149 protein-coding genes and 1 tRNA gene (2 of these 150 cut by a window edge) are annotated in these 230686 nt (G+C 51.3%); 51 read left to right on the forward strand and 99 right to left on the reverse strand.

The window, feature by feature from the left end; genetic code table 11:
• On the reverse strand, positions 1 to 4 hold the 5' portion of the coding sequence (locus AC6I7T_RS10895) for an HD domain-containing protein (RefSeq protein ID WP_497793419.1). Its footprint begins 638 nt before the window's first position; the window shows 4 of its 642 coding nt (coding positions 1-4); its start codon is at positions 2 to 4; its stop codon lies off the left edge, out of view.
• A gap of 117 nt (positions 5 to 121) precedes the next feature.
• On the opposite strand from AC6I7T_RS10895, the gene AC6I7T_RS10900 reads away from it, so the two are divergent.
• Together AC6I7T_RS10900 and AC6I7T_RS10905 are read left to right on the forward strand one after the other, a co-directional pair.
• Positions 122 to 1060, forward strand: coding sequence for a GlxA family transcriptional regulator (locus AC6I7T_RS10900; protein WP_497793420.1), 939 nt, complete (start codon positions 122 to 124; stop codon positions 1058 to 1060).
• 171 nt (positions 1061 to 1231) lie between these two features.
• A complete protein-coding gene (locus AC6I7T_RS10905; RefSeq protein WP_497793421.1) occupies positions 1232 to 2029 on the forward strand; it encodes a nuclear transport factor 2 family protein in 798 nt (265 codons plus the stop codon).
• A gap of 134 nt (positions 2030 to 2163) precedes the next feature.
• On the opposite strand, the gene AC6I7T_RS10910 is transcribed toward AC6I7T_RS10905, so the two are convergent.
• Together AC6I7T_RS10910 and AC6I7T_RS10915 are read right to left on the reverse strand one after the other, a co-directional pair.
• The gene (locus AC6I7T_RS10910) at positions 2164 to 2616 is read right to left on the reverse strand and encodes a recombinase family protein (RefSeq protein WP_497793423.1); all 453 of its coding nucleotides are present in this window, start codon (positions 2614 to 2616) and stop codon (positions 2164 to 2166) included.
• A 199-nt stretch (positions 2617 to 2815) separates the two neighbouring features.
• Complete coding sequence (locus AC6I7T_RS10915; protein WP_497793424.1) at positions 2816 to 3022, reverse strand: hypothetical protein; 207 nt, start codon at positions 3020 to 3022, stop codon at positions 2816 to 2818.
• A 324-nt stretch (positions 3023 to 3346) separates the two neighbouring features.
• Here AC6I7T_RS10915 and AC6I7T_RS10920 point away from each other — a divergent pair, with 324 nt between their 5' ends.
• Positions 3347 to 5509 (forward strand): IPT/TIG domain-containing protein, encoded by a 2163-nt coding sequence (locus AC6I7T_RS10920; protein ID WP_497793425.1) that lies wholly within the window; start codon positions 3347 to 3349, stop codon positions 5507 to 5509.
• Between the two features lie 109 nt (positions 5510 to 5618).
• Here AC6I7T_RS10920 and AC6I7T_RS10925 read toward each other — a convergent pair whose 3' ends face one another.
• The gene (locus tag AC6I7T_RS10925) at positions 5619 to 6755 is read right to left on the reverse strand and encodes a hypothetical protein (RefSeq protein WP_497793426.1); all 1137 of its coding nucleotides are present in this window, start codon (positions 6753 to 6755) and stop codon (positions 5619 to 5621) included.
• Positions 6756 to 6774: 19 nt separating this feature from the next.
• Here AC6I7T_RS10925 and AC6I7T_RS10930 point away from each other — a divergent pair, with 19 nt between their 5' ends.
• From AC6I7T_RS10930 to AC6I7T_RS10940, 3 genes are read left to right on the forward strand one after another with little or no spacing between them, the layout of a single operon-like run.
• Positions 6775 to 7518 (forward strand): prolipoprotein diacylglyceryl transferase, encoded by a 744-nt coding sequence (locus tag AC6I7T_RS10930; protein ID WP_497793427.1) that lies wholly within the window; start codon positions 6775 to 6777, stop codon positions 7516 to 7518.
• On the forward strand, positions 7511 to 7780 hold the full coding sequence (locus tag AC6I7T_RS10935; protein WP_497793428.1) for a hypothetical protein: 270 nt from the start codon (positions 7511 to 7513) through the stop codon (positions 7778 to 7780). Before AC6I7T_RS10930 ends, AC6I7T_RS10935 begins: the two co-directional genes overlap by 8 nt.
• 10 nt (positions 7781 to 7790) lie before the next feature.
• Complete coding sequence (locus AC6I7T_RS10940) at positions 7791 to 9278, forward strand: radical SAM protein (RefSeq protein WP_497793429.1); 1488 nt, start codon at positions 7791 to 7793, stop codon at positions 9276 to 9278.
• 47 nt (positions 9279 to 9325) lie between these two features.
• Here AC6I7T_RS10940 and AC6I7T_RS10945 read toward each other — a convergent pair whose 3' ends face one another.
• The gene (locus AC6I7T_RS10945) at positions 9326 to 9832 is read right to left on the reverse strand and encodes a DinB family protein (protein WP_497793430.1); all 507 of its coding nucleotides are present in this window, start codon (positions 9830 to 9832) and stop codon (positions 9326 to 9328) included.
• Positions 9833 to 9903: 71 nt separating this feature from the next.
• Here AC6I7T_RS10945 and AC6I7T_RS10950 point away from each other — a divergent pair, with 71 nt between their 5' ends.
• Positions 9904 to 10563: a leucine-rich repeat domain-containing protein gene (locus tag AC6I7T_RS10950; protein WP_497793431.1), complete on the forward strand. Its 660-nt coding sequence runs from the start codon at positions 9904 to 9906 to the stop codon at positions 10561 to 10563.
• 128 nt (positions 10564 to 10691) lie between these two features.
• Here the strand turns inward: AC6I7T_RS10950 and AC6I7T_RS10955 are convergent, their stop codons facing one another.
• From AC6I7T_RS10955 to hfq, 14 genes are all read right to left on the reverse strand, one after another.
• Positions 10692 to 11189 carry a deoxycytidylate deaminase gene (locus tag AC6I7T_RS10955; protein ID WP_497793432.1) on the reverse strand — a complete coding sequence of 166 codons (498 nt, stop codon included), beginning with the start codon at positions 11187 to 11189 and terminating at the stop codon, positions 10692 to 10694.
• Between the two features lie 271 nt (positions 11190 to 11460).
• Positions 11461 to 12384 (reverse strand): chitobiase/beta-hexosaminidase C-terminal domain-containing protein, encoded by a 924-nt coding sequence (locus AC6I7T_RS10960; protein WP_497793433.1) that lies wholly within the window; start codon positions 12382 to 12384, stop codon positions 11461 to 11463.
• Positions 12385 to 12703: 319 nt separating this feature from the next.
• Entirely contained in the window at positions 12704 to 12913 is a 210-nt protein-coding gene (locus AC6I7T_RS10965) for a hypothetical protein (protein ID WP_497793434.1), read from the reverse strand.
• A 910-nt stretch (positions 12914 to 13823) separates the two neighbouring features.
• Positions 13824 to 14273 carry an IS200/IS605 family transposase gene (gene tnpA, locus AC6I7T_RS10970; RefSeq protein WP_497793435.1) on the reverse strand — a complete coding sequence of 150 codons (450 nt, stop codon included), beginning with the start codon at positions 14271 to 14273 and terminating at the stop codon, positions 13824 to 13826.
• A 339-nt stretch (positions 14274 to 14612) separates the two neighbouring features.
• A complete protein-coding gene (gene tnpA / locus AC6I7T_RS10975) occupies positions 14613 to 15062 on the reverse strand; it encodes an IS200/IS605 family transposase (protein ID WP_497793436.1) in 450 nt (149 codons plus the stop codon).
• Positions 15063 to 15853: 791 nt separating this feature from the next.
• On the reverse strand, positions 15854 to 16270 hold the full coding sequence (atpC, locus tag AC6I7T_RS10980) for an ATP synthase F1 subunit epsilon (protein ID WP_497793437.1): 417 nt from the start codon (positions 16268 to 16270) through the stop codon (positions 15854 to 15856).
• A gap of 11 nt (positions 16271 to 16281) precedes the next feature.
• A complete protein-coding gene (gene atpD, locus AC6I7T_RS10985) occupies positions 16282 to 17724 on the reverse strand; it encodes a F0F1 ATP synthase subunit beta (protein WP_497793438.1) in 1443 nt (480 codons plus the stop codon).
• A gap of 12 nt (positions 17725 to 17736) precedes the next feature.
• Positions 17737 to 18822: a F0F1 ATP synthase subunit gamma gene (locus tag AC6I7T_RS10990; protein WP_497793439.1), complete on the reverse strand. Its 1086-nt coding sequence runs from the start codon at positions 18820 to 18822 to the stop codon at positions 17737 to 17739.
• Between the two features lie 13 nt (positions 18823 to 18835).
• Positions 18836 to 20380: a F0F1 ATP synthase subunit alpha gene (gene atpA / locus AC6I7T_RS10995; protein WP_497793440.1), complete on the reverse strand. Its 1545-nt coding sequence runs from the start codon at positions 20378 to 20380 to the stop codon at positions 18836 to 18838.
• 56 nt (positions 20381 to 20436) lie between these two features.
• Positions 20437 to 20976, reverse strand: coding sequence for an ATP synthase F1 subunit delta (gene atpH / locus AC6I7T_RS11000; RefSeq protein ID WP_497793441.1), 540 nt, complete (start codon positions 20974 to 20976; stop codon positions 20437 to 20439).
• Complete coding sequence (locus AC6I7T_RS11005) at positions 20976 to 21722, reverse strand: F0F1 ATP synthase subunit B (protein ID WP_497793442.1); 747 nt, start codon at positions 21720 to 21722, stop codon at positions 20976 to 20978. The genes atpH and AC6I7T_RS11005 overlap by 1 nt, the downstream gene beginning before the upstream one ends.
• Positions 21719 to 22186 carry a F0F1 ATP synthase subunit B gene (locus AC6I7T_RS11010; protein WP_497793443.1) on the reverse strand — a complete coding sequence of 156 codons (468 nt, stop codon included), beginning with the start codon at positions 22184 to 22186 and terminating at the stop codon, positions 21719 to 21721. Before AC6I7T_RS11010 ends, AC6I7T_RS11005 begins: the two co-directional genes overlap by 4 nt.
• A 466-nt stretch (positions 22187 to 22652) precedes the next feature.
• The gene (gene hflX, locus AC6I7T_RS11015; RefSeq protein ID WP_497793444.1) at positions 22653 to 23987 is read right to left on the reverse strand and encodes a GTPase HflX; all 1335 of its coding nucleotides are present in this window, start codon (positions 23985 to 23987) and stop codon (positions 22653 to 22655) included.
• Positions 23988 to 24063: 76 nt separating this feature from the next.
• The gene (gene hfq / locus AC6I7T_RS11020) at positions 24064 to 24381 is read right to left on the reverse strand and encodes an RNA chaperone Hfq (protein ID WP_497793445.1); all 318 of its coding nucleotides are present in this window, start codon (positions 24379 to 24381) and stop codon (positions 24064 to 24066) included.
• 297 nt (positions 24382 to 24678) lie between these two features.
• Between hfq and AC6I7T_RS11025 the strand changes: the two genes are divergently transcribed.
• A complete protein-coding gene (locus AC6I7T_RS11025) occupies positions 24679 to 25875 on the forward strand; it encodes a DegT/DnrJ/EryC1/StrS family aminotransferase (protein WP_497793446.1) in 1197 nt (398 codons plus the stop codon).
• Between the two features lie 162 nt (positions 25876 to 26037).
• Here the strand turns inward: AC6I7T_RS11025 and AC6I7T_RS11030 are convergent, their stop codons facing one another.
• Both AC6I7T_RS11030 and AC6I7T_RS11035 read right to left on the reverse strand, forming a co-directional pair.
• Positions 26038 to 27252 (reverse strand): SH3 domain-containing protein, encoded by a 1215-nt coding sequence (locus AC6I7T_RS11030; RefSeq protein WP_497793447.1) that lies wholly within the window; start codon positions 27250 to 27252, stop codon positions 26038 to 26040.
• A gap of 425 nt (positions 27253 to 27677) precedes the next feature.
• A complete protein-coding gene (locus AC6I7T_RS11035) occupies positions 27678 to 29024 on the reverse strand; it encodes an O-antigen ligase family protein (protein WP_497793448.1) in 1347 nt (448 codons plus the stop codon).
• 336 nt (positions 29025 to 29360) lie between these two features.
• Between AC6I7T_RS11035 and AC6I7T_RS11040 the strand changes: the two genes are divergently transcribed.
• Positions 29361 to 30479: an endo-1,4-beta-xylanase gene (locus AC6I7T_RS11040; RefSeq protein ID WP_497793450.1), complete on the forward strand. Its 1119-nt coding sequence runs from the start codon at positions 29361 to 29363 to the stop codon at positions 30477 to 30479.
• 113 nt (positions 30480 to 30592) lie between these two features.
• Here the strand turns inward: AC6I7T_RS11040 and AC6I7T_RS11045 are convergent, their stop codons facing one another.
• Genes AC6I7T_RS11045 through AC6I7T_RS11060 form a run of 4 tightly spaced genes read right to left on the reverse strand, consistent with a single transcriptional unit; the run spans position 30593 to position 32672 of the window.
• On the reverse strand, positions 30593 to 31270 hold the full coding sequence (locus tag AC6I7T_RS11045; protein ID WP_497793451.1) for a DUF3106 domain-containing protein: 678 nt from the start codon (positions 31268 to 31270) through the stop codon (positions 30593 to 30595).
• A 55-nt stretch (positions 31271 to 31325) separates the two neighbouring features.
• Positions 31326 to 31805: an anti-sigma factor family protein gene (locus AC6I7T_RS11050; protein ID WP_497793452.1), complete on the reverse strand. Its 480-nt coding sequence runs from the start codon at positions 31803 to 31805 to the stop codon at positions 31326 to 31328.
• A 40-nt stretch (positions 31806 to 31845) separates the two neighbouring features.
• On the reverse strand, positions 31846 to 32253 hold the full coding sequence (locus AC6I7T_RS11055) for an RNA polymerase sigma factor (RefSeq protein WP_497793453.1): 408 nt from the start codon (positions 32251 to 32253) through the stop codon (positions 31846 to 31848).
• Complete coding sequence (locus AC6I7T_RS11060; protein ID WP_497794661.1) at positions 32172 to 32672, reverse strand: RNA polymerase sigma factor; 501 nt, start codon at positions 32670 to 32672, stop codon at positions 32172 to 32174. Before AC6I7T_RS11060 ends, AC6I7T_RS11055 begins: the two co-directional genes overlap by 82 nt.
• A 134-nt stretch (positions 32673 to 32806) precedes the next feature.
• Between AC6I7T_RS11060 and AC6I7T_RS11065 the strand changes: the two genes are divergently transcribed.
• Positions 32807 to 32881, forward strand: a tRNA-Val gene (locus AC6I7T_RS11065).
• A 60-nt stretch (positions 32882 to 32941) separates the two neighbouring features.
• Here the strand turns inward: AC6I7T_RS11065 and AC6I7T_RS11070 are convergent.
• The 5 genes from AC6I7T_RS11070 to pdxR form a co-directional block, all read right to left on the reverse strand.
• A complete protein-coding gene (locus AC6I7T_RS11070; protein WP_497793454.1) occupies positions 32942 to 33358 on the reverse strand; it encodes a hypothetical protein in 417 nt (138 codons plus the stop codon).
• Positions 33359 to 33386: 28 nt separating this feature from the next.
• A complete protein-coding gene (locus AC6I7T_RS11075; RefSeq protein WP_497793455.1) occupies positions 33387 to 33578 on the reverse strand; it encodes a site-specific integrase in 192 nt (63 codons plus the stop codon).
• 49 nt (positions 33579 to 33627) lie between these two features.
• On the reverse strand, positions 33628 to 34482 hold the full coding sequence (locus AC6I7T_RS11080; RefSeq protein WP_497793456.1) for an SDR family oxidoreductase: 855 nt from the start codon (positions 34480 to 34482) through the stop codon (positions 33628 to 33630).
• 42 nt (positions 34483 to 34524) lie between these two features.
• Entirely contained in the window at positions 34525 to 34908 is a 384-nt protein-coding gene (locus tag AC6I7T_RS11085; RefSeq protein ID WP_497793457.1) for a cupin domain-containing protein, read from the reverse strand.
• Positions 34909 to 35080: 172 nt separating this feature from the next.
• Complete coding sequence (gene pdxR / locus AC6I7T_RS11090; RefSeq protein ID WP_497793458.1) at positions 35081 to 36565, reverse strand: MocR-like pyridoxine biosynthesis transcription factor PdxR; 1485 nt, start codon at positions 36563 to 36565, stop codon at positions 35081 to 35083.
• A 98-nt stretch (positions 36566 to 36663) separates the two neighbouring features.
• Between pdxR and AC6I7T_RS11095 the strand changes: the two genes are divergently transcribed.
• From AC6I7T_RS11095 to AC6I7T_RS11110, 4 genes are all read left to right on the forward strand, one after another.
• The gene (locus tag AC6I7T_RS11095; protein WP_497793459.1) at positions 36664 to 37134 is read left to right on the forward strand and encodes a carboxymuconolactone decarboxylase family protein; all 471 of its coding nucleotides are present in this window, start codon (positions 36664 to 36666) and stop codon (positions 37132 to 37134) included.
• A 52-nt stretch (positions 37135 to 37186) separates the two neighbouring features.
• The gene (locus tag AC6I7T_RS11100) at positions 37187 to 37594 is read left to right on the forward strand and encodes a cupin domain-containing protein (RefSeq protein ID WP_497793460.1); all 408 of its coding nucleotides are present in this window, start codon (positions 37187 to 37189) and stop codon (positions 37592 to 37594) included.
• Positions 37595 to 37636: 42 nt separating this feature from the next.
• Positions 37637 to 38572 carry an NAD-dependent epimerase/dehydratase family protein gene (locus AC6I7T_RS11105; protein ID WP_497793461.1) on the forward strand — a complete coding sequence of 312 codons (936 nt, stop codon included), beginning with the start codon at positions 37637 to 37639 and terminating at the stop codon, positions 38570 to 38572.
• A 216-nt stretch (positions 38573 to 38788) separates the two neighbouring features.
• Positions 38789 to 39247, forward strand: coding sequence for a DoxX protein (locus tag AC6I7T_RS11110; RefSeq protein WP_497793462.1), 459 nt, complete (start codon positions 38789 to 38791; stop codon positions 39245 to 39247).
• Between the two features lie 196 nt (positions 39248 to 39443).
• On the opposite strand, the gene AC6I7T_RS11115 is transcribed toward AC6I7T_RS11110, so the two are convergent.
• From AC6I7T_RS11115 to AC6I7T_RS11145, 7 genes are all read right to left on the reverse strand, one after another.
• Positions 39444 to 40373 (reverse strand): AraC family transcriptional regulator, encoded by a 930-nt coding sequence (locus tag AC6I7T_RS11115; RefSeq protein WP_497793463.1) that lies wholly within the window; start codon positions 40371 to 40373, stop codon positions 39444 to 39446.
• A gap of 131 nt (positions 40374 to 40504) precedes the next feature.
• On the reverse strand, positions 40505 to 41185 hold the full coding sequence (locus AC6I7T_RS11120) for a glycoside hydrolase family 32 protein (RefSeq protein ID WP_497793464.1): 681 nt from the start codon (positions 41183 to 41185) through the stop codon (positions 40505 to 40507).
• 490 nt (positions 41186 to 41675) lie between these two features.
• The gene (locus AC6I7T_RS11125; RefSeq protein WP_497793465.1) at positions 41676 to 42791 is read right to left on the reverse strand and encodes a glycoside hydrolase family 172 protein; all 1116 of its coding nucleotides are present in this window, start codon (positions 42789 to 42791) and stop codon (positions 41676 to 41678) included.
• 79 nt (positions 42792 to 42870) lie between these two features.
• Positions 42871 to 44490 (reverse strand): glycoside hydrolase family 32 protein, encoded by a 1620-nt coding sequence (locus tag AC6I7T_RS11130; protein ID WP_497793466.1) that lies wholly within the window; start codon positions 44488 to 44490, stop codon positions 42871 to 42873.
• A gap of 60 nt (positions 44491 to 44550) precedes the next feature.
• Positions 44551 to 45900, reverse strand: coding sequence for a sugar porter family MFS transporter (locus AC6I7T_RS11135; protein WP_497793467.1), 1350 nt, complete (start codon positions 45898 to 45900; stop codon positions 44551 to 44553).
• Between the two features lie 345 nt (positions 45901 to 46245).
• The gene (locus tag AC6I7T_RS11140; protein WP_497793468.1) at positions 46246 to 49779 is read right to left on the reverse strand and encodes an outer membrane beta-barrel protein; all 3534 of its coding nucleotides are present in this window, start codon (positions 49777 to 49779) and stop codon (positions 46246 to 46248) included.
• A gap of 102 nt (positions 49780 to 49881) precedes the next feature.
• Positions 49882 to 50997, reverse strand: coding sequence for a GntR family transcriptional regulator (locus AC6I7T_RS11145; RefSeq protein ID WP_497793469.1), 1116 nt, complete (start codon positions 50995 to 50997; stop codon positions 49882 to 49884).
• A gap of 143 nt (positions 50998 to 51140) precedes the next feature.
• Between AC6I7T_RS11145 and AC6I7T_RS11150 the strand changes: the two genes are divergently transcribed.
• Both AC6I7T_RS11150 and AC6I7T_RS11155 read left to right on the forward strand, forming a co-directional pair.
• Positions 51141 to 52058 carry a PfkB family carbohydrate kinase gene (locus AC6I7T_RS11150; protein ID WP_497793470.1) on the forward strand — a complete coding sequence of 306 codons (918 nt, stop codon included), beginning with the start codon at positions 51141 to 51143 and terminating at the stop codon, positions 52056 to 52058.
• A 27-nt stretch (positions 52059 to 52085) separates the two neighbouring features.
• Entirely contained in the window at positions 52086 to 53603 is a 1518-nt protein-coding gene (locus tag AC6I7T_RS11155) for a glycoside hydrolase family 32 protein (RefSeq protein ID WP_497793471.1), read from the forward strand.
• A gap of 480 nt (positions 53604 to 54083) precedes the next feature.
• On the opposite strand, the gene AC6I7T_RS11160 is transcribed toward AC6I7T_RS11155, so the two are convergent.
• The 5 genes from AC6I7T_RS11160 to AC6I7T_RS11180 all read right to left on the reverse strand — a co-directional run bounded on the left by AC6I7T_RS11160 (position 54084) and on the right by AC6I7T_RS11180 (position 63944).
• Entirely contained in the window at positions 54084 to 56501 is a 2418-nt protein-coding gene (locus tag AC6I7T_RS11160; protein ID WP_497793472.1) for an ABC transporter permease, read from the reverse strand.
• A gap of 422 nt (positions 56502 to 56923) precedes the next feature.
• The gene (locus tag AC6I7T_RS11165) at positions 56924 to 59659 is read right to left on the reverse strand and encodes a serine/threonine protein kinase (RefSeq protein ID WP_497793473.1); all 2736 of its coding nucleotides are present in this window, start codon (positions 59657 to 59659) and stop codon (positions 56924 to 56926) included.
• 6 nt (positions 59660 to 59665) lie between these two features.
• Positions 59666 to 60223 (reverse strand): ECF-type sigma factor, encoded by a 558-nt coding sequence (locus AC6I7T_RS11170; RefSeq protein WP_497794594.1) that lies wholly within the window; start codon positions 60221 to 60223, stop codon positions 59666 to 59668.
• 409 nt (positions 60224 to 60632) lie between these two features.
• Positions 60633 to 62618, reverse strand: a complete 1986-nt coding sequence (locus AC6I7T_RS11175; RefSeq protein ID WP_497793474.1) for a hypothetical protein — start codon at positions 62616 to 62618, stop codon at positions 60633 to 60635.
• 417 nt (positions 62619 to 63035) lie between these two features.
• A complete protein-coding gene (locus tag AC6I7T_RS11180) occupies positions 63036 to 63944 on the reverse strand; it encodes a retropepsin-like aspartic protease (RefSeq protein WP_497793475.1) in 909 nt (302 codons plus the stop codon).
• Between the two features lie 213 nt (positions 63945 to 64157).
• Between AC6I7T_RS11180 and AC6I7T_RS11185 the strand changes: the two genes are divergently transcribed.
• Positions 64158 to 66251 (forward strand): winged helix-turn-helix domain-containing protein, encoded by a 2094-nt coding sequence (locus AC6I7T_RS11185; RefSeq protein WP_497793476.1) that lies wholly within the window; start codon positions 64158 to 64160, stop codon positions 66249 to 66251.
• A 4-nt stretch (positions 66252 to 66255) separates the two neighbouring features.
• On the opposite strand, the gene AC6I7T_RS11190 is transcribed toward AC6I7T_RS11185, so the two are convergent.
• Both AC6I7T_RS11190 and AC6I7T_RS11195 read right to left on the reverse strand, forming a co-directional pair.
• Positions 66256 to 67248, reverse strand: coding sequence for a zinc-dependent alcohol dehydrogenase family protein (locus AC6I7T_RS11190; protein ID WP_497793477.1), 993 nt, complete (start codon positions 67246 to 67248; stop codon positions 66256 to 66258).
• A 15-nt stretch (positions 67249 to 67263) separates the two neighbouring features.
• Positions 67264 to 69090, reverse strand: a complete 1827-nt coding sequence (locus AC6I7T_RS11195) for a glycoside hydrolase family 9 protein (RefSeq protein ID WP_497793478.1) — start codon at positions 69088 to 69090, stop codon at positions 67264 to 67266.
• Between the two features lie 185 nt (positions 69091 to 69275).
• Between AC6I7T_RS11195 and AC6I7T_RS11200 the strand changes: the two genes are divergently transcribed.
• Both AC6I7T_RS11200 and AC6I7T_RS11205 read left to right on the forward strand, forming a co-directional pair.
• The gene (locus AC6I7T_RS11200; protein WP_497793479.1) at positions 69276 to 70493 is read left to right on the forward strand and encodes a glycoside hydrolase family 18 protein; all 1218 of its coding nucleotides are present in this window, start codon (positions 69276 to 69278) and stop codon (positions 70491 to 70493) included.
• Entirely contained in the window at positions 70490 to 71725 is a 1236-nt protein-coding gene (locus tag AC6I7T_RS11205) for a DUF5009 domain-containing protein (RefSeq protein WP_497793480.1), read from the forward strand. The genes AC6I7T_RS11200 and AC6I7T_RS11205 overlap by 4 nt, the downstream gene beginning before the upstream one ends.
• Positions 71726 to 71781: 56 nt before the next feature.
• On the opposite strand, the gene AC6I7T_RS11210 is transcribed toward AC6I7T_RS11205, so the two are convergent.
• Both AC6I7T_RS11210 and AC6I7T_RS11215 read right to left on the reverse strand, forming a co-directional pair.
• The gene (locus AC6I7T_RS11210) at positions 71782 to 72543 is read right to left on the reverse strand and encodes a ThuA domain-containing protein (protein ID WP_497793481.1); all 762 of its coding nucleotides are present in this window, start codon (positions 72541 to 72543) and stop codon (positions 71782 to 71784) included.
• A complete protein-coding gene (locus tag AC6I7T_RS11215; RefSeq protein ID WP_497793482.1) occupies positions 72540 to 73247 on the reverse strand; it encodes a ThuA domain-containing protein in 708 nt (235 codons plus the stop codon). The genes AC6I7T_RS11210 and AC6I7T_RS11215 overlap by 4 nt, the downstream gene beginning before the upstream one ends.
• Before the next feature lie 141 nt (positions 73248 to 73388).
• Between AC6I7T_RS11215 and AC6I7T_RS11220 the strand changes: the two genes are divergently transcribed.
• Complete coding sequence (locus AC6I7T_RS11220; RefSeq protein ID WP_497793483.1) at positions 73389 to 74516, forward strand: YncE family protein; 1128 nt, start codon at positions 73389 to 73391, stop codon at positions 74514 to 74516.
• A gap of 240 nt (positions 74517 to 74756) precedes the next feature.
• Positions 74757 to 78200: a TonB-dependent receptor gene (locus AC6I7T_RS11225; RefSeq protein WP_497793484.1), complete on the forward strand. Its 3444-nt coding sequence runs from the start codon at positions 74757 to 74759 to the stop codon at positions 78198 to 78200.
• An 84-nt stretch (positions 78201 to 78284) separates the two neighbouring features.
• Here the strand turns inward: AC6I7T_RS11225 and AC6I7T_RS11230 are convergent, their stop codons facing one another.
• Complete coding sequence (locus AC6I7T_RS11230) at positions 78285 to 79673, reverse strand: hypothetical protein (protein WP_497793485.1); 1389 nt, start codon at positions 79671 to 79673, stop codon at positions 78285 to 78287.
• A gap of 181 nt (positions 79674 to 79854) precedes the next feature.
• Here AC6I7T_RS11230 and AC6I7T_RS11235 point away from each other — a divergent pair, with 181 nt between their 5' ends.
• From AC6I7T_RS11235 to lacZ, 4 genes are all read left to right on the forward strand, one after another.
• Entirely contained in the window at positions 79855 to 82074 is a 2220-nt protein-coding gene (locus tag AC6I7T_RS11235) for a GH92 family glycosyl hydrolase (RefSeq protein ID WP_497793486.1), read from the forward strand.
• Between the two features lie 233 nt (positions 82075 to 82307).
• Positions 82308 to 85868, forward strand: coding sequence for an outer membrane beta-barrel protein (locus tag AC6I7T_RS11240; protein ID WP_497793487.1), 3561 nt, complete (start codon positions 82308 to 82310; stop codon positions 85866 to 85868).
• 246 nt (positions 85869 to 86114) lie between these two features.
• Positions 86115 to 87818, forward strand: coding sequence for a glycoside hydrolase family 28 protein (locus AC6I7T_RS11245; protein ID WP_497793488.1), 1704 nt, complete (start codon positions 86115 to 86117; stop codon positions 87816 to 87818).
• Between the two features lie 439 nt (positions 87819 to 88257).
• Entirely contained in the window at positions 88258 to 91437 is a 3180-nt protein-coding gene (gene lacZ / locus AC6I7T_RS11250) for a beta-galactosidase, LacZ type (protein WP_497793489.1), read from the forward strand.
• 83 nt (positions 91438 to 91520) lie between these two features.
• Here the strand turns inward: lacZ and AC6I7T_RS11255 are convergent, their stop codons facing one another.
• Both AC6I7T_RS11255 and AC6I7T_RS11260 read right to left on the reverse strand, forming a co-directional pair.
• The gene (locus tag AC6I7T_RS11255) at positions 91521 to 92258 is read right to left on the reverse strand and encodes a DUF6875 domain-containing protein (RefSeq protein WP_497793490.1); all 738 of its coding nucleotides are present in this window, start codon (positions 92256 to 92258) and stop codon (positions 91521 to 91523) included.
• Between the two features lie 50 nt (positions 92259 to 92308).
• Positions 92309 to 94912 carry a non-ribosomal peptide synthetase gene (locus AC6I7T_RS11260; RefSeq protein ID WP_497793491.1) on the reverse strand — a complete coding sequence of 868 codons (2604 nt, stop codon included), beginning with the start codon at positions 94910 to 94912 and terminating at the stop codon, positions 92309 to 92311.
• A gap of 924 nt (positions 94913 to 95836) precedes the next feature.
• On the opposite strand from AC6I7T_RS11260, the gene cysK reads away from it, so the two are divergent.
• The gene (cysK, locus tag AC6I7T_RS11265; protein ID WP_497793492.1) at positions 95837 to 96838 is read left to right on the forward strand and encodes a cysteine synthase A; all 1002 of its coding nucleotides are present in this window, start codon (positions 95837 to 95839) and stop codon (positions 96836 to 96838) included.
• Positions 96839 to 97239: 401 nt separating this feature from the next.
• Positions 97240 to 98292, forward strand: coding sequence for a LacI family DNA-binding transcriptional regulator (locus AC6I7T_RS11270; protein ID WP_497793493.1), 1053 nt, complete (start codon positions 97240 to 97242; stop codon positions 98290 to 98292).
• A gap of 132 nt (positions 98293 to 98424) precedes the next feature.
• On the opposite strand, the gene AC6I7T_RS11275 is transcribed toward AC6I7T_RS11270, so the two are convergent.
• The 3 genes from AC6I7T_RS11275 to AC6I7T_RS11285 form a co-directional block, all read right to left on the reverse strand.
• Entirely contained in the window at positions 98425 to 99660 is a 1236-nt protein-coding gene (locus tag AC6I7T_RS11275; RefSeq protein WP_497793494.1) for a glycoside hydrolase family 5 protein, read from the reverse strand.
• The gene (bglX, locus tag AC6I7T_RS11280) at positions 99647 to 101956 is read right to left on the reverse strand and encodes a beta-glucosidase BglX (RefSeq protein WP_497793495.1); all 2310 of its coding nucleotides are present in this window, start codon (positions 101954 to 101956) and stop codon (positions 99647 to 99649) included. The genes AC6I7T_RS11275 and bglX overlap by 14 nt, the downstream gene beginning before the upstream one ends.
• A 212-nt stretch (positions 101957 to 102168) precedes the next feature.
• The gene (locus tag AC6I7T_RS11285; protein WP_497793496.1) at positions 102169 to 103242 is read right to left on the reverse strand and encodes an alginate lyase family protein; all 1074 of its coding nucleotides are present in this window, start codon (positions 103240 to 103242) and stop codon (positions 102169 to 102171) included.
• A gap of 733 nt (positions 103243 to 103975) precedes the next feature.
• On the opposite strand from AC6I7T_RS11285, the gene AC6I7T_RS11290 reads away from it, so the two are divergent.
• The gene (locus AC6I7T_RS11290; RefSeq protein WP_497793498.1) at positions 103976 to 104653 is read left to right on the forward strand and encodes a hypothetical protein; all 678 of its coding nucleotides are present in this window, start codon (positions 103976 to 103978) and stop codon (positions 104651 to 104653) included.
• Positions 104654 to 104742: 89 nt separating this feature from the next.
• Here AC6I7T_RS11290 and AC6I7T_RS11295 read toward each other — a convergent pair whose 3' ends face one another.
• Positions 104743 to 105879 carry a Gfo/Idh/MocA family protein gene (locus AC6I7T_RS11295; RefSeq protein ID WP_497793499.1) on the reverse strand — a complete coding sequence of 379 codons (1137 nt, stop codon included), beginning with the start codon at positions 105877 to 105879 and terminating at the stop codon, positions 104743 to 104745.
• 286 nt (positions 105880 to 106165) lie between these two features.
• On the opposite strand from AC6I7T_RS11295, the gene AC6I7T_RS11300 reads away from it, so the two are divergent.
• The 4 genes from AC6I7T_RS11300 to AC6I7T_RS11315 all read left to right on the forward strand — a co-directional run bounded on the left by AC6I7T_RS11300 (position 106166) and on the right by AC6I7T_RS11315 (position 111798).
• Positions 106166 to 108085, forward strand: coding sequence for a CocE/NonD family hydrolase (locus tag AC6I7T_RS11300; RefSeq protein ID WP_497793500.1), 1920 nt, complete (start codon positions 106166 to 106168; stop codon positions 108083 to 108085).
• Between the two features lie 220 nt (positions 108086 to 108305).
• A complete protein-coding gene (locus AC6I7T_RS11305) occupies positions 108306 to 109064 on the forward strand; it encodes a Mut7-C RNAse domain-containing protein (protein WP_497793501.1) in 759 nt (252 codons plus the stop codon).
• A gap of 294 nt (positions 109065 to 109358) precedes the next feature.
• On the forward strand, positions 109359 to 109697 hold the full coding sequence (locus AC6I7T_RS11310; protein ID WP_497793503.1) for a hypothetical protein: 339 nt from the start codon (positions 109359 to 109361) through the stop codon (positions 109695 to 109697).
• Between the two features lie 325 nt (positions 109698 to 110022).
• Positions 110023 to 111798: a cation:proton antiporter domain-containing protein gene (locus AC6I7T_RS11315; protein WP_497793504.1), complete on the forward strand. Its 1776-nt coding sequence runs from the start codon at positions 110023 to 110025 to the stop codon at positions 111796 to 111798.
• Positions 111799 to 111858: 60 nt separating this feature from the next.
• Here the strand turns inward: AC6I7T_RS11315 and AC6I7T_RS11320 are convergent, their stop codons facing one another.
• The 5 genes from AC6I7T_RS11320 to AC6I7T_RS11340 all read right to left on the reverse strand — a co-directional run bounded on the left by AC6I7T_RS11320 (position 111859) and on the right by AC6I7T_RS11340 (position 123467).
• Positions 111859 to 113667, reverse strand: coding sequence for a CRTAC1 family protein (locus AC6I7T_RS11320; protein WP_497794595.1), 1809 nt, complete (start codon positions 113665 to 113667; stop codon positions 111859 to 111861).
• Between the two features lie 118 nt (positions 113668 to 113785).
• On the reverse strand, positions 113786 to 114901 hold the full coding sequence (locus AC6I7T_RS11325; protein WP_497793505.1) for a hypothetical protein: 1116 nt from the start codon (positions 114899 to 114901) through the stop codon (positions 113786 to 113788).
• A 94-nt stretch (positions 114902 to 114995) separates the two neighbouring features.
• Positions 114996 to 116207 (reverse strand): tetratricopeptide repeat protein, encoded by a 1212-nt coding sequence (locus tag AC6I7T_RS11330; protein WP_497793506.1) that lies wholly within the window; start codon positions 116205 to 116207, stop codon positions 114996 to 114998.
• Positions 116208 to 116283: 76 nt separating this feature from the next.
• Complete coding sequence (locus AC6I7T_RS11335) at positions 116284 to 119769, reverse strand: carboxypeptidase-like regulatory domain-containing protein (protein ID WP_497793507.1); 3486 nt, start codon at positions 119767 to 119769, stop codon at positions 116284 to 116286.
• Positions 119770 to 120965: 1196 nt separating this feature from the next.
• On the reverse strand, positions 120966 to 123467 hold the full coding sequence (locus tag AC6I7T_RS11340) for a PAS domain S-box protein (RefSeq protein ID WP_497793508.1): 2502 nt from the start codon (positions 123465 to 123467) through the stop codon (positions 120966 to 120968).
• Between the two features lie 632 nt (positions 123468 to 124099).
• Here AC6I7T_RS11340 and AC6I7T_RS11345 point away from each other — a divergent pair.
• Positions 124100 to 125491: a DUF4434 domain-containing protein gene (locus tag AC6I7T_RS11345; protein WP_497793509.1), complete on the forward strand. Its 1392-nt coding sequence runs from the start codon at positions 124100 to 124102 to the stop codon at positions 125489 to 125491.
• 167 nt (positions 125492 to 125658) lie between these two features.
• Here the strand turns inward: AC6I7T_RS11345 and AC6I7T_RS11350 are convergent, their stop codons facing one another.
• The 3 genes from AC6I7T_RS11350 to AC6I7T_RS11360 are packed head-to-tail and all read right to left on the reverse strand — an operon-like array spanning position 125659 to position 132807.
• Positions 125659 to 127314 (reverse strand): tetratricopeptide repeat protein, encoded by a 1656-nt coding sequence (locus AC6I7T_RS11350; RefSeq protein WP_497793510.1) that lies wholly within the window; start codon positions 127312 to 127314, stop codon positions 125659 to 125661.
• Entirely contained in the window at positions 127311 to 131084 is a 3774-nt protein-coding gene (locus AC6I7T_RS11355; protein ID WP_497793511.1) for an FG-GAP-like repeat-containing protein, read from the reverse strand. The genes AC6I7T_RS11350 and AC6I7T_RS11355 overlap by 4 nt, the downstream gene beginning before the upstream one ends.
• 31 nt (positions 131085 to 131115) lie before the next feature.
• Complete coding sequence (locus AC6I7T_RS11360) at positions 131116 to 132807, reverse strand: CRTAC1 family protein (protein ID WP_497793512.1); 1692 nt, start codon at positions 132805 to 132807, stop codon at positions 131116 to 131118.
• A 1093-nt stretch (positions 132808 to 133900) separates the two neighbouring features.
• On the opposite strand from AC6I7T_RS11360, the gene AC6I7T_RS11365 reads away from it, so the two are divergent.
• Positions 133901 to 137233: an outer membrane beta-barrel protein gene (locus AC6I7T_RS11365; RefSeq protein WP_497793513.1), complete on the forward strand. Its 3333-nt coding sequence runs from the start codon at positions 133901 to 133903 to the stop codon at positions 137231 to 137233.
• Between the two features lie 71 nt (positions 137234 to 137304).
• Here the strand turns inward: AC6I7T_RS11365 and AC6I7T_RS11370 are convergent, their stop codons facing one another.
• Positions 137305 to 138912: a tetratricopeptide repeat protein gene (locus tag AC6I7T_RS11370; RefSeq protein WP_497793514.1), complete on the reverse strand. Its 1608-nt coding sequence runs from the start codon at positions 138910 to 138912 to the stop codon at positions 137305 to 137307.
• A gap of 344 nt (positions 138913 to 139256) precedes the next feature.
• Here AC6I7T_RS11370 and AC6I7T_RS11375 point away from each other — a divergent pair, with 344 nt between their 5' ends.
• Both AC6I7T_RS11375 and AC6I7T_RS11380 read left to right on the forward strand, forming a co-directional pair.
• A complete protein-coding gene (locus AC6I7T_RS11375) occupies positions 139257 to 139634 on the forward strand; it encodes a CidA/LrgA family protein (RefSeq protein ID WP_497793515.1) in 378 nt (125 codons plus the stop codon).
• Between the two features lie 3 nt (positions 139635 to 139637).
• Positions 139638 to 140366, forward strand: coding sequence for an LrgB family protein (locus AC6I7T_RS11380; RefSeq protein WP_497793516.1), 729 nt, complete (start codon positions 139638 to 139640; stop codon positions 140364 to 140366).
• Between the two features lie 297 nt (positions 140367 to 140663).
• Here the strand turns inward: AC6I7T_RS11380 and AC6I7T_RS11385 are convergent, their stop codons facing one another.
• The 3 genes from AC6I7T_RS11385 to aceA all read right to left on the reverse strand — a co-directional run bounded on the left by AC6I7T_RS11385 (position 140664) and on the right by aceA (position 145307).
• Positions 140664 to 141644, reverse strand: coding sequence for an IS5 family transposase (locus tag AC6I7T_RS11385; protein WP_497793517.1), 981 nt, complete (start codon positions 141642 to 141644; stop codon positions 140664 to 140666).
• A gap of 510 nt (positions 141645 to 142154) precedes the next feature.
• Positions 142155 to 143738 (reverse strand): malate synthase A, encoded by a 1584-nt coding sequence (gene aceB, locus AC6I7T_RS11390; protein ID WP_497793518.1) that lies wholly within the window; start codon positions 143736 to 143738, stop codon positions 142155 to 142157.
• A gap of 246 nt (positions 143739 to 143984) precedes the next feature.
• Positions 143985 to 145307, reverse strand: a complete 1323-nt coding sequence (gene aceA / locus AC6I7T_RS11395; RefSeq protein WP_497793519.1) for an isocitrate lyase — start codon at positions 145305 to 145307, stop codon at positions 143985 to 143987.
• A gap of 281 nt (positions 145308 to 145588) precedes the next feature.
• On the opposite strand from aceA, the gene AC6I7T_RS11400 reads away from it, so the two are divergent.
• Positions 145589 to 147220, forward strand: coding sequence for a tetratricopeptide repeat protein (locus AC6I7T_RS11400; RefSeq protein ID WP_497793520.1), 1632 nt, complete (start codon positions 145589 to 145591; stop codon positions 147218 to 147220).
• 17 nt (positions 147221 to 147237) lie between these two features.
• On the opposite strand, the gene AC6I7T_RS11405 is transcribed toward AC6I7T_RS11400, so the two are convergent.
• The 3 genes from AC6I7T_RS11405 to AC6I7T_RS11415 form a co-directional block, all read right to left on the reverse strand.
• A complete protein-coding gene (locus AC6I7T_RS11405) occupies positions 147238 to 150996 on the reverse strand; it encodes a glycoside hydrolase family 3 N-terminal domain-containing protein (RefSeq protein ID WP_497793521.1) in 3759 nt (1252 codons plus the stop codon).
• A gap of 100 nt (positions 150997 to 151096) precedes the next feature.
• Positions 151097 to 154180, reverse strand: a complete 3084-nt coding sequence (locus AC6I7T_RS11410; RefSeq protein WP_497793522.1) for a hypothetical protein — start codon at positions 154178 to 154180, stop codon at positions 151097 to 151099.
• 247 nt (positions 154181 to 154427) lie between these two features.
• Positions 154428 to 157952, reverse strand: a complete 3525-nt coding sequence (locus AC6I7T_RS11415; RefSeq protein ID WP_497793523.1) for an outer membrane beta-barrel protein — start codon at positions 157950 to 157952, stop codon at positions 154428 to 154430.
• Positions 157953 to 158446: 494 nt separating this feature from the next.
• Here AC6I7T_RS11415 and AC6I7T_RS11420 point away from each other — a divergent pair, with 494 nt between their 5' ends.
• Positions 158447 to 159817, forward strand: coding sequence for a hypothetical protein (locus AC6I7T_RS11420; RefSeq protein WP_497793524.1), 1371 nt, complete (start codon positions 158447 to 158449; stop codon positions 159815 to 159817).
• 44 nt (positions 159818 to 159861) lie between these two features.
• On the opposite strand, the gene AC6I7T_RS11425 is transcribed toward AC6I7T_RS11420, so the two are convergent.
• The 19 genes from AC6I7T_RS11425 to AC6I7T_RS11515 form a co-directional block, all read right to left on the reverse strand.
• The gene (locus AC6I7T_RS11425; RefSeq protein WP_497793525.1) at positions 159862 to 160722 is read right to left on the reverse strand and encodes a universal stress protein; all 861 of its coding nucleotides are present in this window, start codon (positions 160720 to 160722) and stop codon (positions 159862 to 159864) included.
• 54 nt (positions 160723 to 160776) lie between these two features.
• Positions 160777 to 161697 carry a LysR substrate-binding domain-containing protein gene (locus AC6I7T_RS11430; protein ID WP_497793526.1) on the reverse strand — a complete coding sequence of 307 codons (921 nt, stop codon included), beginning with the start codon at positions 161695 to 161697 and terminating at the stop codon, positions 160777 to 160779.
• Positions 161694 to 163148, reverse strand: a complete 1455-nt coding sequence (locus AC6I7T_RS11435) for a TolC family protein (RefSeq protein ID WP_497793527.1) — start codon at positions 163146 to 163148, stop codon at positions 161694 to 161696. Before AC6I7T_RS11435 ends, AC6I7T_RS11430 begins: the two co-directional genes overlap by 4 nt.
• A complete protein-coding gene (locus AC6I7T_RS11440; protein WP_497793528.1) occupies positions 163145 to 166345 on the reverse strand; it encodes an efflux RND transporter permease subunit in 3201 nt (1066 codons plus the stop codon). The genes AC6I7T_RS11435 and AC6I7T_RS11440 overlap by 4 nt, the downstream gene beginning before the upstream one ends.
• On the reverse strand, positions 166345 to 167592 hold the full coding sequence (locus tag AC6I7T_RS11445; protein ID WP_497793529.1) for an efflux RND transporter periplasmic adaptor subunit: 1248 nt from the start codon (positions 167590 to 167592) through the stop codon (positions 166345 to 166347). Before AC6I7T_RS11445 ends, AC6I7T_RS11440 begins: the two co-directional genes overlap by 1 nt.
• Before the next feature lie 127 nt (positions 167593 to 167719).
• Positions 167720 to 168130 carry a hypothetical protein gene (locus AC6I7T_RS11450; protein WP_497793530.1) on the reverse strand — a complete coding sequence of 137 codons (411 nt, stop codon included), beginning with the start codon at positions 168128 to 168130 and terminating at the stop codon, positions 167720 to 167722.
• Positions 168131 to 168417: 287 nt separating this feature from the next.
• Positions 168418 to 169230: an XdhC family protein gene (locus AC6I7T_RS11455; RefSeq protein WP_497793531.1), complete on the reverse strand. Its 813-nt coding sequence runs from the start codon at positions 169228 to 169230 to the stop codon at positions 168418 to 168420.
• Between the two features lie 52 nt (positions 169231 to 169282).
• Positions 169283 to 170425 (reverse strand): cysteine desulfurase family protein, encoded by a 1143-nt coding sequence (locus AC6I7T_RS11460; RefSeq protein WP_497793532.1) that lies wholly within the window; start codon positions 170423 to 170425, stop codon positions 169283 to 169285.
• 1 nt (position 170426) lies between these two features.
• Positions 170427 to 171101, reverse strand: coding sequence for a histidine phosphatase family protein (locus AC6I7T_RS11465; RefSeq protein ID WP_497793533.1), 675 nt, complete (start codon positions 171099 to 171101; stop codon positions 170427 to 170429).
• Positions 171098 to 172441, reverse strand: coding sequence for a DVU_1553 family AMP-dependent CoA ligase (locus AC6I7T_RS11470; RefSeq protein WP_497793534.1), 1344 nt, complete (start codon positions 172439 to 172441; stop codon positions 171098 to 171100). The genes AC6I7T_RS11465 and AC6I7T_RS11470 overlap by 4 nt, the downstream gene beginning before the upstream one ends.
• Positions 172438 to 173895: a radical SAM (seleno)protein TrsS gene (gene trsS, locus AC6I7T_RS11475; RefSeq protein WP_497793535.1), complete on the reverse strand. Its 1458-nt coding sequence runs from the start codon at positions 173893 to 173895 to the stop codon at positions 172438 to 172440. The genes AC6I7T_RS11470 and trsS overlap by 4 nt, the downstream gene beginning before the upstream one ends.
• 2 nt (positions 173896 to 173897) lie before the next feature.
• Entirely contained in the window at positions 173898 to 175109 is a 1212-nt protein-coding gene (locus AC6I7T_RS11480) for a DVU_1551 family NTP transferase (protein WP_497793536.1), read from the reverse strand.
• Positions 175078 to 175527, reverse strand: coding sequence for a DVU_1555 family C-GCAxxG-C-C protein (locus tag AC6I7T_RS11485; protein ID WP_497793537.1), 450 nt, complete (start codon positions 175525 to 175527; stop codon positions 175078 to 175080). Before AC6I7T_RS11485 ends, AC6I7T_RS11480 begins: the two co-directional genes overlap by 32 nt.
• Positions 175520 to 176257: a DVU_1556 family methyltransferase gene (trsM, locus tag AC6I7T_RS11490; RefSeq protein ID WP_497793539.1), complete on the reverse strand. Its 738-nt coding sequence runs from the start codon at positions 176255 to 176257 to the stop codon at positions 175520 to 175522. The genes AC6I7T_RS11485 and trsM overlap by 8 nt, the downstream gene beginning before the upstream one ends.
• Positions 176254 to 176442, reverse strand: coding sequence for a DVU_1557 family redox protein (locus AC6I7T_RS11495; protein WP_497793540.1), 189 nt, complete (start codon positions 176440 to 176442; stop codon positions 176254 to 176256). The genes trsM and AC6I7T_RS11495 overlap by 4 nt, the downstream gene beginning before the upstream one ends.
• Before the next feature lie 5 nt (positions 176443 to 176447).
• Positions 176448 to 178739 (reverse strand): pyridine nucleotide-disulfide oxidoreductase/dicluster-binding protein, encoded by a 2292-nt coding sequence (locus AC6I7T_RS11500; RefSeq protein ID WP_497793541.1) that lies wholly within the window; start codon positions 178737 to 178739, stop codon positions 176448 to 176450.
• Between the two features lie 107 nt (positions 178740 to 178846).
• Complete coding sequence (locus AC6I7T_RS11505) at positions 178847 to 181591, reverse strand: molybdopterin-dependent aldehyde oxidoreductase (RefSeq protein ID WP_497793542.1); 2745 nt, start codon at positions 181589 to 181591, stop codon at positions 178847 to 178849.
• A 202-nt stretch (positions 181592 to 181793) separates the two neighbouring features.
• On the reverse strand, positions 181794 to 182693 hold the full coding sequence (locus AC6I7T_RS11510) for a DUF3034 family protein (protein ID WP_497793543.1): 900 nt from the start codon (positions 182691 to 182693) through the stop codon (positions 181794 to 181796).
• A gap of 542 nt (positions 182694 to 183235) precedes the next feature.
• Positions 183236 to 185248, reverse strand: a complete 2013-nt coding sequence (locus AC6I7T_RS11515) for a sigma-54-dependent Fis family transcriptional regulator (RefSeq protein ID WP_497793544.1) — start codon at positions 185246 to 185248, stop codon at positions 183236 to 183238.
• Between the two features lie 223 nt (positions 185249 to 185471).
• Here AC6I7T_RS11515 and AC6I7T_RS11520 point away from each other — a divergent pair, with 223 nt between their 5' ends.
• Genes AC6I7T_RS11520 through AC6I7T_RS11550 form a run of 7 tightly spaced genes read left to right on the forward strand, consistent with a single transcriptional unit; the run spans position 185472 to position 192069 of the window.
• Positions 185472 to 188480 (forward strand): proton-conducting transporter transmembrane domain-containing protein, encoded by a 3009-nt coding sequence (locus tag AC6I7T_RS11520; RefSeq protein ID WP_497793545.1) that lies wholly within the window; start codon positions 185472 to 185474, stop codon positions 188478 to 188480.
• Positions 188477 to 188950, forward strand: a complete 474-nt coding sequence (locus tag AC6I7T_RS11525) for an NADH-quinone oxidoreductase subunit B family protein (RefSeq protein WP_497793546.1) — start codon at positions 188477 to 188479, stop codon at positions 188948 to 188950. Before AC6I7T_RS11520 ends, AC6I7T_RS11525 begins: the two co-directional genes overlap by 4 nt.
• Positions 188947 to 189861 (forward strand): NADH-quinone oxidoreductase subunit H, encoded by a 915-nt coding sequence (locus AC6I7T_RS11530; RefSeq protein WP_497793547.1) that lies wholly within the window; start codon positions 188947 to 188949, stop codon positions 189859 to 189861. Before AC6I7T_RS11525 ends, AC6I7T_RS11530 begins: the two co-directional genes overlap by 4 nt.
• A complete protein-coding gene (locus AC6I7T_RS11535; protein ID WP_497793548.1) occupies positions 189858 to 190265 on the forward strand; it encodes a 4Fe-4S binding protein in 408 nt (135 codons plus the stop codon). The genes AC6I7T_RS11530 and AC6I7T_RS11535 overlap by 4 nt, the downstream gene beginning before the upstream one ends.
• On the forward strand, positions 190262 to 190669 hold the full coding sequence (locus AC6I7T_RS11540; RefSeq protein WP_497793549.1) for an NADH-quinone oxidoreductase subunit C: 408 nt from the start codon (positions 190262 to 190264) through the stop codon (positions 190667 to 190669). Before AC6I7T_RS11535 ends, AC6I7T_RS11540 begins: the two co-directional genes overlap by 4 nt.
• Positions 190666 to 191748, forward strand: a complete 1083-nt coding sequence (locus tag AC6I7T_RS11545; protein WP_497793550.1) for a hydrogenase large subunit — start codon at positions 190666 to 190668, stop codon at positions 191746 to 191748. Before AC6I7T_RS11540 ends, AC6I7T_RS11545 begins: the two co-directional genes overlap by 4 nt.
• Before the next feature lie 60 nt (positions 191749 to 191808).
• Positions 191809 to 192069 (forward strand): 4Fe-4S dicluster domain-containing protein, encoded by a 261-nt coding sequence (locus AC6I7T_RS11550; RefSeq protein WP_497793551.1) that lies wholly within the window; start codon positions 191809 to 191811, stop codon positions 192067 to 192069.
• A gap of 385 nt (positions 192070 to 192454) precedes the next feature.
• Here AC6I7T_RS11550 and moaA read toward each other — a convergent pair whose 3' ends face one another.
• Complete coding sequence (moaA, locus tag AC6I7T_RS11555) at positions 192455 to 193405, reverse strand: GTP 3',8-cyclase MoaA (RefSeq protein WP_497793552.1); 951 nt, start codon at positions 193403 to 193405, stop codon at positions 192455 to 192457.
• 413 nt (positions 193406 to 193818) lie between these two features.
• On the opposite strand from moaA, the gene AC6I7T_RS11560 reads away from it, so the two are divergent.
• Positions 193819 to 194244, forward strand: coding sequence for a TOBE domain-containing protein (locus AC6I7T_RS11560; protein ID WP_497793553.1), 426 nt, complete (start codon positions 193819 to 193821; stop codon positions 194242 to 194244).
• 223 nt (positions 194245 to 194467) lie between these two features.
• Here the strand turns inward: AC6I7T_RS11560 and AC6I7T_RS11565 are convergent, their stop codons facing one another.
• Both AC6I7T_RS11565 and AC6I7T_RS11570 read right to left on the reverse strand, forming a co-directional pair.
• Positions 194468 to 196969: an Ig domain-containing protein gene (locus AC6I7T_RS11565; protein WP_497793554.1), complete on the reverse strand. Its 2502-nt coding sequence runs from the start codon at positions 196967 to 196969 to the stop codon at positions 194468 to 194470.
• A gap of 672 nt (positions 196970 to 197641) precedes the next feature.
• Positions 197642 to 198118, reverse strand: coding sequence for a hypothetical protein (locus AC6I7T_RS11570; RefSeq protein WP_497793555.1), 477 nt, complete (start codon positions 198116 to 198118; stop codon positions 197642 to 197644).
• An 873-nt stretch (positions 198119 to 198991) separates the two neighbouring features.
• On the opposite strand from AC6I7T_RS11570, the gene xylE reads away from it, so the two are divergent.
• From xylE to AC6I7T_RS11590, 4 genes are all read left to right on the forward strand, one after another.
• Positions 198992 to 200452, forward strand: a complete 1461-nt coding sequence (gene xylE, locus AC6I7T_RS11575; RefSeq protein ID WP_497793557.1) for a D-xylose transporter XylE — start codon at positions 198992 to 198994, stop codon at positions 200450 to 200452.
• Positions 200453 to 200721: 269 nt separating this feature from the next.
• Positions 200722 to 201744, forward strand: coding sequence for a PH domain-containing protein (locus AC6I7T_RS11580; protein ID WP_497793558.1), 1023 nt, complete (start codon positions 200722 to 200724; stop codon positions 201742 to 201744).
• 577 nt (positions 201745 to 202321) lie between these two features.
• Entirely contained in the window at positions 202322 to 205732 is a 3411-nt protein-coding gene (locus AC6I7T_RS11585; RefSeq protein ID WP_497793559.1) for a PAS domain-containing hybrid sensor histidine kinase/response regulator, read from the forward strand.
• Positions 205707 to 206102 carry a response regulator gene (locus AC6I7T_RS11590; RefSeq protein WP_497793560.1) on the forward strand — a complete coding sequence of 132 codons (396 nt, stop codon included), beginning with the start codon at positions 205707 to 205709 and terminating at the stop codon, positions 206100 to 206102. The genes AC6I7T_RS11585 and AC6I7T_RS11590 overlap by 26 nt, the downstream gene beginning before the upstream one ends.
• Positions 206103 to 206340: 238 nt before the next feature.
• On the opposite strand, the gene AC6I7T_RS11595 is transcribed toward AC6I7T_RS11590, so the two are convergent.
• The 9 genes from AC6I7T_RS11595 to AC6I7T_RS11635 all read right to left on the reverse strand — a co-directional run bounded on the left by AC6I7T_RS11595 (position 206341) and on the right by AC6I7T_RS11635 (position 227789).
• The gene (locus AC6I7T_RS11595) at positions 206341 to 207498 is read right to left on the reverse strand and encodes an NHL repeat-containing protein (protein ID WP_497793562.1); all 1158 of its coding nucleotides are present in this window, start codon (positions 207496 to 207498) and stop codon (positions 206341 to 206343) included.
• Between the two features lie 1163 nt (positions 207499 to 208661).
• Positions 208662 to 211391 (reverse strand): ADOP family duplicated permease, encoded by a 2730-nt coding sequence (locus tag AC6I7T_RS11600; RefSeq protein WP_497793563.1) that lies wholly within the window; start codon positions 211389 to 211391, stop codon positions 208662 to 208664.
• A gap of 1251 nt (positions 211392 to 212642) precedes the next feature.
• A complete protein-coding gene (tnpA, locus tag AC6I7T_RS11605; protein ID WP_497793564.1) occupies positions 212643 to 213086 on the reverse strand; it encodes an IS200/IS605 family transposase in 444 nt (147 codons plus the stop codon).
• Positions 213087 to 213794: 708 nt separating this feature from the next.
• The gene (locus AC6I7T_RS11610; protein WP_497793565.1) at positions 213795 to 214478 is read right to left on the reverse strand and encodes a class I SAM-dependent methyltransferase; all 684 of its coding nucleotides are present in this window, start codon (positions 214476 to 214478) and stop codon (positions 213795 to 213797) included.
• Between the two features lie 369 nt (positions 214479 to 214847).
• Positions 214848 to 218120: an alpha-mannosidase gene (locus AC6I7T_RS11615; protein ID WP_497793566.1), complete on the reverse strand. Its 3273-nt coding sequence runs from the start codon at positions 218118 to 218120 to the stop codon at positions 214848 to 214850.
• A gap of 499 nt (positions 218121 to 218619) precedes the next feature.
• On the reverse strand, positions 218620 to 218973 hold the full coding sequence (locus tag AC6I7T_RS11620) for a carboxypeptidase-like regulatory domain-containing protein (RefSeq protein WP_497793567.1): 354 nt from the start codon (positions 218971 to 218973) through the stop codon (positions 218620 to 218622).
• Positions 218974 to 219629: 656 nt separating this feature from the next.
• Positions 219630 to 223262 carry a carboxypeptidase-like regulatory domain-containing protein gene (locus AC6I7T_RS11625; RefSeq protein WP_497793569.1) on the reverse strand — a complete coding sequence of 1211 codons (3633 nt, stop codon included), beginning with the start codon at positions 223260 to 223262 and terminating at the stop codon, positions 219630 to 219632.
• A gap of 590 nt (positions 223263 to 223852) precedes the next feature.
• Complete coding sequence (locus tag AC6I7T_RS11630) at positions 223853 to 225232, reverse strand: hypothetical protein (protein WP_497793570.1); 1380 nt, start codon at positions 225230 to 225232, stop codon at positions 223853 to 223855.
• A 322-nt stretch (positions 225233 to 225554) separates the two neighbouring features.
• Positions 225555 to 227789, reverse strand: coding sequence for a hypothetical protein (locus tag AC6I7T_RS11635; RefSeq protein WP_497793572.1), 2235 nt, complete (start codon positions 227787 to 227789; stop codon positions 225555 to 225557).
• A gap of 505 nt (positions 227790 to 228294) precedes the next feature.
• Between AC6I7T_RS11635 and AC6I7T_RS11640 the strand changes: the two genes are divergently transcribed.
• Positions 228295 to 230686, forward strand: partial view of a carboxypeptidase-like regulatory domain-containing protein gene (locus AC6I7T_RS11640; protein WP_497793573.1) — the 5' portion only. The gene runs 1043 nt beyond the window's last position; the window shows 2392 of its 3435 coding nt (coding positions 1-2392); the start codon lies at positions 228295 to 228297; its stop codon lies off the right edge, out of view.

The raw sequence follows: 230686 nt of genomic DNA on the forward strand, positions 1-230686 counted from the left end.
TCATTGTTTCCCTCCATATCGAGCTGACAAGAGAGAGGCTAGTAGCTCCGTCGAAAGGCAGCAACGACATAGATCCGACAATTTAGGACTTTTCCTCTACCTGTTTCCGTAAGATTTCTTTATGCGCCGTATCGTCCTTACCGGACCACCACCTGTTCAGATCCTGGATATCGCCGGCCCACTCGAAGCTTTTGCAAGTATCTCCGATTACGACATCGTGCTATGCACTCCGGATAAAGACCCCATGCTGCAGACCCATAGAGGATTCCCAATCGGAGGAGCAATCCCATTGGCTGATGTCAGAGGTCCTGTCGATACTCTTCTGATTGCCGGCGGACCGGGTGCCGAAAGCGGAAGCTATGATCCAGTGCTCCTCGACTGGATCAGGCAAACGGCAAAGCAATCGAGACGAATTGCGTCTATATGCACGGGAGCATTTGTTCTTGCCGCAGCGGGCATACTGGATGGGAAGCAGGTCGTAACGCACTGGTCCTTTTGCGACAGGCTCGCCCGGGAATTTCCCTCCGTTACCGTCAGACCAGACCCTATCTTCCTGAAAGATAGCAATGTTTACACGTCTGCGGGGATAACTGCAGGAATTGACTTATCTCTGGCCCTCATCGAAGAGGATCATGGACACGATGCCGCACTTACAGTAGCACGGCAGTTAGTTATGTTTCTCGTACGGCCCGGCGGGCAGGCTCAATACAGCCACATGCTCTCCCGACAGGCACGCACTTCGCAGCCTTTGCGCGAGTTACAAGTCTGGATCATGGAGAATCTCAGAGAAAATTTAACCGTCGAAAAGCTCGCGCAGCAAATCGGATTAAGCCCACGCCACTTTACACGAATCTGCTTGCGCGAGACAGGAATAAACCCTGGACAGCTGGTCGATAGAATGCGAGTGGAAGGAGCACAGCAGATGATTGATAGCTCCACTCTCGGATTAAAAGAGATAGCTGACGCCTGTGGCTTCCGGGATGTTGATTCGATGAGAAGAGTCTTTCTCCGGATCCTTGGCGTCAGTGCCGGCGATTACATGCGTCGTTTCAAGCGCTAAAACAATTTAGGCATTAATACACGCACAAGGAAAGTACCTTAAACACCAACCCTGCCTACATACAAAAACAAGATAGAAAGAAAGCAATAAGTCGCCAAACAATGGTAATGTAGAAATCTCCATCCCCCTTGGAGCATTACGACCATACCATCGATGCCGGAGGACAACTTAATGGCGGCATTGCCCCGATATCGACTGCCATTGGTGGCATGTTTACTGCTGAGTCTTGCGCAACTATTGCTCGCGCAAACTTCTACCGAACGCTCCAAGCCTCAGGACAGCGAACGGCAGATCAAAGCCGTGCTCAAGAAAGCACGGGAATCTTATCATATGCACGATTTTGCAACTTATGCGCAACTTCTTGCAGATTCCTTTACGGCTATACACGTAGATGGGACAGTAACGCCCCGCTCCAGATGGCTAGAGGTGTTAAAGAGCAATCTCACAAGCCCGCAAGGCATACAAGAAACAATTACCCCGCCCGCCGAAAATGAGATCGATATTCATCTTTACAATGGAAACACTTCTGCACTTGCCTTCTATCCCTTTCAAGAACACGACAACTATTACGGCAAGAAGATAGATGTGTCCTTTTCCAGGCAAGCTACTCTCATCAAACAGAACGGAGAATGGAAGATAGCTTCCTTTGTAACAGTGCCTTCCGGATCGCAGGCTGGAGCTCCAATAGTTGCTCATGCCGTTACAGAATATCCTGGCAGGTATCAGCTCGGCCCCAATCTTCAGCTTAAGCTCAAACCTGAAAATGGAATTCTCCTGATACAAGTAAGTAACGATCCCAAATGGTATTCGATGGTCGAGTTGGAAGAAGATATCTACTCAGCAAGAAATCTTGAGACTCCTGGTTATCTCGTGTTTCTGCGAGATCATACAGGGAAGGTCAATCGCGTTGGCTTTCACTTTGAAGGGAAATACGTGATATATCCGAAGTCACAAAGTGCGGGTCCGTAGAAAAAGATCGAGTACCTCTAAAGCAATGCTCTAATAGAAGGCCTTTGTTTCGTCAGAGTGGAGGTCCCAGCAAGAGCATTCTCTTGCTGGGATACAATACTTTACCCTACATGCTGTGCTGCAAGAATCATCTTTCATTGGGCGCGAGCAATCTTGCGGCGGCGCTGTTCCCATTCGGTACTGGTAAAGATTCTAGGACCGACCTCAATCAGGCGTGGAAGCATATTAAAGACAGAGGCCATGCTCCAAAGAGCACCTTGCCGGGTGCGATGACCATGCGCATTCAAATCTGCCGCCACGCGGGAAAGCGGCAGATCCTCGACCATTAGATTCATCATGTCCATCAGAATCTGGTTTTCGACAGGATCAACCTCCAGACTGTGGCAGTCCTGCGCGATACGCAAACCGTAGGGGATCTCTTCAGGCGGGCGCACTCCACTATCCAAAGAGGTGTCGATGGTTTCCGATGCCACCTCACGCTGCCATTCCAACGCCACCAGTTTCCACCCTGCCTGAAGCTGTTCGGCAAGATGATTCAGATCCAGATTGCCATTAACAACCTCTGTAAACTTCTCCACCTTGTGCATGGAACCCTCCTAGATGACCATGTATAGAGAGCATGTCTGAGGCCAATCTGCCATTAGCCGAACTCAGAGATTCTGCTGAAGTTGCCCGTCACAGAGCTGCCATCTGATTGCCCAAATCCGGAATGGCTGTTCGTTGATGAACATCCCTTCTACGCTATCGCCAGCACCAGCAGCGCCTGATACCTATCCTTCCTGATTACTATTCGCTCATCCAAATAGTAACTAATTTGTCATCAAAACTGGCACAAGGTGAAAGCGAAACGGTCTGCACATCGCAAATTTCCTTTCTACTGCAAGAGAAGAAGTGCTGAATTGCAACTACCTCCAGCATCGGCAAGCCTAATCCCTCCAAGCTGCAATGCCCATTTGCGGCAATTCCACCTCGAGTTGATTTACGTAAAGTCATGGTAACTTCCCTGTAAATTCACTTGTCGCCTCCAACTCCGGAACGAAGAATCCCTCCTACCCATAGCACGAGGAGGCACTGTGGGTCAGTAGACCGGGATCTTCACTCCACTGCTTGAATCCGGAGTGAAAGCTACCCGGCTAAGTTTGGTAAGTAATCCTTTGCCCAGATAGCTGCGATAGGAATTGGTTAGCCACTCCTACGAACACACCCTAGAAGCAGTTCATTTGTGCACGGCGGAATTGTGCCGCACGAGCCGATCCGTCGGTTCCTAGAGTCGCTTTGCGCCTATGTAAGCCAAGGCACTAACCATTGGAGTACCTGATGACACTACACGGATCTGATTTGTGTAAGATCTTTAACCGGAAAGTAGCGATAACTGTTTTTGTCATATTATTCACGCTTAGCTTTCCAGCAATCGCAGCGGCTGTATCTATTCAGATCAGCTCTCCAACCACCACCGTAACTATCGGAAATTCCGTTCAATTCACTGCCACTATCACAGGCACAACAACAGGGACGGTTCTGTGGAGCGTCTCTCCTGCATCTGGATCCGGCACCATCTCCAGCACGGGTTTATACACTGCACCTGCTGCAGTACCGGCGTCGCCTGGAGTTCAGATCATAGCGACGCTCTCAACTGACAGCACAGTGCAAGCTTCAAAGACAATCCAGATCGTAGGGCTCCCCACAATTACCTCTACATTACCTTCCACGCTGCCCACGGGGCAGAATAATCCGATCATCATACGCGGTACTAACTTCGTTCGTGATACGACGATTTACATGAATGGCAGCGCACAAACTACGCAGTATGTTTCGTCGACCACGCTCATCGTTGTCATGAGTGCAGAGCCAGGCATCGGTTCCACTGTCACTTTGGTTGCCCAGAACCCTGCTTCCGGAGGAGCAAGCACAGCATTCTCGTATCCACTCGGAGTACCAACCAGCACGTTTGCTATCGTCACGCCAATCCCCTTCCGTCGTATTCCCTCTGACTTTGTGGGCTTCTCACATGAATGGGGAGATGCACAAGGAATCATGGGCTGGGATGCACAGGGCACGAACTATATCTATCGTCAGCTCCTGAGTAATCTGTTGGACACACCCAACTCTCCTTTCCTTATTCGCGTTGGAGGTGGTTCGACCGATAGCAATACAAAGCCGCTTTCCATACAAGCTTTTAATGAACTTAATGCCGCTCTGCCCGGCGTGAAATTCACTACCGGAGTTATGCTCGGCAGTTCGCTAACCTCGACGCCAACCATAGCCGAACAGCAAGCCTTGAGTTATGTAACCACCATGACTCCCGGCATCCTCGACGCCATTGAGATCGGAAACGAGAGCGATACTTATCAATACCAATCCTCACGCTCCTATACCTTCGACGTCTTCAATGGTAAGTATTCGCAGTGGAGCGCAGGCATTCTGCAAACCATTGCCCCATCGACAATTCAATTCACAGGACCGTCTTGGTCTCTCATGCGCACCCTGTTGAACAACAACTACTGGAGCGGATTCAAACCGGAGCCTCCGGGTTATATACAGATCTTTCTTGCGACACAAAGCGGGAACACGAAGACCCTCACGCATCACTTCTATTCCGGGTTGCAAGGAGGCTTACCTCCGACATTTCTCATCGGAAGCTCAGCGCTGCAATATCTGAATCCAGGTAATCCCATTCCCTTCTGGGTGCCAAGCGTTTTCGGCTGGGAATCAGGTCTCGCCCACCAGAATCAAAAAACCTTCCGTGTGAATGAAATGAACACTGTCTCGAATGGAGGGCAACCAGGAACCAGCGACTCGTTTGCCGCAGCACTCTGGTCTGTCGACACAATGTTCGAGTTCGCTGCTGCCGGAGTGGATGGAGTTAACTACCACGGTGCAAATGGTGGCGAACGTGTTGTCGATCCCACGAAGACCTGCGTTGTCCAGGGAGTCACATACCAAGCGCCCTGCACTCCGAGGCCAATTTATGCGCCATTTACCTTCCATCTGGCTCGTACCGGGCCCAACGGGAACTATCAATACGGCCTCAATAGCGTCAATCCGCTGTATTACGGCCTGTACTTCTTCCATCTGGCAGTACCCAATGGCTCCCAGATGCTACCTGTCGTAACGCAGACTCCCGCATACGTCAAAGTATGGGCAACGGTAGATCCGCAACTGACAGTTCGCATTACGATCGTGAATAAAGACACGACATTTTCCGGAAACGTTCCCATTGCCCTGCCAGGTTTTGGAGACGCGGAGGTATTGCAGATGTCTGACGCGAACGGCTACTCCGGAACGATCTACTACGCCAGCAACACCACCGTCGTTGGCACAACCGGCATCACCGTTGGAGGACAAACTTTCGACGGAAGCACCGATGGAACGATCCAGGGCACGCGAACAACTACTTCCATCGCTCCTTCACGGGGAATTTATACCGTACCGGTACAACCTGGGACCGCGGTTCTCCTGACACTCAGACCTCAGCATTGAGAATTCTGATTGCAAGGAGGAGTAATCCAAATTCCGATTGTAAGTAGAGTTGAAGATCATTACGGAAGAGAATGCTCCCAAGCCTCAAAACAGTGAGACTTGGGAGCATTCATTCAGAGGACTCATGCGAGCTGAGAGGAAAGGCCTGATCGACCGACTCGTCAGATGCAAATATCGCAGCAAATTCGTAATCCCTCAAACCCCGCAAGACAGTAGCACGCAACAGCTCTTCGGCACTCAGATAGCGCTTCAGAACGTCGTCTTCCGTCGTTAACTCAGGCGGCTGCTGAAGATCTTCTTTTCCCTCCCGGCGAGAGGCCCAGGGATCGCGCCCATGCGCCATGTCAGAACGGTGGTCCCAAACGGCGGAGGCATCCTGGGTTGTAAAATGAACGCCCACCATCTCGGCTAGCTGCTTCGTGCGTGTCTTAAACTGATTTCCCGCGCTACGATCCCGAAGCCGCAATCCGGAGGCATGCGTAATACGTGTATGCAACATTGCTTCAAGCCCTGAAGCAACCAGAAAGGCTCTGACCTCAAGGAAATACTGGTAAGCAGCATGCTGAACATTGGCGTTCGCACGAACCACTCTGGGCGGAAGATTGTCGATGTTCGAGTGAGCAAGCAATCTCCATACCTGATCGCATTCGGATTTGGCGAGCCAATTCCGTTGTTGCGGAACAATGAATGCCTGCTCGGTAATTCCACGGCATGGCCCAGGAGTAGCCTCAATAAAGGCTCCCGAAGGGTCGAAGGTAAATCGCACAGTGTAGCCAAAGCCAATGGAAGTCGGATGCACCAGCTGCGAGAAGGTCACAAAACGGGTGATATCGCCGGTCACATCCCAAACCGAGGGCTGTCCCGGAGTCCATGGCCCGGCAAACAACGCAATCGTATAGAGCTGTCCGTACCGGCGAAAGACTTCCTGATAAGGGACGCCGGGAGACTCGCAGGCACGATACACAATGTCCCGAAACTCGTCGGGAAGCCGGCAGATCCACATACGATCGGTCAGCTGAAATGGTTCTACACATTGGACGGCAGTCTCATCTGCAGCCTCCACCGCCCGCGCCGAATGCATCAGCACATGGACGTGACTATTCTCTCCTGGTGCGGAAAATCGTCGCACCTGTTCAATGAAAAACTTGGAGTCTCCAAATAAATGAGCCATTTTCTTTAAGAACTGCACATAGAGAATAGCTCGTATCTCCCCTTCAGGCGAAACCTCCGCTTCAAAATCCGCCATTGCACGGTACACTTGGCCAATGCTGCACCTTACGCCGCATCCGGAGTTGCATCCGATCTTCGAAGCATTGGGATATACGCTCGGATTTGCCGCTTATAAGTATGCACGCAAAACCGCGGGAGACATCCTGCCCGAACAGCAACGCTGGAGCGTTGTTGCAGCCGCTGCTCTTGGAGCCTTGCTGGGCAGCCGGATGTTGGGCCTGCTGGAGCAATCTCCGCGGATGCACCTCAAGCTTTCACAGCTGTTCTTGCCCGGAGGAGGAAAGACTATCGTGGGAGGACTGCTCGGCGGCTGGGCTGCAGTCGAACTCATTAAGAAGATCGAGGGAATCCGGACACGAACGGGCGATCTCTTCAGCCTGCCCCTCTGTCTGGGCCTTGGCATCGGACGGATCGGCTGCCTGATTGCTGGTCTTGCCGACGACACCTACGGCAAACCAACCGCCCTTCCCTGGGCCATTGACTTTGGAGACGGTATCGCTCGACACCCGGCACAGCTCTATGAGATCCTCTTTCTCGCCTGGTTGGCCCTACTGCTGCACTGGCTGGGCAAACGCCCACATACAAACGGTTTTCTCTTTCGCGTTTTCATGTTTGGATATCTGTCGTGGCGGTTGCTGATCGACTTCCTGAAACCACAACCCCTGGTCGGTGGAATGAATTTCATTCAATGGGCCTGCGTCGCAGGTTTATCTGTCATCGTGATCTCCGCTCTGACCAAAAGGTCGGAAGCATCCGGAAAGGAGTTGGAGCGTGCCTAGTCCCTGGCGAGATAGCACTAAATGGAAGCGATGTGTAACTATTTCCGCACTGGTCATGGCTTGTTCTCTCGGACTCTGCGGAATCAACTTCGTTGTCATGACCTCAGCCGGTCGAATGTCGAATGGCGGTCCCGGAGGGATATTGGTCATAACAGCCTTCATCGAATTAGGCGGGATCATCCTTAGCGGCATAAGCCTTCTGATCGCGCTAATCGGATTAATGATTGTCTCGCTGTTACGAAAGCCCGAAGAAAACTTATAGGCAGACACCAATGAGCACTCCGACACGGCCATACCTCTTCTACGACATTGCTGTTTCTCTGTGCAGCACCTGCTTTCGCCGGATCGACGCCAAGATCGTCTTCGAAGATAACTGTGTCTACATGCTTAAACGCTGCCCCCAGCACGGTTTTCAACGTGTGTTGATAGCAGACGAGGTGGACTACTATCGCCGTTGCCGGGAAGTCTTCATCAAGCCTCCCGAAATGCCGCGACACTGGAATACATCCATAAAGTACGGTTGCCCCTACGACTGCGGCCTCTGTCCCGACCACGAGCAGCACTCCTGCCTGTCTCTGCTGGAAATCACGGATGCCTGCAATCTGAATTGCCCAATCTGCTATGCCGGCAGTGGAACACATCGCACTACCCATCGGCCACTGGAACAAGTGGAACGCATGCTCGATATGATTGTGCGCAATGAAATGCAGCCGGATATCGTTCAGATTTCAGGCGGGGAACCGACCATTCACCCGCAGTTCTTTGCAATCCTCGATGCCGCAAGGCAACGCCCGATTCGTCACCTGATGGTCAATACCAACGGAATCCGCATCGCTACCGATGAAAGCTTTGCTCGCCAGTTGGCCTCATACATGCCGCGCTTCGAGCTTTATCTTCAATTTGATTCCCTCCGACAAGATCCGCTGATGCAGCTTCGCGGAGCCGATCTGCGCAACATTCGCCAGCGGGCACTCGACAGGCTAAACGAACTTGGCATCTCGACAACGCTAGTCGTAACAGTAGAACGAGGGGTCAATGACGAAGAACTGGGAGCCATCGTTGACTTTGCTCTGCAGCAACCCTGTGTTCGCGGAGTCACCTTCCAGCCGGTGCAGCAGGCAGGACGTCTCGGCGGTTATAGCGCCGCACAACATCGGCTGACATTAACCGAGGTTCGCCGTCGCATCCTCGAGCAGACAACGGTCTTCAGGCCTGAGGACATCATCCCAGTGCCTTGCCATCCCGATTCGCTGGCGATGGGATATGCACTCAAGTTAGCTGGAACCATTACACCGCTAACCAGCATGATTCCGCCCGAAGTGCTGATCAATGGAGCCGGTAACACTATCGTCTATGAGCAGGACCAGGGTGTACGCAGTCATCTGGAACAGAATCCTCAATTACTGACCAAAGCAGCAGCTGCAACATTAAAAGACGGCATCTTCAGACTCTTCTCTACCAACCACTCGCCACAGTCTCAGGCCAGTACTCTGCGCGATCTTCTTTGCTGCCTGCCGCAGGTACTAACAACCAAGGACCTGAGCTATCAGAATCTCTTCCGTATCCTGATTGTGCAGTTTATTGATGCCGATAGTTTCGACCTGCGTTCAATCCGGAAAACTTGCGTCCATATCGCTCATCCCGATGCCGAAAGGTTGATCCCCTTCGATACCTTCAACCTGTTTTATCGGGACGATTTGGAACAGACTCGCCTTGCAGCATTGCGGCAAGGCGTGCCCGTCGCAGAAGTCCTGCCCTGATACTTCACGCTGTTTGATTAAGCACTCACGGCAATCCGCATCCCTGCTCAGACCGTTGGCCAGCTGGGAGCAGGGCGATCTTTTGCCCAGAGGATGTAATCGAGGGTAGGCGGCGCGGCCCCATTCTCACGAAGCTGCGTCAGGCATTGTCCCCGATGATTCTGACTATGGAAGACTACCTGCATAAGTCCGTCGGACACAGGAAATTCTGTTTGCAGGAAGGCGAGCTCAAAACGACGCTCCAGATCTGTTGCCGTAAGTGCATTCACAAAGCCGAGTTCTTCTTCATGAGTAGATTTATAACGATCAACAAGTGCCGCAAAGGAGGCAGGAGGTTGAGATTCAGCTGCCAGATCTATTTCATAACCTTTGAATCGCGATAAGAAAAAGCGCTGAACAAAGAGGATGTGGTGCAAGGTTTTAAACATCCACTGATCTTCAATCGAAGCTGGATGAGAGTGAACTGCGGAGAGCAGTGCAGCATCAGCCCAGGCTTGATAGCTAAACAAAGATACAAAGGAGTCCTTCATGCCAGAAATATTAACACCGGGCATAAGTGACTGTTCTCCCTTCATCCTGGTTTGTTTCCCAGTTTGCTTCCAAAATCCTTTATGATCCCTATATCATGCAAGACCCTTCGCGCATCCTCAATCTCTGGAAGAAACAGCTGGGGCAAGTTCCCGAAGCTGTTTGGAAGCAGACGCAACTTGAAGTCCTAATTCTGGCAGACAATGGACTCACGGAGCTCTCTCCCGAAATCGGAGCGCTCAAGCAGGTGCGGACACTCGACATCGGACATAATCTCCTGACTTCCATTCCGGAAACCATCGGAGGGATGGAGGGACTTACCGACTTCCTTTATCTTCACGACAATCGGCTGACCTCCCTGCCCTCCTCAATAGCGAAGCTGCAACAACTCCGGTATCTAAACATCAGCGAAAATAGGCTCCCCACCCTTGCCGATTCAGTTTGCGAAATGGAGCGTCTCATTGAGCTTCGAGCAACGGACAATGAATTCTCTGAGCTACCGGAGTCAATTGGAAAACTTACATACTTGCGGGAATTACATCTTAGGAATAACCGCCTAACCACACTGCCTGAAACTATCGGCAACTTAAAAGAATTGCGCCAACTCGATCTGCGAGGAAACCCGGTCACCCATTTGCCGACATGTCTGGCGGATCTTCCCAAACTGGAGAAGCTCGATCTTCGCTGGGTTAATACACTCCAAGCTCCAGACCTGTTCGCTAGACTCGAAGCACAGGGATGCGTCGTCTACAGATAACAGATGGCACGAGCTGATATTCGTGCAACTTTCATTAAGCAGCACAGATATCAGCTCATTGTCTTCAATCATGATGTAAAGATCAATCGTATGGGAGATCAACATCCACCCGGAATCAACGATTCCGCTCAGACGTCCTCAGGTATTTCCAAACGGCGGATGCCCCCTGGGAAACGGCTCTGTAACCGCTCGTACTCGGCCTGATGGCGGGCATCGGGATGCGCCCATTCCTTGAGATAGTACACAGCCTCGACTTTGGCTTGAAGCATCTCTTTTGTGCAACTGAAGCAAGGCCTGACGGTCGTATAGACCGTACTTCCCTGTACCGCTATACCGAAGCGTGCCGCAGCAAGGAGAGCATTTTGCTCGGCGTGTACACAGATGCAGAGATCGTAACCAGCTCCGGGCTCAAACTCCTTCCCCCGATTCGCGCAGCGCGAACAACCACCATCGAGGCAATTGGGCATATTTTCCGGAGTTCCGTTGTAACCGGTCGAAACGATATGTCTGTCCTTGACGATTATGGCCCCTACCAGCTTTCCAGTACAGTTCGCACGCTTACTCACGGCAATCGCTATGCCCATAAAGTATTCATTCAGATCCGGCCGTACTTTTATCTCGTCCATTCGTGGCACCTCTATCGCTTACCCACAGACCTCCCGCCAAACGGCTGCACAACGCCCGAAGCCGGTAAAGGCTTTCTGACAGCCAGGAGTGTAAGGTATCTGCGAAGTATACTGCTGAAATCCATATACGCCAACAGCAGACTACCTCTCATGTCTTTTCAGATTATTGATGAATTGACCAGAGAGTGGATGGAGGAGCATGCCCAGGGCTTTTCCAGCTTCGCCTTGGGCCATTCTCACACTCTCTCAGGAAGGGTTCTCTATTCCAACACTACTGCGCAAGAACAGTGTCTTTTGCCACCTGCACCATAAGGGGTGTTCCTTTTTCTATCGATGCTTCCTCGCCGCGGAGAAAGAAAGCTGACATACCGACGCCAGGGATGAGACCTATCGATCGGGCCTTCTTCATCTTGTTCAGGCCCTCCTTGGTCCGCTCGCCTGACAACTCCACCGTCTTTCCATTCAAGTTTATCGACTGCACCATAAAGGTCAGATCGCCAGGCTGGCCAGCCATCCCGGAATGATCAACCTGTATCACTTTGCCTGTAACGGGAGATCCCTTGGGCGCCAGCACTTGATCACCAGCCTTTATGTCCGCGGCAAGTTCCAGAGAGACAGCATCTCCTACCTCAGCGGTCTTTGAGCTTACAGGCGAAGTAACTATCAGAGGTATCTCCAGCCCTTTGGGTAATACCAGATTCGGCACTCCGGATTCACTTATAGGTGCAACGGAAACAGACGAACTCTTCGCCTCCTGCGATGCTGGCAAGGTGTACACTTCCGTCCCCACAATACTACGAATGCAGTGCGGAGCCACAGCAATTGCCTGGAGTGTTGTCGTCGAAGAGATCGTGATCGGACCGGTATAGCGTATAGAAGTTGCTGTCGGGGTCCAACCATCAGTGGTGTAATAAATCACCGCACCACGTGTTTTGCTCTTGAGACGCACCGCAACTGGAGACTGATAAGTACCGCCCTTCACAGAAAAGACAGGAGCAGCAGCAAACGGATAACCCGCAGCTACACTGTCAACCCGTTGCGCAGCATCGCCAGCCTGCTGGCTAGCTTGTATCGCATCACGGTTGGCTTGCTCTGTTGCCTGTATACCGGCCATCGTAGCCGCATCCTGAGCAAAAGCGAAGATAGATCCCAAGGTAAGAAATGCGAGCGAAGAGAGCACAGAAAAGCGCATCATACACCTCCTGTACAGCAGACCAGAGCTGTGAACTCTGAAGGACACACCAAATCCAACCACATTTTAGACTGGAATACGGCAGAGGGGAACCTAAACTTCTTGGGGCCTGTCCGTACTATATGCATTAGTCCTTTGTCTTGAAGCATATAGGAGCAATGGCTGTAAACTCCGGCAGCTTTACTTTCCGATGTTAAGAAAGACAACAAACCGTCAAGGGTAAATGAAGCTGATGTTACCAATAAGTCTGAGGCTGCTCTGGAGCAAATCAGTGGAGGGCGGGGACGCCCTCCACGACAGCCGGCGAGGACGCCAGCGGTACTCAAAGCTGCATATGACCGAGGCAAAGGACACGGCTTGGATAGAAATCCGGGCGGTAGGTGCGGAGATGAACCGCCGCTTCGTACAAATTCTCCGCTGCCACGCGGACGGGGCGTTGTTTGCCCTTCTTCGTCACGACTGCTTTCTGTCCAGCTTCATCTGTTGTCTCGACCCGTTTATAGACTCTTCCCCGAAATTCATAGATCCTCACCAAACCTCCCCTTGCAGACACCGATTCATACGCTTCCAGAATCTCCACGTGTTTTCCCTCGCTTGCTGGTATGACTGGACCACCCATCTGCACACAAAGCCGTCAGACAAAGCTCCGCCCTCTCCGTCTTTGGGTTAGAAAGACAGCCCAGTCCGATTACGGACACACGAATCCCCTTAGCGCGGAATTCGCAAGAAATCAGGCGAATTTATAGCTTTTTAGGATGGGAAACGGCCTCTGGATCGCTCCTGAGGAGTGCTCTCTACAGGTTGTAAGAAGGTTTTAGCAGGACGCCCGGCTTGTGGCCAGCGATGAGAGTATTTAAAGTGAGAAGTAACCATTAGTGAGCCCCTCCGTAGGGCTTATTATTGGCCAGGGTCGCGTACGGTGCTCGTAACACCTGCGCGTCCCGTTCCATTCATGTTTCACATTCGTACAGCAACCGGATTCCGTTCCTAATCCCAGAATCCGGCTATGCGAATGGGGATATCATAACACTCTGACTTCGCCAGCAATCAAATTTCTCAATACAAATAACAGGCCTTTAGAGCCTTCTCTAACATTAAAGCCATTTCGACTTATTGATAGATGATTATTCGTAAACTACCAGGTATAGACCCAGTGCAATTCGTTTCTCAGGAAACAATCACACTCACTAACTGAAGCTTAACAAGAGAGACCTCCACCGGGAACAGGGCTTTTTTCGTACTTCTACCGAACAGATTGGTGACAGATTAATCCGAGAACATCGGTAACACCTTCAACTCGGCACGGACCAGCTAATTCCACGGTAGGTAACAAGCGCACTGCTTCCCGTAGGGAAGCACCTAAAGTAGCCCAGGGTGGAGCATCGCGGAACCCTGGGTACACGTCACCCAAACGCCTTCCGCCCTGTAGGGGCGGTACGAATCTACCCCCATATGTAGCGGGGATCGTATTCGATGTGATGCTTCTTCAAAAACGCCAGAAACTCTGACTGGAAATCTCGTTTCTTGTGATGCTCTCCCTGCTTAGAGATATATGCACAGGTGCTATCTATCTGGGTAACACCAATCGAGAACGCTCCGTAGCCCTCTTGCCATGCGAACTTCGCCAATCCACAGCTCTCATGTATCCACCTCGACGAGCCGCTCTTGATTTCTCGCATCGCATTGGAAATTGATATCGACGCCGGCAACGAAAGCAACAGATGAACATGGTCCTCCGTTCCACCAACAGCAAGAGCCTTCATTTCGTGCTCTCGCGCGATTCCTCCCATATAGGCCCACAGATCGAATTGGAGTTCCGCAGTGATAACTTTGTAGCGCTCTTTAGTCGAGAAAACACAATGAACGAGGGACGAACAGTACGTGTGAGCCATACTGAACGATAATCCATTTCCTGCCGTTTCGTACCGCCCCGCCGGGGCGGCACATATCTTTGGGATGTTAACCCGGGGTTCCGCTTCGCTTCACCCCGGGCTATTTTCGTTCGCTCCCTCCGGGAGGATGCGGCGAATATGTACCGGGCAGATTGGTAACAGATCAGTCCGGTTAGTTCGGTAACACCTTAAGCTAGGCACGAACCGGCTGATTCCACGGCAGGTAACAAGCGCATTGCTTCCCGTAGGGAAGCACCTAAAGTAGCCCAGGGTGGAGCATCGCGGAACCCTGGGTACACGTCACCAAAACACCTTCCGCCCTGTAAGGGCGGTACGAATCTATCCCCATATGTAGCGGGGATCGTATTCAATGCGGTGTTTCTTCAAAAACGCCAGAAACTCTGATTGGAAATCTCGCTTCTTGTGATGCTCTCCCTGCTTAGAGATATATGCACAGGTGCTATCTATCTGGGTAACACCAATCGAGAACGCTCCATAGCCCTCTTGCCATGCGAACTTCGTCAATCCACAGCTCTCATGTATCCACCTCGATGAGCCGCTTTTGATTTCTCGCATTGCATTGGAAATTGATATCGACTCTGGCAACGAAAGCAACAGATGAACATGGTCCTCTGTTCCACCGACAGCAAGAGCCTTCATTTCGTGCTCTCGCGCGATTCCTCCCATATAGGCCCACAGATCAGATTGGAGTTCCGCAGTGATAACTTTGCAGCGCTCTTTAGTCGAGAAAACACAATGAACGAGGGACGAATAGTATGTGTGAGCCATACTGAACGATAAGCCATTTCCTGCCGTTTCGTACCGCCCCGCCGGGGCGGCACATATCTTGGGGATGTTAACCCGGGGTTCCGCTTCGCTTCACCCCGCGCTATTTTCGTTCCCTCCCTACCGGGAGGGGTGTGGCGGGTATGTACCGGGCAGATTGGTAACAAATCAGTCCGGTTAGTTCGGGAACATCGGTAACATCTTCAGCTAGGCACGGACCGGCTAATTCCACGGCAGGTAACAAGCGCACTGCTTCCCGTAGGGAAGCACCTAAAGTAGCCCAGGGTGGAGCATCGCGGAACCCTGGGTTATACGCCACCCATACACCTTCCGCCCTGTAAGGGCGGGACGAGCCTTATTTCCGAAGATAGACCGGACTAAAAGTTGAGGTTCTTCACCAAAGCTGGAAATTCGAATGTTGCGCAACTCTGCACTTTATTGCACGATGCATGCACACTCAATCTCCACCTCAATTTTGACCGGGGGAAACACATCGCGATGTTTTCCCTGGATAACTTCAGTCAGCTTTCCGTCTGCGGACATTGGAATGCTGTGTTAGGTTGAATATTCGCCGGCGCATAGGGCTCCTATGCGAGGCCTGCATGCAAGCCTCGGTTGGCTCAGACATCGCTCGGTTACCGAAGGGAAGGGTTTCCCCACCTGCCCCTTTCGACCCACCACGGGATGGAAGTCTGGGCGGGGCACCCCTCAAGGCCTTCGAGGCGATCTTTGCGACTGCAAAACGAAAGCCCCTGCCGAAGCAGGGGCTTTCGTTTATGACTTTGATTAAGCTTTTATTCTTTACCGGCGCTGGCCAGTTTCGACTCGGCCTCAGACATGACGCGTTGAGCCTCTTCGTACTTGTAGGCGTCTTCTCCGGCATTTGCCCAGAGTTGTTCACCCTTCTCCAGCTGCTTCTGTGCACGGGGCACATCGATCTCTTCCGGCTTCAGTGCGCTCTGCGCCAGGATGGTAACGCGGTCGCCCAGGACCTCGACGAAGCCCCAGTTGACGTTGTAGCGTTCCGCTCCTTCGCCGCTGTGCAGAGTCACATCGCCCGCGCCGAGTTCTGCAATCAGCGGAGCGTGACCGTAGAGCACTTCCAGGTACCCCGATTTCGAAGGCAATTCGACGGCGTCGACGGCCTTTTCCGTCAGGATACGGTCCGGCGTTACGAGCCGGACCTTCAATTGATTGGTAGCTTCTGCCATCGCTGCGCCCCTTAGGCTGACGCCTTCATCTTCTCAGCGGTTTCGAGAACCTCTTCGATGGTGCCCTTCATGTAGAAGGCCTGCTCAGGAACATCGTCGTGCTTACCTTCGATGACTTCCTTGAAGCTGCGCACCGTGTCTTCGATCTTGCAGTAACGACCCTGCATACCGGTGAACTGCTCGGCAACGTGGAAGGGCTGCGACAGGAACTTCTGGACCTTACGAGCACGGGATACGGTGAGCTTGTCCTCTTCCGACAACTCGTCGATACCGAGAATCGCAATGATGTCCTGCAGATCCTTGTAGCGCTGCAGAATACGCTTCACACCCTGGGCCACGTCGTAGTGCTCCTGGCCAACGATGCGCGGTGTCAAAATGCGCGAGGTGGAGGCCAGTGGGTCAACGGCCGGATAGATACCAAGTTCCGACAGGGGACGCGAAAGCACGGTGGTTGCGTCGAGGTGAGCAAAAGTCGTCGCCGGAGCCGGGTCAGTCAAGTCGTCGGCGGGCACGTAGACGGCCTGCACCGAGGTGACGGATCCCTTCTTGGTCGACGTAATGCGCTCCTGCAATTCACCCATTTCCGTTGCCAGGTTCGGCTGATATCCCACGGCCGAAGGCATACGGCCAAGCAGCGTGGATACTTCCGATCCTGCCTGGGTAAAGCGGAAGATGTTGTCGACGAACAACAGCGTGTCGGCGCCTTCTTCATCGCGGAAGTGCTCTGCGACGGTCAGACCGGTCAGAGCAACGCGAAGACGGGCTCCTGGCGGCTCGGTCATCTGTCCATAAATAAGTGCGGCTTTGGACTTGGAGAGCTCCTTCAGATTAATAACGCCCGACTCTTGCATTTCCAGCCAGAGGTCGTTCCCTTCACGGGTACGCTCACCAACGCCGGCGAATACTGAGAAACCGCCGTGCTTGGTAGCGACGTTGTTGATGAGCTCCATGATGACGACGGTCTTGCCGACACCGGCACCGCCGAAGAGGCCGATCTTACCGCCCTTCAAGAAGGGCTGGATCAGGTCGACGACCTTGACGCCGGTTTCGAACATCTCTTCGCGAGTGGACTGCTCGTCGAAGGCTGGAGCAGCGCGGTGAATCGGCTTGCGCTCCTTCACTTCCACAGGGCCGAGCTTGTCGACCGGCTCACCGATCACGTTCATCACGCGACCGAGGGTCCCACGACCCACGGGAACGGAGATCGGGCCGCCGAGGTCGATGGCCTTCATGCCACGAACCATACCGTCCGTCGCTTCCATAGCTACGCAGCGGACACGGCCTTCTCCGAGGTGCTGTTCCACCTCAAGAATGACGTTGATGGGTGTCGGAACATTGAAGCCTTCACTGGTAACGCGCAGCGCCTGATAGATGGGCGGCATTGTCGCTTCTTCAAATTGCACGTCAACAGCAGGTCCCGATACCTGAATGACTTTTCCGATATTCTCTGGCATAAATGGTTCTCTCTACAGTGCGGCAGCGCCGCTGACGATCTCGATAATTTCCTTGGTAATGGCCGCCTGACGTACGCGGTTCATAGTGAGCGTGAGCGAATCGATCAAGTCGGAAGCGTTATTGGTCGCCGAATCCATGGCCGTCATACGGGCGGCATGTTCGGCGGCTACCGATTCCAACATGGCGTGATAAAGCTGGGAGCCGATATACACGGGCAACAAACCGGCAAAGAGTTCCGACGGCGGCTGCTCGTAGATGTAATCCACTTCAGCCGTTCCGAAGTTCTTTGCTTCTTCGTCTGCCTCCCGGGTATCTGCCTCCGAGAGCGAAACACCGGAGGATAGAGCTGCCTCAGCGGCTCGCTCCTTCTCTTCCTGTGTCAGCTCATGGGCGGCTGCAATCTCCCGTCGCCCGATTTCGATAATCGGCAACAGACGCTCAACAACGACGCGCTGCTGAATCACCGACTTGAATTCGTTAAAGACAACGTAGCAGGCATCGATCTCCTCATGAACGTAGCGGGAGACAATCTCGCGGGCTAGTTCGCTGACCTTCTCGAAGGAGAGAGTCTGGAGCATCCCAGGATAGTCACCTGTAACTTCCACGGGAGCGGTGCGCTCACGCTGCGGACGGCTGGCTTCTTCTCCCTCGTGCCCCTCTTCCGTCTTCACCTCAGAGAGTGAGGCTGCGGGAAAGCGGCGACGAAGAAGATCGCGACTCTTACGTCCGACTGCTTCGATGTCGATGTTCTGGTCCTTCCGCTCCTCAATGAAGTTGAAGGCCGCCTTAATAATGTTTGAGTTGAACGCGCCGGCAAAACCTTTATCGCCAGACACAACCACCAGCAGCACGTTCTTTTCCGGCCGGGTAACCAGCAAAGGATGGCGAACGTTTCCAGTGATCGGGTCGTAGATCTCGGTACGGCGCTTCAACGACTCCAGAACACTGGAGATCATCTTGGCATAGGGGCGCGCCGACATGGCGCGCTCCTGTGCACGGCGAAGCTTGGCCGCCGAGACCATCTTCATGGCCTTGGTGATCTGGCGCGTGTTCCTTACACTGCGGATGCGCCGGCGTAGATCGAGGACGTTTGCCATGGTCTTCCTTCGTCTATGCCTTCACCGCGGTCTTGGCGTCAGCGTGTGCCGCCAGAAAGTTCTGTTTGTATTCCTTCAGAGCTGCGTGGAGGCGATTACGGAGATCGTCATCCAACGCCTTCTTGCTGGTGAGATCAGCAGTAAGAGACGTCTGCGTGGAATCCATGTACTTGTACATGCCCAATTCGAAAGCATGGACCTGGTTGAGCTTCAGATCGTCCAGATACCCCTGCGTACCGGCAAAGAGGATATACACCTGCTGTTGCCAGGTCAGCGGCTGATACTGCAGCTGCTTCAACAACTCGGTGAGGCGCTGGCCGCGATTCAACTGCTGCTGCGTAACCTTATCGAGATCGGAACCGAACTGCGCGAAGGCAGCCAATTCACGATACTGGGCCAAGTCCAGCTTCAGGGTAGAACCAACCTGCTTCGTTGCCTTGATGGCAGCCGAGAATCCTACACGGGAGACCGAGAGACCTACGTTTACAGCCGGACGAACACCGGAGTTGAAGAGGTCGGTCTCCAGGAAGATCTGGCCGTCGGTAATCGAAATCACGTTGGTCGGAATGTATGCCGAAAGATCACCGGCCTGGGTCTCGATAATCGGCAGAGCCGTCAACGATCCGCCACCCTTCTCGGCGCTCATCTTGGAGGAGCGCTCCAGCAAGCGGGAGTGGAGATAGAAGACGTCGCCAGGATAAGCTTCGCGGCCCGGTGGACGGCGGAGCAGCAACGAAATTTCGCGGTATGCCGTGGCGTGCTTGGAAAGATCGTCGTAGATCACCAAAGCGTGGCGACCTGTGTCGCGGAAGTGCTCGGCAATAGCCGTTGCCGCGTAAGGAGCCAGGTAAAGCATCGGGGCCGGCTCGGATGCCGAAGCGACAACGATGATGGTGTGCCCCATGGCTCCATGCTCGGTCAAAGTCTGGACAACCTGAGCGATAGACGAACGCTTCTGACCGATCGCGCAGTAAACGCAGATCAGATCGTTCTTTGCGTTGTTGATGATGGTATCGAGAGCCACAGCCGTTTTACCGGTCTGGCGGTCGCCAATGATCAACTCACGCTGTCCGCGGCCGATCGGGATCATGGAGTCGATAGCCTTAAGACCGGTGGCCATCGGCTCACGAACCGGCTGACGGTCGATGATGCCGGGAGCAATGCGCTCGACGGGCAAGGTCTTGTCAGTATTCAAAGGACCCTTGTCGTCAATCGGCTGTCCGAGGGCGTTGACTACGCGGCCGATCAGGCTGTCGCCCACCGGAACGCTGAGAATTTTCCCGGTACGCTTTACCTCATCGCCTTCGCGAATCTCGGTGTAGTCGCCCAAGAGAACGGCGCCAACCTGATCCTCTTCAAGACTCATGGCCAATCCGGCAATGCCGTGAGGGAACTCCAAGAGTTCTCCGGCCATGACCTTATCCAAGCCGTGCAGGCGGGCAATACCGTCACCAAGCGAGGTCACAGTGCCGACTTCATCGACACGCATCTTGGAGTCGTAGTTTGCAATCTGCTCCCTCAGGAGCTGTGTAATTTCATCTGCCTTGATCTGAGCCATGCTTCCCTATCCAAACGGAACTTAATCTACTGCACTGGCGGAAATGACCGACGGCCTTAGCCAGCGATCAGAGCCTCTTTCAATTTGTCGAGCCGACCCCGGACAGAGCCGTCGTAAACGGTGCTGCCAAGGCGGACAATCGCTCCACCCAGTATGGAGTTGTCTTGCGAAAAGCTTGCGTGAATGCGGGTACCTGTCAGCTTGGCAATCTGAGCTTCCAGCTCCCCACGTTCCTTATCGTCCAAAGGCCGCGCGGTGGTCACCTCGACCTCGGAGATTCCGAGGCGGGTGTTGATCTCCTTGCGGTATTCCTCAAGAACTTCATCGAGAGAGGAGATGCGATCGTGATTGATCAGCACGGCGATAAAATTCCGCACCTGCTGCGCAAGCCCCATCTTCTGATTCATTTTGTCCAGCACGGCAACCTTACGGTCGGCAGCGATGGCGGGATTCTCAAAAACCTCCCGCAACTCATTGCTGTCATGCCAGGTCACAGAGAAATCATTCAACTGCTGGTCTACAGCCGGAATGTCCAAATGAGCGGAAATCACGACATCTGCCAAAGCACGTGCGTAACGGGATGCAAAAACCGACATTAGTTGCGCCCATCCTTTCCAAGCTCATGAGCAAAATCACCAACCAGACGGCGATCCATCTCCGGAGTCAACGACAGGCGACCAATAGCACGTTCGACGGCCAACTCCGCAGCAACCTGCTTCAGCTCACGACGGGCAGCCAGAGAAGCCGATTCGATCTCCTGGCTGGCAGCCTCTACGATGCGCTTGTGCTCTTCCTCAATTGAGGCCTTAATGCGAACTTCGTCGGAGGCGCTATCTTTCTCAACCTGCTGACGAATGGCATCGATTTCCTGATCGAGTTTGGAGAGCCGCTCTTCCACGGCACCGAGACGCTTGCTGGCATCTTCAGTAGCAGTGCGTGCATCCTGCAACTGCTTCTGAATGGCTTGACGACGCTGCCGGAAGGTGCGGGGCAGAATCCTGCAAAGCGGAATCAGGATAGCCAGAGCGACGATGGAAAAATTGACGTACTCGAAGACGTGCGCGGCAGTCTCTACATCGACATGCAGCATACGGGCAATTGCCTGTACAGCCGCAGCGTGACGAAAGACGTCGGGGTTATCGTCGTTGTCTTTTTCCTTTGCTTCCGCGCCCTCAGTTTTCTTTGCTTCAACCGAGGTCTCTCCCTGCTTTTCATTCGCAGTAGCGGAAGTCTGTGCCGGTGTTGTAGCAGCTTCCTGAGCGTTCGTTCTCGGTGCAAAAGGAACCAGAAGAACCGCTGCAAAAGCAATTAATGCAAACCAAACAGCAATACGGCGTTTCAACGAGGATTCTCCGCGATAGCCATTCCTTTAGGCAGAATGGCCTTCAAGATCTGATCAGCAAGTTGATCGGCAGAAGTTTCGATTGTCCGGCGGGCCTCGGTGGCTTCCGCGTCGACAGCGGCCCGCGCCTGACGGACCTGCTCCTGCGCCTGCTGACGGAATTTTTCGAGCGCAAGATCCTTTTCGGCATTCCACTTCTGAAGCCGTTGCTCTCTCGCCTTGAAGATCTCGGCGCGAGCGGCCCGAAGCTTTGCCTCGTACTCCTGAGCCTTGGCATCGGCGGCTGCAATTGCAGCATGTGCACGCTCTACTGCTCCTTGCGTGCGGGAACGCCTTTCTTCCAAAGTCTTCAGCAGTGGACCATGAACCAGAAAACGATAGCTAATGACCAGAAATAAAAAGAGAAAAACGGTCGGCACAGAGCCGAGGAATAGGGTGCCGAGTTGTTGCAGTATTTCGTCCATGCAAGTACCGGGAGTTGCGAGTAGTAACGCAATTAAGCTGACGGAACACTAAGGATTAACAGAGGGGGAAACCATTGTCAACGCGGGGTCCCTCTGAGTGGAATACTCCTGTGATGGCTAACACAACACTACTAAAATTTGTGATTGATTTCCGCACAGCGGGCGTAAAATTTTCTTATTACCTCGGCCCGGTTCAGGGTCCAACGGGTCCCGGATTTGAGACGTAGCTCCGCTCTCATCCCCGGGACCTGTTTGCGTTTCAGCTAAGAAACGAGCGGCTGATAAAGCGGTCAGCTAAATTTCGGGCAGCGAAGCTTCGCCTCCAAGCAAAACCCTTGTCATAAATTTCGGGAGGGTGACGCGATCTTGACTCGGCTCTGCCCTTGTTCCAGGTTATTTGAGGCTTTGAAAATTCGTTGAAAACTTAAGTACTGCGACGCGCTACTTCAGCCGAGTAATTATGTCCCTACTTTTCCACACTGTATTCGCGGTAGCGGCCTAGAAGTGATGCTGGGAGCGTGAGTTCCAGACGAACCCGGTCCTCCTCAAATGTGCGCCGATGGATTACAGAACCGGCCTCCAGTGAAGCCAGAATGCCTCCCTCGCTTTGCGGAATGACCAGGATAGCGTCTACCACCGGATCGACCACCAAAGCCTTGTCCATGGCAACCAGAAGCTCTTCCAGACCGATTCCCTCGCGGGCAGAGATCGCAACCGCATCTCCTTGCAGAAGATTTTCACGAGCCTCTGCGCTGAGCAGATCGATCTTGTTCAGAACCTGGATAGTTGGCTTGCCTAATGCTTCCAGCTCATCGAGCACTTTCTCGACCTGTCCCTTCTGCTCTTCGGCCAGAGGGCTGGAGGCGTCGCGAACGTGCAAGAGAAGCTCTGCCTTCTCCACCTCTTCCAAAGTCGCCCGGAAACTGGTCACGAGTGTGTGGGGCAGATTGCGAATGAATCCTACGGTATCCGACAGCAGAACCTTGCGGCGCGACGGCAGTTGCAGTGCCCGCAACTTCGGATCGAGAGTGGCAAACATTCTGGACGATTCCAGCACTCCCGCATCGGTCAGGCGATTGAAGAGAGTGCTCTTTCCGGCGTTGGTATAGCCGACCAGTGCCACTGTAGGGACGGGTACGGATTCCCGGCGTTGCCGCTGCTGGCGGCGAGCCCGGCGAACCGCTTCCAAATCACGGCGTAGCTGTACGATTCTGCGCTGAATTTTGCGGCGATCGGTTTCGAGCTGCGTTTCACCAGGACCACGAGTGCCGATGCCGCCGCCCAGCTGGGACATGGCCGAGCCTCGGCCTGTCAGACGGGGAAGCATGTATTCCAGCTGCGCCAGCTCGACTTGCAGCTGACCCTCCCGGGTCCGGGCGTGGCGGGCAAAGATGTCCAAAATGAGTTGAGTACGATCAATCACCCGGCAGGGGAAAGAGCGCTCCAGGTTGCGAAGCTGGGTTGGGGAAAGATCGTTGTCGAAGAGAACAACCGTGGCAGACAGAGAAGTGGCCAGAGCAGAGATTTCCTCCACCTTGCCGCTGCCGATCAGAGTTGCGGGATCGGCCTTTGCACGCCGCTGGACGACAATATCGGCTATCTCAGCCCCGGCGCTGAGCACCAGTTCTTTGAACTCCTGCAGATTGCCTTCTTCGTCGAAATCCGCGGAGGAATCCTGGACAGGGGGAGCCGTAAAGGTTGGGTTTTCCTCTGTTTCAGAGACAAGAGGGGTTATCGAGTCCCGCGCTTGTGCTGCTGCGCGCAGAACAGGACGCTTACGCCCTGCGAGCTCTACACTCACTAACAGGGCGTATTCTTGCTGGTTTCCCGTCTTATTCAGCCTTAAATCCCCGCTGCCTTGAGGCAGGTAATCCTCTTCAGCCTTGCGCCTCCGGAGGGGCCGCAGCCGCTGCGCCCACTGCACCACCAGGATGAGCAGCGGTATGCGTCGTCGCCGTAGGAGGACGATGCTCAGTATGTAGCACCGATCGATTACTGACAACGGTAGAGATGGCGTGCTTAAAGATCAATTGCTCCTGGCTGTTGTTCTCCAGCAGCACCGAGTACTTATCAAATGAACGAATTTTACCCGTGAGCTTCACGCCGCTAACGAGATAAATCGTGATGGGGGTTTTGTCTTTACGGACCGTGTTCAGAAAGGTGTCCTGAATATTCTGTGCCGGCTTGCTATCCATGAGCCGATCTCCTATTCTCTGCTTCCTTGAAATAAGTGCAAAAGCTAATTGACAACCGAAAACACATGCCTACGGCCGGACCTCCGCCGAGACACATTAATATGTTCTCCAACCATATAGGCGGCAAGTATAACTTTTCAACATAACTTGAGGTGTTTTTTTCCAGTTACTTCCCAGCTGACGCAACTTGGCAGACGTCCTGGACTCTTAAAACTCCTCCCCACGCTTAGATGCTGATTTCCACAACGTGGGATTCCACCTTAAAAATAGCATTCTTGAGCTGTTACCATTCTCGATGTGGAAATTCTGAAGGCTGACTCCGCCGGGAAAGCAGCCCAGCCGCTGCATCCGGTTCCTATGCTCGACTTTTCCCGCCAGTATGCCGTAATTGGCCCCGAAGTACTGGAGGCCGTTCGGGCCGTCTTTGAAACCCAACATTTCATCCTTGGTGAGCCGGTTACCGAGTTCGAGAAGGCTGCTGCGTCCTTTTTGCACGTTAGCGGCGCCGTCGGCTGCTCTTCTGGTACTGACGCGCTTTGGCTGGCCCTGGCTGCAACAAAAATTGGCGAGGGCGATGCTGTTATCACAACTCCTTTTAGCTTCTTTGCCACGGTTAGCTCGATTATCCGGGTAGGAGCAAGGCCGATTCTGGCCGATATTGACCCGGTTACCTTCAATCTGTCCGCTTCAGCGGCGGCAAGTCTCCTTTCCGGAGGCACACATTCCCGCATTCGGGCGGTTTTGCCCGTCCATCTCTATGGACAATGCGCGGATTGGGACCAGATGGAGGAGCTCAAGAGCCGCTTCGGAGTTCTACTGATCGAGGATGCGGCCCAGGCCTGGGGCTCCAAATGGAAGGATCGCGCTGCCGGTGCTCTAGGCGATGCTGCGACCTTCAGTTTTTACCCCACTAAAAATCTGAGCGCCAGCGGCGATGCGGGAATGGTAACAACAAACGATCCGAATATCGCCGAGCGGCTTCGTATGCTCCGTGGACACGGAATGCGGAAACGCTACTATCACGACGAAATCGGGTGGAATTGCCGTCTGGACAGCATTCAGGCCGCAGTTTTGCTGGTGAAGCTCAAATACATCGAGAAATGGAATGAGCGCCGCCGGGAATTAGCTGCCAATTACAATCGCCTCTTCACGAAACATGGCCTGGCAGAGCCCGGGCAGGTATACCCCGAGCACGGCGTGGTTCTGCCTTACGAACGCCCTGAGGCTCACCACATCTGGCATCAGTACGTTATCCGCACCAAGAAACGCGATCAGCTGCGTCAATTCCTGGCTGAACGCAAGATCGGCTCGGAAATCTACTATCCTGTGCCGCTTCATCTGCAGGAGTGCCTGAAGGATCTGGGTTACAAACCCGGTGACTTCCCAGAAAGCGAACGCGCCGCAGCCGAAGTCCTGGCTCTGCCCATCTTCCCGGAACTCAAGGAAGAGGAGCAGGAGATTGTTGTAGAAGCAATTAAAGAATTTCTGAGCTAAGAAGCGGGTGGCAAAAACCCAGCTCAGAACCGGTTAGCGAGAGGTCCTGCCTGGCAGGACCTCTCCTAGCTTTAAAGCAGCTAGCACATCAATGATTTCGCCACTTTTGGCCCGGCAGGAGCCGGGCCTTTCCTTTGCCTTCACTATTTGGCGATTGTCGTACTAACGACGGCCTTTCTTCGCCTTTTCCTTGTCCTTCTTCTCCGACGGAGGATGAGGCTGAATCATCGGGCGATCTCCACCGGCAATCCTTCTCACAATCACGCCTTCCAAACGGAAGGTCTGAGTCTGAGTATGAAGAGGCTTTGAGGTGCCAGTCTCGGAATCTGCCGTCACAACACCGTCAATCGACTGATTGAAGCTGAAGGTCGGCAGCGTCCCTGGTGCTCCAAAATTCTGCTGATTGATGGTAACGGGCAGGAATCCCTCAATATTGCGGATTCTGTAAGCCGTCTCGTAGCGGTGCTTTTTGAGATTCCAGGTAAAGACACGCACCTGATCGAAGTCGTAAGGCAGCCCGTCCTTGTAGGCGTTCAGCACCGTGACGTACACACGAACCTTTTTGTCCGGAGTAGAGGCCTCAGGGTCATCCAAGACCTGCAGGACGTAAGCTCCAACCATCTTCTGTCCTTCGGAATACCCCGCAATCTCGTCGGGAACATCCACGTCGAGACGACGCGCCAGCAGCCATCCCACTTCCCCCTTGGCATCTCTCACAAGCCACCAGTCCTCCATTGCCGGAGGAGGTGCAGGAGCTGCGGGTGGTGCGGAAGCGCTAGGAGCCGCAGCCCCAGTCGCTGGTTTTGTTGTCTTTGGAGCAGCTGTCGAACCGGCTTTTGGACCAGTTGTCCCCGTACTGCCGCTGGCACCGGAGGGAGGCGTTGCAATCGGCTTTGGAAGTCCGGGCCATCCGGGCTGTTGAGGCTTAGCAACTGAGGCTCTCACCAGGAGTTGCAGCTTCGAATTCTCCGACAGCAGGAAGTAACGGTCTGTATCGCGTCCGGGCTTCAAATGCAGATAGGCATCGTCACGTAAGACTCCGGTAGCAATTACGGGATCTTTGGAATGCTTCTTCTGAAGATCTTCAAACTGAGTGAAGATGTCCCCGGTAATAACAGCACGTTCTTCCAGCCAACCGATTTCTCCCTTTTCCGTACGCACCTTCAGGAATCTGCGGTTGTGCTCAAGAACGGTAAGCTTTTGTCCATTGCTCACAGGAGCAATGCGATTCGAAACAGCAGCAACGCGGTCACGCAGATATGCTTGCTTTACAACCACATAGACAGTTTCGTGCTGCAGGGACTTGAGACGTTTACACGCTGCCAGACTAAAAATCACAGCAGAGATCAGCAGCGAGTAAAGGAGGCAGCAAAGCATCCGCTTTGTGCCCTTTATCCGAGGGAATCGAAAAGAGGGCTGTTCGTCGTTCGACACGGCTAATTAACTATTTAGAAGGATATCACCGCAGGCTACGGCAGGTTATAGCTACAAAGGAACATGAGGTGCTCTTCTCCATACCTGGCAAGGCACGCAAAAATCACCTCGGCATCCGTTACATTAACCAAACTTAACTTTGGTAATCCGGCAAAGACTCTGGCACTACATTCCCTCAAGGGCGAAAGCCCTTATCTCTTTCGTTGCTATTCGTCACGGCTAAAACCGCGATCTGAACTTTGTACCTTTAGCGATGGACATGGAAAACATCAGGGTATGGGTTCAGTCCAGCCGAGCGAGCCGCCTTCGAAAGAATATTCCTCTTTACTTCGCAGCTTCTAACAATCCATACCCTTGTAGAAAAGGCTCTAGACCGCAGTGGCCAGACCGTATTGCGCCTGTCTGCGGGCAGTGAGCGTCGCGCGTGCAGCATCTGCCAATCCCATACAACCCACAAGGAAGAGAATCCACTGCAAATCCATATTGCGGAGGATGAAACTCTCATCGAGGTTATAGGCAATGGTGAGGAAGATAAGGCCGATATACCAGTCCACAAAGGGAGAACGATTTGGACCGAAGGCAATCAGCGTATTCTTTGCCGCAGGCAGAAGCATCAGCAGGAAGCCCGTAAGGCCTACTAATCCCAGATCGAGCCACAGATTTAGAAAGCCATTATGAGCGTGGGTCAGGGAGAAGCGAACCGCCATCATGACGTTAATGTCTTCTCCTTGAAAGCCAATCCAGAAGGCGCTATAGCCATAACCAAGAAGCGGCCTCTTCCAGGCAGATTGCAGCGCTGCGGCCCAGATGTCGGTTCTGCCGGAAAAGGTCTTATCACGGCCCATCATGGCAATGAGCTGATCCAGATGGGCGTAGAGCACGGCAGCAACTCCGGCGAAAATCACTCCTCCAACAGCAACCAGCAGCACAGATTGCAATCTCGGAAATTTCCCGATGAGCCGTAGAACCCCCATGAGTGCGATATAGATAACTGCTATGCCCCAGGAGGTTCTCGATTGCGACATGCCGATCATGAACAGCACGAGAAGGCCGTACAGAAGGCGATGTGACCGTTTAACACCTGTAGCCTCACTGGGAAGAAAAACCGGCGTAAGCAGGTAAACCATGGCAATTCCGCAGGAGTTTTTCTGCGAATAGATTCCCTGCCAACTGCCTGCATTCAAGCCGATGCTGTCGATTCCATACTTGGGCAACGCCACGCAGAAAAAAATGCTGGAAAGCGCAGCGACAGCTCCGACAAGCATCACCAGGCGCGTCAACTGCTGTGGATTCATTCCCTTCGCCAGGTAAACGGCAAAGAAAGTTGAAACCAGCAACCAGAGCCCCTTACGGAAGGTGATGGTTGGATCCTGAGACCAGAGCATAGAGGCGAGGGCAAGAAGAGGAAGAAAAGCAATCAGCGGATGTCGAACAAAAGAGTCGAACAGTATCCGCCATTGTGGCTGCATTGCACCCACGCAGATCACCATCACCAATCCCACCACTGCCATACCGGCAATCGTCTGGAACATGCCGACACCGGAACCGGTGATAAAGTCGGCGTTCGTGCTCATCAAGATGGGGACAGCGCCATGCGTCGAGAAAAACAACATGGGCAGCAACAGATACAAGCTTTGGGGAATGATGCTCCGAAGACTCCGACTCTTGACCCCGGAGAGAAAACTCGCCGGGTAAGAGGGATAGGTTTCATTCATAAATTGTCCTCAAAACAGGTTTGGCCGAATCGCTGCGGGCACTCACAACATTATCTAAGATGACAACAGAGACAAAGAACGCCGGACGACAAAGCCAGAGACTCTAAAAATTCACGGGAGATGAGTGAATATAGGGAATATTTCCTCTGCACAACTCACATCACACACATGTGTTCAACTACTAGAGATGTTTGCCCTGACAGATTTAAGTTTAACAAAGAGTAAACTATTAATTCGCAGCATTCCCCTATTCATTTTCCTTCTCCCTACATCTGGGATTGCCTGCCTCACCAGTACAACTGAAAGCTCAAATCTCATCATCTAAGGCGACCTACCATGGACAGAAGAAACTTTCTTCAGCTAGGAACTATGGCAGCCAGCGGAGTACTGGCGGCAAATCAACTCGGACGACGAATGTCCGACAGAGTTTATGCAGCGGTAAACGGGCTCAAGGATTACCTTTCGACAAGCGGAGTCTATGTGGGGGCCGGGCTCGATCATCGCTGGGCCGGTAATCCAGCAATCCTCGCCCGCTATAAGCAGGATTGCGCGATTGTTACCCCTACCTACGAGATGAAATGGGGGGCCTTTCATCCCTCTGCAGACCGTCTCGACTTCTCCGCAGCAGATGCATTCGTTGGCGTGGCGCAACAATACGGTTGGAAGATTCATGGACACAACCTCATCTCCAACGGAGACACCAAGGGGCCGACCTTCCCCAATGGAAGCCTGAACAAATCCAACGCCAGGCAGTACATGGAGAAATATATTTCAACCGTCATGTCCCGTTATCGGGGCAAGATGCAGTCCTGGGACATCATCAATGAGGTTCTTGCTCCCTGGGTTAAGCCGAACATGCTGATGCCGGGAACATGGCTCGATACGCTAGGGCCGCAGTACGTAGACTATGCATTTCTGGCTGCAGCCTCCGCAGATCCTACGGCAAAGCTCGTCTGGAACGATCATCACATGGAACACAACACCCCCGAAGAGACCCGTTGCCGTCAGTTGGCGCTCACGCTCCTGAAAGGAATGAAAAGCCGTGGCGTTCCCGTTCAGGTTCTGGGACTACAAAGCCATCTTCGCGCCCAGGATCCGGTGGGAGGTCCGGACTTTGAACGCTTCCTTCAGGAGGTTGTAGGTCTTGGAGTCGAAATTTACATTACCGAATTGGATGTGGACGATACGCAGCTCCAGGGCTCTCCCTCGCAGAGAGACGACCAGGTGGCCTCGATCTATGAAAAGTATCTGGAAAGTGTTCGTCGAATTGCGAACCCGAAAGTGATCATCTTCTGGCAGCTCACGGACCAGACAAACTGGCTTGATTGGGACGCCAAGAGCAATCCCAACCATAGACGCACCGACGGAGCGCAACACCGTCCTGCTCCCCTGGACACCTCTATGAAGAACAAACCAGCCTACAACGCTATCGTTCGTGCTCTTCAGCAGCGCTAGGGCAGTTAAGGAACTACCCACAAGGGAGAAAATATCAAAGGCCGCAGAGCCAAAGCGCTGCGGCCTTTATCTATGGAGCTTGCAAAATTCAAAACGCCTTGATCTTCTTGACCCTAAGGTTCGACGCGGATCAGGTTCCCCAAAATATTCCGCTCCTGTGGAGTCAAGGAATCGAATCGCGGAGATTCGAGAACCGATTGGCGCTGGTTCGGAGGAATATCTCTCAAATCCTTAAGGGCCTTGCGCACCATCCGCTGACGATCGCCGGGAAGAGTTCGAACTTCATTCATCGATCCCTGAAGCTGCTGTTTCTGCGCAGGAGAGAGGCGCTCAATCGCCTCCAAATATTCCAGCTTTCGCTGCCTCTGCTCCGGGGGCATCGAGTTCAGATCGCGGAACTGCTTGAGAACCCGTTGCTGCGTTTCGGCAGGCAGATGATTGAAGCCGGGCTCCTGGCGAAGAGCATGCTCTTGCTGTTCCGTATTCAGAGATTGATGATTCCGCAGCCAATCTCCCAGGTGACCTGGTTGCTGCATCGGCGACAGACGCTGCGGTTGCGGTGCATTCTGGGTTCTGGGCGCATTTTGAGGCGGAACAACAGGCCCTCTTATTTCAGGAGCCGGTGCTGGAGCCGTCCGTACGGGAGGAGGCGCAGGGCGGGTGTTGGGATGAGCATGCGGTCTTTGCGCCTGAATTGCGAGAGGCCCGAAGGCAGCAAAAAGAGCAAACGAGAGTATCTGCACACGCATGGGTGCACGCCTCTGCTCTTTATTGGCAGACCTCCTGGTCATCTTCCCCTCATTCCTACTCTACGACTACCGCGAATCAATCCCGAAAAGAATTGCCTCAGTCGTCCTCTGAATCCGTATCTTGATTCATTAATTCAAGCTGCTGAATCATCTGAGCATTGTGATCCAACATCTGCAAATCCTTCACCGTCGCCGAGGCCGGCACCGACTTCTGATGGGGCCAGCTGAGCCCTGCATAAGTAGCGCCGCCAACCGCCAGCATAACGGTCAAGGCAGTGGCCGCAATGGGCCGCAGATTAAGATTCGTACCGTATTCCAACCAAGCCCGAAAACGCTCAATCACGCCAGCTGGAGCCTTGGCCTTCTCTTCACGGAGCTTGGCTGCCAACTTGGAATCGAAATAGGGAGAAGGCTCGGGAGCCCCCCAACCATCGAGCAGATCCATTGTTGCTTTTAGACCAGCCAGTTCCTCACGGCACCGCTCGCAGCTATCCGCATGCGCACGGACCTCCGGTGAAACTGTCTCTGGCTCGAAGAGCAGGTCTGCCAACTTCGATTTGATATCGTTGCAGGTCATTATCCCCTCACTTCTATGTCTGACCCAGTACCACCACTACTCACACAAAGTCCTTCAAGCGTTCGCGCAACGTTTGATAGGCCCGAAAGAGCAGTGATTTGGTTGCCGACTCACTTAACTTCAAAACCTCGCCAATCTGCTTGTAGTCCATTCCCTGATATTTGTGCATGAGCACGGCCGTCCTCTGTCTTTCCGGCAGTGCCATCACATGCTCACGAATGGCCTTCAACCTCTCCTGACGAAGCAGGTCCTCTTCTACGGTGGGAGTCTGGTCGGCTACATCTGGGGTTGTCCCGGTCTCGGAATCCGGTTCATCCAGATAAACATTCTGAGCAGCCCTCTCATGCTTGGTGTCCCGAGCATGATTTACCCCCAAGTTTGTAGCAATCCTATACAGCCAAGTTGTAAACCGGGCTTCTGCCCGATACGTCTGCCGGGATCGATACACCCGGAGAAATACCTCTTGAGCCAGTTCTTCAGCGACGGCCGATTGTGGACCATCCTAAACATGTGGACCATCCTAAACATAAAGTGAAGAATCGGCTTCCGATACTTCTCAATCAGGTAATCGAAACAGCTATCATCCCCGTCCCGGACCCGGAGCATGATCTCCGCGTCGGTCAAGGTCCCGTCACTGGGCATGGCGTTTACAGTCTCACTGTCATTCCATGCCTCAGGAAACCTCGTCTGATCTAGGACAAGACTTGCCATACCCTCTGAAACACGAGTCTCTGTGGAGGGTTGCGCATCTTGAGCCAAATCATGTGATTTTGAATCCTCGTCGCCGTCCCCCAAGCCATTCCGAGCACCGTTTTCGGGTGAGCTCATTGGATCAATGGGCAGCGAATTGAGTTTCTTGTCACGCATGAGGGATCGTAGCCGATTTTACCTGGAAGACCGGAGCAAAGAACAGACGGCGCCACAGAAGGACGAAAACAGACCAAATTTTGCCCTCAGGCGAGGCAAATGATAATCTTCTCAATGTCCCCACCTGATCTTCAGGGCGCATAACTCAGCGGTAGAGTGCCACCTTCACACGGTGGAAGTCGTAGGTTCGAATCCTGCTGCGCCCACCATAAAATCAATTACTTACAAGCAACTCGAATTGGCGATTGGTAGCATTTGGTAGCAAATGCTCAATTCACCATCTCTGAGCCTGCGTTGCTGGTGAGCATCGCGTAGACCGTACCTACCATTTGCTGCACGCTCTCAGGCAGTTCCTGCATGTACTCATTAGCGGTGGTGTCAGCTCGCGAGTGCCGCAGGTGGGACTGGATATCTTTGACTGAACCGAGATTCTGCGCCCGCGTTGCAATCGTGCGCCGGATCACCTGGAAGTTCAGCTTCTCGATACCTACAGACTCCCCGAGAGGCTTCAAGACCCTTTCCCGGTAGTTGCTGGTGTCGATGAACCCGCCGTCCGCATTCGGAAACATCGGGTCATCTGGAGAAGACTTCCTGTGCGCCTCGTTCTTACATAGAGCACCTTGGCAGGAACCTTCTTTGCACTCCAGCTTCCACCCTTTGAGCTCGGTGACCAGATCGTCTGGCAAATGCATTTTCCCCAAGCTCTTAGGGGTCTTACCGAAGGGCCGAATCACCCCCACGGTAGATGGTTTCGGTTAAGTCGAGTGTGTTCTCTCCATCAAAGGAGCGCCAGCGGATGGCAAAGAGCTCACTCGGCCGTAAGGCTTCTGTCATGTCGAGGAGGATGATCAGGCGGTCGCGGCGTGTCGCTTTCTTGAGCACGTCCGCCAACTGATCCCACGTCAAAATCCGTTTGTCCTTCGGCCTGAGATTCTTCGGAATCCTCAGCTTCCGGCTACCACGTATAAGGACTTGGGCGTTCCCCTTCATCCCTCAGCCATTGTTGCCACGTTCTTCCGCCTGCTAATCCTTCCACCGGCTCAATCCTGCCAAGCTGCTTCAGCTTGCCAACGCGGGGGATGGGTAACACAATCTTCTTCATCCGCTTGCCGCGAAGCCACGCATGAATGAGTTCTCGCTGGGCGAGGCTTTGAGGTCCGTGGGCATCTGGCAAACGCCCCGTCTTGCGATCCATTGCAGACTTGCAAAGCACCTCAGCTGCGAACTCAACGTCGATCGGCTGGAATTGCAGTTTCGGAGCCAGGATGAATGGCCCGACCACTAGACGCGAGAGGAGGTGTGACACGAAAGGATGAAACTGAGTGATCCGCACGATTCCATACGAGATGTCACTCGTTTCGAGGTCGCGCTCATCAGCCAACTTCGACTTGTAGTAGTCGTTATACGGCGCAGCCGACTCCATACTGCAAATGCTCACGTACACAAGATGGCATCGTGTCTTTTTCGCCACCGCAATGAGATTCTGCATGGCAATGCGATCCTTCTCGGGCTCAAACGGGCTTGATGCACAGTGAACCACGACATCCGCGCCAGCTAGACAAGACTTTACGCTCGCCGGATCTGTTAGATCGCACTGAAGCCAGTGCCCAACGAACCCGGGAGGTTTCGGCTTGCGTCCGAGGCCCGTGGGCACAAATCCGCTCTCGTTTAGCCGTGCTGCTAACGCTGCGCCTAGAACGCCAGACGCTCCGGTCACTACATAGTTTGCCGACATCAGATCTTCTCTCCCACTCGTCAGTTCATGCGGAGCACTACAGGTGGTACCTACCGCGATTCCAGCGTCAAGCACTTCAGCCTGCGAGACTTCGTATCGTCCCGACTTGTGACTTGTTTACTTAACCGTCGTCACGACAGGAGCGCCTTTGTCCTTGACGAAAAACGCGATGAATGTGGCGGGGGATGTTGCGCTGACGTTCTTGCCTTCAAGGTGAATATCGTCAGGGGCTTCGTAGAACGTGTCGCCTGGATGCAGTGTTACAGGAGGCTTTCCCTTGAGCTGCATGACGACGGTGCCTTCGAGAACGTAAACAAAAACATGCGCATTATGCCGATGCAGACCATCGCTGTGCCCCGGGGGGAATGTCACTTTGACCATCAGGCCCTCTTTGCCGGGAATGCCCGATAGGTCTTTCGATAGGAGCGGTTGCACGTCCGCATCTTGCGCAAGGGCCATTGGCGCAATGCAAACTACGAATAGCAGGAAAAGCTTCTTCAACTGAACATCCTCCAGTTAAAGAGGGTACTTATCACTGGTCTAGCTTTCTGTACCATATTGGAGTTCTGGAATAGACCATCGCACCAGTTCACGAACGGCTGCGGGATGCCTCGAACTCACCTGCCTGGAAGTTTCTGTGCAGGACACTGCACTCCTCTACCATCTAGACCAATCACTGCCCGATTGTTCTAAAGACTTTTTCCAGCACCCCAACGCCACGGTTGATTTCGTTTGTATTGCAGCCTGCGAATCCCAGCATGAGGGCAGGCTTCTGCTTATATTGGGCCGTGAATGTTGAGATCGGAACGACTTCAAGTCCCAAACGCGCAGCCCGCTCCGCAACAACTCGGTCGCTTAGCTTCGGCTTGATCCACGCGATTGTCCTCATCCCAGCCGCTGCCGCTTCCACTTCCAGATTCTCCGCTAGACGGCCGGAGGCTGCCTCCGTGAGGGAATGCAACCGTTCTGCGTAGACTTGGCGCATTTTTCGAACGTGATTGCCAAAATGCCCTTCGGTAATGAACTCAGCGAGGACAGCTTGATCCAAGGTCGCTGGATGTCTGTCTACAAAGCTGCGCGCTCTTTCAAAGGTTTCAACGAGCCTCTCAGGGAGTACAACAAACCCTAGTCGAAGCGCATTGAAGAGCATCTTGGTAAAGGTGCCGACATACAGGACGGAGCCTGACGCATCCAGGCTGTGTAAGGATGCGAGCGGCTTTCCAAAATACCGATACTCCGCGTCGTACTCATCTTCAATGACCCACGCCCCTGATCTCACTGCCCAAGCCAGGAGTTCGACTCTCCTCTTTCCAGACATCACTGTACCCAACGGGAATTGATTTGCTGGCGTCACGTAGGCGACTCGCGCACGTGGCCCCAATTCAATCCCTTTTCCCACCTGCAATCCTTCCGAATCTACTGGAACCGGGATCACTTTGGCTCCGGCTGCATGGAAGGCTTGCGATGCCCCTGGATAGCCGGGGTCTTCCATCCACACTTCGTCCCCCGCATCGAGAAGAAGACGTGCAAGCAGGTCCAAAGCTTGCTGCGCACCAGAGGTGACGACTACCTGTTCGGGAATGCATTTCACGCCGCGCGATCTGCCGACGTATTCCGCAATGGCACGACGTAGAGGCTGATAGCCCGCAGGATCGCCCTGACCATAAAGACTTCGTGGAGCATTTCGATAGACCCGGGCCGCCACCCGTGCCCAGAGGTCTACGGGAAATAGATCGATTGCTGGCTCATAGCTTCTGAACGCCATGCCGATAGAGCGTGAACTAGGAAGTACAAACGAGGGGTTGAACAACCCCTTAGTATGCTTGCCCAGCGTTGCGCGTGACGTAGTTTTCCTGGCGACCTTCCATTTCGGAATCGTTTCTTCCTTGGCAACAGGAGCAGATGCGACAAACGTTCCGGCGCTGAGTTCCGAAGACACATAGCCTTCTTCTCGCAGCTGATCAAACGCAGCAACGACCGTGCCACGCGACAGTCCATATTGATCCGCCAGGTTTCTTGTGGACGGTAGACGTGTTCCTGCCTTCAGTCGGCCGTCGAGTATCGCAGAGCGAAGTTCTGTGTAAAGCCAGCGCCAAAGCTCTTGATGTGTCTTACGTTCGCCAAGAACTAGATCTTGAAATGTCTCTGTCTTTGGCAAATGTCACCGCCATTCGGGATGATGGACCATTCGTTAGGCCCAATATGGACCGTTCGCCTAGTCCAATCAACTATAGCCTCATTTCTAGGAGGAACGAAATGAAAGTACGACTGGACCCATCGAAGGCATCTCCCTCAGCCTACAGCGCACTGTTTGGAATGGAAGGCTTTGTGCGGAAGGCTTCGAAGATTGAACCCTCGCTTATCGAGTTGGTCTACATGAGAACGTCGCAGATCAACGGCTGTGCGTTCTGCATCGACATGCACTCCAAGGATGCACGCGCGAACGGAGAGTCAGAACAACGCCTCTACGCTCTCTCGGCGTGGAGAGAAACATCGTTCTTTACCGAACGCGAGCAAGCGGCGCTGGCTTGGACGGAAGCGCTGACTCTCATCACTGTCGGCCACGTATCCGACGAAGTTTACGAGGAGGTACGCCGTGAGTTCAGTGAAGAAGAGCTCGTCAACCTCACCGTCGTAATCAACACAATCAACGGTTGGAACCGCATTGCGATCAGTTTCCGCATGTGTCCTGGGAGCTATGATCCGCACGCGAAGAAGCGCGAGTAGATAACCCTCACTCTTCTTTAGGAACTCCACACCATTTTCGAAAGGATTCAGGATGACAAAACTACTTCTTGCTCTGGCCCTCGCGATACCCGGCCAAGTTGCACAGGTCGGTAGCGTGACGGAACTCCTGAAGAAGGATCTACCGGGAATCAAAGGCAAAGAAGGCCTGATGATTACGGTCGACATCGCTCCAGGCGAAACAGTGCCAGCCCATAGACATAACGCTGCGGTGTTTGCGTACGTCCTCGAAGGGGACATCGTTACGCAGATTGAAGGCAAGTCTCCATTGACCCTTCATGCTGGCCAGAGCTTTTATGAAGCTCCCTCTGACGTTCACTTGCCGAGTAGGAACCTGAGCAGCAGCAAACCCGCGAAGCTGTTGGTCTTCTTCGTGAAGGAGGCGGGAGCTCCACCGACAGTTGTCATCAGCCCTGATGCCGTTTCTCACGACCGGCACTAGGCCATTAACTGAGGGGGCCAATGGCCCTACTAGGAGAACACAATGAAAGTTTTCGTTGCAGGCGCGAGTGGAGCACTCGGAGTGCCCTTTCTTAAGGAACTCGTGGAGCATGGGCATCACGTTACCGCGATGGCTCGGTCAGCGGGTTGGCAAGTAAAGAAGAACGGCGGAACGGTTGATTTCGTTCAAGTCGATGCTTTCGACAAGGATGCAGTCCGGGAAGCTGTGCAGCGTGCAGCCCCCGACGTCGTGGTAGATCTCCTCACCTCCTTGCCCAAGAACCTAGCCGATCTTCCAAAAGCATTCCCGCACGACAGGAAGCTCCGAATTGAAGGTGGCTCTAACCTATATTCCGCAGCGATCGCGGCAGGTGCAAAGAGGTACGTGCAACAGTCGAGTGGTTTTTATCTGAAGCCAGAGCACGGAGAACTTGCGACCGAAGCCGACGGCTTCCAACTGAACTCCAGTCCCGACATCTCTCTTGGCTGCCAGATGCTGGCTTTGTTGGAGACGCGCGCATTTAGCGATTCGCGAATCGAAGGCGTCGCGCTACGCTATGGATTCTTCTACGGACCGGGTACTTGGTACACACCGGACGGAGGAGCCGCTGATCTGGCTCGACAGAGCTCCCTCGCGCTTATCGGCGATGGCCGCGCTGTGAACTCGTTCATACACGTTCAGGACGCTGCAGTCGCGACTCTTGCCGCCCTCCACGCGGAGCCAGGCGTCTACAACATCGTCGATGACGATCCAGTGTCAGTTGCCGAATGGCTACCTGCTTTCGCTCGCTATGTGGGGGCACCGGTTCCTCCGCGTGTCAGCGAGGAAGAAGCACTCAAGACGATGGGGCCTGATGCGGTCTTCTTTCACAACGGCTTGAAAGGGGCACGCAACGACAAAGCGAGAGTGGATCTTTGCTTCCGGCCCCGCCGCCTCGAATGGCTCAACCCTTTACGCGCTTCGATTCCTGCGAATTAGACGTATCGAAAGGTAAACCACTGCGATGCGTACTGAGCAACATGAGACGAGCTTAGCAACGGCTGGGAACGAAGCCGATCAACTCCGCCAGCAGATCAGACAACTCCAAATCTGCGTGGCCGACCTCTTAGCGACAAACCAGTCGCTAAGAGTCCGACGGCTCAGTGCACAACGCCAACACCCCACACCATCTGTTCCCGAACTGGAGGCTCAATCATGACGGACTCTAAATCGCCATTGCTCGAAGACCTCATCGTTGCCTTCGCGCGAACTGCTCTGAGTGCTGGCTTCCTATCGGCCGTCGCTGACAGATTCGGAGGATGGGGATCGCATGGTTGTCCAGGTGTTGTTTGGGGTGACATCACTCACTTCCTCACCTACACGCAACGGCTGACAGCAATTTTCCCGACTGCTGTCAGCAACATTCTTGGATGGTTCGCCACCATCGCAGAAATAGGATTTGGCTTCTCCCTCCTCCTAGGATTCCGCATGAGAACGACCGCCGGTCTCAGTGGCGTGCTGCTCCTATCGTTCGGAATCTCGATGGCCATGGCGTCGGGACCTAAATCACCGCTTGATGCCTCTGTCTTCGCCGCTGCTGCCGCCGCGCTTCTACTTTGTGTCCGAAGTCCAGACCGATTCGCGTGGGATTCCAGAGCACGGACTAACCGGTAAGCGAGATGTCGCAGATAGCGCCTATGCTGGACTCAAAAGAGAACATGTGGCCGCTGGTTTTGCGAAGGTTCCGACCGATCGTGCGACCCGACTAAAGCATTCAGACGCAGTGTCGTAAGAAGAACTTCTAAACCGAGGCTCCGATCTGCTGCAAGGCGGAGCTTGCGTCAAGGCTGCTGAAGTCACTCTGAATCGTTCATCGATTGGGACGCCACTGCGGGAGGTACTGCCCAGGCGTAACTCCAGTGATTCTTTTGAAATGTCGCGTGAAATGATTCTGATCCGTGAATCCGACATCACTCGCGACGTCCACAATCGAAGCTCCCCTGCTGAGGTGTTTCTTCGCCGCTTCAATTCGAATTTGCGTCAGGTAGGCATGAAGAGAAAGACCGACGCGTCGACGGAATGTTCGCATCAAGTGAAACCTACTGAGTTGTGCGATCTCAGTCATATCCTCAACACTAATGTTCTTCCAATAATTTTTGTGGAGATAGTCTTTGACGCGGGAGATTTTACTCCGATCCCCGTAGATAGCCGAGTCGTTGATTGGCTTGGCAACCAGCCGTTCGTTCAGATTAGTGAACACATCCGCCAAGTCATTCTCAATATTGAGAGGGTCGGCGTCTCTTTCTAGTTTGCTATGTAATCGCAGCAAGCTCGTTGCGAGCGCAGCATCTTGGATAAACGGTTGTGCGAATTGAGGAACTCCAGATCCGAAATCTTCTGATCGATTCTGAAAAAACTCTTTCTCAAGGTAGATTACGCGGAAGCCCCAACGGTTGGTGGTCGCAGGCTCCGGAGCGTGCACTTCCCCCGGATTGAGCAGGAAGACCGTTCCCATGGGGAGAACGTGGGTGGAGTTCCGACAATAGGTACCCATCGTTCCGCGGTCTACGACACCGATAGCAGGCACAGTATGAAAGTGTTGGGCGAATTCGTACTTCTGATAGGAACCCTGTAACACTTCGACATTGTCGAGTCGCGGATGGCGCCAGATTCGCGCTTTGTCCTCCGGCCCCATAGGCATCGTCGCTGGTGAGCGCACGAGAACCTCATGCGTCATCAATCTCGTCGAAACCGGGAGTTGTTCTGGGCTGCCCCCATCGACATCTGCGATCTGGCTCACAGTCTAAGTTTAGCAGGGCGGGATCTGACATCTGTGGCGCAGATTCAATGCAGACAATGGACCTAGCTCCTCTCTTGATGAAAAGTGGGAGCACGATCCTACAAGACTATCTGGCTGCCCGTACGACAAGCTTATTCCCAGTGCCGTGCATCTTTTGAACGATAGAGCAAGACTGCTCCTCCTTCATGTTCGAACCCTGAGCCAACACCCACATACCAGATATCACCTTCTTTCCATGAGAAAGGATCACGAAACCCGGTAATCTTCTTTCCAGCAGGGGGTGCCTCAATGATTGGCTTGTCCAGTTTGTGCCATGTTCGTAACTCAGGTTCATTGGAAGTGGCGATGCATTGAACCTCTTTGAGTCCTTCGTTGCGAATTGTCTCTTGCTCTTTCGGCACCTTTGTTACGCCGGTATAGATGATGCTTGCGCCGTCATCGCTCGGCAGAACACTTCCGGTAAAAGTTCCATATGAGTCATAGGAGTTCTCCGTAGGCGAGAGTGCAATCGGCATATGTCGCCAGTGGACGAGGTCTGAGCTAATGGCGTGATGCCATCCGCGACCACCGAAACTCCCGTGGAAAAAAGCATGATATTGGCCGCGATAAAAGCGCGGAGCACAAGGATCGCCAAGGAACCCTGCTTGCGGCAAAAGATGATATTGGGGCCGCAAGGGATCATGAGCGAGTCTCATTCTGAGTTCTTCTTCAGGCGCGGCTGACGCTGCCTGAAAGGCCCACTTCAACACCAGCGGATTTCCTAAATGCAACGAACTCAGCGTAGATGAAACTAAGAAAGTACGTCGGTCCATTTGATTTCCTTCCCAATGCGGTTTTGAGTTCTGTCTTAGTTCGGAAGATCTCGGTCAAGCATCTCCTGGCGATAGAAGGGGCGGGGTAAGCGCTCTTTCAAAGGTGGAAGCGGATCCAGCGTTTGGTGCCCTTTCTGGCACCAGAAGGTGACGCTTGTATAGAGGTCGCGCCGGTCGTTGGCGTGCCAACTACTGACGGCCAGTTCCTAATCCTGCCTCGCCACACCCGACCCGAAGCTGATCAGCAAATGCTGCTGCAACTCCTACACCTGGTTCTGCGGCCACAACCTCCGTCCAGAATCTCGCAACCGATCGTGGAGACCGACTCCTCCCTGTGGTGAAGACCTCTGCTCTTGTTAAACCCAGAATCAAGCACCTACAGAAATCTTTCTCTCCAGTTGTCAAAGTCGGGCTAAACAACTCAACCAAGGAATGAGCGATGAGTTGGGAAGTCATGCGGACTGAAACTGGTCCTTGCGAATGCGGAGAATCAATTGGGAAGATTGCGATCCAGCATCTCGATGCGCCAAAATGGTTCAAGCAGTCTCTCGTGAAGCGGCGGCAGAGAATCGAGCTTTTCATGCGGTTCAGTCTGATACCAGAACGCAACGCTTGTGTAGCTGTCTTGCCTTTGATTCGCATGACCGTGCTCAATACCGGCGATCATCGATTGGTTGAAGTAGATTGGGTCCGCGATGTGGAAGCGATACATCACGTGCGTGCCGGTCCAGTCGCTGTTGCCGCGGTGCGAATACCCCGTAAATAGATGGTTGACTTCCTCTCGGAACATCCAGCCACTCCCGAAATAATCTTCGAGTCCTGTGCCATTGATCGATGCTTCCGCGGTTTTCCCGTCGATGAAGAACATGTCGTCTCCTTCCCCCCACCATCCCGTCGACCGCCCCTGGACAGCGAGAATCACTCCAACGAACTGGCCTGTACCGCGCGCACGCATGAAGTTGTAGTTCTGTTTCCCGTTGAGATTGATCGGCGGCGTACTCAGCGCGGGCTCTGCAGCCGTCAGCTGGCGATGCCACTGCGCATGAAATCTGCCTTGTTTCTCTGTTGTGCTCGAATCAGGGAAACGTACGTAGTCAATGTGGTAATAGAAATTAGGGACTTCCTGTGCGCCATCATTCGTCACTGTAATCCGAGCCGCTTTACTGAAAGGCATCGGGAAGTAACAGTTAAGGGCTTTCCCGTACACAGTAATCGGAAGCGATTGCCACGATTGGTAAGCCTGTCCTGTATGGCCGCCCGGTATATCTTCGTATTCAAATCCTGTACCAAAGAAGTCGCCAAGGGGAACTTCGACACTGGGATTCGTCTCGCCTTCCCAATACATCCGCAGCACTAGTTCCCTCAGATGGTTTGGGCTAGGAGAGTTAATCGTTATCCAGATATGGCGGATTTCCCCGGGGCCCTCAATCTGCGCCAGCGGCATGGTCGCACCAGCCTTCAGCACCACAAAATCTGCGTTTCCACCAGACCTATCCCAACTCGATGCCCGTTCCGACCTGGCACCAGGGTGAAGATCTGCGAGTCCAGAGAGTGGTCCAGGTTCTTGTTGTGCTCCACAACAAGAAGCCGATATCAGCATGGCCATGAAAAACAACCTCGCTACCGTTTTCCTAGCTACTGAGGTCAACTCGCAGCAGAAGCTCATATTTCCCCCTCACGACGGTCTAGGCAACCCGAATCGACACATTAGAAACCGCGACGCTTCCGCCTGACGCAGTCAGGTTCAGACTGATCGCGTCCACTGGTGCAGTAATCAAGCCAGACAACGACACTTCCCCCTCATTCAGATAGACCTCGATCGATCCCACGTCTACAAATACACTCACGGAAACAGATGAACCGAAGGTGCAGGGAACGCTGTACTTGTTCAACCACGATGAGTTCGTCGTCACTTGAGGGCCACATGTATCGCGCTTCAAAAATGCAGTACTCGCTCCAGGGTCGAATCCCACCTGCGTGAAATAGCCATCGCCGCCGCGCACCGACAGATAAACTCCTTTTGGCCACGCACCATTCACAGGCGAAAGTGTGCAGTCTATGCGGCAGCTCGCGGCACTGGCACCACTAGGCCAGCTGTACGCTGTCGCATCGGAGATTGTCTGGTTCGACCCGGATATCGATGTTCTGAAAACGGTGTTCTGCGCTGCAAGCGGCACGCTGAGCAGCATCAGCATCCCTTGAACCATCTGCAGCGTGAGCCTCCGAACAATACTAAGTTGACCAAAGTAGCCGTTGGTTCGCATCAACTTCGCATAGTTCCAGTTGTTCATCCATGCGATTGCATACGCATGCGCGAGGGGATCGTCGGCAGTCGCATCGGCGAATACAGTCGTAGCATAAAAATCGGGGCCGCCATCCAACCACCTTCCATCCGCGGAGTCCGGCGTAAATGTCGAACCATCGAATTCGCCAACCCAGTAGTACGTACCCGTGGTGAACCCTGACGAGGCACCATTCGCCCCACACAGCAGAACCCACTTGTCTCCATTCTTCGTTCCGTCCGCATGATAGAGGTGGAGCTGAAACAGGTGCGGACATTCCATGGTACCGAGGTCGCTGCGGATAATGGCACTCTCATACTTCCAGATGCGTAAATCGCTTGAAGAATAGATGCTGAGCTTGCCCACTTCAGCCAAGCTCATGATCCATCGCCTACTGTCCGTATGCCAGAAAACGCAAGGATCGCGAAACACCGGGTCAGCGATCGATGTATTGCCTGCCAAGGGATTGGCCTGAACGATCGAACCAAACTGAAAGGATGCTCCCCCGTCGTTCGAGTACCACAGGCCTGTTGATTGGCCGCCTAGTCTATCGCAGGGCATTGTCATGAGCGCAATCACCGCGCCAGCGCCATATCCGGTCGTGTTCGCCGAGTCGACCAGTGCCGACCCTGTCCAGCAATCTCCATAGATGGTTGTGTATTTCGGAATCGAGATACCCTTGTCTTTCCATGTGACCAGATCGGTTGACGTGTAGCGTCTCCAGGCCGTACCGTTGCCGGTTGGATAGTCGCCATTCCAAAGCACCCAGAGGTTCCACTGATTGTTGAACCACAATGGCCGCTGCGGATCATTGATCCATTCCGATGGAGGCGTCAAGTGATATTGCGGCCTGCTATCTTCCGTTATTGGAGCAGTGGTCGATCCCCCCGACGACCTCGACACTCCGCCCCTACACCCAATCGACGGCGTGGCAATGGCCGCCAAAATCATGCAGACCGCATCACGCCGAGTCAGCTGAAACGAATTAAGAGAAACAGCGTTCTTAGAACGCAATGGATGCACGATGCACTCTCCAGTCGGCCAAGAGGCTTCTCTTGGATTTATCGTCAAAGACAACAACACTCACATCCGTACAAGGCGAGCTTGCAGCTGTTCCAGTGTTTGCCCCTTGGTCTCCGGATAGAACACAGATACGACGAGGAGCTGCAGAACAGTCGCCGCCGCAAAGAACACAAAAGGCATTCCAGCACCGTACCTGTGGGCGAGCACTGGAAACGCCAAGGCAATAATTGTGTTCGTAATCCAGTGACTGGCGTTGCCTACCCCCTGCCCCTTCGAGCGCACGGCGTTCGGAAACACCTCTCCTATATAGACCCAGATCACCGCTCCTTGCGACAACGCGAAGAAGGCGATATAGAACACAAGCAGTCCCAGCAGTGCAGCGTGATGGCTGTTCGTGATGAAAACCCACGCGACCCCACTCAGGCACGCCGCCGTTCCTGCGGCGCCCAGCATCAGCAAGCTCCGGCGGCCAAAATAGTCGATGAACGACATCCCTACTAGCGTGAAGACCAGATTCGTCGCTCCAATCACAACCGCTTGCAAATCTCCCGAAAGTTGGCTGAACCCGGCGGCGGCAAAGATGCTGGGCATGTAGTAAAGAATGGCGTTGATGCCGGCCAACTGGTTGAAAGCGCCGATGGTGATCGCCAGAAACAGCGGCATCCGATACTTCTTGCTAAAGACTGCTTCATGTGCGGTTGCTTGCTCAGAGCGCATGGCCGCTTTGATTGCCTGCAACTCGCCTTGTGGATCAGGTACACCCATTTGTTCGAGAACCGCAATCGCCTCATCGATCTCGTTGCGCGAAGCTGACCAGCGCGGCGAACGAGGGATCCGGAACAAAAGGACAAGAAAAACGATGGCAGGCAAAGCGGCAACGCTGATCATCACACGCCATTCGACCGAGCCAAGATGGCAGAGACGTACCAGGTAATTTGAAACGTAGCCGATGAGGATGCCCAATACGACGTTGATCTGGAACGTGCCGACCAATCGGCCTCTCCATCGTGCGGGCGACAACTCCGTTATGTAGACAGGTCCCAACACGGATGCGGCACCGATTCCGACACCCCCGAGAAACCGTGTAAACAGCAACATCGGCCATCCAATGGATAGCGCTGTTCCGATTGCAGCCAGTAAATAGAGCGCGGCCGCATAGCGTAAAGCCGTTCGCGCTCCGAAGCGCTGCCCGATCACTCCAGCTACAAAACATCCAACTACCGTACCCACAGGGCCAAGCGCAACCGTCAGTCCCTTATCGAAGTCGCTTAAACCATAGAGCCTGACGACCGAATCGATCACGCCGGAAATGACGACCGTGTCGAACCCGAACAGAAGTCCCCCTAAGGCTCCTGTCAGCGTAGCTTTGATGAGTCTTGCATTGGGTCGACCGAAATTTGTTGATTGCATGGCTCTCCATCTTTCCGATTATGGAACCGCTGGTTGAATTTCATTTGTACGCAGGTCATTGGCCGTGCGGCATGGATTTCAGTGAAGTCAAACCGCACTTGTGCACGCTTCGGTTCCGCGAGAGTGACCTCGGGCTTCAAACACTGCAAACAACGATTTATTGAACCTCACGATAGTGGTCAGTGAGACTCATAGCGGTCGTGGCAGACAAAAGACAAAGCATCGTGCGCCGGGGGATTGATGTGTCTAAAGCAATACCTTTCTCCCAGACTTTCGAGGCTTCGAGGTATCCCCTCAAGAGCCGTGCGAAAGCATCGGACGGCTCTTGACAGGCAGGTACTACTTTTAGAATGTCGCCCGTACAGCGAGTTGCAGGTCTCTAGGCTGGTTTACCTGAGAGCTGATGGTGCCAGCATTGATACTCCCAGTCGTTGTATTGGGACCACCAAATTGAACCCGATTGAAGATATTGAATGCTTCGACACGGAACTCGACTTTCAGGTTTTCATAGACCGGTATATTTTTGAAAACCGACATGTCGTAGTTCGCTACGCCTGGAGCACGTAATTGAGAGAGATATCGTGGTGTATTGCCATATGTGAACTGACCGGGCGCACGGAAAGCATCCGTATTGTAGTAACGATTGAGACGTTTCTGCACCGGTCCGCTCAGTGTTGCAGTGGCGCCAGCGACATAGCTAGCTCGCTGTGAGCCGCCATTGTTGTTGAGTGTATTTGTAGCAACACCAACCGACAGAGGATATCCGCTCTTAAATGTGGCGATAGCGTTATATTGCCAGTTGCCTAAAATCATGGAACTAAATCCATGCTGTAAGTAAGGTTTCCCTTTCCCGAATGGCAACTCCCATACTCCACTTAGAGAAAGATTGTGAGTCAGATCGTTGCTGAATACTGCGCGCTCGCCAGCTAGATTGTTGAAGTCTTGTACCGGCCCACCGAGATTGTCGATTCCCTTGCTCCATGTATAGCTTCCCTGAAAACTGAGCCCATGGATGTATCGCTTGTTCACCGACAGTTGAAGCGCATGATAGATAGAGCTGCCATTGCTCAGATTCGTATTTAGATATGTAAACTGAGGATAAGGGAGAAGCAGCTGTGACCGAGCAACTGTAGCATTGGCGAGGAGTCCAACAGAGACATGGCCGTAAAACGGATTAGGCACCTGTTCGTTAAGGGCATTTCCTAGCGCAAGATATTGGTTGGGCAGTTGATTGAGTAGAGTGAAATTGTATAGGTTGTTGCCCTGACTGCCAGCATAGGCGAGATCCATCGTAATCGCACCCGGAAAGAGATGCTGGATACCCACATTCCATTGTTTGGCAACGGAAACCTTCTGTGTTTTGTCGATACCAGTTCCTCCTTGTCCAATAAGCGTCAGAAGTCCAGCAGAGTTCCCTGTTGCATATTGAAAGCCAGTAGGAAAGGGGTTAGACAGCGGGTTGACGGGATGAACTCCGTCGAACGAGGTCACCCAGCCAGTTCTTGTGGAGAATCCGTCGGACGGCGTACTACTTCCAACCACCGGCCCATAGAACATGCCGAAGCCACCACGAAATACTGTCTGCGCAGTGGGGGAAAAAGCGAGCCCTACTCGAGGTACTAATTGATTGAAGTGAATATTGCTAAGATATCTCGAATTACCCTTCACGCCGGGAAACTGGAATCCTCCTTTCAGAGATAATCCAGGTATCTGAAGAGGTGACGTCGTGTTAAGGTCGACTTGCGTTAGGCGATTGAGGCGTTCGGTATAAGGGGTATTGATGTCATATCGAACACCAAAATTTAACGTGAGCTTGGGTGTAATCCGCCAATCGTCCTGGAAATACATACCCCAGTGTTTGGTCGTAATATATTGCGGAGGCTCACTCGATCCAATGTCCCCGAAATTTCCATATCCCAAGAGAAAGGAGGCGAAAGAGCTGCCAGCATTCGAAGCGAAGGTGTAGGGATTAGGTCCTTGTGTCCGATCGGTACGGAATCCGTATACGCCATCAGCATCAACGTTATTTTTTCCGAAGTTTTGATCGACCTGGTAGACAGCTCCAAACTTCAAGGTATGCCGAGAAACCGTATTCGTGAAGTTGGCAACTTCCTGATAAGCCTCGACGGCGTTATTCAAATTGCCGCAGACTCCCACAGGAACCTCTCCTCCAACTCCTATCTGATCTAGCGACCAATTCAAACCGCCACTGCCTGTATTGATTTGCGGAAAGCAAGGCGCAAGTTTAGAGGTAGATGCAAGTGTACTGAAATAGTTTGGAAAACCAAGCGTCGTCGGATCAAAACCAAATCCAGGAGGAGTACGCTTCAGCATATAGCGGTTGTAGCTTGAATTGAGCTCCATAACGAGATTGGGACGAAGAGCATTGGTGTAATCGAGCACATGCTGCCACTCCATAAGGCGATCCGTTCCTAGCGTAGGAGCTGCCACCGCTGCCTGGGTTCCCTCATATGGATTCGGACGCTTAAAGATCGTCAAATTCTGAGAATATCGACCAAAGATCCGCTGACGATCACTGATGACATGATCAACGCGGGCAGAGCCTGTGTTCTTGACTGTGTTTGCATTACTCACCGACACAAAATTGTTGGCGTTCGTTGGTGCTGTACCTGTAGTGTTGGCTCTCGGGAAATAAGGAAGAATCTTCTTCGATACTGCATCAAAGCGAGTTGCATCGATCTTATTCCCGGAAAAGGGATCACGAATATAGCTACCGGGATGCGCAGGATCTGGTCTTGTTGTAGATGGATCGTAGATCACAACCATACGATTGTTGGCATCGAAGGTCTGCGAGAAATCCCCCGACCGTTGTAGGTCGGTAGGAACCGTGCCGGTTGCGGTAACGCTTTGCGTAAAACGTAGGCCTTCATACGACAGGAAAAAGAAGGTACTATCTTTTCTTTTCAGGAGATGAGGAAGAGAAAGAGGCCCACCCAAAGAACCACCATACTGGTTGTATTTGTATGATCCAATTGGAAGACCGGCCCGCTTGGCGAAATAATTATTTGCGTCGAAGATGTCATTTCTGGCAAATTCAAATGCCGAACCATGAAAATTCGTCGTACCGGACTTCGTAATGACATTGATAACGCCACCAGCAGAGTTACCGAACTCTGCACTAAAGTTGTTCACTTGGACCTTATATTCCTGCACATCATCAATCGAGGGATAAAAAGTCGGTCCATTGAAGGCCGAATTAGAATTGTCGCCTCCGTCTAACTGAAAACTACTTTGGTTGTTCCTCGATCCATTAATTGAAACAAATTGCTCGCTATACATCCCTACCGAGAGTTGTGTAAATGCTGCCGGTGCGTTTACGCCCGGTACCAGAGCGGCAAAACCATAAGGATTCCTTCCGTTAGTGGGAAGATCTTCGATCGATTTGGTTTCCAATTGGTAGCCAAGCGCAGAACTCTGAGTCGCTAGCGGAGGATCGGTTGAAGTCACCTCTATGGTCTCAGTCGAAGAGCCCACTTGCATTTTTACTGGCACAGAAATCGTGGAAGCGACATCGAGCTTGAAGGGACCTTGCGAAAACTGTTTGAATCCCTGCATTGTCACTTCAATCCGGTAGCTCACAGGTGGAAGCGAGCTAAAACTAAATACTCCGGAATCATTTGTTTTTACGGTTCGCACCTCTGAGGTGTCGATACTGATCAGCTTGACGTTCACACCAGACAGCACGCCGCCCGTATTATCTGTGACAAGTCCTTCGATCGATCCCGTTGAGCTCTGTCCGCTTAACATCGACGAATACAAAATGAAAACTGAAAGTAACAAGGTGAGGTATGCAAGCTTCCGCTTTATGCCTCGCCTAAGACAATCATTAACTACGTTCTTCAGAAACATCGCAGCCATACAAGCCTCCACTACAACGAAGGAATTTGTAGGCTTCTCAATATACATCTGTCAACAAATATGACTATGTATTTCAAACAAAGTTGAATAGTCAACTCTGATTTAAGGCGTTTGACCATTCCCACAGGAGCGGCGAATGACAAGGTTTCCGTTCAAGCGGATGGATCGCGGAGGAAGATAGGGATTATTGATTCGCTCTAGCATCGCCGACATGCAGGCAGCTCCAATCTCGTCACAGGGCTGACGAAAAGTGGTCAATGGAATCGGAAGCAGACACGCATACTTGACGTCATCAACCCCAGCAATCCGGACATCCTCAGGAATACGGAGACCGAGCCCAAGGATCGTTTGCATGAGATTTGCTGCGGTAAGGTCGTTCGCGCACATGATGGCATTGAGCCGTTCTTTTCGAATTACCGATTCCACGAATTCTTTGTCCGATGCGTCTCCTCTCATCAGAAACCCCCGAGAGACCGGCAGATCGTGTTGGTAAAGCGCCTCCCGATATCCGGCAATACGAGCTTCCACCGTTTCTGCCGAATGATCTCGCGCAAAGAATCCAACGCGAGAACCACCCTGTTTGATTAAATGCTCCGTCACGATAAACCCCGCGCGTCGATTATCCAGCCCGACGAGATCGTAATTACTACGCTGCGGATAGGCGACGACATCCCTGTCCAGTAAGATCACGGGAATACGAGCCTTATCGAGGGCCCGAAGGATGCGCCCATTCACATCCTCCCGAGTGGTGAACTCGACTGGAGCAAAGAAAACTCCAGCAACACCTTGGTCGATGAAGCTGCGACAAAGGTGCTCGGCCTCCTCTTCTTTGTCCTGATCAGTCGATAGTGCGTGCCCCCAGGAGAGCGAGTGTTTTTTTACGGACGGAGAGCGCATCATCCCGCGGCAAATAGGCTCGAAGATCTCAGTTTGCCCAAGATCTGGAATAAGCAACCCGAAGGATAAGCCTTCAGTCGCAGCCTGGCCGGACGCATAGGTTCCTGAACCAACTCTCCGAACCAGAAGTCCTTCTTGCTGAAGCTGTTGAATCGCCTTAACCACCGTCATCCGGCTCACTTTAAACCTGCGGGTCAATTCCGCTTCACTTGGCAAGCGAGCGCCGGGCCGGTACCGGCCGGAATCAATATCACTCCTCAGGCTCTCCACGATTGAAAGGTGTTTCGATAGTTTTTTCGGCTCAGTACTGGTATCGGTCATTGGCTTTCCCAAACGTCCTATCCATTATCAGCTCTCATTCTCTAGTCTGATTTCCATCGTTGCCGGAATGATAAATACTAGACAACTCTGTACGAATTTGCATATACATTATCGTACTTCTGTTTCATCGAATGGAGACCATAATGCAGGTATTAAGTGTCGGGGAGATTCTATGGGATGTATTCCCGGACAGGGAACTTCTTGGCGGCGCTCCGCTCAATTTCTCGGCGAATTGCGCCCGGCTAGGCAATTCGGTAGCTCTGATTAGCGCCGTCGGAGACGATGAACGAGGTCAGCGCGCCCTGGAAGGCGCCGCCGCTCTTGGAGTGGATACGCGGTATCTCCAGACCATTCCCGGCCAGCGCACGGGGGTAGCAGTCGTCACAATGGATCAGGACGGAGACCCTCATTTTGAGATACCTCGACCCGTCGCATTCGATTTCGTCAATCTTTCACCCGAGAAGATTGACGCGCTGAAGCGCCTCAAACCGGACTGGCTATACTACGGAACTCTGGCTCAAACAGACGAATGCGCAGAGCGGGTGACGCGAAATCTTGCGGAGTCTATGCCTGGGACTCGCTGCTTCTACGACTTAAATCTCCGTCCTGAAGGCTGGAATCTATCTCTGGTCGAACGTCTATGCCAATTAGCTTCAGTTTTGAAGCTTAATGAGATTGAAGCGAAGATACTCGGTGCAATCACGGGTATGGGAGCGGAAATGTTCTCCCTTGAAAGATTCTGTGCAGAGTGGAGTTCCCGCCATAACCTCGATTGCATCTGCATTACTCTTGGGGCGGCAGGATGCCTGGTATTCGAGAAAGGATCGGCTCTGCGGGTTCCCGGATTTCCCTCCACTGTGGAAGACACAGTGGGCGCCGGAGATGCTTTCGCAGCAGCTTTTCTACACGGTTATCACCAAAGCTGGCCAGTCGAACGAATCACTCGTTTTGCTAACGCACTGGGCTCGATCGTGGCCAGCAGACAGGGGGCGACTCCCAACTGGTCGCTCGATGAATGTCTACAACTCGCATCGAATCCCCTCGAAACCCGTTGTTTCTGAGAGCAGTTACCACTGAAGGGCTTATCAATGGCATGCATACATTCTCGTACATTCGCAACTTGGATTCTTATTATCGCAGCTGTTCTTTGTTTAGATAGCAGCAGCGCGCAAACAAGCGGATATGACCAAGTCTATCGGCCTCAGGTACATTTCTCACCACGGGAACATTGGACAAATGACCCCAACGGCTTAGTTTTCTACAAAGGCGAATACCATCTCTTTTTCCAGTACAACCCTTTTGGAGATCAGTGGGGGCATATGAGCTGGGGCCACGCTGTCAGCAAGGACCTGCTGCATTGGCGAGAACTCCCGGTTGCCATTCCAGAGAAAGATGGCGTGATGATATTCACCGGCAGCATCGTTATAGACCAGCACAACACAAGCGGCCTTTGTGCGCCCAAAGATGAATGTATGGTCGCGATCTATACCGGCGCAGGTAAAACACCCTCAGGCCCCCGTCAAACGCAGAACATTGCCTATAGTCGCGACAATGGACGCACGTGGACTCAATATGAGCACAACCCTGTGCTCGATTTACACATGGCCGACTTCAGAGATCCGAGCGTCTTTTGGAATGAAAAAGAACACCAATGGATCATGGCTGTCTCTCTTCCCAAAGAACACATTGTTCGCTTCTATTCCTCGGCAAACCTTAAGCAGTGGACGAAACTGAGCGATTTCGGTCCTGCAGGTAACGTGGAGGGAGATTGGGAATGCCCGAATCTGTTGCAAATTCCCGATACAGCCAGAAAAGGTGAAAGCATCTGGGCACTCAAAGTAGGGCTTAACCCAGGTGCTCCGAATGGAGGCTCTGGCGAACAGTATTTCCTCGGTAATTTTGACGGCAAAGGTTTCACCCTATCGCAAGAGCCCGGAGCCCATGGATGGACGAATTATGGGAAGGACGATTACTGCGCTATCAGCTTCAATCATCTTCCGAAGGATCAGCGCCCGATTCTTCTCGGCTGGATGAGCAACTGGCAATACGCAGAAAAACTACCTACCTCTCCCTGGCGGGGGCAAATGAGTCTGCCTCGACAGCTTTCGGTTTTGCGTGATAATCACGGGCTAGCGCTTCAACAGGAGCCTATAGTCGACTTGCTGCACGTCAGCAGTACTTCTATCACAAGTGCCGACAAAAGTATCGCAGCCCAACATGCTCCTTATGAGCTGGACTTACAATTCTCGAAAGAGTCCGAAGCAATCTTCGGGCTTCGCATCTACTCCGATGAGCAGCATTGGACAGAAATCGGATTTGATAAACAACGAGGCGAATTCTACATCGATCGCACAAAATCAGGCCTCACGATCACTCCCGAATTCCCTGCCAAAACCACCGCTCCGCTTGTCGCGGGACGCCCCTACGATCTAACGCTTATAGTTGATCGTTCTTCCATTGAGGCTTTTGCACAGAACGGCACTATTGCCATGACCAATCTTATCTATCCACTCACACAAGCCAATAAGATCGAATTCGTTTCGTCTGGTGATAAACCAATCACGGTAATAGGCAAGCTATGGAAACTTCGCTCTATTTGGAATTGAAGTGGAATTGTGATGAGGAAGATTATCTTCCTCATCCGCCTGAAAAAGCGGCGTACCTTATATGCTGGTTTCCATTCTTGTGATTACTAGCTATGAGCCGAATTGCCGACCTCAGTTAAGGGAAGATGGGACGCTGATCCTATTGCCGAACCGTTACAAGAGAATCTTGTTGCAGCGCATTGCTGGGTGGCAGACGTATCTAATGAGATAGGCCCGTGCAACTGGGTCGCCAGTTGCGGCCAATGATCAGCATTGATCGACTACCATCCGTATCATTGTCCTAGTAGGACAATAAGGTTTGGCTTTACGCCGGTCTTCTGGCAGCGCTCAATCTCGCGCAGGCAGACCTCCACCGTCTTCTGGTCAAACGCCGCCTCGTCGCCCCCCAACCCAGGTCGATGACCTGGAACCGGGCTGCTCACACAAGCTGCGCAAGGCGGGGCGATTGAGATGAAAAGACCTAATCGCCGCTACGGGAAATTATTGGTATCGGAGCGCAGTAACAGGATCGACAGCAACAGCACGCCGGACAGGAATGAAGGCAGCAAACATTCCAATGAGAATGAAGATAGAGGCCAGAATCACTATCGTAATAAAGTCGTGATCAGCCTGGATTCTAGCCACCGAAGACAAGAGATTCCTTAAGAGAAAGATTACACCACCACCTATGGATACGCCTGAAACGAGAATCAATCCAACCCTTCGATAGATCTCGCCCATGACGCGTAGCCTTGACGAACCAAGCGCCATCCGGATTCCAATCTCTCGTGTAGAGGCAGCCACCTCATGACTGATAAGTCCATACAACCCCACAACCGCTAACAAAACGGCTAAGGTAGCAAAGACACCAAAGAGCCAATTCTGCAGGCGTTCAAAAACCAGGAGATCGTCAATTATTTCCCGCATCGTAAGCGGAGTACGAAGTGGGATAGTGGGATCGGTATCGTGGAGTGCTTTGCGCAGAGACGGAACAATAGCAGCATCCTTTGAGTTAGTGCGGATGACAAGCTGCATGTTTGACAGATTCTGGAATCGCTCTTCCCTGAGTGTTTGCGAGGTCAAGTAGCATATCTCGGGAAAGGGCGGCTCGTAGAGAGACTGGCGTACAGAGCCAACCACACCCACAATCATCAGCCCTACGTCCAACTGCTTACCGATAGGATCTTCCCCTGGAGCAAAGAACTGCTTAACAAATGCATCATTCACGACGGCCGCATTTGAGTCGGGCGTATCGACTTTCTCATTCAACATTCGCCCTTTAAGCAGTGGAATCCCCATCGCCGTGAAATATCCAGAAGAAACAAGTCTTACCCCTACAAGTTTCTTTTGCTGCGGTGGTTCAGGCGGCTTCCCGACAACATGTACATTCATATTGAAGCCCCACCCCTTAACAGGCAATAACTGGATCAATCCAGCACTCTTTACTCCTGGAATTGACTGGACTCTATCAAGCAGAGGTGTATAGAAATTGCCAAGCACATCGCGCTTCTCATAAGCTCCGGCGGGCAGCGTTATTTCAGTGGTTATGATCCCATCGGGATCGAATCCTAATGTAGTGTTCTCAAGGCCCTTCAGTTTTCTCATCGCCAGTCCGGAAGTAACGAGAAGCACAAAAGCAAGCACGATCTGCATAACCAGAAATGCCGATCGTATCCTGTTCTGACTACGTGTGGCGCCAACGCTCGTTTCGGACTTCAAAGCAATGAGAGGAGAAATTACAGTTTCCCTCCAGGCGGGAAAGAGTGCGGCCACGCAGGTAGTTAAGATCCCAACACCAAGAAACAAAAGTATGCCTGCGGAAATAGGCTTAACGCTGAGTCCAAGCGGCAACACGCTCAACAACAGAGGACGGAGTGCCATCAGGAACAGCCAGGCCAGGAATCCTCCTGCTGCGGAACCGAAGAAACCAAGAGTAATTGCTTCTACCAGGGTCTGCTGTACAACTCTCTGTCTGCTTGCACCAATCGCAATGCGGAGAGAAAGGTCCCGCTCCCGGTTAAGGCTTCGTGCAAGGAATAACCCGGCAACATTTACGCATCCTATTGCCAGCAACGCAAAGACCGCGAATAAGAGCAGATAGAGAGGAGATTTGAGCGTACCCGTCAGGAAATGAGTTAGTTCATATAAACGGACTCCCCGCCCCTGCTCTTGCCTGCCGCCAATTCTGGAGCTCTTGATAATCCGATTGATGTCGGCCTCTGCCTGCGCAAGAGAGACTCCAGGCTTGAGACGTGCAACAGTGGGGAGCCAATGCCCGCCACCTTCCCGTTCTCCCCTGCTGGGGTGCAAAGGCGTATAAACGGCGGAAGCCATATCGACAGGGAACCTGAATCCAGCTGGCATTACACCAATAACTGTGTATGGAATTTCACCTAGCTTTACGTTCTGACCGATTACATTTCGATCTTGGTGAAACTCGGTCTTCCATACTTCATAGCTGAGAACCACAATATCGTTGCGCCCCGGCTGATCTTCTCCTGCGGCAAATGCCCGTCCAAGCATCGGGCTTACGGAAAACACATTGAAGAAATTATCCGAGGTAGCGATATTCTTTATGGCCACCGGTCCATTAGGGCCCAAGAAGTTAGTTTCTCTCGTCGAATAGCCTGCAATTGCGCTAAAGCCTTCGTTTCTGTCGCGCCACTCAAGATACTCGTCGTAACTAGCCGGAGAGTAACCTTGAGTAGTGAAGGGCTGAACTGCCACGATCTTTTCTGGTTCGTTATATGGCAGAGGCCGAATGAGTACCGCATAAAAGACCGCAAACGTCGAAGCCGCTACCCCAATCGCAACTGCAAGAGTAGCTATCACCGCTGCCTGGAATCCGCAGTCATTTCTGAACCGGCGCAGGGTAAATTGAAAATCCAGAAACAAGCTTTCAACACTAAACGTCTTCACGACTAGCCCACCTTTCGAATCACCCTCGCGGTTGACATGCGAAATAAAGCGTTCCAGAAACAATTCAAAAACTAATATTTATAACACGTATATCTACATATTGTATTTACGTATATACAATTAAGAATGTTTTTCACTGAAAAGGCGGCGACTCTTACCTGCATCTCATTAAAAACAGGAAGTTTATGGCTCACTTAGATAGTTGTTGTATTCAGGACTCGCCATACGAGGAACTGGAATTGCAGAACCAGTGCACACTGTTATCAAGGCATTTCTCGCTCAGGTATACACTCGCCAAGAATGGTTAAGAGTAGCTTTCTTTCCATCCCAGCAAACCCAACTAGGTTTATCAAGGATCCCGGTCTTTGGCGGAAAGCGGCCAAAGCCTTTGTGCTTCGAAGTACAGCTGTGCAGGAAAGGCTCTATCGCTGAGCACTCCTGGTCTCCGGATGATCAGGACCGAGTGTATCCTGCAGCTGTTCCGATGCTATCCGGAAGGCATCTTTGGCTTCACTCGCTTTTCCCTGTGCATCCATTGAATGTGCCAGAGCCAGATAAGCAAGCCCCAATTTGCTGGAGTGCATTGCAGGGGGAAGAAACCCTTTTAGCAAACTTATGGCCTTTTGCGCATCTTCGGCAGCTTGTTCCGGATGCCGGTCCTGAAGAACTAAATTTGCTCTTACAGTTAGTAACGATGGGAGGTATGTTGCAGAGGGCCCGAAGCTTCTCATTGAAGATTCTGCTATTGCCACAGCCCGATTAACTAACCGCAACGCCTTGGAAATATTGCCTTGAGCAAGTGCCAACTGTGATTGATACGAGGCCAGAATCGCAAATGCATAATGCTTAGGCGGGAGTTTTTTTCGCATTCTTGCTTCCAGCTGGGTCGATATCTTTTCCGAATGAGACAAGTCATGCAGATCCAGGAAAATCCTGGCGCGTAATAGATCAATCTGATCGACAAGAATCTCTTCCCCTGCCTGCACAGCCTTCACAGAGGCCCGTTCAGCATAGCTATCTGCCTCTTGGAATCTACCTAAATCGCGCAGTGCTCCTGCATAGTTATGCAACAAAGTAGGCGGAACTGCGTCCTCACTTTGATCCGCCCTGCTGATGTCAATTGCCCGACGAAAAATCTTCTCCGCCTTTAGTGGTTGTCCAGCATATGTCAAAGTGAGCGCCCAGTCATTGAAGAGTTTGACGGACTTCTGGGTGTCGTCATATCCAAGACGAGTCATTAGAGCAGAAGCTTGCTCAAATTTTTCATTTGCCTCCACAAACTGTCCAGCATGCCCAAGAACGCCTGCAAGATTATTTAAAGCCTCAAACTCCTGCAAATTCGGTCGGACGGTTACTTTTCCCGCCGCTTGATCTGCGACACGCGCCCGTACAAGTGCCTCGCGGGAATTGCCGTTGCGATAAGCTATTTCACTACCATGCAGAAAGCAGAAGGCTCTTTCAGTTGCAGATCGGGGATCGTCACGCAACTCCCGTATTCCCTCCTGGAAGAACGACTCGGCACGCACTAACTCCCCAACGGGTATCAGCGCCTCGGCCATTGCGCATGAAGACTTAGCACGAATCAGCGGATCGCTCAGCTTGCGGGAGAATTGATAGGCTTCGTCAAGTACATGAAGAGCCTTTTCATTTTCATCTTGCCCGGAATACTGATGACCAATAGAGATGAGCATATCTACGTGATTGACAGCGTCGGAAAATGGTTCGCGTTCCACGATGTGCTGTTCGCGCTCAAGCAATTGATCTAGAGTGAGAGGCTTTCCCGAGGGGGCTACATCGCTCAGCAGAAGTTCGTTCATCTCGGCTATGTGTTCGGCGCGAGCTAGCTGGTGCAATGCAAGCTTGTACTGCATTTGAGCTATTCGTGACTGAACGATTGCGGCCCCTCCCCCAATGACAATCGCCACTATCGATAACGAAGCTAATGCCACGGCTACGTTATTTCTACGAACGAACTTAGCCGCACGATAAGCAAAGGTATCGGCTCTGACACTAATGGGCTCTTCTTTCAGATATCTGCGTAAATCTTCTGCAAAACTCGTCACCGAGGGATAGCGTTCCGAAGGCTCTTTCTTCAGAGCTTTCAGAATGATCGTGTCGAGATCTCCACGCAGCGAGCGACGAAGTTTGTCTGCTGTGGAAGCTCTATTGGCAGCATTGAGAGAGACACCTTCCTGATCTCTTCGATCTGGAGCGACAACATCCGATGGTCGCAGCGGCTCTGTATCTACAATTGCTTTGACTAGATCGGCAGGGAAATGAGGTCCGTCTCCGGCTGGATGAAGACCGGTCAATAGTACATACAGCAGCACACCCAAGGAATAGACGTCTGTAGCAGTTGTAATCACTTTACCCTGCAATTGCTCAGGAGCTGCATATTCAGGCGTCATGGCCCTTCCGCTGGCGGAAGTAAGTTGCATTGAACGCCCTTCAGTGCCCTCTCCTTCCAGCAGCTTTGCAATACCAAAGTCGAGAAGTTTTACCTGTCCATCCTTTCGCACCAAGATGTTCGAGGGTTTCAGATCGCGATGTACAACGAGATTTGCATGTGCCTGCCCTACAGCCTCCAGAACCTGAAGAAACAGCCTGATACGCTGTTGAAGATCGAGCCGATGGGAATCGCAATATTGGTCGAGACGATCTCCCTCGACATACTCAATAACCAGATAGGGCTGCCCGGCTTGCGAAACTCCGGCATCGATTAAATCGGCAATATACGGATGCCGGAGAGCCGCTAATATCTTTCCTTCGCGTATGAATCGGGCCTCTTCTATCCTTCCCATCAAAGAAATATTGAGAAGCTTCACAGCTACTTTCCGCTCAAAACGGCCGTCGCTACGCTCTCCGAGCCAGACACTACTCATGCCGCCCTGTCCAATCTGGGCAACTAATGTGTACATCCCCAAACTTTGACCAGCCAGAGTTCTCGCCCCGGGAAACTCCACGAGGCGCCTTTCAAGGAAACCCTCTTGAGCCAAAGTACGATGGTTCACAAGAAGTGCGTCCAATTGCTCGGCCAAGGAGGGATTCTCAGCACGCAGACGAGCCAGCCAGTCCGGCCGTTCTTCTTCAGCCAAGCCAAGAACTTCCTCCAAATAGGGACCCAGCACCTTCCATTGATCTGCTTTGAGTTTTGGCATTGATTTTCAGAGTGATAGATCTGTTCCAATACAGTGATGGAGATAGATACGGGCCTTCTCCCACCTTCTTTGCACAGTACGTTCCGATAGCCCCTGCATTGCGGCAATTTCGCCGAAGGAAAAACCACAGAAATATTTCAGATCAACAACCTGAGCAAGTTCTGGCTCAACCTTTTCCAATTGATCCAAAGCATCGCTAAGCAGGGAAAGCTCTTTCGCATTGGCATGAGCTGCAATAACATCATTGTCCAGTGCGATGATCTCAAATTTCCCGCCTCGCTTCGTGGCCCGGAAATTTCGCGCATGATCGACAATGAGTCCTCGTATCACACGAGCCGCATATCCCATGAAATGCGCATAGTCGGGAAAGGCAGGCCCGTTGCGAACGGCCATATCCAGATAGGCTTCATGCAAGAGTGTGGTTACACTCAAACCGATTGGATTCCATCTCCGTAAAAGTTCCCGCTTGGCCAAACGATACAATTCAAAATACAAAGTACTGAACAATGCATTTGTATCTGTAATATTGTCCTTTTCAGCCGAAATACCCGACGAGAAAGCCATCGCACCCACGCAACATCCTCCTATAGATAAGCAGCTCTGAACCAAAGGAGAGTACTTAACAAGCCATCTGCAATAAAAGCAGGGCTTTTCGTGCATTGCTTACTCAGTTTTGAAACCCAGTTTTCGATTCACTTGCAACGGTAGTATTCGAACATTTCCCCGCATAGGCATAGAGCTGCCGATGAGGAATACAGCTTTCCTTCTACCTCAGCCTTGGCGGGAATTGCATAAGCTTTACTCTTAGATCCACATCTTTAGTGGGAAACGTTCTAGTCCGTTATAAAGATCCGGACAAAATATCTGTTCTTGGTAGATATAGCGACAAATAAAAAATAAAGATACCGTCCCGGCTACAACCGTAGAAGAAGAAGATTGAGGCCCTGCGAAAATTCACGCAAATACTTGTCCTTTATCGCACAGGAATCCAATGTACCTCTTCCTGAGCAGACAGAGTCAGGATAGAACGCGCACCTACGATTCCGTTCCGGGATTTGCTCTTTAGCCGGTAATGGCTGGCAGTAAAGCCGAGCGCAGATAAATCCACCTTATATCGACGTGGCTTATCCGACAGATTCTTTAGTACAAATCCATCTTGGCCATAGCTGTAACGCAACGCATACTCTGGAATTCCAAACTCCACGCTGCCGTGGCTCTTCAGGCGCGGTGCAACGGATACATCCGCATTAGAAGGAATAGTCAACCCCAGCAACTTCTCAATCAGAACGGCAGCAAAGACATTGGGATATTCGTAGTACCTCTCGGCCCCATGCGCATCTTTACCATCGATGTAATACACATGGTCCATGTCGTACCGTTCGCTCAAGAAATACCCATCTTTCGCGCCCTCTGCCGCTACCCTCTTCAACTGATCGAGAAGAAGTCCGCTCTGCCCCTGCGACTCACGATATGCGGCATCCCAGTACCAGTACCGGCCCGCAGCGCAAAGATCATAGGGCCCACCCGAACCAATTTCCGCCTTGTCATAGTCGGCAATCCTCGCGGCTACAAAGCTGGGAAATCGCTCGAACTCTTCGGCATTCATGTCGATTAAGCGACGCACCTTAGAGGACTGCTCCTCCGTTGCATATCCGAAAGTCACCGGCAGCTCATTGGCAAGAAGATGGATGTGATCGTGCACCTTGCTGTCACGGTCAACCCAATCAATAAACCTTCCGTTCTTCGCGTCCCAGTACCCCATCGGAAGAGGTGCAATCAATGCATCGGCTATCTTCTTTGCGGCTCGGGTAAAGCGAGCGGCTTCATTTTGCCGTCCCAGCAAGTTCTCCATACCGGCCAGTAATGCAAGCGCACGTGCAGCAAAGGCTTGGGCCTGCGTCACGCGGCCATCCTTGATCACCTGATCTTCGTAATAAACATCCGACCACACTCGTCCGTATTGATCCGTGTTTGACAGGACCCAGTCTGCCGCGTGCTCCAGGTTCCCGATGTTCGACCGCAGCCACACTATATCTTTCCTCGCTTTGTAATAGAGCCAGGATTCTTCAATCACTTCGATGTCCCCTGTCAACGGAAACATGGCCGCATTCTGCCGGTCATCCTGGCTGTTTCTGCGCACATGGTACTCGCGTCGCCCATCCGGTTGGACCGAAGTGGGCATACGATAGAGACCCTCCGGATCGTCATTTATCAACTTGAACTGGAGTTCGATCATTCGCCTCACAATGTCCAAGTCGGCCTCAGAGCCCATCGCCAGCCGTCCTTTGATCTGAAATTCATGATCGACAGCCGGATAAGAGCCCGCATAGGCGCTCACATTCAACGTGCTCAGAACATATCCGTTGTGGTATGGGAAATTTGCTGCCATGGTCTTCTCGACGACCGATGGCAGAATGGTGCCCCAGTAGAATCCGGCCAGCGCGTCCTCCAGCTCGGTGGAGCCGTTAAGTTTAACGGAAAATGGATGACCGAAAGGATCACTATGCGGACGGGCCTCCGCTTTGGAGAGAGTCGTACGCTCAGCCTGCAGCGTAACGGTCAGACCCGTTTCGGTCTTCTTTGCACTCAGACTGCCGTCATTCAGTTTGAGGTGCCATGATTGATCCCTTGACGCTGCATCAAGCGGCAAAACCCATAGCGTCCGATTCGCATTCACCAGCGTATCCGTTGCGCTTATAGGAAGGACCCACCACTGGCGCTCTTCATAATGAACACCCAGCCCCTGGCAGCGGGTAAACACGATCTTGACCGGGGAATGAGTATCTTTCCGTGTGACCAGGAGGTCTTTCCCGGAATAAGTCACATTGGCGTTTTCGATTGACTGCAGGATTCCATCGACATTGCCCGGCTTGGATACATCCGGGACGGCGCTGCTTCCCAGCGCAGATGAGCCTGTTGACACTCCGAGGAACAACAGAATCGCGATCAGTATTTTCATGTGGTTTTGGAATCCGGTTCTGCGAAATCAGATCTCGCACGTCTCATCCCAAAGCGCAGAACGCCAATCCTCTCCGAGGAATTGAATTAGGAATTTTAGAGCATTTCCCGAAATACTGTGACTTTCCAAGTTCAGTGAAGAGCGGTTTTCTTTGGTCGAAAACCGCGCCAACTTCTATTACTTCGGTCTACAGCTTTTTGGGAAATGCTCAAGCCTACAGGAGGGACTTGGTGTATATCTAAGCGCGAAATGCTCTAAGAACCGGACTAAGCGTGGCTGTTCCCCCAATGAACAGCCACGCTTAGATCCACCTCGGGTGGTCACTGATAGATGGCAAGAAAGTCGCTAGAACTCCAAACTTCCGAAATGTCACTCCTCCACGAATGCATCCCGGAAATCACTTTTCTAGCAATAGCCCTACTTACCAAAGCCCATAAGACCACGTTCGAGGTCAACCGAAACCCGGGTAAAACCGAGAGCCGGCGGACTGATTAACCCATCAAAATCTCGGGATCGAGAATTACGATCCTGAACTACAAATGCCTGTCGCTGTCGGAGCTCCTCGTCGCCCAGCCTGAGACTGTTCAACCGGACTTGCCGGCTCTCGACCTGACCGACCATATTCGTCGCTTTCCGGACATCTCCAACTTTTAATGTCGTCGCCGCTGCTGGTAACCGGGTCTCAAAGATGATGAGCGAAGGTGCTCCCGTATCGACCATGAGGTGAATGGGAGTGTGATTTAGCTCAGCTTCGATCACCGCCAATCCGGCCTTCCCGCAAAAAGGAACAGAAATCGGCAAAGGAGAATACGAACCAAACTGAATCATTCTGGAACTGTAATCGACAACGAAGGAACTCTTTCCCAAAACATCCATGCCAATGACGGCATCCACATGAACCGGAAGCGATCTTTGCAGGAATGAAAGATCGTGAATAACTACCGGGAAATTCTGCTTCCTGATTGGACCGAATTCCAAACTGGGAAGCAAGGCAGTTCCCCCTCGCAAGCTCCCTTCCAGAACAGAAATGTCAGCAGGTAATTCATCGAGATGAAGTTTCCGGGCGACTCGTCGGTCCAAAATGGACGGATTTGTCCCCGTATCCAGCAGAAAATTAAGCCCTTTTAGAAGTCCAATATTTCCATGGGCGACAATCAGATAATCCTGATAAAGATCAAACCGGACCAGATTGTCCACCGTAATAGGTAGATCGGTCCGTTTATATCCCCACACGAACGGTTGGCAAATTAATAGCAAGCCAACCAAACCACGCAACAAATAGCAGTAGCGACCGTACATATTGGTCACCTCACCGAGTGGCATCATCGGCTTGGCGTCCTGTGACCTCAATGCACAGTTGGTAGCTTGTATGTCTCTGGATAAAATTCAAAAGGGGACACTAGAGAGACACCCCGGAGACATGCGGGAGATAATGGTCTCCTGGCAAAATAGTTGTATAAATTCGTCGGTTATGACATCAAAAGAAGGCGTATCCTGCCAGTTGCGATGCTAGATTTCCCCAAAAACGGAAAGCATCAGGTGCACCACACTGCCCGGAAGATTCGGTTTGGAGCATTTGAGGCAGATCTCTATTCCGGAGAAGTTCTTAAATCTGGACGCAAGGTCAAGCTTCAGGAGCAGCCCTTTAAAGTTTTGGAAGTACTCCTGGAACATCCGGGCGAACTCGTAACTCGTGACGAGCTTCAAGCTCGAATCTGGCCGGATGAAAACTTTGGTGATTTCGATCACGCCGTAAATGTGGCAGTCGGTAAATTACGAACGGCTCTCGGCGACTCGGCTGACAATCCATCCTTTATAGAGACGGTTCCCCGCCGCGGCTACCGCTTTGTTGCGAAGCTGGATGGAATTACGGAAGAGCCGTATCCAATTGAAATTCCTGCAATTGAAGATCACGACCACCATCATGACTACCCAGTCCCGATCCCGAAACCTGAATCGAAAAGGAAGCACATCCTTTATATAGCTTCAGCAGTTGTGCTCTGCGGCATCCTTATTGGAGTGGGAATCTGGTTTGGACAGGCAAACGCACGTCCGCAGTACCCGGAATTTCAGCGCTTAACGGTAAGACGCGGTACCGTCTACACCGCCAGATTCGCACCGGACGGTCACACTATCGTCTATACGGCCTCCTGGGACGGCGCACCGCTCGATCTCTACTCCACCAGCCTGAAATTTCAGGGAGCAAGGAATCTCGGACTACAGTCCACCCAACTGCTTTCGATCTCCTCTACAGGAGAGATGGCGGTATTGCAGTCCATCAGCTCCCGTTTTATGACAACGGCTCGCGGCATCCTCGGCCAGGTTTCTGTAACTGGGGGATCACCACGACAGATTGCTGAAAATGTTGAATGGGCAGATTGGGGCCCGGATGGAAAGACCCTAGCCGTATCTAGAGATGTGGAGGGCAAGCAGAGGCTTGAATTCCCGCTTGGCCACGTTCTTTACGAAACATCCGGATGGATAAGTAACCTGAGAGTATCGCCGAAGGGCGACCGCATCGCCTTTCTCGACCATGCTGCGCATCGGGATGACAGAGGCGAAGTGGCCGTTGTAGATATATCGGGGCAGAAAAAAGTCCTGTCCACAGGATGGGAAAGTACAGAAGGATTAGCCTGGTCGCCCAAAGGGAATGAGATCTGGTTTTCAGCCGCACGAGCCGGACTTGAACGCCGCATCTATGCCGTAGATCTCTCCGGCCATGAACGGTTGGTTTTCCGTGCACCCGGCGGAATTACCCTTCAGGATATTTCTGCAGAAGGAAGAGTCCTTATGACCCGGGACGATCAGCGTTCAGGAATGATGGCGCTGGCTCCAGGTGCTACCAAGGAACAAGACCTCTCCTGGTTGGACTGGTCACTCCCGGTCTCCCTTTCTTCCGATGGAACGAAACTACTCTTCGATGAACAAGGAGAAGAAGTAGGGCCGAACTATACCGTAGCCATAAGAGATACCCAGGGAGCGCCTCCGACACCACTCGGTGAAGGAATGGCTGGAGACCTCTCTCCCGATGGGAACTGGGCAAGCGCAATTGTTGCCGGTAATCAGTTATTACTGCTTCCAACAGGCGTGGGAACAACCAGGAAATTAGATCGCAGCGATATTCAGCAATACAGTCACGGAATTCACTGGCTTCCCAACGGGAAAGAGATCCTCTTTTCAGCCAATACTCCGGGACACGCTGTCCGATGCTTTATGCAGAATATCGACGGAGGCAAACCGAGAGCTGTAACGCCGGAGGGAGTCACCTTCTGCCAAACCTCTCCGGACGGGAAATTGATTGCCGGAAGTGAACTTTCAGGTAACAAGTTCCAGTTGTATCCGGTAGATGGTGGAGAGCCGCGCCCGATCCCGGGGCTCCTGCCGGGAGAAAGCTTCTCGTGGACCGCTGACCCGCACTTCTTATATGTCTACCTGTGGAAGCAACTTCCTCTCCGGATTTACCGGTTGAATATCTATAGCGGAGAACGGCAGTTCTTCAAGGAAATAAAACCCGCAGATTCAACAGGGCTTTGCGATCTTTCGAAATTGGTCTTCAGTACCGATGGGAGGGCTTATGCCTACGGCTATACACAAATGCTCTCGGAGCTCTATGTAACCGATGGGCTGAAATAAGAACCTAAGGAAGAATTACAGCCGCTCCATCGATGGAATCACTCTTGATTGCAGCAAGTGCCTCATTGGCCTGATCGAGAGAGAAGGTTGTCACCTTCGATTTCAGGCCAATCTCTGCAGCCAGTTTCAGAAAATCCCGTGCATCTGCACGAGTCATGTTCGCCACACTGCGGATCTGCCGTTCGCCCCACAGCAGATGGTCATAGTCGAACTGGGGAATGCGATCAAGGTGGATCGCATTGATGGCGACGACTCCGCCCTTTCTCAAGCAGGAGAGCGCCGCAACCACAACATCTCCGCTCGGGGCAAAAGTAATTGCCCGATCAAGCTCCTGTGGCGGCTTTTCCGTTTCCGACCCAACCCACTTTGCGCCTAAGGACTCAGCAAGTTTGCGATGCGAAGCTCCTCGCGTAGAAACATAAACATCACACTTCCACGCACGTAATACATCAATCGCCAGATGTGCAGAGGCGCCAAAGCCGAAGAGTCCAACTCTTTCACCAGGCTCAACTCCGGCGACACGCAGGCTGCGGAAACCGATGATCCCAGCACAGAGAAGAGGCGCCGCATGCAACGCATCGAGTACAGCAGGAAGCGGAAAAACAAAGTCAGACCGGGCAATGGCAAATTCCGCATAGCCGCCATTTACGGTATATCCCGTAAAGGTGGGCGAATCACAGAGATTCTCAAAGGCATGCCTGCAATACCAGCAATCGCCGTCTGTGCCGCCGATCCAGGAGACTCCGACTCTGGTTCCCAAAGGAAGCGCATCGGTAGCTCCATCGACCACTTCTCCGACGATCTGATGTCCAGGGATCAGATCGGTTCGTACCGGCGCAAGCTCCCCTTCAACGATATGAAGATCGGTGCGGCACACGCCGCAGGCAAGCACTCGCAGGAGTACATGTCCTGCAGGAAGAAGAGGCTTCGCGATCTCTTCAATGCTCAGAGGATAATCTGCGACCTTACCCGGGAATCGAAGTAATGCAGCCTTCATACCTCTCACTTTCCATTAACGATGAGGCAGACTGACGGCATAGAGATACCATGCAGCGTGAGGAAGCCACTGCTCCGTCCAACGCCAATCGTCATCCTTACCCGTACGCGCATATCCCTGATTGAAAGCGATGTCACCTTCATCCTCCAGACCGGAGGTGATGCCGTTGATAATCGCACCGGGAGCGCTGGTGTATTTATAGGATCGGAAGAACATATATGGAGCGTTTCCGTGTCCACTTCCAATCAACATGCTTGCGTCAAAGGGATTTCTACCGAGAATCCAATGCAACTGATCCCAAGCGTAATTCTTCAATTGCATTTGAAACTCAGGCTTATCCGCAAATAATGGCAATGCTTTACGCGCAGCCGCAGCTAAAGACGCCAGACGTGCGTCCTCGCCTTGCCACCAGGGAGCAGCCTCAGTGTCGTGAGGAAAGAAGAAAGCGGAACGCACTTCCCCGTTGCCTCTTCGCACCAGTTGCCGGGCATAATCAAAAGGATTATTCACCTCTTCGGTGATGGACAATTCGAAACGCAGAGAATGTTCGACAACATCCCGTACCCGTTCCTGTACTGAAGGTGGAGCAATCTGTCTGTATTCAAGCAGACTGAGCACCGGCAGCCCGGCATCGGAGGGGTGGAAATACGGACGAGAACCATCGTCTGCCCGCCAGTAATCGTGAAAATTTCCTGCCGTCGTCAACCGGGACATCAGATGATCTGCGCGTCTGTCCGCCGCAACTCTGTATAACTCCTTGTGCGTGGCACGGTACAGCTCCGTTGCCGCCATCAGTGCACAGTAGTCATCGAGAATATTCTCCTTTCCGTCATTGAGAAGCTCCCGATTATGTATCTCCAGAAACTGAAATGCCTCTTCCGCAGCGCGCAGATAAGCGGCCCGGGAAATTTCGCCGTCCTCCGGCATGGTGCTGGCGAAAGCTAAAGCGGCAATAGCAATGCCACTACCGGCGCGGAAGCTGGCCTCATACGCATGTGCTCCTTTGGCAGCTTCAATCTGCTCAGTGGAATCAGAGGTGCTCTTCTTGATCTGAGTACGCCAGTGAGGATTACCAATCGCCCGATCCTTTGGAAGCTTATCTTTTCCCGGAGCAGTAACGCTTTCGAAAAATGAGCCATTTGGCCGCTTCAACCTGACCAGAAAATCGGCGCCGAAGAGTCCTTCCTCCAGCATGCGCTTCTGGTATTCGCTAAAGTTGTCGTCCTTGCGTGCCTCGAGTTCCCGATAGCCCTTAAGCAAACTCCAAACTACAAGAGGCACCTGTTGGGGATTGAAATAGGAGGTAAGGTTCTGATGAGAAAGGTGAATACCGTAATCACCCGTGGCGTCATACCAGCCTCCATGAACATCGACAAAGCCACCTTCGCCACCGGGCAGAGGCAGATGCCGGTCAGCCTGATCCATTGGGCCACTGGCACGTTGTCCCTTGAAGTAGAAGACAACGTTAGAGAGCGTGCTTCGCTCGAGCAAATCGTCTTCAATCGCGAAGGAACAGGAGCGAGCTTCCTTCTTGCCATCACTTATGGCAAGCACATAATTTCCGGTCTTCTGCCAGGAGGAAAAATCCGCAGTCCAAAAAACCCGGTCCCTCCAGGACTTCACCTGCCCGGCTGCTTTCAATTCGCCATGCAGGACAGATCTTCCTGTTGTCTCATCCAGGAGCTCGAACTGCTGCGGATGATCCTGGTCATTCCCTTGAACGATAGCTCGTTTAGGGGCCTGCGTCTCGTAGCCGACATGATCAACCAACACCTGCAACTGTCCCAGACAGGGTTGAACAACGAGTCCGCTACAACAAACGAACAGAACTTGCTTTAGCATCCGGAGAATAGGCTCTTCCTTTCCGCAGCCAATTTTTGCAACAACAAACTAATACATTGGCAGTAGTTATTCAATTGGACTGATGGCCTAGATTTCGGGGTCAACTGCGTACATCTTTGCGGGCATGCTCAAGTCCCGAAGGGTATAAATTCATATACAAGTTATGTCTGAGAATAGGGGACTCCGTGCAAAATAAGCATTCCGGCAAAATATCCTTTGGCAATCGTTTGCTCAAGCTAACAAACAGAAGATATTTGCGTTTCTGTTTGCTGGTTGCATGCCTCGCATGCTCTCATTTTGCAGCTTTTGCTGCATCCGCCAAGGCCCGGCAATCGGAGGTAATCGCCTACATCTTCCCGCAAGAGCAAGTCATTCAGCCGGACACCATCGCGGCACAAAAGCTGACGCGCATCAATTACGCCTTCGCCAACCTCCGGAATGGACGAATTATCGAAGGATTCTCTACTGATGCACAAAACTATGCCATGCTTCAAACGCTGAAGAAGCAGAACCCGTCCCTCAAGATCCTTGTTTCCGTAGGAGGCTGGCTGTGGTCAAAAGGATTTTCCGATATGGCTCTTACTCCCCGGAGCCGTGCAATCTTTATTGCCAGCGCCGTCAAATTTATTGAGAAGTACAACCTGGACGGACTCGATGTAGATTGGGAATACCCGGGATTGATCGGTGCAGGCAACCGCTTCCGCGCAAAAGACAAGCAGAATTACACACTGCTTCTAAAGGAGCTTCATAACCGTTTTCTTCTTGAAGAGAAGCGCTTGCACAGAAAGCTTTATCTCTCTATCGCTACCGGCAGCGGCTCTGAGTTTCTGGAGCATACAGAGATGTCGCAGGTACAGAACTATGTCGATTCTGTAAATCTGATGGCTTACGATTACTACGAACCGTCTTCCGATTCGACTACAGGACATCACGCTCCACTATTCCCAAATCCTGCAGACCCTAAAAAGATCTCCGTCGACGGTTCTATCTACGAATACCTGCAGGCAGGGGTTAAGCCGGAAAAGATCATACTTGGCGTGCCTTTCTATGGACATGTCTGGGGAAAAGTTGCAGATCACGATCATGGTCTCTTCCAGGCGGGAAAAGCTATTCCGGATGCATATGCCAAATACGCAGACATATCCTCCAAGATGCTGCCAAACGGTTATGTCCGTTACTGGGATTCGGTGGCCTCAGCACCTTATCTGTACAATCCCAAGGAAAGCATCTTCATCTCCTATGAAGATCCGGAATCACTGACAGCAAAATGTAAATATATCCTCGAGCATAAGCTTGGGGGCATAATGTTCTGGGATTACTCAAGCGATACTTCCGGCGCTCTGCTGAACACCATCTACGAGCAATTGGGAACAAAGTCTGATACGAAGGCGAATCTTAAATGAGCACTTCCGTGGAAAGTTTCCCTGCGACAACGGCCCAACACTCAAGCGCATCCCGCGTGGTTTCAATCGATATCCTGCGGGGATTGACGATGATCGTAATGATCTTCGTCAATGACCTTGCAAGTGTCCATGGCCTTCCCTGGTGGAACTACCACATGCCCGCAAATATTGACGCAATGACCTACGTCGATATGGTGTTTCCACTCTTCCTGTTTATGGTGGGAATGTCCATTCCTCTGGCCATAAAGAGTCGCCTTCAGAAAGATCCTTCTGTCGCATCACTCTGGGGTCATGTATTGCTTCGCGTCCTTAGCCTGTTGGTCATGGGCCTGATCATCGCGAATGCAGAAAAAGGCGATTCTCATCGAATGGGAATCAATACGAATCTCTGGGGCGTACTCGGGCTTTTGGGAACTGCTCTGTTTTGGAGTATCTATCCGGGGATGAAAGAGCGGCCTGTTCTACGTCGAGTTCTGCGCATTACCGGGGCAGGATTGATGATTGCGATGTTTGTCATCTTCCGACGTACAACCGAAAGCGGAAATGCTGCCTGGATCGATCCCTCCTATCCGGAGATTCTGGGGCTCATTGCCTTCGCCTATCTCTCGGCCTGCATCCTCTACATCCCCACACGACGTTGGGTATGGGCATCGCTTCTTTGGTTTGTAGCTTTAACGGCGATGTGTTCGATCTTTATTGCCTGGCATCTTCAGATCCTTCGCCACGTACCTCTCTATTTTTGGCCCTTCGGCAAAGGGTCAATGCCCTCAATCGTAATGGCAGGGGTGTTTACTTCCTCTATTTTTCTCGACGAGCGCATTGCACAAACACCTCGCAAGAAGATGTTATATGCGCTTCTATTCGGAATTCTTACGCTCGCCTCGGGGTGGTTATTGACTCCGCTCGGCATCTCCAAGATAAGAGCCACACCTACCTGGTGCCTCTATAGCATCGGTGCCGGAGTCCTGCTTTTCACCGCGCTGTATTGGCTATGTGACGTTCGGAAGCAAACCAGCTGGGTCTTTTTTGCACGTCCGGCTGGATCAAACACACTGCTTACTTACCTGCTTCCGGACCTCTACTACTTTGCTGTAGCGGCACTGAGCTTTACTTACCTGGAGAAACACTTTGGCTATGGATGGCCGGGAGTAATTCGTTCTGTGTTGTTTACCATGTGCATCCTGGCAATCTCTGCGTTCATCACCAGAAAGAAGATTCGGATGCAGCTATAGCCCATGCAAATACAATGACACTACCGGTCCTGAAGGTCGGATGGAAAGTGTTCCTGTTATTTCTTTCCACCCAACCATAAAATCGAGTTCTCAAAGAGTCGATTTTGAATCGGAGAAGTAAAGATCTTGTCTCCGTGCCCCATATTCACATAGATCATCCTGTACTTTGTATTGCTCCAAGCAACAGGAAGGTCACCTCCCGCAAGGGTATCCTTGAAGCCTAAGGGATAATTGGCAGGATCCAGTGTAAGCAAAACTTTGACATCCTTATTCTCGCGCGGACTTGGCTTCCAGATATACCACTCGTTGGCAGGAGATACGAAATTTGACGGAATCCCCTTCGCGACAAAGCGACCGGGATTATCGACAATCAACTTCGCTGGCAGCGGTGGCCAATTGTTTCCATAGAAGACTGCCCCACCAAAAAACTCCACAAACCAGGGCCAGTTAGTACTCTCGTCGTTATAGCCGGCAGCATGAAAGCCGAACCAGGCTCCGCCTTGCTTCATGTATTGCTCAAAGGCAACACGCTGCGCCTCAGACTGAGGAGAATCGTTCAGCCACAACACAACCTGATACTTCTTCAAGGTTTCTGGATTCAGATCATCCCAGCGAGTCGTCGCATCGAATTGAAAGTGATCCTTCTTCGCCAGGTCACTGAAAAAGCGGATGGCCTGTTCTCCGAACTGTACATGGTCGTATTCAACCGTAGTCGAATGGAAAGCCAGCACACGGAAGGAGACCTCCTGAGCAGAAGCAATTGCCGCAGACACTACAAACCAGAGAACCAGATAACGAAAAACTCGTGTCGGAATCATTGACCTGAAGCCCAAAGAATGGAGTTATGAAAAAGTGTCGTGAAGCTCTTGTTCTGGAAAAGCTCGGGATGATGTCCCATGAAGATGTATACATTCCTCGCTTTCAGGTGTTCGTTTGTCCATATCACCGGATGGTCACCCATCTTGATGGAAGAACCCGGCTCGTATGTCTTCTCATCCACGCTTGCCAGTACATGAACATTTGCGCGTGGAGATCGATCATAGGTGTACCATTCTTCCCTCTGAATCTCGAACGAACTCCCCAGATTACGCATCACCGGATGTGACATATCCTCTACTGCAACCTGAGCGGTCGCGAAGGTCCGAATATAATCCTTGAAGCGAATCCCGCCCATAAAACTCGAAAACCAGGGCCACATAGGATAACCATCGAATTCGCCAAGCAGGGTTGCATGATGAAAGCCTATCCATCCCCCACGTCCCTGCTCAATGTACTTCTTGAAGGACTCCATAGCAGCAGGAGTCCACGCATAAGGCGGGTAGTTGAGCTGAAGAAACACTTGATAGTGCGATAAGAACTCTTCGTTTATCTTGTCTGTGTTTTCGATGTAATCAACCGAAAAGTTCTCAACCTGGGATTCATGCCGAAGCCAGAGTTTGGCCGCATCCACAAACGGTTTATGCAGGCCACCCTCTTCAGCAATAGCAATCACTTTAAAACGTGGACTTGCATTTTGCGCCACTGCTAATCCGGACCATAGCAGGAATGCCAGAAAGCAGAGTCTTCTATACCAAGATCCAGCTTTACAAAAAGATAAGATTGCAGAAGACGACATCGTATCCTCGCCTGTGTATCGTATGATTCCCGAGAGGATCAGTCTACTGTGGATCAGGCTCATAATACGTTTATTTCTTTTGCCTTACGTCTTCGTGTTTCCTGTCGGCTTTGCTTCGTAAGCTTTACCCTCGCAAGCCTTCTGAGCTTACAGCCGAATACTTCGGCAGAGAGCAGGAGACCATCCACAACGCTGATCAGCAATCAGGCTATCGCCCTTAACCCTTCCAACGGGAAGATCTATGCGGTCGATGAAGCGCATGGAGCCGTCACAATTATCGATACGCACTCCCACTCCATCTCGTCAGTAAAAGTAGGCGCAGGGCCAGAAGCACTTGCCATTCATAAAAAGACCGGGCGCGTATATGTGGCAAATTCCGCCAGCGGAACCGTCAGTGTTATTGACGGACAGAATAACTCTGTAACGGCAACAGTAAACGGAGGTCCGCATCCTTACGTCCTCGCGGTAAATGAGAACACCAATAAGATTTATGTCACAAACAGCTTTAGCGACATTCTTATGGTTATCGATGGCGATACTGGTTCAACTACGCCGTTAAAAGTGGGTTCCGCGGATAGCATCTTAGTTGATGCGGAAGCAAACCGCATTTTTCTTACCGGATATGAAGATCCGAATCTCAGAATCATCAACGGAGCAACATACACCGTTGAAAAATTGCCTCTCGGAATGCACATCTGGGGAGCAGCATTCGACAAACTCAAAGGCAACTTCTACGCAAGTCAGACAACCAGCTCCGACATCGTTGCGCTAAATCTTGCGTCGCATGAAAAAGTTGCGATAAAGACGGGCTCGATACCATGTGCCATCGCCGCGAATCCGCAATCGCACAGGCTCTATATCGCAAACTACGACGACGATAGCGTTACAGTCGTCGACGATATTCACCAGACGCCCATCGCTAAGATCAAAGTGGGGAGACATCCTCAGGCAATTGCTATAGACGCCGAGGCCAACCGGATCTATATCGCCAACATCCACAGCGACACCGTGACGGTAATCGACGGCAAAAACAATTCAGTCATCGCAACACTCAATGCAGGCAAACATCCGTTTGGCGCGGCACTTTCCCCCGACGGGACGAAGCTGTATGTTGCCAATCTGGCAGAAACATCTTTCACAGAGATTAGCCTGCAGCCTTTGTCGCCGACACGGTAAAGAAGATTTCTTCGAAGCTATCCTTTCCGCATAGGTTGCATGAAAAAGAGCGACTTTCAACAGAAAGGGCGAGTCTTTTCGAGATTGAATCGCTTCAACTATTTATCATCAAATTAATGTCGTTACCATCTTGACAACAGTACGCGCGACTATCTAAAACCAAAGACAAAATGGTAACGATCACATTCGGTCGATCGGCCGTACGCAGCAACTCCTAACTTCCCCTGGAGGACTCCCCCCTTGCTTACTTACCGAAAGATCTTAGGCATCTTTTCAATTCTTGCAGTCACCTTGCTACTCTTCGTCATGCCCCATGCGTGGGCTCAGGGTGATACGTCGTCCATCTCCGGCACGGTGTCCGATACATCAGGCGCTGTGATCCCCAATGTCAAAATTACAATTCACAACGATGCAACTGGAAGCGAGCGTGTAATTACGACGAACGCCTCCGGTGCTTATACAGTCACGAATCTCACCCCTGGCACCTATACCATCAAAGCAGAAGCTTCCGGGTTTCAAACCGCAGTACAGAGCGGAAGACATCTGGATCCTAATATCGGCAGCCGTGTCGATCTGTCCTTGCAACCAGGAAGTGCAAGTACTACGGTCAACGTAGAGGCGAATGCTAACGCAGTACAGACTGAAACGGCCTCTGTAGGACAGTTGGTCACCAGCGAACAGGTACGGTCCATTCAGCTGAATGGACGCAATCCTTTCTACCTCTCACAACTCGAACCTGGGGTGGTACGTAACGCATCCATCTCTTCGTTTAGCTTTTCGCTGGATAATACTGTCTATATCAACGGTTCGCGATCGCAGGAAAATCTGATGACACTCGACGGTGCACCTATGGTTCGCACGCGTTCGAATAACGATAGTACCGGTGTCGCCGATGTGGACACGACTTCGCAGGTGCAGATTCTTACTACCAGCTATCCGGCAGAATACGGCCGTACTTCCGGTGGACAAATTCGCATCGTTCCTAAGAGCGGCACTAGCACTTTTCATGGCTCTGCATATGAATACCTTCGCAATTCATTCCTGAATGCAAATACCTGGACGCGCAAATCTTCCGCCGATCCAACCATTGCAGATCACCCACCTGCTTTTCGCTATAACCAATTCGGCTTTAACCTTAATGGGCCGGTCTATATTCCGCATGTCTTCAATGAGTCGAGACAAAAACTCTTCTTCCTGATCGGAGAGGAATACGTCCGGTACCGGCACGATGACACCATCACAGCGAAGGTGCCTACGACGCTGATGCGCCAAGGCGACTTCAGCGAACTACTCGGCAGTAATGTCTTCTACTCCACGCCTGTCCAGCTTGTGAATCCAGCAACCGGCACCAATTATGTGAACAACGTCATTCCGCCAGGACAGCGTAGCCCCAGTGGATTGGGTCTGCTCAATGCCTATCCCACCCCGAATGCAGCGGGCAAAAGCTATAACTGGGTAGATGCGGCACGCTATCCGGAGAACCAGCGCAAAGACTCTGTGATCGTAGACTTCGTGCCCAAGGACGCACATCACTTCCGCTTTACATTACTCAACTTCAACTACGATTCCATCAGCCCGCATTATGGAAACTTCAATCGGACACCTGAGATATGGAAGCGTCCCAACCAGGTCGCGGTACTCCATTACACCTGGACAATTAACCCCACCACGGTCAATGAAGCAATGGCTGCAGCCAGCGCAGACCATGTGACGATCAAGTACGATCTATCCAGCGGACTCTACGATCGAACGCGATATGGCATCTCCTATCCCTATTTGTACTCAGCTGCGGGGAAGGAACTCCCGAATAAAATACCAACGATTGAAATTGCAGGATTCACAACTCTCGATGGGGGACCATATCCTTCCCACTCGGGTGGAGTGGTCTATAACATCTCGGACAATCTCACTAAAGTCGTTGGATCGCACACCTTGAAGTTTGGGATTCTTTGGGAGCGCTCGGGAGAAAACGATTTCGATCAGATCAGCGTCAGCAGTACAACGCCCGGCGCGACCAACAATCAAAACGGGCTCTTTGTCTTCACCGACACAAGGAGCAACCATCCAACATCAAACGCAGCCGCAGCCAACGCAGCTTTGGGACTCTTCGATACATACGGAGAAATCGGCCAGCGCTCTTATACGCTCTTTCGCGGAAACATGTGGGAGGGCTTTGCTCAAGATCAGTGGCGTGCTACCTCCAAGCTGATGCTCGAATTTGGAGCACGGTACAGTGTCATGCTTCCTTACTTCGCACTCTGGGGCAATCAATCGGTCTTCGATCCCAGATCCTATAGTCCGACGGCTGCACCTTCGGTTAATCCCACTACTGGCTATACCTCAGGAGGAGATCCATATAACGGCGTCGTCATCCCAGGAAGCCACTTCCCGAGTTCTGCCAACGGACATGTAGACCCGGCAATTCTCAACGGACAATACAATCGGCTCTTCCGTGGATACGGTCGAGGCTACTCTGCAATCGACTGGTCCGATATCCAACCACGCATTGGCTTTGCCTACGCAGTGCGTCCTTCAACGGTAATTCGCGCAGGAATAGGGCGCTATGTTCAACGTCTTGGAATAAGCGATCAGGTTCACCTTGGTGGGAATGCGCCATTTCAACCATCAGCCACGGTAACAGCCGGAAGTGTCGACAATCCGGGAGGGGTAGGAACAAACAGCCTGCCGATCTCAATCACCTCTCAACCTTATAATTTCCCGAATCCAGAAGCCTGGGGATGGAATGCTACGGTAGAACAGGAAGTTCCCAACTTTGCCACCTTTACGATGAGCTATGTTGGAAGAAGAGGGATCCACCTGCAATACCTCGGCAACCTGAACCAACTTCTTCCGGGAACAGTACAAGCAAATCCTAATGTAACCGCACCAGATGCTTTACGCCCCTACCGTGGATACTCCACTATTTTGCAGATCACAAATGGAGGCCGCTCGACGTACCACTCAATGCAGTTGGGTCTGAAGAGGCGACTCAGCAAGGGATTCCTCTTCGGCATCGCCTATACCTGGTCAAAGAGCCTGGACTTCGGCTCCGACCAAAGCACGGAGCTACCCAATATGTACGATCTGCATAGCTTCTATGGACCAAGCGATTTCGATATTCGCAATACTCTTGTCGTCAACTATGTTTGGGACATACCGTTTGCCAATCATGCTTCCAACTGGTGGGCTCGAAGCACTTTGGGTAACTGGCAGCTCTCAGGAACGACACAAGCCCAAAGTGGAGAGCCGCTTTCGGTATCGACAGGAGACGATTTCGCAGGGGTAGGACCTGGAGCAGGAAATCAATTATGGGTTATGGGCAGCAAGCCATATGTAAGCAAGGGCTTCTCTCCCAATGGCTCCACAGCTAATTATTGGTTCGATCCTACTGTCTTCCGCCAACCCTCAGCGGGAACCTTTGCTCCGAAGGGAACCCGCAATGCAATCTACGGCCCAGGATTCCAGAGCTGGAACATCGCACTACAGAAAGCGATTCACGTGATTCCGGGCCACGACAACCACACCATAAACTTCAAAGCCGAGGCGTTCAACTTCACCAATCATCCCAATCTGGATACACCGGACTCCAACCCGACTAGCGGTACCTTCGGAAAGGTGACACAGAAAGGAAACACCTACGCCTCCGATCGCCAGCTTCAGTTCAGCTTGCGTTACCAATTCTGAAGAAAGACTTAGCAATCACAAATGGCCTCGGAGCAATACTCCGAGGCCACTTTGTCATTTGAGAGGCCGATTAGGTAAGGACTTCTAGCGCAAATCCGGATACGTACGATACGCTACAAGTTCTGAGCTAAAAGAAGTTCCAATCAGATGATTCGTCTTCAACAGAACCTCAAAATAGGGGAACTTCTTGGTCTTAAGCTTTTCTTGAAATTTGGCGAGCGGCACTTCCGAAGTAAGGAACTCTCCAGCCGCATCTGTAGCTTCAGAATTTGTCCCTGCAAGGATCAGGGCATTAGCCGTATGACTTGGATTAGGTAAGAAAGCAATAATGCTATATCCAGTTGAAGGATAGGGGTCGGGCGGCGACATATACACAGACTGCTCGCCTGCTTGTGGATTCTTATTTCTGACCGAGGACTGGTACTTGTCAGGATCGTACTCCACAGAGAAGTTCATCTGATCTTTAAATAAGTCAACCCAGGGATTCGATTTCTGACTTCCAATCAAAATGATGTTGTTGCTCTTAACGGATTCCGGAGTATATTCCCGCGCAAATTGCAGGTGGAGACGAGCCGAGGATTGATCGAGCATCAGAATACGCTGAACAACGCGAAAGTCCCCGACACTGCCATTGTTCCGCGTCATGATCAGCTCTAGATCTGCGCGTCTGTCCGCACTCAGTTCTGGCGAATGAATCTGGTTTGTATAGCTATGCTTCAGATAATCACTCAACGATATGGGACGCTTCGTGATGTCCTCAAGCAGAGCAACCGACGTGTCGGCCAAAATGATATCTGTCTCCGCCTGAGAGTGAAGGAATACCGGCCAAAACGCCGAGAGAGCAGGCTTGCTTGACCAGAGGGAAACGCCCTGCCGCAAGATTGAATTCTGTTGGAATAGAATCAGGCAAGTAATTGAAAGACCCAAAACCAGTCCTGCAAGAACAAAAAGCAATATTCTCTGCCAGGAGTGAGTAGTAACTGGGATCGATAAAGAAGCATCCTCAGAAAGATCGGAAGCAGGAACACTCGGGAGAGCAGCCGAAGTAGAATTTTCAGGAATGGAAGACTCTTCCGCGACTATTGGATCTACCGCCACTATACGTCGGCGGTATACGGGCAGATAACTTCCACGAGGGATTTCAAGAATGAGCTTTTCTTCTGCGCCCTCTGTATTGAAGTAGGCCTCAATTCGCTTTCTCAGCTCTGTAGCATTGACCCGAACAATATTGTCTTGGCTGGTGTCATAGCCGGAAGGTCGGCCGAAGACTACAGAACCGATCTCCTGCTCATGAATCTCAGTACAATCCTTCCTAAGCGATTGTTTCCCCACATATAAGAGAAACTCCCGCAGGCGCGTTGCTCGCTTCAGCTGCGTGCTAACGGCGATTCGCTCAAGGAGAGCCAAGCGTTCTTCATTTTCGAGAAGTTCCTCCTCATTTTCCACTTTTGGCTCGCCCGTACGGAAATTCATAGTCTGCTTCAATACGACCTAAGGACGCCCCAAGTTTACCATCGCAAAGCTATCCCTGTATTTTTCGAAATTCTCACTGCACTGGAAACACTTTAACCCCACTCTTTACGGTTAGAGAATCACTTTCTGACGGCTAAATCACTTGTCAGCAGCACCGGATTTCCAGAAGCTTAAGAATTCGATGCGAACCTTAATTCTTTTTTTCTTGCTGAACTTGCTGGCGGGAGGCATTCCCGCACGTGCCCAAAGCCAACCTATAGATGCCGTGAATCTGAAAATCGGCACGTCGGGAGAAGGTCAAACCTTTCCGGCTACGGGCGTACCTTTCGCAATGACTCATTGGACACCACAGACCCGCGATGGAGAGGTCAAGTGTGTAGCTCCTTATTATGCGGAAGACACCCGTATTCAGGGATTTCGGGGAAGCCATTTTCTCAGCGGCTCCTGCACTCAGGATTACGGAAGTGTCACAGTGATGCCACTCAATGGAGAGCTGAAGCTAAGCGCCCAGGAACGCTCTTCAGCCTTTTCCCGCGACTCCGAGAAATCATCTCCGCATCGTTATGCTGTCACGCTAAGCGATTACGGAATTGTCGCAGAGATAACCGGCACCACCCGCGCCGGGCTTCTGAAGTTTACTTTTCAGCACCCCGGCAAATCATGGGTGTTAGTACAAAGTAACGCCCGGCAGGGTGAAGGAACCGTCCGCATCGATCTGGCTAAGCGAGAGGTCACCGGAATCAATCCCGTGCATCGCTTATATGCTGGCAATGGCAAGCCGGCAGGTTTTAGCGGCTACTTCGTCGCACAGTTTGACCATAACTTTCGGGTTGGAGGCACCTGGACAGGGAAACAGGTGCATGAAGGAGCAACACAACAAGATGGCGTTGAAGGCGAACCCGGCGCTTATCTGGCGTTCGACTTAAAACCAGGAGAGGCTGTTCAGGTTCGCATCGGAACCTCTTTCACTAGCATCGAGGAGGCGCGACATAATCTCGAAGCAGAAATACCCGGCTGGAATTTCGAACAGGTCGATGCAAGTGCTCGAGCAAAATGGAACTCTGCGCTGAGCAGCATACAGGTTAGTGGCGCTCCGACTCAAAGGACGATCTTTTATACGGCCCTATACCATTCTCTCCTGCTTCCCCGCACATTTAGCGATGCGAGCGGCAGTTATCCGAGCTTTGCAGGAGGAGAGCGCATTGAAACGGCAAAGGATTTTACCTACTACACAGACTTCTCCATCTGGGATACATTCCGTGCGCTGCATCCGCTCCTGACCATTCTGGATCCCAACCGCGAGCGGGATATGATTCAGTCGCTTATCGCTCAAGGCCAGCAAGGCGGCTTTCTCCCTATCTTCCCAGCCTGGAACAGCTACACACAGGAGATGGTCGGAGATCACGCGGTCTCGATCATCGGGGATGCTTATCTGAAGGGGATTCGGGGCTTCGATATCGAAGAGGCCTACCGCCTCATGCGCAAGAATGCAACACAGCTACCCGAGTCGGAGGAGCTTTACCGCGATGGCAGAGGTCGCCGGGCGCTGAAGTCTTATCTGCAATATGGCTATATCCCGCTCGAAGATCATGTGCCCGATGCCTTCCACCAGAACGAACAGGTTTCCAGGACCTTGGAATATGCCTATGACGATTTTGTGATCGCGGAAGTGGCAAAAGCCCTAGGGAAGAGAGAAGACGCCGAACTCTTTTCCAGGCGAGCACAAAACTACAGGAACGTAATCGATCCCCAAACAGGTTATGCACGCGGACGCCATGCCGACGGCTCCTGGGACTCTCCTTTTGATCCAGCGGGGAAATATACCTACATCACCGAAGGACTTCCTTACCAATACACCTTCTTTGTTCCGCAGGACATCCCTGGCTTAATCCAGCAGGTTGGCGGTCGCGACGCCTTCGTCCAAAAGTTAGATTCTCTCTTCGCTGGAAATTATTACGACCATGGCAATGAACCGAGTCACCATATTGCCTACCTCTACAACTATGCCGGAGCTGCGTGGAAAACTCAGAAACGGGTCCACGATATCCGGGAGAATCAGTATTTCAATCGCCCTAAGGGAGTTGCGGGCAACGACGATTGTGGTCAGATGTCGGCGTGGTACGTATTGAGCGCGCTCGGATTCTATTCCGTTACCCCCGGTCTCCCTCGTTATGAAATAGGAACGCCACTATTTGATGAGACCACCATTGCACTCCCCAATGGCAAACAACTGCACATTGAAGCAAAGGGTGCTTCCCAAGGAAAGTTCTACATTCATTCGGTAAAGCTGAACGGGATTCCCCTAAAGCATTCCTGGATACGGCACTCGGAAATCATCGCCGGAGGAGAACTCGTCTTCGAAATGGCTTCTAACCCCAATTACGACTGGCCGGAGAACTAGCTTGCGGCTCCTTTTGGAACCCCTAACCGTATGCCTCACCGTAAATTCACTTGTCGACTCTATCTTCGGGAAGCGACCCTGCCGATTGTTTGTGGAACCAATCATCCAGATGATGGCTGCATAAACATCCGGCCCAAAACGGCAAAGAAAGCTTGATGACGTATTTTCACAATTCTCTTGTTCTGCAAAAACTTATTCCCGAAGTGGACTTCGGCTTCGATGGAGGCTTTTAAATGTTGTGCTCGAATAAACGACAGGATCACTCCCTGCAAAACACAATCGGCGGAGGCAGATTGACCTCCAGCATTGAACACTTGATACGGACGATCCTGCCAGCCAACAAGAAATTATTCCTGGGATTCTTGGCTCTCCTCCTGCTCTCACCCTTGGCAGCTATGGGCCAAGTCTCTAGTGCTACGATCAGCGGGCAGGTGAAAGATTCTTCCGGAGCGGCCATTCCGGGAGTGAAAGTTACAGCCCTGGAACTCGCTACCGGCTCTGACACCACGGTGCAAAGTGACGAGTCTGGTCAATATACCCTGCCCTTCCTGGCGCCTGGCGCATATAACATCATCGCGGAAGGTAATGGCTTCAAGAAATTCCAGACAAAGAACCTCGTTCTCAGCGTCGGAGATCATCCGACGATCGATATAGCGATGGTTCCCGGTGGTACGCAAGAAACTGTCGAAGTTACAGCCACCGCACCATTACTGGGAACATCGGATGCCGCTCTTGGCAATGTGGTCACCAGCAAGCAGGTAGAAAGCCTCCCGCTAAACGGCCGTACTCCGATGGTTCTCGCCCAGTACACGGCCGGCGTTGTTGCAACAGCTAACCCAGGCCAGATTCGTGCCTTTGACAACAGTGGCATCTCAGCATTCAGCGTTGGCGGATTGCCGAACAAGAACAGCGAAATTCTTCTGGATGGCGCTCCCGATAATGCTTCGGATAATGCAATTGCCTACAGCCCAATGCAAGACGCGGTGAGTGAAATCCGCGTACACGTCTTTGAATCCGATGCTGCCTATGGACATGCCGGGGGTGGCGTTGCCAATCAAACAACCAAAAGCGGCACCAATCATTTTCATGGATCGGCCTGGGAGTTCAACGAAAGCGCTGCCTTGGCTGCAAACACCTACTTTGGCAACCGCAGCCATATTGGCAAATTGAATACTCACTTTAACCAGTATGGTGGCACCATCGGCGGCCCTGTGCGAATACCGAAACTCCTCAATGGTCAGGATAAGCTTTTCTGGTTCTTCGGATTCGAGGGGATACGAGACAAGCGGCCGTCAAATTACACGGGAAGTGTACCGACACAGGCCGAACGCAACGGCGATTTTTCGGCTCTGCTAGCATTAGGCTCCAAATATCAAATCTACAACCCGTACTCGGGTAAGTTGAGCGGTGGCAAGGTAGTGCGCACTGCTGTCCCGGGAAACAATCTTGCTGCAGCTGGCCTCACCTTGAATCCAATTGCCCAGGCAGTGCTAAAGCTGTACCCGCTGCCGAACATCGCAGGAAAGAATGTCGACCAGAGTAACTATTTTGCCCAGAACCCAAGTACAGATGAGTTCAGCAATGAATTTGCCCGCGTAGACTGGACAATTTCCCAGCGGCAAAGAGTCTTCTTTACCTTCCGCCATAATGACTTTCTCCAGAAGATCAACAATGTTTTTGGAGATAGCGATCCAGCATTGGGGGATCGCCTGACCCGAATTAATAATGGCGGAACCATCGACGACATTTATCAGTTCACACCGTCACTCATAGGGGAACTAAGGCTCAACTATACCCGCTACGAACAGAATCAGGACACAACCGGAGCCGGATATAACTCAACAGATCTCGGCTTTCCATCGGCTCTAAATACAGCCTCTGGATCGCCACGGCTGCCGTACTTCAAATTTGCCAATTACCAGAACAGCGGCACTAACATCGCCACCGGCGTTCTAGGTTTCGCGCCTTTCAACAGCTATGGAATCTTTGCTGACGTAATCAAAGTAGCAGGCGCACATTCATTCAAGTTCGGCACAGATCTTCGGCGTTTCCAGAAGGGTAATCGCAATTCAGCTACAGATAGCAGCGGCAATATCAATAGCAACGGCTACTTCACCTTCGATACAACCTGGACTCAGTCCGACAGCTCGACAAACGTAGTAGCACCCAGCGGCCAGGATATGGCAGCCTTCCTATTAGGACTGCCTACCACAGCAAGTTATGGCCTCACCACACCTGCACTCGGTGCAAGCAACTACATGGCGTTCTTCTTTCAAGATGACTGGCGCGTGCGGTCTGACCTGACGCTAAATCTTGGCTTGCGCTACGATCAGGACTTCTCGGCATACGAGCGGCATGGGCGTACCCTCAATGGTTTTGATACGACCTCGACTAACCCCATCGCCTCAGCTGCGCAAGCTGCTTACGCGGCCAGCCCGATTTCAATACTTCCGGCATCTAGCTTCCAGGTAAATGGAGGGCCAACCTTCGCCAGTAGCTCAAATCGTAGTATCTACACCAATAAATCACACATGTTCAGCCCTCGCTTCGGTTTTGCCTGGACACCGGCAAAACTTGGCCAGAATACAGCTATCCGCGGCGGCTTTGGATTGTTCGTGCTGCCGGTCTATGCTTTCAACAACACCATCAACAATCTGGGATATAGTCAGACGACGAACAGCCCCGTAACAACGAACAGCTATCTTTCACCGAATGCCACACTCTCGAATCCCTTTCCCAGCGGCTTTTTACAGCCATCCGGATCAAGTGGCGGACTAACGACCAATCTCGGCAGCAATATCACCTACTTCGCTCCCGAAGTTAGGAACGGCTACGCCGAGCGCTGGAATATCAGTATTCAACGGCAATTGCCCGGCGACTATCTCGTCGAAGTTGTATATATGGGAAACAATAGTCTCCGCCTTCCCATCAGCTACTCCCCGAACTATATTCCGAGCAATTATCTGACAACAGAATCGAACACAGCACTGAATGCAAAGGTGGCCAATCCATTCAAAGGACTTATTCCGAATGTCTCAACGATGAACGGCTCAACCATAGCGGAAACACAACTTCTCATGAGGTTCCCCGAGTTCGGTACACTCACGGAGCAGAATGCGCCTTTAGGCGGTTCCAATTATCATGCTGCCGATGTGCGACTGGAGAAACGACCTGGAAAAGGCATTACTATTATTGCTAACTACCAATTTTCTAAACTTCTTGAACACGTCAGTTATCTTAACTATTTCCAGGCGCCGGAATATCGTATCTCCACATATGACCATACCCATCACTCGGTTGTCGGCGTCACTTACGAACTTCCTTTTGGTCGCGGACGTATGTTCGGCGGAAAGGTCTCCCGATTGCTGGATCTACCTCTGGGCGGATGGACCATCAACGGAATCTACTCCTATCAGACAGGCGGACCGATTCAATGGGGCGATGCCACTTACAATGGGAGCGGCTTCCATTTGAATCCCCGTAAAACCGTTGGCGTAGCCTTCAATACCGCGGCCTTCTCAACGACCGTGCCAACGAATCACATCCGCACATTCAAGAGTCAATACTCTAACTTCAGGAACGATGCGATCAATAATTTCGATTCCTCGGTTCTGAAGGACTTTAAATTTTCCGAAGGCACCTATTTCCAATTAAGAGTTGAAGCCTTCAACACCTTTAACCGTCCTCAGTTTTCAGCTCCCAACGTTACTCCGTCCAGCGGGTCCTTTGGCACGATTACAAGTACAGCCAATAGCTCACGCGTTCTGCAGGTAGGAGGACGGCTGGTTTTCTAAATACTTGTGAGCATGTTTACTCTGCCTCAAAGGCCGGAGAACTTATCCGGCCTTCTCTTTCGTCCGCCTGACATCGGCGGACCGGAGCGGAATCAGAGTAGATGTCTATGTAAGCCGTAGAGGATCAGACAGAGTAACCCTGCTTCCGCTTTAACAAAAAATTTCAAAGACTATAGATTCGGTGGCTGCTGCTTATAACCGAGCGGCTTACCACTGCTTAAATGCAGTTATTTCCGTGGAGAAATTGTGGGCGACATTTCAAGAAGAAAACTGTTAGGCGCTTTTGGCTCCAGCGCAATGATGTATGGCCTTCCACTGACAACAAATTTGGGAAATCACGGTGGCCAGTCCTCAGCGATCGTCGATCCTAGGCAGTATGGGGCAAAAGGCGACGGCAAAGCGCTTGACTCGCCAGCCATCAATGCAGCAGTCGAAGCTTGTGTCAAGGTCGGCGGTGGTGTGGTGTACCTATCCCCAGGCACATATCGTTGTGGGACGATTGTCCTGAAAAGTAACATCACGCTCTACGTTGAGGCTGGAGCAGTTGTTCTTGGCAGCACAGAGTTGAGCGATTACACGCCGCAGCCTGGCGGGTATTCCAACCATGGAGACACAGGAGAGTGCCACCTCATCTTCGCTAGAGATGCGGAGAACGTCACACTCGCTGGTCCCGGTCGAATTGATGGCCAGGGTTCGGCATATTGGAAGCCTTCAGGCATTCCGCCCCTTCCTCCTGAAGACACGTGGGCAGATGTGATCGCACGAAGCGTGGCTGCGAAGAGTGTCCGTCCGAGCCCCCTGCTTGAATTTGTCAATTGCCGATGGCTACGCATTGAGGATCTCCGTATAGAAGGAGCTTCCAGCTGGACCATACGTCCAATTAACTGTCAGCAGGTTGTGATCCGGGGAGTTTTCATCAAGAACCCCGTTTACGGTCACAATACAGATGGAATTGATATTACAAATTGCACAAATGTCCTCATTTCCGACTGTTCCATTGAAACAGGGGATGACGCCATCTGTCTCAAGAGCGAAAACCCGTACGGCGCAGAGCCTCCACTTTCGAAAAACATAGTGGTGACCAACTGCATATTAACTACATGTTCGAACGGGTTCAAAATCGGCACGGCAACGCAAGGAGGATTCGAAAACATAACATTCTCAAATTCGGTGATTTACAACGATGCCGATCCCTTCAAAAATCGAGTCATTGCCGGTATTGCGTTAGAAGTTGTAGACGGGGGATGGATTGATGGTGTTGTCGTTACTGGAATACAGATGCAACGAACACGCACCCCGATTTTCTTGAGACTCGGAAATCGATCCCAACCTTTTCCCCATGCCCAACATGGTTTACGCAACATCAGCATAGAAAACATCCATGCTTCTGAGGCTCTCCTTGCCAGTTCCATCACAGGCATACCTGGGAATGAAATAAGAGATGTGAGCCTTTCGACGATTCGTGTAGACAATATACTTCCCTGTCGTCCTGAATGGATTGGTCGCAACGTTGCCGAAAAAGAGAAGGACTATCCTGAGGCACGCATGTTCGGTATGCTGCCGGCATCCGGACTCTATGCCCGTCACGTACGCGATCTTCGCCTGCGCGACTTGAGCTTTAGTTCTACAAAGGAAGAAGCGCGGCCGACAGTAATCCTAGACGATGTTGCCTCTGCGCAGATTTCGCACTTATCCACTACTGCAATTTCCGGAGATATGCCCGTACTGCAGTTGAAGGATGTTCGCGACGTGTGGGTCTCGGAGTCTGCTGCTCCGATGAATGTCACCGCTCTAGTCGGGGTGCAAGGAGCACAGTCAAAAAACATTCTTCTTTCAGGAAACGATTGTCGTGGAGCAAAGCAAACCTCGGTGTTATCGAATGACGTTTCGGCAGATGCCGTCGTAACAAGCGGGAATGTCAATGCACACCTAACATTCCAGGAATCATAACCGGCTTGCAATTTCAGCACTGAATTTGATTACCCGGTCCGGCAGCCTAGTCTAGATCATCGCTATTCCAATATTTCGGACCGTGCACTTGTTTATCACGGTCAGAAATATTGCTTGTCGGAACCTGGAAGAACCCTCTCTCCGGCGCAAATCAAGCTACACCATAAGCCGCTTTCTCCCACCCAAAAACCATTTAATAGCGTGATAAAAGTCAGCTACAGGGGGATGGCAAAGGGGGAAATGGTCGGACCACCATCGTAGTGCAGTACTGACATCAGCAAATACCCTGCCAAGGAAGGAATAAAATCACACCGCTTCGTTCGAAGAAGAATATTGGACTCTACATGACTTATAGTAAATGTTTACTTCAGCTGCCGCGGAGATGGCCTCCATATTCGCAATGAGGAATACCTTGGGAAATCTAGACGAAAAGAATCCGATGACTCGACCCATTTTGCGTACATGCCTTCTATTTTGCTTGATACCACTTCTTTCTACTGGCTATGTGTCAGCACAAGCTGGCGCTGGCCTCGCTCCAGAATGGGAGAATCCGCGGGTCTTCGAAATCAACAGAGAACCGGCCCACACTACTCTGACTCCCTATCCGGATCAGCAAAGCGCCCTGCATCAAGCCGCGCAGCCTTCTCCTTGGGTGCAATCGTTAAACGGCAAATGGAAATTCCATTGGGTCAAGCGCCCAGAAGAACGCCCTGTCGATTTTTACAAACCGGACTACGACGTCAGTACGTGGAAGGAGATCCAGGTTCCATCCAATTGGGAGATGGCGGGTTACGGAACTCCGATCTATACCAATGTCACCTATCCCTTCCAGCGCAATGCTCCGTCAGTAACGGATGCTCCCGAAGACCACACCTGGACTGCCTACATTCAGAGAGATCCGGTTGGCTCCTATCGGCGCACATTTACTCTGCCGGAATCCTGGGCAAAGAGGCAGACCTTCCTGGAGTTCGGCGGTGTTAATTCCGCCTATTACGTCTGGATCAATGGCCAGAAGGTTGGCTATGCGGAAGACTCCCGGCTCCCCTCAGAGTTCAATATCAGCAGATATCTGAAACCAGGGGTAAATACACTTGCTGTCGAGGTCTATCGCTGGAGCGATGGAAGTTACATGGAAGACCAGGACTTCTGGAGAATGAGCGGAATCTTCCGTAACGTAAAGCTCGTCTCAAGAGGGCCACTTTTCATCCGCGACTACCAGGTCAAGACTCCATTCGACAGCGCATTTCGCAATGCCACTTTCCAGTTAAAGCTTGCTATCGAGAATGTAACCGGCACAGATCAGGCCTTAACCGCCAAGGTTCAGCTATTCGATCAGGATGGCAAGCCGGTCTTCGCTCCCCTGGTGAAAAAATTAACGGCCAGTACCGGGAAAGATGCAGTTCTGCAGCTTGACCAGCAGATTGTAAATCCGAAGAAATGGTCAGCTGAAGAGCCGAATCTGTATCACCTTCTGCTTACGCTCACGGATAATAAGGGTTCCGTCATAGAAAGCATCCCCGCTTCCATCGGATTCCGGCAACTCGACATTAAGGGCGACCAGATCCTCTTCAACGGAAAGAAGCTGATCATCAAAGGTGTAAATCGTCACGAGTTTGATCCAGATCTCGGACAGGTCGCTACGCGCGAGCGAATGATCGAAGATATCAAGCTGATGAAGCAGAACAATATTAATGCCGTTCGTACCAGCCATTATCCGAATGTAGAAGAGTGGTACGAGCTCTGCGATCAATATGGAATCTATGTGCTGGACGAAGCCAATGTTGAATCCCATGGATACGACTCAGGAGCACGGCAAAGAATCTCCGACTCGGAAGATTTTCGCGAGGCACATGTCTCCAGAGTCAGCCGCATGGTTGAAAGAGACAAGAATCACGCCTCTATCATTTGGTTTTCACTCGGCAATGAAGCCGGATACGGTAGCAACTTCGAAGCTGCCAAGGCTTGGGTCAAGACTAATCATCCCGAGTTCCACATTAGCTACGAGCCACATAACAGTTATCACGGAGAGATGCTCTCTCCGATGTACCTTAAGCCCAAGGACACAGTCGGTTATTACCAGCAGTTTGGCAATGGACGGCCCTTTCTCCAGATTGAATACGCTCACGCGATGGGAAACAGTACTGGAAACTTCCAACAATACTGGGATCTATACGAATCGCTACCCTGGGCACATGGAGGCTTCATTTGGGACTGGGTCGATCAAGGGATTCGTGAAACTAGCCCCAATGGCAAGGAATATTGGGCCTACGGTGGCGATTTTGGAGATAAGCCCAATGATGACAACTTCTGCACCAATGGTTTGGTTCTCCCGGACCGCACCCCACATCCGGGGCTCTCGGAGGTAAAGAAGAGCTATCAATCTATCAAGGTTGAACCAGTGGATCTGGCTACAGGTAAGATCCGAATTCACAACAAGTACAACTTCATCGATTTGGCCTCTGTTCATGGAACCTGGGTTCTGGAAGAAAATGGCCAACCAAAACAAAAGGGTGACCTGCCAGAGTTAAAGGTCGGTCCAGGCCAAAGCCAGGAAGTTACACTGCCGATTCAGGCTGATCAGATACGCCCGGACTCTGAATACTTTCTGACGGTAGCCTTTGCACTTTCACACGACACGGCATGGGCAGGCAAAGACTACTTATTGGCGTGGGATCAATTTGCGATGCCTCACTCGGTCTTTACACCCACACCACATTCCTCAGATAATCTTCCAAATGTAACTGTCAATGAATCAGATTCTGCCATCGTAGTCGGGAACAGCAAATTCGAAATCCGGATCGGCAAACATAGCGGAACGCTGGAAAGTTACAAGATTAACGACAAGCAGCTACTCACTGCACCTCTGGAGCCTAATTACTGGCGGCCCCCGACAGACAACGACCGCGGTAATGGAATGCCACACCGCCAGGGTGTCTGGCATGACGCTGCCAGCGGGCGCATGGTCTCTAACGTTAGCGTTACGCAGCTAAAGCCGGGTGTAGTCAAGATCTCATCCTCAGCATTGCTTCCTGCGGACAGATCGACACAGCAGCTTGCTTATACGGTCTACGGGGACGGCACAATAGAGGTTGAAAGCGGTTTTAAGTCCGGCAATCCGGCATTAGCAGACTTGCCTAGGTTCGGTATGCAGATGCGAATTACCGGTGATCTTCGTAAGGTCAGTTATTACGGCCGCGGCCCACAGGAAAACTACTGGGACCGGAATCTGGGAGCAGCAGTTGGAATTTACAACGACCAAGTCGATAAGATGTGGTTCCCTTATATTGAGCCACAGGAAACAGGCAACCATACCGATGTCCGCTGGGTATCTTTCACAAATGCTGCTGGCACAGGAATAAAGATTACCGGGTCGCCAATAATTGACTTCAGCGCATGGCCATTCCACATGAGCGAACTTGAACATTCCAAGTCGCCCATGACCGGGCACCGCCATCCTTCTGAGATTGCCATGGCTGACGACATCACTGTAAATGTTGACTACCGGCAGATGGGAGTGGGAGGTGACGATAGTTGGGGAGCCTTGCAGCACCCCGAATATAGACTTCCTGCTACGGAATATACATACCGCTTCCGGATAGAACCCTTCGGGAATAACTAAAGTCTTCCTCGCGAAGATGATACTCAGAGCGGCTTTTCTTGACGGAAAAGCCGCTCCCAGATCCAATCCCTCTCACTGCCGAATCAGGCAATCAGAGCGACTTCCCGCTCTGCAGCAGCCAGAGCCTCTCTAGCGCGAAGTTTACTCATTGACGACATTGAATCATCCAGGAACTGCAGATAAGCCGTTAGGAACTGTACACGGGCAGTTGGATGATCGTGTACCCGACTCAGAAAATCCAGATCGGATTCGACCATGTGCCTGATTGCCAGTAATGGAATAGGGCTCCGCAATGGGCGGAAGTTTGGGTTCCTCAACCCAGGCCCGTCATTCAGTGCATGAAACTCGCCAAGCATCAAACCTTCCTTAACGAATAGAGGCTTGAGCTTCTTCTGAACAGAATCGATCAGTAACGGAGCTTCTTCTGCAGTCACGTCCGGAAAGATCATCAACAACGCCTTGAAGACATCGGGCTTACCTTCCAACCTCTCCTGATCGAGAAAGTAATCTCTAAAGTGCTGAACATGTTTTTCAATAACACTGGTGTCACTCGGACTCTTCTCTGCAAGGCGAACAACGAAGAACTGAATCGAATTCCGGGCCAATGACTCAGGCACAAATGGACATACTTTGCCTTCGCGCCCTAAATCCTTATGAGGACGGGCAAGGAAGCCCTCGACCCAATCGAGTACGGTACTCAACACATCCAGATCGCTTTTCAACGCGCGAATCTGCCCGGAGGTGTAAGGTCTGATATGCGGGCAGGAATTTGCTGCCTCTACACCTCCAGATACATGACCATTCTTGGAGTCTAGTCCCATAGACAACCCCTCTCTTAAGCTATAAAGAGAAACATGATATCGATCACTCTTTAGGAACCGGTTAGCGCAGGGCGATTTTTATGTACCCGCACGTCATTCATTAGTTGCAAGCGCCGCCCCAACTCTTGGGCGAGAAGGTCAACGTGCGGCGACTTAAAAATTGTTTGGTGTGTCCCCGCGATCTTCAACAGCTCAAAGTTTCCGAGAATCACACGAGACCAACCCAATCCAAAGTCCCGATTAGCTCGAGGCTGATCTGCAGCAACAAACACCACGGCGTCACCAGGATACGGCTGCGGATTGTACTGCCGGGTAGAGCGTGCTACATATACTTCATCCCCAAAGAAATTCGGAAACATGGCGCCAGCCTTGGGGAAGCGCTTCAGTATCATGATCTGTAACTTTACTTTCTCATAAAACAACTTCCGCTGAATCAGCTCGTTTCGATTCGCTCCGGATGCGCGTTGCAGCATGGAGGCAGAACGCTGCAGTCCGGTCTTCACCGATCTCCACAAAGGGACTGAACCTTGAGAAGATGATGGCCCTGACTGATTAGGCAAATCGCAGTCGAAAAGTGCCAGCAGCCCAATCTCTTCTCCTCGCTGTAACAACTGACTTGCAACCTCGAAAGCAATTAGGCCTCCCATAGAATGCCCGGCAATGTGGTATGGGCCTGAGGGGCAGATTGCTTTGATATTACTTATATAAACGGAGGCTAATTCCGGAATCGAAAGCTGCTCCTTATCTTCCACCACACCCGAAACAATCTGAAGACCATAGATTGGCTGGTCAGGACCTAGCTTCTCGGCTAAGGTTCGGAATATCAAGAGGCTTCCACCAAGTCCATGAGCAACGAAGAGCGGAGGCAGCTTGCCTTCAGCATGAATCGTGATAACCCCCGGCCATTCCTGCTTTGACGCCTGCTTTCGTATGCATTGGACCAAAGATTCAATCGTGGGATTCTCAATCAACATCGAGAGAGGAACCTTTTTGCCCAGCTTTCTTTCGATTTCAGTAAATAGCTTTGCAGCCAGGAAAGAGTGTCCACCTAACTCGAAAAAATTATCTTGAATACTGATCGGCTCTATCTTAAGAATTTTCTCCCAGAGAGCCTTCATCCTAGTTTCCATTTCGTCTCTGGGCTGCAAAATCGTTCGCTCCATTACGGCCGGCTCAACTCGAATAGCCTTTAGCGCGGCACGATCGACTTTACCGTTTGCCGTGATTGGAAGCGTTTCGATCTCTACATATTCGGAAGGAACCATGTAGGATGGAAGCTTCTTCCGGAGAAATTCCTTCAAGTCCGGGACCGCTACTGGTATCTCGCTCTGGATATATGCAACTAGTCTCTGATCGCCAAAGGAAAGCTCAATTGCCTGCACTGAGACGGCATGCACGCCATCATATTCGCGAATCGCTTCTTCAATCTCTTTCAGCTCGATACGGAAACCGCGTATCTTCACTTGCTCGTCGGCACGTCCCATGAATTCGAAACGCCCGTCGGGAAGTTCCCGTCCTAAGTCGCCGGTTTTGTAAATGCGGCTGCCGGGAGCAATCGGATCGGACACAAAGCATACCCTATTCAGATCGTCCCGATTGATATAGCCTCTGCCTACACCAGCACCGCCGATATAGATTTCACCAGTATCTCCCAAAAGAACCGGCTGCCCGGTCGAATCGAGAATGTAGAAATAGACATTGGGAAGTGGTGTTCCAATGGTTATTTTTTCGGCATTGGCTTCTATTTTTTCTGTCGAAGCACAGATGGTTGTCTCAGAAGGACCATAGTGATTCCATACTGCCTTTGATAGCTTTGCCAGTGTGCGTCCAAGGGACAACGGCAAAACTTCACCGCCTGAAATAATCTGCAGGTTCGGATCCCCTCTCCACCCGGCTTCGAGAAGCAGATGCCACAAAGTTGGTGTACCCAACATGAGAGTTGCGCCGGAGTCTTCCATCACAGACAGTAGGCGCGCTCCGTCTCTTGCACATTCCTGCTCAACAATGTAAGTACAGGCACCGCAAGTAAGCGGCAAAAATAATTCAAAATTTGAGATGTCAAAGGCCGTTGTCGTTATTGCCAAAACAATATCTTTGGAAGACAACGACAGCTCTGTATTCACGGTCTGTATAACATTCGCCAAGCCACCATGACCGATTTCAACGCCTTTCGGTTTCCCTGTTGAGCCCGAGGTATAGATCACATAGGCAAGACGATCAGCAGGAACAGGCTCTCTCGTAACTCCGGTAGGCTCAAATGATTCGTCTTCGAAGATGTCCTCAATACAGATGACGTGAACGTGAACATCGAGTTTCGGCAAAGAGGAAAGCCGGGAACGCTGAGTAAGAACATATTTTACTTGGCAGTCCTCCAGCATGAACGCCAATCTTTGGCTCGGCAAGGAAGGATCCAGCGGAAGGTATGCACCTCCAGCCTTCCAAATACCCAACAGGCTGCCCAACATCTCGGCCGAGCGATCCAGAAATACTCCGACCAGAGTTTCGGCTTGCACACCGGCATGTCGCAAAGCATGTGCAATCCGTTCTGAGTACTCATTCAGTTGCCGATATGTCTTGCACTGACCTCTGAGTCGAACCGCAATAGAGCCAGGAAAAGTCGTCGCCTGTTGCTCAAAGCGCTCAAGCACAGACATAGAAGTTACTCCCACCAATTCGTCCAGCAAGGTTATTCCCCATTTCCTACTTTCAGCATAGGAATAGTTCCGCCTCATCAGGCGAACTGGGGTTCGCCCTAGGAGAACCATTTGGCTTCGAAACGGAAAGGCTTTGAATGTGGCGCCTGAAATGATGCAGATGTAGGTGAACTTGCTTGTGAGTACTCAACTCCTGTCGGCTACGCATTCTCACCGATCTCCAGACAAGCTCCCCCCAAAAATACAAGCACTGTTTACTACTTTAATAGCCAGATGTTTGTGCTCGAAACCGAGACAATTCGGCTAATGGATTCGATGCAGAATCGGCACTCATAGATGTACCACAAAGTTAACTTTGATAACGAGAAATCACGATTCTGAAACGTTCCAGACATGTATCAATAGAGGCTGTTCACTATGTCCTAGTTGCAATTTTCTATCAACATTTCTCGGGCACTATTAGTAACCTACATGCAAATAACGAAGGTTACGATTGCTTGCCCTTTCCGCTTCCGCCCTATAGATCAGGAAGAGTGATCTGCCCTCTGAACCAGAGGGTACTTTTTGAAAATTACCATGTATTTGTTATGCCTCATCCCGAAAAAATATTACTTTTCGGTAAAAGGAGAACAAAAGGAGAACACATCCCGACTGGGAAGCAAAATTGCGTAATCTACTCCCAGCCTCCATCTCTGCTGTACTTGCGTTTCTCTCCTTCTGGAGAGCACAATGAATTTATGAGATTTGTCCGTCGCTCCGCTGCTTGTTGTTGTTCCTGCTGTCGGTGTGCGCGCATTGTGTCCTGTGGGCGATGGCAAATTCGAAGATTTTTTTAAGTAAGCCATCCACGCGTTTTCCTAACGACCCACAGACACTGTGGGTCGTTTTGTTTTTGGTTCGAATACCCCAAGAATAGGAGCACGAATGAAAGTCGCGAATGATCTGACCGAGTTGATTGGTAATACGCCGCTGGTTCGCCTCAATAAGCTGACGCAAGGAGCAGGAGCCACCGTCGTAGTTAAACTGGAAAGCTTCAATCCCCTTAACAGCGTTAAAGACCGTATCGGCGTCGCAATGATCACTGCTGCCGAGCATGAAGGAAAGATCCAACCCGGCAAGACTGTCCTCATCGAACCTACAAGCGGTAATACCGGAATCGGCCTCGCTTTTGCCGCTGCGATCAAGGGCTATCGCCTGATTCTCACTATGCCGGAGACAATGAGCTTGGAGCGCCGTGTACTTCTTCGCGCTCTCGGCGCCGAAATTGTCCTTACCCCCGGACCGAATGGAATGAAGGGGGCGATTGCCCAAGCCGAAGCCATTCTGAAATCAACACCATCCGGCTACATCCTTCAGCAATTCAATAATCCTGCAAATGTTCAGATTCACTTCGAAACCACCGGTCCGGAGATCTGGAATGATACCGACGGCAAGGCCGATATCCTGGTCTCGGGAATTGGCACTGGTGGAACGCTGACGGGCGTTAGCCGCTATATCAAAGCGAAGAAACCCGCCTTTAAGTCGGTAGCAGTTGAGCCAGTCGATAGTCCAGTTCTTTCAGGCGGAAAGCCGGGACCACACAAAATTCAGGGCATCGGAGCAGGCTTTGTGCCTGAAATTCTGCAGACTGACTTGATCGATGAGGTTGTTCAGGTCTCAAACGATCAGTCAATTGAAACAGCGCGCCTGCTGGCGAAAGAAGAGGGCATCTTCGTTGGAATTTCGTCGGGAGCTGCCGCTTACGCCGCTATCGAACTGGCAAAACGTCCTGAAAATGCCGGGAAGCTGATTGTGGCTGTATTGCCGGACTTTGGTGAACGATATCTCTCCAGTGTCCTGTTCGATGCGCTACGCAGAGAGTCTGCCGAGCTTCCAGTAGTGACACCGCCTGCGGCTGAGCCCTCTCCCGCACTTACGAACGTATAAGTTCTCTCAAGATAAGCAGCCGGATTACCACCGGCTGCTTATCTTCGCTTAAAGCCTGCCTACAGTTCCGTCATAGCTCTCTCCCTAGAGAAATGCACCATCCCTCAGAACAGGCTAAGGATCTCTTTGCTTAAAGCAAGCATTGATAACGCCACTTCGCCAATGTTCTTCGATCAGGTACAAATCCTAAGAAAGGATGGGGGCTGTATCTAGAGACTGAAGCAACGTCGCTTTTGCCTACACATCTGTATTGAAGAGGTTGTCGATAAGATGACGCCCGAGGCAAGTCCATTCTGGAACGCCGTACGCATCCTGCCAGGTGCTCTAAACTGAATCAAAAGCAAAAATGGTCGCCTCTTGCGAGGACTTCTAGGGAAACTTCAGTAAAATGAGCGTTACACATGCAAAAGGATCAAAGATCGGCGCGTAAACAGGTAAGCCTTAAGACGCTGGCAGAATATTTAAATCTTAATCCTGCCACTATTTCTGTCGTATTAAACGACGTGCCTGGCCGCACAATTCCTCAAGCAACCAGGGATCGAATCAAGGAAGCAGCCCGACGTTTTAATTACGAGCCGAGCTGGGTAGCACGTTCGCTTCGTAACCATCAAACACTGACTGTCGGCTTACTGGTTCCTGAATTAGGTAGTGGTTACCATGCCCAGGTTATGAGTGGAGTCGCCGATTATCTGATGGAGAAGGGCTTTTTCTACTTCATCGCACACCATCGCCATAGAGAACCACTTATCGACGAGTACACCCGGATCCTGAGGGCTCGCGGTGCCGAAGGATTGATTGCCATCGATACGGCCCTCGAACGCGAGCCATCGGTACCTACCGTAGCAATCGCGGGACACCAGAAGATCTCCAATGTGACAAACGTTGTTCTCGATCATGAGCGCGCCGCTGAACTGGCACTAGGACATCTCTACGATCTCGGCCATCGCCGCATTGCATTTATGCATGGCCAGCGCTTCAGCTCCGATAGCGAAACTCGCTGGAAGAGCATTCAAAAGGCCGCAAAGAGACGTGGTATTACGATCTATCCCGAACTGACAATTCACCTGCGAGAAGATTCCATTTCTCCGGAGCTTGGTTATCGTTGCGTTCGTGCCCTTCTAGACAAGAAAGAGCCTTTCACGGCTATCTTTTGCTTCAACGACATCACAGCAATCGGCGCTATCCGGGCCTTGAGAGATAAGAAGCTGCAGGTTCCGGAAGACGTCTCTGTTGTTGGCTTCGACGATATTGAGGCAGCTGAGTTCTACGCACCAAGATTGACGACCGTTCATCAGCCGATGCAGGAAATGGGGCTCGAAGGAGCACGTCTGCTGCTTGAATACATGCAGACAGGGAAATTTCCAGGGTATGAGCACCTGATCGCTCCGGAGCTTATTGTTCGCGAATCCACTGGACCAGTGGTCAAGAAAGCCACGAAAGCGGCTCGTTCCTAACGGGAGTTTTCAAGAGGAGTAGGTGCCCGAGAGAAGTAAACGGCAAGGACACTTGATGTCTTTTGTAGGCCATTCTTCCGGCTCAGACAAGGCCGGAAGAATGGCTGCCATCCCTTCCTAAAGTAGATGGCCTTACCTCATCGAAGGTGGCACTTGGCCGCCAAGCGCTTCGATGTAGGCCTTGTTTGCCTGGCAATTCTGAAGCTGAACGTTCTTCAAAAGCTCGCTAAAAACGATCTTCAGCTTTTCATTTTCAGGCCGCACTTTCATTGCCTCCTCAGCTTTTCCTGTCGTCCATCCCTGACTTGCGTAGGCAACAACCACCGGCCAATCGGACGGGGGCGCAAACTTCACAATTGAGGAATCGCTGTCCATCTTCTTGTACGGCCAAAATGCCCAGCCAATATCATTCTTGTCGAGCAAGGAGGCAAAGGTCGCAACCCATTCTGCTGTGTTCTCTCCGGACTCTCCCAGCCAGAGCGGCACCTGATATTTTTCACGGAAGTCCAGATACTGCTGAATGGACTCCTTGGTCGGAGGCATCCAGTACTTGTGAAATGTATAGAGAACATTTTGATCGAAGAGTTCTCCGAAGACCGAAAAATCTCCATCCCAAGCTGCGCCCCCAAGAACGATGACGTGATTACGATCAACGCTCCTGATTCCGGCAGTAACGCGCCGATATAGCGGTTCCAGCTTGTCATGGTACTTCTTCAACTTCTCAAATGGCGGCAGCGGCTCATTTAACAGGTCATAGCCGATAACAGTTCGATTGTCGCGATAATGATTGGCAATCCGCTTCCAAACATCGACAAGCTCCTGCTGGCTTTCTTCCGAATCAAAAAGCGAAGGATATCCCCAGCTATCATCGATATTTGTCCCGGTCTGACCTCCGGGAGCGCAATGCATATCCAAAACGACATACAATCCGGCTTCTTGTGCCCACTTAACTACAGGATCGAGCAGGGCAAATCCCTCATCCGTTCCCGGAAGAAAGAACTTATAGTGCAAAGGAATTCGAATTGAGTTGAAATTTACCTTCTTCAGATACTGAATATCATCGCGAGTCACATAGGCCCGGCGATAGTCGTGCCAAAAGTGTTCAGCCTCGGCAGGGCCTAACAGATTCTTCGTCAAATCCTCGATTTCATGCGGAGACTGCGGCTCCTTCGAGAATTTGAACATGTAGCCCTCAGGCTCCAGCCAGTTCCCCAGGTTTGTTCCCCGCAGATGAACAGGCTTACCTTCTCCATCGACGAGTTGCTTCCCTTGACGATGGACAAATCCCTTCTGTGCAAACGACTGTTGAGCAAACAGCGCAACCATGCCTATCAGCAAAGTTGCGAAGAATCTTCTACCGCTTCGCATTCGATGCCTCCACATGAAATACCTCGTGCAACTTTGCCTGAGAGTCAGAACCTACCCATAGATCGAATGCACCTGGTTCCACTCCCCACTTATGACTTTGAGGACTCCAGAAGCTCAGATCATTTGCCTTCAACTCCAGGTCGACGGTACGAGTTTCCCCGGCCTTCAATGTAACGCGGGTAAAGCCCTTGAGCTCCCGAACAGGGCGGGATGCACTGCCCGCGCGTTGATGAATATACAGCTGAACTACTTCGTCGCCAGCCAGAGTACCGGTGTTATGCACGTCGACCTTCACAACCAGGCTTCCGTCAGTCTTCATGCTCGACTGATTAAGCCTCAGGTTGTCGATCTGGAAGCTCGTATAGGACAGCCCGTAACCAAAGGGAAAGAGTGGAGAACTTGGCATATCCCAATAACGAGTGTCCGGATCATTTGGAATCTGCGTTAATCTGCGGTTGTAATACAAGGGAAGCTGACCGGCAGCTCTAGGCCACGTTACCGGAAGCTTTCCACCTGGAACCGCATCGCCAAAGAGCAAATTAGCAGCGGCATTACCGCCCTCTGTCCCCGGATACCAGATGTTGAGGATGGAGGGAACATGTTCCGAAGCCCAGGCAATATCCAGCGGCCTGCCAGTTAATAGCAGCAGAACAATTGGCTTTCCTGTTGCCACAGCTGCTTCGAGCAATTGCTCCTGTTTTCCAGGCAGTGTAAGGGTAGCGCGGGAGGCACGCTCGCCATTCATGCTTTGAGCTTCACCTAAGACGAGTACCGCAACGTCGGACTGCTTTACGAGTTCGATTGCATGATCGAATTCCGCCTGACGCTCTGCTTCCGTCTTGAGCTTCGCCTTAGGACTGGCGATCTGATCATCGAAGATAGACGGTTGTCCACGCTCAATCTCTACGCCGGTTGTCGAATTGATCTTGACTCCCGATCCGAGCTTCTTCTGAATTCCTTCCAGAACAGTTACAGTTTCGTTCGGATTGCTACCCAGGCTCCACGGACCTAAGGTGTCGATCTTGGAGTCGGCGAGTGGCCCAATAACAGCAATCGATGAGATGGACTTCTTTAGCGGAAGCAGGCTACCTTCATTCCGGAGAAGTACAGCCGACCGCTCGGCCGCTTCTCGTGTCATTTCCTTCTGCTCTAAAGATGCGACCTCTTTTTTCGCTCCCTCTTCGGACACGTAGGGGTTTGCAAACAGGCCCATCCGATACTTCATTACCAGAACGGATTTGACCGCCGCATCAATCGTAGCCATCGAAACGGTTCCCTGCTTTACTGCCTGAGGGAGATACTCCCGATACGTTTCGCTCGTCATCTCCATATCGACGCCTGCGTTTAGAGCGCGTACTGCGGCATCGGCCGGATCGGAGGCAAATCCATGAGTGGCCAGACTCTTTACCGAGTCCCAGTCACTTACGACAAATCCTTGAAAGCCCCAGTCACGGCGCAACACATCCCTAAGCAGGAAGCTGTTGCCGGTTGCGGGAACGCCATTCAGATCCATATAGGCGCTCATGACCGTTGCAGCACCCGCCTTAACCGCTGCATGGAATGGCGGGAGATAGACGTTGTAGAGATCGTCGTCGGAGATATTGGACTCCTCATAATCTCTTCCGCCTACTGCCGCTCCATATCCGGCAAAATGCTTTACGCAGGCCAGGATGTGTTCAGGACTTCCCAGATACGGGCCCTGCAAACCACGTATTTTCGCGGCAGCAATCGCCGAGCCGAGATAGGGATCTTCTCCGGAACCCTCGACAATACGCCCCCAGCGCGGATCACGCGCAATATCCACCATCGGGGAGAAAGCCCAGTGCACACCGACAGAGCGGGCCTCTTTTGCTGCCATGCTCTCTGCCTTTTCGATAAATGCCGGGTCCCAGGACGAGGCAGCTGCAATCGGCACGGGATAGATAGTGTGGAATCCATGGATAACGTCGTATCCGTAGAGCAAGGGAATGTGAAGGCGGGATTCCTGTACAGCCAGTCGCTGCAAACGATTGACTTCGGCCGGATCGGTAACGAACAGGAAAGAACCTACCAGCCCGCCACGGGCGCGCTCGTCAGCCAGGTTCTTTGGAACATCTTTGCGGGAGATCTGGGAAAGCTGCCCAATCTTTTCCTCTAGTGTCATCTTGCTTAACAATTGAGTGGCAAGCTGCTCGGCCTGCTGCCGGTCCGGAACCCGCTGCAAACCTGGCTGCTGAGCATGGGCAACAGCACCGCTAACGCCCGGAAGGAACGTTAAGCATAGCGAAGCGACAAGAATGCTCGCGCATTGCTTCATACGCCGATTCCCACGCCTTTTGAACTCCCCTGACATGAATCACACTCCAAATTCTTTGAATTTCGGTTCGACACAGAAAAGTATATTGAAAACAAACGTTTGTCTACAAAATTCCGCAGCGAAACCGGCTTGTTATACAAGCGCTGGCTTCTGCCGTTCAAAACGGGGTAGGTTTTTAGAGGTTGCTGAAGAGAAAACGCGCGGAAATACAGCTATTCGGGAGGAAGTCCGCCCAAGTAATACATTCCTTGGCCCGCCGACTTTTTTACCATTCCGGCCAATGTGGCATCCGGAAAGCGCCGGATATAGGGAGTGGCCCAGGCAATCTGCTCACCGCCAATAGAATGAGGAACTTCCTGCTCCCTTCCCGTCGTTTTGGCAAAAAAGGATGGATCTTGCAGCCCCTGAACCGAGAGACGGACGAGGCGATGCAATGCTCCATTTGCATGTGAGTAAAGATCCTCGCCATTCACTTCTCCAAATTCAGCCAGCATGACCAGAGGAGCAAGAGCATACAGGTGATAGTGCAAGGCGCGTTTGCCACGGTTCATCTCCAGAGAGAGAGAACCATCAGGCCGGATTTCCGATACGCCCACGTCGTAAGTGTGTAGCCCCCAATTGAAATCGCTTCGATCATTTGCAGCCACGCCGATAGCAGCTAATTCCAATCCAGCCCAGTACAAGTGGTTATTCCGGCTATCACCGTGACCGGACTTTGCATGCTGGTCATAGTAATTGCGTGTTTGAGCACCTATTTTCACTAACCAGGCTGTTATTTCATTCTTGTCCCGAGAACTCAATGCTCCGGAATCACTCACCTTCAGATACGCAATCGCTACCGCTCCTGCCACCCAGCCCTGCACATAGTAGGCCTGATTGGAAGACATCTTTCCGGCAAGAGAGTTCTCCTGCGCCAGCGTCAATATCTGTTTCGCGGCACAATCCGCAGCCGCGCGAGAACCGGTAGTCCGATAGCGGTCGGCAGCGTCCACAATTGCCAGACCAACCTGCTTTACACTGCCACTGGATTTCCGGTAAGCCTCCATACGTACCGGGTCAATGGTTGAGTGAGTGGGATCATCTAAACGGTAAAATCCGTCGGTAACCAAGTCCGGGGCAATATGCGCTATCGCAGGACAAGCGTATGAAATCTGCGTCGCCTGAACGATCTTTCCATCCCAGGGAGAAACTAAGGAGCGATCTGCAGAGAACGCTTGCGCCGGAAGCAGTGTGGCGACAAGAGCGATAAGAAAAGCAATCCGGAAATATCTGCCGAAGCGAGTCATTAAAACCCCCTCCTCCTGCAGAATGGTTCTGCCCAGACAGTCCACCCCGCCCGGAAGACAACAAATTTGTTTGAACTTGCTACAAACTTCTATCTGACAGAAGAGTAGGCTGTCAAGCGCCATGCAATTCTCTCTTAAATATTTAGACATTCGTTTGTCTAAAAGAAATCGATTAACAGCGGTCTACCGCATCGGTTTTGATATGCAGCGCGCTCACAAACACTCAATTTGCCTAAAGATTGGCCCCTTAGACAAACGTGTGTCTTGGCATTTGTCCAGGGTAGCGACTCCGGCCTCCTTAGGAGGCCCTGGAGTTTGTATCTTTGTCATTGGGATATGGCAAAGAGGAACAAGATGCGAAGCGGGTGGCGGTCAGAAGCTGCTGCCTACAGATCAACCCTCAGATTCAGGCTGCACTCAAGATGGTCTATCCTCGTCCGAGTAGCTCAAACATAGATAGCTACGGTTCAAGCGCACATGAACACAACGTAATCCCTTTGTAAGATTATTGCCGCTCTGGTTAAGCTGATTGCATTGCTTATCTCCGGCATTCAGCTATCCTTCTTCTATGTACAGATTCCCATCTGCCCGAACCCTATCTTCAGAAAATTCCTATCCGCTGCGATCTTTTCTTCTTCTGTTTGCAATAGGGCTCTTCTGCTGCAGCGCCGCTTGGGCACAGGGCAATTATGAAATTCAGGTCTATGGCTCCGATACGGTTCCACCCAAGAGCATGATGGTTGAATTGCACTCCAACTACACAATTAAGGGACAGCAGGCGCAGATAGACGGAGTCTACCCGACAAATCATCAACTACACGAAACCATTGAGATTACTCAGGGGATAAATAATTGGTCCGAGGTCGGCTTCTACATCTTCACCAGCGAACAAAATGGCCATGGGATGCAATGGGTCGGAGATCACATTCGTCCGCGCGTACGAGTTCCTGATTCCTGGCACTGGCCTGTTGGTGCCAGTCTGTCAATGGAAATTGGCTATCAACGGGCTGTTTATTCTCCCGATACATGGACCTGGGAGATTCGGCCAATCGTCGATAAATCTGTAGGACCCTGGTATCTGGCGCTCAATCCCGCACTCGAACGAACCTGGCACGGACCCGACGTCTCCGAAGGAGTGGCCTTCACGCCTGGCGTCAAAATCGGTTACGCGTTCACAAAGAAGATTAGCGGAGGAATCGAATACTACGGCGACTACGGACGGCTTTGGCACTTTGATTCCCTGCACAAGCAGCAACAGCAGATCTTCGTAGTATCGGATCTGGATGTATCTCCAAAGTGGGAACTCAATTTCGGCATTGGAGTTGGGCCGACAGCCTCTACCGATCATCTGTTGATCAAAGCCATTGTCGGCAGACGCTTCTCATGGGGAAGGCACACCGCTGCAAACTAGAATGTTTCGGCTCTCGGCATAGCCATTTTAGGCCGCAATTGTCGTCGATGGCTCAAATGCGGCCCAGGTTCTTTGAAAGCAATCCCCCGTTAGTGATTAGCAGCAGCCTTTAGCATGACCGTGCGCCCGGTACGCGCGGACTCTCTCGCAGCGGAAAGAATACGCATCACCGTGACATTGGTATCCAGAGAAGAAAGGTCGCCTTTCGGCTGCACGCTTCCCTTTAGCACCGCTACTAGATAATGCAGTGGATCGTCTTGCGGAACTTCGAGTGGTTTTGCCTTCTCGACGGCATCTTCTGCCTGACCACTGCGACGAACGCGCAAATCGTCTCTTTTTATAGTATCGACGTATCCTGTGCTCCCATAAACCTCCATATCTTTACGGTCAAAAGGCCAGTTCCAGGAGCCTTGTAAGATGGCTTGGGCATGTGGGTACGTCAGGATGATGGTGCTGTCGTCATCCACCTTGGGATAGACATCGGGTTTGATATGTAGGGTGACCGCCGTTACCGAAAGGGGTGCTTCTCCGTGCATCAACCATGTCGCCAGGTCTGCACCATAGCAACCAAAATCAAAGAGCGCACCGGCACCGTTTTCTTCCGGGTCGGTTAACCACTTCAGGAACTCCGGCTGAACACCTATCTCTTTCGGGCCTTTGTGCCCATCGTGGACGACGATCTTGCGAAGGTCGCCGATGGCCCCACTCTCCAGCAACCGATAAGCTCCGGTATTGGAGGCGTACCAGGTAGTCTCAAAATTCACCAGTACGGGAACCCGTTGCTCCTGAGAGATCTTTTGGATTGCCAGAGCATCCTCTAGTGTGGTGCTCAAAGGCTTCTCTACCATCGAAGCTACGTGATGCTTTGCGGCTTCCTCGATGGCAGCTCTGTGCCCACCAACAGACGTGTACACAAGCACAGCTTGCGGATGAGCACTCTCCAGCATCGCCTTTTCAGAGTCAAAGAACAGATTGTGAGCTAGATGGAAGTGCGTTTCGTATTTCTGGCGAAGACTGGCATCGGGTTCTGCTATCCCCACCAAAGCGACCTCGGGATGAGAGGGCAACATATGGAGAAGCCCATCGATATGCCCATGTACGAGGCCTACTACAGCAACCCGCACCGGAGCCTCGGCCTGAGCACTGGCGGGCTTCGCAAACCAGAATCCACCAAGAAGCAGGATGCAAAAAACAGAACCTACACGCGACAAAAGAGATGAACGCATGTAAGAACTCTACACGCGAAGAACATTTTCAATGACAGATAAAAGACGCCTATTTTAGGCGCCTTTTGCAGCACTGGAACTCGATATTGATATACTGCCGAACATCAAGACGCTAAGGCATTTCAGATTGCAGTATGGCCCATCAAAGAGCCATGATGGGTTGTCCTTTTGACAGAATGGCCAGTGGATATCGGCTCATACCTAAATCAGAATGCTCTAGCTTTAAGACTGGTAAGGGCACCTAAACGCGTAGCGCCCTCCGTGAATCACTAAGGGAAATGACACTATGACATCTCTTTTCTGCCGCTCTGCTATCGGCGCTCTGGCGCTTCTTCTCTTCGAATTTCCATTGTTGGCACAGACGAAGCCCATGACTCCAGATATTCCGGAGAAGTTCGTCGCACCAAAGTCCGACTATAACTATGTGAAACGCGTGGAGATGGTGCCCATGCGAGACGGCATTAAGTTATACACGGTCATCGTGATTCCGAAGGGAGCAAAGAATGCTCCGATTCTATTCACACGCACCCCGTACAACGCCGCAGCCCATGCTTCACATGCGGACTCGCCATATATGCTCGACATTTTGCCGCGCGGAGACGACGTCTTCGTAAAGGCTGGATATATTCGCGTCTTCCAGGACGTGCGGGGGAAGGACGGATCTGAAGGAGCTTACGTAATGACTCCGCCGCCCTTGGGTCCGCTGAACGCCACCGGAACCGACGATACAACAGATGCCTATGACTCTATCGAATGGCTGATAAAGAACATTCCTGAGTCCAACGGCAAGGTCGGCATGTTGGGCTCCTCCTATGAAGGGTTCACCGTTGTCATGGCTTTGATCAACCCGCATCCGGCACTGAAGGTCACGGCACCGGAGAGTCCCATGATCGATGGCTGGATGGGAGACGATTGGTTCCACTATGGTGCCTTTCGCGAAATCAACGTGGACTACTTCACGGAACAGACCGCTGCGCGAGGTAAAGGGTTCAGCATTCCTCGCGAAGACCACGACGATTACACAAATTTCCTGAGGAAAGGTTCTGTTGGAGACTTTGCCCGTTCTGCAGGAATGGAACAACTGCCCTTCTGGAAGAAGGTCGAGGAGCATCCAGCTTACGATTCCTTCTGGCAAGGACAGGCACTCGACAAGATCATGGCAGCAAAGCCCCTGACTGTTCCAACCATGTGGCTCCAGGGGCTGTGGGATCAGGAAGACATGTGGGGCGCGATCCACGCATATCCAGCGGTGGAACCGAAGGACACAAATAACGACAAGAACTTTCTGGTGATGGGTCCATGGCGGCATAGCCAAGTGAACTATGAAGGGTATTCGCTCGGTCCTCTTCTTTGGGATGGGGATACAACATTGCAGTTCCGTCGCGATGTCCTGCTACCCTTCTTCAATCAATATCTAGTCGATGGAGCACCCAAAGCCAATACTCCTCCGGTGTTGATTTACAACACAGGAGAGAACCACTGGGATCGCTTCCAATCATGGCCCTTGAGCTGCGATGGCAATTGCGGCAGCAAACCTCAGCCGCTTTATTTCACAGCAGAAGGAGGGCTCTCCTTTCAGGCTCCGGCCGCGAACACGGAGAAGTATGACGAATACGTCTCAGATCCCTCCAAACCCGTTCCCTACCGGCCACGACCTGTCTTTTCAGGAGATTCAGAAGCTTGGAGGACTTGGCTCGTCAATGACCAACGTTTCGTCGATGGACGCCCGGATGTACTTACCTATATCTCGGAGCCACTGAAGGACCCCCTGCACCTGGGAGGTGCGCCGGAGGTAAATTTGTATGCGTCAACAAGTGGCACGGACAGCGACTGGGTTGTGAAGCTCATCGATGTTTATCCTGGTACCGTCCCGTCTCAACCATCAATGGGCGGATATGAGCTGGCAATCTCACTGGATATCTTTCGTGGCCGCTATCGCAATAGCTTCGAAAAGCCGGAAGCCATTACTCCCAACCAGCCGCTGCTCTATCGGTTTGGATTGCCTACGGTAAACCACGTCTTTCTCCCTGGTCACCGGATCATGGTGCAGATACAGTCAAGCCTCTTCCCGCTCTATGACCGCAATCCGCAGACCTTTGTTCCAAACATCTTCTACGCGAAACCTGAAGACTACAAAAAGGCAACGCAGAGAATCTGGCATACAACGGGAACGGCAAGCTTTATCAAGCTTCCTGTAGTGAAGTAATAGCCAGCCTGATTGTCATCTGGGGAATTCCCTTCGGGAGCCCCAGATGACAAATGCCTTATGAGGTTTGGCCTTTGCTCCCCCTAAATATTTGGTACCGGAACCCTTTCCTCCTTCCCTCGCAGCTTTCCTCATAACTAATGCCCATCCCCAAATACTGTTAGCTCATCCGTGGTGCTAGGATCATTCTTGTCAGCAAATCTGACGAGACATATTTCCTATGCGCGCTTCCCTCCACTTCCACGGCGCTTTGAATGACTTCCTGGCACCGAAGCGGCGTAATGTCGATATCCTGTACGCATTCGAAACCTCGGGCTCAATAAAAGATGCGATCGAATCCCTGCGAGTTCCCCACCCTGAAGTCTGCACAATTAGCGTCAACAATAAACAAGTAAACTTTTCTTACCTGGTTCAGAATCACGACGCTATCCAGGTATATCCCCATGCTCCAGGACGTTCAGGAGAAAGCATTTGCCTCTCTGGAGCATTGCCATCAAAACTAAAATTTGTCCTGGATACACACCTTGGAACACTAACAGGCAATCTGCGTTTGCTTGGATTCGATTCGCTCTACCGCAACGACTATGCAGACGAAGAATTAGCCCATATCTCGGCTTACGAAAATCGTATCTTGCTAACGCGAGACATCGGATTGCTCAAACGCAGCCTTGTGGTTCACGGTTATTTCGTTCGACCGACACATACGCACAAACAGCTGGAAGAGATCGTTCACAGATTCGATTTGGCCCCATTGGCTACACCCTTCACTCGCTGTATCCGCTGCAATGGGCAGCTCAAATCTGCCGCAAAGGAAGACGTCATTCATAAATTGCCCGAACGTGTAGCGGCCAATTTCAACGACTTCACACAATGTGACTTATGCGGCCGCGTCTATTGGGAAGGTTCGCACGTCACACGTATGCGGCAGTTGCTGGATCAGGTTTTGAAGCCCGAAAAGGAAGAAGGCGAAGAAGCTTGAAGCAACCCTCCTTCACTCATATTCATCGCTCCACACCTTTACCCAAGCAAACCATTTGTATCTCTTCCCTTCCACAACTCGCTGAGAGCTATCAATCGGTGAAACCTATGACAGTTACAGATATCAGATCATTGGTTGCCTCATCATTCCCAAAGAAATGAATCGTGAGATCGAAGACGTATAAAGCGGCCCGAAACAGATCCAGCTTTACTGCATCTAAATACTCGGAAGTACTATGGCGTTGTAAAAAGTCGTTGTCGCTTTTGAGGCTCCCCTGATAAAAGGAGATCGATCGTGATTACAAAATCAGCTGCTTTTGCGTTGTTTAAAAGCTGGCTAAATGAACGAAGAAAATTAAAGCTCGATGCCGTTCTTGCACATGCCCGAGTTTCGATGATGTGCACAGTGGCGCTAATCTCTGGAGACACAATTTGTCTTCGAATCGAGGATTCAGGATTTTTTGAGATTATGCTCTCAGCTCCATTCCGCTTTGAACTGATAAGGCCAAGATTGCTACGAGAGAATCGGCAAGCCAAAAATGCGAGCAATCAACTCTCACAGAAGAATGACTATGAATCTGCAATCGTGGCATTCCACGAACAAAACACCATCACTTTAATGCAATTAGCCTAGTACGTTGGCTCCGCCCAAATCCCCTCTAAAACTCTGGCTTGAACTAGTTTCGAAAGCCCTTAGCAAAAGGTAGCGGCATATCAACCGTGTACCCGTATGCTTCCTTTTTCCGAAGCATGCGGGTACAAAAGATTCAGGTTCACACCTTTTTACTGGCTGCCCGAGGGTGCCCCAATTGGGAGAGGTATGTCATTCTTTCTGTCCCATTTGGTACAGTTATTTCTCCGTCCCGCTACTTGAATTCCGCATCGGAAAACAATACGCGCCAAGATGTAAAATGCTTCGTTCTGCATTGATTTTTTAGAGACTCAAGAAGGGGTGTTTATTGGTCGCAAGCATCAATATCGGAGCATATAGCGATGCTCTTGTTGTACTTGGAACGGCGGGAATCCTCGTGCCAATTGTGCGCCGATGGGGCGTAAATCCAGTCCTGGGCTACCTCGGTGCGGGTGCGCTTCTCGGGCCTCTGGGGTTAGGTTCTTTCATCAAAACGATTCCGGCACTCTACTGGTTCACAATTGTTGATTCAACCAAGATTGCCGGTATCGCGGAGTTGGGCATCGTCTTCCTCCTCTTCTTGATTGGCGTGGAGATGTCATTCGAGCGACTGAAGACGATGCGTCGTCTTGTGCTAGGTCTCGGCACATTTCAAGTACTTCTGACAGCATGTCTGCTTACCTGTATTGCTCTCGCGGCTCACCAGAAGCTTTCAACGGCGATTATTTTAGGCGTAAGCCTTTCGCTTTCATCTACGGCAATTGTTCTTGAAATGCTCTCGAACCAGGGGCGTTTGTCTACCAGCGTTGGCCGAGCCAGTTTCGCTGTACTCCTCGCTCAAGATCTCAATGTAATTCCCCTGTTGATGTTCATCGCAATGCTGGGGCATCGTTCCGAAGCATCTGTGCTTACGAGCCTCATCACAGCATTTTTGCAGGCAGCGGCTGCTCTTGCTTTTATCATCATTGTCGGCCGGTGGTTACTTCGTCCGCTCTTCCGTCTGGTCGCAACCAGCCACTCCCGCGAACTCTTTATTGCCGCTGTCCTCTTCATCATCGTTGGCTCTGGTGTAATCGCTCACCAGGCAGGTCTGTCGATGGCACTGGGTGCATTTGTGGCAGGACTACTGCTTGCTGAAACGGAATATCACAAAGCAATTCAGACGATTGTCGAACCATTCAAAGGGCTGCTGCTGGGCATCTTTTTCTTCACCATCGGCATGAATATCGATCTCCGCGAGCTTCTGCGGGAGCCCCTCTTGCTATTGTCATTTGTACTGGGGCTGATCGCTATTAAGACATTTGTTTTGACCATACTAGGCAGGCTCTTCCATCTCTCCTGGTCTACAGCGGCTGAAACCGGACTTTTACTTGGACCGGGGGGAGAATTCGCCTTTGTAAGCGTAGGAACTGCGGCTGCTCTCGGAGTGATCGACTCCCGGGTATCAGGCTTCGTACTCGCGGGAACCTCTATCACAATGGCTTTAACTCCCGTAATGGCGATGATTGCTCGACGCTTCAACTCGGCTTTGTCTGCCAAGAAGATGACTGATCCCGAGCTCAAGATCAATCCTCCCAGCAACCAGCAACACGCAATCGTTGTGGGCTATGGGCGTGTGGGAAAGGTCGTCTATGCCTTATTGAGACAGCACGGAATTCCATCTATCGCTGTCGATTATGATCCGGTTATGGTTGGACACGACCGCCGCGAAGGACACGAGGTGTATTACGGAGATGCTTCCAGTGCAGAGTTTCTCCGCACCTGCGGCCTAAGCGAAGCAAATGGGGTCATCATCACCATCAATGCCCGCAACATAATCGACGATATCGTTACCTATATACGGGCTGTGCGACCTGACATTCCCATCGTTTCACGAGCCCGCGATGCGGAACACGCACGCCATCTCTACGCCATCGGAGCGAGTAATGTAGTCCCGGAAACGATTGAGGCCAGCCTGCAGCTTTCACATGCCGCTCTGCTAGGTCTTGGCATTACATCAAATTCGGCCAGTACTTCTATCGACACAAGACGGAATGAATTTCGTTACGAACTGCAGCAGGCAGCTCAGGCCGCCAGAAGGAATAATTCCATTAACGGCATGTAACACCTGGATCTGATTCCTGCCACTTGTATTCGACAGATACTCTAAAATGCCGGCTGTATCTTACATTGCCGGCACTTCACTTTGCATAGCATTTGAATCTTTTCCAGGCATTTCACAACGACGACTGCCACACGAAGTATCTGTAATCCCTTTCCCTTCTGTAATCGTATAAATACGATCGACATCCGGCAGACGAATTACCTCTTTTGCTCCAGAAGGCCAGTGGATTTCTGCAGTACCTGCATTTGTAACATCGCCCAGACCAAAATGCAGGCGCCTGTCGTTTGCCGAAATATAGCTGCCACTCGCCAGCACATCTTGTCTTTGACGAGTATTTTTGGACACCAGATAGACGGCTGCACAGGTTGCATCGCGTGGGCTTTTGGTCCCGCCAACAAGATTTACCTCCACCCAATGATGATGATCGGGATTCACATTGCGCAGCAGTACCGGAGTCCCGTCGATTGGATTAATAACCACATCGATCCTGCCATCATTGAAGAGGTCTCCAAAGGCAGCGCCACGAGCCGGAATAACCAGAGCCAGGCCTGTACCTTTGACAGCCGGAATATATTCAAAACGACGCTCCTTCCCCCCTACATCGGGAACGTTGTGAAAGAGCTGGGATCGTTCTGCAAAGGTTGTCCCCCAATCGTGTTGGTCCACCTCCGGATATACATGTCCATTCACCATGAATAGATCGAGCCAGCCATCATTGTCGTAATCGATGAATCCATCCCCCCAGCCGACAAAGGGGATTGTCGGTTGAGCGACTCCGGCCGTATAACTCACGTCCGTAAAACCGGCGTTGCCATCGTTATGGAAGAGTACTTTGTAATCGTCGCCGAAGTCTGTAACGAAGAAGTCTATCTGTCCATCATTGTTGTAGTCACCGGCCGCAACTCCCATAGAGGCAATTTCCCGGCCATCTTTGTTCAGAGCAAACCCTGAAACATAACTCTCATCACTAAAGGTGCCATTGCCTTTGTTCAGATATAGGAAGTTAGGGACTGAGTCGTTGCCTACCACCAGATCGGGTTTGCTGTCTCCATTGAGATCGACAAAGATAGCCGTAAACCCATAGTAACGGTCCTTATCTTCCACTCCAGCTTTGACTGTGACGTCGGTGAAAGTACCATCACCGTTGTTGTGGAATAGATGATCAGGCTCACCGGTAAGGCCTCTTGGGCCACAATTTACAGCAACGCCACGATACTGACAGAAGGCATAGCCCACAGCTTTGGATCCGCCCACGGGAAGATTGTTGCGGTCGAAGTGAACATAACCTGCTACGTATAAGTCCAGGAAACCGTCGCCATCGAAATCCCCCCATGCAGAACCAGAGGACCAGTTTCCCAGCGTTACGCCTGCTTTTTCAGCGGCATCGGTAAAAGTCCCGTCGTGATTGTTGTGATAGAGGCGATTTTTCCCATAGTTCCCCACGAAGATATCGAGCCAACCGTCGTTATCATAATCGGCTACGCTGACACCATATCCCCAACGATCGTTCTGAACGCCGGCCTTGGCAGCCACATCCGTAAAAGTTCCATCATGGTTGTTGTGGAAGAGAGCTGCATGTGGCGACTCCTCTTTCCCGTCAAGCGCGTCAAAGGTGGAGCCATTCACCAGATAGATATCAAGCCAGCCATCTCTGTCATAGTCGATCAGGGCCACGCCGGATCCATTTGTCTCCACAATGAATTTCTTTTCCGGAACTCCCATCTTGTGGTGCCACGCGGAGAGTCCGGCAGCCCTTGTAACGTCCTCGAATACTACTGGGCCTTGCTCAACAAAGCCTCCAGCGGTAATAGGCCGCTTTTCCTTATCGTAGACGGGCGCAGCACCAAGACCACCAGCAATACCTCCCATACTTCCGTGGTTGGGTTTGGAAGTCTGCTGTGCGTCTGAAGAAGCGGGCAGCAGGATTAAAGCAATCAGTGCTATTCCAACAAAGCCTTTGGCCTCGGACAAACAGTCCTCCACTGAATTACGGCAATATTCTTGCTTCTGCGTGAAACAGATGATAATTCCTGAAAGTAACTTCATTCAGTCGCGTTTGGAAAACAGCAGGCTTTTTAGGCTCTGTACCTGACTCTGGCTTGAACCTGAGACCGCTAAAGTAAGAATTTTGGCCATCTATAAAAGATGAGATCGGCGCCTTGAAAACCGAGATGCTCCGAAGAGGGCAGATGTAATTCTTCCCGCCGAGTTCAACCGAACCATATTCGACTAGCAAGTCAGCACGTGTAACAAGCGAATCCGGTTTCGGATCTGCAATGAGCTTTAATCGATAGATGGTGCCAGTTGCCGGGTCAACAGCTAATTCCCCATGGTATGCAGGCATTTGCTTAAAGGGCTTGCCATCGACACAACAGAATGTCACATCGTAGTGAGACTTCTCGGCAGGGATCTGAAACTGAAAAACGGCAAGCGATCCTACCTTGTCCTGTTCCCAATGGCTCCAGGTAAGCACGCCATGAGAGCCGTCAACCAAGATCATTCCTAAAATCGGGCCGAATTCCCCGCGAGTCCACAACGGCCCTTCTATAGGGGCTGCTTGCTTTTGTGTATGGGATTCGGAATCTGACATCTCCCTACCATCCCGATAGAAAACCGTTTCATTGGTTTTGCTGACTGAATGCAATGGCTTATATGGAATCATGTGAAAGCCAACTTGTTGGCCTGATGGGGTATCCTCAAAAGATTCCGTCTCGCGTGTAGCGTAGAGATTTGGCAACTGCTTTGCGACCTTGACAACATAATTGACTGTCAGCTCGATAATCTGGCGTTGCCGGGAGAGTTCCGGCTTCAGCATCGATGGAATTTTTGTCGAAGATACATTTAGGAAAGAAGCCATATCTGCCAGTAAATCCAGTGCGCGACGGGATTCAGAACCAGGCAGAACGGTTCTTAAGCGCGAGATATGATCCGAATCGATCCTCTCCACAAGCTCCAAATCCGATAACTGCTTGGCCAACTTGACATCAGATTTTTCACCGGAAGTAACTATTATCTTCTCCAACTGGTCCACGGTGACACGCTTCGTAGCAGAGGCCGAGAGAGTGAGAACAATCAACGAAAACAGAATAAGCAGGTTTCGCATCACCAGCACCAGACAATCGTAAGAAAATCCTAGTTAGCTTGTGCTTGAGTGTAAACCCACGAATGACGTTCTAGAAACTCGTTGCTAGTGGTGACTAGTAAGAATTTGCCTGCCCCACGATAGCTTCACCTGCCGTTCCCTTTTCTTGAGCAGCTCTCAACTTATTAAAAATTGTGTCATTAGCGGCCTTTTTGAGACTACTGGTGACCTGGAACTCTGCCTTGGCTTCGTCCTTACGGCCCATAAGCTGATAAAGACGAGCCAGCCTCCAATGAACCTCTGGATCATCCGGGGTCAAGCCGGCTGCGGTCTGAAGTTCCCGTACTGCCTCATCTTGACGCTTGGCGTCGCCGTAGAGGATTCCCAAATCGAGATGTGCTCTCTCATTTCGAGGCTCGATCCGGATAGCTTCCTCCAACAAGGGCTGCGCTTCGTTCGATCGGTTGCTATGCATGTATGCATTTGCCAGAAAAGCCATAGCTTGAGCATGATCCGGCACATTCTCCAACTCGGCCTGAAACTCTCTGGCGGCTTCGTCGAATTGATTCTGTTTCCACAAGAGATAGCCGAGGCCAAAATGGACATTGGGCAGTCGTGGATCTGCTTTCACGGCGGCACGAAATTGCTGAATTGCACCGACATCATCCTTCAACTCGTCCAGCGCCTCACCGGCTAGCATATCTGCCTCGGCAGATTCCGCATTCAGATTCAAGATTTCACGATAGACGTCGAGAACACACTGATATTCCTTTGACCACAGGCAACTTTGCGCTAAAGCTAATCGAAAGGGAAGGTTTTGAGGATCGCGAGCTGTTGCCTGTTTTATGTAAGGAATCGCGGCAGCATACTCGCCGGCCCCATAGTGGGCCAGGCCCAGAAGAGTCGTTACTCGCAACCCCTCCGGAGAATCGCTAGCTAAGCTCCGCTGCAGGAGAGTAAATGTCTGAGCCGCATCCTTCATTGCGCCCGCCTTAAAGAGCGCCAATCCAAGGTTGAGACGAAGGCCAGGCATAGATGGATTCAGGGTCAGTGCCTTCCGATAGAATGGAACCGCCTCTTTATAGTGTTCCTGACGAGCCTTCAGAAACCCTATATGCGCGTACGCCTCCGCGCTCTTTGGATGAGTCTTTATGTAAGCTTGCCAGACTGCTTCAGCTTCGCCAATCTGGCCCCGCTGCTCCAGGCTGATGGCCTGTTGTCTCTGGCTCTCTACAGGCATCGCCACCTGAGCAGAACAAAAAGAGGCAACGATCGTTATGGCCAGTAGCACGACTACATCCAATCTCTTGCAATATCCTGCATCCATGTCGCTATCCAAATCTATAGAGAACTAAAGGAGCGCGGTGGTAAACCCACCACGCCCCAGTAGTCACAGGAAAGGCTCAAAAGATGATCTTCCCTGCAAGTTGCATGTTACGGGGATCCCAAACCGAGGTTACTTTTCCGAAATTGGCATCGGTAAGACCTGCTCCGATACCGTTGAACTGAGTGTGGTTAAAGGTGTTGAAAGACTCAAAACGCAACTCCAGACGAGACCTTTCATTCACACCGAGAGGAAACGACTTGAATAGCGAAGTATTAAAGTTCAAACGTCCAGGGCCGACAACAACATCTTTCCCTGCACTCCCGAAGCCTTCATTTGCACCACCGTTCCAAGGAGCGAGAGGCGCAGAAAAAGCGTTCTTATCGAACCATGCCGTCGCCGTCTTTGGATATCGGACTTTGCCGGTAAGGTTAGGACGATTGGTTGTCCCTCCGCCCAGACCTAGAACGTCGGTTCCATAAGTCAAATTGACCGGGGTACCCGATGTTGCAATTGCGACACCGGAGATCTCCCACCCGCCAAGGGCTGTACGCATAAAACCATTGTGGCTATGTGCAAAGAAAGGCAAGCTATAAATATAGTTCGTATTAAAGATGTGGCGCCTGTCAAGAGCACCGGAGCCTCGGTTGTAATCCTTATTAAAGGGATTGCCTACACTGTTGAGATCGTAACTGACTACATCGATCTCATGAGAATAGGTATAGGCAGCTTGCAGCGTAAAGCCATGCCTTTTTTCTAACCTGATGCCAGCCTGTAATGAGTTGTAGCTTGTGCTAGTAGTATTCTCCTCTTGTGTTATCGTGCTATATCCAGGATATTGGCGATAACGATTCGCATCGAGAGAACCTTCCTTTACTCCTTTTCTAGTCGCATAGCCAGTTGCGGAACTGTCGTGTAGTGGCAGCGTATTGATTGCACGATCTACGCTTTGATGCCAGCCCACGGTCCCGACATACTGAACCACAGCTACGATTGACGGAGCAACTTCGTGCTGAACACCCAAACTGAACATTCCCGTGCCCGGAGACTTAAAACCGTAGTCGAGAACGGTGAGGTTAGAGGGAAAGAGCGATCCGCCGGAGCTGACCGCTCCAGTAACGACACTCTTCTTTGGATTCGAAAAATAGACGTTTGTCGCAGAAGGTTGATAAGCAAAGGGAGGATTCAACGCTGCATTATAGACGTCGTTTCCTTGCACTCTCTCGAAGAAAATTCCAGCACCTCCACGAAGGATGGTTCTGCCGGTTCCAAACAAATCTAGAGCAAAACCTACTCTAGGCTGGGAGGTCCCATAATAGTTATTAACGTTGCCTCTCGGAAAACCATTTACGCCCGCCACCTTCATCCCATTCAGATAAAACGCCGTGCCGTTGTACATTGAAAAGCCGGGCCCAGTGGGATCTAGACTGTTGTCACTTTTGAACGTTGCCGCCAAGCCTCTGTCATAGGCCGACGGAATGAAATTGGAAAATTTATCGTATCGTTCAAAAGCGTGAGGCATACCGTCAAATCGATATCCCAGATTCAACGTCAATCGAGAAGTGGCATGCCAGTTGTCACTAATATAGAAACCGTAATTGTTATTGACCCAGTGTTTGCCTGCCAGGTAATCAAGCTGTGTAAAGCTGGCAGACATTCCAAGCAGGAAATTGACATAGGAATCGCCGGTAAACGTGCTGTCACTGAAAACGGCGGTTCCCTGCGTGTTGGCCTGCAGTTCCTGGTTCTTTACTGTATGCAGATAGCTAAAGCCAAATTTGAATTGATGCCGCCCCTTCGTCCAGGAGACATCATCTCTGGCTTGATATCCTTGATATGAATTCTTCCACGGAAAATACGACTCGCTCCAGGTTTGCCCGTAAGGAGAGCCGAGTTGAACTTCCGGCATACGATTCAAGCGATTACTGGTATCGGCGAAGAAACTGGTAGCTGTCCATCCGCTCGGCTTGGCGTAGTTCCCAACCGGATCGAGATGAATGATATTTCCACTGTAGTTGAAAGCAGTCTCATTCAATAAAGAGGGGGAATAGGTCTGCGTCAGCTTGATCACCGACGAGTAGGACGGATTTTTCATACTACTACCCACAACCGGATAGACGTTACTGCTGGCCCATAGAGGGGGATAATACGTCTGCGACATCTCGTCGTGGAGGTAGTGCCCCATCAACTGAAATTTGGCATTGATGTTGTGGTCGATGCGTACCAGGTCCTCTCGCACATCGGTTGGTTGGGCAGGAGAAGCAATATACGAATTGCTCCCGGAGTTAGGCTTCGGAAAGGTATTCGAACTCAGCATGAGAACTGCATTCGGATCCATCAGATCGGCAGGAATGATATTGTTCGGGAAGGGTTGCCCAATCACCAGCTGATGAGATTGATATTTAGCATAGGTCTGACTGTCTTTAGAGACGTCGGGAACAACGGGCGTCTTTCCATTTGAGGGAACCGTATAGGTTAGGTCCTTTCCTGTTGTCGGAAAGTTGTTTGCGGTGATTGTCGTATAAGTGGTCGGAGTTGCACCCTGAACTAGCTTCCGCCATTCTTCATTCACGAAGAAAAAGGTTCTGTTATGCAACTTATTGTAGACACCAGGAATAAAAAGAGGTCCGCCCAGATTGAACCCCGGCTCGTTCAATCGAAACTTTGGCTTTGCTTTTCCAGACTGTTTCAGAAGGTAGTTGTTTGCTCCATAGGCCTCATTGCGATTGAACTCCCATGCACTACCGTGGAACTCACGAGTTCCGGACTTGATAACCATCAATACGGTACCGCCCGAACCAATTCCGTAATCGGGTCCGTAGTTGCTATCCAGAGTTTGAAACTCCGCCATAGCATCCATCGAAGGCAAGGAACTGAAGCAACCACCGCAGCCACGATCGTTCAACTCACCTCCGTCCACCATATAGATATTATGGCTCGGACGTGTTCCGTTAAAGCTGATTGCGTTCGAAGACGTTAGAGCATTCACACCGCTGAAATCCGAGAGATTGTTAGACTTGCCCATCCCTAGCGCCGCAAGTTGTGTCACATTGCGTCCATTGGTAGCCAGTTGTGTAACCTGTTCACCGCTAATCAAACTGCTTACTTCGCTGGTTTCACTCTGGACCTGTAACGCTTCTGCCTGTACCGTAATCGATTGCGCGGCACTACCGACTACCATCTTCACATCTGCGCTTACGGTCTGAGCCACATTCACGATAATTCCGGTCTTCGTATATGCCTGAAAACCGCTTGCCATAACAGTCAACGTGTAATTCCCGACGGCAACGTTAGGAAATCTGTAGATTCCGGAATTGTTCGTGGTAGCTTTTCGACTCTGGCCTGTAGCTTGATTTGTAATCGACACTTCCGCATTTGGAAGTAGCGCGTCACTGGCGTCCATTACTACGCCGGTGATTGTGGCATTATCCTGTCCCCATGCTCGCAATCCTGGTAAAGCAAGAATTGCAAGACACAGAAACATGGTTGTCCAGGCCTTCTTCACTCCCCCGCCTACCATGTCATTCTTCGACAGGCAGGAAACTTGTAACTTAAGATCGTTCACGTTTTGCCTCCTGAATAGCCGCTGCGTCGATCTTCCCTTTCGGCATCACGCCATTTAATTTTTGCTGTAATACAGGAGTGATCGATCGGGTAACTCGACCTTCAGAGCATCTTTGGATTTCGTGTGATCCCGAAACCGACACTTGCGCATCTATTCCGTCTCCATGGCTGCTCTTCGCTTACCGGGGATGAACCATACTGAAAAGCCAAAGCTGCCCTAGTAACCTTCCGATGAGTCGAGACATAACTGCAAACTTAACAGGCGCACACGTAGCCTGATGCCTTTGACCAAGAAGACAAAAGCAACAAGAGATGCATACGTCAGCTACTCAAGTGCCAGCAGGCACAAGAGCTCGAGTAGCAACACACATCCGGGCGTTTTAGGTATTAGCAGTATCCGACAGAGAATTGTGAGGCGCAGCTATTCTTTGGGGAGATAACTATGCAATCACCCGCTGTCCGATCTATATTGAAACCTAAAACGCTCAAACTCCAAAGAGCTCTGCTCTTCCTACAATCTTAGAGTTGGCAGATCCGGGAGAAACCCCGGTTACATGCGCATAAGCGCGAAGTCTCGACAATCTAAATGAAGCGAACAAAGAGTCAATATCACTACGGCTCTGTTGCTAGACGATGTTATCTCTTAGGCGTTGCAAGATCGGAACGCCCACTGGTGACAAACGTTGATCTGCGATGACCCACTATTGGTTTGTCGCAACTTTTACTGCCTTATCACCTTTTTTGGCAAGCGTTTTCTACAACCCCGCTATTCTTACGCCGCTCGTTTCAGGGTTGTCAATGGGATTTTTCTGCAAATTTCTCTTTTGTATTAAGAATAATCCCTGAGAAAATCCCTTTACTTGTTTCTCGCTTTCCACGCGAGGATCGCCTAGGAATAGGCTTCTATTGGAGCGAACGGTTTCTTCGGCAACCTGGATGTTGGCGTGTAAAGACTGTATTTCCAGATGTTATTGCCATCGGCTCGTTGTACGGCAAGGCAAAATGGGCAATTGATTTAAGTGGAAACGTTAAGAGAAATCAGGAGTTATGTCAGACATTCTAATTCCCGCAGCACGGTCTCACGAGTATCCGGAAGGATGCAGTTCCCTGGAACGTCTGCATCAGTTTGTTATCTATAACAATAACTAAGATACTTCGCTGCTCAACAAGCAACTTATCCGCCTTACGCAGCATCGGCTATTTGCTGCCAGTTGGCGGAGCCTCCAGCACATTCCGAACCTTATTCCATAAATCATCTACAGAGAAAGGTTTCTGCAGAAACGCAATCCCGGGCTCAAGGACACCGTGGTGAACAATCGCATCATCTGTGTATCCGGACATGTAGAGCACCCGGGTTTGTGGATGCAAGGCAAGAATTTGTTTCGCGAGTGCAGGCCCCCCGACGCTGGGAAGAACAACATCTGTTAATAGCAGATGTATCGGTCCGCGATGCTCCTTTACCAGCTCCAGTGCTTCAGGCGCATCACCCACCGCCAGTACAGCATATCCTTTGCTCTCCAGACATTGTTGCGTGAGCCTGCGGATACCGTCTGCATCCTCCACCAACAGGATTGTTTCTTCACCTTCAAGGGTGCGCTCGGCTTTGGCCTTGGCATCTTTTTCTATTTCAGCTTCGATTCTGGGCAAATAGATTTTAAAGGTCGTTCCTCTATTCAATTCGCTATATACCCAGATGTAGCCGCCGCTTTGTTTCACAATGCCGTAGACAGTGGAAAGACCTAATCCCGTTCCTTTTCCAAGTTCCTTGGTAGTAAAGAACGGTTCAAAGATATGCTTCTGAACATCCAGATCCATGCCAAGGCCGGTGTCGCTGACCGCGAGCATTACATAATTTCCGGGTACGACAGGAAAATGATCGCGGGCGTACGCAGCATCCAGATGGATATTCAGCGTTTCGAGGGTCAACCTCCCCCCAGAGGGCATCGCATCACGGGCATTGACCGCCAGATTCATGATTACCTGCTCTATCTGACCGCGATCAGCCTTGATGCGTCCCAGTTCCTCATGCAATGACATCGTGAGCTCGATATCTTCCCCGATCATTCGTTTGAGCATTCGGCTCAGATCGGTGATAGCACCATTCAGATCGAAGACTTTGGGTTCAATCACTTGCTGACGACTGAATGCGAGTAGCTGGTGTGTTAACTCTGCAGCCCTTCCTCCGGCCTTCTTAATCTCCTGCAAGGTCTCCCGCAATGGATCGTCAGCAGGTAAATCCAACAGTGTGACCTCGGAATAACCAATAATTACGCCCAGCAGGTTATTGAAATCATGAGCGATGCCTCCGGCCAAACGTCCGATGCTCTCCATCCTTTGAGCGAGACGCAATTGCTCTTCCAGCTTGACTTGCTCTTCCCGCGCGCGCTTATGTTCTTCTTCGGACTCAATCATGTCCAAAGCAAAGGAAATATCCAGTCCCGTTTCCTCCAGTAAGGTTCGTTCTTCGACATCGGAGAAGTATCCGGGTGTAGAGGAATACAGGTTCAAGGCACCAACGACCTTCCCCTTACAACGAACCGGCATCACTGCGGCAGATGCATATCCACGATCGAGCGCGGATGCCCTCCATGCTTCCAGCCCAGGAGTAGCGCCAATATCGCCATAGATAAGGATTTCACCACTCTGCAGCGCCGGAAGCAGTGGCTCGCCGCTAAAAATGGGATCGTCGTCGCTGAGCGCAATTTGTTTCAGACCTTCCGACTCGAAGGCTCCGGAAACTGCGCGCCGGACATGTCCGGTTTCCGGCTCGATCAGTGCAATCCATGCCATCTGCAGCTTGCCAAAATCGATGGCGACTCGACAGATCGATTGAAATAAGGTGTCGCGGTCCTTTACCCGTACGATGGTCTGATTTACCTGACTGAGAGTGGCATACATCCGGCTAAGCCGTTGAATACGCTCCTCCGATTGTTTGCGTGTGGTAAGGTCGCGATTACTTACACGGCGGCCCAGCCAACGCCCCTTAGCGCTGAAGACTGGCCTGCACGTATGATTCATCCAGCGAACGGAGCCGTCGCGGGTAATGATGCGAAAATCCACTGCGGAGTGCAGATCTGGTTTGTTTTCTGCACGCTCAAAGCTTTCTCCCATATGGATTTCCATCATCGCCCGATCGGAGGGATGGACAATCTTGATCACCAGATCCGGATCACGCATAAACTCCTCAGCGCGATAGCCTGTCAGACGCTCGCAAGACGGTGAAACATAGATCATCTTGCCTTCGGGACTGGCCCAATACTCCCAATCGTAGGTGAAATCTGCAACGGTCCGGAAGCGCTCCTCCGCCTCACGCAACGACTGCTCGACACGTCGACGCTCGGTGATATCCATCGCCAGCGCCAGCTTTGCAGGACGGTCAAACCAGGTCAGTTCGTGAGAAACAAGTTCTACATCGAATACAGTTCCATCCTTCTTTTTATGACGCCAGACTCCTGCAACATCATGACCGTGATGGCCTTCATGAACATCGGCCAAGAGCCGGGGAATATCCTCTGCCGGACGGATGTCCTTGATTGTCATGTTGAGGAATTCTTCCCGGGTATACCCGTACTGATAAATGGCCGCGTCGTTAACTGCCAGAAATGCAAGGGTTTCGAAGTCGAAGATCCACATGGGATGGGGATTGCACTCAAAAAGCTGGCGATATTGTTCGTCGCTCTCTTGTGCCGCCCTCTTCATAATTCGTTTCTTCTGTTCCATGCGCATTATTCGACTTTTGTTTAACTCGGCTTGAATCTATAGGCCTTTGGAGCCCTCACAATCCCTGCCGGAACAACGGATTGTAGCCCCTATGACGCGTAGTTGGAAAACCTAACATGAAATTTTTCTGCTTCTTAGGAAGAACCACACCCTACCGTATACTGCCCTCCTCGCTAGAACATTTAGGTACACCGGAATTGTGGATTATATTTCTCCCGATGACACAACGAATCAAAGAAATTAGGAATTAAGACCGGGATACATATTTCAATACGATTTTGGGCAAAACCGTTGGAAAGAGGAAAGACGCTTAAAATTTGCTAGCGACACTTATGCAGGAAAATCCCGGCTTTCGAGAACCTGCCAAGATAAAGCGGAAACAAGCTATTGTCGTTGTCTTCGGAAACTCTCGGACCTTTCTTCCCGAAGTGTGAACCATCAGGCTACGATCCGGGATGGGAGCTGTACCTTCTTTGAGCATCCTTCAGAGAATCGCAGCCGAATATTTCCGTCCCCCTATCGGAATTCAGTAACCCAAAGAAGTACTATTATGATTTCCCGATAAAAGTAGTTCGATGGACTTGCGCAACGACTCGCACGAAGGAATCGAAATGCTGAAAACTATACGTCTGCTTGGTATCACACTGCTACTCTCTTTGTTCGCTTCTTCAGCACCTGCCGAACGCCAATCTACCCGGCTAGAATTAATTCCGCCATCTCCTGTTACAGATAAGATCGTGCTGGACATCCGGGGCGCTGTCGAAAACGCAGGCAGCAAGTCGGAGGAATATGCAATCTCTCTTTACCTCGATCGTGAAGAACCGTCAGCGAAACTCTACAGCCAAGACCTGCAGATTCCGGCACACTCCAGCATGGGTGTCTACTATCGCCACTCTACCGCTGACTGGACGGGTAAACACCGGCTCATCCTCACAGCGACCACGTCCAACAGCCGTCAACGGGTGGAACGGGAGATCGAAGTCATTCCATCGGAAGTTCGATCGACGCGAACCATCGATGGAGCATGGGCAGGAATCGTTCATTGGAGCGACGTCGAGGGACGCTACTGGAATGCCGACATCCGCAAAATGACAGAGGAGGACTGGCGAGATCAGATAAAGGGCATGCACTCGCTCGGGATGGATACCGTTGTTATCCAGGAGGTCTTCCGCAACCAGCAATACTATGGGCGGAACACAATTGCGTCTGCCGGATATAAGGGGGCTGCGTTTTATCCATCAAAACTGTTCCCGGCAAGAGTCCCGAAGACCTCGAACGATCCGCTGGAAGCAATTCTCTCTGAAGCTGACAAACAGCGAATGAATGTCTTTCTCGGAGTCGGCATGTATGCCTGGTTTGATTTCAGCTCCGATTCACTGGAGTGGCATAAAAAGATAGCGACAGAGCTTTGGGAGAGATACGGTCACCATCCTTCTTTTTACGGATGGTACGTCTCGGAAGAGGTTTATGGAAATCTGATTCCAGACCAAGGCGAACAGATGAAACAACAGTATAGGCAGGAGATCGAGACCTTCTTCCGCAACTTCCAGGCTCATTGCCGTAAGCTCGCTCCTGAAAAACCAGTGATGCTTGCACCGAATGCCCACGGACTCAGAATGTCCCAAACGGCTTGGCCCGCCATCCTGAAGTACATCGATATTCTCTGCCCATTCGGTTTTCATCGCATGCCGGAGGGAGATATGACCGGAGAAGAGGCAGCAAGTCTCTGGCAGACTATCGCAGACAGTACCGGAACACATCTGTGGATGGACATGGAGGCATTTCTATTTGAAGGAGAAGCATTGATCCCAAGGCCTATCGACGGGCTCATTCTGGACTTGAGACGGTTTCCTAATTTCGAAAAGATTCTGTGTTACCAGTATCCCGGCATGTTCAATTCGCCTGCCGCAAAAATGAAACCAGGTGGGCCTCGAACAGTCCTTCTCTACCAGGATTACTTGCACTACGTGCAAAACCAGCACAATATGACATCTGCTCAGTGAGCACAAAGGAATCCTTAACTGCCAACAGGGCCAGCTCTCGCCACATAAACTCGTCAAGAATGCCGCAAAGCGCGGCCCCAGGGAAACACCTACCGTGCCGCCCTGGGCCGCGATGCTTCAGAAGGTACAGTTCCCGGTCGTTGGTTTGCACCTGAGCGAGAAGTGCTCTAGCGCTGCGAAGCGCCGCATGGATGTGCGCCTGGAACGGTTTGCAGTACACCAAATCCTATAGGACTAGAAGTCTTTCCTTGATTGGGGGCTTCACGCAAAGAACGGAATCTGTCCAACTCTGCGCGAGCGAGATCCAGTCGGCCACTGTTCCTATAAAGTTGCGCCAAGCGGTAATGTGCCTGACTATTATCTGGCTCGATCTGCAGCCCGTTTTCATATTCCTTGATTGCACGGCTCTGACTTCCCATGTCTGCATAGGCATCACCAAGAAGAAAGTGTGCACGCGCCATCTGAGGATCGGAGGTAACAACGCGGGTTAGTTGGGCAACAATTTCCTGCTTTGTCTCTTCGTGAACTTTCAGCGGATCCTGTTTTGACAAAATTAAGGCATAAGAAAAGCGCGCTTTTTCATCCTCTGGATGAACGATCAGATACGAAGCAATCCGCTGGCGGACGTCAGCTTGCACAACATCAGGCAGATCGGAGAGCTCCGATAAAAGCATGAGTGGCGCAAGGTAGTTAGGATCTGCCGACGAGGCATGGAGCAAGGATTCCAGTGCTTCTTTCTTATGCTGCACCTGCTGTTCGGCCAACCCCAAGCCGAACCATAATTGAGCTGATTCCGGGCGAACCGCCGTTGCCTTGCCAAAGAGATCGCGGGCTTGCTTGTACGCACCAAGCTGGATAAGTCCGACTCCGCAGTCATACTGAGCATCAACGCTGGCATCCACGCTCGCAGCTCTCTCAAATGTAGTGATCGCCATGTCGGCTGCATCCATTTGCATGTAGGCTCGGGCCAATAAGCGCAGCAAAATAGAATCGGAGTCATGCTTCAACAGCAGAGCCTTGAGCAGTGCCACAGCATCAGCGCTATGCCCGGATCCGACCAACGAAATTACCAGATCACGATTGTTGTTGTGATCATCGGGCGATAATGCACGGGCCGCTTCAAAATACTGAATGCTCTTGGAATATTCACCATGCCCCTGATAGAAGAGTCCCAGTCTCCGATTTGCAGCAAACTCGTGCGGAGTCATTTTTACAGCATGTAACAGTGCAGGTTCCTGTCCGCAATCTAGGATCTCGCTATTGGCCGAAAACGTTGTAAACAATGTTGGCTGCAGCACCCTGGCCTGGGCGCTGACCCGGGCTACTTCCTCACTACTCAGACCTGTTGAATAGCCGCTAGGCGCTATGTTTCCATGTACGCCTGCGGCACTAAAGGCGGGAGGCGCCGTTTTCGCATCCTTACCTGCCACATTTCCTTTCCTGGGTTCCATCTTGTCAACAACCTGCGGGGACAGAATAAAATCTTCTGTTGCCGAAGCTGCAGAAAGGATAACCAGTCTTGGTTCACTCCGGCGAAAACCTGGTGCACTGGCGGTTAACTTATAAGTTCCCAAGAACATTCCAGAGAATCTGTAGTGCCCATCCCAACTGGTTACGACTTGTTTCAACTCACTATTGTCTACAGGTGAAAAGAGTATCAGTTGGGCCCCATCGATGGGAGTGCCATCCACTCCTTTTATTGTGCCCACAATCTCGGAGCCATTTGCGAACGCTTGTCCGGAGAGGGGAATCGTCGCGCGGCAGAGACACAATAGTATTACAGCGATTGAAAAAACTTTGCCGGAGATGGAAGCTGATATCATCTTCGACTATCAACCTCCTGTAAAGCCTTGCGGATCGTGTCATTTTGGGGCGCCCTGGTAAGGAACTCACTCAACACATCATGAGCCTTGTCCGCTTTACCTGCTGCGAGATAGAGCATAGCAATGTTGAGGTAGGCGCCTTCAAAGGTGGGAGCAATCCGCATGCATTTCTCGAAGAGCCGCATCGCCTTTTCCGACTCCGCCATCTGCATCAACACGATGCCAAGCCCATTGAGAAGTTCGACATTTGAAGGTTCCAGTTCGACAGCTTTCTCAAACTCTGCACGGGCGGATTCCAGGTTTTGCTCTTGAAGATAGAGAACTCCAAGTCCACGGTGCAACTCGGCCTGATGTGGATCAACAGCAATGGCCTTCAGCAGAAGAGCGTGCGCTTCCTGGGACTTCTCTTGAAAACGAAGCAATTTGACCATATTCTGCAGCGCGAGCAAATGTGTCGGCTGACGCTCCAATGCAAGCAGAAAATTGCGCTGCGCCGATTCATAATCGCCCTGCTGCCCCGCCACTACGCCCAAATTGTTCCAGGCATCGGCATTGGACGGATCCATCTCTGCAGCTTTTTCAAGATATCTCTTCGCCTCCGGAAGTTGATTTTTGTTCAGGTAAATCAATCCGAGGTTGTAATAAGCAGCCGGATTGCTCTGGCCGTGTCCGATTGATTGCTCGAAGGCTGCGCGAGCCTCCTCCATGTAATCGTGCTGCAGGTAGGCTACTCCATAGGTGAAGTAGTTGTGATGCAACTCGGTACGGTAATAATGTCCGGCAAAAGGCAGTGCGCGATTTAATCTTTCGGTGGCATTTCGAGGTATGCGATCGGCATCCGCCAAGATTTCGGCGGTGGGTGCGGGACTGTTGTAGATGCATACCACCTTTCCTTCGGCATCGAGTAAAAATGCGGAGGGGATGGGCATCTCTTGCCGCTTATCAAAAAGATAACGGCGAAATAGGCTAAAGATGTGAAAGGCCTTCGCGTCCGCGTTCAGGACTCTATATGAGGGGCGAAACGAGAGTTGTCCATGATCATTCTGAGCCTCAAAGACTACGGCGGTTACAACTACTCCGGCTTTCTTCCATGCTGCATTGCCACGCTCCAGCTCCATCAGGAAGTCCACGCTCTTGCCGCACCCGGTTGAGACAAAGGCAAGCAGCTGCAGCGATCCTTTGGCTTCGAAAAGGGAACGATTTGTACCTGAGGAGTCCGTTAGTGTGGGGTCGGGAGGCAAAATCGGATCGAGCAGCCAAATCCCCTGATCGTCGGATGCCTCACTAGTAACTTCCTTTTCTGCGTGCTGGCTAAAGCGAGAAATGGAAAAAGGAAAAGAACGATAACTTTCGCTTCCCTCAACAACTTCGATCTTATGTCCTGACGGTAGATTATTAAATGACTGCTTGGCTCCGTTAGGCCACGTAACAGTCGCCCTTACCCTTCCAGGATTGCCCCCCAACCCGAAGTGAAGAGCTTTGGTATTTTGCGAGAGGAATCCCGAGCCGGCGCGTAGCGTCTTGCTCTGCTTACCGTGATCAGTTTCGACCTCGATTACCGCTCCGATCCCATCCCGATTGCTCCTGGCCCCTTGTAAGGAGAAGATAATTGCTTGGCCTAAAGGGTTTATATGATTGTGGAAAATACGTACTTGAGGGGCGGTGCGATTTTTCAAGACGACTTCAAGTCGTCCGTCGCCATCCAGGTCGCTTAGTGCAAACGAGCGGCTATCCTCAATACAATCGATTCCTAGTAGCGCGGCCGACTCGGCGAAGGTGGAGTTTCTATTGTTAAGATAGAAGTTATTCCTTTGATAGCCGCTCCAAGTGTATCCAGATCGAATAAATTCATTGATAGCACTCCAGGCATCGGCATAGCTCTTGGCTTTACTTCCAGTATCAAGCGAGCGGGCAGCAATGTGCCTCCAATAGAAGCTGGAAAGATCCTCTTTGTTTTCACCCGATATAAAGCCATTTGCAACATAGAGGTCAGGATAACCGTCATGGTCGAAATCCCATGCCTCGCTTCCCCAGTTCCAACCTCCAAAACGAGTTCCACTTTCCTCAGTTACATCGAGGAACTTCGCGGATGCTTCATCATTTCGAAGAAGTATGTTCCCCATGGCATCGCGGTGAAAGGTCTTTCGCACGGTTTCTGGAGCTGAAGGCATGAACTGCGACTGGCTCGTTACCCTCCGGCCAGCGGACTCCCACATATTAACGAGATACATATCATCCCGGCCGTCATTGTCGTAATCGAACCAGGTCATGCTCATGCCTTCCCCTGGGTCCTCTACGCCCAATTCAGCACTAACATCGGTAAAGGTTCCGTCGCGATTATTGTGATAAAGAACCTTGCGCCCAAAATCATTTACTACATAAAGATCCTGCCAGCCATCACGATCGTAATCGTTCCAGACAGCATCAAAACTGAACCTGTTATTACTTATATTCAGACCAGAAGGAAGGGTTACATCTTTGAAGCGGTAGTTACCTGTATTTTGCAGCAGGTAATTAGGTGGACCATTTTGCGCGTCGTAATACGGCTTAGGATATTCGTAATCGCTCAGCCCTTGATAAAAACTATAGGTGCAGAAATATATATCAAGCAGTCCGTCGCGGTTGTAGTCGGCAACAGAGGCTCCGGTGAAAGTTCCCTGTGGCGAATTGGCAAATTGAAACGCATCCGGCTTGAGCTCAAAGGTTCCATCCCCACGATTGGCAAACAATAGCGGACCACTATTGCGGACTACGATCAGATCCTGACGTCCAGAGTTTGTCAGATCTGCAAAAATGGCGCAGGAGGTCCCATCGAGCACACCAACACCTGCTTGTTCGGTAACATCTATAAAGGTCCCGTTACCTAGATTTTTGTAGAGCAGGTTGGGAAGCCCGGCTGGCTGGCAAACATAGATGTCGTCCAAACCATCGCCATTGTAGTCTCCAACACTGATACCATTGTTTCCATATACGTCGATACCGCTGGCACCATCGAGTACAGCCCTCCAGTGATCGATGCCGAAAAGTAATTGCTTCCGATAAGAGACATTGGAGCCAAGCGCCGACGCACTGACATCGACAAATCCAGGTCCGGTCAGACGGCTACGCATCTCCCCTTCTGCAGACCATTCTCTAATGCTCCATTTACCCTCGTCGCTTCGCTCCCAGAGTAGGGTCCACTCGCCTGTGCGCTCCTCACACCGATTGCGATCCACCTTGCCCGCAAAATCGTAGTGCACATGGGTCCGAATTCGAAGGGGCGCTTCGGACAAGATGTCGATCATGTCTATCTGCATCTCGGCAACGTCCAACCTAGTCCACGCGGAAAAATAACGTGTAACTCCGGAAAGGAATTGCTCCCGATTCATAGGTGCAGGTGAAGTGAATGTAGCTTTTTCGGTTTGGATCGGTTCTTTGGAGCGCAGTGACTGCAGGTTGGGTCGATCCAGCGATGCCCCATGCAACTTGTCGGCGATCCACGCCGACAGGGAGTGCTGACTTTGTGTATTCTCAAGCAATACCTTGCTCCAGGCATGCAGCAACTCTTCCAGCTCGAATGCATATGTCTCTGCAACAAACTCGTCCGCCCCGGGACGTATCTGCTTAAGGAAGGCTTCAATAAAGGGAGCATAGTTGGAGCTTGAGTGAACCAGACAAGAGGGTTCCGGAATATTGGGAACTGCTCCTAATAGTTGGCGAGGAAAATGGCTAACCCAAAAGGCACCGGCCATGCTTGACACCTTAATGAAGCTTCGCCGAGTGAAATACATTTACCCTCCTCGCCGCATTCTCAGGCCAAAATTACGGTGTTTCCTCGACCACGAGAATACGATCCGCAGGGACATCTTTTAAGGTCTGAGTGATTCCGCTTGGCCAATGAATCTCTATCAGGGCAGCGCGGTTTTCTTCCCCTAGTCCCAAATGAGCTCGCGGATCGCTCGCTGAGAGATATCCGCTCGATGTTGTTACTGTTGTCCACTGCGTACCGCCGGAGGTAACGACCTTGATTGACGCACCGATTCCGTCGCGATTACTTTTGTGCCCCACCAGCTTTAATGTCAGCCAATGACTTGAGGTCTTCGTCTGGTTGATCAGAATATGAGCAGGTCCCCCATTTTCTGTGACAACTGCATCGATACGCCCATCGTTATTAATATCTCCAATGGCCATTCCACGCCCGACCCATGTCTGGCTGAAAACATCACCTGAAAAGGCAGAGATATCCACAAAAGATTTGCCGGCATTATTGTGGAGGAGCATCATTGGCTCTTTGTATCGCAGTTCAGGGAAACTTTTTTCAATAGTATCCAGGTCATGTCCCTGCGCAATCAATACATCTTTCCAGCCGTCGTTATCGTAGTCCAGAAAGCGCAGACTCCAGCCAGAATGTTTGCGTGACATTCCCATAACCCCGGTTGGACCACTGCTGTAACTAAAACTTCCATCCCGCTCATTGTGATAGAGCGCATACGCCTGATTTGCGAGGTCAGTCACAATCAAGTCGGGATAACCGTCGTTATCATAATCGGCGAAATCGACGCCCATGCCTGCAAAGGTCTGACCATCCCCATTCACAGCACTGCCGGTCTCAAGCCCTACTTCTTCAAAAGTGCCGTCGGCTTTCTGATGGAAAAGGAACTCAGGCATCGAGTCATTGGCAACGAAGATATCCATACGGCCGTCTCGGTCATAATCCGCAAAAGCGATGCCCAATGCTTTTGCAGGCTTATTCAGGCCTAGTTTGTCCGCAATCTCTTTGAATTGCCCATTTCCTTCGTTGTGGTAAACGAGCATCGTAATTGGCGGAAAAATATCGGGGTGACAATAGCCTCTGTTCTCTTTCGGCCCACACCAGATGTCATCCCAATCCCAGGTCACATATCTGGCCACCACCAGATCCAAACGGCCATCATTATCTAGATCTACCCAGGCAGCACTGCTTGACCACCCACTTCCCCCGATTCCGGCTTTGTCGGTGACATCTGTAAAGGTACAGTTGCCGTTATTGTGGTAAAGTCGGTTTCCGCCATAGCCCGTTACGAAAAGATCTTGATAGCCGTCATTATCGTAATCGGCAACTGCGGTACCCATACCGTAGCCTATGCCGGTAAGTCCTGCACGTTCCGTTACGTCTTCAAAATTGCCGCCCGTTTTTTGGATATACATCCTGTTCCAATATTTCGGACCAATCTTTTGGGGAATTGTCCCTTTGGGCGTTGGGTCTGGATAGGGTGCGCCATTGACTAGGAACAGGTCCAGCTTTCCATCATTATTACAATCGAAAAGCGCGACTCCCGATCCCATCGTCTCAATCAGATATTTGCGGGAGGTGTGTGGTGCCTGGTGCAAAAACTGGATGCCTGTTGAATCTGTAACGTCGACAAATAGACCGCGATAAGCTGTTCCATCAACACTCTTCTGCGCCTGAGAGATCATAGAAGCAACGCCGAGGATTGCGAACAACAAAAGAAGCGTCCAAGATTTGCGTCTCAACAGACCGCACCTCGAAGCGCTGCACCTATTAATAGGTGTAGCTGTTATCCCAGTCTGAAAAGAACCTTGAATTGTCGAAGAGGTTGGGATGCCATCACACGAGGCACGATGAGACCGGCGATATCCCCAATAATACAAAGACAACCAAGGCGCCTCCCCTATTCCTTTTCGGGGAAATCCCTTCGGCACAATCTTGCCAATCTGAAAACGACGCCTGCACATAATCGGAATCTGTAACCCTAAAAACAACCGGTCTCAGAATTACAGAGATGTGTTGTGATCCGGAAGCAAGTAACCGTTAACTTACTGTAGCTTCTTCAGGACTGTCAAGATTGATTTTCTGCAGAACTCATTTCTACGTTCCGATAAGAATGTCTTCCTGCACGATTCCTCCAGCAGCAACTCCTGTTTGCTATGCCTCGCCTATCTCACGCTCGTTCCGGGATCTCTCCGGAGAGTCGAAATACCGGAAGTCGGCTTCCAATGCGCCTCACATATCTTCCACATTCGGGAATCCATCCCCAACATGGAGACTCGTGAATCGCCAGTATTCGCGTTTTGTTCGTGTTTTTCACTCGGCGAGGTGGCCCGACAAGGTGAAAAACAAGGCAAAACTGCCACCACAAAGACTAGAAAGGCCAATACAGCAACGTGAAAGGACAAGTGAAAAACAAGATTTATAGAAAACGAACAAATAGGAGCTATGTGCAGCTTCAGTGCTCTCTGTTAGCTCAGTGCTTTCAAAGTATTTGAAATAGGCAATTCCAGTAAGCCAAATTGAATTTGTAACTGTATCAATTCGTAAGGTGCGAAGCCTTCTTTTTTGCATTGACAACAAATAATCGATCGCGTTGTAATCATTTCCCCAAAAGAAAGTAAGCGTTTACTTCAACGTGTTTTTCAGGGGTTTTGTCCGCACCGGACACACGTAGGCTCATGATCCATGAAGGACAAAACATAGCAATAGTTAGAAATGCGCAGGGGAGGCTGGGGCAGGTGGCTTCGCTGCAATGCTGTAGCGAGCTACCTGAACCAAACATTGAAACACCGCATAACAAGACTGCTTTGGAGGCAGTTTTTGGGAGAACAAGAGATGCAAACCATTCTCGAAATGATGAAAATTTCTCCTCAGATTCTGAGAGTCTTCAGACTCGCTCATAAATGCGTGACGGTATTGGCTGTCATGTTTATCCTGCAATCCGCCACCGCGTTTGCCCAAATTAACTCGGCGACCCTCTCCGGTTCGGTAAAAGACACTTCGGGGGCGGTCGTGCAAGGGGCAAACGTATCCGTTTTGCAGACCGCAACGGGAATTGTCCGCGAGACCGTTTCTAACGAGGCTGGCCTTTACAACGTCCCGTTCCTGCAGCCTGGAGACTACAAGGTAAGCATTACCAAAGGTGGATACCAGACAATTTCCCAAACTGTGACGCTACAGGTCAACCAGATTGTCAGTCTGCCCTTCACTTTGACCGTCGGCTCAGCAAGCGAGTCGATTGCCGTGACTGCCGAAGCTCCCGAACTTCAGACTGAGACCTCTGGCTTAGGCACCGTTATCAATAATCGAGTGATCGCTGATTTGCCACTGAATGGACGTCAGTTCATTCAACTTTTGCAATTAGCTCCGGGTACAGTTCCGGTTAGTGTCTCGCAGTCAGGACTTTCCGATATAGGTTCATCCCAATCGAACGTAACGCCGTCGATCAACGGACAGACTGGACGAAGTAACCTGTTCTACGTTGATGGCCTATATGCTACGGACCCGTTCTTCAGCTCGCTCTCGATCAGCCCATCAATCGATGCAATTCAGGAGTTCCAAGAGCAGACACACACCGATCAGGCTCAATTTGGTGGATCAACAGGTGGAACTGTCAACCTGGTTACCAAAGGGGGAGCCAACACCTTCCACGGAAGCGCCTACGAGTTTTTCCGCGACAACAATATTGCAGCTAAGAAACGTTTTGGCAGCCAAAATCCGTTCTATCTGCAGAATCAGTTTGGTGGAACTGTAAGTGGGCCGATCCTGCACAACAAATTGTTCTTCTTCGGTTTCTATGACGGCTATCGTCAAAGAGATGCTTCTGGGTCTCCAAAGGCAAAGGTGCCGACTGCAGCTCAATTGTCCGGCGATTTTAGCTCTCTCTCCAAAACGATCTACGATCCTCTGACCTACAATCCGGCTACGAATACGACCCAACCCTTCTCGGGAAACAAGATTCCATCCACTCGTCTGAATCAGGGAATGCTTGCGGTACTAAAGGCCTATGTCCCATCTCCGAATTACACCGATCCGAATGGGACCGGATTTAATCTCATCAATACCGCAAAAGCCACAAATGATCAGAACCAATACAGCATCCGTATCGACTATAACGTCAAGCCATCTGATTTAGTTTACGGTCGCTATAGCCACAGCAAAAACACCAATATGTCTCCGGCTGCTCTGCCGCTAAACCCTTGGAAGTCAGGCTTTGAAGGAACTAATGCTGGTGGCACCTGGGTGCATACCTTCTCTCCGACTCTGGTCGCTCAGATCACCGGCGGTTATAACAGTGTGAATCACCCGCAAGAATTTGGAATGCCAAATGCGGCATCGGTCTTTCAGGCTTCTGGATTAAGCGCGGGCTTTACCGCTTATCCTGGTGGTATCAAAGTTCCTGAGTTGCCTTCTCTTAATCTCAACAACTACTTCAGTCTGAATGGTGGTTGGGGACCGATTGGACCGCAACACCTATACCAGATCTCTGCTTCTGTGAACAAGCAGTCCGGAGCTCACGCATTGAGTTTTGGTGCTGCCTACTATCACACTTGGATGTATACCAACTGGGCGGGCAACGACGAGTCCTTTGGTACAGAAGCCACATGGAACCCTTGCGGCGAATTGGATTCTAACAATAACTGCAAGAGTAAAGATGGTGACGAGTTGGCCAGTATGTTGCTTGGCTTGCCAAATGGTGCGGGGAGGCAATTGGGCAATTCCGGTGTCAATCTGTACTCGACCATTAGCAGTGTATATGTTCAGGACACGTGGAAGCTTCATCACCACATGACGATCAACTACGGTATCCGTTGGGATAATACAACCCCCGTTGGCGAGAACGACAATCGCTTCTCCGGTTTCGATATCCACACAGGTAACTGGTATATTGCCCGCAACAACAAGGACATGCCTAAGGGACTACTACCTGCAGGTGTCGTTGTTCTTGATCGTAATCAGATTACCCATCCCAGCTACACTAATTTCTCGCCACGTTTGGGCATCTCATATGGGATCACTCCTAACACCGTCATCAACGCCGGTGCGGGTGTCACTTTCGACAACTGGTCCGGAGCTCTGCAGGCGGCACAAAACGCACGCGGAGCATGGCCTTCCGGTGCATCACAGAACGTCAACGGACTTAACACTGCAGGAATCACCCCAGGTGCAACCGCACAAAACCCATTCGTCGGTTTGACAACCGATATGCCCTCTACTCCTTTCCGCAGTGGTGGAGGATTCCTCGACACGCAATGGAAGAATGCTTACTCGTGGCAGTGGAATCTGCTGGTTCAACATCAATTCGGCAGATTTGGCGCAGGTAAACTATCTTATGTTGGATCCTCGACAGCTCGTTCACCGATTCAAGTACCATCGAATCGTTCAACGACCCCAGGACCAACAAAGACGCTCCCGTTCTCGAACATGTCTCAGTTCAACACGATTTCGAGTGTCGGGCACATGAACTATAACGCTCTCCAGGCCCAGTACCAGAAGAGCTACTCGAATGGTCTAACAATCACCACGGCCCTGACATGGTCGAAAAATATCAACGTAGGCTGCGCGGATTATTGGGAAGCTTGCAACATCCAGAATCCCTATGATCTTCGTTCCAATCGAAGCGTAGACGATGTCGATGTTCCAGTCGTGCTAACGGCTGCAGCTGTATATGCCCTGCCATTTGGAAAGGGCAAAGCCTTCGCTACGCAAGGAATGCCTTCGTTGGTGTTTGGTGGCTGGAAAGTAAATGGGATGTTGGCTACTCGTAGCGGCACGCCATTTACTCCACGCATCAGCATCGACAACGCCAACGTCGGCAGCACCAGCATGCAGCGGCCGAATGTCTCGGGCTCCACCAAAGGTCCTCGAACCATCAATCAGTGGTTCAACACTGCAGCATTTTCGATGCCTAATCGATACACCTATGGCAATGCTGGCAGAAATAGCTTGCGCGGACCTCGTTATACCAACGTGGACTTTTCGCTCTTCCGGGAATTCACCTTCCTGGAGCGCTACACGTTGGAACTCCGTTCAGAGGCCTTCAATGTCTTCAACCATCCGAATCTCGCGAATCCTAATGCCACACTGAAGGATTCGAACTTCGGCAAGATCACCGACACAACTGGAGCTCCTCGTCGCCTGCAGTTCGCAGGGACATTCCGCTTCTAGTTACACCTCAACAATGAAAAGGGCCTGCGATATATATCGCAGGCCCTTTTTCATGGACAAGCCACACCACTCTACGGATGTTGTTCTATACCACTCAACTTCAAGAGTTGGGCTGCCTTTGCATCCGAAGGTTGTAGCGCCAGCGCCTGACGAAACTCATCAGCTGCCTCGCTATTGCGGGATTTACTCAGCAGCAGAGATCCTAATGCTACATGCGCATCGGCATTGGATGGCGCCTGCAGCAAAGCCTTTCTGAAATCCATCTCCGCCGCGTCTGCTTGTCCAAGCTGAGCCCTGGCGACAGCTAAATTCATCCTTATATCGCTACGATCCGGGCGTAATGCTGCGGCTCGCAGCAATTCTCCTACTGCCCCCAACAAGTCCCCTTCCTGACTCAACTCGCGGGCAAACGTCATATGACCATCGGCAGAATCTGAAGCCGCTCCATAGGGAGATGATGGTTCCGCAAGCGATCCGGAATGCGCATGCTCAGAGGCAGCCGCCTTAAGAGCACTCAGACGTGATGCTAGTCCCTGATCGGTGGGATTCAATTTAATCGCCTGCGTGAGTGCCTGTTCTGCGTCTGCGTTGTTTCCCGCTTTTGCCTGGATCTCAGCCAAAGATGCGTAAAATTCTGCCTTGGCAGGGGCAAGCGAGATAGCCTTGCGCATCTCCAGCATTGCAGCCTCAAAGTTGCCCGTGTCCGCAAGAAGGAGCCCCAGGTTATAGTTTGCAATCGCATTTGTCGGATCGAGCCAGAGTGCTTTACGGAGCAGTTGAATTCCTCCGGCAATATCGCCGCTCTTGGCGTGATTCAAGCTTTCGTTGCTCAAGTGCGTCGACATGACCGCATCCGATTTGGATTGTATTAAAGAGGAGGCTACCTTCAACTCTGATTGGGCCTCGCGCGTCTTTCCCAAAGCTCGCAGCGTTTTCGAAAGTTTGTAGTGTGCTTCCTGTTGCTCGGGATTGGCCGCCAAAGATATTGTCAAATGTGTTGCCGCTTGTGGGTAATTTGCTTGAGCATAGAGCAGATTTCCAATAACCAGCTCTGCCTCCGGATAGGGCTGGCGTTTATTAGCAGCCTCGGTATATTCTTTTAGCGCTTCGTCCTTCTGATCCAGTGCTTCAAGCGCTCTTCCCAAGTTGAAGTGCATACCAGCTGCATTGGTTTTGCTTTTGAGTGCCTCCCTAAATAGTTCTGCAGCCTGGGTGGGATTGCCCGTTTCGAGCAAACATACTCCCGCCATATTGGTGGCTTCAGCATAGCTGTGGCGCAACGTACGAGCAGCGTTGAAGTGCTCGAGCGCTTCTTTCCACAATGGAACCTGTTTCGATCCGCCCAGGAGTGCCAGCCCTAAATCGTAATGTGCTTCAGCTAGCTTAGGATCAAGCTCAATTGCATGAGCAAAGGCATTTTTTGCCCCTTCAAAGTCCCCACTCTTGCCCTTGAGCAGTCCCATGCGGAGGAAGATACCAGCCTGACCTGGAGTAAGCCGGGATGCGGCTTCATATTCCCCAAGCGCGTCGATGAACATTCCTCTGTCTTCAGCATGAGCAGCTTTGGAAAGTAATTCCTCGGTTTGTTCCGGCAATTGGTCGGACTGAGCTGCTGACAAGGTAGAGACCTGAAGTCCGGCGCAGAAGATAACTAAAGGTAAAGACCGAAGGTAAAACATGACTGACGACTCTCGCTCCTGCAAACAGGAGCCCTTTCGATGTCTATCGAAAGAATACTATGCAAGAGCTCTCTCTCGAATAGAAAGAATGAGCAGCTGGAGGCTAATTGTTGCATTGAGATTGTCTCTTTATCTCGGCCCAAGTACCATTTGGGAACATCACAAAGATATTTTCGGTGCTACACTTATCCCATCTCAGGAACCTTGTTTCGGCTTTCTTCGACGCCTGCGGGCCAGCAAGTATTCGCTAAAGAATTTTCCAATCCACTAGCAGCAGACATCATCTTAGTGTAGTAATTGTCGGGGCGATAACACTGCCCACCACAAAGAGGAAGGTCTCGCACATGATAGGCGCATGCCTCTTGTTAATTGGATTCGATCTGCTCGGAGAGTTTATTCAAAAGCAGTTGGCCATCCCCTTCCCGGGTTCCCTCATCGGTCTTTTCTTACTCACTGGCCTTCTTCTTATACGGCCAGCGATTATTCGACCGAAAGTACAAAATTTCGCCCGGTTCTGCACATCGCAGATGGCTTTGTTTTTCGTCCCTGCAGGCTGCGGAATCATCATCAAAGCAGGGGAAATCAAGTCGAACTGGATTCCGATCTCTGCCGCTCTCATCGGTTCGACGGTTGTCAGCCTATTTGTAACCGCATGGGTTATGCAGATTCTCGACACACTCATGAGGCATTCGCATCAAACTCGTATCGGGAGTTCGCATTAATTCATGGATCACCTACTTTTTGTATCTTTAGGCGAATACCTGGGAAGAGTTCTGTTCGGCCTGCCGTTAACAATAGGCGCATACTGGCTCGCGCTCAGAATTCAACGAAGCCTTCGTGGACATCCCGCTGCCAATCCGGTCTTGATCGCGATCATTCTGATTGCCGCCGTCCTGCATCTTACGAAGATCTCTTATGAACAATATTTCTCTGGAGCAAAGCTGATTCACCTTTGCCTTGGGCCGGTTACCGTGGGTCTAGCCATTCCACTCGCGGCAAGTCTGCGAAAGATGCGTAACCGGCTTTTCAGTGTTGTTCCAGCCATTGCTGCGGGCTCGTTTGCATCGGCAGCACTGGGCCTCTGGATCGTACGGTTATGCCATGGAAGCGGGTTAGTTGCTCATTCCATGGCACCCAAAGCAGCGACGACTCCAATCGCAATCGGTATTGCACAGGGTATAGGAGGGGAACCGTCACTAACTGCAACATTTGCGATCCTTGCTGGAATCTTAGTGGCAGCTACGGTTGATCATCTGCTTAGGCAGATACATGGAAAGGATTGGCCGGCCTTCGGCCTTGCGGCAGGAACGGCAGGAAGTGGTATAGGAACGGCGCGAGCTTTTCAATTAAGCGAAATGGCTGGAGGCTTTGCCGGTTTGGCTCTTGGCATCAATGGATTCGTAACAGCGCTACTTGTACCGCTGCTAGTACATATTGAGAAGCTTCGCTTCTAGAACAATATCGACCCGTATCAGCATACAAATGGCGGCGTGACTGAAGTTACACCGGCTCTGTCTAGAGTTTCTACATTTGAGAGAGAGTAGCCAGGGTTAGCGACCTGCCCCTTCTACGTTTTGAGGAGCAATCAAGGGGATAACCTCGGGAAACAGTCTAGGGAACCTCTGAAAAACATTGAGTTATTAAGTAGCGGGCTAAGTTTTTAACATAACCAACCCAAAGCAGCGTTTTCTGCGGTGATTCCTCTTCTCGTTTTTGTTCACTGGAGGTGCACAAGACCTCCAGTGGACACACTACGCCCCTTGAGGGGCAAGCCGCTGGTTGATCTTCGCCAACCGTTTACGGTTCTGATAAAGATTGACCAGGGCAAAGGCAGCACACAACCATTCGTGGTTCTTCTTTAAGCCACGATAACGAACTTTCACCAAGCCGAAGATACGTTTGAGGATACGGAAGGGCCATTCTACCTTGGCTCGCACCCGCGATTTGCTCCGATTCCTGCGCTTTTGCTCTTCGTCCACACCCGCCTTGGTTTTCACCCGCCGCGAGGTCATGTCTTGTGCTCCCGGTGCGGCTTGGTGAATCTTATCGCTCTGTCCTTGATAGCCCGCGTCTCCCCAGACTTTCTTCTCCTCCCCGTGCAATAAGTCCCCCAGCATATGCACATCGGAGACCGAAGCCGCTGTCGTACAAAGCGAATGCACGATGCCCGCTTTCGCATCCACCCCGATATGGGCTTTGATTCCGAAGTACCACTGATTTCCCTTCTTGGTCTGATGCATCTCCGGATCGCGCTCTTTCTTCTCGTTCTTCGTCGAGGTCGGTGCGTGAATAATCGTCGCATCCACGATGGTGCCGGTGCTGATACGAATGCCTTTGCTCTCCAGATACAGGTTCACCGTATCCAGCATCTGCCCGCACAGTTGATGGGCTTCCAATAAGTGGCGGAAGTTGAGAATCGTGGTTTCATCCGGCGCCGGCGCTCGGCCCAGATCAATTCCGGCGAAGCGGCGCATCACTGCCGATTCATAGAGCGCGTCTTCCACTGCTGGATCCGACAGAGCAAACCACTGCTGCAAAAAGTAGACCCGCAGCATGATCCCAAGACCCACAGGTTTGCGCCCTTGTTCTCCCTTCGAATAATACGGTGCAACCAGTCTCAGCAGTTCGCTCCATGGCATCGCCGCCTCCATCTCTTCCAGAAACTGTTCCCGCCGTGTCTTCTTCGCATAACGTTGGAACTCTGCTTGATGGGCCAATGTCATCTGTTGCATCCGTGATCTTCTCCCCTCTTTCACTTTATCCGCTCCATTCCTGGTTCGGCTAGTTTTTCAGAGGTTCCCTAGAAGCTGCGATATTGGTTTGTGTCAGGGCTGGACTTCAGTCCAGCCGCAGTAATTCTTTTGATAGACATTCTCGGTAACAGATGCAGCGGGAGGTGGGGCGATGCGAACAGTTGCAAGACTCTACCGGGTAGTCTTGGAGGTTAGGAAGCAATGACAAAACGAGTGGATCGGTATAGGTTCAATGCTTTTGCACCTTTCTTTAACATTCGTTACCGAGAATGTTTCACCCCACAAAAGAAGACAGCTTTCGGTAGGCCTGAAGGCCTACCCTGACACAACACAAGGGCCAATTCGCTTCTAAAATTCTGGTCATATTCGAGATTTTCTGCAATTATCAGCTCTGAGAATGTACAAACTCTAGAGACGATATGACTGAAGTCATACCGCCTCTGTGTAACTAGTCAGTGGTGGAACAATCACAGCTCCTGGCTGTCACGATTACGCAAAATCGCTATAAGCAGAAGTGGTGAGAAACTCTTGAAAATCCTCAGTGCACAGCTTTGTCAGCAGCTCTGAAGCTCGATTGAACTTTGTAGCACCATATGCTTCAGTGCCGATTGAATTCTTAATATCCTGGAGTACCTCGGATAGGGTCCGGGCATACAACTCATAAGTAATTGTTTGCCCGTCGTCAAAGCGTGCTCCATAACGAATCCACTGCCAGAGCTGAGCACGAGAAATCTCCGCTGTAGCCGCATCTTCCATCAGATTATAGATGGGCACACAGCCATTTCCACGCAGCCATGACTCAATGTATTGCAGGGCAACGTCGATATTGCGGCGGAATCCGGCTCGTGTGATTCGCCCCTTTGGAAGTTCAAGGAGATTTGCTTCCGTGATAGGAGAGCGAGAGTTCTCTGGCATGCGAATCTGATTTTTCCCTTTCATATGCTCATCAAATACAGCACGAGCCACAGGAATCAAGCCAGGATGCGCCACCCACGTACCATCGTGTCCGGCACGTACCTCCCGTAATTTATCCTGGCGAACGCTTTCCAGCGCCTTCTCATTCGCTTGTGCATCGTTACGAATTGGGATTTGAGCTGCCATTCCGCCCATGGCATGGATTCCCCGTTTATGGCACGTATGAATAAGCAACTCGACATAGGAGCGAAGAAATGGCTGTAGCATCGTGACATCTCCACGCTCGGGTAATGTGTAATCGGGATGGTTCCTGAACTTCTTAATGAAGCTGAAGATATAGTCCCAGCGGCCGCAATTAAGGCCTGCAGAATGATCGCGCAGTTCGTACAAGATTTCGTCCATCTCGAAAGCTGCCGTAATGGTTTCGATCAAGACGGTCGCGCGTATAGTTCCCTTGGAAATGCCAACGTATTCCTGTGCAAAGACAAACACATCGTTCCAGAGCCGTGCTTCTTGATGACTCTCCAGTTTTGGTAGATAGAAATAGGGCGCTGTACCGCGATCAAGGAGAATCTGGAAATTGTGAAAGAAGTAAAGTCCAAAATCGAAGAGCGACGCTGAAATAGACGCCCCTTTGACGGGGAAATGCTTCTCTTCCATATGCCAGCCACGAGGCCGCACAAAGAGGACCGCTGGACTCGTACCAAGTTCATACTGTTTCCCTTCCGTGGAACGATAGCTGATGGTACGAAGATTCGCATCGCGAAGATTGCGTTGCCCTTCGACGCAGTTATCCCAGGTCGGAGCATTTGCATCTTCAAAGTCGGCCATGAATACATTTGCACCGGAGTTCAGTGCATTGATTACCATCTTTCGCTCCACGGGCCCAGTGATCTCCACCCGCCTATCCAAAAGATCTTCAGGAATTGGAGCGACCTTCCACTCTGCCTCGCGGATAGAAAGCGTATCTTTCCGGAAAGCTGGTAACTGACCGTGATCGAACTCCCACTGCCGCCGCTCCCGCTCCTTCAGCAAATTGCGTCTGCGCGCATCGAAGCGGCGATCCAGTGCGTACAGGAATTCCACTGCATCCGAAGTTAAGATTTCTCCTTCAGCTTTCGAGAAGGAGTGCGGTATCTGCAATACAGCCATATTCATATCAATCTCGTTTCTGAAATAGGGATTTGCGCATTTTCTTAATGCGGTGAACTTTTGACGCCCCGCAGGTGCAGCTTTGCTTGGCAGAAAACCTATGTAAGCTTTTGTGGCGTCGATCTGCACCTTTGCGGGAAACGTCTTAGCACTGCAATTGCGGCTGATCCGGGAGGGGCACGGCTGAAGCTGTGCCCTCCAAACTTTACTTCCCAATTTCGACCGTAGAACTAGTCGATATCGTCCGCACATTTATGCAGAGGTCGCCATCGTCGGGATATTGCCATTCTGCCCAACAGAGGCGTCCTCAAACTGTTCTTCTTCCGTGGAACCGGGAAGGCTGCGAATCGAGGTCTGTCCGGAAGCAATTACGGTAGCCAACTCATCGAAATAGCCGGTGCCGACGAAGCGCTGATGTTTGACAGCCGAATAGCCATACTTTTCAGCCATCTCAAATTCGTGTTGCTGAAGATTGGCATAGGCCGACATCCCCGACTTGGCATATTGAGAAGCGAGTTCAAATATGGAAAGGTTCAGGGCATGGAATCCTGCCAGAGTGACAAATTGGAAGCGGTAACCCATCTCTGCCAGTTCCCGCTGGAATTGTGAGATCTCCCAGGCATTCAGCTTTGATTTCCAATGGAAAGAAGGCGAGCAATTGTAGGCCAACAGCTTACCCGGAAACTCATTGTGAATTGCCTCTGCAAATCTTCTGGCTTCTTCGATATTCGGCTCTGACGTTTCGCACCAGATCATGTCGGCATACGGGGCATAGGCAAGACCTCGCGAAATGGCTGCATCCAGACCACCCCTGAAGGTGTAGAAACCCTCGATTGTCCGGCTACCGGTCAAGAATGGCTCGTCCGTGGAATCGCAATTTGACGTAATCAATTGGGCGGCATTCGCATCCGTACGTGCAATCAGCACAGTTGGAACACCTAAAGTATCGGCTGCCAAACGGGCGGCAATTAGTTTTTGGACAGCTTCGCGTGTGGGAACCAGGACCTTACCTCCCATGTGGCCGCACTTCTTGGCCGAGGAGAGTTGATCTTCGAAGTGGACCGCTGCGGCCCCGGCCTCAATCATTCCCTTCATTAGCTCAAAGGCGTTTAGAACGCCGCCAAAGCCTGCCTCGGCATCGGCGACAATGGGCAGCATCCAATCGACCGAATTATGCCCTTCCGAATGAGCTATCTGGTCGGCCCGCATCAGCGAATTATTGATGGAACGAACGACGTTTGGCACACTGTTAGCCGGATAGAGACTCTGATCCGGATACATCTGCCCACCCAAGTTGGCATCGGCTGCAACCTGCCAACCGCTAAGGTAAATGGCTTTAAGACCTGCCTGGGCCATCTCCACGGCCTGATTTCCAGTTAGCGCGCCCAGTGCCGGGATATAGCTCTCTTCGTGGAGTAATCGCCAGAACTTCTCCGCGCCGGCACGGGCAAGCGAGTACTCAATGCGAACCGTCCCACGCAGGCGCTCGACATCTTCGTGCGTGTAGGTACGGGTTATTCCTTCCCAACGTGAAGTATTCCAGCCGTTAATGCTCGAAACCGGTTTATCACTCATCTCCCTGCTCCTCAGTTAGTCAGACTCTGACCCTAATCGACTCTGATGTGCATCATGGCCAGCTACGCATAGACCGGCAAGATGGGGTGATCCATTTCGGACGAGTGGACGACTTTTCATTCTTGGCGTAATAATCTGCACGATATGTAGTAATACTTCCTGTCGTGATTCAATTCGTGTGAGGAGTCCCCATGTATCCCTTCGCCGTAGAACCCACGCCACCTGTCCAAGAGGACTCCCGATCGACCGGATTGAACCACCGAGCTAGAGGTGGTTGGAAGATGGCTCTCAACGAGCACCTTGTCGCAGAGTTAGGTCGTGCACTTAAGCAGCGCCATGTGGCAGAAGGTATGTCGATGCTGGATCGGGCAGCAGCCGATCTGGTAACGATGGAACCAACAACACCCTTCGCGCCCCGTATGTTGCTGCTCGTCGCTCAATGGGTTGATGTGGGCTACAAAGATCACTCTTTGCTTGATTCCCTGCTCCTTCAATTTCCGAAGAAACAATGCAGCAAGCTACCCTTCGATGACTATCTTCGTATTCGGATGGTCGAGGCCTTTCGCGCGCTTTCTGTTGAGGATGTGGACACTGCTATCGGGATCCTGGAGTTCGTTGTAAAAGCCGAACAGGAGTTGGAAGATAACGAATTGCTTGCCATAGCTTACTTCTGGAAGGCCCGCGCCCATCGCAAAAAAGGCGAGTACAAGATAGCACTCGATGATATCGTCCGGGCGCGGGAATTTGCACAGAAGCAGCATGGGGAGGGCAAGCTAACCGCAGTCATCCAGATTCAGGAAAGCTGGCTGCTCTTCCAGAAGGGACTCTGCAAAGAAGCCATGCATCTGCTGGCACATGCTGAAGCAGTGCTGAAAACAACAGATCATTACCTGGCGCTTGGCAATATCGAATCTGCTCGCGGACGGATCGTACGCCGAGCGGGAGAATATACAAAGGCACTGGAGCACTTCGACCGGGCGATTGCAATCTACTCGAAGAGTAATTCGCACCACCGGAATCTCGCCCGCGCACTGGTGAACTCTGCCTATGTGAAACGTTTGCTGGCTTTGCAATTGAGAAAGAAGATCGATGCCCGGGCACGTCAGCCGGAACGAAACGGTTCCGCCCATGACATGAAAACACGTTCCATCGATCACTCCGCCTTGCGTGCACGCTATCTCGAAATATCCAATGAGGCCATCGACCAGCTGAAACAAGCCAGAGAGATTTATGAGATACATGGTCACGCTAGCGGAATCGGCGCGGTACTGTTCAATGCCGGTTACATCCATCTCGATAGTGGCGACATCGATAAAGCTGCCAGTGAAGCCTGCGAGGCTTATCAAGTCGGAGCAGAGAGAGGCGATCCGATTCTGATGGCAAGAGCTAGAATCCTACAGGCTGTCACCGAAAACGTAAGGGTAGAAGAGCAGGTAGGGGAAGATATCGACACCGCTGTTCATGCCAACAAAGCAAAGCAGTTCTGCGAAGAAGCTCTATCGCTCGCACAACACACACAGAATCGGCGGCTCTTGGCCGGATCTTATATCGTCAGCGGAATGACTGCTGCTAACGAATTTTTTCAGGATTGGGAACTGGCAAAGCGATGTGCCAGCGAAGCTTCGAGCCTGATCGATCCAACGGAAAACGATCATCTGGTCGATGACCTCGTCTCACTCAAATCGCAGATCGTGAGAGCCTCGGGAATCAACGATACACTCCGCGTCTGGTCCGAGGGGTTACTGGGGGATAAGACATTTCAGCAGGTAACGGAGGAGTTTGCAGAAATTGTCATCCCAAAGGTTTGGATGCGAGAGGGGAAGAAGGTCACGCGAGTTGCAGAAGCCCTTTCTATTTCGCCGAAGAAGGTGCGACGAATTCTGAGAAATGCAGGCTTTCTCTCACGCGACTGAAGTATATAGAGCCTGACTCAACGGGCACTGCGACTCGCTCGCAAGTTAGATGGGCGGTGTGTGCTCTGCGTACTGGACAAAGTCAACAGGACATCGTGTTTCCCGGTTAGAGAGGGAGGAATCACGGGATCTTTTTGGAGAATGCCGTCGAGAACAAATCGAAGAACTTTATCTCCACTTCCGTTGATGGTAATGTCCAGTTCGGCCTGACGATAGTGCAGGCCATGTAAGACAACAGAGCGTAAGCCGAGGCTTACAGGCACAGTTGGCCGCAGACGAATACCTTCCTGACCGAATTGCATACCAAAGAGCCCCAGATATACCATCCGGAGATATCCGGTTGCAGACCAGGTCTGGTGGCGAACAGAGTCCCAGGTCTTATTTACCTGTAGGCCGCCATAGGGCTCCCCGCTGTAGGGATGATAAATCTCTCGAAAATCTTTCGAGCGCAAAGCCAGCTTCGTAGCTGCCTGATATTCCTTCGCAAATACTGACGATTCGCCCACCGACGCTGCAGCTGTTGCCCAGAAGCCATTAATGAAGGGCCAGATTGTCCCATTATGCCGGCCAAAGGTTTTGCGAGTTGGATCCAGGTATCTGCTATATGGCTCCCAAGTGCAGGCGACGCCCCAAGGCGTAACATACGCATTCTCAAATAGCAGATGCGCTTGCTTTGCATCGGGTATTCGGAATAGCACAGCAAGCGCCTCACCCAACGCCTCTTGCGTCAGATCGATCTTTCCATCGCCGCTGCGAAAGTAGGCAAAGCGATTCTTGCCTGGAATCCACAGCGTATGCAGGATAGCCCCGCGAAGATCCGCTGCCTGCTTTTCAAGATTTGCCGTTTCCGTCGAAACAACATTCAACCGATGCCCCATTACAGCAGCTGCACTATACGCCCCATAGTAGACGACATTTGTGCTAAGCACCTCCAGATCTGCGGCCTCGGTATAGTCCAGAACATTATCTCCGTGCTTATCGTTAAAGGGCGGATCCGGATATGCTGCCACGCCGTCACCATACACGGCAGGCCCCCGGTACAATCCAGTTTTGGGATCATACTGATTTGTATGCATGACCGAGAGTGTTCGCAGAGCAACGTCATAGGCGCTCTTCAGAAACTCCATATCGCCTGTTACCTGTACATAGTGATTGGCCGCAATAATCCAGATCACCTTATCCCAGTACTGTCCTCCAACGATTGGTCCGTCCGAAGTAAGCTCAACTTCATGCCAAAGGGTACGTTTGGCAATTTCAGGGATCAGCAAAGACGCTGCATTCCAACTGTTGATGGAAGAATCCCGAGTCCAGGTACCGTACCCCTCCCCAGCTTCAAGCAATCCGTGCCGAAGGTTATACTCCATTACTCGCAGGGCAAGTTGATAAGCTTCTGAGAACTCCGCAACGGGAACTCCACTTGTCTCGAGAATCGGAGCAGAGATCCAGCGATCCGCATCAGTCGATAAGGATTGGGCCCAGGACGGCATTCCCAGCGTAAAGCTGGCGTTCAACTCCGCATTTGCGGAATGACCTACAAACACCGTGTAGGGACCGGGTTCGACTGCCCACTGCTGCTTCAGGTTCCATATAGCAAGGTCCTGCTGTTGGACCCTGAAAGTCACGGTCTTGCTCTCTGCTGGGAGAAGGTGGACTCGCTGAAAACCTTTCAGTTCCCTGTCCGGAGTTTCCACGCTACTCACATTGCGATGGATGTAGAGCTGTGCAACTTCGTCACCAGCAATCTTTCCAGAATTGGTTACAGTCACTGACACAGTCAGGTCGTCTTTCGTTCCTGGCTCCGGAACCTTAACGGTCAACCCCGAATAATCGAAGGTCGTGTAGCTCAGCCCGAAACCAAGAGGAAACAGACCGTCGATCTTCTTATTGTTATGGGCACTCTCCTGTACCTGTGAACTCTTACTGGCCTCGCTCTCCAGGTTCGGAATAGTAATAGGCAATCTTCCCGACGGATTATTCACCCCAAACAAGGTTGCTGCTACCGCCTGATCTATCTCCGGTCCACCTGTCCAGGTCTCGAGAATTGCAGGAACGCTCTTTGCCAACCAGCTCAGATCAGGCAAGCGCTTATCCCGCAAGACAAGAATCGTATTGTGGTTTGCTTCAGCAACCAATTTCAGGAGATTCTGTCTTGTTTGTAGGACTTGTCTGTTATCCGTCGCCTCAGAGGTATCTTGAACCACCCACACAACAGCATCGGCGCTCCTGACATTGGGAAGAAGAGTCTCGCCTTTGCCCTCTATATCGCAATCAACGGTTGTTGCAGGAGAGAGTTGGCGAAGCCTTTCTGCGAATCCGCCAGAGGATGAGGTCGCACTATTACCCGAAGGAGAAGAGGAACAGTCAACTGATTCAATTACCTCGATTCGCTTGATAGTCCGAGGTAGAGGAAGCAGCTGGTTCTGATTCCGAAGCAGGGTGACAGACTGCATCGCCGTCTCGAGCGCAATATTCGCTTCCGGAGAAGCGGTTTCCAGGCTCGCCGCAGAAAGAGATGCTGCTTCGTCAAACAGTCCCAAGCGGAACTTGGTTCGTAGGACGTTCGCCACAGCACGATCAAGCGTGCCCATGGAGACAACGCCATTCCGCACGCAGTCGATTACAGAACTCGCAAGCGCTCCATCCCCATAGTCGCTGAACTGCATATCGACGCCGGAGTTGAGCGCAAGACATACTGCGCCTCGGCCATCTAGCGTGACCCGTTGAACTTCCTGGAGACGGCGTACAGAGCCTGGGGAAGCCATCACAATTCCGTCGAACTTCCACTCATCACGAAGGACGTTCTTAAGAAGCCAGGAATTGCTATCGATGGGAACACCATCGATTTCTCCCGGAGCTGTCATAATTCCCAGCGGCCCCCCCTGACGAACAATCAGTTCAAAGGGCTTCAGGATGTTCATGCGGAGAGCGCGCTCGCCAATCTGCAGGGAGCGCAGTCCCTGTTCTTGAACTCCTTCTGCTGCAAGATATTTGGGAACGGCAGCAACGGATTGTCCCAACCTGCCTGAATCCCATTGCAATCCCCTGACATAAGCAAGACCGATCTGACCGGTTAACCAACGCTCCTCTCCAAAGCTTTGATCGATAGAAGACTTTTGTGGATCGGAGGCTAGCCCCAAGAAGGGGAAAAGGACTGTATTCTTTCCCAGCTTGCGCTGCTGTTCGGTAAAGGCGACGCCTGCCTTCCTGGCTAGATCTATATTCCAAGTCGCACTGAGATTGATAGGGGCAATCCTGCGAGGTATACCGGAGATGCCCAATTCATTGTTCTCCTCGGGATCAATCACCAACGGAGGAATACCAAGCCGGGACTGCTTTGTAATCCATGCCCCAATTTGATTTGTTCGTAGCGCCTGTGAATCTGTTTGAGTAATTGCCCCTATTCCAAAAGATGTCCGGGATGGAACATCTTTTTTATCGCTCGCCCCTGATTGACTAAGCAATGCAGCTGGAATGGAAGTTGGCGATACAATCCCAAGTTGATAGGCCTTCTCCTCAAGGCTCATACGATCCAGCAGATCTTGGACGCGTTGCTCAAGCGGAGCCTTGCTCTGACGATAGAGAGGAACCGATTCCGCAGGAGAAACCGCTTGCGCACACCCAATGCGTGAAGCGGAAATAGTCATAATCATAGTTAGGATGAGCAGCGCTGTAGCCCGAAAGCGTTTACTACCTGGAACACGGTATACGGAACTGCACCCCATACGGCAGATGCTCGACCCACGCACCTCGCCTAATCGTTCAGACGCAAAAAGCACATTAGCTCGTTTCCAGGCTGCTAACAATAAGTAGCAAAAAATGATCAAATACATGTAGAGGCCTTAGCGTTTTCTCAACTCGACTCGGTTAACAGCAGCTCTAGAAGGTTGGAGGTTCATAGGTATCCAACACCTTTCCATCGCTCTTTCTCAAAAGGATTAGTTTTGCGCGTTGCGGCGAAAGCCTGAATCTTATCTTTGCGCCGGTGATCCGGTCCTGCAAATCTATGTTTTCGTTCTGTGTCGATTCGGAGACGAAGAGGTACAGCACCGAATCCGCGAATATTACGGGACGAATGAGGACTGTAGGGGAACCATCCTGCCCCGCAAATGGTGCCTCAATTTTTAGTATTTCTAAAACCGTCTTGTACGTTTCATAAGTGGGTTGAGGAGACTCGGCCAACTCGACAGGATAGGCAACGATAAAGATATTCCCCCTGCCTCGTGAAATTTTGATGAAGGTAGATGCATCTGCAAATCGCAGAGCCTCTGCACGCTGCTGAATTCCTAGCGGGAAGCCAACATCGATACGCCCCCCTCCCAGATTTATTCCAGCGCCACGGAAGTTCAACGATTCCGCGGTGGCACTGACTCCAAGCTCCTGTAAACGATTGAGTCTCTGCCAATGCTCATCGCGCTCAACCGGTCCGGTAATAAGCAAGTTGCCGCCTTGTTCGACATAGGCGAGCAGAGAACGCCAGGTCTTTTCCTGCAATGCCTGTGGAGAGGGCAACACCACCAACTTGCTTCCCAGAATGTCCTCAACATTATTTTCTGCAACCATCCTCGCCGGTATATGGCATTGATAGTTCATCACACGAACAGCGCGGTTCTGGGCATTCGTCGCGATATCGTTCATAGCAGAATACTGCAATGCCTGAGAGGTGAGAATCACAACATCCTCAAGCTTCGGCTGACGGAAATGATCCCGGGTATTTGCAGCAAAGTGGGCAAAGGATTCCATCACCTGCTTCTCCGGCCTTTCAGTTCGGTCGGGACGAATTACTCCGATTGTTACCTCCTGCTGAGAACGCATCAACGCATTAATATTCCACAACCACTCGATGGCTCCGGCTCCCGTTCCTAACGCGATACCTATTTTGCGTTCGACAAGCGCTGCTTCATTCTCCGGAGTACGGCGAGGCCGCCCGTCGGCATCGTATTCGTTTTGTACACCAGTCTCCTGCACTAACATTGGACGGTCTTTTTGCTTGGCGGCCAGCGAATCCCATAACATGCCATCGTAGAGCCACCAGGTATGAACCGTGGTAAAGTCCACCTCACTACCGAAGTGGGCTGGAGCAGGAGAAGTCAGCCCCCCGCCCTCATCCTGTCCTACCGTAACGAGTTGGTTGCTTCCTGTTCCACGAATCGCTGTACGCAAGACTCTGGTCCAATTTGCAAATTTATCCTGAGTAAACAGATCGAAATCGTAAACACTCAGCGGTGTTGTACCATCATTTGCTCCCTGCAAAGAGAAGTCTCGTTCTGCGGGAACAGAAATATCGCCGGGAGTCAGAACCGTCTTCCACGCCGACTCAACCTGCTCACGAGAACCATAACGCTTCAGCAACCATTCGTTCCACTGGCGTTGCTCCTCGGCATCGCCATTTGGTCTTGTGTTCCAAAAGCGTCGGGGATTATCGAAGCTAGGCTCATTGATGAGATCCCACATCAGGAATGGAACATCTCTAAATCTGGAAACGACCGATGTTACAAATGCTTGCTCGCGCCGCAGTGCTTCCGGATCCAGATAAGGATTGCCACCTCCAAAAACATCTGGCATGAAGGCAAAGAAGTTCCACTGTACAGGTAGTTCATGTTTACGAGCTGTCATCAGGAAGGCTTCCATCGTACGGGCAGTCCGCTCTGTAATGATGCCGGTATTCCCTGTTATCTGATCCCAATCCGTCCACCAGCCGCTACGTAACATATTCAATCCCGAAGCGGCAATCTGCTCCATGTCCTGGTCCCAGACATAAGGATTGGGATAACGAAAATAGAGGCGTTGTGCATCGCTAGCCATATAGGTAGTACCAACAACCGGAAGTTGTCGCCCATTCACCTGAAAGAAGTCATGATCCAGCGTAACCTTGGGACCGGCGTTTAAATACTTTCGATCACGCAGCCAAAAACCGGTATGCGTTATTCCGCACGGCTCCTGTCCGCAAAGCAAGTGCGCCGTCACCCTCCGAAATCCCGGTCCCGACCCTGCATCCATCAAAACCGCTGCAGTAAGAGGATTGAGCTTCCCGTCCAGGTCAAACTTCTTGGAGCTCTCGATCTTCCCATCTTTTTCAACAGCAATATCTATCTGTGTAGGAAAACGTGGATGCCATCTCGATTCCTGTATTTCAAGCTGGAACACCCAAGGTTCGCCGGGCAGGAAAAGAGGATACGTGGGCATTAGACGGAAATTCTCCGCACCATGCGACGCCTGTTCAGCAAGACCCCGTAGCAGGTTGGCAGCATTACGATAGAAGTCGTCAGCAGGTTCGCAGTTCAACATAATCCATCGCCCGCCGACAAAGCTGTGACGATAGTGATCGATTTGTATTACGGGAGCAGAGAGAAGACGATTCTGCCTTTTGCCCCACACCAGAGTGCTCAGCTGCGAATCGGGAGTACCGCTGGCTCCATCGCGATTTGCCGTCTCTTCATTACTGAGCCGGACAACAAGACTGAAAGCTTGCTTCCACTGGAAGCCCGGCAGCTCGGCGCGAACTGCATCCAGATTCGTAATCTGCTGTAGTCCAGAAGAACCCGCAGTTGGCTGGTAATCGTTGATCAGAAGCTGGCGTGCAAAAGCATAGGTCTCAGGCAGAACCTTCCATTTACCTCCATCACGATATATCGGACGAGTAAACGGTCTGCCGCCGATGGTGAGAAGATTGCCTCCGTGCTGCAGGAATTGATAGATGGCGTTCCAATCATGCTCAGGAAAGGCCGAGCCATAGGGCAGGATCAGGAGGTCTACTGTCGCATCCTCCAGCGAAGCAGGCAATTCCGCTGCTGAAGCTAACTGCACCTCTGGGAAGGAATCTCGTAAGACAGCGGCGGTGATTGGTGGTGCATCAATGGCAGGAATATCACTCTCGTAAAGCGCAACACTCTTTGCGAATGCCCGGGTAGTCAAGATCGAGAGAACCATCAAACTCGTAAATACAAATCTACGAGAAAACAAGCACATGTAAACCTCTTCAGAGATAATGTACCGCCGGTCTCCAGGCCGGCTGTCGTGGTGGCGTCCTCGCCGCCACATACTAAAGCTGATAAAGCGCAGACGAGCCAACCGTGCACAACAACTTCATCGAAATGTAATACATGGTTTCTTCTTCCTCCAGCATCCGTGCAATAAAGATACATCCATGGTGGAGGGCGGGGACGCCCTCCACGACAGCCGGCCTGGAGACCAGCGGTGCATCTTCCAATCAGAAGTTGTACTTTACGGCCAGTTCAACAAGGCGATTACCAACTTTATAGGCCGGTTTTCCTGTTGTCTGTGCGTTTGTATTTGTCTGACTCAAGGTCTGTTTATTGGTTAATGGATCTGTCGTAATAAAGTTAAGCCGAATATCGCTGTTGCTTCCATTGGCGTTGAACTGCGGCAGCGGATGATTCAGGAAGTTAAAGCCAGAAAGCCGGAACTGAATCGTCTGCCCTTCTGACACTTTGAAGTTTTTGAAAACAGACAAGTCGCTATTTGTATAGGCAGGAGCCTTAATATACGGCCAGATCACTGTCCCTTGAGTACCCGGATCTGGCGGAGCAAAACACGCGGGATTGAAGCGCATTCCGTCGTGAAGGCCCATTCGAGGATCACAGGTCACTTTGGGTTGCAGCTGAATAGCGTCTGTTCCCAGATACGTACGATTGCTTACGTTGCTAGGAAACTGAGCATTCAGGTTTCCTCCCGCATTTGGCTGGATCGGGGCACCACTTTGCCAGGATGTCGCGCCGGAAAGCTCCCACCCATTTACAGCACCACGGAGAAAGAGATTTCCATGTACTGGGCTGGGAAGATTGATAACATACGCGACATTAAAGATATGGGTGTGGTCATAGGCCAGCACTCCATAATTTTTGTCCATATTGAAGAGATCGATTACCGTTCCGTTTCCGGGTCCATTATCGGATTGCCCGTCGCGAACACCAAGGACCTTGCCCCAGGCGTAGTTACTCATGAAGGTAACCGGCCCGGTCTGCTTGTAACACGCCAACTGCAGGCCGTTGTAGTTGGAATAGCTTCCGTGACGAACAATAGTCAGTGTCTGATAGTTTTGGTAGGGCTTGTAATCGTTCACATTGACATTGCCACCCGGATCAGGTGCGGCTCCGGTAATTGGGTCCGATTTGTAAAGCCCTCCTAGGGGAACGAGATTAATGTTTGCCAGCGCCCCATCAATGAGCAGGTTCTGGCTCTGATTGCCGACATAGGAGATCTCAAACACGGAACGCCACGGCAAAGCCTGGGATACTGTCAGGTTGTAATTTTCCGTTCGAGGCATGCGGCCTTCGCCTTTTTGCAGCGCGGTAACACTTGTTCCATTCTGATTAAGGCTGGAAGGACTAAAGGCAGAAATACCAGTGAATGAGCTAATGCCAATGGGGCTCTTGTACTGATACACACCCATGGCACCTTCGGCAGCATTCGCACTGGAGTCTCCTAACGGATACCTAAATACGGCGAATCCACCGCGAATAATTGTCCTGGCGTTGCCAAAGAGGTCGTATGCAATGGAAGCTCTGGGGTTGTAGTAGAACTGCGATTTGAAGCCGGAGAGAGGAATATTCTTATTAATTCCGTGCCACTCCAATCCAGTATTTGCAGGTGCAGTTGCTGTGTTGTTATAAGTAGCAGGATTAAAGACCTGTGCGCCAGGATTCGGGAAATACCACTGTCCCAGGTGGTCAAAGCGAATGCCATAGTTAATGGTCAGTCGTCGGCTGGCTTTCCATGAGTCCTGCGCGAAAAAGGCGTACTGATGATAGTAGGCATCGTCTACAGCATTCAGATTAGCTTGGGAATATTGCTCTGAATGTCCGATCAGGAAATCGGCAATCGGATTGCCTGTTCCTACGCCGCTCCAGGTGTCAAAGGCATAAAGTCCTTGATAGAAGATGTTCCCGCCGCCACTCGACTGTTCGTTTCCATTCATATCCCAATAGAAACCGAACTTCATCGTGTGAGTGCGGTAGACCTTGGCCAGATTATCTGCGAACGAGGCACTCCGAAGTACCTTCCCAAAGCTTCCGCCGCTAAGAGGTCCATCGAAGGAAGGAGCATAGAAGCCGGGCAGAGATCCGCCCCAGCTAACGATATTCGGAATCTGCGCAGTATTGGCCCCAAAGATCGATCCCCCTGAATATCCAATCGAAGACCGGGTGATCTTTGAAGAATCTGTTGGCTTGTTAGCGTTGGCATAACGCACATAAGAACCAACCATTTCGTTTGTCAGCGTTGGATTGAAGACATGCGTTAGGTTGGCAATAGCTACGTTAGAAGTCGTAGGCGCGACGATCGGGGAAGGATACGGAAGCGAAGAACTGGGTGCCCACCATACTGTAATCGGATGGGTATCTTTTTCATTCTGCCGGATATAGGTTCCCGAAAGCTTTGTATTTTCATTCAGGCTATAGTCGACACGTACATTCGACTCCCAACGATTCACAGGCTGATTATTCAGATAGATATAGTTATTGCCGCCATGTGTCGCAGGATCGACGTTGGGCGTTGGATAAAGTTTCAGCAAAGCCAGAGCATTCGGATCGAAGAAAGACTGGATCTGACCATTAACAATGTTCAGCTTCGCATTGCAGGAATTTGCTCCTCCTGCGCAAGGAACCGTTTTGTCGCCACCGGGTACGGTGGAAGGAAGAGAAGCAAGAGAGGCAGCGCTGAAGTCACCATTGCGCATGCTCTCCGTCGGAACAAAATACTCGTTAAGAGATCCGGCCGGCTTCTGCCGCATATATTCGTAGCCATACCAGAAGAAGAGCTTGTCCCGATTGCGATTGAAGCGAGTAAAAGGAAGGATTACAGGCCCACCGATATTGCCACCCATGTAGTAATAGGAATCGTACGGTTTCTTTAATCCTTGACTCTTCTGGAAGGCATCTTCTGCATTGAAGTCTGCATGTCGGGCATAGGTATACGCCCCGCCATGGAACTTCTGTCCACCACTCTTGCCGAAGGCCTCAAATACAACCGGACCCTTTGCGAACTCGGCGTCGTAAGAGGACATAGCCACCTTCACTTCCGAGGTCATATCCTGGTTGATGTTCGCAACCTGAGTCCCCATGTTGCTGTCGAGCACATTTGCGCCATCTAGCAAATAAGCCATGGCGCCATTTGGCTGGGTACCATTGGCCGAATAAGCACCTACCGGACCAGTATTGGTTCCCACCACCTTGTCAGTAAAACTAGATCCCTGACTAAGTCCGTTGTTCAGTGCCATTCCAGGCATGAACTTGATCAACTCGCCCGCATCGCGTCCAGTGATGGAGAGCTCAGTAACCATATGATTGTTGAGCGTCGCGCTCACGTTTCCAGAATCCAAAGGAATCACGGATTCGGCCACAGAACTGACCTCTACCCGCTCGTTAACCTCTCCGACCTCAAGCTGAATATTCGGTAGAGTCCGGGTTTCGCCCTGGCTAAAGGTAACGCCCGTTGTTACGCGAGTCTTAAAACCGGAGGCCGATACCGAAGCGGCATAGCTTCCGGGTGGGATAGCCGTAATGGTGAAGTATCCCTGGCCATTTGTAATGGTCGTGCGAGTGTCGCCTGAAGCTTCATTTTTCAGATCCACGCGGGCTCCCGCAACGGTGGCCCCGGTTTGATCGTAGACGGTTCCGGATAGTGTGCCCGAGGTCTGACCATTCAGCCAAGACTGCCCCACAAGGAGCAGGAGCACCATCAGCAGAGTACTCCTCCAGAGCACTCGCCATTTCATGCTTCTTAACCTTTTAGTTTTCAACATATTCTCAACCAACTGCCTCCTACAGAACGCTGTTCCTATCTGCTCTACTGCTTTGTTGTTTTGGGTAGAAGATTTCGCCAGCACTTCGGTTGGCGTGCAGAATTTTGTTGCCTTCATATGGAGCCTCGGGTGTATAGGTTCCGCGGCTCCAGTTGTACGGGATCGCTTCGACTGCTTTCCGCAAAGGAGACACTCCGGATAATTCTTCCCGGATCCAGGGGAGGGCATTTTCTCCTTGCGAAGAGACAATCGGCAATTCGACGAGGACACTACGGCCGGAGACATTTTGAGCCTCTGAGGAGAGTCCATTCGCATGTTTGCGACCGCCGGATGACCTGTTCTCATTGCGGTGACCACTAGACGCCCCGACCAAAATCATCGACAAGGGCAGTACAGTATGGTCCAATCCCAAAGTTGAATAAATCGAGTGATTGCAACAACGTACGCAGGGAGGTACAGTACCGGGAATGAGCAGTTTTACGGATTCTGGAAGTGAAAATTCTGAGGCTGGCACCGAGATAACGGATTCCCAAGCTGCCATCAACCAAGCTGGAGTAGGAGATAAGGCGCTGATTCGTCGTGCCTTGAACGACATTCTCCAGAGTCCGCCTTTTCGAACTAGCAAGCAATGCCAACAGCTTCTCCGGTACATCGTCCGGCACAGCATGGCTGGGAATGAAGACCTTCTGCGCGAACGAGTGATCGGCTCGGAGGTATTTGGAAGGAAGCCTGACTACGATACAGCGAATGACCCAATCGTCCGAGCGCGAGTTGCTGAAGTTAGAAAACGGCTCGCCCAGTACTACATCACGGAGAGCCATGGAAACTTTCCGATACGATTCGAGATTCCATCCGGATCTTATCGTGCCCGTTTTGAAGCGCACCAGGAAATGTCGCAAGAAGCACAGGAACAGCCCAAGCCTGTTCCGGAAAGTCAACGTCCAACAACAGACACTGCACCTGCAACCACCAGCTCCACACCAGATAGTCGCACTACTCACCGGAGTCGTCTTTCGAGATTATGGCCTTGGAGCGCTGTGGCGATTCTTGTTCTCGGGTGCATCCTCTTTCTATTGCTGCACCCAATTTACTCCCGGCAGGAAGCGGCTCTGCGCCAGTTCTGGGGTCCTGCGTTGCAAAGCCCCATGCCTATCCTCATATATACGGGGACAAATGTTGTTTATAGATTCACACCGGAGTTCTTAGAAAAATACAGACAGGAACGCCATCTGGAAAATAAGGGGCCTGAGTTCGTTGTCGATTTGAAATCTTTGCCAAGACTAGACCCGAGCGATCTCAGCAGTTCGCCCAATGCATACGTGACAGTTGGAGATGTCTCAGCTTGTGCGTCCATTGTTTCGATGCTAGCTCGGCACAATAAGTCCTATGAGCTGCGTTATGCCGGTGATATCTCCTCTGGAGATCTGCGCTCAGCCCCCACAGTCTTGATCGGAGCCTTTAATAATAACTGGACCCTCAACGTAACAGAGCCCTTGCGCTTTGCCTTCGTTCGTGGAGACACAATCGAAGACCGTCAGGGTAAAAGTAGATCCTGGTCCGTACACCTAAAACCCGATGGATCGACAACCGATGATTACGCAATCGTCACTCGCCTGCTCAACTCAAAAAATGGCAGCATCCTGATGACCGCTGCCGGGATCGGCCAGTACGGCACACAAGCCGCCAGTGAATATTTGAGCAATCCGCAACGGATTGCTGACTTTGCCCAGAAAGCTCCACGCGGCTGGGAGAAGAAAAATATTCAAATCGTTCTACATATAAAAGTCGTAGACGAAATTCCCGAGATCATGGAAACAGCAGCGGTCCACTATTGGTAGTCAGACAGATTGAGGCTTTACACCTTCGATGCATACCAGTACATCTATCCCATAATGGTCACCACCGGGCAAGTTGCATTCACGATAATCTGAAAGGCTCTCGAGGCTCGTGCTTCAAAATCGGCATGGGAGGTCTTCCTGATTCCAAGGATCAGTAGATCTATCGCCTGATCTTCTATATGATGAAGGACCCGCTTAGAAACTTTTCCCGATTCGATAAATGTCTTTGGGCTTACAAATTCTCTGGCCCTTTCCGGCAAAGCACTCTCTAGAGCATCATAAAATTGCTTCACCATTTCTTCATGTCTGCTCGCATCATTAGAGCCCTCAGTTCTTGCGACATGCAGAATATGGAGTTCGGAACCAAGCAACTCCGAAAGGAACACTGCCCAAACAGAAGCCCGGATGGCAGCAGTGGAAAGATCCGTTGCAAGAAGGATTTTTCGGAACGGGAAATCGATCAAGGACGATGCTCTTATCCGCGGTCCCACGGTTAAGCATGGCCAGGTTGTAGCTCGCAAAATCCCTTCGGCGACAGACCCTATAATTCCGCGTTCAAATCTGCCACCTCCATGTGTACCAAGCACAATCAACGCCGGTTGATTCTTATCTGCCAACGTGGGTATCACCTGGATTGGATCACCTTCCTGAAGAACAGGCTCAGTGATCAAAGCATCTCTCTTCAGCGCCAGTGAGACGCGTTGAAGATATTTCTCAAGATGCGTTCGCTGTTGCGAGGCAACCCTCTTTGCAGCTTCAATCTCCAGTGCTGCCTGAGAAAGAGAAAAAGCATGAGCAACAATCAGCTTGGATGACAGCTTCTCCGCGAACAAAGATGCATAGACACCCGCGTTTTCGGAACTCTGAGAAAAGTCCGTTGCAAATACCACAGAATTCAGATCCATTTGCTGCTTACCTTCCACCTGCATAAAAGCTTCCTTATCCGGACACAACGAGACTTACAGACTTAATTCGGCAAGAACATTCCTTGACTCGGCTCGAACAAGATCAATTAACTGTCTGACGGGTCCTTTCGGCTCCGGACCATTCAGCATTGCAATACTCAACTCGCGGCGAATGGGTCCATTTTCCAGACCCACAGTCCGAATTTTTCCCAGCTGCAAAGCTCGCTCTATAGCCAGCTTAGGAACAAAACCAACGCCAAGCCCAGCTTCTACCCCAGCGATAATTGCCTCCGTGGAATCTATATCCACTGAGGTACGCAGCTGTTGCCGCAGCACTCCGTTTTGCTCCAGATATTTCTCAACAAAACGACGCAGGCCCGATCCTGCTTCCCGCAATAGAATAGGTTCCTGAACAAGCTCGGCCGCTCTTAGATATTCTTTGTGAGCCCAACGATGATCGGGATGAACGATGACGGCAAGCTCGTCTTCACCGAATGCTTCGATCTTCAGATCGGGACGAAATGCCGGAGCCTCAATAAAGCCTATGGCAATCTCATAACGCGATAGCGCATGAATAATGTCATTCGTACTTCCACTAACTACATGCACTCGCAGCTTAGGCCAATCTGCCAGCAACGACGGAAGCAATTTAGGCAGTAAATAAACCGCGATTGTATGGGAAGCACCAATGCTTATTTCAACACTTTCCTGCCCACCAAATGAGGCGAGCGTAGCGATCGCCTCATTGGTGATAACCTCAATTTTTCGCACGTACACAAGAAGAGACTCCCCTGCCGGAGTAAGGCTAATCTCTCGCCCAATGCGATCGAATAATGCAATCCCCAGGCTCTCCTCCAGAGTACGAATTTGAGAGGTAATAGCAGGTTGAGTTAGATGGAGCTCCTCCGCAGCTCGACGAAAGTTAAGTGTATCGGCAACAACACGGAAGACTCTCAACCGGAAATTCTCTATCATGGATTTGCTCCAGTCTGATAGTTGAGAACGGCCAGTGCCAGTTTGTACTGGTATCTCGCGTTTGTATTTCCAATCTGAGCATCGGTCTGTCCTAATTGCGCCTGACTCAGTTCTACGATCGATCCCAAACCTAGTTGATAACGTGTTTGAGCAAGCGAGAGCGCCAGATTCGCTTGCTGGAGAAGCTGCGCTGTTACACTAACACGCTGAAAGGCCGTATTCGCTGAAAGCCAGGAAGTGTGAACATCTCTCACAATCTGGTTTCGAAGCTCGCGTGTCCTTTCGGCATCTGCTTGCGCCCGGTACTGCGCTTCCTTCGCCTGTGCGCTATACAGAAAGCCGTTGAAGACGGGAATATTCAGATTTACGCCAATACCGCCCCACCAATTTGCTGTGTAGTACTGCTCGGGACGAATCGGCACGCTTCCGACTGTTCCTCCAGCGCTTATCGATGGGAGCATCTGGTCCCGCTGAGCGCGGCTAAATTTCAACGAAGACTGTTGCTCATAGTTCATGGCTTGCAGATCGGGTCGCTGCTGCAGCGCCAATTGCGTCAAACGATCTACATCCGGGGGAGGCGTCTGCAGTTCCGTATCGTCCTCGACGAGATCATAAGTTACCTGTCGGTCGAGACCGAGGACCTCGTCCAAAACAGCCATTGTGGAATCGGCATTGTTTTGAGCATCGAGCTGAAGCATCTTTGCCTGCGAGAGATTGACATCGGCAAAACTCAAGTCGAGTGTGGACTTGAGATTATTCTTTGTCATCTCGTTGACTTGCTGTTGCGTTGTCTGCCTCGCATTTACCGTTTGCTGCGCAACCTTAAGCACAGCTTGTGCTTGCAGCGCATTGTAAAAGGCCTGATCCGTTGCCAGAACAATATCTTCTGCTGTCGCAAGCGCATTGGCATCTTGAGCTTTTTCTCGCAGTCGGGAGGAAGCCAGTAGATTCCTGGTTCGACCAAAATCGAGAAGAAGCTGAGTAAGATTTACTCCTGCTCCCGCATGCTCAAAAAGTCTCGAGGCAGTAATAGAACCAGCAGAGATTCGAGAACCATCTTTCGCGTCAACCGCAGTAAGATTTGCACTAAGGTTCGGAAGATAAGCAGAGCGAGTCTCTCGAACAACCTGATGCTGAGCCAGGGTCAACAAGCGGCCTATCGTCACACGAGGATTATTCTTAATTGCCAACCGCTCTGCTTCCGAACGAGTAAGCCGAATAGAAGATGCAGCTTGTTGACTGTCTTGGCCTAAGCCAATTGGCGTTGGCACAAGCGCACTTTCAAGAATTGGACTCTGCATCTGAGAAAGTAAATTGATCTTGGGAGCATCAGGTAATAGAGAATTTCCAGGCACACTCTGTGCCTGGATTTGAGTTCCCCATCCCATGAGCCCGCCTATTAGGGCAACACTCAAAATACAACCGGCAATTTGCCTGAAGCTTCTTGTCATCGAGCACCTCCGGCAACAGGCACTTCGTTTTCTTCTTTCCGGTGAATCCACAAGTATGCTGCCGGAACCAGGAAGACAGTAACAACCACGGATACAGCTAGTCCTCCAATAATGGCACGTGCTAAAGGAGCATACTGTTCGCTGCCTGCCTCGAGCGCCAGCGCCATAGGAATCAAACCAAGCAGGGTCGCAAGTGAGGTCATCAGAATTGGGCGCAGACGCACTTTGCAGGCCTGAGCCACAGCCGCTTTGATCGACAGTCCTTCTTTACGCAAAGTTCGCGTGAATTCAACAATCAGGATGGAATTCGAAACGACGATACCCGTCATCATGATGACACCCATTAAGGACATGATGTTTAGTGATGTTCCCGTAACAACCAGAAAGACCAAAACACCAGCCAAACCAGGAGGAATCGCCAACAGAATAATGAGCGGATCCGTAAACGAAGCAAATTGAGCCATCAGGATCAAATAAACAAGAACAATGGCTACAGCCAATCCGATGCCAAAGCTCTTGAAGGATTGGTGCATGCCCTCGACAGAGCCACGAACAGTTACAAGCGTGTTTCTTGGAGGCTTGAATTCGTTTATGACTTTATTCACCCTGGCACCGACGGCGCCAAGATCTTCGGATGAGGGCATGACGTAGATATCTATCACCCGGCGAAGCTGATAGTGATCGACCTCTGTAGGTGTATTGATATTTCGAATATCTGCAACCGAAGCCAGCTGCGTAATATTGGGATTGTTTTGAGCACGCAGCGGGATTTGCCGGAAATCCTCCATGGACATGTTCTGGATCTTCTTGTCGTAATACTGAACCGTCAGCATATAGTTGTTGCCGGTCTTCGGATCGATCCAATAGTTCGGAGCAATTTGACCATTGGAAGTTAGCGCCGTAATCACGTTATCGACCACTTCTCGGGGTGACAGCCCAACCAGGCTTGCCCGTTCGCGGTCGATATTGAGCTGAAGGCCGGGATAGTCCACATCTTGAGGAATCAATACGCCGCTCACGCCGCGCACCTGACGCAACTCATTCGCAATCTTTTGTGCGAAGGCATAGCCCCCATCCATATCGTTGCTACTGACCTGGATGTCGATAGGAGCGGGAAGACCAAGATTAACGACCGCGTCCACCAGACCTCCGGATTGAAAGTAGGTCGTCAACTCTGGAATATCAGCAGACAGCCGCTGCCGAACTCTACGCATGTACTCGTAGCTTCCGACACCATGGTCCTTCTTCAGACTGACCTGAACAAAGGCCGAATGCTGCCCTGAATTCGTGGTATAGATTGCGGAAAGGTCAGGAGTAACCCCGATGTTGGAAACGATCATATTCAGATCGCGTGCAGGAACGATGTTACGGATTTCCTGCTCTACCCTTGCCACATACTGATTCGTTAACTCAAGCCTGGTACCCGTAGGTGCTTTAATATTGATAACGAATTGCCCTGGATCTGTGCGTGGAAAATAGGCGGTCTTCAGCAGGGGAGAGATCCCGAAGCAGAGGAGCACAGAGCCCAGGATGGTCAATGTTGTTGTCACCGGACGGAGCAGGGAACGATTGACGGCAATATCGTATTTCTCCAACATTGCCTGGAAACGCACGTTGAACCCGTGGACGATCCGATGAAAGAACGACAGCTTTTTCTTGCCTCGCGATTCACTGCCACCAGGCTCCGCTAAAGCCTCTGTTTCAGAAGCAATTTCAAGATCCTCATGCTCGACACGAATGAACTTCGCACAATAAAGCGGCACAACTGTCATTGCCACCATGTAGGAAGCAAACAAGGAAAAGACAACAGTTAAGGCAAGAGCCGTGAACAGATAACGGCTAACGCCGTACAGGAAAACAACAGGAAAGAAAACGATGGCCGTGGTAAAGGTAGCCGCCAAGACTGCAAGTTGTACTTCCTTGCCGCCTTTTTCTGCGGCCACTTCAGGGGACTCTCCCATCTCGAGATAACGGAAGATGTTCTCCAGAACGACAACTGAATTATCAATAAGGCGAGAAAAAGCCAGTGCCAATCCACCCAACACCATGGTATTGATCGATCCGCCCCCGAGACTGATACATATAAACGCAGCGAGTGCCGACAGTGGAATCGATAAAAGAACTGCGAAGGTCGCTCTCACGCTCCCCAGAAAGAGCAGAATCATCAGGGCAGTAAGGACTAGTCCGATACCGCCTTCATTCATCAGGTTTACGATGGCCGTCTTCACAAAGACAGATTGATCGAAGACAACAGACGTTTTAAGAGTGCTTGGGACGTCCAACAGATGACGAACAGCGGTCTTTACTCCATTCACAATGGCAATGGTGTTGCTATTCCCACCCTGCTTCAGGATCGGCAGATACACCGACTTCTGCCCATCAACTCGAACGATGTTTGTCTGTAACTGCCCGGCATCGCGTGCTTCGCCAACATCCCCAACCATCACAGAGGCATTGCCCACCGACTTGATAGGCATTCGATTGATCTGTTCGGTTGTAGGAATTTGGCTGTTGGCGTAAATGTTGTAATCTTTCGCTCCGATGCGCACGTCGCCCGCAGGTAGGATGAGATTCGACTCATTTACAGAACGCACAACATCCATCAAGCTGAGCTGATGTGCTTCAAGCTTTACCGGATCGACATAAACCTGGATTTGGCGATAGCGTCCGCCGTACGGCTGAGGAACGGAAGCTCCGGGCACATTGGCAACCTGGTTTCTAACCGCAAACTGCGCAAGGTCCTTCAGATTCGTTTCATTGAGTCCCTGCCCTTTTAACGTGATCAGACAAACAGGCAAGCTGGAGGCATCGAATTTGAGCACAACTGGAGGTAATGTTCCCGGGGGGAGACGTCTTAGATCGGCAAGGGCTAAATTCGAAATATTGCTCAGTGCTGCATTCGGATCGGTTCCTGGCTGGAAATAAATCTTGATCAAACTCACGCCCGTCAGAGAGCGCGATTCAATATGGTCGATATTACTGGCCAGGGTAAAGAAGCGTTCGAAGGTTCCTGTAATATCGGCCTCAATCTGCTGAGGCGGCATTCCGGAGTAAAAGGTTGCAACAACCACAACGGGGATCTTAACTTCAGGGAAAAGGTCGACGGGCATTGAAACCATCGAACTCACACCGACGACGATAATCACCAAGCAAAGCATGATAATGAAGAAGGGATAGCGAATGGAGAATCCAGACATTACTGATCCCCTCCTTCTTCTTGCGTTTGAGTAAAGCTGGCAGATGGAACAAGCTGAGGATGCACTACTTCCCCTTCTTTGTAGCCAGACTGTCCACCGGTAATTACTTTTTCTCCTTCTTTCACCCCTCCAGTTACTTCGACGAATACTGTCCCTTGAATACCTAATTCCACCTTGCGCCGGTGAATCTGATTCTGACTATCAACAACTAGGACAGACGTTTCGTTCCCACTCTTGATGACAGCTTGTGAAGGAATCGTCAGGACATGGTCGTGCTGCTCTAATTGCAGAGTGGCATTTGCATACATTCCAGGAGTCAGGGACAGATCCTTGTTTTCTACATCGATCTCTGTCTCCATCGTTCCGGTGCTGAAGTTGATGTCACGCGTGAAGCGAACGACCTTCCCGGTAAGCGAACGGTCAAGAGCATCTACGTGAAGCCGCACTTCCGATCCTTCATGGATGTAGCGCACGGCATCCTGAGGAACAGGAATGCGCAGCCGCAGCAGACTACTCTGTGAGAGTTTCACTACGGGCAGAGATTGAGTATCGGAAGCAGTGCCTGCCTGAATAAGCGCCCCGGTATCTGCATAACGCCAAACAATAACGCCATCGATGGGAGCAATGACCTTTGAGTATCCGGCGAGAGCCCCAACCCGCTCATTATTCGCACTATCAACATTCGCTTGTTGCTTCGCTGAAGCCAGCGCCGCCTTTGCTTCGTCTATCTGCGCCTGAGCAGCCAGATCCTTTGACCTTGCGTCATCCAGTTCCTGTTGCGCAATCAGGCCCGGCTGCGCAGCTGAAGCTTTTTGTAGACGTTCGTATACCGCGTGGAGAGCAGAGTACTGCGACTCTGCACGAACAACCTGGCTCTGAGCCCTTACAATCTCATGCTTGCTGCGTTCAACTTCGGAGATAGTCCCCTTTAATTGAGCATTCAGTTCCGGGACCTCAAGAATGGCAAGGGTCTGTCCCTGGTGAACACGATCGCCAATATCTACAAAGATCTTTCGAACATATCCGGAAACCTTCGCATGTACATCGATCACCTGATACGGTTGGAATTGCCCTGCCAGATTCAGAGTGCGCGCTACAGAACCGTAACTCACTTCTGCAACACTGGCAGATGGAACTTCGGCTGCCTTCACCTGAGGACGTCTCTCTTTAGAATTGAGCGACACAAAACCAACAGCAGCCAATACCACTGACGCTGCAGCCAGAATCAGCACAAAACGTTTTCGCATGTAAGAACACCCATGTATCCGCGTTGCGTCCGAAACACACTGAGGAGGGACACACGTTCTCCGGCAGAGAACATACCTCGCATGACCGGACGTTTACACTAAGCCGGAAGAATGAGCTGTAAGGAAATTAGAGAACTACGGGAGGGGGCCGGAAGAAGAAGGGACTAGGATAGCTGTTGCCACATACGCCCCAGATGAGCCTGAGGTTCCTGTAGTAGCGACGCCAGATTGCGAGCAAAGAAACTCTGTTAGCAGCAAGAGCCAGCAACGCGAACCCGGCAATAAACGGGATACGCGGCATGGGATCAGGCTCGCGATCATGTGAAGTATTTTGATCTACTTCGTTGTTTGCCTCTTTTAGCAGAAGCTTAGCAGCCGGAACCAAATGCGCATTCGACTCTGGAGGAGCATAAAGCGAAAGCTTGTATTGCAACCCCCAAAGAGAAACAGCAAGACCCAATACCAGGAAGAAGAGCATCTTCCAGGAGATCCCTAACTGTTTTCTATGTCGCGAACCCACTTTGAGATTCCTTTTCACACCTGTCCTGCAGGCGATTATCGAAGGTAGCCTTCGTAAAACCTACCTATGCTTTGATAGCACATCCACCCTAGCTGTGACGCAAAAATATCTTATGAAAAATAGTTTTTATTGATGGGTCGCGCTAAGCTATTGGATTTCAACCATATGCTGGAGCACCTAGAGTAAGAATACATCCAAACAAGATCTGCGGCATATGGTCGTCCTTTAGAGAATGACCATATGCACTCTATTCCAGATCTATACCGAAGCCTAAGATACTGTGAGGAGAGGAACTTCCATCGTTGCTATTCCTCAAGTATGCGGTTGCGGCTATGAGGCAGCGCCACACTGCAATGGCGGCGGACAGATATCAACTCCGCAACAACTGAGACGGCGATCTCTTCAGGAGTGGTCGACCCGATATCGAGGCCAATAGGAGCGTAAACCCGGTTGAGAATTTCACGCGAGACACCTTGTGCCTCCAATTGTTCGTAGAGGGCAAGGACCTTACGTCCGGAACCGATCATGCCAATGTAGCGTGCCTGCGTATCAATGGCCCAACGAAGCACTCTCAAATCATGGCGATGTCCACGGGTGACAATCACTATATAGGAAGAATCAGGTGGAGCGAGCTTCGACGTCACCAGGTCCATATCTTCAGCATGGACATCCAGTGCCTCCGGAAAGCGTTCGCGATTAGCATAGATTTCACGATCATCCACGATTACCACTTCGAAGCCCGCGAGAGTCGCGATCTTGTAGACATTAAAGCCAACGTGCCCAGCTCCAAACACATAGAGAATAGGCGAGGGAATAATAGGTTCCACAAACACCTGTAATGAGCCGCCGCAGACAAGTCCGGTATCTTCGTCAGGCTGTTGATCCAGATTAAAAGTAAATGTCTTCGGCTTCTCCTCTTTCATCACTTGCTCCGCCCCTTTGCGCACATCGGCTTCAACACAGCCCCCACCAACAGTACCGAGGATAGAACCGTCCTCCAGCACCAGCATCTTGGCTGCTGCCTCTGAGGGGATAGAACCGCGAACATTCACAATCGTGGCAAGAGCCGCACGTTTGCCCTGTCGCTTTAGTTTGACAATTTCCTCAAAGATATCCATTACAAATCCTCGCTTTTATCAGCCATTCGATGGCACGCAAAATCTGATCAAATCACGAAAAGGACAAAGACCGTTCCCTTAACTTTTGCACGGCTCCCGACAGAACAGTAATCAACTGGTCGATATCGCTCCCAGTATTCTGTTTCCCCATACTGAAACGGAGACTTGAGCGAGAGCGTTCGCCGGAGACACCCATTGCCATCAACACGCTAGATGGATCTGCCTGCCCGGAATTGCATGCCGCACCACGAGAAACAGCAATCCCCTGCTCATCAAGAGCAAGCACCAGAGCATCGCCACCAACATGATCGAAAGAGATATTCGAGGTATTAGGAACGCGCGGTGACTGGCGTCCATTCACGACCGTCTCGGGGATCGAGTCCAGGACCGCGGCCTCAAGTTTATCTCTCAATGCTCCAACTGCTTGCGGCCATCCCTGTTGGAGGCCCAAGCGCGCTACTTCACAAGCGCATCCTAAGCCAACGATGCCTGCGACATTTTCTGTCCCGGGACGGCGATGATTCTCCTGATGACCACCGTGTAATAAAGAATGTAAGGGAGTTCCTCGCCGCACAAACAAAGCGCCAGCGCCTTGGGGACCATGCATCTTGTGAGCTGTAATCGTCAAGAGATCACAGCCAATTGCTTTGGTCGAGACAGGAACCTTCCCGGCAGCCTGCACGGCATCCGTATGAAACCATACATCGGCCTCGGCTGCAATTGAAGCAATTGCTTCAACAGGTTGCAGGACTCCGGTCTCATTATTGGCCATCATGATTGAAATGAGCTTGGTGTTGGAACGCAGAGCACGGCGTACATCGTCAGGATTAACCTGTCCACTTCCATCCACGCCAATGCGAGTAACCTCGCAACCGATGTGTTCGAGAAACGTGCACGTCTGCGAGATTGCACTATGCTCGATAACGGAAGTAATGATGTGATCTCCCGGCGTCACCAGTCCAAGGAGTGCCAGATTATCGCCTTCCGTCCCGCCGCTCGTAAAGAGAATTTCTGTAGGCGCACAATCCAGGAAATCTGCGACCCGCTGGCGCGCCTGCTTGACCGCCGCCAAAGTCCGGCGTCCGCATTCATGAATAGACGAGGGATTACCGAAGCGCTCCGAAAAATATGGAAGCATCTGATCGAGAATCTCAGGCAACACCGGAGTGGTGCCATTGTTATCGAGATAGATCATATTATTGCCTCCTCACTTCTTTGGCTGGGGTCCGCTTTGTCAACGCCGGCCTGATTTCTGTAACAGGACGAGTATTTAATGGCACATAATTCAGCAAACGCAGCCGAACCTTCGATGGCCCGTACTCAAGAATGCTCAGGCATCCATAATCCTGACCGATGCTAAAGAGATTCGATATCGGAATACCCAGAGCATCGCAAAGAATCATGCGATTAACACCCGCATGCCCCACCATGAGTACATTCCCTTCAGTACCGTCCAGAATCTTGCGTAAGGTGGGCAAAACGCGAGCACGGCAGTCGGCAAAGCTCTCTCCGCCCGGAGGACGCCAATTCTCCAGATCCCTTCCTCGCGCGGCATACTCTTCCGGATACTGTTGGCCTATTTCTTTGAAGCTATAACCATCCCAATCGCCCAGACTTATTTCACGGATGCTGGGTATTACTTCTATGGAACGGACTCGATTACCTGCAATGATCTTTGCTGTGCGATGCGAGCGGGATAGATCGCTACAGCAAACCAGATTGAAAGATACTGGTTCCAGCCATTTGCGCAGCGACCAAGCCTGCTCGATTCCCTCTTCACTGAGGGGCGCTTCCACTTGGCCAATGTAGGCTTTGCCCCGCACCGAGAAGATCGCGCCGTGGCGAACGAGATAGAGGACTGTAGAGCTCATCTGTTTTCAAACACCTCAATTCTTCGTTTTTCGGCGGTCAAGGGAAGAGGCTGATGGGTAAAATCGATCCTGAGCTCAAGCTCCTTACGCCTTCTCGCTTCACGGATGACGGCAATCCTATCCAAAGCATCGATGATCTGAGGCAGTACTAACTCATCCTCATCGCTCATCACATTTACGAGCAACGTCAATCGCAATCGACTTCCAGAAGCTAGCGATGCTCGAAAATCAAGAACACCAGGTACACCGAAAAGAACTTCATCCAGCATCGAGATTGTAATTGTGCCGCTAGCACTCAGAGGCACGCCACTATCTATCCGACGCTTTATTTTCTCCAGCCTTCGGAGAATAGAACCACAAGAGCAGGAGCCGCAGACAAAACGCGAAATGTCGCCGGTACGGTAACGAATCAGCGGCATGCCGGTTCGGGTGAGAGTCGTAAAGACTATTTCTCCTTCTTCACCCTCCGGTAAGGGCTCTCCAGTATTTACATCCACAATTTCAAAATAGAAATCGGTTTCGCGAAGATGATAGCCTTCGTGTGCCTCGCAATCGATTCCTCCACCAAGTCCCATCTCTGTCATTCCGTAGTGCTGGAAGATCTCAGCGCCCGAACGCCGACGAATGGCATTCATCAAACTATCGGGAACATGATCGCTGCACAGCACAACACTATGCAAAGACTGGAAAGCACTGCTTCCAGCGGCAACTGCATGATAGGCCAGTGAAAGTATCTGCACCGGCAGGCCTATGATACTGGCGGCCTTCAGCTCTTCCATTTTTTTCAACGTCAGCATCGGATCCTGCACGATGCCGTTTGGAATTGGAAGGATCCCTGCACGAGCTATCCCCTTGGCAAGCTGATACCCTACACTTCCCTCCCGCTCACCGGGCAATGCGATTAGCATGGCCTCACCAGGTGCAGCTACGGTAGAAACACCGTGTTCAAAGAAGTCTAGAGCCAACTCAAGATCGGCAGCAGTAAAGAAGAGACGTTTGGGATCTCCACTGGTACCGCTACTTGCAAATGTAACCACTCTCTCGATTTCGTCTTGAGAAACACAGAGAAAGCCACCAGGATTCGCGGCGAGATCTGTTGGCCGTGTAAAGGGAAGATGCCTGATCTCGCCCAGAGATGAGAGTGCGCGTGGAGCAACACCGGCAAGATGCTGCGAATAAAACCCACCGCTTCGACATACCCATTCGAGAGTCTGTTGCAGCTTCTCTGCCTGATATTGAGAAATTGCTTCGCGCGATAGTTGATCGGGACTGATATTTAGCTTCCCGGCAATCCAGGAGTCGAGAGGCGTCTTTCTAACCGTAAGCGCCGTGCTGCTCATCGGACACCTCCACTCAAAGATACATATTCTCGTTGAAGCCGATACAGACTCTCGCCCAAGCTACTGGTGAGGTTATAAGCACAAAGTGGAATGAGCTTTTCGTTGTCAGTTACGGCGTGCAGGAAACACTCACGCAACCGCTCGAGATCGAGATTCCAGGCATCTTGAAAGGCCATGCCGGAAACGCTGAGAGATCTTGCATTATCCGCAAGAAACGCATCAAGACTTGCGAGCCCTGAATCTTCATTACTATCGAGAAATCCAGCTTCAGCTGCGGCGGGAAACGACCATTGCTGAGCAACAAAGCGCCGCGCCTTGCGTGCTTCCTCTCCGTTCCCTATCCCACCTAAGCTGCCACCCAGCTGAACCAGAGATTGAGATGTAGTCGATCCACAGCAGGAGACCTTCGCCGGCTTTACTGATGGCTTAATCGTTCCGCTGCTGGAAATCCAGAATTTTCCCTGGAAAGAGCAGTATGCATTCTCTCCGGAAGCGGCATAAAAATCGCCGGCATGAAATTGTCCATTGGTCTGCTGTTCAATCGACCGAAGCACCTCGGGAATGGTGATTCTGTCACAATCGCGAGGAGGCGAAGGATAACGCCCGAAGTAGCTAACCGGCTGAAAGTGCACAGCGCGCACCACCGGAGAATTGTCGATAGCCAGTCGCAGGATATCGCCGATCTGATCAGTGTTTACTGCCGGGACCAAAGTGGGAACGAGTACTACACCCAGGTGCTGATCTCCGCAATTACGAATCGCAGCGAGCTTCAGCTTCAGCAGATCTCTGCCGCGAATGGTGCGATATGTTTCACTCCTGACGCCATCGAATTGTAGGAAGACACAATCGAGCCCTGCCTGCTTCAGGAGATTCACATACCTGGTATCTTTCGCAAGGCGAACACCATTGGTGTTGAGCTGTAGAAAGGGAAATCCCATGGCGCGAATCATTGCAATGATCTCAGGAAGATCATCTCGCAAGGTAGGCTCGCCACCGGATAGTTGAATATTGAAGGGCCCGCCAGAGGCCAACAGTGAGCGGCATTGCCTGGCGATCTGCTCGATGCTCGGATCCTGCTTCCGATCGGCGGCTGCGTCGGCAAAGCAAACATGACAGGCGAGATTGCAGCGACTGGTCACTTCCAGAACTACACAGCACGTGTGCTGACGATGCTCCTCGCAGAGGCCACAATCAAAAGGACATCCCTTCGCTACCGGAGAGCCGCATACCGGTGGACGCGATGGTGGCTTACCCGGTCCAGGCCAGGAGAGATACGACTCTACTCCTCTCCAGATAACCGTCTGGAAACAGCCATGCTCTGGACAAGTCTTGCGAAGAAAGACATCGTCGTCTTCCACGATTCGCTCGGCAGCAATTCGCCGTAAGCAAACAGGACATACGCTTTCCGTTTTGCTTAGAATCTTTGTCGCCCGGCATGTATCTGTCGTTGCCATAACTATAGATCCGGTATGCATGTGGGCTGCCAAACGACAGCACTAGAAGGAATGCTCGATGTATGTTGGTGCAAAAAGCAGCCCAACGCTATGCCGAGCTCCTTCTCTACAGTCACAGCGATTTTACGAGCTGTTACTAGACGGCGCTTAACTCCTTTTAGAGCTTCTGTGTCGTAACGGAAACGGGTAAATGCAGGACGGAAGCGTTGGTTCAGGGTGATAAGGGTATCTCCGCGCACCAGCTTGTCGGCAAGATAAATCAGTGCCGCTTCCGACAGCTTTCCATCCGGGAAGTCAAACTCCATGTGAGAGGCCACTACCTCCGCAACTCGGGAAAAGCCCATGGAACGAAGAAGTGCAGCTCCATGCTGGGCATGATCGGGCATGCCTTTCGAAATGTCGTGCAGCAGGCCGCTGGCACGAATCAAATCAATGTTGAAGCTAAAGCCCTTTTCATTTAAAGCAAAAGCAATGCTGCAGGCGATATTAGCAACAGCCTTTAAATGATGCAGCAACGGGGGAGCCACCCCACGGATGGAGAGAATCGATTCGCATTCGCCACTAGAAGGGATATCGCGTACTTCTTCTAGAGAACAGATTCGTGCATAGTCCGCAGGAGTATCCATATCAAGATGAATGGCTTCGTCCGCGACCTGTGCATCACATACTTTGTTTTCATGTCGTTGAAGCAAATTGCAGAAAGGCCCGGAAATTTCGGGGTTCAGAGTCTCTCTCAAAATGCTATGTGCAATCAGGGGCGGATGACCTCGCTCCCCTTGAAAGACGGGATAGATTATCTGCTTGCCTGAGGCAGTAAAGGCGGATTGCAGCAGGTGCAGCGTATTAGCACGCACCAGGGGAATATCAACGGGAAGAACAAAAGCTGCATCTGCGGCAGGAGGAAGCGTACGTACTCCTGCCTGCACGGAAGAATACATTCCTTGCTCAAAATACGGGTTGAAGGCACAGGTTGCGCCCGCCAGCTCAACCGTGGGCTGCAATTCTTCGGCACGATGGCCAAGTACAACGACGATGTCGCTGATCCCGGCTTTGCGAAATAGCTCTATCACATGCTCAATCACGGTCGATCCGGCAAGAGGTAGTAAAGGCTTTAGCCGGACCATTCGCGACGAGTGTCCCGCAGCCAGGATGATTGCAGCAAAACGTGGCACTCCATGCTCCTTAGGCGGATTGTGTATTTCTGGCGAACTCATAACCGTTTTCCGCCAAGATAGCCTTTAGTTTCTCCAGGCTCTCGAGAACAATTGCAGGGCAACGGGACATCTTATTTCGAGCATCGTCCTGCAGGATCTCCGAACAATTGATTCCTCCATAACGCGCGGTGTATTCCGTCTCAAACCATTCAACGAAACGGCTCAGCATATCGGGGAGGCAATCAGCGGCATTATTTTCCGAAGAATCTTTACCTGCATACAATCCCAACAGACAACAACCACCGGTTAGCGCTCCGCATACCTTCCCGCAGCCCAGCCCGCCAAGCAGGCCGCTCATCGCTCGTACCAGGTCGGGATTCTCCTTGCCTTGTGCCTCAAGTGCCATAATCAGGAGAATCTGACTACAATTAAAGCCCTGCATAGCCAACTCCATCATGCGGAAGCTTTCTTCATTCATAAGGTTCTCCTTTATATGAATTGCGTGTAGCAATGAGAAGAAAATAACCAGCCTTCACAGCTCGCATGGCCGACTGAATCTCCATCCCAGATGCATCCGAGCCGTCGCATTGCCAGAGCATCTCTAGACTTCCATGTTCCATCAGAATCCGAGCAACAAACTCACGGAGCGCCGGAGTATGATCCTCCCACACATTCAGGGTGAACCCTTTCGCAAGCAGGCGCGCTTCCAGCTCTTCGCGAATAATCATGCCTGATATGCACGATTTGGCAAGCGACCTCACAGTGGCAATGGCTTCAGGCTCACGCGCATAAAGATCCGAAATTATCAACCGGCCACCGGGGCGACAAACTCGGGCGCACTCTTCCAGCACCCGCTCCTGATCCTCCACTACGGAAAAGCTGCATTCCGCTAATACACCATCGACAGAATGATCCCGAAAAGGAAGATTCTCCGCAGAGCCGCGAATGCGTACACCATCCACTTGATCGATTTCATCGGGAAGAGGGTCGAGGCCGATTGCCTGGTAGCCTTGCGAGGATAGGAGATTCATAGTGCCACCCGATCCGCACCCCAAATCTAGAATCACAGCTCCGGGTTGTAGTGCTGCCAGATCCAGAGCATGGAAGGTAAGCGATAAGCCTCCTGGGTGGGAAGAACAGGACTGCGTGCCAGATACTCTTCCGGTTTGGTACGCGGTTTGATCCGGCGGCTGGAAAGAACAACTCATTTGTCCTCCAGGGCCTGTTCAACCTGCAACATCTTTCCTGTAGCTAGCGATTCGGGAATATGCACAAGTCCACAACTGGGACACCGCATAAGTTCGATGGGAAACTCTGCTCCCAGATAAGACGCTAATGCTTTGGCCTTCACCAAAGGCTGCTTACATTTTCCGCACATGAGTTGTGTTTCCATAAGCCTCAACTCACCTGCATCCGATGGGAGTATGCGTTGTAAACGATATACCGGTCTCCCTCTACCGAGTATTCAACCCAATAGGTCACGCATGTCGGCCGATGATAGGCCAGGAAGTGACCCGTCGAAGGATCTTCGAAGTACTCTCCTGTTTCTGTTGCGTGCATGATTACTTTCTGCACATCCTCAACCAGAATCATTCGCTTCTCCAGTAGTGCTCGAACATTGTCGGAGATATCGATCTGCAGTTTTTCTTCCACAGCACCTCCCTGTTCTCCCCAGAGTTCTGTGAGCAACTGACTCTTCAAGCGGGCGCGGTTCTCTCTGCGCCAAGAGAACCCGGGATCTGGTCTGGATGCCGGATCTGTTTGATCATTCGCAGGAAAGATCAGATCCAGGATGTGTACAGCACGTTTACCGTGATGAACAAATCTATCACGACACATGGAGCAATAGGTTACATAGTCCTCATCGCTTTCCTGTCCACGCCGGATCACGATCTTGTCGGCGAGGTCAGGATTGGCAAACTGCGCTAACCCTCCATAGCCGCAGCAGGTGGAGAGTCCACGTTCATTCAGTTCCTGCACTTCAATGCCGAGACCAGAGAGCAACTCTCGTGCACCATCTTCAACTTCCCGCATATTTCTGGTGGAACAGGGATCGTGAATAGCCATTGCATGCAACATCGAAGCTGGAATGGTGGAAGAAATACGTGCGAGATCGATATGCGACCACAAAGGCTCTACGGGAATCTCCGGAAGATGATCGTGAAGAACCCGGTAGCAGGAGGAGCAGGCCGTAATTAATCTGGGCTCGCCCAATTCCTTCCATGCATTCTGCAATGTATGAAGTGTCTGATGAAAGAGCAGTTCCTCCCCTGCCCACAATGCCGGAGCACCACAGCACGATAGGATTAGCCCTACGCCTCCTGGATGGCTTTCACTGAGATGTGCATAACAGGATGAAACATGCTGCGGAGAGGATGCCGACAATTGACATCCGGGAAGAAAGGCAAACCGGCTCTCTTTAAACCCAGGCTGATGCCGGACCAGAGTAAAGGCATCGCTATTGCTGAAGGCCATGTCGCGCAACGCAAAGTCATGAGCTGAAGGAGGCATCTTGCCTGTCTTCACCATGCCTTCGCGAGCAAGGAGACAAATCTCCGCCATGCTCAATTTTTCGGGACACACTGTCTCACACAGACCGCATAGTGTGCAGGAATTGATCATACGATTAGCGGTATGAATTCCCTTGATGATGCATTCGTTGTTGTAAATCTCACGAACGTAGCGTTTGGGATAGGAACCATACTGTTTGAGATACTCGCAAACCTTCACGCACTCCAGGCATTGGCAAGGGAAGCAGCGCTTGGCCTCACGTTGTGCTTCCTCTTTTGTATATCCGCAACTCGGATCTGAAGGAAGAACCGCCGGCAAAGGAGTCTCACCTTTCGTGTTCACAAACAGGCGAGATGGATAAGGTCCCTGGTTTTCGCGATTCGCGGTAAGCGATGCTCCCTGGAGAACACGATCAATGGAGATTGCTGCGACACTTCCCTGATACACATCGAAGATCAGCGAATCTTCCTGTTTAATAGCGCCGGCAAAGATCTTGGGATGCGTAGTCGCAAGAGTTAGCGAATCGGTGAGAGGATCTCTCGAATATGGAATCTGCGACTCGTACTCAGCTTCATACTCTACGTACACAGCATCGAAATCCTGCGCAAGCGAATCCAGAGTAAACGTATCGCTCCTAAGAAAATCTGAACTGCTGTAATGAACAGTAATATTCAGCTGACCAATCCTGTCGAGATCGGCACTGATGGCATCCGCAGGTAGAGTAGTTCCCTCCAGTCCCCTAAGACTGCTGAGAAGAACCGGCCCCTCCTCGAAGATCTCAACCTGATACCCTTTAGTGGCAAGAAGAACCGCGGCCGAGACGCCGCTGACATCGCCCCCTACAACTGCAACTCTCTGATCTTTCTTCATCTGTGCCGAGGCAGGCGCGAGAGTACCGCCATATTCAGCACAAGCCTTTTCGAGGGATTGAATGCAAATTGCGTCCCCAGCTTCAGAACGTTTGCATGTTCGTTGACAAGGATGATCGCAGAGGTGAGCAACAATTGCAGGAAGAGGCACAGAACGAGCCAGAATACCGAGACCGGCCTTGAAGTCTCCCTTGCTCACACACTCAATGAGCTTGCGAACGTCCACATGCATGGGACAGGCCGAGGTACAAGACGGTGCCTGTTCCTGAATACATTGAGCTTCCCACCGCCGAACTTGTTCCTGCTCCATGACCCACCCCAATGAGGGGATTACAGAAAACTGTTAAGTATTACAGAAAGTTATTCAATTAAAAAACGCTGGAGCGAGACCGGCATCCCGCCCCAGCAAATTGTCACTTACGCATGCACGAGATTATCTTTCTTTTCTTTCGCTTCCAGTGCCGCCTTAACGATCTTGGGAAGTGCTGGAACCTTCAAGATTCTGACACCACAAGCGTTATAGATGGCATTGAGAATTGCAGGATGCGGCGCGGTCAACGGAGCTTCTCCACATCCTGCCGCTCCGAAGGGACCTAGCGGACGCGGAGTCTCCTGGAAGATGATTTCGATATCGTCAGGAATGTCCTTGATGTACGGCAAGCCGCAATTCTTCAGGCTTGTGTGCACCTTTAGATCGTCGAAATCTTCCGTCAAAGCAAGACCTACACCTTGAGCAAGCCCACCATAGATCTGACCTTCAACGGTAGACCGATTGATGAGTGTACCCACATCCACTACGGTCGTGAACTTTACGACCCGAACTTTCCCGGTCTTCCGATTGACCTCGACTTCGGGCATAAATAGTTCGTACATGTAAACCGGGAATGGATCTCCCTGCGCAGTGTTGACGTCGGAAGCAGTACATGCAGCCGCAACCCACTTACCGTCGTAGCGTAGAGGAATCTTCTCGGCAACCATTTCCTCATAAGTTCGATAGGTGCCGTCGGGCTTGCGCATCGCCGATAGCAACATCTCGCAGCTGACCTTGGTTGCATTACCGGTGAAGACGTTGGAACGGCTGCCACCTGAAGGTCCGCTATTAGGCAGGAGAGTATCGTTCATCTCCAGATGTATCTTCTCAGGATGAATTTTCAAAGGCCGCAAGGTTTCGTGAGCTATCGTCAACGTCGAAAGATCGGAGCCCTGACCATGATCCTGCCAGGAGTTATAGACAGTTACGCCCGTCTTGGTTAGCTCCACTGCTGCCTCGGAACTGTCGGGACCATCTAGGCCGCAACCGTAGATTCCCAACGCCAAGCCGACACCGTATGGCTTTTCAGGAGTCGACAGCTCTTTACAACGCTTCTTCGCCTCTTCATACTTCGGCCGTAGCTTGTCGAACATGCTCTCGAGGCAATAGACGTCGGGAACCTGTCCAGTCGGAGTCGTTGCAGGTGAACGATAGAGGTTACGATAGCGAAGCTCAAATGGATCGATCCCCATCTTCTCCGCCAGCATATCCATTGCGATCTCCGAAGCCAGGAAGGCTTGCGGGGAACCATAAGCACGGAATGCCGATCCCCAGGCATGATTCGTGCAGACTGTACGCCCGAGTCCCCGAATATTGGGGATGTCGTACCCGGCACCGGTAAATTGTGCCTGACGTTGTGTCAGAAGGTCGCCGAATTCGGAATACGGACCATGATCGATCCACCAATCCGTCTCCATCGCGATTAGCTTGCCATCCTTGTCGGCGCCGAGCTTGACCTTGACGTCTCCAGGAGAGCGCTTCCCGGTGTAGGTGATGTTCTGGAACTGGTCATATACCAACGACACAGGTCTTCTGGTCGCCAGGCAAGCTACACCCAACAGAGCTTCCATCGTCGGGCTGAACTTGTAGCCGAAGGTTCCGCCAGTACCGTTCTGAATAATTCTCAGCTTGTCCGGCTCAATACCGATACCGGCGCAGATCATTGCATGGTGAAGATGCAGACCGATGCTCTTCGACTGAATGGTTAAGCGTTCCGATTCATCCAGATAGGCGCAGCCGCAATCCGGCTCAAGATGAAGATGGGGCTGACGGCTGCAGTACGTCTCCGTCTCAACCGTGTAAGCCGCCTTCTCCATCAGAGGCTTTGTCTCTTCACCCTTCTTAACGCCCTGCTCAAAGTAGACGTTCGGAGTTCCAGGATGAATTTCCATGGCATCGGCAGCCATTGCCGCAGAGCCACTCATGTAAGCAGGAAGAACCTCAAGATCGACCTTGACCTTTTCTGCCGCTGCACGTGCATTCTCGACAGTATCGGCGCAGACGATAGCGATAGCATCGCCGAACTGGAAGACCTTGTCTTTGCAGAGGATTGGACGATCCCAGCCATTCCCCTTATTGGCAGGGTTTGTTAACCCATTGATAGCGTTCTTACCCGGTACGTTCTTCCAGGTAACGATCTTGAAGACGCCTTGCATCTTCTCTGCTTCGGAAGTATCGATGTCCTTGATATTTGCGTGAGAGACTTTCGCCTGTACAAGTGCCAACCGCAATGTATCAGGAGGCATATGCAATGCCACGTCGGCACCAAAGTCCCAGGATCCAGTAACCTTTGCTACGGCCGAAGGACGACGATACGAAGAACCGAGAATGCTTCCGTCCTCGGCTGGCTCGAAGAGCAGGTCTTCTTTCTTCTTCTCTCCGCGAATTACCGAAGCTGCATCCATGACGGCGTCCACCAAAGGACGATATCCGGTACACCGGCAGGCATTCTTGTTGATGTCGAACCAGGTTCTGACTTCCTCACGTGTTGGATTGTTATTCTTCTCGAGCAGCACCTTTGCCGACATCAAGAAGCCAGGAGTGCAAACACCGCATTGAGCTCCACCGTGAGCCATCCAGGAAACCTGCAATGGATGCAGATTCTCCGGCGTTCCAAGTGCTTCGATTGTGGTGATCTTTGCGCCCTTCTCCACTTCGCCAACCGGAATCAGGCAGGCGCGAGTCGCTTCGCCGTCCATAATGACGGTGCAGGTTCCGCATTGGCCTTCACTGCAGCAGACCTTACATCCGGTTAACAAGAGCTGATCGCGCAATACATCTGCAAGACTCTTCTCCGGATCGACTACCAACGGACGGTCAATACCGTTAACGTTGAGAACAATTCTCTCCATGGAATTAACCCCATTCCCTTTCTTTATGCATCTCTCAACTTGCGCTTGGCTCGCTGCAGTCAACGCAAGTGCATATTCCCCGATTCAGCTCCTGCCGAAAGCGTAGCCCCCCGCTTCTCTTTCGGCAGGGATGATTGCACAGAATTGGCCCATAGAGCCAATCCTGCACAATTCGTTACAAACTCATTCAAGAGCTATAGGCCTAGAAGCCGTAGGAGACTTGAAGCCCAAACTGATGACGCGCCTTGAGATTGACCGTAGGCATTACTTGTCCGGCAATCTGTGCAACACCAGCATCAAAATTCAATTTGTGTTTGCCCGAAGGAATGACACGCACACAATAAGTGAGTGTCGTCGGAATATTTAGTGTTGGGAAACCTTCAGGATGATGCGGTTGTTGCGATGCTTCGGAACCGAAGATCACGGTGCTCTTCGCCGGTCCCTTCAGTACAAAGGCAATTGCGCCAAAGGCACGTGCTTGCCAATCCGGAGCGTTTCCGCCCATACCCCACAGTTCGGCATTGGTCCCGCGTACTCCAACATTTAGGACCAAAGGAACCTTCTTAGTTTGGGTGATAAGTTTGGTTGCCACCATATAGATATCACCGTTGTTTTTGCCATTGTTTTTTGCAGGATCCCAAGTTAAGTAGTTACCTACATTGCGATCGCCTGTACGGGCCATAAAACCGGTGGATATTGCAGGAACCCAGTTTTTCTTTTTGAAATTTTCAGGAATGATGATGGCTTTGCCGTTGAAGATATCAAAGCCGTTTTGCCAGAGCGGGCTAAGTGCCTTATCGCCGCCTTCGATATGAAACTCTCGTGTATAGCCGATTTCAAAACGCTTACCGATTCCCACTTCGGTAGACGCTTCCTGAAAATCGCCAATAACTGGTCCCGCATTGAAATAGTGATAGGCAACTACTGCATGTAACTTCTGTCCTTCGGCAGAAGCGGTATACGCCATCGGTGTAACGAAAACTCCAGTTTCGCCTTCCCAACCTAGCGCCTGGGCGTGAAGAGGTACAGTCAAATTGGGCGCCACGCTAGCAATCCCTACCATTGCTATCGCAACGAACAACCGCCGGACTCCGCTTCTCATATCTGTCCTCAGGTTGAACATTCTGTATTTCCTCCTTCGGGATCCTGCTTCTCGCCGCGATAACTTCCTGCATTGAGTTGCGCCGCTCATCTCACCTGGCCAACCTTTTTTGAACGCCAGAAGCACTTCAGGTTTCAACGCTGTCCACAGAACCAGTGAGTTGTGTGGTCGTTCTATCAAAGAACCACCGCACAACTCTCTCGCTCGAATGGACCATCCTAGGACCTAAACTGCTCTTTCTTGCGGATCCCTTGGTTCTCTTTCTGAATGATGTAAATATGCAATTGCTTTGCCACGAGATGTGGAGGGAACGATTATGTGAGGATTGCAGCTACAAAATACACATCAAACCGTCGTTGGTGCTGCAATAAACTCCGATACCGGTCTAAAAAGGGAAGGTCCAACAAAGGGAACGGATCGATATACACCGGAGACACAGCTCTCTAGCTTCTATCTAGGTGTTACATTTTGATCCGAATCAGATACGTGTTCCAAAATTGCGCACGGAGGCGTGCTCAATCTTGGAACATAGGGATAAAACCTTAGCGACGTTCTTCTTCTGGAAGGAGATGGAACTCTTCCATCTTGCGATAGAGAGTATTACGGGCAATCCCCAAATGGGACGCGGCCTTTTTGATATTGCCGCAACTGAAACTTAGGGCATCGACAATAGCCTGTCTTTCCACTTCCCGTAATGGGCGAATAGCTTGAGGAGGAGATATAAGTGGATGATTCTCTACAGGCGCAGTTCTCTTCTCACAGCCATGATGAGGAGAACTCGAAGGGAGATCGATGTTTTCAGCCGTAAGACAAACTGCACCGCGTGCGGCAACAATTGCGCGCTCCAGTACATTTTCCATCTCACGGACATTTCCAGGCCAGGAGTAAGACGCGAGCTTGGCAAAACAATCTTCTGCGATCTCCAGATTCGGCCGTTCCAAACGCGTACAGATCTTACGCGATAAAGAGCGCGTGAGCAGAGGAATATCTTCACCCCTGTTGCGGAGCGGTGGAATCTTTACTTCCAGCACTGCAATACGATAGTAAAGATCCTCGCGGAAGCGCCCGGCCTCTACGTCTTTGCTCAGATCCCGGTGTGTAGCTGCGATGATGCGGATATCCACTTCAATTTCGCGGGAGGATCCAATCCTGGAAATAGTCCTCTCCTGCAGAACTCTGAGTAGCTTAGCCTGCATGATCAAGGACATCTCCCCGATCTCATCCAGGAAGATAGTGCCGCCACTGGCAAGTTCAAACTTACCCGCCTGGCCACCTTTTTTGGCGCCCGTAAACGAGCCATCCGAATACCCGAAAAGCTCACTTTCAATTAGGGTTTCCGGCATTGCAGCACAATTAAGAGCTAGGAAAGGAGCGTGGCTTCTGGCACTGGTACTGTGAATAGCATTTGCGAATATTTCTTTGCCGGTTCCGCTCTCTCCTAAAAGAAGAACGGTGGAGGAGCATGCCGCAGCTAACGCTGCCCACTCCTTTGCGGCTTTCATTGCCGAGCTCTCACCGACAATATCGTCAAACCTTGAGCGGTGAGTGTAATAGACGGTGCCGCGACGCGCATTTTGCTTGTCATTGACTTCGTGGAAGAAAGCAACGGCCCCGACGATGTCACCGGAATCATCGCGAACAGGCGAGGCGGAACTTTGAATTCGCTTGCCGGACCCGTCGATCACAATCTCTTGATTCTCATACTCTTTACCGCTCTTTATCACTTGCAGGATGGGAATGCTTCCCTTGCAAAGGCAGTCGAGCGCCGAACCTTTTGCCACCACAGGATTGATACCCAGTATCTGGCCGCCACGCGCATTAATGTCGGTAACGATCCCTTGACTGTTGATTGCCAACAAGCCATCGGTTACCCCGTGCATCAGTACATTGGCATAGCGCGAAACCACGCGCAGATCTTGCTGCGCCGTCTCCAACTGCAACTGATTCTCGATAGCACGGACAACTGCCACCACCATTCCGAGAGTATGGGGATTGGACTGACGGCAGTCTCCACTAATATCGATAACACCCACGATGCGACCCGAAGGATCGAGGATGGGCGCAGCCGAACAGGTTAGAAACTGATTTTCTTCCCTGAAGTGCTCCCAGGCAAAAATCTGTACCGGTTTTTTTTCAACTAGAGCAGTACCGATAGCGTTTGTGCCCCGTTTGGCTTCACTCCACGTTGCGCCAGGACACAATTGAACCTCCCGAGTACGGGAGACGATCCGGCGCTCCCCCATCACCTCAAGAAGAAACCCCTCTTCGTCGGTAAGAACGACCTGAAAATCCGAGCCGCGCAGGAAATAACCGAGGTCGCGCATAAATGGACGGGCAATTCGAAGCAATGCCTCTTTTTCATGACAACGCACCTCAAGCGGACGCTCCTCCTGGACAGGTTCTTCGCCAGGAGAAGCTTGAGGATTAACCTGAAGCTCCCGGCATCGCTGCCACGAGTGAGCAATAGCCTCGCGTACAAATCTCGGATCTAATACATCTCTCTCGAGATATTGTTCCCAGGCTTTTTTCCCGAGAGTAAGTAAATTTACCGCCATATTGGACGTATTCTTCAGGGGAGGCTAGCGCGTTTATACAACACTTGATTGTGTTCCAGATCACACAGCAAGGGTCACGCGCAACTCAAGCATATAGAACACATAGAGTTTCCCGCAATCGCATTCTTGCAAGAAGAGTCAGTTTTAGGAGATTGCACAAAATCCTTTCGTAACAATCGACATCACCCAAAACTTTGGAAACCGGCTTGCATATAAGCTGTGCATGACACCTGCACAGCTTATCGTCCTGGCACCATGTTCGCTCCTTTTCGGAGCCATGCTGCAATTGCTGGTCGCACGGTTACTTTCTTCGCGTGCAAAAGGCATCCTGGCGTTTTTGTGCTGTCTACCGGCACTCGTTGCTGTAGGAGCAACACTACCTTTGATTTTGGCTGGTCAGTCCCTGGATCTTCATTTATTCGGATGGGACGGGCCTCTAGCTCTGGTACTGCATGTAGACGCATTGAGCTTGTTGTTTGCTTTTATGGGCTCATGTTTAGGCGCGATCGTTCTGTTCTATTCGATCGGCTATATGGCACAGGACCGTTCTGCCACGCGTTTTTACGCAACCATGCAGATCTTCATCTGCGGATTCATCGCGCTTGTATATAGTGCAAATCTGCTTTTCTTCTATCTCTGCTGGGAGGTAGTCGGACTCTGCTCCTTCAGCCTGGTTGGATTCTGGTACAGCAATGAAGAAGCGGTACGCGGAGCGCGCAAAGTCCTGCTGATGACGCACCTCGCCGGTTACGGATTGCTCGCCGCGATTCTGATCATCTTCCATCGCACCGGAAGCCTGTTGTGGACCGATCCCGCTGTGGCACATGCCTTCTCTGGCGGAGTTTTCCTCTTGATGCTGGTAGCTCTCATCGCAAAATCGGTTCAGGTTCCACTTCACACGTGGATTCCGGAGGCGATGGCTGCACCTACCCCGGTAAGCGCGCTGCTGCATGCAGCCTGCTATGTAAAAGCTGGTGTTTATCTGGCAGCACGCATGTACAGCTTTGGACCACATGCTCCATCTTTGAGCGCGGTAGTGGTCTGGATTGGAACTATCACCATGGTTGTAGGTGTCATGTATGCCATGGTGCAAACCGATCTGAAGCGCATGCTGGCATTCCACACCGTCAGCCAGATCGGCTACATGATCACCGGTATCGGCATAGGAACACCATTGGGCATAGCTGCAGGGCTATTGCACTGCCTGAATCACGGATTCTTCAAAGGCGGTCTCTTCCTCTCTGCCGGCTCGGTACAGCATGCCGCCGGAACTCGCGACATGAATAAGCTCGGTGGACTTGCGCAGCGGATGCCCCGCACAACTCTGGCATGGCTTGTGAGTGTTGGCAGCATGATGGGCGTTCCACTGATGAGCGGCTTCACCAGTAAGTGGATGCTTTACTCGGCAGCATTGCAGTCCGGATGGACCATTCCGGCACTGGCTGCCTGGGTAGTAAGTCTGGGTACAGTCTTCTCCTGTTTGAAAGCAACGAACTCCGTCTTTCTTGGATCTCCGACGGAGTGCACGGAAAAGGCTCACGAATCCCCACTATCGATGCAATTGGGCTTGGGCTTGATTGCTACCGGAAGCCTGGTTCTCGGTGTTGCGCCACAGATTGCCGTACGGCTATTTCTGAATCCGGTTCTTGCAACGCTGGGCTTCAGCGAAGGCGTACAGGTCTCATGGTTTGGTCTGGCTTCTTCGGCTGGAAGCTTCTCAACAGCCGGAGGCTTGATTCTGGCCGTTGTATCAGTAGTCTTCGGTGGGCTGATCTACTTGATGGCAAAGCCCGCGACGGCAAGCAGTGAAGTAGTTTTAGTAGGTGCTGGAGGAGGAGTCTTTACTGGCGGCGAACCGCTCTCGGGTGACGGGCGGTTGCCGGCACACGACTTCTCCGCCACACTCAGTGAAAACTGGAGCGGCTTCTTCCGGTGGTCAAATGTCGATCGCGTTTATCTGGCTGTAGGCCAAGCACTGCGTGCAATCTCCAGTGGTGTCGGACTTCTGGTGTCATGGCTGGAGAGCAATGCAGTTACCTTCGTAGTGCTTGGCACCTTAGCGATGGTTGCAGCTCTACGTTGGTCTACTGCACCAATAGTCTCAGTCATTGGTCATGAAGCTTCACGAGTCCCATTGCTTCTAGTTGCCGGTTGCGCTTTGGCCTGTGTGGCTATCTCGCTCGTCGCGCTCGCAAATAAGGCATGGAGAAGCTACGTTCCATTGCTATTCATCTCCGGGTTCCTGGCTGTAGCGGGCCTATATGCGTCCAAGCCATCCTTAAGGCTTGCTTTACTGGAGATCGCGTCCGCGACGACAGTACTCCTGGTATGGCAGGCGGCTCCAAAACCTCGCACTAGATTCCTCTATGCAACTGTATTCGTTCTGTCTGCAGCGTCTTTACTCTTGAGTGAATCGTTAGCTGCACAACCCCAATGGGCTCGCGCGTTGTTTGTAACTGGCATTCTCCTCAAGCTGGCTGCTGTCCCGCTCTTCTTCTGGCTGCTCAGCCTGGCCGACGAAGTTCCTTCTGTCGTCCTGGGATTGATGATTGCTGTAATTGATATTGCAGCGTTTGGAGAACTCACGGTTACGGCACAAGCTTCTCCCTGGCTTATCACTCCTACCAAGCTGTGGTTGGTAATAGCAGGAGTTTCGGCACTCGGTGGCTCATTGCTCATGCTCTCTCAACGCAGTCTCAAACGGCTACTGGTACTCTCCACCGTCGAAGATATAGGCTTCCTGTTGCTGGGAATCGTCTCGGCAACAAGCCTAAGCTTCACTGGCGCAATTACCGGTGCGGTAACTCACGCTCTAGCAAAGGCATTGCTGTTCGCCACCTTGAGCACTCCAGAAGCCGACGGGACATTGGAAAACGGAAAGGGACTGACCAGCAGATATCCGGTAAGCGGTGCGGGCTTCCTCTTCGGAATGCTAGCAATGCTCGGAGTTCCCCCCACTCTAGGCTACTCGGGCCGCTGGCGACTCTATGAGACGGCACTGCAGCACGGACCTTTCGTACTGCTCCTCTTCATACTTTCTTCAGCATTCGCACTGATTGCATACGTGATGGCCTTAACCCGCTTCTGGTGGGGACAGCCTGACGAAAACCAAAACGACTCCGTTGGGGAGACATGGCTCCTGCGCGGAACTCTCATTGTGCTAATCGTCGCACTACTGGCGGCAGGTCTCTGGCCGGATGCACTTACAGCACTGCAATGGAGGTTGCCATGAATCTTTGGAAACGACTGTTGTGCTTTGGACGCCGTCACAGCCCCTGGCTGTTTCATATGAATTCCGGCAGTTGCAACGGATGTGATATTGAGCTAGTCGCGAGCCTTTCTCCTCGGTATGACGCGGAACAGCTTGGTGTTCAACTGCAAGGAAGCCCGAGACATGCAGACATTCTGTGTGTCTCCGGGCCTGTAACTCGCAACGCAGTAAACGCCATCAAGACCGTCTACGGACAGGTCCCGTGTCCAAAAGCTGTAGTTGCCACTGGCTCATGCCCAGCCTCGACAAATGTCTTTATCGATAGCCGAGTACTCGCAGGGCCATTAGCCCAACATATCCCGGTAGACGTGTATGTCCCGGGCTGTCCACCACGGCCTGATGCCATCATGCGCGGCATTGCTCAGGCAGCCCAGCTCATAGCTGAACGAAAGGGTGGACAAGCTGATTCCGAAAAAGAGGCTGAATCATGAACTTGACCTCCATACTGATACGTTTTCTGATCTTTCCCGGCTTGCTCTTTGCGGTTCCTGCTGCATGGTTCTTTTTGTGGATGGAGCGAAAAGCTGTTGCTGTAATGCAGCAACGCGTCGGTCCTCCCTTCATGCAGCCCTTTATCGATTTCCTCAAGCTGATGGGCAAAACCCCTCCGGCTCGCCGCGGTATCAACGACCGCATCATGCAGATGTGGCCTATACTCTCGGTTGCAGCTTCGGCAGGTGCGGTAGGACTTCTGCCGATATTGCCACAATCGGGAGGTTTCGCAGGCGACCTGATTCTCTTGCTAGCGCTTCTGGAATTACCTTCGATGTTTTTGATCGCCGCAGGATTCTCTTCCCGATCGATCTTTGCCGAGATCGGCTCCGTACGGGAAGCCATCCTCAGCGTTTCATATAACGTGGTCTTCCTTCTCGCCATTGTTTCGATTGCTGCAGCGCAACACACCTTTAGGATTGAAGCTCTGGCTAGTCTGCCAGCTTCTCCGCTGCGCTGGCTCGGTGTCTTGGCGATTCTCGTTTGCCTGCCTGCGAAACTGCACATAAATCCCTTCTCGCTTCCCAATGCAGAACAAGAGATTTATGCCGGACCGCTGACTGAATACGTCGGACCGGAACTGGCGATGTGGGAACTCGCACATGGCTTGGAATGGGTAGCGGCTACAGGACTTGCAGCAACATTAATTCTGCCGCACTTCTCATCCTGGCTTCTTTCCATAGTGCTGTTCATCGTGGTTATCTCGCTTATCGTGTTTCTGCTCTCAACACTGGCAGCAGCTACGGCTCGACTTGCTCTCGATACCTCTGTACGTTTCTACAGCCGCTGTGCACTGGTCTTCGCCGTGCTGGCAATCTCGTCGGTACTACTGATGAAGGTGAAGCTATGAACATACTTACTTTGCTTCTGAAAAATTTGACGCGCCGGGCGATCACTGTCCGCTTCCCCGAACGTCCTCCGGTCAGTGCCAGTTATCGCGGGCTGGTCCAGTTCGATCAAACCCGGTGTACCGGATGCGCAATGTGTGCGTTTCGGTGTACATCGCGTGCAATCACATTTCGTAACAGTAAGACCGAATACAAATGGAGCTACGATCCGGGCCAGTGTACCTATTGCGGCCGATGCGTCGATGGCTGCGAATCCAAAGCTTTAAGCATGGAATCGGATTGCCCGCCCGTGTACCTGGAAGCCGGATCTCTGAAATGTTCCTACACCATTCCGCGTAAACCGCCTGCTCCGAAACCGGCGCCGGTGGTGCAAGCGAATACTCCCCTGGCAGGAGAAGCAAAATGAGTACTCTTGATGCAATTCCCGAAGAGCTGATGCACAGCGGCGATTGGGAAAAGAAAAGCGGTTCGTACTGGATGACGCCTGAAGCTTTGGGTCCAAGAGCCGTGACAGAGATGATGAACCTTCGCGATGCGCGCTTCATCACGATCACGGCAAAAGAACTTCCCGACGACGACGGCATCCGTATGGATTACCACTGGGATCTCGAAGGTAAGATATTCACCTTTGTCTTCACCGTCCAGGACAAAAAGATCGAAAGTATTTACGACTTATGCGAAGCAGCCAATTGGATCGAACGAGAAATTCACGAGTACTTCGCTGTCGACTTTGTAGGACGTGAGTACGAACCTCTCTTCCTGCGAGAAGGAGACAAGATTGGCGTCAATCTTCGCGAGGAGGACGAATGAGCTACAAAATTCCAATGGGGCCATACCACCCCGCACTTGAAGAGCCCTACAAGCTCGATCTGATCTGCGATGGAGAAACCGTAACGGATGCGCACCTTCATATCGGTTTCAACTTTCGCGGAATCGAACATCTTGCCGAAACACGCAACTACGTTCAGGTAATTGCTTTAATGGAGCGCGTTTGCGGCATCTGCTCAAACGTCCATACGCTTTCGATCTGCCAGACGATCGAGCAATTGGCAGAGATAACAGCACCACCGAGAGCCCAATACATTCGCGTCATCATGGCGGAACTTGAGCGGCTTCACTCTCACGTCCTATGGGCCGGAATCGCAGCCAAATTGATGGGCTTCAAAACCATGTTCATGACTTGTTTCGCCTTACGCGAAAAAGTGATGGATATTCTCCAGGCCATCTCCGGAAATCGCGTGAATTACGCGATGAACTGCGTAGGCGGAGTCAATCGGGATATTAACGATCCGGAAGACATCCTGCGAATGGTGGATGCCCTGGAACACGAGATGGTTCGCACGGTTATTCCCATCTTCACGACCAGCAGGACTGCACTTTCACGTTGTGCGGGAGTAGGAGTGTTGACGCGCGAACAGGCGCGAGCATGCGGCGTGGTAGGACCGACAGCCCGTGCCTCAGGACTGCCTCAGGATATCCGTCGTGCCGCTCCATACGCCGCCTATAACGAAATGACGTTTGAAGTACCGGTGGAAACCTCTGGAGATGTAAAGGCCCGTCTACAAGTTCGTGCGCTGGAGATCATCGAAAGCTGCAGCATCCTGCGGCAGGCACTTCGCAAATTGCCGCCAGGAGAACTGCGCCAGGAAGAGGAAGAGCTAATTATTCCCGAGGGAACTGCCGTTAGTCGTATTGAGGCTCCACGCGGGGAGGTTATGTATAGCATCTCCTGGGAAGAGGACTCGGATACGCCAAGCCGTGTGCATGTGCGGACGCCGACCTACGCCAATATGCCCGCAGTTCGCTGGATGGTATTTGGCGCTCGACTTGCAGATACACCATTAATCCAAGCCTCGATCGATCCCTGCTATTCATGTACGGACAGGTAGCAGCATTCAGGAATTACCTGCGTGAGGCCATTTTGAAGATTTTCGTAAGGGAGAAGTAGTATGCCGAACATTAGTATCATCACCGACGCCTGCATCAAAGATATGCTCTGCATCGCTGTGTGCCAGAGGAAAGCTATTCATCCTAAAAAGGATGAACCGGACTTTGACAGCGTAAAGCAATTGTTTATCAATCCCAAACGGTGCATAAGCTGCGGTTCTTGCATTTCCGTTTGTGAATCGAATGCAATCTTCGATATCGAAGAACTTCCGGACGACAAGAAGCACTTTATCGAAATTAACGCTGCTCATTTCAAGAAATAGCCTATGGCAGTGGTCCTGCACCCGCCGCCTCGCAAGATAGCGGCGGGAATGCACTCCAAATAGTGCACTCCCTTCCCGACACACCCGCCTACTCTCGCCTACATACAGTCCCCAACCTCTTACAAAGCAGGAAACGGTCGGATTTCCAGCTTTGTTCCAAAACGTACCACTCACTGTGCTCAACTCTGGAACATGTGCTTATTTTGGATCTTGGCTGATTGTCGTTCTACCGAATTAAGAGATCGTGGGAGTCCGAAGCCGAGACGATAAAGACTTTAGGAGTAAACCGGTGTTGCACGACCCCTTACCGAATTGGGGATGTGCAGGTTCTCTTTCTGGAAAACCTGCATAAGTATCTTTAGCCCTGGGATAGGCCTTCGCTGGTTCAGCCGCCAATGGAAGACATCGCGGACGACCTGTCCATAGCTGCCGGGGGCATTTTCCCCTGCAGATAATCCATCAATGTTGAGAATGCAGTATCCGTATCGCCTGTTCTTAGTAAAGTTGCAAGCGGTAAAGAGCGGGAGTCCATCAAGCAGCGATAGACACGCCCATAGGCGTCAAGCCGCAATCTTTCGCAACGGGAGCAAAAAGGATGCGACCTTGGAGTAATCCATCCAACATGTACGTCTGCGCCCTTCCATCTCACGATAGAAAGACTGGCAGGGCCGCTCTGGGAACTAGCTATCGGTATAACGGCCCCCCTCTCAACCAGCCATTGTTGAACCTCAGAAGCTGCTACGTATTCGGACTCGCACCACTGGCGCTCAGTTCCAGTGCGCATAAGTTCGATAAATCGAATTTCCAACTGGTGTGAAGAAGCGAAATCCAATAAGGCGGGAACATCCCGTTGCCAGGCCGAGCTTCTCAGAACGGCGTTGAGCTTTACCGGTCTTAAACCGCTGGCCAACGCCGTCGAAATACCGGTCAGCACATCTGACAACTCCCCACCCCGAGTAATCTCGGAAAAGCGCTCTGGATCGAGGGAATCGAGTGAAACATTCACACGATTTAAACCTGCTTCTTTCAGCTCCGGCGCCAGTTTGCCCAGAAGGGTTCCGTTAGTAGTCATCGTCACTTCTTTGACCTGCGGAATCCGTGTAAGCGAGGAGATCAGACCAGAGACTCCGGGACGCACGAGTGGCTCCCCGCCTGTTAATTTGATTCGATCAATACCCAGGGATTGGCATAGCCAGGTAGCTATAGAGGTCAACTCTTCGAGCGAAAGCAGCTCATAATGAGCAGGCTTGAGAATGCCCGTTGGCGGCATGCAATAGCGACAACAAAGATTACAGCGATCCGTTAATGAAATACGGAGCAATCGTACAGTTTTCACAGCTGGCCTGGATTCATCCTGGTAAACCGATAATTTATCTTGACCCCATTGCATACGACGGCTTTCTTTGCCCAAAATCTCACATATCGAATTGCAATTCCTTCGCCAATTGAAGCTCTACATTGACTCTTTTTTCGCATTTCGTGGAAATCGTGGCTTCCAAATACGGATGTAGGATTGCCAACGATCAAATTCCTGGCCATATAAGGAATAGAGGATCCGGCAGTTTCAGACATGGGAAGAGGAGTGGTATGCTTTCAGCGAAGTCCCCCTAAACGAAGGGAGTCTTTTCTTTGTGTGCGGTATCCCTCGTAAACCAATTGCACGAACCTGGATTCCCTCAAAAGGGAAAAGAAGCAAAGGATAGCAGCCGTTCGCCATTTTACAAATTCAAGGATTGAGGACAAGTTGATATGAAGATCAGTGCTCGAAATGTTCTGGCAAGTAAGGTGGATAAGGTTATCAAGGGAGCCGTAAATGCAGAGATAGATCTCACGCTCCAGGGCGGAGAGAAGATCGCCGCAACCATTACGAATACCAGCGCGGATTCGCTGGGCCTCGCTGCCGGGAAATCAGCTTACGCGATCATTAAGGCTTCAGAGGTAATTATTGGAAAAGGTCTCGAGGGTGGAAAGATCAGCGCTCGAAACGTGCTCAGCGGCGTAATCGCCAAGGTAACAGACGGGGCAGTAAGCAGCGAAGTAGTTGTGACCTTGCCAGGTGGGGCAGAAATCGTCTCTTCCATCACAAAGGAAAGCGCTCACGCATTGGGGTTAAAACAGGGGGAGAAAGTCAGTGCAGTCATCAAAGCCTCCAATGTGATTATTGGTGTGGACTAAGATAATCGCATCTTTCCCGATGCAAACCTGAACAGGAAAAGGAGGCAGATACCAGCTGCCTCCTTTTTTATCGTCGAATTCTAGTGCACAGCGGAAGGATCTCCAGCACCTTACCCGTCGAGAGTTGCAAAAAAAATAAGGTATGAAGCCCTGGCTCGTCGCCATTGCTTCATACCGAAAGTACTTCAATTCTTCTTTCTTACAGAGCTAATGAACCTTTCACCTACTGCTCGATTGCTCCGATGCTGGGAGGATTTGGTCTTGTAGCTCCCATGTAGTCAAGAGTCAATCCGGTAATCGCTGCACCTGCACCCTTTGCAGGGCTGTTTGCGGAAAGGTTGAAGTTGAAGTTGTCGAGTGTCGCTTCGCCGGTCATGCTTGCAGGCTCATTCTCGAACTTAGGATCGGCACAAAGCTCATTGGCATAGCCAGTTGACGGGCAACCACTGTTTCTCTGGTTGTAGATCAGGTTATGGTCGCGCTGTGTGAAATTCACACCTGAACTGAGATATGAGAAGCCCGGTAGCTGTGCGTCGTTGAACTTCGGATTGGCATAGCCCATCACGAGATTGTTGCGGAAGATGACCTGACTCGAACTGCAGTTATCGCCGCCACACTGAATGTCGAAGGTAACGTTTGAGTATCCGACGACGCTGTTGTTTATGAAGCTGAGAGTTCCGCCATCTTGAACCGCCATGGTTATACCATCACCGTTTGCGCGGCAGAAATTCGAAAGAGAAGCATTGAACTGCGTTGAGATATCACCAATTGGAGCTGACAGACGATTACAGTTCGTGACAGCCAGGTTGTTTTGGAAAACGATCTTCGTCATCGGGCCAAGTTTGTACTGCTGGCCCATATTTCCATAAGATGCGGAGTTTGTAACTGTGATGTTCGATCCTGAGACGTGCAGCAGGTCGAATCCATCTTGAGTGTTGTAGCGGAAGAGGCAGTGATCGCAGGTGAAGTTGAGCAGAGTATCCGGAGTTCCGACCCCATCGCCATAGCCACCGGAGTTCTGATCGGTGCAACCGAAGGATGGATAGTTGTGCGCTATCGGATACTCCTCATTGCAGCCATTCCATTCAACGGTTAAACGGCTGGCATTGACTGCGGCACTCGATGAAGACTGCCCACTTCCGTCATCGAATTCCCACCCAGCCAGTGAATTGCTCGCAATCCTGACATTATTGACGGTAACGGCGCCACCAATCATTCCATCGATTCCATTGTGTGTAAATCCATGGATATTCAGGTCGTTGAGCCAGACGTTTTTCGTCGTAATGTCCGTCATGATGCCGTTCTTGGCATAGTCATCCGAACCGTAATTGCAGCTTGTGCATTGCGAATGATCTGTCAGTTCAAAGCACTGTACGTCTACATATTGTGCGCCCACGAGATACAGATCTGCGTAAATGCCCCATCCGCCGAAGAGCTGAGTTTTCGGCTTTGTGCTGCAGCTGGCATAGTTCTCACCCAGAATGCGGGTGTGACGAGTAGAGGTTCCAGCCGGAATTGTGGGATTGTATGCTAGGTAGCTATCACCGAGGCTACTGCCGAAATCTCCACCCGCGGCATCTTGACCGACACGCCAGGGGCCGCCACGAACGATAACCGTATCTCCACCTGCAATTACCCATGCCTTGCTCTTTCCATCGGTATAGAGATAGCGGAAATCGTTAAAAGCGCAATTCTGATTCGTTCCATTTCCGGGATAAGCTGCATCGGCCTTTCCGTTGCACTGTCCAGTTGGTTTGCTGGCGGAATAGCGGGTTCCACCATCAGGACGGACATACCAGGTGGTTCCACCGCTGGCGGCGTTGATCTGAAGTGTAAAGTTGGCGGATGCATCCTGCTTTGTAGACGAGGAATCTGTTACCAGTACACCAAAGTTGAAAGCACCACTTGCAGTTGGGGTTCCTGAGAGAACGCCAGTTGAACTCAGCGTGAGTCCTGCGGGTAGTGAACCGGAACTTACGCTCCATCTATAAGGAGTCTGTCCACCCTTAGCGGAGAGCGTCGACGAATAGGCAGCTCCAACAGTTCCGCTAGACAGGCTGGAAGTAGAGATTGCTAACGCAGGAACCTGAGCAGCTGCGATGGAGACGGTAAAAGAAGCTTGCCGTGTCTGTTGAGTGAGGTATTCACTGTCAACCAACTTAACCGTGACAGGGAAGCTTCCACTCTGTGATGGAGTTCCGGAGATAACTCCACTCGAGCTCATCGTAACGCCTGTGGGAAGGCTGCCGGAAACCATGCTCCACTGATATGGAGAGATTCCTCCCGTTGCTGCCAGAGCTGCTTGATAGGCCGATCCAACTTTTCCGCCGGGCAGACTTGTAGTCGTGATAGCCAGCGTGTTCTGGATAGTCAGATGCAACACCAATGTCGCTTTGTGCTGGGTGCTTGCGGAATCGACAGCCGCCACAGTAAAGGAGAAACCGCCACCTCTATATGGAAGTCCGGAGATGACTCCATTCGAACTTAACTTAACCCCTGTAGGCAGAGTGCCAGATGCCAAGCTCCAGGTATAAGGAGATACGCCACCGCTAGCCGCAAGCGTAGTGCTATAGTTAACACCCACCTTTCCATCGGGTAGGTTTTGTGTTGTGATGGCAAGGGCTGTCTGGGCAAGAGCGGAGCTTTTAGAAGCTTGACATTGATGTGCTGCAACCATTGTCGCAGCAGATATTAATAATGTAACAATCAGTTTTTTCGCAAACATATACACCTAATCCGACATTTTTATTTTGATCTGGCAGTAGTTATCTCTCGCTTATGCTTTTGGGCACAAACAGAGCATGAATAGACAATCAAAACAACAATCGAAAGGGATCGGCGCGTGTCGATAAACGGCGATACCCGCAATTGGGCCCGTTAGAGAACAACTATTTTCTTTTTCGTTAATGGTGAACCTACATTACACAGCCAGTGCACGAGGGGCCAATATCACTTAAGTTGTAGCGATTCAACCCGAAGAGTGACAACGCTCACATTCGCTGCCCAGGTCGCTCATTCTTCACAGGCGCGACCTAACACATACCGGTAAATTCTCATGCCTGGATACTTCTTTTTGAGACGATGCAGCGGTGCAAGACCTGGCGATGTGCAGATCGAGCTCCTGGAAGGACTGGAAATGATCTCTTTCTCGGATACAGATGTAACAGTTCGGGTAATGGCAAGAAGGGAACACTAAGAGGAAGAAACACGCGCAGCTTATATTGCAGCAGCATTAATTGGAGAAAACTGTGCTCTGGGAATCGCTGGCGCGCCTACATCCTAGGAGAGATCTTCCAGAGCTCAAGAACTTGGCAATAGAAGTGGAACTTACGACCTCATAATTGTAGGCGCCAGCGTTTCAGGATTGAGTAAAGACAGGACAGATTGGGTTCACATTTCAAGCGATGGAGAATGAGCGAAGAGTGGCAATCTGTTGTTTGTCATGACGCCCCGGATCAATTTGCAACTCTATGACCTCCACGCCAGCAAGCTCCACAGAATAGTCCTCTATCTCGCGATTCGAACCTCCTGGGCTGAAAGTCCACTGTTGACGTAAGATCTCTCTGCGATTCCGATCGGATGTAATCGCATAGATGGCGAACTCTTGGCTCCTTTCCCTGCCGTCCTCCTGAAACTCCAGGCGTATACGACGAATTGCCCGGGGTTCGTCGAACATTAGACGAATTGTCTGAGGACCAGGCACCGATGCCCGCCATTCTCCGTCGGAAGTATTTCGGAACGCATTTTCTATTGGATGGGCTGGATCTTCCGACGAGACCTCGACTCTCGCTATCTCTTCGAGATTGAGGAATGGTTGTTCCGCAGGAGAGCTTCCAGAGCTCACATCAGTAGTAGACAAAATGGATTTTCGCATATAGTCCTCCAACCTGGTCTTGGATGCATGAGAGTTGCGGTGCGGGTATAAATCGATACAGGATTTTACGGCACGACTCCATTGCGGATAGACGGAGAGTACCGCATCTTGTCAAGTGCAAATTCTAAATCGCTTTAGAAAATTTTGAAGCGAATCTCTTCCCTCAATCCCCCGTCCGCTCCCGGCTGACTGATTAATTCCCAAATGTCGGAGGGGGTAACTGGGCAGTTTCCCACGGCCACGGGCATTTTCGGCAAAACGTAATAGAAGTTTCGAGCAAACAGTCCCTGTCGCCCGTAGGCAGTCAGACCGAGCAAAATTTGGAAGATTCGCTTCCCTGTTTCTCCAGATAACGGAGCATAGAGGCAAAGCCTCAAAATCCTGAACTAAACCGCTTTCGGTCTACCTCTTTGAGAGGGATGTTCGGGCACCCCGAGAGGTTAAGTACAGGACAGCAATCGACTTCTGCTCGCATCCCTCGAATTTTCCGGGGCGGCCACAGAGCAATTCCCGCACAGTTGCATAGCGAAATGCAAAGGCTTTTGCAACCTTTCACCACATATTGTGGTTTCGTGCAGACCTGCCTTTAGCTTATTGGATGAAACGAAAGCTGCACGTCACTACTCTTGGCATGTGTATACCTATGCGAGAAACGCCCTAATCAAGAGATTTAGTAAATAATTCAGTTGCGAAATAGATTGAGGCGCCAGCAGAAAAAGGTAATCGACGTCATAGCCAGAGCGAAAGCGCAACGAAAGCTTGTCCATCACCCTACGGATGCGCGAGAATGATCCGTATTTTGTGCACTGAGTTTTTGCACCACAGAATCTCGAAACTTCTCCTTCGGTGTCCCGCAACTTTTCTAGGAGCTTTATGTCGCGCTTGAACCCTTATGTCGTTTTACTGACCCTCGTCGCAACGTTGGGCGGATTACTTTTTGGATATGACACAGCCGTGATCAACGGCGCGGTCGATAGTCTGAAGACCTATTTCATTGATCCCCGATTTTCGGATCTGACAAACTCGGCCCAAGCGAATGCAGCAAATTCGCTGCTCGGCTTTGTGGTTTCGAGCGCGCTAATCGGTTGCATCATCGGAGGGCTGCTTGGAGGCTGGGTGAGCACCCACATCGGACGCAAACGTGGACTGATTATTGCTGCCCTATTCTTCCTGGTTTCAGCCCTCGGCGCCTCCGCCCCCGAATTTCCTTTTGCACCCATTGGCCACGGCGGGCCGGGATACATGGCAAACTTCGTCTTCTATCGAATCCTGGGAGGCATAGGAGTAGGTTTGGCTTCGATGTTATCGCCCATGTATATCGCGGAAATTGCACCGCCCAAGGTGCGGGGAAATCTTGTGGCATGGAACCAATTCGCCATCATCTTCGGCATGTTGGTGATTTATTTCGTCAACTTCGGAATTTCCAAGGTAGGAAGCGGCGATGCCTGGTTAAATTCCATTGGCTGGCGCTATATGTTCCTTTCCGGCACCATTCCTGCAGCTCTCTTTCTGATCCTCTTGTTCTTCGTACCCGAAACACCGCGCTTCCTGATGCTTAAAGGAAATGAGAGCGCTGCGCGCGCAGTACTTGCCAAGCTCGTCACACCGGAAGAGGCTGAGAAGGAACTTGCCGAAGTCCGCGCTTCGCTAAGCGAGCGTCACTCCGGCAAGCTATTCTCCTACGGCGCCCTTCTGATTTTCGTTGGAATTACACTGTCGGTCTTCCAGCAGTTTGTGGGTATCAACGTCGTACTTTATTACGCAACCGATATCTTCAAAGGCATGGGCATGAATACCAATGCCTCACTTTTTCAAACGATCATTGTCGGTGCGGTTAACCTTAGTTTCACTGTGGTCGCTATTCTGACTGTTGATAGATTTGGCCGCAGGCCGCTCCAGATCATCGGAGCATTGATCATGGCCGTAAGCATGATCTCTTTGGGAACAGAATTCTGCTTAGGCGGCAGGGGCTTAATCGCACTGATCTGTATGCTGGTATACACTGCAGGCTTTGCTGTTTCATGGGGTCCCGTAACCTGGGTGTTATTGAGCGAAATCTTCCCGAACCAGATTCGCGGCAAAGCCATGGCCCTGGCGGTCGCGATACAGTGGATCGCCAATTACCTCGTCAGCTGGACCTTTCCCATTCTCGATAAGAATCCTTATCTGGTAGAGCATTTCAAGCACGGGTTTTCGTATTGGATCTACGGAGCAATGGGCATCCTGGCAGCCTTGTTTATGTGGAAATTTGTCCCCGAAACCAAAGGACGTTCCCTAGAGCAGATGGAAGCGATGTGGAGGGGCGAAGCGGAAAAGTCACTGGAAGCAAAGTAACCTGCGAATAAATGGGGGCAGGCGGATTATCCCCGAGTAGGAATCGGATTCACTCCGTCTGTCCTTATGTCTAGGTTGCGAACTTTACAAGAATGAAGCCTCCCAAGAGGAGGATTGCCCTCAAATATAACGCTGCAAGTCCACCCGCCACCCTATACCTGTTCGCACGTTTCCCAAACGATAGGAATACATACCAGAATCGATATCAGCGCTTGCGTAAGTCTAGATAGGGAATTCCTCTAGATTCGCTAGCTCGCTGGACAGGAGAAATGTGCGTAGCATCACAACTGGCCTACAGCGTAAGTGCAATAATTCCGGCGTTGGACCTCACGACGATGCCTAAAGTGCAAGAACAGTCTTTCGCAACCTCTTATGACTTATCTGTAAAGCTTATCAGCGCTGTCGTTATTCTTGGATTCCTCGTCTTATTCATAATCACGAAAAGTGCCATCGCCGGAGCTTTAGGACTTACCGTAATTGCATTGGGTTACCTGTATTCACCGCGCTCGTACGAAATTTCCGATCAGGCCATCCTGATAAAACGTCTGATCGGGACAGTACGTTTTCCGCTCGAAAGTATCTGCGAATTCAGGGCTGGAACCGCCGACGACTTTCGAAGGTGTATTCGGCTATGGGCCAGTGGCGGACTATTCGGGTACTTTGGCTGGTTTAAGACAGCTAATCTCGGCAAGTGCAAATGCTATATGAGGAATCACAGCAATTCCGTCATTATTGTCACCCACCAAGGAACTATCGTATTAAGCCCAGACGATGTGTCCGGTTTTCTTGCTGCAATTCGGAACGTAGTATCGGTTCCCGAAGGTTCTGCGGAACAGACCAGTAAAAGAGTGAAAACAGAGAGAGTCGGAGTAGCTATAGGTATATCGGTCGGAGCAGTCGTCGCGCTTGGCCTCGCATGTGTTGCCTACTTCTTGCTGATCTATTCGCCAGGTCCACCAAAGTTAACTCTGACACCAAGCGCTCTGGCGATTCATGATCACTTCTACCCGGTTACAGTGAATGCTTCCGACATCGATGTCAGCGGCATAAAAATCGTAGATATCCGAACTGACCCAGAGTGGAAGCCAACAGCTCGAACCAACGGATTCTCAAACCTTCACTATCATTCCGGATGGTTTCAAGTGAACAGAGGGTCGGTTCGGATGTATTGGACAAACGGAGAGAAACTTATACTCCTGCCGTCCCGCCGAAGTGGCACAGCCGTTCTGTTTCAAGTAGACAATCCAGAGCAATTCGTGGATAAAGTTCGCCAGGAATGGGCAAATAATTAGCCGATCTTTTGTCGCATCAAAACATTTTTGTAGTGGCAACCTGCACCGGATTGCTTGATGCACTGTAGAATCCGCGCGCTTGCGATAGCACTATTTGTGACTGACGCAGAGAAAGACTGCGGTGTTGCATCTCGAGAAGCGCTAGGTGTGGGCTCGTCCTTCATCTGACTTTCTGCCTCTTTGCCTAAACATCCCAGTAATCTCTCGAAAACGCCATGATTCCCGCCAGCGGTAACACCGCCGTCAACGAAATGCTCTAGTTGCAACGCTGAAACAGTCTGGCCCAAAAGAGGAGTGCCGAGAAATCACTTTCGGCGCTCCTTCCTGTTGTTCAGTGAAGACTCGATTCTGTAATGCCGATATATCCTCCGTCTTTGTGTGTCTGCCGGAAAGCAGAAGGTAATCCGGGCAGCCCAATTGTTCGGTTGGTTCTAAGTTGAATTGATTGCACTTACAGAATTATGAAAAAGAAAAGCAGACAACTGCTGGCTGAAAAATGTGACCTCTCGGATTATTTAAGAAGTCGCAAAATAACGAGAGTTGAACATGTTAATTCCCTGATTCCATGGAAGGTAGCATGCATCCTCGTCTGAGAAGGTCCCTATGGATCGCAATCCTGGCCGCTGCTGCTGCCTTCTGTTACGAAGCTCTCAAACAGAGCTTCGGTCCAGACCTTTCCGCCTGGAAATCACATCTCATCACCATACTCTTCTTCGCTAGCTCGGCGTTTGTAGTAAATATGATGATGCTACGTCGGGAAGAAAACTCACGCTCAGCATTGCTTGCGGAGATCGAACATCGGCGCAGTGCCGAGGAACGAGTTCGTCTTCAAGCAACCGCTCTCGAAGTCGCCGCGACTGCCATCTTAATCGTTGATCGTAAAGGCAAAATAGTTTGGATAAACCCTGCCTTCACTCAGCTGACAGGCTACACGGCAGATGAAGTTCTTGGTAGCACATGGAGGACTCTTGAACGGGGTCATCCCGATGCAACTCTTTATGGCGCTATGCTCCAGAAGGTCCTAGCGGGGGAAGTATGGCAAGGAGAGGTCTCAAACCAGCGTAAAGACGGATCCTCCTATATAGGAGAGTTGACCGTAACGCCGGTCCGCACCGATACCGGGGAAATCAGTCACTTTGCTGCTATCAAAGTAGATACCACCGAACGGAAACGCGCGGAAGAGTCTTTGCTGCGTTCTGAAGCAGCCCTACGTTCACTCATGCAAAATGCGCCCTATGGCATTTTTCGCTCTACTCCGGATGGGCGGATTCTCAGCAGCAATCCAGCAATACGCAAAATGCTGGGATATAACTCGGAAGAAGAGTTACACTTCCTCGATTTGTCTGCCGACGTATATCAAGAAGCAGAACAGCGGAAACAGATCGTAGATACGCTGCTCGAAGCAGGAAGTCTTCACGATACGGAATGCATCTGGGAGCGAAAAGATGGCAACCTGGTGGCCGTTCGGCTTAGCGCGCATACCTGCATCGATGCAAACGGAAGCACTATTCTAGAAGGTTTTATTGAAGATATCAGCGAATGCAAACGCTCCGAAGCGGAACTACGCTCGTTCGTGGAGCAAAGCCCATTTGGAATTTTTCGAAGTAATGTTGAAGAAGATAAATTACTAAGTGTCAACCAGGCTCTAGTGCATATGCTCGGATACGACTCTGTAGAAGAGGTCCTCGCCAAAAGGTTATCGATAGACCTTTATGAAAACTCACAGGATCGAGAACAGCTCTTGCAGCATCTTCTACACGACCAGCTTGTCGAATCAGAGAGTAAATTCAAGCGAAAAGACGGTGAGATAATTGTTCTGCATTTGAGCGGGAGACTCGTTCGGGAGCCTCTTAGCCGCAGTCTCTTTTTCGAAGGAATTGCTGAAGACGTAACAAATCGGAAGAAGGTAGAGCAGGCGTTATACGAAACGGAAAAGCGCTTCCGCCAGGTAGTTGAAAGTGCTCCGATAGGCATCTATATTCAGACCGACGGCGCCTTTCGATATCTAAATCCAGCAGCTCTCAGTATTTTCGGTGCGGAGAATGCCACACAAATCATCGGACAAGGTTTCCTGAAGATGACCCATCCGGATAGCTGGCCCGCCGTAATCGAGCGCTCCCACAGAGTGCTGGAGAAGAAAAGACCTGTACCTTTCCTGGAAGAAAAGCTACTGCGTCTGGACGGAAACACCGTTGACGCAGAAGTCTCCGCTATTCCGTTCGTCTTTGAACAGCGCCAAAGCGCTCTTGTTTTTGTTCATGACATCACAGAACGAAAAAAGGATCAGGATAAGAGGCATACTCTTGAGCAGAAACTCCGCCAAAAACAGAAACGCCACGAAAAAGAGCTGATTCAAGCCAGGAGAGGTGCAGAAGCTGCAAATCACGCAAAGAGCCTCTTTCTAGCGAATATGAGTCATGAGATCCGCACCCCTATGAATGGGGTCATCGGGATGATTCAGTTGCTTCTGGAAACTGACCTCACACCGGAACAGCATCGCTATGCAGACGTGGCGCACAGCAGCGGAAGAACCATGCTTTCTCTTATCGATCGCATTCTGGATTTATCAAAAATCGAGGCTGGAAAGGTGATCCTTGAAAACCGTAGCTTCGATCTGCAAGATACTATTACAAATGTTATCCAGCTTGCCCGTGTCCAGGGCAGTGCGAAGGGACTCAGTATCGAATCGTGGGTAGCTCCGGATGTTCCCCGTTATGTGCAGGGTGATGCCCATCGTATCTTTCAGATTCTGTCTAACCTTTCTGCAAACGCCATCAAGTTCACGGAGAGGGGAGCAATAACCACGAATGTCAGTCTGGCGAATGAAGATCACGACCATGTGACAGTTTATTTCGAGGTTATCGATACAGGCATAGGAATATCGCCCGAGCACAGCGCGAACCTATTCTCCCCCTTCGTGCAGGCTGATGCATCGACGACACGCAGATACGGAGGAACCGGACTAGGTCTGGCTATCTCCAAGCAACTCGTCGAAATGATGCATGGAGAAATTGGGATGCGAAGCAAAGAAGGCGAAGGCTCCACCTTCTGGTTTACCGTAGTCTTCGACAAAGCAGCCGAATCGGTCTCTGAATCCAATGAAGAATCGGAGTCCAATAGCCAGCAAGATGCAATGGTTAGGGAGATCCTGACAACGCCCTGCGTCGAGCGAGGAACCGAATGCGTGACCAAAATCCTCGTAGTAGAAGATAATCTGACGAATCAGGCTGTAGTTCTCGCGCAACTCGAAAAGCTCCACTATAAGGCCACTGCCGTCACAAACGGAATCGCAGCTATGGCTGCTCTACAAGACGACAAATACGATCTTGTACTGATGGATTGCGAAATGCCTCAGATGGACGGATATGAAACCACACAGCATATCCGCCAGGATTTCGGATTGCAGATTCCAATTATTGCGGTTACAGCCCATGCAATGTTAGGGAATCGCGATAAATGCATACGCGCTGGAATGAACGATTTCCTCTCGAAGCCCATTGACTTGAAGCAGCTTGCAGAAATACTGACAAAATGGATTCCCAGGCATTGTCCCCGTTGCGTGATTCATACACTTGAACAGCCGGTAGCACAGCAAACGCAACAACCGGTAGCGATCTTCGATGCTGAAGCGCTCCTGCGAAGGCTCATGGGAGACAAACAACTCGCAGGCACCATCATCAAAGGATTTCTAAATGATTTTCCGTCGCAATTGACGAATCTCCAGAAACGGTTGGCGGAAGAGGATGCGCCGGGCACACGCTTGCAAGCACATACGTTGAAAGGGTCAACAGCCACAATCTCGGCAGAACTATTAAGCACAATTGCCTTTGAGATGGAACAAGCTGCAAGTGCAGGAGAATTGGTCAAGGCAACCAAGCTTCTGCCAAAAGTAGTTGAAGGATTCGAACAGCTCAAAAGAACACTGGAGCATTCCGAATTACTGTCAGTTGAAGGAGCAAAAAATGAAGATACTTATAGTCGAGGATGACTTTACCAGTCGGCTTCTGTTACAGAGCTTTCTCTCGCGATATGGAGAATGCCACATTGCCGTCAATGGCAAGGAAGCCATAAAGGCATTTGAAATGGCAAGCGACAGCGGGGCCGGTTACGATCTGATCTGCATGGATATTATGCTGCCCGAATTGGATGGCAAAGAGGCAGTCAGAGAAATACGTACAATGGAAGAAGAACGCGGTATTCTTCCGCCTCGTGGTGTGAAGATCATCATGACTACAGCAGCAGCGGGCGCAAAACAAATCATGCAATCATTCCACGAGCTTTGCGACGCTTACCTATTCAAACCCATAGATACCGGCAAACTGCTGGACGAACTGCGATCGCTGCAACTTATGAAATAATCCAGCCATTCGTAGACCTCAACCCGAGGTGCCCATGCTGAAGACCGCTAGAGACGTGGTGAGGAATGGGGCAGCCTATGCTAATTGCGGTATCCGGACGACAGATAGATCTCCTGACGACGCTTGTTACGGATATCGTGCTGCGAACCTTCCTTACCCCACTCTTCCGACCAACACGATGCCGGAAGAATGGGGTATCCAGATTAATGGCGTAACCAGCGAACTGGACTTGCAGTCACTAGCGGAAGTTGGAGTTCCCCACAACTCTTATGCGTTGATTCTGCAAATCGGCAATATAAACATTGCCCATCCAATCCAAAGATATCGATGTTGGTCCATTGAGTTGCGCCTTGGTCGCCGGGCCGCCATCACCGGAATAGCCAAGATCTCCAGTCCCGGCAATGGTTCTAATGATGCCGGATCGGCTCACTTTTCGAACGAGATCATTGCCGGTATCCGCGATATAAATATTGCCCATCCAATCAACCGCCACTTTGGTCGGGAAATTGAGTTCCGCCCCGGTCCCCGGGCCGCCATCGCCGGAATAGCCAGCAGTTCCATTCCCGGCTACAGTGCTCATATTGCCTAATACATCTACTTTCATTACGCGATTATTCAGGGTATCTGCAATATAGAGATTGCCCATCCAATCGACTGCTACCCCGTAGGGATAGAAAAGCTTTTCACTGCCCTTCCAAGTCACTTTGCTGATAGTGCCTGACTTATCAACTTTCCGTATGGCATTGTTGCCTGTATCGGCAATATAGAAATTACCCATCCAATCGGCGGCTACGCCCATGGGATAGTTCAGTCTCGCATTGATTGCCGGACCACCGTCACCTTCATACCCATATAAGCCATTCCCAGCTATCGTGGTGATTGTGCCCGAAGAAGCATCCACTTTCCGTATGCGATTGTTATTGAAGCTATCTACGATATAGAGATTGCCCATCGGATCGACTGCCAGATCATTCGGGTAAAAAAGCCTTGCATTGGTTGCGGCGCCGCCATCTCCGGAAGCGCCCCGAATTCCAGTCCCGGCTACGGTGCTAATCATGCCTGAGGCTGCATCTACTTTCCGTATGCGATTGTTGTACTTATCTGCGATATAGAGATTGCCACGCAGGTCGATTGCCACTCCCGTTGGATTGTTGAGTTTCGTATTGGTCGCCTGAACGCCGTCGCCGGAATAGCCGGGCTCTCCAATTCCGTTCCCTGCCACGGTACCGATCTGTCCTCTGCGTGGAATAGAAATCTGGGCACTGCCGTATTCACCGGCGAATAGCAAAACCAGCAGGATTGCACCTGCTAACGTCTTATCGAATCTTGTGCGGGATGCTCTCCGCACCTCCACTGTGTTAACGCGAAACATCCCGACTTCGTTCCAGCCGATCATTCGAACCTTCCCTCTGGCCATTCGATGGCCATTCTGAAAATGTGATAGGTCTAGCGGCTCCTTCGCCGCGCACACATCGAGTAATCCAGGCAATTCCAGTTAACTCGACAGCCGCTCTTAGCGAACACAACGCGGCTCTTAGTTTCGATATTTGTAATTATTTCTATTACTTAATTCGTACTCTGGAGATGAAACAATAGACCGAATTGCGCAAAGTCAGCAATCCAAATGCCTCGAAATTGAGAAACGCACACACCGTACATAACGATGGCGCCCTACGCGTATTCTGCGATGTAAACCCAGGACTAGCTAGATCGAAACATCGAGAGACTGCGGGCGTTTGCGATAAGGCTATTCCATCCATAAACATAGATAGTTATTCCTTATGCACGATGGGATGGCTATGATGACGCTTTCGGGCCAATTTCCTTACAAGGCTGTCAGCACTACAACCGATACCAAGTGCAGCAAAATACTACCGATGACTTTTCTTACTAGTCATCACATATCCGGTTCTTTTAGTGCAGCTCAGGGGAAAATGCAAAACAACTTTTATCAGACTACAAATTAGGCCTCAACTTTACGAAGGAACCGGAAGTTTGTCAAGAATTCAGCTAACAAATAGATAGAGAACCCAAAAGCTATATAGAAACAAGCACATCTGTCATCGAAGCTGGAGTGTTCCCTCATAAAAAGAGACGTCTATCACTTCGAACCATAATTGGTGACGAATATGCGGTGTTCCCACTCCGACAAGTACTTAATTTCATGCACCTCTGCTATGTCATTTTGTTGAAAATAAACTCCGTTCTCAAAGGCGGCAAAACCGGACTAAAACCACCATCGACATTAATTTTTTGCGATTGTCTTCTATAGGCAGGCGGCAGTCCAGCTAATGCACTGTAACTCTGCGAGTGACAATCACAACCTATTAGTGAGATGTGTCTCTGGGCAGGTGCTTTGTGGAAAATGCGCTAGCGACCGTGGTAATAGTGATGGAAGTATCCCGAAATGAACTCTGTGCCAACAAAACGATTCTGGTGGAGAAAACAGAAATTCCATATCCATCCACAGGGATGGAACACGCATCTTAATCAAGAATTCTTTTTGCCTACCGCTGGCAAATACTGATACTGCCTATAGTCATTCCAGAAGCAAAGGAGCTATTCCCGCCGAAGGGCCTGTATCGCATTTACAGAAGCGGCCCGGTGGGCAGGCAGCAGAGTCGCTAACAGACCAACCAGCACCAGAGCCAATATCGCAAACAACATTGCGTCAAAACTGGTACTTCCCGGTCCGTACAGAACTTTTTTAGCTGCATGGCTCATGACCTCTGTCAGAACCACTCCCGGTACAATTCCGGCCAACAGAATCATGGTCGTTTGCTTCAGAACCAACGAAACGATATTGGATCGCTTCGCACCCATGGCCATACGGATTCCGATCTCTGCGGTGCGGCATCTCATGCGGAAAGAAAGCAGGCCATAGAACCCCAGTGCTGCCAAGGTAAGCGTTAGCCCGCCGAATACTGTAGTCAATCGCGCCAATAACCTCTCTGTCGTCAGTCCGTCTTCGAAATCCGTATTGAGCGTGACGATCTCGGTAATCGGAAGGTTTGATTCCACTGAGTGTAGAGCCTGACGAATTTCAGGAATAAGCTTTTCAGGACTTCCGCTTGTTCTTACATCAAGGGTCTGGACTGACGACGGTCTTTGATCTACCAGGAAATAGACCACAGGAGGCGCGTCGGAGCGCAAACCATCGACCCGTGTATCCGCAACCTCACCCACAATGAGAAATTTGTGGTCGTCGGGCGCGGGTCTGTATCCAATCCAGTGGCCGATTGGGCTTTTGTCTCCAAAGAGTTTTTGCGCGTAGGAGTGGTTCACAATTGCCACTTCCTGTGTTCCCTGTCGATCGGTGTTGGCAAAATCTCTTCCCTGCAGCAATGGAATTCCCAAGGTTTGGAAATAGCCCTTGCCAACGTGGTCCTCTTCACCATGGGCTTGCGCAGAGGTCATCTCCGGTTGGCCAAATGGATAGATCGCTGTATTCCAGCCACAACCGGGAATGGAACACATCTGCACAGCAGCAGAGCGAATCTCCGGTATTGCTTGCAGGCGGTCCACCAGCCTCTGATAAAGAACAGGTAAGTCTTTACGATCCTCTGCAAATCCGGTGCTTTTCATATCCAGATGGACCGCTACGATATGTTCGCGATCCATACCTGCATCGATGGCTCCAATGTTCTGCAGCGTCTGACCAAAGAGATAGGCCATGCCAATCAGCAGCAGAGATAAGCTGACTTGTCCGGAGAGCAAAAGGCTGGAGTATTTGTGGCCTGATAGGCTCTCGACTCGCTTCGCACCGCTGGCTGCAGCAAAGTTACTCCGCGTAATCCACCACGCAGGCAACAAGCTGAAGAAGAGCAAAGAGCCTGCCAAAAGAACAGCACCCAACAAAAAGATATGCGTCCCTTGATGCAGGTCGAAAGCCATCTGCCAACCTCTTCCCGACGCCCAACGGATAAGGAGTTCACTGACCATACGTCCGGTTATCAGAGCAAATATTCCGCCTACTAGCGCAAGTAGTAGATCTTCTATCAGGATCTGACGCAGTACCCTCCACCTGCCGGCACCTAACGAAATGCGGATAGATAGCTCCAGCCGTCTGCTCCAAAGCCGGGCAAGTTCGAGATTGGCGAGATTGATGCAACCGATTCCGAAGATCACACCAGCCAGAACCATTAGAAGAATCAGCGGAGAAGAATATTCATGGAAAAAGGTGCCTTCACCCCCTGCTGCCGAGACCAGATGAACCTTCGATTGTCGAACTAGTCTGCTTTGATGTTCGTCCTTCGTCGCAGCAGAAATAAGCTCGAGGTCCGGTTGTAGAGCCGCAGTCCATCGTGCCGATGCTATCGGTCTTTGTGTATTGGGTACGCGAGCCAGAAGCCACAACCAGAAGATACCGGGCTGATTGTGCCAAGAACGGTCCAGATTGATTCCATAGCCAGGACCTAGGGAATCGAACCATGTATCGAATTTCCCTGTCGACTGCACCTCAATAGGAAGCCAGATATCGGGGGCAAAACCACGAATCACCCCACCGAAGCCTTTGGGCGCAATCCCAACTATAACCACCGGGATTTTGTTGATAACAACATGCTGTCCCAAAGCTGAGGATTCCACGACGAAGCGCTTCCGAGCATATTCGGAATGAAGCACAACGGGCCATTCGCTCTGCGAGAATCGATCATCGCTTTCAGTGAAGAGACGCCCCGCGGCAGGCGAAACATCCAGCACACTGAAGAAGTTTCCGGAGACGAGCTGAAACTTTACTCGATCAGAAGAACCATCATTGCTTTGAAGAACCCCCTGACCAAAACCGGAGCGGGCAATTACAGGAATAGAGGGCCCGTTTGCCTGACGTAACCGTTGATATGCTGAATAGGAATAGAACCATTCTTTATCGAACGGAGACTGTACTGAGTGCAGGGAGTAAAGCTGCTCAGGCTGTCTTATTGGCAGGTGAGCAAACATCACCCCATACAAAAGCTGAAAGACGGCGAGATTGGCTCCGATTCCCAAAGCCAGCGTAACAACAACAGTAAAAGCAAACCCTGGCGCTCGGCATAGTTGCCGGCGGGCATAACGAAGATCGGACCAGATACTTTCCAGAACTAAGGTAGTATCGGCAGCACTCACATGTTCCTTTGTCGCAGTCAGATTTCCGAAGCGCAGTAAGGCATCACGTCGGGCCTCGTCGCGAGACATTCCAGCAGCGATGTTATCTTCGATACGCATTTCGATATGCGATTGAAGTTCTGCATCGATCTCTGTTTCCATTCGTCTGCGCGAAAAGAGATTTGCTACGCGACGAAAGAGCGCCATTGGATCACCTCACACCGTATCAAGAATCTGGCGGGGTGGTCGCCCTAGGCTCTCCATCCTACCCCTCTACATCTTGGTATTAGGATTAGACCTAGAAGTATAGGCTTGTCAAGGATAAGCGTCGTTCTTCTCCGGCCTCCACTGAGGAAGCTCCGAAAGGTCCTCTCGTACCAGCTCACAAGCCAAGGCTACTGGGAGTAGAGTGTGTAAACCAAGGCCATGCGCACTACTTCCAAACGTACACGGACGAGCACTGCATTTCTCCATTCTTTTCAGCAGACATGCACCGAGACGGTGCAAAGCAGTCGTTTTGATCCACCTATGTTTCTATGCGATGCATTTCCAAAAATTTCCGAAATTTTCGGAAAATTTCGGAAGGAGAGGAGAGGTGTTGGAGGAGGTATAGGTGCTGGTGTTGGAGGAGGTATAGGTGCTGGTGTTGGGGAGGAGTGGTGTGGTGTGGTGAGGAGTGGTGCTGGTGAGATCGCCCTCCATTCGCGTGTAAATAGCCGTGACGATTTCAGCCCTGACGGATGATCTTGCCAGCTAGAGCAAAACCAGCGTAGGTGTATCCCGAGCCACAACTCCCTACGCAGGCTTTCCGTCGAGAAAACCTGCACATCGCGGAATTTGGAGAGGACATAGTAACGATGGTTTTGCTCTAAACACAAAAATCGACAACTCAGCGCAATCGGGGCTTTCTCGTGACAAGACGATTCACTCATGTTTCGATACAGCACACGCCCCAAAATTCCAGTGAATTTCGAATATTTCTGTCAATAGAGAGCAGATAAGGTGTTGGAAGGGAGTAGGGAGAAAAGGAATTGAGGAGAAAAACTGAGATAGGCCTATAGGACCGTCCACCAAATCGCTGAAACAGCCTCTCAGACTGTTTATGAAGCTGAGACAGGCCCAGAGGGCCGAACACTAAACGTCAGCCCAGTCCGCCAGGACTGGGTTGCGAGCAAAGAGATATCCGAGCGCCAGAGGCGCGGCACCCGATATGCAAATCATCCCAATACATATTGCGGATCATAGGTCACGCGGAATTTTGGGCTCTGGAGTTCTGAGAATTATGGCGTTCAATCTGAATCTCAATCAGAACAAGATCACCGAAACGGTCTCGCAAACTATTTATTAGGCTGGAATAGGCCCAGAGGGCCGAATACTAAACGTCAGCCCAGTCCGCCAGGACTGGGTTGCGAGCAAAGAGATATCCGAGCGCCGGAGGCGCGGCACCCGATATGCAAATCATCCAAATACATATTGCGGATCATAGGTCACACCAGATTTTTCGAGGAGCGTAAGAAACTCCTCTTCGAAGGACATCTTTTTGTGGTGCTCCCGCTGATTGCGAATATAGGCGATAACCTTATCGAGTTGAGAAAAACTCACACTGAATGCCCCATATCCAGGCTGCCATTGAAATTGAAATCCCTGCTCGTGCATGAACCGTGATGAGTTCGTCTTGAAGGTGTTAACCATCGAGGCCAGGGATATAGTTGGCGGCAAAAGAACGAGGAGATGGCTATGATCTGACATTCCTCCGGCCGCCAGGAGCGGGATCTTCTTTTGTCGCCCAACAGCAGCGAGAAAGGAATAGAGACGCTTTTCAAACTCAGGAGGAATCTGACTCTCTCTATTCTTCGTGCTGTACACGACGTGAACATAATTATTGCAATAGGAATGGCCCATGAGCTTTTGCGCGTAGGATAACAGATTGCAGTGCCGCGCCTCCGGCGCTCGGCTATCTTCCTCGCATCAATTCCCAGCCCTGACAGGCTGGGCTGACGTTTGGAAATCGGCCCTACAGGCCTATCTGCAATTCCTTCCCAAAAGGAGAGCTGCCTCTCGCCGCGTTTTCAGAAGAAGTGTATTCGTCTAAATAGCCTCAGCATCAACGAGACCATTGACCGATTTCGATACAGCAGAAAGGAGTCAAACGCAAAATCATCCTCCATAGCTAACGGACTGGCTCATGTTTGAAGTTCAGAGATATTCCGCGTTTGTAGCCATCCCCAATAATCCTCTCCACAACGTTTGAATTCTGGATATCTTGCACAGGCACATAGGGAGAAACGCTAAGCAGAATAGGCCCGGAGGGCCGTACTCCAGACGTCAGCCCAGCCCGCAGGGCTGGGTCTCGTTGCAATGAAACAATCGAGCGCCAAAGGCGCGGCTGTGAAGATAGTTTGAAAAATATCTCATACGGAAAGGCTCATGGAAGATAGCGGGATCATCTATGCCCTTACCATCCCTCTAATGCCAGAGCTTGCTTGAGCGTATCTGAATGATTCATGAAAACGAGGCAAATCATCTGGGGTTATCACGCATTGCACTCATTATTCCGTATCTCCCCTTTGTGATGGCTCGTGTTTTGTTGTGAGATCCGAAACTCCTCGCTTACGCGTAAGCGACCCAGCCCCGGAAAGCAAGACCTGCATAAAACATCGCGACACCGGAGAATCCGGCTTCACGCAGCATGGCTTCATCCTGCTCAGGAGTGAGAATGTTCAGATGCTTATCAATAGCCAACGCAGCGCCTTTCGCCTTATCTGGTTCCAGGCCGGAAGACACAGCAAAGGCTGCGTATCGAGATAGCCACTGCGCACGTTCGCCTTCCCCTTGAGGAAAGCTCATGTGCGCAACAACAAATGGTGCATTGCGCTTCAGACGGCGATGTACCTGGGCTAGCGTCTGGCGGCGTTCGTCAGTTGATAGAAAGTGAAGCGTCAAGAGGCAGGTGCTTCCATCGAACGGACCTTCCGAGGCTTCATAGATGTAGCCCTGCTGCAGATTCACCCGTGCAGAAAGCGGGCCTAAGGTCTGCTCCGCGAGCTTGAGCATCTCACTGGAAGGATCAACACCATCAAATCTCCACCCCGGATGAGCCATTGCGAAGACCCTCAGTTCCAGGCCTCCTCCGGCACCTAGGACCAGTATCCGGGCGTCCTCGGGAGCATGTTCCTCCAGAAGAAGAGTTGCCATGCGCTGTAGATCGGCAAAGCCCGGTACCTTTCGTGGCGGATCTTCGGCATATCGAGCCACTGCCTGGGCATTCGAGAATGGATCTTGAGGACTGTTCACTATCCCAGCATACGATCCTCTCCGTTCGCCGTCACGAGTGAGCGGCAAACACCACCCTTTAGTGCACGATGAATGCACGGATAGTTTTTTGAGGCGAGGAGGCCAAACAGGCAGACCTCCTCAAAACGCCTCGGCCTCACAAACCAGGGCGGGTCTCGCAATGCTCTCAAAATTCAAAATTTCCACTTTGTGGAACGCCCAGGGCTGACACCCGGCTAAGGAGTTTGCTCAGCTGCGGTTCAACTTTCAACATGGTCCATCAAAGAGTCGTAAGGCATGGCCATTCTTCCCACCCCATTTTGTCAACGGCGGATAAAATGGAGTCCCCGATTCTCAGGGGGAATGGCCACGCGCATACCATGACACCGGCTATTTTCGATAATCGACGCGAACGGCGAGAATCTCAAAGGAATGGACCGGAACCGTTACGCTGTCGTTCTGTACAGCCAGTGCCGATCCTACAGGCTCTTCGAGCAGGTTGGTTTCCGTCGCTGCTGTTGCACCAGACGGTACATGCAATTGGATCGAACCACTCTTCCCCGCCCACTCGTAGAGATGGAATATGAGCGCGTTGCTGTCCTCGGCTTTCTTCATCGCGGTTAGCACCACATCAGTTCCCTCGACAGAAACGAATGAGTGTTCAGCTCCCATGGGACCTGTATGCACCGGCATCTGTCTGGCAACCAATCCCACGTTGTATTCGTAACCGTGTTCAATAGTGTGCGCCTGGCGCCAGTCTCCGGTGTGAGGATATAGAGAATAAGTGAAGTGATGATGCCCTTGATCGGCTTGAGGATCGGGATAAGTGGGTGAACGCAGAAGCGTCAAACGCAGGAGGTTGCCCACGCTGTCGTATCCGTACTTAGAATCGTTGATAAGACTGAAGCCGTGATGCGTATCCCCCAGATCGGCCCAACGCAAAGCAGGTACTTCGAAGCGCGTCTTCTCCCAGGTAGTGTTGCGCGTCGTCGGCCGTTCGATGGTTCCGTAAGGAATCTCGTAGGTCGCCTGTGTGCTGGTGGCCGAGAGAGCAAAGGCCGCCTTTAGCAACACATGCGTTTCAGCCCAGTCGATATCGTTTTCAACATCGACCTGATCCGCATTTGCATAAAGTACTATCCGCTGCACAAAGGAGGAATGCTGCCACTTGCGGCGAACTTCGACGACGGCACGTAGCGGATTCGACTCGACCAGCCTAACTGATTCGGCTTGCGTTAGTGACTGTGGCTTTTGATCGAGCGTACCCGGATCGATATTCCAGGCATCGTATTCCTTCGGCTTGTCTTCGAAAGCCTGGAGTTCATTGCCGCAACTACCTGCGGCCAGCGTCTCGAATTTTTCCTTCTTTTGATAGAGGCTGGTGATACAGCCTGTAGACGGATCGATGACGACACGAAGAGCGTCATTTTCCAGCGTCAAGCCAGAGATCTTCAGATCGCTTGGAAAATCCCGCTTCCCAGGAACCGCATGCAGCACCTGATAGCCGAGTGACGGCACGTCTTTGGCTGCAATCAACAGGGTGAAACGATTCGTCTTGGCATCACGCCCGAGTATCGTCGACGGCACCGTGCGTCCAGCAAAATCGACAATAGAAACCGACTCCGTTGCAGCGGTCATCTGCACTTCGACGCGAGCCAGATCTGACCGCTTCCAGGCCAACAAATTGAAGAGCAGAACTGGAACCGAACCGCTATTGGTTTTGCTCCCAACTGCCGCGGGCATGCGTGTATCGGCGGAGGCGGCCAACGTCTCCAGCGCGTGCGCGCTGATTTGGTCAGTGCTGCGGTGCACCTGCTCAAACTCGCTAGCGGAATCCTTGTAAATGGAAGCTACGCCTGAGCCTGCCGCCAAGTCGTGAAAGTCGTTAAAGGTAACCGTCTTCCAATCTTCAGTGAGAGCCTCTTGTGGATAGGCATCTCCATTCAACCATGCAAGCGAAGCAAATTTTTCCGCATTCAACGTCCAGACCGGCGCTTGGCGCAGATTACGCTTGAGCAAAGCCTGCGTAGTAAAGATGCCGCGATGATATTCCAGGTAGAGTTCGTCATTCCAGGTCGGAATCGCTAGTGCACCGGATTTGGCCGCAACCGGTGGCTGGAATCCCTTAGCAAGGCTCGAATAACTCCATGCGGGGGAGGACGCATCAAGATTCTTTTCAACAGACGAGAAGAAGGAACTGGCCGTTGCAAATTTCATCTCCGGCACAGCAGTATCGCGACCAATCCAGTGCACACCTTCGTCGAGCATAGCGCGCGTCGGCCCGCCACCGTGATCACCCACGCCGTACAAATCCATCATCGCATCCATCTTCGGCAGGACGCTACGCGACTTCTCCAGGTCTTCGGAAAGCCGAGCCGGAGCGAGATCCCGGCTTGAATAGCCATGCGAAAAATAGGTGAGAACCTTACTGCCATCGGGCGACTGCCACCAGAAAAGATTCAGTGGAAGCTGATTCGTCTCGTTCCACATCATCTTCTGCGTAACAAAATAATCGATCCCGGATTTCTTGTAAATTTGCGGCAACTGCCAGCCATAACCAAACGAATCCGGATTCCAGCCGATCTTCACATCGACGCCATAATGTTGCTTGTACCAGCGTTTGCCTATCAGCAGCGAGCGAGCTGTCGATTCACCGTCGGGCAAATTCAGATCAGGCTCAACCCACATGCCACCGACGATCTCCCAGCGTCCCTCGTGGATGCGTTTCTGGATTTGCCGGTCGAGATCGGGATACTTCTGCGCGATCCAGTCGTTGAAAACCGCTGAGGACTGAGTGTAGGTGTAATCCGGATACTCATTCATCAATTGCAACGCCGTTGAAAACGTACGTCGCACCACATCGACAGTCTCCGTCCACGGCCATAACCAGGCAGCATCGATGTGCGAATTTCCCGTAAGTGAAAAGTGCATTGCATGCAAAGCGGGCGTGCAAATCGCAAGTGTTTTTTCCGCAGCGCGCAGCGAATCATCGAAGCGCTTTTGATCACCAGCGTCGAGCGCTTTGAGATCGATTTCAGCAGCCGCTGCCTCAACTGCCTTCCGCTCTTTCGAATCGCTGCCGGCAATGTCCGGCAGAAGACGCTCGCCTGAGAGCAACTGCTGACGCAGATCCTCTGGGTTGGGCCGCCCATCGGCAAAATCGATCTTCATCCTGCTGCCCCGGAAGTGCTTGTCATGCTCTGTGGCCAGCAATTTCACAGCAATCAGCACCTTGTCACCTGGCTTTGCCTGTTCGAAGAGCACGATTGGTTCGAGGTCTTCTCCGAGAGCCACACGGCGGCCATTAAAGTAAACAATCTGCGGAGCGTTCTCGTTGGTTAGAAAACGAAACCAGATGCGCGTGCCGGTCAGATCGTAACCATTCAGGCTTTTCGGCACCTCAATCCACTGCCGAAACCAGACGGCATCCTTCGCCGAAGTCTTGTCCTTGACGGCAACCTGCCACGCCGCGTCGTTCAGATCGACGCTTTCACCGTGCGCAATATCGCCGGCATGGTACTTCCAAGTACCATCCTGCAAATGACCCATAGACTCGATCCGGGAAGCAACCTGCTCTACAGGGCTCTGCGCCGCCCGTGCCGAAAGATGGATCGACAACAAAATCGCCAGGGCGCATATCAACCATAAATAACGCTTGTGCACTCTTTTTTCTCCTCGTCTGTTCCGCACTTTCCGGACAGGATGTTGTTTCTTAATTGCCAACCATTCGCCTAAGCGATCTTGCGGCGACGATCCTCAGGCGTTATTGGGTCCGCTCGGTATGGGCAGTCGCAGACAACCTACGACCGCGAGTTATTACAAGGCTGATCCAGGACGATGGAGTGAACGTCCGCTGATCATGAAATTCTCAATGTAGAGATTGCTTTCGGAAACGATGGTGAATTTAGCACCGCTGACAGGATCAGACAGAGCCCCATATTGCGCTTCCACAGAGCAACGACGAAGGAAAGCAAGCGCTAATACAAATTGCCCAGCTCGTTGTCCCGAGCATTCTGTCGCGTCATGCTCGTCACATCGGAATGAGCTTTGTGGTGATTGCTTTATAGAAGGCCGGGTGCCCGCAGCTCTGCGGTTTTCAAATATAAGCACTTTGCTACATAACCGAAAAAAAGAGTTCCTGGGAGTTGCCCCCCAGGAACTGTCAGTACTCCGGATTAAAATTAAAAATAGATTTCGTCTTCCAGCTGAATCGCTCACAGGTGGCACTCGATGTTCCGGTATCGTCGGTTTTCGCTTGATACCCAACTCCCGAGTCGTCAGATGTTACGGTAACCTCTATCCTTCGGATTACATTCCTCTGCGCATCAAAAACTCTGCCACCAGGGACCGAATGAGTCTCGCGTGCAAAGCTTGTTGGTACAAGAACTGCAAACATAAGCAAGATCGTCCAGAAAAATCCACTACTGTACTTTTCCATTCGCAGTGATTCCTGAACCTTTCTGCTCTGAAACCACACGACACATAAGCTATCGTGTAGTTCATCTTGCTTATTCATCACTGTCCTCACACCTACCTGGTTCTGGCTAGCGGCTAAACACCAATGAGCTTTGGTGAAACTTGTATCCGACATTAACGGATGGCGAAGAGACAATTCAAGGTTTCGGGGACTCTTAACCTTTCCCTACGTTATTGAAAAATAAGTATTTAGCAATGCAGTCTAATCTTTACAGTAGCTACCCCGTACCCATGCCAACGGAATTTCGGTATCAAGATATTGGGAGTGGCGCTTCGCCCGAAGTAGTCGCTTCACGAGAAGCTGGCACAGGAGTTTCCTACGAGCCAGAACACTTCCTTTGCCACGCGTCCAACTGGATTCGGTTGGAGCACTTCAAGGAACAACACAATTAATCCTTTTTCAGCCTCGCGTTTCAATGTAGAGATTACTTGCGGATTGTCTTCGGAATTTATGGGTGATTTTTTACCGCTGACAAATGAGTCAGAGGAGCCTGCTCGTTCTATCCCTCTGTAAGCCCCAAAGGGGACAAAAAACTGCGAGTACTCGTTTGGCGAGCACTCGCAGGACAAGCAGTATTGAAACTAGAACAAAACCAGCGTAGATGAATCCAGAACCACAAATCCTTGTGCAGGTCTTCCATTAAGAAAACCTGCACCTCATCGTATTCGAGCAGGATACAGTAACGCTGATTTGCTCTAGAACTGAACCTTCAACGTAAACTGCATCATACGTGGGAAGTTCTGTTGAGTAGAACCAATCGTTCCATATCCCTTCCAAGCTCCAGGCTGTTTGGGATCCGAAACACTGGTTACACGGGTAATTGGATTTTGAGGATTCCCCATATCCGGACCGCCAAACTGGACGGTATTCGTGGCATTAAACATCTCAGCCTTGAACATCAGGTTTAGCTGATCTTTCAATGCAAACTTTTTCTCCAATCCAAGTTGCGTTTGTTGTGCCCATGGTTTTCTGACCTGCGTAGTCGTACCGTCGTAGGTCTTAACGAAATACTCCGGAGTATCCTTCCAGCAGGTATTGTCGGAATTGTTCACGAAACTAGACCAGGACTTATGCTTTGAAGCAACATCATAGTTTCCGCAAGTATAGGGACGATCATTAGGAATGCTGATTGGTGAACCCGACCGATTCTGGAAGATCCAATCCAGCTGCCAATCATTGACGATTTGCCCAAGCAGACCGTGAGCATCCGTCAATACCAGACCGCCCTTGCCGACTGGGATTCCATATAAGCCGCTGAATGACAACTGCCATTGAGGAGCATTACCGCCGCTATCCAAGTGATAGGACGGATGGCTATCAACCTTCCACATGTTTCCATTGTTCAGATATCCGGTAGCGGACATCAACTTTGCCCAGGTAAATGAAGTCAGGAAGCTCAGACCACGGCTTAGCATACCGCTGTTGGTCATACGCTTTTCAGCTTTGGCGATCATCGAGTTGTAGTCGCTATAACCGTCTGCGTGCGTATAGACGTAGAACTTTCCATTGAATTGCGGATACGGAACCATTAGGTACTTGACTGCAATCCGGGGATTTTTAGCGAGGCTAAGCGTCTTAGGTAAGACACCATAAAAGGGATTAGCTACCTGCTGGTCTAGATAGTTGGAGTTTTGAAGTGCCTGAGCAATATCGGCATCCTTGAGGCCATTGTTTTCACGTTCGGTGCGGAGATTGCTAGCATACGTGCCAACATACTCAAGATCGCCGACAATGCCACCCGGCAGCGATCTCTGAACGCCAAAGGAAAACTGCTGGGTATGAATAAGCTTACGGTTACGTTGATCGATACTTAAGGAACTACCGACAAGAGTAAGGTCCCCCTGAGAGGTACCCTTCACCGGAGTGAGGCCATTCGGGAAAGGAGTGCCGCTTTTGAAGTCCTGGGTAGGATCCCATGTGTCGCTATTTAGATCTGTGTGATAGCTGGTTGATTGGTCCCAGGCTGAATTGCCTCCGAGTTCAATACCCTCTCCGGATTGGAGACCCCATCCGCCGCGAAGAACTGTCTTAGAATTAAGGGCATACGCAAAGCCAAGCTTCGGCTGTAATGACCCCCAGGTATTCTCGTAGGGTGTCAGTTTGCTACTAGAGAACTGAGCTACACCGAGAATCTGACTGACCATACTCGCACCATTTGGCAAAACGCCAGGGAACGAGATTTGGTTAGTGAGGGAATTTACACAGGTGAGGCAAACTCCGGCCATAAGTCGATTATGCCGCTCGACAGGTGAAGTTTCAGTATCCCAACGCAAACCAAGGTTCAGAGACAGCTTGGATGTAACCTTCCAGTCGTCCTGTATATAAGATGCGTAGTACTTATATGCTTTGTAGGTGTCGTATTTGATTTCTGCACTGCCAGAGTCGGGATACCCCAACAGCAGGTCGGCAATCGAGGAACCGGTCGAATTCGAGTGGTTTGGATTCTCCCAGGTGTAGCTCGTACTGAATTTAAACTTCCCGTTTGGTTGACCAATGCCGGTATTGGCAATATGGAAGAGCTCAAACTCAAAACCATAATGCAAGTTGTGGTGTCCGATTACATGAGTGAGGGAGGGGCTAAAGTCATACTGCTCCATCATTGATGGATCATTTGTGTTACCGATGAGTTGGTTATATCCATCGATATTGATCTGTGGAGCCCAATTACGAGTTGTCGTAGGAACCGCAGGCATGTTCAGTCCAAGATCGTTAGCCGATAGCTTATCAATGCCCGCGCCGACTGTTCCAGCAGGCTCTTTATTATAAGAACGGTTAAAGGCAATGCGTAAATCTCCAAAGAGGTTTGGGCTGAAGGTATGGGTGATGTCCACTACAGGGGCGACATCGGAACGGTACCAGTTAATGTTGCCGTTCGCAGCCGCTCCGGGATATCCACTGCCGTTGCGATATTCAAGTCCAGACCACCATGCGACGGTGGCATTCATTTTGGTGTCGTTGCTGAAGTTATAGTCGACACGAACAATCGGCTGATCGTAATTGTGTGTACTGCGACCGTCAAAGCTATAGTTGTTTTCATAGCCGGGCAGGTTTGGCTTCGGGAAGAGAGCCAGAATTTTGCTGGCTATCGGTGTAATTTCGCTTGCGGGAATCACATTGCTTGCATAAGGCTGGCGTTCCCACTTGTTACATTTGGCCGCGGTACCATCGACGCAGGTAACCGGCTTGTTCGGACTAAAGAGTCCGATTGTTTTTTGGCCTGTACTTTGTGGTCCAATGATTTTCTTGTAAAGCAGATAATTGGTAAAGTCGACGCCACCATTCGGGCCCGATCCCGGCTGCATGTCAGCCGTCGGCACATTGACAATCATCCCGGCTGGCTGCACCTGTCGATATCCTTCATAACTAAAGAAGAAGAACAGACGGTCCCGATGTGGCATGGCCGGTCCGCCTAATGTGATATCGAATTGATGCTCGTTATGGAAGAGTCTCTTCTGATGAGTCTGATTGCGATCATAGGTATTCGCATCGAAGATGGAGTTGCGCCAGTTGTCCGATGCGCTGCCGTGGTATTGACGAGTACCGCTTTTGAGCACCGTATTCACAGTACCACCGGCATAACGCCCGTACTGTGCATCGTAAGTGTTCGTCATTACCTTGAACTCTTCGATAGCGTCAATGCTGGGCGAAATGTTCCAGGTCCCGTTTCCACCTCCATTCGGAGTAGAAACCGGAGCACCATTCAGAGAGAAGAGATTTTGGTTACCGCTGACTCCGTTAAAGGAATACGCATTGTTCTCATCCCACTCGCGCGTACCGGAAAAGCCCTGAGCACCAAATTGCGTCTGAGTGAACTGTGTTCCCGGAGAGAGACCTAGTAGGTTGTACACCATACGTCCGCTGTTAGGCAGGCTCTGGATCTTTTGAGGATCCATAACCGTTCCGCCAGATGCGGATTCGGTGTCGAGCATGATCCCGGCGCTCACCTGTACGACAACCTCTTCACTAGAGGCTCCCACCTGCATGACCATGTCTAAATTGACGCGTGAGTTAATATCGATGACGACTTGGTCACGAGTCTGTTTCTTGAAGCCCTTCTGTTCAACGGAAACCGTATAGGTAGCGGGCTGAACGAAAGGAATAATGAAGTCGCCGGTCTGATTGGTGGTTACGTTATAGGTTTGCTGAGGACCTACAGCGGTGACTGCCGCCTTCGGAATGACAGCGCCTGTGGAATCGGTCACATGGCCGGTGATGGTTCCACGGAATTCTTGGGCATTAAGATAAGACCCAATTGCGAGCATCAAAACGACTAGTGAGGCAATTTTGCCCCAGGCCCTATATAACGGGCCCTTGCCGTAATGTCTCATTTGAAGCCTCCAAAATTACATGCTTGTAGAGGTTTTCGTTAGCACTCCCGCGCTCTTGCTCCCGCACAGCTATGGGGTGCATCGGAACAAATAGATATCGTTACCATAAGTTTCGGACACACAGATCCCGGCCCGTGCTCATGAATACTGTTCTGCTGCGCGACCTGACATGACGGTCAGCAGAAATGAACTTCACACGAACGCCGATTCAAAGATGGACACAGTATTCGCACCCTGGCTTCTCGGTCCGCTACCTGTAGAGAGTTTCCTGACTCAGGCTTGCGGCCGACTCCTTTGTGCTTTTGTGAGCATCTATCTATACGACCGAAACTTGGACCCAACACTAGAGGAGGGCGGGGAGATAATTCAAGGTTTGACTGCGCACTTAACGTTTTCCTACGTCATTGAAAATAATAACTTTAGCCGAAACGTCTTACGCTTACAGTAGCTACCCTGGGATCATGGAACTTTGACTGATACATATGTGAATGAGGGGTAAACAAAAAGAGAAATGGGCGGGAATCGGTAACCTATTAGTAGTAACGAAGGGGTGCCGTTTGCTACACCGTTGCCCATATGAGCATTGGAATCTACTTAGACATCGGCAAATGATCCGATGAAGAGGTCAAAACGTGGCAGGCAACCACCTGGATGTGATTGGGATAACCAGGAACCCAGTTCAGATGAAGCAGAAGTTCAAAATGGGCGGGGTTGGAACTCTGCAGACCACAACCACGCAAGGCCTCTGTGAGCCACGGCATATCTGTCGCCATGCGTCCTGCTGATTCGGTCGCCTCACCCGTCAATCCTCCGAGCAACAATACATGACCCTTCTGATCGGGGTTCTGCACAAAAGCGAGAACAGCATAGGAATTGTTCACCGATGCATCGTAACGAGCAAGCTCATGCTCGCGCGGATGTGTATTTTGGATGTACTCAGTGTGGAGCTGCTCGTCGTATGCAAAACGAAAGTCGAGCTGATCGGCAAAAAGTAACGTCCACGGATTCGATTGCGGACTTCCCAAAAAGATGAAATTATCGTCAGATTTTAGATCGGAGAACTGCAACGAACGAGGTCCCCTGACCTCAATCTCATGATCGTAAAACTCGGCAAACCGAGCGATATTGACGGCTATAGGTAAATCGACGGCCGAAGTTTTGTCACCCCGCAGAAAGCGGTGTTCAAACTTCTCATTGGGAGAGAGTTGATCAAAAGGTAAATCATTGTGCAAAAAATAATTGTGCTTGGCATATTCAGCGATGGAAACTTTCGTTCCCTCAAGCATCTGTATTTCAGCCAGATTAGGATCGCTTGGAACCAGAATTGTCCGATGGCCCGAATGAAACATTGCTGCCCATGGCAACACGGATGCTGCACGAGACTCAACATGACCCAGAAGGTTTTTTAGCAGAATGCCACCTGTCAGAAAAAGCAGGAGCACGTTGAGCAGAATCAAGATCATCAGCCCGTAGCGTGACAAGGGTGTTCTGGCGGCCGGCTCGGCCACAACGTCCGCATCCTCAGTTGGCGCACAATTCGCAGGCGAAGGAACTGGCTCTTCCGCCCTTGGGGTCTCCGGGAACTTGCTGAACTCAATCTCCGGGACATACGAGCCCGAGGGCAGGCAAATATGAAAAGGCGACTGGCTCCCGTACTTGCCATAGTGCTGCAACAACCGGCGCCGCACGTCGCTCGCCGTAACCCGAACGATCGCATCTTCGCCTGTATCGTAGGTTGGCTGACGACCGAACAGCTCAACACCGATCATCCGTTCTTTCAGCAGTTCGTAACGTTTGGCCAGCGCATGTTCCACGACATAGCGTAAGAACTGCTCACTTCGCTGGCTACCCCGAAATGCTGAGCCTTCGACAATCTGCTGGAGATGCTCTTCTAGCTGTTTTCGAACTTCGGGCGTTTCCGCAAAGTGCGCAATTGTAACCGCATGAAGCTTTTGCTGGTCTTGCGCCATTTCCGACGCCCATCCTTATTTTTAGCTGTGCTGCATAAATTCTAGCGCATGCCCATCAACCGGCGCTTCCTAATTCCAACGCTCGAAATCGGAATCGGGTGATCTTCTTGAAAATACGCGCAAAGATCTCAGCATAATATTGTCAAGACGGTATCTAGGAGAGTGCACCGGAAGCAGTGCAAAGATATTCAGGATGTGGTTCCTCATGCCGTGTGCCGAAACAGAAAGAGGAAGTTGCTCAATCGGGCTCTGGACGAATACATCGGCGGTGCCAAACCGAAAAGTATCAGTTTCTGATCGCAGCATGACACAAACTACGGCATCAGTTGGAATTCATCCGCCGGATTTTGATGTTGCTGGTGGAGAGTGTGGTTACTGCAACGATCAAGTGGTGCCCGTCGGGCGAAACGGTGATGCTGGGCGAGCCTTCGACCAGTGGCAAAGAGACTTGCCCCACCACGGTGAGCTTGTGATCGAGGTAGCGAAGAATCTTATACGGCTGCCCGGGTGCCGGCCGCGTCGTATAGTAGAGACCGGTAGGAGTAGAGGTCCAATTCTGGAAAGGATAGGGGTGAACCGGCTGTGGTAACGAGATCACTGATTCGCCAGTACTGGAATGCACGCCTAGCACGCCGTCCGCGCTGAGGGCATAAAACACACCGCGCTCCGAGGCTTCCTGCGCGGAAAAAATGTTCGAGAGAATCGGATCGATCGCACCATTATTAAGGTTGTATCGGTAGAGTGTCACTACTCCGCTACGCGTGGAGCTGAAGTAAATGGTACGGCCATCGTGAGACCAGGCAGGAACGCGCTCTTCGTAGCTCGAATCGATAAGGTGACTTAACCTGCGTGTAGCAATCTCCAACAGATAAAGATTCGAATGCCCATTAACGCGAGCATCGAAAACCAGCGATCTGCCATTCGGCGACCACGAAATTCCCCCCTTCCAATGTCCCTCAAAATTTGTCAACTGCGTAGCACCGGAACCATCTGCATTGGCCATCCAGATCTCCCATCGTCCGGAGTGATCGGAGACGAAAGCCACATGCGTTCCATCCGGCGAATAAACGGGATTATGATTTTTCCCATTCGTCGAGAGCAACCATGATTCCGGTTGCAAGCCTTTCTCCGTAATCTCATAACGCTGCAGATTCCAACTCTCCAGCGAATCGACATAGGCCATCCAGTTGGCTCCCGATTCGAGTACCGGTTCGGAAGAATCGGCACTGTCAGAGGGAAGAAGGTGAAGGGAATCCGGCTTTTCAATGTCGATGATCCAAAGGCGAGATGGGCCATCACGTCTTGCGGCGAAAACTAGATGTCGGCTATCGGACAACCAAGACTCGCCGCGAATCGCAGCCTTGTCAAAGGTCAAGCGCTTGACTTGTCCGTCGTATGTGCTGACAAGGTAAAGGTCGCCGCTGCTGTTAGTTGTGTAATGAGCATAGGCAATGTATTTGCCATCAGGCGAATAGCGGGGATAAAAATCGCGCACATAAGAAGTCAGGTTAGTTTGTGAGGTCAAAGGACGAGCTACTCCTGTGTGCACGTCGAGTTCAATCAACGAGTGACGAGTCAAGTCAGAGTAAACAATGTGGCTCCCATCGGGGGACCACGAAGGGCCCAGGTCATCGAATACTGGAGCCAGAGAGCCTGTCCATTTGCCACCTAAGGCGGGAAAAGTGCAAACGATTTTTTCTACTCCGCCGCGGACCGATTTAAGAACAATCATCGCTACAGACTCTCTTACGCGTATAAAGGCGATGGTCTGTCCGTCGGGCGACCATGCTGGAGAGAATTCCGCATCGGTGGAGTCGGTAAAACGCTGCAGTCCGCTCCCATCGGCACGCAAAAGATAGATGTCGAAATTGTCCCCGTTATTGTTCCAGGTAAAAGCAATTTCGCGCCCGTCAGGCGAAATGGATGGGCCCGATTCACGGCCGGCAGCTCCGGTGAGCATCGAGGTTACATAAGTTCGCTGCTCAAGTGAAAGCCGGGGGGTGCGGGAAAATATGTAGACAAGTATTAAGAATAGAAGTGCCAATAAAAGAGAAAGTATGGCAAGCAGTCTACCTTGTCCGTGCAACCGCTCTTGCCAACGTTGTCTTATCTCCTGGCGAAGATTGGGTTGCGGCAGAGATGAATTTTCTTCTGAACCAGCAAAGACAAAACGCGGAGTGTAGCTGCCTTTAGGCAGTTCTATCTTGACGCTTGAGGTACGCGCTGTACCGGCATAATAGCGCTCCAGTCTATGGCGCAAACGGCCCGCAGTAATGCGTATGCTGGGGTCCACTTTGGGGTCCCAGTCGCTATCGTAGCGATAAATATCCCGGGCAATTGCTCTTTCGGTTAGCTCTACGCTGGGATTCAGTAGAGAGAACTGTACCAGTTCCTGCAACAGCTCCTTGGCACGCTCTGCCCGCGCAAACTCTACGCTCTCCGAAATTTGCCGAAGTGCATTCCTGATCGCTTCGCGCTGCTCATAATTCAGGAAGGCCGCCTGAATTGTCTCATCGAAAGATGATGAAGTTGTCCAGGTACGATCTTCCGTCAACAAATGAGCATCTTTCCGCCGCGCAGCAGCCGTTGTTACAAAATAATGGGGCTCTCTGGAATCAATATAGCCATGCCTTGTTGAACTACTATTAATACTCGGCCGAAGATCATCGCGGCCCAAGATGAATTTGCAGTAAATTCATCGCAATGTAACAAAAGAAAGCTTCACCTTCCTCCTACCATTTAACTCACGGGGAATCATATGTTTGTGTAGATGTATCACTCGGCTGATACATCGTATTTCCTCATGTAGCCTCCCCTTTGCAACTTGGAGACCGCAACTCAGGCTTCGTACGGTACGCATAGGAACCTCACAGCCGAATGAAGCTGGCGGCATGAGGCTCCACAGCGAAAGTCGTCTGCGTACAAGAGGGACCCAAAGCCCATCACGTCGCGACGCAGGCGGTCACAACTACTGAACAGTTCTTGGGACGTGTTTTCGATGCCGAAGCATGGGCAGAGGTGTCGGCACATTGTGCGGTTCCCACTTAGCCTCAGAGGAAAAGATGGACAGAAGAAATCGATTCATTCATTTACTATTCATAATCATGTTGGCCCTTGTTGCCCCTGCGCCTTGGTTGCTGGCGCAGAGCACAAGTTCCAACATCTCTGTCATTGTTCAAGATTCGTCCGGAGCCATTGTAGATAAAGCCACTGTCGCAGTCACCAATACAGCCACGAACCTGCACTCGAAGGCAATCATGGATGCAAATGGCATGTATAACATCCTCAACCTGACGCCGAGTTCATACGAACTGACGGTAACGGCACCGGGCTTTCCAGACTACAAGCAAACGGGAATAGTGCTGGAAGTCAATCAGCATCCCACGGTCCGTGTCGTGTTGCCGGTCGGTAACGTAAAGCAGGAAGTGTTGGTAAAGGCGGACGTCACTGGATTGGAAGCTGTTTCCTCCACCGTGAGTTCTGAAGTCAACAGCCAGCAGATTGAAAATCTTCCACTCAATGCGCGCAATCCGTATTCTCTGCTGGTGCTGGTACCAGGCTTTTCTGGCTCCATCAGCAATGACTACAACGGTGTTTACTATTCAATGAATGGCGGCCCGACAATGTATGGAGACATCCTGGTCGACGGTACACCGGCGGGCTTTCCTACAGTGCAGGGTTATCAAGGCGTGGGAGTGTTTCCTTCCGTTGACGCTATCGGTGAGTTTCGCATGATGGCATCCAACTTCCCTGCAGAATATGGCAGGACGCTCGATGGCGTGCTCAATGTCGTCTTCAAGACGGGCACGAACCAGCTTCATGGAACCGCTTTTGAGTTTCATCGCGACAACCTAATGGCAGCCAATACCTACTTCAATAATCGAAATCACGTAAAGCTGCCGGCCTTCCGACGTAATCAGTTTGGGGGTGTACTCGATGGACCGATCTACCGCAACAAGCTCTTCTTCCTGCTGAATGCCGAGCAACTGACGGAGCAGCGTTTGACCAGCTTGACAGCAACGGTACCGACACCGGATCAGTTGGCGGGCAACTTTTCAACTACGTATACCTCGGCAGGGAAACCAATAACAATCTATGACCCTTTCTCGACACAATATGATCCCAACACCAAGACTTATCGAAGAAAAGCCTTCGACAAAAACACAATTCAACAAACGCAATTGAGCGCAGTCGGACAAAAGCTGTTGAAGTACTTCCCGGCACCAAATGTTACACCAAGCAATGCATACACCAACGCCAACAACTACTATGCAGTGGGCAACGTAAATGCGCCGGTACGGGCGTGGGATGTCAGAATTGACGATGTGATCGACGCCCAGTCGAGTTTTTTCGCACGGTACTCCAGCCGTTACGTGTGGACCACGAATCCTTCGCTCCTGCCCAAAGGGTTGGAAGCAGCTACAACGAACGTGGATAGCGGCGACTACTCGCAGGGAGCCACAACAGGATACACGCGCACCCTTAATAGCCGTGATCTGTTTGAAGCACGCCTGGGCTTCGCCCGCACAGCCTATTACTATAAGAATAAGAGCCTTGGCTTTCAGGCGAGTTCGCTAGGTCTCCCTTCCGTCCTCAACACCGCGCCCGGAAATGCGGGCCTCAGCTATTTCCCGTCGTTCTCCACCTCAGGCTATCTTTCGTTTGGCTCGGGGGCATATCGTCACAACGCATTCATGAGCAGTTCGATGTTGAGCGCTCTGACTATGCAACGCGGCAGGCATGTCTTCAAACTCGGTTTCGACGGACGCCAGATTCGTGTCAACGACCACGAGGTCTCGCAGGCTTCAGGAAACTTTAACTTCGGTGCAAACTGGACACAGGGTCCTGACGCCAATGCTGCCAGCGCAGCGACAGGAAATGGATTCGCTTCCCTGCTGATCGGCATGGGATCGGGACAATTCATTCAGGACTTCAAGGACGTGGCCACGGAGAGCTATTACTTTGCGGAGTATCTGCAAGACGAGTGGCATCTTCGACCGGACCTGACGCTCAATCTCGGCGTACGCTACGACTACGATACGCCGCGCACAGAGCGCTTCAACCGAATGAATTATTTTGACCCGAACGTGGCAACCCCGCTTTCAGCGAACTTCTCAGGTCTAAAGGGTGGTCTGGTCTATGTGGGCGTGAATGGCCATGGTCGTCAACAGTACAACAAGGACTGGAATAACTTTGCTCCGCGCGTAGGCCTGTCGTGGAGCGTCGATCAGGATACCGTGGTACACGCTGGTGGAGCAGTAGTTTATGGCGCTTCAAATCAGGCGGCTTCAGGCGATGCCGCACCCACTGGCTGGTCGCAGACTAACACTTGGGTCAGTTCGCTTGACGGCATCACGCCATATCGCACTATTGATAACTCCTTTCCCGATGCGATTCCTGCGATCACACCTGTGAAATCGGGTGTGCTGACCGGTGCAGGCGGTTCAATTGCAG

The sequence above is a fragment of the Humiphilus diazotrophicus genome (assembly GCF_059726315.1).

Excerpts from the sequence above, each read along its gene's own strand:
- AC6I7T_RS11530 (WP_497793547.1), top strand. The coding sequence starts at position 188,947 with ATGAACTTGACCTCCATACTGATACGTTTTCTGATCTTTCCCGGCTTG.
- AC6I7T_RS11240 (WP_497793487.1), top strand. The coding sequence starts at position 82,308 with ATGTTGTGCTCGAATAAACGACAGGATCACTCCCTGCAAAACACAATC.
- atpA (WP_497793440.1), bottom strand. The coding sequence starts at position 20,380 with ATGGCTCAGATCAAGGCAGATGAAATTACACAGCTCCTGAGGGAGCAG.
- AC6I7T_RS11385 (WP_497793517.1), bottom strand. The coding sequence starts at position 141,644 with ATGCAACAGATGACATTGGCCCATCAAGCAGAGTTCCAACGTTATGCG.
- AC6I7T_RS11170 (WP_497794594.1), bottom strand. The coding sequence starts at position 60,223 with ATGGCTTTCTCGTCGGGTATTTCGGCTGAAAAGGACAATATTACAGAT.
- AC6I7T_RS11060 (WP_497794661.1), bottom strand. The coding sequence starts at position 32,672 with ATGCGTGACAAGAAACTCAATTCGCTGCCCATTGATCCAATGAGCTCA.
- AC6I7T_RS11435 (WP_497793527.1), bottom strand. The coding sequence starts at position 163,148 with ATGACAAGAAGCTTCAGGCAAATTGCCGGTTGTATTTTGAGTGTTGCC.
- atpC (WP_497793437.1), bottom strand. The coding sequence starts at position 16,270 with ATGGCAGAAGCTACCAATCAATTGAAGGTCCGGCTCGTAACGCCGGAC.
- AC6I7T_RS11105 (WP_497793461.1), top strand. The coding sequence starts at position 37,637 with ATGAAAGTTTTCGTTGCAGGCGCGAGTGGAGCACTCGGAGTGCCCTTT.
- AC6I7T_RS11035 (WP_497793448.1), bottom strand. The coding sequence starts at position 29,024 with ATGAATGAAACCTATCCCTCTTACCCGGCGAGTTTTCTCTCCGGGGTC.
- AC6I7T_RS11175 (WP_497793474.1), bottom strand. The coding sequence starts at position 62,618 with ATGAAAATACTGATCGCGATTCTGTTGTTCCTCGGAGTGTCAACAGGC.
- AC6I7T_RS11135 (WP_497793467.1), bottom strand. The coding sequence starts at position 45,900 with ATGCAATCAACAAATTTCGGTCGACCCAATGCAAGACTCATCAAAGCT.
- AC6I7T_RS11155 (WP_497793471.1), top strand. The coding sequence starts at position 52,086 with ATGGCATGCATACATTCTCGTACATTCGCAACTTGGATTCTTATTATC.
- AC6I7T_RS11190 (WP_497793477.1), bottom strand. The coding sequence starts at position 67,248 with ATGAAGGCTGCATTACTTCGATTCCCGGGTAAGGTCGCAGATTATCCT.
- AC6I7T_RS10905 (WP_497793421.1), top strand. The coding sequence starts at position 1,232 with ATGGCGGCATTGCCCCGATATCGACTGCCATTGGTGGCATGTTTACTG.
- AC6I7T_RS11320 (WP_497794595.1), bottom strand. The coding sequence starts at position 113,667 with ATGGGAGGTATTGCTGGTGGTCTTGGTGCTGCGCCCGTCTACGATAAG.
- AC6I7T_RS11440 (WP_497793528.1), bottom strand. The coding sequence starts at position 166,345 with ATGTCTGGATTCTCCATTCGCTATCCCTTCTTCATTATCATGCTTTGC.
- AC6I7T_RS11485 (WP_497793537.1), bottom strand. The coding sequence starts at position 175,527 with ATGAATGAAGAAAGCTTCCGCATGATGGAGTTGGCTATGCAGGGCTTT.
- AC6I7T_RS11110 (WP_497793462.1), top strand. The coding sequence starts at position 38,789 with ATGACGGACTCTAAATCGCCATTGCTCGAAGACCTCATCGTTGCCTTC.
- trsS (WP_497793535.1), bottom strand. The coding sequence starts at position 173,895 with ATGGCAACGACAGATACATGCCGGGCGACAAAGATTCTAAGCAAAACG.
- AC6I7T_RS11460 (WP_497793532.1), bottom strand. The coding sequence starts at position 170,425 with ATGATCTATCTCGATAACAATGGCACCACTCCGGTGTTGCCTGAGATT.
- hfq (WP_497793445.1), bottom strand. The coding sequence starts at position 24,381 with ATGGATAGCAAGCCGGCACAGAATATTCAGGACACCTTTCTGAACACG.
- AC6I7T_RS10930 (WP_497793427.1), top strand. The coding sequence starts at position 6,775 with ATGCTGCACCTTACGCCGCATCCGGAGTTGCATCCGATCTTCGAAGCA.
- AC6I7T_RS11345 (WP_497793509.1), top strand. The coding sequence starts at position 124,100 with ATGCTGAAAACTATACGTCTGCTTGGTATCACACTGCTACTCTCTTTG.
- AC6I7T_RS11590 (WP_497793560.1), top strand. The coding sequence starts at position 205,707 with ATGAAGATACTTATAGTCGAGGATGACTTTACCAGTCGGCTTCTGTTA.
- AC6I7T_RS11355 (WP_497793511.1), bottom strand. The coding sequence starts at position 131,084 with ATGTATTTCACTCGGCGAAGCTTCATTAAGGTGTCAAGCATGGCCGGT.
- AC6I7T_RS11285 (WP_497793496.1), bottom strand. The coding sequence starts at position 103,242 with ATGACTCGCTTCGGCAGATATTTCCGGATTGCTTTTCTTATCGCTCTT.
- AC6I7T_RS11510 (WP_497793543.1), bottom strand. The coding sequence starts at position 182,693 with ATGAGAAGCGGAGTCCGGCGGTTGTTCGTTGCGATAGCAATGGTAGGG.
- AC6I7T_RS11370 (WP_497793514.1), bottom strand. The coding sequence starts at position 138,912 with ATGTTTTACCTTCGGTCTTTACCTTTAGTTATCTTCTGCGCCGGACTT.
- AC6I7T_RS10990 (WP_497793439.1), bottom strand. The coding sequence starts at position 18,822 with ATGGCAAACGTCCTCGATCTACGCCGGCGCATCCGCAGTGTAAGGAAC.
- AC6I7T_RS10925 (WP_497793426.1), bottom strand. The coding sequence starts at position 6,755 with ATGGCGGATTTTGAAGCGGAGGTTTCGCCTGAAGGGGAGATACGAGCT.
- atpD (WP_497793438.1), bottom strand. The coding sequence starts at position 17,724 with ATGCCAGAGAATATCGGAAAAGTCATTCAGGTATCGGGACCTGCTGTT.
- aceA (WP_497793519.1), bottom strand. The coding sequence starts at position 145,307 with ATGAGTGATAAACCGGTTTCGAGCATTAACGGCTGGAATACTTCACGT.
- AC6I7T_RS10920 (WP_497793425.1), top strand. The coding sequence starts at position 3,347 with ATGACACTACACGGATCTGATTTGTGTAAGATCTTTAACCGGAAAGTA.
- AC6I7T_RS11295 (WP_497793499.1), bottom strand. The coding sequence starts at position 105,879 with ATGCGTTCATCTCTTTTGTCGCGTGTAGGTTCTGTTTTTTGCATCCTG.
- AC6I7T_RS11350 (WP_497793510.1), bottom strand. The coding sequence starts at position 127,314 with ATGATATCAGCTTCCATCTCCGGCAAAGTTTTTTCAATCGCTGTAATA.
- AC6I7T_RS11445 (WP_497793529.1), bottom strand. The coding sequence starts at position 167,592 with ATGCGAAAACGTTTTGTGCTGATTCTGGCTGCAGCGTCAGTGGTATTG.
- AC6I7T_RS11305 (WP_497793501.1), top strand. The coding sequence starts at position 108,306 with ATGCGCGCTTCCCTCCACTTCCACGGCGCTTTGAATGACTTCCTGGCA.
- AC6I7T_RS11150 (WP_497793470.1), top strand. The coding sequence starts at position 51,141 with ATGCAGGTATTAAGTGTCGGGGAGATTCTATGGGATGTATTCCCGGAC.
- atpH (WP_497793441.1), bottom strand. The coding sequence starts at position 20,976 with ATGTCGGTTTTTGCATCCCGTTACGCACGTGCTTTGGCAGATGTCGTG.
- AC6I7T_RS11570 (WP_497793555.1), bottom strand. The coding sequence starts at position 198,118 with ATGCGAAAATCCATTTTGTCTACTACTGATGTGAGCTCTGGAAGCTCT.
- lacZ (WP_497793489.1), top strand. The coding sequence starts at position 88,258 with ATGACTCGACCCATTTTGCGTACATGCCTTCTATTTTGCTTGATACCA.
- AC6I7T_RS11425 (WP_497793525.1), bottom strand. The coding sequence starts at position 160,722 with ATGGATCTGAATTCTGTGGTATTTGCAACGGACTTTTCTCAGAGTTCC.
- AC6I7T_RS10900 (WP_497793420.1), top strand. The coding sequence starts at position 122 with ATGCGCCGTATCGTCCTTACCGGACCACCACCTGTTCAGATCCTGGAT.
- AC6I7T_RS11330 (WP_497793506.1), bottom strand. The coding sequence starts at position 116,207 with ATGGATGCAGGATATTGCAAGAGATTGGATGTAGTCGTGCTACTGGCC.
- AC6I7T_RS11290 (WP_497793498.1), top strand. The coding sequence starts at position 103,976 with ATGATGGTTGAATTGCACTCCAACTACACAATTAAGGGACAGCAGGCG.
- AC6I7T_RS11165 (WP_497793473.1), bottom strand. The coding sequence starts at position 59,659 with ATGCCAAAACTCAAAGCAGATCAATGGAAGGTGCTGGGTCCCTATTTG.
- AC6I7T_RS11050 (WP_497793452.1), bottom strand. The coding sequence starts at position 31,805 with ATGACCTGCAACGATATCAAATCGAAGTTGGCAGACCTGCTCTTCGAG.
- AC6I7T_RS11620 (WP_497793567.1), bottom strand. The coding sequence starts at position 218,973 with ATGAATAAGCAAGATGAACTACACGATAGCTTATGTGTCGTGTGGTTT.
- AC6I7T_RS11520 (WP_497793545.1), top strand. The coding sequence starts at position 185,472 with ATGACACCTGCACAGCTTATCGTCCTGGCACCATGTTCGCTCCTTTTC.
- AC6I7T_RS11260 (WP_497793491.1), bottom strand. The coding sequence starts at position 94,912 with ATGTCTGTGCTTGAGCGCTTTGAGCAACAGGCGACGACTTTTCCTGGC.
- tnpA (WP_497793564.1), bottom strand. The coding sequence starts at position 213,086 with ATGGGCCATTCCTATTGCAATAATTATGTTCACGTCGTGTACAGCACG.
- AC6I7T_RS11045 (WP_497793451.1), bottom strand. The coding sequence starts at position 31,270 with ATGACCAGGAGGTCTGCCAATAAAGAGCAGAGGCGTGCACCCATGCGT.
- AC6I7T_RS10960 (WP_497793433.1), bottom strand. The coding sequence starts at position 12,384 with ATGATGCGCTTTTCTGTGCTCTCTTCGCTCGCATTTCTTACCTTGGGA.
- AC6I7T_RS11255 (WP_497793490.1), bottom strand. The coding sequence starts at position 92,258 with ATGGGACTAGACTCCAAGAATGGTCATGTATCTGGAGGTGTAGAGGCA.
- AC6I7T_RS11630 (WP_497793570.1), bottom strand. The coding sequence starts at position 225,232 with ATGGCGCAAGACCAGCAAAAGCTTCATGCGGTTACAATTGCGCACTTT.
- trsM (WP_497793539.1), bottom strand. The coding sequence starts at position 176,257 with ATGAGTTGTTCTTTCCAGCCGCCGGATCAAACCGCGTACCAAACCGGA.
- AC6I7T_RS11140 (WP_497793468.1), bottom strand. The coding sequence starts at position 49,779 with ATGGCTGCGATGTTTCTGAAGAACGTAGTTAATGATTGTCTTAGGCGA.
- AC6I7T_RS11470 (WP_497793534.1), bottom strand. The coding sequence starts at position 172,441 with ATGAGCAGCACGGCGCTTACGGTTAGAAAGACGCCTCTCGACTCCTGG.
- AC6I7T_RS11550 (WP_497793551.1), top strand. The coding sequence starts at position 191,809 with ATGCCGAACATTAGTATCATCACCGACGCCTGCATCAAAGATATGCTC.
- AC6I7T_RS11415 (WP_497793523.1), bottom strand. The coding sequence starts at position 157,952 with ATGAAATGGCGAGTGCTCTGGAGGAGTACTCTGCTGATGGTGCTCCTG.
- AC6I7T_RS11565 (WP_497793554.1), bottom strand. The coding sequence starts at position 196,969 with ATGTTTGCGAAAAAACTGATTGTTACATTATTAATATCTGCTGCGACA.
- AC6I7T_RS11515 (WP_497793544.1), bottom strand. The coding sequence starts at position 185,248 with ATGGCGGTAAATTTACTTACTCTCGGGAAAAAAGCCTGGGAACAATAT.
- AC6I7T_RS11480 (WP_497793536.1), bottom strand. The coding sequence starts at position 175,109 with ATGAGTTCGCCAGAAATACACAATCCGCCTAAGGAGCATGGAGTGCCA.
- tnpA (WP_497793436.1), bottom strand. The coding sequence starts at position 15,062 with ATGGCTCACACATACTATTCGTCCCTCGTTCATTGTGTTTTCTCGACT.
- AC6I7T_RS11210 (WP_497793481.1), bottom strand. The coding sequence starts at position 72,543 with ATGATTCCGACACGAGTTTTTCGTTATCTGGTTCTCTGGTTTGTAGTG.
- AC6I7T_RS11195 (WP_497793478.1), bottom strand. The coding sequence starts at position 69,090 with ATGCTAAAGCAAGTTCTGTTCGTTTGTTGTAGCGGACTCGTTGTTCAA.
- AC6I7T_RS11500 (WP_497793541.1), bottom strand. The coding sequence starts at position 178,739 with ATGGAGCAGGAACAAGTTCGGCGGTGGGAAGCTCAATGTATTCAGGAA.
- AC6I7T_RS11430 (WP_497793526.1), bottom strand. The coding sequence starts at position 161,697 with ATGATAGAGAATTTCCGGTTGAGAGTCTTCCGTGTTGTTGCCGATACA.
- AC6I7T_RS11300 (WP_497793500.1), top strand. The coding sequence starts at position 106,166 with ATGACATCTCTTTTCTGCCGCTCTGCTATCGGCGCTCTGGCGCTTCTT.
- AC6I7T_RS11495 (WP_497793540.1), bottom strand. The coding sequence starts at position 176,442 with ATGGAAACACAACTCATGTGCGGAAAATGTAAGCAGCCTTTGGTGAAG.
- AC6I7T_RS11420 (WP_497793524.1), top strand. The coding sequence starts at position 158,447 with ATGAGCAGTTTTACGGATTCTGGAAGTGAAAATTCTGAGGCTGGCACC.
- AC6I7T_RS11595 (WP_497793562.1), bottom strand. The coding sequence starts at position 207,498 with ATGATCGGCTGGAACGAAGTCGGGATGTTTCGCGTTAACACAGTGGAG.
- AC6I7T_RS11380 (WP_497793516.1), top strand. The coding sequence starts at position 139,638 with ATGGATCACCTACTTTTTGTATCTTTAGGCGAATACCTGGGAAGAGTT.
- AC6I7T_RS11010 (WP_497793443.1), bottom strand. The coding sequence starts at position 22,186 with ATGGACGAAATACTGCAACAACTCGGCACCCTATTCCTCGGCTCTGTG.
- AC6I7T_RS11600 (WP_497793563.1), bottom strand. The coding sequence starts at position 211,391 with ATGGCGCTCTTTCGTCGCGTAGCAAATCTCTTTTCGCGCAGACGAATG.
- AC6I7T_RS11030 (WP_497793447.1), bottom strand. The coding sequence starts at position 27,252 with ATGCTTTGCTGCCTCCTTTACTCGCTGCTGATCTCTGCTGTGATTTTT.
- AC6I7T_RS11125 (WP_497793465.1), bottom strand. The coding sequence starts at position 42,791 with ATGGCCATGCTGATATCGGCTTCTTGTTGTGGAGCACAACAAGAACCT.
- AC6I7T_RS11455 (WP_497793531.1), bottom strand. The coding sequence starts at position 169,230 with ATGGATATCTTTGAGGAAATTGTCAAACTAAAGCGACAGGGCAAACGT.
- AC6I7T_RS11465 (WP_497793533.1), bottom strand. The coding sequence starts at position 171,101 with ATGAGCTCTACAGTCCTCTATCTCGTTCGCCACGGCGCGATCTTCTCG.
- AC6I7T_RS11275 (WP_497793494.1), bottom strand. The coding sequence starts at position 99,660 with ATGCGAAGCGGTAGAAGATTCTTCGCAACTTTGCTGATAGGCATGGTT.
- AC6I7T_RS11525 (WP_497793546.1), top strand. The coding sequence starts at position 188,477 with ATGAATCTTTGGAAACGACTGTTGTGCTTTGGACGCCGTCACAGCCCC.
- AC6I7T_RS11100 (WP_497793460.1), top strand. The coding sequence starts at position 37,187 with ATGACAAAACTACTTCTTGCTCTGGCCCTCGCGATACCCGGCCAAGTT.
- AC6I7T_RS11270 (WP_497793493.1), top strand. The coding sequence starts at position 97,240 with ATGCAAAAGGATCAAAGATCGGCGCGTAAACAGGTAAGCCTTAAGACG.
- AC6I7T_RS11205 (WP_497793480.1), top strand. The coding sequence starts at position 70,490 with ATGAGCACTTCCGTGGAAAGTTTCCCTGCGACAACGGCCCAACACTCA.
- cysK (WP_497793492.1), top strand. The coding sequence starts at position 95,837 with ATGAAAGTCGCGAATGATCTGACCGAGTTGATTGGTAATACGCCGCTG.
- AC6I7T_RS11580 (WP_497793558.1), top strand. The coding sequence starts at position 200,722 with ATGTGCGTAGCATCACAACTGGCCTACAGCGTAAGTGCAATAATTCCG.
- AC6I7T_RS11540 (WP_497793549.1), top strand. The coding sequence starts at position 190,262 with ATGAGTACTCTTGATGCAATTCCCGAAGAGCTGATGCACAGCGGCGAT.
- tnpA (WP_497793435.1), bottom strand. The coding sequence starts at position 14,273 with ATGGCTCACACGTACTGTTCGTCCCTCGTTCATTGTGTTTTCTCGACT.
- AC6I7T_RS11230 (WP_497793485.1), bottom strand. The coding sequence starts at position 79,673 with ATGAATTTCCGTACGGGCGAGCCAAAAGTGGAAAATGAGGAGGAACTT.
- AC6I7T_RS11040 (WP_497793450.1), top strand. The coding sequence starts at position 29,361 with ATGGACAGAAGAAACTTTCTTCAGCTAGGAACTATGGCAGCCAGCGGA.
- AC6I7T_RS11400 (WP_497793520.1), top strand. The coding sequence starts at position 145,589 with ATGGCTCTCAACGAGCACCTTGTCGCAGAGTTAGGTCGTGCACTTAAG.
- xylE (WP_497793557.1), top strand. The coding sequence starts at position 198,992 with ATGTCGCGCTTGAACCCTTATGTCGTTTTACTGACCCTCGTCGCAACG.
- AC6I7T_RS11180 (WP_497793475.1), bottom strand. The coding sequence starts at position 63,944 with ATGATGCCACTCGGTGAGGTGACCAATATGTACGGTCGCTACTGCTAT.
- AC6I7T_RS11235 (WP_497793486.1), top strand. The coding sequence starts at position 79,855 with ATGCGAACCTTAATTCTTTTTTTCTTGCTGAACTTGCTGGCGGGAGGC.
- AC6I7T_RS10955 (WP_497793432.1), bottom strand. The coding sequence starts at position 11,189 with ATGGACGAGATAAAAGTACGGCCGGATCTGAATGAATACTTTATGGGC.
- AC6I7T_RS10910 (WP_497793423.1), bottom strand. The coding sequence starts at position 2,616 with ATGCACAAGGTGGAGAAGTTTACAGAGGTTGTTAATGGCAATCTGGAT.
- AC6I7T_RS10950 (WP_497793431.1), top strand. The coding sequence starts at position 9,904 with ATGCAAGACCCTTCGCGCATCCTCAATCTCTGGAAGAAACAGCTGGGG.
- AC6I7T_RS11505 (WP_497793542.1), bottom strand. The coding sequence starts at position 181,591 with ATGGAGAGAATTGTTCTCAACGTTAACGGTATTGACCGTCCGTTGGTA.
- AC6I7T_RS11340 (WP_497793508.1), bottom strand. The coding sequence starts at position 123,467 with ATGAAGAGGGCGGCACAAGAGAGCGACGAACAATATCGCCAGCTTTTT.
- AC6I7T_RS11375 (WP_497793515.1), top strand. The coding sequence starts at position 139,257 with ATGATAGGCGCATGCCTCTTGTTAATTGGATTCGATCTGCTCGGAGAG.
- AC6I7T_RS11095 (WP_497793459.1), top strand. The coding sequence starts at position 36,664 with ATGAAAGTACGACTGGACCCATCGAAGGCATCTCCCTCAGCCTACAGC.
- AC6I7T_RS10940 (WP_497793429.1), top strand. The coding sequence starts at position 7,791 with ATGAGCACTCCGACACGGCCATACCTCTTCTACGACATTGCTGTTTCT.
- AC6I7T_RS10945 (WP_497793430.1), bottom strand. The coding sequence starts at position 9,832 with ATGCCCGGTGTTAATATTTCTGGCATGAAGGACTCCTTTGTATCTTTG.
- AC6I7T_RS11145 (WP_497793469.1), bottom strand. The coding sequence starts at position 50,997 with ATGACCGATACCAGTACTGAGCCGAAAAAACTATCGAAACACCTTTCA.
- AC6I7T_RS11545 (WP_497793550.1), top strand. The coding sequence starts at position 190,666 with ATGAGCTACAAAATTCCAATGGGGCCATACCACCCCGCACTTGAAGAG.
- AC6I7T_RS11120 (WP_497793464.1), bottom strand. The coding sequence starts at position 41,185 with ATGGACCGACGTACTTTCTTAGTTTCATCTACGCTGAGTTCGTTGCAT.
- AC6I7T_RS11365 (WP_497793513.1), top strand. The coding sequence starts at position 133,901 with ATGCAAACCATTCTCGAAATGATGAAAATTTCTCCTCAGATTCTGAGA.
- AC6I7T_RS10915 (WP_497793424.1), bottom strand. The coding sequence starts at position 3,022 with ATGACTTTACGTAAATCAACTCGAGGTGGAATTGCCGCAAATGGGCAT.
- AC6I7T_RS11560 (WP_497793553.1), top strand. The coding sequence starts at position 193,819 with ATGAAGATCAGTGCTCGAAATGTTCTGGCAAGTAAGGTGGATAAGGTT.
- AC6I7T_RS11625 (WP_497793569.1), bottom strand. The coding sequence starts at position 223,262 with ATGAGACATTACGGCAAGGGCCCGTTATATAGGGCCTGGGGCAAAATT.
- aceB (WP_497793518.1), bottom strand. The coding sequence starts at position 143,738 with ATGAATATGGCTGTATTGCAGATACCGCACTCCTTCTCGAAAGCTGAA.
- bglX (WP_497793495.1), bottom strand. The coding sequence starts at position 101,956 with ATGAAGCAATGCGCGAGCATTCTTGTCGCTTCGCTATGCTTAACGTTC.
- AC6I7T_RS11535 (WP_497793548.1), top strand. The coding sequence starts at position 189,858 with ATGAACATACTTACTTTGCTTCTGAAAAATTTGACGCGCCGGGCGATC.
- AC6I7T_RS11325 (WP_497793505.1), bottom strand. The coding sequence starts at position 114,901 with ATGCGAAACCTGCTTATTCTGTTTTCGTTGATTGTTCTCACTCTCTCG.
- AC6I7T_RS11585 (WP_497793559.1), top strand. The coding sequence starts at position 202,322 with ATGCATCCTCGTCTGAGAAGGTCCCTATGGATCGCAATCCTGGCCGCT.